A 204,638-nucleotide genomic window follows, 5' to 3' on the forward strand; every position below is an offset into this window, starting at 1 on the left:
TCCGAGTGCACCTTGCCGTGCTCGGCCGAGATCAACGCGGCCAGCTCGTCACGATGGGCGTCCATCAGCTCACGGAACCGGAACAGCACCTGCGCCCGCCTGACCAGCGAGGCGTCCCGCCACGCCGGGAAAGCCGCCACCGCCGCCGCGACCGCCGCGTCCACCTCGGCCACCGACGCCAGCGCGACATGACCGCTGACCTCACCCGTCGCCGGGTAGAAGACCTCCGCCGTCCGGCCACCGCCGTCCGTCAGGGCGCCGTTGATCCAATGCTTGACCGACTTCACCGTTCTCCCTCTCCCAGTGCCAGTTCCACCGCGTCCACGAGCGCGCCCTCGGCGCAGGGGCGCGACACCACGTCCGCCGCCGCCAGGACGTCCGGGTGGCCGTCTCCGACCGCGATGCCCAGGCCGGCGGCCTGGATCATGTCGATGTCGTTGGGGTTGTCGCCGATGGCGGCGACCTGCTCCAGCGGCACCCCCCGGGCCTTCGCCAGCTCGCGCAGGGCGCTGCCCTTGGTCGCCCCCTCCGGCAGCACCTCCAGGTACGTCGCCTCCGACCGGACGGTGACCGTGCCCGCGATGTCCAACGCCGGCAGGCGGTCGCCGATCAGCATGCACTTGGTGATCCCGTCGGGGGGCAGCGACGCCCAGTCGCCGGGGTCGCGCAGCGTGATGCCGTCCCGGCGGGCGTAGTCCCGCAGCTCGGGCACGTCGTCCACGGCCAGCGCCTCCCCACCGGAGAACGCCACCGGGTACACGCCCGCGGGCAGCTCGCCGAACAGGCCGAGCAGCGTCTTCCAGGCGGTGGCCGGCAGGTGGCGGGAGCGCAGCACCTCGCCGGTCGCCAGGTTCACGGTGCGGGCGCCGTTGTAGAGGATGGCCGGGCCGTCCAGGCCCAGCTCGTCGTAGTAGGGGCGGGCCGAGCGTTCCATGCGGCCGGTGGCGATGACGACCTCGCCGCCCGCGGCCCGGTAGCGGCGCAGCGCCTCCCGGGCGGCGGGCACCATGACCAGGTCGCGCCCGACGAGCGTGCCGTCCAGGTCGGTCACGATCCAGCGGATCACGACGCGCTCCCCGCCCCGGCGACGTCGGCGGCCCCGGCGGCCACGTCGGCCAGCACCGAGGAGGCCAGGTCGAACCCGCCGACGCAGGCGAGGTAGCCGCCCGGCTCGAAGACGCTGCCCGACAGCGGGATGTAGACACCGCCGGCCTGCCTGACCAGCAGGGATCCGGCCGCGACGTCCCAGGCGTTGACGCGGGTGCCGTACGCGACGTCGGACCATCCGGCCGCGACGTGGGCGAGCTTGAGCGCGGCACTGCCGGGACGGCGAATGGTCGCGAACGACTGGGTCATCCTGGAGAAGCGGCGCAGCGCGCCCTCCTCGTCCTCGGCCAGGTCGCGCGGCGTGGGGTAGCTGGACAGCAGCACCGCCTCGCGGTCGGAACGGGCGCCCGCGCTGCGCAACGGCTCGCCGTTGCAGACGGCCCCGCCGAGCCAGGCGGTGAACTCGTCGTCGCGCACCGGGTCGTAGATCACCCCGGCCACCACCTCGCCGTCCACGGCGGCGGCGATCGAGGTGCAGAAGAACGGCAGGCCGACGGCGAAGTTGGCGGTGCCGTCGATGGGGTCGACGTACCAGCTGACGGCGCCCTCTCCCCTGGTGCCGCCCTCCTCGCCCACCACGACGCTGTCGGGGCAGAGCCGGTCGATGACCTCGCGGATGCCCTCCTCGGCCGCCTTGTCGTGCACGGTCACCGGGTCGTGGAAGTCGCGCTTGGTCTGGATCTCGGGCCGGGAGCGGAAGGCGCCGCGCAGCCGGTCGCCGACCGCCCTGGCCGCCTCGGCCGCGATGGCGGCCAGCTCGCGAGAGGTGTTCACGTCCATGTCTCCTCCAGGAGGCTCAGCAGGGCGCGGGGGTCCTCGACCGTGGCCTGAGGGCGCTGCCGCACCGGATACGGGATCTTGTCGGTGCTCGCGGACACCATCAGGACGGTCGCCCCTACCCCGGCCCGGGCGCCGCAGATCACGTCCCGGTCGTAGTTGTCGCCGACGTACCAGGTCTCGGCGGGGTCGACGCCGAGGGCGCGGCAGGCGAGCCGGATCATCTCGGGGTTCGGCTTGCGCACGCCGACCTCGTCGCTGTAGACCTGCGCCGCGACCAGGTGGTCCAGGCCGCTGCCGGCCAGGTAGTCGCGGTGCACGGCCCCGCACAGGGCGTTGCTGACGACGGCGGGGACGACGCCGTTCCGCAGGCAGGCGTTCAGCAGCTCCTCCATGCCGGTGCGCAGTTTCCTGTCGCTGCGCAGCTCGCCCATGCGCCTGCACAGGGGCGTCGCCTCGACGGAGACCAGCGTGCGGGCCTGCTCGGGCCAGTCGGTGGCGACGAACTCGGCCCAGAACCGGCGGTGCGTCATCTCCTCGGGCGCGAACTGCCGGGAGGTGGAGTCCTTCCAGTACTTGTCGGCTCGTGCACCGGCGCGGATGTCGCTCTCGACGTCCGCGGCCGTCAGGCCGTCGAACCCGGTCCTGGCCAGCATGGTGTGCACCTCGGCGGCCAGTTCGGCCGCCCAGGACGGCCGCTTGGCGGTCTCGACGATCACGCCCCCGAAGTCCAGGAGCAGCGCCTTGGGCCGGATCACGCGGTCACCCCCGCCCGGTCCCAGGAGGAGAGGCGGGCGCCGTCCGCGCCGAAGAGGTGGAGCTGCTCGGTCCAGCAGGGCAGCACGTCGCCGGGCGCGGCCCGCACCGGCGTGTACGACAGGGCGAACAGCTCGGTGTCCAGGACGCGCAGCCGTACCGTCCAGGAGGAGCCGGCCGGCAGCACGGCCTCGACCAGCGCGTCCTCACTCCAGGCGGCGGCGGGTGGCGCGCCGAGCCGCAGCGCCTCGGGCCGGATGCCGACGGCGGCCGGGGTGACCTCCGGGTCGCGCGCCGCCACGAACCGCAGCAGTGACCCGGCCAGCCCGCCGGGCGCGGGCCCGGTGTCCACGATGGCCATCGGCGGGCTGCCGACGAACTCGGCGACGAACCGGTTGGCGGGCCGCTCGTACATCTCCATGGGAGCGGCGAGCTGCTGCAGCTCGCCCTCGTTCATGACGGCGACGTCGGTGGCCATGGTGAGGGCTTCGAGCTGGTCGTGGGTGACGAAGACGATCGTCGCGCCGGACTCCTCGTGGATGCGCTTGAGCTCGGCCCGCATCTCCAGGCGCAGCCGGGCGTCGAGGTTGGACAGCGGCTCGTCCAGCAGCAGCACGGACGGGTTGACCGCGAGCATCCTGGCCAGGGCGACGCGCTGCTGCTGGCCGCCGGACAGCTGGGAGGGGTAACGGTCCATGGCGGCGTCGACGTGCACCATCTTCAGCGCCGCCTCGGCCCGCGCGCGCCGCTCGGGGCCCGGGACCTTGCGCATGCGCAGCCCGAACTCGACGTTGTCGCGCACGGACAGGTGCGGCCAGAGCGCGTAGTTCTGGAAGACCAGCCCCATGGCCCGCTTCTCGGGCGGGACGTAGACGCCCTGCTCGACGGAGTCCAGGACGCGGTCGCCGACGGCGATGCTGCCCGCGGTGGGCTGTTCGAGGCCGGCGATCATGCGCAGCGTGGTGGTCTTGCCACAGCCGGAGGGGCCGAGCAGGCACATGAAGGCGCCGTCGGGGACCACGAGGTCGAGGTTCTTCACCGCGTGGTCGCCACCGCCGTAGCTCTTGGAGACTGCGCTCAAGGTGATGTTCGGCATCTATCCTCCTAGGCCGGACGCCAGGCTGCTCTTGGTCAGCCGCTGGGTCAGGGAAGTCATGGTGAAGGAGAGCAAAGCGATCATGAGGACGACGCCGTTGGCGAGCTGCGTGTATCCGTAGTCGACCAGGCCGATGGAGAGCGTCGTGAGGAGCTGGGTGCCGGTGGTGGTCAGCATCACGACGATGCTGAGCTCCTTCAGCCCCGAGATGAACGGCAACACGATCCCGGTGACCAGGGCGCCCTTCTGGATCGGGAAGATGATCCGCCGCATCCGGTGCCACCAGGACGCCCCGGCGATCTGCGCGGCCTCCTCCGGCTCCCGGCCGAGCTGCATCATCGCCGCGATGCCCGAGCGCGAGCTGTACGGAAGATGCGTGACCGCCATGACCAGGATCAGCAGGAACGTCGTCCCGTACAGCGCCGGGACGGGCCCGCGGGCGACCGCGAACAGCGACAGCGAGGCGGCCGCGAAGGCGATGCCGGGGATGAGGTACGGCAGGAACGACACCTGGCGCAGGAACCCGGCGATGCGCGGGGCGGTGCCGCGGACCACCACGTACCCGATGAGCAGGCCGGCGACCGCGCAGATCAGCGAGGCCAGGCCGACGATGCGCAACGAGTTCCAGGCGGCCTGCCACAGCTCGGAGCCGCGCAGGATGCCGTGCGGGAACCCGACCGCGCCGGGGAGCCGGTCGGCGATCCAGTAGTCGAGCGTCAGGGTGGACAGGTCCAGCGGCGTGCGGGTGAGCGTGGACAGCAGCAACGTGAGCACCGGGATCAGCACGCTGACCACGAACACCACCGCGCCCAGCGCGAACGCCGGCCAGCGCCAGCCGCGCAGGTCGCCCAGCCGGTCCATCGCGCCCTTGCCGCCCACGGTGACGAACCTGCGCTGCTCGCGCATCAGCCGCATGTCGGTGAAGACGATCAGCACGCCGATGATCACGATGACGGTGGCGAGCACGGAGGCCACGCCGGTGCTGCGGTCCCTGATCGACTGGAACAGCCCGGTGGACAGCACCTGGTAGTCGGCGGGCAGGCCGAGCACGTACGGGGTGCCGAACGTGCCGAGCACCCGGCCGACCACGAGCAGCACGGCCGAGGAGAGCGCGGGCAGCATCAGCGGCACCACGATCCGCCGCACGACGACGCGCCGCGGCGCCCCGAGGATCCGGGCCGAGTCCTCAAGCTGGACGTCGATCCTGCGCAGCGCGTTGCCGACCAGCAGCAGCACGAACGGGTAGTAGTGCAGCCCCAGCGTGACGATGATCGGCAGCGGTCCGTAGGCCAGCCAGTCGGGGGTGCGCACGCCGGCCGACTCCAGGAAGCCCACCTGCCCGCCGGCCCGCGCGTTCTTGAACAGCGTCAACCAGGCCAGCGAGAACGTCCACGACGGCAGCATGTACGGCACCACCAGCGCCCCGGCCAGCCACTTGCGGCCGGGCACGTTGGTGCGGGTCACCAGCCAGGCCATCCCGCCGCCGAGCAGCAGCGCGAACAGGACGGTGCCGACCGCGACCACCAGCGTGTTGACCAGCGGCCCCCAGAACAGCAGGCCGCTGATCTGCGAGCGGAAGACCCGCCACAGGTAGTAGCCCGTCCACTCCCCCGGCTGCTGGCCGGCGTGCAACTCGTCGCCGAACTGGAGGCGGACGGCGTCCGACAGGACCGCGATCAGGGGGGCGACGACGAGGTAGGCGAGCAGGACGACGAGGATCAGGCCGAGCGCGGCGGTCGGGTCGTGCCGCAGGACCTGGAGGCGGTAGCGGAGTCGGCGCCGTCTCGGCGGGCGAGGCGGCGGTTCCGTCTTGGTCAGAACAGCCATGGGTCTTCCTTCGGGGGGTCTTCAGTGGCTTCGTTTGAGCATGGCGTCGGCGAGGGCGTCGGCGGCCTCGCCGAGCCGCCGGCCCACGGCGTCGAGTCGGGAGAGCAGTTCGCGTTCGCGCAGGGTGTCCATGTCCAGCGGGCCGGCGAACAGCTCGGTGAGCCGGGCCTGGTGGAGCTGGCGGACGCGGCTGCGGGACTTGCGGGTGGCGAGCACGGCCACGGTGACCGAGCCGGGGTCGCCGGTGATCTTCAGCAGGGCGCGGTCCAGCTGGTCCAGGCCGTCGATGACGGCGCCCAGCGGCTCGGTGGCGAAGGTGAGGTCGGCGGGCCCGAACAGGTCCGCCTCGCGCACGAAGTCGCGTAGCTGGTCCAGCACGTCGTCGATCGAGCGGGAGAGCCGGAACAGGTCCTCCCTGTCGATGGGGGTGGCCAGAACCCGTCTCAGCGCCCGGACGAGCTCGGCTCGCGCCGCGTCGCCCTCGTGCTCGACGTCGGCCATCCGGGCGCGGGCGGCGGCCTGACCGGTCGTGCCCGAGGCGGCCGAGCAGGCCAGCACGGCTCCCTCCCTGGCCACGGCGACCTGGCCGCGGACGAGGTCGATCACCCGGCGTCCCGACCGGCCGCGCAGGTCGTCCCAGACGCGGGCGAGCCGGCGGCTCCTCCCGCCGCTCACAGCAGCCTCAGGCCGAGCCCGGCCAGGGCGCCCAGAGCCATGGACGACGGCAGCGTGACCAGCCACGCCGTACCCATGTTCAGCACTCCCTGCCATCGCACCCTCCTGCTTCCTTCGCTTGCCACCACGCCGACGACTCCGGCCGTCACGGACTGGGTCATGCTGACCGGGCTGCCCAGGGCCGAGCTGCCGAGGACGGCGCCGGTGGCCGCCGTCTCGGCCGACAGCACGTGCAGCGGCCGGGTGATGACCAGGCCGCGGCCGACCCGCTCACCCACCCGGGGCAGCGTGGTGAGCGCCCCGGCGAGGAACAGCGCCACCAGCACGGCCATCCACCCCGGCGCGACCTGCACGGGCCCGACCCGGCCGAGTCCGTTGCGGCCCACGTCCACGGCGACGCTCACGACGGCGATCATCTTCTGGCCGTCGTTGACGGCGTAGGCCAGGCATTGGGCCGCGTAGGCCACCAGGTGGGCGGCCAGCACCAGCCCCGGCATCCGGCGCGAGGACGGCACCCGCCTGGACGCGGTCCCCAGCAGGTAACCGAGCCCCAGCCCGACCAGCGGCGCGCACGCCCCGATCGCCAGGACCGTGACCAGCCCGGCCCAGGCCACCGGCAGCCCCGCGCCGAGCCCGGCGCCCGCGATCCCGCCGATCACCGCCAGCGTCAGGCTGGTGGGCAGCCCCTTGCCGGTCAGCACCGCCACCACCACGACGGCGATCGCCACGCCGGCCAGGAACACGGCCGCGCCGCTCCTGGAGTCGAGCCCCGCGAGCCCCTCGGTGAAGGTCCGCGCGACCGCGACGCCCAGCACGTACGGCCCGGCGAACAGGACCACGACGAGCAGCGCGGCGGCCGCCCAGCCGGGCGTGCGCGGGAAGCGCAGGCCGAGGCCGATCAGCGTGGCGCCGTCGTTGGCCCCGCTGATCAGCACGAACAGGGTGGCCACCGCGGCGAAGGCCAGCGTCCAGCCCATCAGAGGTAGGGCCGCTGGTCGCGCTTGGCCTCGTCGTAGCGCTCGCGCGCGGCCCGGACGTCGGGCAGCCCGGACACCTCCGCGACCGGCACGTCCCACCACGCCTGCGCGCCGGGGCCGCCGCCGGGGACGGGCTCCACGTACACGACGGTGGTCCTGGCCGACTCCTTGGCCTTGACCAGGGCGGCCCGCAGCGACTCGGGGCCGTCGGCGCGCAGTACGTCGGCGCCCAGGCTGGCGGCGTTGGCGGCGAGGTCCACCGGCAGCGGCTCGCCGTCGAGGTCGCCGCCGGGCCCGCGGGTCCGGTACGCGGTGCCGAGCCGCCGCGCGCCCACCGACTCGCTGAGGTTGCCGATGGAGGCGAACCCCCGGTTGTCCACCAGGACGATCACCAGCTTGATCCGCTCCTGCACGGCGGTCGCGATCTCCTGCGCCATCATCAGGTACGACCCGTCGCCGACCAGCACGAACACCTCGCGTTCCGGCGCGGCCAGCTTCACCCCGAGGCCGCCGGCGATCTCGTAGCCCATGCACGAGTAGCCGTACTCGACGTGGTACTGCTCGGGGTCGGCGGGCCGCCAGAGCCGATGCAGGTCACCCGGCATCGAACCGGCCGCATTGACCACCACGCCGCCTTCGGCGACCTCGTTGAGGATGCCGAGCATGACGGGCTGGGTGAGCTCGGCGCCCGCGTAGGTGTGGCCGATCTCCGACTGCCAGGCGGCGGCCAGCGCGGCGGCCCGGTGGGTCCATTCGGGGTCGGCCCGCCAGTCCGTCTCGTCGAGGGCGCGCAGGGCCTCGCGGGCGTCGGCGACGAGCGTGGCGCCCGCGTTCTTGGCCGCGTCGAAGGCGGTGACGTTGACGTTGAGGAAGGCGGCCTGGCCGAACAGCGTCCTGGAGGCGGTGGTGAAGTCGGTGTAGCGGGTGCCGACGCCGATGACCAGGTCGGCCTCACGGGCCAGGGTGTTGGCCGCGTCGGTGCCGGTGTGGCCGATCGCGCCCGCCGCGCAGGGGTGGTCGTACGGCAGCGCGCCCTTGCCCGCCTGGGTCTCGCCCACCGGCACGCCGTGGTTCTCGGCGAAGCGGGTCAGCTCCGCCCACGCCCGGCTGTACCTGACCCCGCCGCCGGCCACGATCAGCGGCCTGCGGGAGCCGCGCAGCAGCTCCTCGGCCCTGGCCAGCGCGGCCGGCTCGGGCACCGGCCGGGCGACATGCCACACCCGGCGGGCGAACAGCTCCTCGGGCCAGTCGTACGCCTCGGCCTGCACGTCCTGGGGCAGCGCCAGCGTGACCGCGCCCGTCTCGGCGGGGTCGGTCAGCACCCGCATCGCCGCCAGCAGCGCGGACGGGAGCTGCTCGGGCCGGTTGATCCGGTCGAAGAAGCGCGACACCGGGCGCAGCGAGTCGTTGACCGACACGTCGTAGGACCGGGGGTCCTCCAGCTCCTGCAGCACCGGGCCGGGGGCGCGGGTGGCGAAGACGTCGCCGGGCAGCAGCAGGACCGGCACCCGGTTGATCGTCGCCAGCGCCGCGCCGGTGACCAGGTTGGTGGCGCCGGGCCCGATGGACGTCGTGCAGGCGAAGGTGGACAGCCGCGCACGGGTACGGGCGTAGCCGACGGCCGTGTGGACCATGGCCTGCTCGTTGCGGGCCAGGTAGTACGGCAGCGGGTCGCGCGTGCCCGCGCCCTGCTCGGCCAGCGCCTGGCCGACGCCCGCGACGTTGCCGTGGCCGAAGATCCCGAGCACGCCGGCGATCAGCCGCTGCTCGACGCCGTCGCGCTCCGACCACTGGTTGGCGAGGAAGCGGGTCAGCGCCTGAGCGGTGGTCAGCCTCATGAGGCACCTCCTTGCACGAGATCGGGCACGCCGCCCTCCAGCAGGCCGAGCGCGGTGTCCACGGCGGCTGCCACGTCGCCGTCGGGCGGATAGAGCAGCGCCCGGCCGACCACCAGGCCGCGGACGCCGGGCAGGCGCAGCGCCTTGCGCCAGGAGTCGTACATCTCGCCGGAGTCCTGGCCGGAGTCGCCGCCCAGCAGCAGCACGGGCAGCGTCGTGGACTCCACGACGCGTTCCATGTCGCGCACGACCGGGATCTTCAGCCAGGTGCGGGCGGAGGTGGCGCCGAGCCCCTGGCCGACGCTGATGGAGTGGATGACGGCCTCGGGCGACAGGTCGTGCCGCACGGCGCCGTCCTGCCGCCTGGACCAGAACGGCTCGACCATCGCCATCAGGCCGTGCCTGGCCAGGTCGGTGACCGCCTGGCCGCAGCTCGCCAGGGTGGCGGCGGTGGCGCTGTCCTCCAGAGCGATCCGGCACAACATCTTGCCGCCGTCGAGGCCCATCGCGGCGATGGAGGGGGCGTCGTAGGCGGTGAAGCGGTCGTCGAACTCGAACACCGAGCCGGCCACGCCGCCGCGGTTCATCGAGCCGATGACGATCTTGTCGTCGAGGGCGCCGAGCAGCAGCAGGTCCTCGACGATGTCGGGGGTGGCCAGCACGCCGTCCACGCCGGGCCTGGCCAGGGCGGTCACGAGCCGGTCGAGCAGGTCGGCGCGGCTGCGCATCGCCATCGGGTGGCCGGCGACGCCGAGGGCGCCGCGGGCCGGATGGTCGGCGGCGATGATGAGCAACTGCTCCCTGCCGTTCCTGAGCGGCCTGCGCCGGCGGGCCGCCGCCGCCTCGGCTATACGCTCCGGCTGCCAGGCGCGCTGGTCGAGCAGCCGCCGGTAGTCCTGCTCACGCATGCGTGGCGGCTCCTTCCGAGAGGGGGGCGGACAGGACGGCCTCGACCTCGTCCGCCGTGGGCATCGCGGGCGCGCAGGCCAGGCGTCCGGCGACGATCGCGCCGGCGGCGTTGGCGAAGCGCAGGGTGCGCTCCAGCGGCCAGCCTTCGAGCAGGCCGTGGCACAGGGCGCCGCCGAAGGCGTCGCCGGCCCCGAGCCCGTTGACCACCTCGACGGGCACGGGCGGCACCCGTACGGTCTCGGTGGCGGTCATGCCGAGCACGCCGTCCGCGCCCTGCTTGACGATGGCCAGTTCGACGCCCGCGGCCAGCAGGGTCTCGCCGGCCGCGCGCGGGTCGCGGGTGCCGGTGGCCACCTCGACCTCGTCGAGGTTGCCGGCCGCGACGGTGACGTGCGCGAGCGCCTCCCGCACCCGTTCGCGGGCGGAGGCCGCGCCGGCCCAGAACATGGGCCGGTAGTCCAGGTCGAGCACGGTGTGCCGGGCGCGCCCGCGGGCCCGCCAGGCGGCCAGGTGGGCGGCGTGGGACGGCTCGGCCGACAGGCCGGTCACGGTGGCCCAGAACAGCCGCGCCTCGGTGACGGCCGTCAGGTCGAGGTCGCCGGGTGTGATCTCCAGGTCGGGCGCGTCCTGGCGGTAGAAGTAGAGCGGGAAGTCGTCCGGCGGCCTGATCTCGCAGAACGTGACCGGGGTCGGCCGGCCTGGCGCGGCGCCGACCAGGCGGTCGTCCACGCCGTACGAGCGCAGCGCGTCGTGGACGAACGCGCCGAACGGGTCGTCGCCGGTCCGCGTGATCACCGCGCTGGAGCGGCCCAGGCGGGCGGCGGCGACGGCCACGTTGGTGGGGCTGCCGCCCAGGTACTTGCCGAACGTCTCCACGTGGCGCAGCGACACGCCGCTCTGGAGCGGGTAGACGTCCACGCCCACCCTGCCCATCGTCAGCACGTCGAGGGCGCTCATGCCAGGCCCCGCAGGAACGCCACGCCCGCCCGTACGTCGTCGGCCGGGCCGGCGCCCGCCTCGGGCTCGGCGTCGAGGACGACGTCCTGCTCCATGACGTACCAGCCGTCGTACCCGGCGGCGGTCAGGCGTTCGACGATGCCCCGGACGTCCACGTCGCCGAGGCCGAGCCGGCGGTAGATCCCGGCGCGGACGGCGTCGGTGTAGGTCAGCTCGCCGGCCCGGACGCGTCCGGCGAGCGCGGCGTCGACGTCCTTCAGGTGCACGTGGGCGATCCGCTCGGGGGCGCGGGTGACGAGGTCGAGCGGGTCGCCGCCGCCGATGAGCAGGTGGCCGGTGTCCAGGCAGAGCGGGACGTCGCTGCCGCCGAGCACCCGGTCCACCTCCTCGCCGGTCTCGACCATGGTGCCGACGTGCGGGTGCAGAGTGAGCGCGCGGCCGTCGCCCTTCGCCTCGTGGAAGGCGCGGTCGAGGTTGCCGAGCAGGGTGCGCCAGCCGGCCTCGTCCAGCTCGGGACGGGCGTCGTAGCCGTCGGCGCCGGTGGCCGCGGCCAGCACGACGACCACGTCCGGGGCGAAGGAGGCCCAGGTGGCGCGGAGCGCGGGCAGCGGGTCGTGGGCGGGGTCGTGCAGGACGGCGGGGACGAATCCGCCCACGGCGCGCAGCCCGTACCGGCCGAGCAGGTCGCGGTCGGCGGGCAGGAAGCCCTCGGGGCCCAGTTCGGTGGCGGTCAGGCCCAGCTCGGCCATCTCGGCGAGCACCCGGTCGGCGGTGAGCTGGTGTCCCCATCCGGGCACCTCGCACACGCCCCAGGAGATCGGTGCGGCGGCGATCCTCACTTGGCCACCTCCAGCACGCGCACCGGGCGGCCCTCGCGGCGCGCCAGGTCGGCGGCCTCGGCCAGGTAGAGGGCGGCCAGGGCGTCGCGGACGGTGCAGGGGCTCTCGCTCTCGCCCCTGGCCATCGACAGGAACGCGCCCATCTCGGCGACGTAGGCGGCCTCGAACCTGGTCTGGAAGTCCGGCCACGGCGGCCCGTCCGGGCTCAGGCCCTCGGCCGAGCGCAGCGGGGTGCGGTCGCCGAGCCCGACGGCGCGGGTGCCGAGCGTGCCGGCCAGCTCCATGCGCACGTCGTAGCCGGCGCCGTTGTAGCGGGAGCCCTGGAGGGTGACCAGCGTGCCGTCGTCCATGACGATCAGGGCGGCGCTGTTGTCGACGTCCCCGGCGGCGGCGAAGTACGGATCGCCGCGATTGGCGCCGACCGCCTGCACGACGTCCGCCTCGCGGCCGGTGACCCAGCGCAGGATGTCGAAGTCGTGGATGTGGCAGTCGCGGAAGATGCCGCCGGACTGGGCGACGTACTCGGCGGGCGGGGGCGCGGGGTCGCCGGTCAGCATGTGGACGCGGTGCAACTCGCCGAGCTCGCCCGCCAGCAGCGCCTCGCGGGCGGCCCGGTACCCGGCGTCGAAGCGGCGCTGGAAGCCGATGTGCACGCCGATCCCGGCCCGTTCGACGGCCTCGGCGACCCGTAACGTCTCCCTGACGGTCGGCGCGGCCGGCTTCTCGCAGAACGCCGGCACCCCCCGCTCGCACGCCAGCAGCAGGGCCTCGGCGTGGGCGGAGGTCGGCGTCGCGATCACCACCGCGTCCGCGTCGAAGGGGTCGCCGGTCCGGGCGCCGAGCCGCCGCGCCACCTCCTCCGCCCTCGCCGTGTCCACGTCGGACACGACAAGCTCGTCAACCAAGGTGGACAGCGTTGTGGCATGGAACATGCCTATACGTCCAAGGCCCAGCAGACCCACACGCATGATCGCTCCTCATCCAGGGGGGCCTCCAGTTCTAGATGAACAGGAGATGAACAGTCAAGGGTTTGTCCTGACATAAGGATGAACTGTCGTAGCTGGGCGGCAAGGCCGTAGCTGGATCCCCACGTAAGAATGTCTTGACAAATTATTCACGTGACGTTCATCGTGAGCACACAATGGCGCCGGTCGGGGCTGGCGCGGCGCCTGCGAACCCGAGAGGCAAGAGGAGTGACGCCATCATGAGGCGTACCGGGAAGATCATCTCCATGGCGTTGCTGGCGACCGCCGCCGTGGCGTGCGCGCCCTCCACCGCAGGCGGAGGACCGTCGGCGGCGGCGACGGCCAAGGCGCTGCCCGGCCCGTCACTCGATGCGAACTTCGACCTGGAGGCGCTGGTCTCCGCCGCGAAGAAGGAAGGCAGCGTCCTGGTCTACGACTCCAGCGGCGACATCGAGGAAGTGGCCAAGGCGTTCATCGCGAAGTACGGCATCGCCATGGAGGGGGTGAAGTCGGACACCCCGCAGACGGCCGAGAAGATGACCAGGGAACACGCCGCCGACAACGTCACCATCGACGCGGCCATGTACGAGGACGGCGGCGTCCTGGTCGGCCAGCTCGCGCCGCAGGGCGTCACGCAGACCTGGATCCCCGGGGACCTGAAGGACCAGATCCCGGCCGAGAACCAGAACCCGCTGCTCGCGCTCTCCAAGGCGACGGTCTTCGGCTACAACACCAAGCTCTCCCCCGGCGGCTGCCCGGTGAAGAACGTCTGGGACCTGACCGACCCGGAGTGGTCCGGCAAGCTGGTGATGCAGGACCCGCTCGGCAAGCCGACCGTGCTGTCGTTCTTCACCCAGCTCGACGCGTACGGCAACCAGGCGCTCGAACAGGCCTACCAGGCCAAGTACGGCAAGCCGCTGAAGACCGAGGAGAAGAGCGCCGCCCTGGAGTGGATCAAGCGGATGTCCCTCAACAAGCCGGTGCTGACAGGCTCGGACGAGGACATCTCCGCCGCGGTGGGCGCGCCGGCCGCCACCGACAAGAAGATCGGCTTCATGTCGATCTCGAAGTTCCGCAACAACGAGGACAAGGGCTACCATCAGGCCGCCTGCGAGGGGATGACCCCCTTCGTCGGGTTCAGCTACCCGAAGTACGCGGCGATCGCCACCAAGAGCAAGCACCCGAACGCGGCCAAACTGTTCGTGCACTTCATCATGACCGAGGAAGGCGTCAAGCACGAGATCGGCGAGGGCGGCGTCTCGGGCAACAGCACGGTCAAGCCGATGGTCACCCCGCCCGGCCTGTCCGACTGGCAGGGCCAGCTCTTCCACACCGACCCCAAGGGCCTGCTCGGCGACCTGCGGAACCGCCAGACCATGTCCGACTTCTGGCGCGTCAACCGCAGCTAGCGCGGCCGAGGACCGCCCGGCCGGGAGCCTCCGGCCGGGCCGTTCGGCATGCCCTGGCTCAGGTATAACACTTAATGTCCTGACATAAGGATGACGTATTGATTTCTTGTAAAACTGTCGTTACTTTCTGGGGCAACATCAACACCCCGAACGAGGAGGCGCAATGCGTCCCCTGTCCAGGCTCTCCCTGGCAGCCCTGATGTTGGCCATGGTTGGCGGGACCGCCTTACCCGCGGCCGGTTCCGGCGTGGCGACCGTGTATCCCGAAGTCGAAACCCCCTCCCTCTACGACGACGCGGCCGGCGGCGACGCCAACGGCGACGACCCCGCGATCTGGGTGGACCCGTCCGACTCCGAGGACAGCGTGGTGATCGCCACCGCCAAGAAGGGCGGCCTCTACGTCTACGACCTCGACGGGCAGCAACTTCAGCACCTGCCGGCGCCCGCCGCCCCAGGGCCGGACGACGAGGCGGGCCGCTTCAACAACGTCGACGTCACCTACGGCTTCGGCGGCAGGGACCTGGCGATCGTCTCCGACCGCGGCCGGGACACACTGCGCATCTACTCCATCTCGCACGGCCACCTCACCGACGTGACCGACCCGGCCGCGCCGTTCGTGTTCAACGCGACGCAGCAGCAGGTCAACGACGCGGAGACGGCCTACGGCCTGGCTGCCTGGAAGGACTCCACCGGCACGTACGCGCTGGTCAGCCGCCGCCACAAGACCTCGGTCGGCCTGGTCAAGCTGCTCGCCAAGCCGGGCGGCAAGATCGGCTACCAGCTCGTCAGGACGCTGACCCTGCCCAACTCCTTCACCCTGCCGAACGGCCAGACCTGGTCCCCCTGCCTTGAGCCGGACGAGCAGGCACAGGTCGAGGGCATGGTCGTGGACCAGGAGCGGGACGTGCTCTACGCCGCCCAGGAGGACGTCGGCATCTGGCGGGTGCGCGCCGACCTCACCGGCACGCCCGTCCTGGTGGACAAGGTCCGCGAGTACGGCGTCCCCGGCACGTACGACCCCGCGACCGAGGAGTGCACCCCCGGCGCCGACCCCGGCTACGGCGGCAAGCACCTCACCGCGGACGCCGAGGGCCTGACCATCTACTACCGCGAGGACGGCAAGGGCTATCTGCTGGCCTCCAGCCAGGGTGACAACACCTTCGCCGTCTACCGCAGGGAGGGCTCCAACTCCTACCTCGGCCAGTTCCGCATCGGCGAGGCGAACGGCATCGACGGCTCGGAGGTGAGCGACGGCTCGACCGTGCTCAACGTGCCGCTGGGCGAGTTCGACGAGGGCCTGTTCATCGCCCACGACGGCGTGAACACGCCGGCCACGGCGGACCGGGAGAACACCAACTTCAAGTTCGCCGACTGGGGCGACATCGCCGACGGGCTCGACCTGGACGTCGACACCGACGGCTGGGACCCGCGCGACTGATCCAGGCCGCTCAGCGGTCCCGCGAACCGGGGCGCCGTCCGACAGGGCGGCGCCCTTTCGCCGGTTCGGGCGTCCCTGCGTTGATTTGGGCATTGCCGAGCCGGGCGGAGAGAATGGGCTTCGCGTGCGGAGGAGGAGCGTGACCGAGAGTCAGTCGCTGGACAGCCTCGCCCGCCGCCTGGAAGAGGTGGTCGGCGAGCTGCGCGGCATCCCCGTGGACGTCGAGCGGCTGGAGGACGCCGAGCTCGTCCGCCGGCACATCCTGCGCGCCACCCGCTCGGCGGCCGAGCTGCGGGCCATGCACCCGGTGGGCTCGCCCGAGCAGGGACGCGACGAGCAGCGCAGCAGGCGTACCGTGCTCGACGCCCTGGGGCACGGGCTGGCGATGCGCACGATCGTCCATTCGAGCATGCTGGACGATCCGCGCAAGGCCGCCCGGATCAAGGAGCTGCACGCCGCCGGGGACCTGCACCGGGTCATCGACGAGCCGATCCAGCAGCTCCTCATCTTCGACCGCTCGGTGGCGTTCGTCCGGATCACCCCGATCGCTCACACGCCGGGCGCGCTGATGATCAGGCAGCAGGGGCTGATCGCGGCTCTCATCGACCTGTTCGAGCTGTCGTGGGCGCGGGCCAGGGAGGTCAGCGAGCCGGCGTACCAGCTGTCGCCCCGGGAGCGGGAGGTGCTCGCGCTGATCGCCGAGGGCCGTTCCAACAGCGCCGTGGCCCGTGCCCTGTCGATCACGGAGGCGGCCGTCGGGAAGCACGTGGCCTCCGTGTTCACCAAGCTCGACCTGCCCGCGACCGAGGACGACAACCGCCGGGTGCTGGCCGTGCTGGCCTACCTGCGCGGCGTGGCGCGCTAGGGCCACCTCGCACCACGCGGCTACGGGGTAGGGACAGGGCTACCCCGTACTCGGTCCAGCCCCCGCGCGGGCGGATCGCGGCGGGCGCTTCGATGGACGTCATGCAGAGAATGACTGGATTGCTGGTCGGCGCGGTGTTCGGCGCGGTGTTCGTCGTCGTCAACGCGCACGACCCCCTCGGCCCCGTGACCGCGAACCTCCTGCGGGGCGCCGCGTGCCTGGCGGCGGCGGCCGTGCTCGCGATGTGGTTCCGCGCCGCGCGCGCGGGACGTCCCGCCCCGTCCGGACGGCGGGGCATGTTCGGGCCCGGCTACCTGGCCGTGGTCGTGGTCGAGGCGGTCCTGCTGTTCGGCGGGCTGCGGGTGCTGGCCGCGCTCGGACGTCCCGAGGAGGGGAACGTGGCGTGGGTGGCGTTCGTGGTGGGCGCGCACTTCGTCGCGCTGGCGCCGATCTGGAAGGACTGGAGCATCGCCGTGCCGGGCGTGGCGCTCACGGTGCTCGGCGTCGGCGGTCTCGTCCTGGCCGGTACGCCCGCGCTGGCGTGGGTGCCCATCGTCAGCGGGGTGCTGTCCGGCGTCGTGCTCCTGGCCGGCAGCCTCACCCTCGGCCTGCGCGGGACGGCACGAGTGGCGGCCTGACCGTCCGGCGGGCGCGCCTCCTCCCCTGGCACAGACCCTCTGATACTCTCTGTGCTGAATTGATTACTTTCTGTCGCTAGGGGAGCTAGTGTGAAGGTCGCCTGCGTCGGCGGTGGACCCGCCAATCTGTACTTCTCGATCCTGATGAAGACGGTCGACCCGTCCCACGAGATCACCGTCCATGAGCGCAACCCGGCCGGGGCGACCTACGGCTGGGGCGTGACCTACTGGGACGACCTGCTCAAGAACCTGCGTGCCGCCGACCCCGAGTCCGCGGACGTCATCCGCGAGAACTCGATCCGCTGGGACAGCTGGGCCACCCACATCCAGGACCGCGCGACGGTGACGCTGACGGAGTCGGACGAGGGCTTCGGCATCTGCCGTCACCGCCTGCTCGACATCCTCGCCGACCGCGCCCGCTCCCTCGGCGTGCACATCGAGTACGGCCGCGAGATCGCAAGCCAAGATGAACTGGACGCCGACCTGGTCGTGGCCGGCGACGGCATCAACAGCGCCCTGCGCGAGCCGCACGCCGACCACTTCGGCACCGAGGTCGCGGTCGGCCGCAACCACTACATCTGGCTCGGCACCACGAAGGTCTTCGACGCCTTCACCTTCGCCTTCGTCGAGACCCCGCACGGCTGGATCTGGTGCTACGGCTACGTCTTCAGCGAGGACCACAGCACGTGCGTCGTCGAGTGCTCCCCCGAGACCTGGAAGGGGCTCGGCCTCGACCAGGCCGCCGAGGCCGACGGCCTGGCGCTGCTGGAGAAGCTCTTCGCCGACATCCTCGACGGCCATCCGCTGATCGGCCGGGCCCACACCGACGGCAGCGCGTACTGGCTGAACTTCCGCACGCTGACCAACCGCACGTGGTACCGCGACAACCTCGTCCTGATCGGGGACGCCGCGCACACCACCCACTACTCCATCGGCGCGGGCACCGCCCTGGCCTTCGGGGACGCCGCCTTCCTGGTCAACGCGCTGAACCAGGAGCCGGAGCTGGACGCCGCGCTGGCCCGCTACGACCGCGAACGCCGTGCGGCGATCCGCCCGCACCAGAAGTCGGCCCGCCTCAGCGCCCAGTGGTACGAGAACCTGCCGCGTTACATCGACCTCCCGCCGGTCGAGTTCATCGCGCTGCTCGGCCAGCGGCACTCCCGGGTGCTGCCGCACCTGCCGCCCCGGCTGTACGTCCGGCTCGACCGCGTCCTCAGCTGGTTCGGCGGGGGCGGGTTCGACAGGAGCGACCAGGGAGCGCCGCCCGAGTGAGGATCAGGGGAAGTCCTTCGGGTTCACGGGGCTCGTGCGCGCGTTGCCGCCCCTGATCGGGTTGAGGGTCAGGGTCCAGATGGTGTACTGCGTGGAGGTCGTGCGGAAGCGCAGCCGGTCGTTGAACTTCTGGTAGCTCGCGGCCCTGGTGAAGCGGCCCTTCGAGGTGCTGAACCGGTAGCCGGTCGTGAAGTAGATGCGGTACGTGCCGTCCCTGACGTCCCGGATGCGGGCCGTGGATCTGGCGCGCACGTAGATGCTGACGGCCTTGGTCCGGCCCTTGACGATGGTGACGACGCCATCCTTCGACGTGCCGTTCTTGATCTTGAGTGTGCCGCGGCCGCCGCTGAGGCGGTCGTAGATGATCCGGCCGTTGGCCGGGCGGGAGGCCGCGGCGGCCTGGACGGCGGAGGTGGCCTGGACCGCGGAGGCGGTCCGGAGGCCAGCCGTGGTGGCGCCGGCCGGGGTGGTGGTCAGCAGCGTGCCGGTCAACGCGACGGCCGCCACGACCCCTGCGCGTAACGGGGTCGCTTCGAGAAGTCTCTTCACCATGGTCTTCTCCTTGGGGGGACATGGTCAGACTGATCGCGTACCCGTGTATATCAGGACAGAAAGCTTCTACGCTCGTAGACTTTAAGGCGTCCGTTCATCTCCGAGAGGCGGCACGATGAGCCACGTCCCCGTCCCCTATGACCCTGAGCTGGCGGAAGGTCTCGCGGCGTTCCTGACGGCGGTCGAGAGCGTGCCGCTGCGCGCGGACACCATCCTGCGCAACCGCGAGATCTTCGCCGGGCTCATCCCGCCCATGGAGGAGATCGTCGCCGGCCGTCCCGTCGAGTGGTGGGACGTGGACGTGCCCGGCCCCGAGGGCGCCCCCGACGTCACCCTCACGGTCGTCCGTCCCAAGGGCGGGCCCGCGCCCGGCGCGGCGGCCGTGTACGAGATCCACGGCGGCGGCATGATCCTCGGCAGCCGGTTCTTCGGCATCGAGAGCCTGATCCAGGCGGCCCTGGAGCACGGCATGGTCGGCGTGACGGTCGAGTACCGGCTGGCCCCCGAGAACCCGGCGCCGGCGGCGGCCGAGGACTGTTACGCGGGCTTCGTCTGGACCGCCGCGCACGCCCGGGAGCTGGGGTTCGACCCGGGCCGCCTGGTCGTGTCCGGCTTCAGCGCGGGCGGCGGGCTCACCGCGTCGGTCGGCATCATGGCCCGCGATCGGAACGGCCCGTCCGCCGCCGGCCTCTACGTCGGCGCGCCCATGATCGACGACCGGAACTCGACCGTGTCGAGCCTCCAGTACGACGGCATCGGCGCCTGGGACCGCAACAACAACGACACCGCCTGGACCGCCCTGCTCGGCGAACGGCGCGGCACCCCGGACGTGCTGCCGCACGAGGTCCCGGCGCGGGCGTCCGACCTGTCGGGGCTGCCGCCGGTCTTCATCGAGGTCGGGGCGGCCGAGGTGTTCCGCGACGAGGCGGTCGAGTTCGCCGGCCGCATCTGGGCGACCGGCGGCCAGGCGGAACTGCACGTGTGGGCGGGCGGCCACCACGGCTTCACGGGCACACCGGGCGCGCGCGTCTCCCGCGCCGCCCTGGAGACCAAGCACTCCTGGTTCCAGCGAACCCTGAATCTCTGACCCCACCGCGGCGGCCCCCGTCGGGCCGTGCCGCCGGGGGCCGGAGCCGGGAGGACGGGGTTCAGAGGGTGAGGGTGCGCCGGAGCCAGGACAGGCGGGTGGCGAGGGCGGCGCGGGTGATCTCGTGGTCCGGTGCGAAGATGTCGAAGCCGTGGAAGGCGCCGCTCCAGATGTGCAGCTCGGCCTGGCCGCCCGCGGCCCAGATCCGCGACGCGTACGCCACGTCCTCGTCGCGGAACAGCTCGGCGGCCCCCGCCTCGACGAACGCGGGCGGCAGCCCCGACAGGTCGGCGGCCCGCGCCGGGGCCGCGTAGCAGGAGACGTCGGCGTCCGGGTCGCCGGCCCGTTCGCCGAGCAGGGCCCGCCAGCCCAGCAGGTTCAGGGCGCGCGGCCAGGTGCCGAGGCCGTCGTACTGGTGGCTGGAGACGGTGGTGTTGAGGTCGTCCAGCATCGGGCACAGCAGGAGCTGCCCGGCCAGGCGCGGGCCGCCGCGGTCGCGGGCCAGCAGGGCGACGCCGGCGGCCAGGCCGCCTCCGGCGCTGCCGCCCATGACGACGACGCGTCCGGGGTCCACGCCGAGTTCGGCGGCGTGCTCCGACATCCAGGCCAGCCCGGCGTAGCAGTCCTCGACCGGCGCCGGGTGGGGATGCTCGGGGGCCAGGCGGTATTCGACGTTGACGGCGACGACGCCCAGTGCCTCGACGAGCGCGACCAGGCGCGGGAAGTCCATGGCCCGATGGCCGGTGATCATGCCGCCGCCGTGGATGTTGAACAGCCCGGGTACCGGGGCCGCCGGGCGGCGCGGGCGCAGCACGGTGACCTCCAGGTCGGGCGCGCCGGCCGGGCCGGGGACGAACCGCTCCTCGGCGTCGATCTCCCGGTCGCCGATCACCTCGGCGACGGACGGCATGGGCATGGCCGCGCCGGCCGCGCGCATGAGGGGGATGGTCTCCAGGGTCGGGGCGGGGCCGTCGGGCCGGGGCATGCCGTCCAGGACCGCGGCCAGCGCCGGCTCGAAGGGGACGGGGGTGGGGGGCATGGTTCTCCTGGTCACTGCGGGGCTGCGAAGGCGAGGGCCCGTGCCGGGTTCTCGACCATGATCATGTGGATGGCCTGGGCACTGACGCCGAGGCGGCGCAGGGCGGGCAGGAAGTGGCGCGGGATGTAGTCGTAGCCCTTGCCGCCGTACCTCTTGAGCTGGATCTTCTGGCAGACGTCGTGGCCGAGCACGATCTGCCGTGCGTAGCCCCGTTCGACCAGGTCGGCGATGCCGCGCAGGACCTTGTGGTCGCTGCCCAGGACGAGGTGGCCCCACGGGCTGCCGGGCGCGGCCAGGAAGTCGAACTCGACGAACACGCCCCGGGCGAGCAGGCGTTCGGCGAACTCGGGGCCGGACAGGACGTCCACGCAGTGGCCCAGGACGACGTTGCCGGGGGCGACGCCCTCCTCCTGGAGGATGTCGAGCACCCGGAACTTCTCCTCGCCGACGCCACCGAAGTGGAAGGTGACCGGCGCGCCGGTGACGCGGGAGGCCCGTCCGGCGGCGCGTACGCTCTTGAGCTCGCCGTCCGTCAGCGGCGCCGACTCCGCGCCGACCTCGCCGATGATGCCCGCGCGGACGCCGGTGCCGTCGGCCCCCAGCACGACGTCGCGCACGATGACGTCGGCCAGCTCGTCCACGGTGCGCCCGGCCAGGTCGGCCGGATGGAACGTCGGGGTGTACCAGCCGCCGCCCATGACGATGTGCAGCCCGCTGGCCCGCGACAGCCGCAGCAGCGCCTCCGGGTCCCGGCCGAGGCCGATGGGCGAGACCTCGACCATGGTGCGCCCGCCGCTGTGGGCGAAGGCGAGGGTCTCGGCGAGCATCTCGTCGAAGTCGCCCAGCAGGTCGTTGTCGGCGTTCGGGCCGCCGTGGCGGACGCGCGCGAGGGTGTCCAGGGTGAGCGGCTCGGCCGCCGCGGGCGCGTCCTCGCCGGGGCGGCGGGACCGGGCGGGCCTGCGCAGGTCGACGAAGATGTGCTCGTGCATGGACGTCTGCCCGAGCAGCGCCGGATCCACCGGGCCGGCGACGGTGAGCGCCTGTCCGGCCAGGTTCGGGATGGGGAAGGGGTAGCGGCTCACGTGCCCGCCTCCTCGGTGCTGAGCGCGAGCAGCCGCCTCGGGTTGCGCACGGTGACGGTCTCGATCAGCTCGTCGTCCGCGCCGAGCATCCGCAGGTACGGGACGAACTGCCGCAGCACGAACGCGTAACCGCCGCCGCCGTAGGCGAGGAGCTGCGACTTGGCGCGTACGTCGTGCGAGAGCAGGAGGCGTCCGGCGTGGCCGCGGCGGGCGAGTTCGAGCACGGCCGCGGCGACGTCCTGGTCGTCGGAGACGCTGAGCGCGGTGGGCAGCCTGCCGAGCTGGTCGAACTGCACGAAGACGCCGCGTTCGAGCAGCGGTTCGAGCTCGTCGGGACGCGGGGAGAGCGCGTCGCAGTGCCCGACGGCCACCCGCGCGAGGTCCGCGCCCTCCTCGGCGAGCAGGTCGAGGACGCGCTGCTGGACGGCGGGGTCGTCATCGCGGGCGAGCGAGACGGCGGCGCCGGTGGCCGCCGACGCGCGGGCCGCCGCGACCAGCAGCGCGCGCTCGGCGGGCACGCCGGGGTCGAGCGCGGCCAGCTCGCCGATGACCCCGGCGCGCACGCCGTCCACGCCCTCGGTGAGGTCGCGGACCAGCTCCTCGGTCAGTTGCTCGGCGGCGTCCCCGCCGGTGGGGAGGCCGGTCCGCGCGGGGTGGTGCCGGCCGCAGCCCATGACGACGGTCAGGCCGGTCGCCTCGGCGAGCCGGCGCAGCCCGGCCGGGTCGCGGCCGAGCCCGTCGGCCGTGAGGTCCACCACCGTGCCGCCGCCGGCCTCGCGGAAGGCGGCGAGCTCGGCGGCGGCCAGGCCCGCGTCGCCGAGCAGCAGGTCGTCCCGGTTGACGGCGCCCATGCCGACCTCGCCCAGCAGGTCCATCGTGAGCGGCGCGCGGTAGAACCGCAGCGTGCTCGCCGCCGTCGGACGGACGCGGCCGGCACGGGCCCAGGCTTCGGGCGTGTCGTCGGTCGGGGCGAAGTCGCTCAGCAGGTGCTCGTGCGGAAGGACCGCGCCCAGCGAGGCCGCTGGGACCTCGCCGGTGACGGCCACGACCGTGGCATCGGTGGTGGACACACGAGCAATATAGCCCCAGAACGTCTACAAGTGTAGATAAAAGCGTCAGGCGACTCCGTCCACCATCCGGGGGACGCCGAGCGGGTTGGCCTCGCGCAGTTCCGGCGGCAGGAGGGGGTCAGGGGTGTCCTGGAAGCACACCGGGCGCAGCCAGCGCTCGATCGCGGTGCCGCCGACCGAGGTCGAGGTGCTGGTCGAGGCCGGGTACGGCCCGCCGTGCTGCATCGCGGGCGCGACCGACACGCCTGTGGGCCAGCCGTCCACGACGACCCGTCCGGCCAGCCCGGCGAGCCTGGCCACCAGGCCGGCCGCCGCGCCCTCGCGCTCGTCGGCCCCCAGGTGCACGGTCGCCGTGAGGTTGCCGGGCAGCGCGTCGAGCACCGCGTCCCGCTCGGCCTCCGAGCCGTACCTGGCCACGACGGTGACCGGTCCGAAGCACTCCTCCAGCAGTTCGGCGTACGCGTCCCCGTCCGCGAGCCGTCGCGCCGCCACGGTCAGCACGCCCGGCCGGACGGCGAGCGGCGCGGCGTCGTCCTCGCCCGCGGGCAGCGCCTGCGTGACCCCGGGCAGCAGGGCGCGGGAGCGCACGCCGTCCAGGAAGGCCGCCCGCATGCGCGGGTCGAGCAGCGGTCCGGCGGGGACCGCGGCCGTGACGACGGCGTCGAGCACCGCGTCGCCCGCCGGGCCCGCGGGCAGCAGGACCAGGCCCGGCTTGACGCAGAACTGGCCGAGCCCCTGGGTGTAGGAGGCGGCCAGGCCCGCGCCGATCTCGGCCGCCCTGGTCCCGGCGGCCCGCTCGGTCACCACGACCGGGTTGAGACTGCCCAGCTCCCCGTGGAACGGGATCGGCCGGGGACGGGCGGCGGCCAGGTCGTGCAGCGCCCGCCCGCCGCGTACCGAGCCGGTGAAGCCGACGGCGGCGGTCAGCGGGTGCCGGACCAGCTCCGGACCCGCCTCGAAGCCGTGGACCAGGCCCACGACGCCGGCCGGCAGCCCGGCCTTCTCCGCGGCGGCGCGCAGCGCGCGGGCGGTCAGGACGCTGGTCGCCGGATGGTCCGGATGCGCCTTGACGACGACCGGGCAGCCGGCGGCCAGCGCGCTGGCGGTGTCGCCGCCCGGCACGCTGAAGGCCAGCGGGAAGTTGCTCGCCGCGAACACCGCGACCACGCCCAGCGGCACCTTGTAACGCCGCAGGTCGGGACGGGGGGCCGGGCGGGCGGCCGGGTCGGCGTGGTCGATGATCACGTCCAGGAAGGCGCCCGACTCGGCCACGTCGGCGAAGGCGCGCAGCTGGTAGCAGGTGCGGGCCAGCTCGCCGGTGAGCCGTACCCGGCCGAGCGCCGTCTCGGCGTCGGCGGTCGCGATGATCTCCTCGCCGCCCTCCTCCAGCAGCGCGGCGGCGGTACGCAGCAACTCGGCGCGTACGGACCGGTCGGCCAGCGCCGGGGCGGCGGCGGCAGCGGCGCGTACGGCGCGGTCCACGTCCTGCGGCGTGGACTCCGCCGCGACGCGCCCGCGGGACTCCCCGGTACGCGGATCGACGCTCAGCACGTCACTCACGGTCTTGTCCTCTTTCGTCTTCGTCGGGAGTTTCGTCGGCGAGGGCGGCCAGCTCGCCCAGCGGCACCGGGGCCGCCAGGCTCCGGGTGGACAGCGGGCGCAGGTCGGCCGCCGTGCTCTCGCGGCGGCTCAGGCAGGCCGCGACGCCGGCGGTGGCGAACCCGCACACCCGTCCCTGGCACCAGCCCATGCCCGGCCTGGCCAGCATCTTCAGGGTGCGCGGGTCGTCGGCCCCCAGGTCGTCGTGGGCACGGCGAAGATCGCCGTAGGAGACCTCCTCGCAGCGGCAGACCAGCGTCCCGTCCCGCAGCCAGGTCGTCCAGGCGCGCGGCACGGGGTAGGTCCGGTGCATGGCCGCGGCGAAGCGCCGTCCGCGGGCGATCGACCGGCGCAGGCGGCCCATCAGCGCCGGGTCGGCGCGGCGGCCCAGCGTACGGGCCAGGACCAGGGCGCTCAGCCGGCCCTCCTGCCGGGCCAGGACGGCGCCGCCGACGCCGGTCGCCTCGCCGGCGACGTACAGGCCGGGGACGCCGGTGCGCTGGAAGGCGTCCACGATGACGACGAGCGAGCCGTCGACGTCCTTCCTGGTGTCCGCGCCGAGCATGAGCGGCAGTTCGAGCGAGGGCGTGAAGCCCCAGCCGAGCGCGACGAGGTCGACGGGGACCTCGCTGACCGGCCCGGCCGGGCGGCCGTCGCTCCCGACCCCGCTGAGCCGGACCGCCTCGACCCGGTCTTCCCCCAGAATCTCGGTGACCACGGTCCTGGTGCGGTACGGGACGCGGTGGCGGGCCAGCAGCGCGGCGTACTGGAGCGCCTCCAGCCCCTTGGCGGGCACCGACGCGGCGCCCCGGAGGTCGCGCAGCCAGCCCAGCGTGGCGTTGGCCTCGGCGACGGCCGCCACCCGCGCCCCGGCGGCGGCCAGGCCGGTGGCGACCGGCAGCAGGAACGGCCCGGTCCCGGCGACCACCGCGCGGCGGCCCGCCAGGGTGCGCTGCCCCTTGAGCAGAGCCTGCACTCCTCCGGCGGCCATCACGCCGGGCAGGTCCCAGCCGGGGACGGGCAGTTGCCTGTCGTAGCCGCCGGGGCACAGGATCAGCGCGCGGGCGGTCACCGTCGTGCCGGCGGCCCCCTCCTCGGGGACGGTCGGCGTCGTGCGCAGCGTGAACGTGCCCTCGCCGTCGCGGGTGGCCAGCCAGACCTGGTGGCCGGGCAGGTAGCGGACCCGTCCGGCGGCGGTCAGGGCGCGCAGGCGGTCGCGGAGCCGGGTGAAGACCGGCCAGCCGTGGTGTCCGGCGGCGTCGCCGGGGCGGGCGTGGCGTTCGTCGTAGTGCCGCCAGAACTGGCCGCCGGGCTGGCCGGCGGCGTCCACGAGGGCCACCCCGAGCCCGGCCTCGGCGGCCTCGACGGCGGCGGCCAGCCCGGCCGGCCCCGCGCCGACCACGGCGACGTCGTACGGCTCACGCACGATGCCCTCCCGACTCGCCGTCTTCCTCGGCGGAGGTGTCGTCGCCGAGGCGCATGCCGTCGCGCGCCGGGACCAGGCAGGCGCGCAGGTCGGGGACGCCGTCGACGGTGATGAGGCAGTCGAAGCAGATGCCGATGCCACAGAACAGGCCGCGCGGCCGGCCCGCCCCGCGGGTGGTGCGCCAGTCGAGGATGCCGGCCGCGACCAGGGCGGCCCCCACGCTCTGTCCGGGCTCGGCGGGGACGCTCTCGCCGCGGAAGGTCAGCTGGTGGGTCATCGGGGCGCCTCCTCGGTCGCGGAAGACCCGGTCCCGGAGCCGCCGGTCGGGGGCGCCCCGCCGCCGGGGGCCTCGGTGTCAGGGGCCTCCGCGTCATGGGCCTCCGCGTCGGGGAAACGGTCGGGGGCGAACGGGGTGAGGTCGAGGTCAGGGGTGCGGCCGGTGAGGGCCTGGGCGATGAGCTTGCCGGTGCCCGCCGACAACCCGATGCCCGCGCCCTCGTGCCCGCAGGCGTGCCACAGTCCGGGTGCGCGCGGGTCGGGCCCGATCACCGGCAGATGGTCCGGACAGTACGGCCGGAACCCCAGGTACGTGCGCATGGCGCGGACGTCCCGCAACATCGGGAACAGCGCGATCGCCTTGGCCGCCAGCGCCCCGGCCGCCGCCGGGGAGAACGTGCGGTCGAAGCCGACGCGCTCCCGGGAGGCGCCGATGAGGATCGTGCCGCTGCCGGTGCCCTCCACGACGGGCGAGGTCTGCAGGGCGGCGTCGGAGCTGGCCACGTCCCCGACGTACTCGGCGGCGTAGACCTTGTGGCGGATCGTCCGGGGCGGCATCGGCTGGGTGACCAGCACGAACCCGCGCCGGGGCAGCACGGGCACGTCCACCCCGGCCAGGGCGGCGAGGTCGCCGGCCCACGTGCCGGTCGCGTTGAGCACCGCCCCGGCGGGCAGGTCGCCGGACGTGGTACGCACGCCGGTCACGCGGCTCCCGTCGCGCAGGAACCCGGTGACGCCGGTACGGGTACGCACCTCGGCGCCGTGCGCGCGGGCCAGGCGCAGCAGGTGGGCGACCACCAGCATGGGCTGGACCTGGGCGTCCTGAGGGTAGAAGGCGGCACCGGCGAGGCCGGGCGCGAGGTGCGGCTCGTAGTCGCGCAGCTCCTGCGCGGCCACGTCGCGCACCTCGACGCCGTGGCGGCGCTGGTGCTCGCCCAGCTCACGCAGCGACGCGAGGCCGGCCCCGGACGAAGCGACGACCAGGCCGCCCTTGGCCTCGAACTCCCACAGCCCGGCGTGCTCGGCCAGGTCCTCGCGCCACACCCGCTGGGAGTGGAGCGCGAGGTCGAGCTCGGGACCGGCCTCCTTGTCGGACACCAGTAGGTTGCCCTCACCCGCGCTGGAGGTGCCGCCGGCGATGGCACCGCGCTCGACGACCACCACCCGCAGCCCGGCCAGCGCGGCGAAGTAGGCACTGGCCGCGCCCACCACGCCCGCGCCGACCACGACCAGGTCGGCGCTCACGGGGTGCCCTTCGCGCCGCCCGCCCGGCCGGGCCGGCTCACAGCAGGAACCCCGCCGGGAACGGGTCGGTCGGGTCGAGATGGAACTGCGAGGTGCCGGTGACCCAGGCGCGGCCGGTGATCGAGGGCAGCACGGCGGGCAGCGGGCCGACCGTGGTCTCGCCGAGCAGCCGCCCGGTGAAGCGGGTCCCGATGAACGACTCGTTGACGAAGTCGTCCCCGAGGGCCAGCTCGCCCCGGGCGTGGAACTGGGCCATGCGGGCGCTGGTGCCGGTGCCGCACGGCGAGCGGTCGAACCAGCCGGGGTGGATGGCCATGGCGTGCCTGGACAGCTGCGCCGTCGAGCCGGGGGCGGCCAGGTAGACGTGGTGGCAGCCGTTGATGTCGGGACGTTCGGGGTGGACCGGGCGGTCGTGCTCGTTCACGGCGTCCATGATCGCGAGCCCGGCGGTCAGCAGGTCGCCGGCGCGGGCCCGGTCGAAGGGCAGGCCCAGGTCGGCCAGCTCGACGAAGGCATAGAAGTTCCCGCCGAAGGCCAGGTCGTAGGCGATCTCCCCGAAGCCGGGCACCTCGACCTTGCGGTCCAGCGCGTACGCGAAGGAGGGCACGTTCTGGATGGTCACCGAGGTCGCCGCGCCGTCCTCGACCGCCACGGACGCCACCACGAGCCCGGCGGGCGTGTCGAGCCGGATCGTGGTGACCGGCTCGACCACGGGCACCATCCCGGTCTCCACCAGGACGGTCGCCACCCCGATCGTGCCGTGGCCGCACATCGGCAGCAGCCCGGAGACCTCGATGAACAGCACGCCGTAGTCGGCGTCCGGCCGGGTCGGCGGCTGGAGGATCGCCCCGCTCATGGCGGCGTGGCCGCGCGGTTCGTACATCAGCAGCGTGCGGACGTCGTCGCTGTTCTCCATGAACCACAGCCGGCGCTCGGCCATGGTCGCCCCCGGGATCGTGCCGACGCCGCCGACGATCACGCGGGTGGGCATGCCCTCGGTGTGGGAGTCGACGGCGTGGAAGGTGCGGCGTGATCTCACTTGTAGCCCTTTTCCAGGACGGTCTCGGTGTCGGCGGTGATGCGGGCGACCAGTTCGGGCGCGAGCGGCAGACGCGGCGGACGGCAGGCGCCGCCCTTGCGCCCGGCCAGGTCCATGGACAGCTTGATCGACTGCACGAACTCGGGCTTGGAGTCCCAGCGCAGCAGCGGGTGCAGGTCGCGGTAGACGCGCAGCGCCTCGGGCAGGTCGGCGGGGTCGCCCGAGGTGGCCAGCCGGTACAGGCGGGTCGTGGACTCCGGGATCATGTTCGGGTAACCGGCGATCCAGCCGACGGCCCCGGCGAGGCCCAGCTCCAGCAGCACGTCGTCGGCCCCGATGAGCAGGTCCAGGTCCGGCGCCAGCTCGGCGATCTCGTACGCCCTGCGCACGTCCCCGGTGAACTCCTTGACGCCGACGACCAGGCCCTCGTGGAACAGCTCGGCCAGCAGGGCGGGGGTCAGGTCCACCTTGGTGTCGAACGGGTTGTTGTAGGCCACGACCGGCAGCCCGGCCTTGGCGACCTCCCGGTAGTGGGCGACGACGGCCTCGCGCGGGGCCCGGTAGGCGTTCGGCGGCAGCAGCAGCACGGACGTGGCCCCGGCCTCGGCCGCCTGCTCGGCCCAGCGGCGGGCCTCCATGGCGCCGTATGCGGCCACGCCCGGCATGACGCCGAACCCGGCCGGCGCGGCCTGGACGGCGGTCTCGACGACGCGGGTCCGCTCCTCCGGCGTGAGCGTCTGGTACTCGCCCAGCGAACCGTTGGGCGTCACACCGTCACAGCCGCCCGCGGCCAGGAACCGAACGTGTTCGGCGAACCCGTCGTAGTCCACGGAGAGGTCGTCGTGGAAGGGCAGGGCCGTCGCGACGTGGATGCCGCGCCACGGTGTGGCGGAGGTGGTCATGCTGAGGTCTCCTCACTGGGGATTTTCGAGATTATGCGGTGTGATGTCACGGTGATGTCACAGCGGCTACCTACCCGGCGGCCATCCATTTCTCCAGGCCGTCGGCGTCCAGGGGCAGCGCGGCCGACAGCACGTCGGCGCCCTGTTCGGTGACCAGCAGGTCGTCCTCGATCCGGACGCCGATCCCGCGCAGCTCCGGCGGGACGGTGAGGTCGTGCGCGTGGAAGTACAGGCCGGGCTCGACGGTGAGCGCCATGCCGGGGGCCATGACGGCGTCCTGGTAGGACTCCTGGCTCGCCCGGCCGCAGTCGTGCACGTCCAGGCCCAGGTGGTGGCCGACGCCGCAGACCAGGTAGCGGCGGTGGTGCTGCCCGGCGTCGGACAGCGCCTCGTCCACCGAGACCGGCAGCAGGCCCCAGTCGGCCAGGCCGTGCGCGACGACCTCCATGGCGGCGTGGTGGAAGTCGCTGAAGCGGCGGCCGGGGGCGACCGCGGCGAACGCGGCCCGGTGGGCCCGTTCGACCAGGTCGTGCACCTGCCGCTGGGCCGGGGTGTAGCGGCCGGAGACGGGGAAGGTGCGGGTGACGTCGGCGGTGTAGCAGCTCTCCGCCTCGACGCCGAGGTCGAGCAGCAGCAGTTCGCCGGGGACCACGGGGCCGTCGCAGCGCACCCAGTGCAGCGTGGGCGCGTGCGGGCCGCCGCCGACGATGGAGGGGTAGCCGGGGCCGTTGCCGTACGCGCGGGCGTACCGGTCGAAGGTGCCCTGGAGCCACCGCTCGCCGCGCCCGGCGACGGCGGCGGGGATCTCGCGGACGACGGCGGCGAACCCCTCGACGGTGCGGTCCACCGCCTCGCGGAGCTGCCCGACCTCCCAGTCGTCCTTGTACATGCGCAGCTCGGCGAGGACCCGGCGGGCATCCTGGTCCTCGGTGACCTCCATGGTCAGCTCGGCCAGCGGCCGGACCCGGACACCCAGCGCCTTCGCCCAGTCCTCCGGGCCCGGCGCGGCGCCCACCCACAGCTCGCCGTACCTGGAGTCGGCGAAGAACGCCAGATCGCCGGGAACGGCGGGCGGCGGCAGGTAGAGGGTGGCCTCGGCGCCCTCCAGCACGACGACGGCGTTCTCGATCTGGCAGCCGGTCAGCCAGACGAAGTCGCTGGCGGCGCGGAAGTCGTAGGCCATGTCGTTGCTGCGGATCGGGGCCTGCCCCGCGGCCAGCACGACGGTCCGGCCGGGCAGCGCCTCGGCGAGCCTGGCCCGGTGGACGGCGGCGGCCTCGGCCGCGCCGGGCACGACGGGCGGTGTGCGGTCGGGGGTGCCCCAGCCGCTGTTCATGTACGCGGTGAAAGCGGGGATCTCGGACAGCCTCGGGGGCCTGCCGTCACGCACCGATGACTCTCCTTCCATAGGGCTCAGTAATGTGTGGCATTGCACTGAACACTAGGACGACGGAAAGCCGCCGCCAAGAGGTGACCGGAAAAATCCGCATTCTGTGACAAACGCTCGGCTACTCTTCGGGGGCCACGCGATCAACGAACACCGCTACCAACGCACACAGAGCCCCGCGGCGGGACAAGCGCGGCGGGACGAGAGACGGGAAGAACGATGACCTCTTGGATCCTCATCGTCGCCGGCGTGCTGCTGGCCCTGGTCGGCGGGCTGTGGGCCCTCCAGGGGCTGGGCGTGGTGGGCGGCAGCGTGATGACCGGCGACGCCACCTGGGCGGTGATCGGGCCGCTGGTGCTCCTGGTGGGCGTCGCCGTCGTGGTGATCGGCCTGCGCCTGCGGCGTTCGCCGTCCCGCTGAACGTGGCGGGCGACCCGCTCACGGACAGAGCCGAGGGCGATGCGGGCCGTGCGCTCGCGGGGGGGCAGGTCGCGGATGACCTGCGACAAATAGCCTAGAATCCGACAGATGTCCCCCGCCCCCACCCGGCTGGCCTGGTTGGACGCCCTGCGGGGGCCGGCCGCGCTGGCCGTCACCGCGCACCACGCCGGCTGGTCCTTCGTCCCCGCCGTGTGGGCGGTCGTGGACCGCAGGATCGACCTCGGCACGTGGGGCGTGTTCGTGTTCTTCCTGGTCAGCGGCTACATCATCCCGGCCTCCCTGGAACGGCGCGGCGACCTGCGCGCCTTCTGGACCGGCCGGGCCTTCCGCCTCCTGCCGCTGCTGCTGGCCGCCCTCGGCCTGGCCTTCCTGCTCGGCCTCGCGGGCCTGCTCCCCCTCGACCCCCGCCTCGGCGAACGTCCCGCGCCTCTGGTCGCGCTCGGCAACCTGACGATGTTGCAGGAGCTGCTCAACCTGCCGCCCGTCATCGGCGTGACCTGGACGCTCTCGTACGAGATGGCGTTCTACCTGATCAGCGTGGGGCTGTTCGCGACCGGTCAGGCCCACAGGTCGGCGGGGATCGCCGTGTCCCTGGCGGCGCTGGCCGTGCCGGCGGGGCTGCTGCTGCCGGGCGCGTCGATCAACGGCGGGGCCGACCTGGTCGCCGCGCTGCTCGCCCTCGCGGTCGTCGCGGCGATCGCGGTCACCGTCCTCGGGCGCGGCCGGGCCCGTACGGCGGCCGCCGTGGCGGGCGGGCTGCTCGGGCTGGCGCTGGTGGTCCTGGGCAGCCGGGCGGGCACCTGGCAGGGCGTGATCATCCTGGCCGCGATGTTCGCCGGGACCGCCGTGCACCGCGCCGAGCAGGGCACGATCTCCTGGCGGACCGCCGGTCTGGCCGCGCTGGCGGTGCTGGCCTGCGGGATACCCGCCAAGGACGACCCGGGCTGGGCGCCCGCGCTCGTGCTCGCCTTCGCCGTGTTCGGGCTGGGGCTGGCGTTGCGCCACAGGGCGTTCCCGCGGGTGCTGACCCGGCTCGGCGTGATCAGCTTCTCCGTCTACCTGCTGCATCCCCTGCTGCTGCGCCTGCTGCCGAACCTGCCGCTCTACTACGTGGTCCTGATCCCGCTGTGCCTGGTGACGTACCACGTGGTCGAGGCCCCGGCGCAGCGGCTCGGCCGCCGGTTGATCGCGTCGCGCACCCCCCTCCCAGAAGTGGGGACCGACGCCGCGGGCGGGCACCCCCCAGCCCCCGCCCGCGCGTCCGGTGCCGCGAGCGGGTCCCGCTCGCGGAGGTGGCCGCCGTCGTCAGGCGACCACGAGTGACTGCGCCCTGAACTCCCTTCCGGCCACGATCTCGGAGACGAACCCGTCGGGTCCGACGGGACGGTCGCCGATCAGCGTGACCCGGTGCAGCGTGCGCGGCACGTCGAGGTGGTCGAGGTCGGACGGGGCGAGATGGGCGGTGGCCCGGTTGTCCCAGAAGGCGACGCTGCCGGGACGCCAGCGGAACCGCACGGTGTACTCGGGCCGGGTGAGCTGCTCGTACAGCAGGTCGAGGATGCGGCGGCTCTCCACGGCCGACAGGCCCACGATGTGGTCGGTGAAGCCGGGGTTGACGAACAGCGCCCGCTCACCGGTCTCCGGATGCACCCGCACCACCGGGTGCACGGAGATCAGCAGGTTGTCGTTGATCCGCTTGACCAGCTTGCCGTCCTCGTCGGCGGACTGGTAGCCGGCCAGGAAGCGGTGCTCGGCGCGCAGGCCGTCCACCAGGGCGCGCAGCGGCGCGGACAGGCCCTCGTAGGCGGCGACCAGGTTCGTCCACTGGGTGTCGCCGCCGAACTCCGGCACGGTCTCGGCCCGCAGGATCGAGGCGGCGGGCGGGTTGACGGCGGCGGTGACGTCGGTGTGCCAGCCGGAGAAGTAGGAGTAGCGCCGCCGCTGGTAGAGCTCGCGGTAGTTGACGCCGTAACGCTTCTCGTACCGGCGGGGGTCGATGGTGAGGATCTGCGGGAACTCCTCGGGCGGCGCGTCCTCGTGCGGGTGGGCGTGGGTCAGCTCGCCGAACTGGCGGGCGAAGGTGATCTGCGCGGCGTGGTCGAGCTCCTGCCCGTGGAAGAACACGACCTTGTACGCGAGCAGGGCCTGCCGGATCTCCTCGACCACGGACGGGTCGAGCGGGTGGGCCAGGTTGACGCCGCTGATCTCGGCGCCGATGTGCCCGGCGACGCGCCGGACGGTGAGAACGCTGGTGGTCGACATGGTCGGGCCACTCCTCTGAGCTTCGGGGAAGGTCTGGGGGAAGGACGCTCGGGCGTCCGAGGAGAGCGGGGACCCGGAGGTCACCGCATGGCACAGAGCGCGCTCGCCTGCCGCCGGAGGTCGACGTGGAGGCGGGCCACCAGAAGGCTCTTCACGCCTTTGATCCTGCGCGAAATTTCCCACAAAAGCAATAGGTAATACATGAAAGGCGGCTCAGCTCCGGCCGGGGCCGCCGTCCGTCATCGTGATCCGGCCCGAGTACGCCGACGTGCCGTCCGGGTTGAGCTGGAGGATCGGGATCTCCTTGGTCTGGCGGGCGCCGCCTTCGACGATCCTGATCGGGCCGCTGGCGCCCTCCACCGCCACCGTGCCGCTGGTCAGCATGTTCGCCATGTCCTGTGGCGAGGGCACGTCCGGCTCCCGGGCGAACGCCTTGACCGTCTCCAGGGCCACGAACATGGCGTCGTGGTGCATGATGGCCATGCCGTCGCCCAGGCTCTCGTGCGGGAACACGCGCGGGAAGGCGTCGGGGTCGTCGCCGGCGAACCTGGCCCTGATCGCCGTGAGCACCTCGCCGCCGGGCAGGGTGAGGCCCGCCGGGTGGGCCAGGGCCGTGTAGAAGAGCCGGATCCTGGTGTCCCCCCACATGTTCAGGTCGGCCTTGCGGTTCATCTCGCTGGCGTCGTCGCCGGTGATCACGGTCATGCCGGGCCGGACGCACCGGTCGCGCTGGCTGAGCGCCTGCATCAGCGCGGGAAGCTGCTCGCTGCGCCCGGCGTACAGGACGGTGTTCGCGCCGGAGTTGCAGACCCGCTCGGCGATGACGTCGAGCACGGTGCCGGAGAACCGGGTCGAGGAGTCGAACGACAGCTCCATCACGCGTTCCCGGCCGGCCAGCGAGCCGGTGTAGAACCGGGCGAGGGTCTTGACGTAGCTGTCGACCGGGTTGAGGTCCTTGATCACGACCGCCTTGAGCCCGGGGTTCACCTTCCTGGCGTGCACCACCCCGGCCCGGGCCTGCTCGCTGTTCAGCGCCGCGACGCGGGCCAGCCCGCGGACCCCGGCGAGCTCGTCGGAGGTGATCACCGCCGAGACCATCGCGTACCCGCTGCCGCTCAGGCTCTCCACCGTCCTGCGGGTCGTGCCGGTGCTGGCGCCCAGCCCGGTCACGGCCACGATGTGCTCGTCCGCGGTCCGGGCCTTGATCGCCTCGACCGTCGGCTCCCAGTCGTCCGGCCCGTCGCTGCCGACCAGCACCCGCACGTACGGCGGCGAGGACGGCTGCCGGTTGCGCCACACCTGCGCCAGGTGGATGCCCTCCAGGCCGTGCCTGATGCTCTCCCTGTTCAGGCCGATGTCGGTGAGGGAGCCGGTCATCGGGAACATCGCCACGACGGTGACGTACGCGCCCGGGTGGTTCTTCTCCACCTCGGCGTTCTCCGCGGCGATGCGGTCCATGACCGGAGCCAGGTCGGGGCCGAAGGCGCCGCTCTCGTCGGTGAGCCTCGACGTCCTGACGGAGAACCCGAGGACGACGACGACCGCCACGACGAGCACGCCCGCCAGAGCTCTTCGCAGGAAGACACGGTTGCGACGGTCCCGCGCCCACTTCGCGCCGACCTCCGCGGGGGCCGGCTCGCCCGTCCCGGCCCTGCCGGGGTCGTCACCGTCGTCGCTCATACCTGTCGGCCTCCCGTAACAAGATCGCCGGACTGGTGGCGGACCTCCTGGCCAGGTCCCGCAACCCGCGCGCGACCTGCTCGGCCCGGCTCCCCGACGGGTCGAGCAGCGGGTCGAGCAAGAACCAGCGGTCCACGACCAGGGTCCTGACCACGACGAGCCAGTCCCCGCGCTCGCGCGGGCCGGCGGTCGCCACCAGGGAGTCGTACAGCTCGTCCAGAGGGGTGACCAGCGGCAGCCGGTTGGGGGCCGTGGTCACCTCGTTGAAGCCGGCGAGCCATTCCGGCAGGCGGCTCCGGCCGTCCTCGCGCACGTCGAGCCGGTCGAAGAGGCGGTGCAGGTGCCCGGCCACGTGGGTCAGGTGGCCTTCGGGGTCGTCCCGGCCGACGAGGGCCAGGCGGTGGTGCAGGCTGCGCGTGTTCTCCTCGCCTCCGGGGCCGAGGTGGAACCGTTCCAGGTCGCGGTGCACGTCGTCCCAGCGGCCGGTGACGGCCAGCCGGTGCAGCAGCAGCCGCCGCAGCCACGGGTGGATGACGGTGACCTGGGGGCCGCGCGTCCCCTCGTAGCGGCCGTGCGGGTCCCGTTCCTCCGGACGGCGGGCGAGCCAGAGCAGGTCGGCCAGCTCGTTGCGCAGGTTCGGCGCCCGGCCGGCCCGCTTGAGCAGGGCGCTCTCGGCGTCGTCCACGTTCCTGGCCGCCGCCCAGTCGGTGAGCTCGTCCAAGTGGGCCAGGTGCAGCCAGTCCGGCCAGCGCAGCAGGTCCTCCCGGCACACGACGGCGCGGAAGGCGTCGTCGTCCTGGGCCGTGGCGGCCAGCCTGCCCAGGCGCCGGGTCACCGCCGGATGGCCGCCGGTCAGCTCCTGGACGGCCGAGGCGTAGGCGCGCGACCTGTCGGCCGGCAGCGGCGGCATCAGCACCGGGTACCACCACGGCTGCTCCCGCGCGTCGTAGCCGTCCCGCCAGTCCCGGTAGCCCGCCTCGGCGAGCGTGGGCGGGTAGGCGGCGCCCGGGACGACCGTGCCGGGACGCGCCCACGAGCCGCCCATCGGCAGCCACTGCTTCGACTCCGCCACCACCAGCAGCGGGTCGGCGCCCTTGGCCGGGCCGAGCGCCTTGAGCAGGGCCCGGCCCGCCGCGGTCTCGGCCCCCTCCAGCAGCAGCAGGCAGCTCCGGGCATGGCGGTGGCTCTTGGACCAGGAGTCGGTGAGGTCGGCGACGAGGGCCCGGCACAGGATCGACCCGGCGGACCCGGCCGGGTCTCCGGCGTGGCCGTCCCGGCGCCTGGCCAGGTCGATCACGTTGCCGTTGGCCATCTGGGCGGCCAGCCACGTCCTGCCCTTGCCGTTGAGCAGCCTGACCACGCGGCGGCGCTGGCCCCGGGCGGCGTACTGGAGCACCGAGGTGAGCACGGAGGTGAGCACGCCCAGCGGCTCGGCCCCCGGGATGCGGCCGAGCAGGTCGCGCAGCAGGGCCAGGGCGTCGGACAGGCGTTCGGGGTCGCCGCCGTCCACGAGGTCGTCCAGTTCGCCGGTCAGCTCGTTGTCGGAACGGTCCCGCGGGTCCAGGGCGAGCACGTGCAGCGCGAAGACCACCCGGGGCAGCCTGACGCTGGAGGTCTCCATCAGGTCGTGGGCGATGCGCTCGACGGTCTTGACCACCGGCGCGTCGCGCAGCCCCGGCAGCCGGAAGTCCACCCGCACCCGGGGGGACTCCGGCCTGGTGACGCTCTTCCAGACGCGGGTCAGGCACACCTCACGGTCGGTGCCGTCCGGCCCGAGCAGCACGATGACCGGGAGCCGGTCGCCGCTCCCGAGCGGGAGGCATTCCTTCGTCACCAGGCGAAGGTGAGCGTCGTCGAACGAATCCGCCATTGGCGCAACCTGCCGGGTCGTCGTCAGCTGGTGCGTACCCGAATGAGCATCGCCCCGCGGACGCTCCTTTCCATCATAGAAACGACGCGGAGAAATCCGCATTAATCCGGAACCTCCGGCCGAGGCCGGAGGTTCCGCACGGGGTTCAGGGATGCGGGCGTTCGTCCACCACCTGGAGCACCTTCCCGGTACGCGGGTGCGTCACCAGCTCCGACGGCCGCACCCATTCGACGGTCAGCGGGTGCACCAGCCCCTCGGCCACGGACTTCGGGTAGAGCGGCTTGGCCGCGTACACGGCGTCCACGAGCCGCTGGGTCAGGCCGAGCGGCGGCTCCTGCGCGCAGGCCAGGCGGAGCAGCAGGCCGTCCTTGCCGTCCCAGCGGCGCTGGACCATCTGCATCGCCGACATCGCCCGGTCCGGGTCGGCGGCGACGAGCACGGCCCGGACGGCCTCGCTGGACATCGCCACCGTCTCCACCCTGGCCCCCTCGGACGTCCGTCCGACCAGCCGGAACGCCCGGCACTCGGCGTCGGTCCACTCCCCCAGATCGCCGACCGGGTAGCGGATGACCGGCATCAGCGTCCTGAACAGGTTTGTGACGACGACCCGGCCGCGCACCCCCGGCGTGCTGATCGGCTCGCCGGTCACCTCGTCGATCAGCTCCACCAGCGTGCGGTCGGGGAACGCCTCGTGCACCCGCACGTCCGCGCCCGCCACCGGCCCGCCGATCAGCCCGGCGTCCACCGAGGCGTAGCCGAGCGAGGCGATCGCCGCCCCGGGGAAGGCCTTGGCGAGCTGGGGACGCAGGTCGTCGAAGAGCAGGTCGCCGGCGAACAGCAGCAGCTCCACGGTGTCGGCGCTGCGCCCGCGCGCGATCACCGCCTCGGCCACCTTGCCGAGCTTCATCGGCGGCCCCGCCAGCACGTGGACGCCGAACAGCTCGATCAGGTCGGCGATGTAGCCGTCCGGGGCGTGGCAGGCGATGGGCAGGCGCACGTTCTCCACGGGGGCGTTGTGCAGGGCGTGCTCGATGTAGAGGAAGCCGCCGTACATCTCGCCGGCGGAGAACAGGTTCGCCACCCGGTGGCCGGGCCGCAGGCCCGCCTTCACCATGCCGGCGCCGAACGCGGTCACCGAGTCGGCGTGCTCGGAGCGCGTCCACGGGGAGAACTTGGGCGCTCCGGTGGTGCCGCCGGAGGCGTAGACGCCGGCGTCGGTGAGAGGGCCGGTCAGCAGCCGGTTGTCGGGGTAGGTGTTGGCGGCCCAGAAGGCGTCCTGGTCGATGATCGGCAGCGCGGTGAGGTCGTCCACGCCGTCGGGCAGGTCGCGGTAGGTCTCGGCGTAGAACGGCGAGTGCCGCCGGGCGAAGTCGATCAGGTCACGCAGGGACTTGGCGGGCATGTGTCACTCCTTGGGGTCGTCGGTGCTCAGATTCGGCTGTGGGCAAGGCTGGGGACCCGCGCCAGCACCCTGCGGCGGTAGAACCACCAATTGGTGGCCAGAAAGACGGCGTAGGCGCCGATGAACACCTGGAGGGCGGGCGCGACGGAACCGGATCCGGCCAGCGAGACCGCGAAGCCGCGCGGGATGAGGAACCCGCCGAACGCGCCGATCGCCGAGGCGATGCCGATGGCCGCCGCGGCCTCGCGCCTCGCCCGCAGCCGCACGTCCGCCGAGCCGTGCCGGGCCTGCGCGGTGAAGATGGCCGGGATCATCCGGTACGTGGACCCGTTCCCCGCCCCCGAGGCGACGAACAGCAGCAGGAACGCGCCCAGGAAGAGCGGGAAGCTGTGCCGTCCGAGCGCGGCCAGCGCGGCCACGGCCCCGGCGGCCATGACGACGAACGACCACGAGGTGACCCTGGCCCCGCCGTACCGGTCGGCCAGCCAGCCGCCGACCGGCCGCGCCAGCGACCCGGCCAGCGGCCCGATGAAGGCCAGGTACGGCGAGGCGGACTGCGCGAACACCGACTTGGCGACCAGTGGGAACGCCGCCGAGTATCCGATGAACGAGCCGAAGGTGCCGATGTAGAGGAAGGACATGACCCAGGTGTGCGGACGCAGGAACGCCCTGCCCTGGGTGCCGAAGCCGGTCCTGGCCACGGCCAGGTTGTCCATGAACAGGTACGCGCACAGTGCGGCGGCCACGATGAGCGGCAGCCACACCAGCCCCGCGTACGCCAGGCCGCCCGCCGCCACCAGCGGGATCAGCAGCTGCACGACCGCCACGCCCAGGTTCCCGCCGGCCGCGTTCACGCCCAGCGCGAACCCCTTGCGCCGCTCCGGGTAGAAGTAGGAGACGTTGGCCATGGAGGAGGCGAAGTTGCCGCCGCCGAGCCCGGCCGTGGCCGCGGCGACCAGGAACATCCAGTAGGGCCTGGCCGGATCGGTGACCAGCCAGGCCAGCAGCCCCGTCGGCGCCAGGAGCAGCAGGGCGCTGGCCACGTTCCAGTTGCGCCCGCCGAAGGCCGAGACCGCGAAGGTGTAGGGCAGCCGCAGCGTGCTGCCGACCAGGTTCGGCACCGCGACCAGCCAGAAGAGCTGGTCGACGGTGAACGGGAAGCCCGCCTTCGGCAGCAGGACGACGACGGCGCTCCACAGCAGCCACACCGCGAAGCCGAGATGCTCCACGAAGATGGAGAAGATCAGGTTCCTGGTGGCGACGCGGCGTCCGACGGCCGCCCAGAAGCCTGGGTCCTCGGGTTCCCAGTGCTCGATCCAACGCCCGGTTCGTCTATTCTGCCCGGTCATGGCGCCTTCCTTTCGTCGGTGGGCCGGCCGGCGACCACGACGCCGTGGCCGCGGAACTCGGCGACGATCTCGCCGGCCGGGTGGCGTACGGTGACGTCGTAGACGCCGTGCCGACCGTGTCTTGCCCGTTCCGTGGCCTCGGCCACCAGCACGTCGCCCGCCGCGGCCGGGCGCAGGAACGTGACCTGGGCGCTATGGGCCAGCATGACCGGTCCGCGGCTGTTGCAGGCGTGGTCGAAGGCGGCGTCGGCGAGCAGGAACAGGTAGCCGCCGTGGGCGACGCCGTGCCCGTTCACCATGTCCTCGGTGACGCGCATGCGCAGCCGGGCCCGGCCTCCGGCCGCCTCCTCCAGGGCGATGCCGAGCGCCCGGCAGGCCGGGTCCGGGCCGGTCACGGCGCGGCTCCGATCCAGGTCCTGGCCATGGTCCGGACGGCCGAGCCGTCGGGGTCGGCGAGTTTGCGGGCCACGTACTCCGACACCCAGGGGCTGGTCGGGATGCGGAAGGGCGGGTCGTCGGCGGTCAGCGCGTCCACGACGACGTCGGCCACCTGCCAGGAGGACTGGCCCGCGCCCTCCCAGCCGGGGCCGCACACCCAGTCGAGGTAGGCGTCGAACGTCGGGGCGTACGGGCCGGAGGCGGCCCGGATCGTCTTCCTATTGATGTCCGGAAAAATCCCGAACTGGGTGTCGGAGACGAAGCCGGGCACGACCACGCTCACCCGCACCCCGTGCTCGGCCGCGACCGGCGCCAGGCTCTCCATGAACCCCTCGACCGCCGCCTTCGCCGCCGCGTACGCCTCGTTGAACGGCTGGCCCACGACGCCGTGCACGCTGCCGATCGTCACCAGACGGCCGCCGGCGGCCCGCAGCAGCGGCATCGCGAGCCGGCTGACCTCGACGACGCCGAAGAAGTTGACCTCGAAGTTGGCGCGCAGCGCCTCCGCCGTGGACATCTCCATCGTGGGGTCGAAGTTCGACACGCCCGCGTTGTTGACCAGCGCGTCCAGCCCGCCGTACGTCTCGCGCACGCCCCGCAGGCAGGCCCGCGCCGAGGCCGGGTCGGTGACGTCGAGGCGGCGGACGTCCAGGGTGACGCCGGCCCGATCGGCCGCCGCGCGCAGGTCGCCGTCCCGGCCGGGGTCGCGCATGGTGGCCACGACCGTCAGCCCGGCCCGCGCGGCGACGACCGCGGTGGCCAGCCCAATCCCCGACGAGGTCCCCGTGATCAGCACTGTCGTCATGACGCGCTCCCCGCCAGGTGCGCCCGCGGCGCGGCCCGGTCCATCAGCGCCTGGAGGCCCGAGGCGGGCAGGAACGAGAACGCCGCCAGCAGCGTGCCACCGGCCATGACCGCCTGCGCCGCGCCGAGCACGCCCAGCGCGGGCGTCAGCAGGGTGACCGCCGACCCGCCCGCGAGCGCGGCCAGCGGGATCACCCCCCAGGTCGCCGTGCGGAACGCGGCGTGCATCACGCCCTGGTTCTCGGCGGCCATCCGCGACTGCCGGATCGGCGCGCTGCACACGTTGATGCACGACATGAAGAAGCCGTAGCAGCCGAACGTCACGCCGATCACCGGCGCGGCGGGCAGCGCGGGCGCGGCCAGCACGCCGAGGCCGACCAGGCAGTGCAGCAGGAGCGCCCACGCCATGGTCCGGCCGAGGCCGAGCCGGTCGCTGATCCTCGGGGCGACCAGCGCGCCGAGCACCGCGCCGACGGCCGCCGCCGACATCGCCGCGCCGAACACGCCCACCGAGACGCCGAGCCCCTGGTAGGCCAGCACCGGCAGGACCGTGACGAAGATCGGCCCGCCCGAGTTGAGCACCACCGCGGCCAGCACCACCCGCCGCAGCACCGGATCGGCCCAGTTCAGCCGGAACCCGAGCATCAGCCGCGAACGCACCGGCACCCGCTCCCCGGTCGTGACGCCCCACGGCTTCATGGCCCGCAGGCACGCCGCCGAGACCAGGTAGGTGGCCGCGTCCACGAGCAGCGAGGCCACGCCGAGCAGGTGGTAGAGGCCGGCCGCGATCGACGGCCCGGCCACCTCCGACACCGTGCTGCTGCCCTCCAGCCGCGAGTACGCCCGCACCAGCCGGTCCTGCGGCACGGTCGTGGGCACGGCGACGAGGTAGCCGATGTTGAAGAAGATGGTCGCGCCGCTGATCAGCGCCACGCACACGAACAGCACGGGCGTCGAGAGCACCCCGCACCAGTACGCGACCGGCATGGCCCCCACCGCCACCAGCCGGACGAGGTCGCACACGACCATGGTCAGCCGCTTGTCCCACCGGTCCACCAGCACCCCGGCGATCGGCCCCAGCAGCGGGATGCCCAGGTACTGGGCCATGGCCACGATGCCGACCTCCAGCGCGGAGGCGTGCAATACGAAGATCATCAGCGTCGGGACGACGAACACGGTGATCCGGTCGCCGAGCAGGCTCACCGTCTGGCCGCTCCAGTAGAGGCCGAACTCCCTGCCGAGCGACCCCGGCATCCTCACTGCTCCTCCCGGACGACGAACGACGAGGTCTTGCCGGTGCGGTCGTTGCCGATCAGCGCGTCCACCGCCCGTACGCGGAAGGAGCCGGGATCGTGCTGGAAGGCGGTGCTGAGGGTGAAGGTGGCGGCCAGAAGGTCGCGGCGCAGTCGTTCGGGCAGGTCGGGCGGGGCGTCCTGGCTGGTCAGCAGCAGCACGTCCACGCCGGAGACCCGGCCGCGCCGCTCGGTGACCAGGACCTGGGCCCGCAGCACGCCGGGCTCGCGCTCGGCCTGGGCGACGACGTCGTCCACGTGCAGGCCGAGGCCGCGTACCTGGACGACCGAGTCGCGGCGGCCCAGGATGCGCAGCGCCCTGCCGTCCCGGCCGCACGGGCAGGCGACGAAGCGGCCGGCGTCGCCGGTGCGGTAGCGCAGCACCGGGTTGAGCATGTCGGGGTCGAGCGTGGTGAAGTCCAGCAGCTCGTCGGCGTCGCTGTGGACGAGCTGGTCAGGCAGCGGGTGGAAGACGTCGGCCGGGCAGTCCGGGGTGTTGGTGGCCGCGACCCAGGTCTCGGTGCTGCCGAACATGCCCCAGCGGCGGGCGTCCGGGGCGACCTCGGCCAGGTCCTCGTCGAGCTGCGGATGCCACGCCTCGCCCAGCCAGAGCACCTTGCGCAGGGCGGGCAGGCGCAGCCCGGCGGCCCGCGCGTGGGCGAACCACAACCGCAGCACGCTGGGCGTCCCGCCGAACGCGGTCACCTTCCGGTCGGCGAAGAAGCCGAGCCAGTCGCCGTACTCGTCCCTGCCGACCGAGCCCAGGGCGATGACCCGGCAGCCGGACAGGTCGGCGAAGGCGGCGGCCAGGAAGTGGGCGCCCCACATGCGGCCGGCGCCCCAGGCGTTGACGAAGACGTCGTCCGGCTCCAGGGGCCGCCACTCGCGGTGCACGCCCGCCATGTAGAAGCCGGTGGGGGCGTAGCCGACCTTGGGCGCGCCGGTGCTGCCGCCGCTCTGGAAGAGCCAGGTCGCGCCCTGCCCGGCCTTGGGCTCCAGGTGGGCGAGGGCGACGTTGAGGTCGTCCTTGACCAGCGGGGGCAGGGCGGCCAGGTCCTCCAGCGTGAGCACCTTGCCGTGGCCCTCGTAGCGCGGCGCGAGCGCGGGCACGCTCCTCAGCCGCTCCAGCGAGCGCCTCGGGACGCTCAGGCGCGGCTCTGCCGCCTCGGGCGTCAGCGAGAACGATTCGGTCATGGGGGTCACCAGCTCTCGGGTTCGTGCGGGAGGCGTTCTTTGAGGAAGCGGGCGTGGCCGTCGCGGTAGGCCGTCCAGCGGGCCCGGGTGACGTCGCGCTGGAGGGTGCGGGCGGGGTCGCCCAGGTCGGGGGCGATCACGCCGTCGGGCTCCAGCTCGGAGAACCAATAGCGCTCGCCGTCGTGGAGGAAGTCGACGCAGAAGAACGGGATGGGCACCCGCTCGTAGAAGTACGCCGTGGCCGCCGCCAGCTCCGGCGGCACGGGCGGGAACTCCATCGTGCCGCCCCTGCTGGCGTTGGCGACCGGCGAGCCCGGCTCGGGGATGCGCTTCATGACGGCGTACGGCTCGCCGTCCACGACGTAGACGCGGTAGTCCACGGTGCCGTCGCCCAGGTACGGCTGGACCACGAGCGTGGTGTCGCCGCCCTGGGCGAGGCTGGCCAGGCCGCGCAGCTCCTCGGAGTCGCGGGCCAGGTTCACCCCGCCGCCGCCGCACCAGCCGGCGGGCTTGACCAGGGCCGGGTAGGTGAGGCCGGCGATCGCGGCCTCGTACAGGTGCTTGCTGGTGTCCCGGCCGGTGCCGATGCGCAGGGTCGGGATCGGCGGCACGGGCGAGTCGCGCAGCCGCAGGACGGTGGCCAGCTTGTCGTTGGCCACCGGCGACAGGGACGGCGGGAACGGCAGGTAGAAGCCGGCCTCCTCCAGGACGGCGTAGAGGGCGTACTGGTTGAAGACGTCCATGGACTGGTAGGGCAGGGAGTACAGGGCGGTGATGAAGAGCGTGTCCTCGGGGGTGACCGGCTCGTCGTCCACGTAGACGCGGGGGTTGCCGGGGTCCAGCGCGTCCACGGTGACCGAGTCCGGGGAGTTCCTGGTCCAGCGCAGGCCGAGTTCGGCGGCTACGTCCTCGTACAGGTCCCAGAAGAACGGGTGCCACATCGCGGTGGCCCGGGTGGACTCCCGGTCGGGGAAGATCCAGCACATGCGGCGCAACGGGGTCATGACTCTCCCTTCTGGCTCGTCCACCAGCGGCGGCCGGGCTCGGGCAGGGTGTCGATCGGGTCGTAGAAGGGGAAGCGGTGCTCAGGGCCGGGCGGCTCCAGCCCGATCCCGTGACTCCTGGTCCAGTACGAGACGCCGCGTTCCCGGTCGTAGGCGGCGGCCTGGTGCACCCAGCGCTTGCCGACGTAGGGCACGTCGCACACGATCCGGGGCGTGGCGTAGCCGGGCAGGTGGCCCATGATGGCCTCCTGGAGGCTGCGTGCCTGGTGGAGCGGGGTGCGCCAGTGCTCGGCGTTGGGGATCAGGTCGCAGACGTAGAAGTAGTAGGGCAGGATGCCGGCCTCGCCGTGCAGGGCGAAGCACAGGTCGAGCAGGTCGTGCGGGGTGGCGTTCACGCCGCGCATGAGCACGCCCTGGTTGCGCACGTCCCGTACGCCGGCCGCCAGCAGGGCCCCGGCCGCCTCGGCGACCAGCGGCGTCACCGAACGCGCGTGGTTGGCGTGGGTGTGCACGGCCAGGTTCACCCCGCGGGCGCGGGCCACGGCGGCCACCCGGCCCACGCCCTCGACCACGGCCGGCTGGAGCCAGTGCTGCGGCAGCCCGACCAGCGCCTTGGTGGCCAGCCGGATGTCGCGCACGGACTCCAGCTCCAGCAGCCGCAGCAGGAACGCCTCCAGCCGCGGCCACGGCATGTTGGCCAGGTCGCCGCCGGAGACCACCACGTCCCGGACGGCGGGCGTGCGCTTGAGGTAGTCCAGCATCAGCTCCTGCCGGTCCACCGGCCTGAGCGCGAGCCTGGCCTTGACGACCTGCGGCGTGGACGTGCCGACCAGGTCCATCCGGGTGCAGTGTCCGCAGTACTGCGGGCACGTGGCCAGCAGCTCGGCCAGCACCTTCGTCGGGTAGCGGTGGGTCAGGCCCTCCACCGCCCACATCTCGGCCTCGTGCAGCGAGTCGCGCTGGGCCCGCGGATGGCTCGGCCAGACCGGGTGCCGGTCGGAGGCGACCGGCAGCAGGTAGCGGCGGACCGGGTTGGCCAGGAACGCCGCCGTGAACGCGGCCGGGTCCTCCGGCTCGTCCGGCGCCATGACGTTGAGGAGCTGGGGCGTGACCAGCATGGACATGGTGGCGAACCGGGCCACGTCGGCGGCCAGGTCGGCGAGGAAGGCGTCCTGGAGCAGGTCGCCGGTCACGGCGCGCAGCTGCGCCGCGTTCCGCACACAGTGGGCGCGCTGCCACTGGGCGTCGCGCCACTGCGCCTCGGTGACCTCCCGCCAGCCCGGCAGCCGCCGCCAGTCGGGCTCGGCGAGCGCCCGCCGCGCGTACACGAAGGGGCGGACGCCGCCGGACTCGGCGGTCCCCGGCCCCGCGGCGCCGGACCGGGCACTGGCGGGCCCCGCGGCGTCGGACCGGGCGGTTCCGGTGTCGGCTGAGCGGGCGGTTCCGGTGGCGGCGACGGGGTGGCGGGGGGTGTCGTCGTGCGGGCTCATCCGGCGAACAGCGCCGCGTGCCGGGTGCGGAGCTCACGCTTGAGCACCTTGCCTGTGGGGCCGAGCGGGTAGTCCTGTTCGGTGCGCGCCAGGACCACGGCGGCCAGTGTGGCCAGGCCCGCGTCGGCCAGCGCCTTGTTGGCCTTCTCCCTGACCTCCTCGGCGGTGACGGCGGCGGCCCCGGCCTGCGTCCGTACGACGGCGATCGGCACCTGGCCCTCGGGCCCCGGCACGCCGACGACCGAGCAGTCCTGGACGAGGTCCGCGCAGTCGGCGATCAGCACCTCCTCGACGGGCAGGCTGTAGACCGGCCCGGCCGCGGTGTCGATCACGTCCACGGTGCGGTCGAGGTGGTAGAAGTTGCCCTCGGCGTCCCGGCGGGCGACGTCGCCGGTGAGCCAGAAGCCGTTGAGCTCGAAGCTGCCGGTCAGCCTCTGGTCGTTCCAGTAGCCGGGGGTGCGCGACGGAGTGATCACGCCCAGCAGGCCGACCTCGCCGTCGGGCAGCTCCCGGCCGTTCTCGTCGAGCACGGCGGCCTTGATCACCGCGTCCTGGGGCTTGCCGACGCAGCGGTCGGCGCGCGGCGTCTCGGGGGAGGTGACCTGGCCGAACAGCGCCATGCCCATCTCCGAGGAGCCGAGCCCGTCCACGAACTGGGAGCCGGGCAGCGGCTCGCCGGCGGCCTCGCCGCGCGGCAGCAGCCACGACCTGATCAGCCCCGCGGGCCGCTCGCCGAGCGTGACGAGCCGCCGGATGTGGCCGTAGTGGGCGCTGTCGCCGGTGTTGAACCAGGAGTGCACCCTGGCCGCGCCCCTGATCGGCAGCTCGCCGGTCGCCAGTTCCACGAACGTGCGCGGGAACGAGGCCACCATCGTCGGCTGGAACGCCTCCATCACCGGCTCCACGCCGGCGCGCCGCCAGTCCGACATGATCACGGTCGGCAGCCCGAGCAGGACCGCGGTGAGGAAGTAGCTGAGCCCGCCCGCGTGCGTGTGCGGCATGAGCGACATCAGCCGGTCGTACGGCTCCGCCGGGAAGCGCACCATCCGGAGCTGTTTGCCGTCCCAGAAGCTGCGATGCCCGAGGATGGTGGACTTGGGCGTGCCGGTGGTGCCCGAGGAGTGGATGAGCGCCACCACATCGTCCGGTTCATGCCGGTACGGGTACTGCTCCGGCAGGCCGCCCGACGCCGCGTCGTGGGCGCGCACCTCGGCGGCCAGGGCGAGGAACCTGGGCCGGGCCCGCGGCGTGTTGCGGTAGGCGAGCTGCAGCCGGGTCGTGTCGTCGGCGACGACGCCGACCACGCCGACGTGCTCCAGGTAGCCGGCCATGACGTCGGCCCGCATGGCGTCGTTGACCATCGCCGGGATTGCGCCGAGCGCGGTGAGCGCCAGGAAGTGCAGCAGCGGCTCCAGCCCCTCGGCCACGACGACGCCCACGGGCTCGCCGGGCCGCACGCCGTTGGCGTGGTACCAGGTGGCGTACCGGTCGCGCAGGGCCGCGAGGTCGGTCAGGCTGTGGCCGCGTAACACGACCTGGCCGCGGTGGTCGGTGTGGTGGCTGTGGACGAACGGCACCGCGCGGTTGGGGTTGGCCGCGAGGGCGTGGTCGAGGAAGTTGCCCGCGCCGAGGCCGGGCTCGGTCATGAAGCCCTCCCGTACGGTCAGGGGGGCGATCGGGGTCCGGTCAGTCATGGATGTGCCTCCAGGTCGCGTCGATCTCCGCGGCCACCCGGTGTCCTGAGCGGATGGCGCCTTCCATCAGGCCGAAGAACTCGGTGCTCGTCTCGGTGCCGGCCCAGTGCACCCGCTGGTGGGGGGTGGTCAGCCGCGGGCCGAGCCGGAGCCAGTCGCCCGGCCCGAACAGCGCCGCGTAGCAGCCCCGGCTGTAGTCGTCGCCGAGCCAGTCGGTCACGTGGCAGGCGTCCGGGGCGGGCAGCCCGGGGAACAGCCGCGCGACCTGGGCCCGCGCCCGCCCGGCCTGCTCGCGCGGGGGCAGCGCGGCGAACGCCTTGGCCTGCGCGCCGGTCACGAACCCGGTCAGCACGCCCGCCGAGCCGCCCGCGGGCGAGTCGTCCACGGTGGACAGCAGGGGGCCCTCCGCGCTGACCGACCAGCCCGACAGGCCCTGCTCGCGCCAGAGCGGCGCGGGGTAGACCAGGTGCACCTTCACCGCGCAGCCGGGCGCCGTACGGGGGCCCGACCGCGGCGCGGGCAGGCCCGGCCGGAACTCCATGGCGTCGGCGAGCGACGGCGGCACGGCGACCACCACCGCGTCCGCCCTGGCCGAGCCGGTCGCGGTGACGACGTCCACGCCGGAGTCGTCCTGGTGGACCGCGCGCACCGGCTCGCCGAGGCGCACCCGGTCGCCGAGCCGGGCGGCCAGGCGCAGGCACACCTGGTGGGCGCCGCCGTCGATCCGGTCCTCCTGCGCGCCGCCCGCGAAGGCGTTCAGGTAACGCAGCCCGCCGCCCGAGCGCAGGTAGAAGGCCAGGTGCAGGACGGACACGTCCGCCGGGTCCGCGGCCATCATCTCGCCGGCGAACAGCGGGAAGAACAGCCGCGCGTCCGGATGCGTCAGGTGCGCCTCGGCCCAGTCGGCCGCCGTGGTGGCGTCCAGGCGGGCGGCGTCCGGGGTCAGCCAGGGCGCGTCGGGGCGGACGGCGGCGGCCAGTTCCTCCAGCGCGTCGAACAGGCCGCCCAGCGCGACCGCCGACAGGGGCGGGAAACGGCCGGTCACGGGCTCGCCGCCGAGCGCGAACCTGGCCGCGCCGCCCACGGTGGCCGGGGTGGTCTTCAGGTCCAGCTCGGCCAGCAGGGCCGTCAGCGCGGTGTGCCGCTCCCCCAGGTACGCCGCGCCCGCGTCGGCCCAGCCGCCGGGGGCGACCTCGATGCCGTGCGTACGGCCGCCGACGCGGTCCCTGGCCTCAATCACGGTGACCTCGGCGCCGGACGCGGCCAGGTCGGCGGCGGCGGTGAGCCCGGCCAGGCCCGCGCCCACGACGACGACCTTCAAGCCCGGCGCCTTGACGCCCGCCTCCCTCAAGCCCGGCGCCTTGACGCCCGGGGCCCTCGTGCCCGGCTCGCTCATGCCAGGCTCGCGATCTTCTTGGCCAGGGCGGCCGGGGTGGGCGCGTCGAGGAAGTCGTCGAAGTCGAGCTCGGCGCCGCAGTCGCGGGCGATCGCGCTCAGGACGCGGGTGGCGAGCAGCGAATCCCCACCCAAGACGAAAAAGTCGGAATCATCCGTTATTTCGGGGTTTTCCAGTACCCGCCGGAAGATGTCAGAGACGGCGGTGACGTCCACGTACATGATCTCCTTCAGTTGGTGGTGTAGCGCCGGTGCGAACCGGCGCGGTCGACCTTGCCGCTGGTGGTGTAGGCCAGTTCGGGCACGACGGTGATCCGGCTGGGCACGAGGTGGCACGGCACCCGGTCCCGCAGGTAGTCCCGGACCTCGGCGGCCAGCCCGTCCTCGGTGTCCCGGCCGGGCTGCGGGCGGGGCACGACGTACGCGGCGAGGGTCGTGTGATCGGCGACCGTGACACCCGCCACCGCCACCGCGCCCACGCCCGGATGGCCGGCGATGTGCGCCTCGACCTCGGCCGGGTCCACCCGGATGCCCCGGATCTTGAGCTCGTGGTCGAGCCGGCCCTCGTGGACGAGCGCCCCGCCCCCGGTCACGGTGACCCGGTCGCCGGTGCGGAAGAACCGCCCGGACTCCGTCCCGGGGGTGACGAAGCGGGCGGCGGTCGCCTCGGGCAGGCCCAGGTAGCCCAGTGCCAGGGCCGGCCCGCCGACCAGCAGCTCCCCCTCCTCACTCACCCGCTGCACGACGTGCGGCAGCGCCCAGCCGATCGGCACCCGCTCGTCCCCCGGCGCCCGTTCCCCCGCGTCCCCGGGCGCCAGGGGGCCGTGCAGGTCGACGGCGTGCGTGATGAGGGTGGTCTCCGTGCAGCCGTAGGTGTTGAGCAGCCGGATGCCGCCGGTGTCCAGGGCCCGCCAGTCCGCCAGACGCGGCGGGCTCACGGCCTCGCCGCCGATGATCACCAGCCGGACGCACGCAGGCAGCGCGGCCCGCTCGTCCGCCAGGTGCCGTACCAGCTCGTGCCAGAACGCCGTCGGCAGGTCCAGCACGGTGACCCGCTCGTCGGCGACCGCGCGCAGCATCCGGCGGAACGACCCCGAATGCGCGCCGTCGTGGAAGACCAGCGCCGCCCCGCCGGTCAGCGCGGGCAGGATCTCCTCCAGGCAGGTGTCCCAGTTCAGCGAGGCGAACTGGAGCACCCGGTCGGCGGGGGTGATCCCGAACAGCTCGCGCAGCGCCCCGGTCACGACGGAGATCGCCCGCCTGGGCGTCACCACGGGCTTGGGCGCGCCGGTCGAGCCGGAGGTGAACAGGATGTACGCGGGCGTGCCCGCCTCGACGGCCGCGAGCTCGTCGAGCTCGTCCACCGGTCCGCCCTCCGGCTCGACGCGATCGGGCGGCTCGATCACGCGCACGCCGTCCGGGGCCCACGCGCCAGGTCCGGACGCGATCAGCGTGCGGCAGCCGGCCGCCGCCAGCACCGCCTCCCGGCGGGCCCGCGGGTGCGCCGGGTCGACGGGCACGTACGCGCCGCCCGCCGCGAGCGTGCCCAGCAGCGCGGCCACGGTCCCCGGCGTGCGGGACGTCAGCACGCCCACCGCCCCGGGATCGGGCCCGAGCCGCCGGGCCGTCGCGCGGACCCGGGCGGCCAGCTCGGCGTAGGTGAGGGTGCGGCCGGCGTGGACCAGGGCCGGACGGTCCGGGTGGCGCTCGGCCGTCCGGGCGAACTCCCGGAGAACGTCGTGGTGCGGTTCGGACAACGCTGCCTCTTCCCCGGGGTGACGCGGCGACGCCGGCCGCACGGCCCGCGCGTCTGTCAGCCCGTGTCAAGCGAATGTGGGGCGAACCAAGCGAGATCGCGTTCAGAGTGCAGCAGGCCGCTGCACGGGGGCTTGATGGCGTCAGGATTTCGGCTGTACTGCCTGTCATGTCTGCTGTACGGCGGCCTGCGACGTGGCAAAGGGGAAATACGACATGTCAGACGAAACAACACGGGCAGGTCTGGCGGACGTACTGAAGATCGGGCTCCTGGGGGCGGTGCGAGCCTGGCGGGGGCGCCAGGAGATCCCGCTCGGGCCGCCCCGGCAGCGGGCGGCGCTGGCCCTGCTCGCACTGGACGCGGGCCGGCTCGTCTCGGTGAACCGGCTGATCGAGGGCCTGTGGGGCGAACGTCCCCCGGCCGGGGCGCGCAACCTGGTGCAGGGGTACGTCTCCCGGCTGCGCCCCGCCCTGGCCGCGGCCGGCGTCACCATCGCCTACCGCCCGCGCGGCTACCAGCTCGGCCTGGACCCCGGGCAGGTGGACGTGCACGAGTTCCGGACGGCGGTCACCCGCGCGCGGGCCGGGGAGACGGCCGAGCGGCAGGCCGCCGGGCTGCGCCGCGCCCTGACCCTGTGGCGGGGCGAGCCGCTGACCGGCGTCTCCGGCGGCGAGCTGCTGGACCGGCTGCGCGACGCCCTGGCCGAGGAACGCCTCGCAGCCGTCGAGGAGTGCCTGGACGCCGAGGTCCGGGCGGGCCGCGCCGCCGTGCTGGTCCCCGAGCTGATCGCGCTGGTCGCCGAGCACCCGTTCCGTGAGGGGCTGGTGGGCCTGCTCATGCTGGCGCTGTGCCGGGCCGGCCGCCGCGTGGACGCCCTGGAGCGGTACGATCGCACCCGCCGCCGCCTCACCGAGGAACTGGGCCTGGACCCCGGCCCCGAGCTGCGGCAACTGCACCAGCGCATCCTGCGCGGGAACGTTCCGCCGATCAGGCCGTCCGATTCCCGGGAAACGGTGACGCCCGCCCAGCTGCCGCCCGGCCCCGGCCAGTTCACCGGGCGGACGGCCCAGCTCCGGCTGCTCGACCCGCTCGGGATCGGCGGCGACCCGGCCTCCGGCGGGACGTCGATCGCGGTGCTGACCGGCGCGGGCGGCTCGGGCAAGACCGCCCTGGCCCTGCACTGGGCCCACCGCGACCGCCACCGCTTCCCCGACGGCCAGCTCTACGTGGACCTGCGCGGGCACTCGGCCGAGCGGCCGCTGCTGCCGATCGAGGCGCTGGGCCGCTTCCTGCGCGGGCTCGGCGTGCCCGCCGAGCGCGTGCCCGGCACGGTGGAGGAGGCCAGCGCGGCCTACCGCAGCCTGCTGGCCGACCGGCGGGTGCTGGTGGTGCTGGACAACGCCGGCAGCGAGGAGCAGGTCCGCCCGCTGCTGCCGGGCGGGCCGCGCTGCGCCACCGTGATCACCAGCAGGGACCGCCTGGACGGCCTGGTCGCCCGGGACGGCGCGATCCCCGTCCCGCTCGGCATGTTGTCCACCGGCGAGGCGGTCACGCTGTTCGGCGGCCTCCTCGGCGGCGAGCGGCTGGCCGCCGAGCGGGACGCGGCGCTCGACCTGGCCCGGGCGTGCGGCCGGCTGCCGCTGGCGCTGCGCATCGCCGCCGCGGGCATCCTCGGCAGGGCCGACGGGGACGCCGCCGGCGGCATCGCCGGCCAGGTGCGCCGGCTGACCAGCACCCGATTATCGGCCCTGGCGGTCACCGGCGATCCGCACGCGGCCGTGCGCGGCGCGTTCGACCTGTCCTACCACCGCCTGGATCCGGCGGCACGGCGGCTGTTCCGGCTGCTCGCGCTCGTCCCGGGGCCCACGTTCACCGCGGGGGCGGCCGGCGCGCTGGCCGGGACCGTCCCGGCCGAGGCCGACCGGCTGCTGTCCGGGCTCGCCGCCGCGCACCTGGTCGAGGAGCCGGAGCCGGGCCGCTACACCTTCCACGACCTGATGCGGGAGTACGCCCGCGAACGCGTGCTGGCCGAGGAGCCCGCGCCGGGGCGGGCCCGTGCCCTGGACGCGCTGATGGCCTGGTACCTGCGGATGGTCCGGGAAGCCGGCGACGTCGCCTATCCCCACCTGCTGCGCGCCCCCGCCGACGGCTCCCGACGTCCGGTCGCCTTCACCGGCGCGACCGCCGCGCTGGCCTGGCTGGACGCCGAACGCGCCAACCTCGTCGCCGCCGTCCGGAACGCCCCCGGCCACCCGTACGCCTGGCGGCTCATCGACGCCATGAACGGCTACCTCGACCTGACCGGCGGCCAGCCCGGCTGGACGGACGTGCTGCGGGACGCCCGGCAGGCCGCCCGCGCGGCCGGCGACCACCTGGGCCAGGCGGCCGTCGGGCACTGCCTGGCCTCCACGCGGTGGCGGGCGGCCGAGCTGACCGAGGCGGTCGAGGAGTTGCGGGGGGCGTTCACGGCCGCCGAACGGGCCGGCTGGCCGGAGGGCAGGCTCGCGGCGCTGGCCGCGCTCGGCGTGGTCCACCTCCAGCAGGGCAGGCTGGGCGCGGCCCGGCGGCTGCTGACCCTGGCCGTGGACGGCTCCCGGCGCTCCGCGCGGGTGGGGGCCGCGCCGCTCGTCCACCTGGGGCTGGCGCTGACCCAGATGGGCCGGCTCGGCGTCGCCGAGGAGCACCTGAGCGAGGCGTTGTCGCTCTGCCGCGACCGCGGGCTGCCGGCGACCGAGGCCGCCGCGCTGGCCGGGCTCGGCGCCGTGCTGCGGCTGACCGGGCGGCTGGGCGAGGCCGTCCGGTGCCTGACGGCGGCGCGCGGGCTCGGCGCCGCGATCGGCGAGCGGTACCAGGCCGACCTGTGCAGGGAGCTGGCCGACGTGCACCTGGACGCGGGCCGGCGGGCCGACGCGCTCGGCTACGCCGAGGAGGCGCTGCGGCGGGCGCTGGCGGTCGGCGATCCCAAGCTGGAGCTGGACGCCCTGATCGGGCTCGGCCGCATCCGCTGCCAGACCGATCCGGGGGCCGCCGTCGGGCAGCTGACCGCCGCGCTGGAGCGGGCCCGCGGCATCGGCGCCGCCGTGGGCCAGGCGGACGCGCTCGTGGGGCTGGCCGTGGCGCGCACCGGCCTGGACGAGCACCTGGCCGCCATGCGCGACACGCTGGCCGGGCTGGGGCTGGCCAGGAAGGCGGGCGCGGTGCTGGTGCAGGGCGCGGCGCTGGCGGCGTGCGCGGAGGCGGCGCTGGCGGCCGGCGACACGGCCGCGGCCATCTCGTACGCCGCCCGCGCGGCCCGCGTCCACGCCGGCAGCGGCTACAAGCTGGGCGAGGCGCGGGCCCTGGTGACGCTGGGACGCGCCCACCGCCGCATCGGCGACGAGCCGGCCGCCGCACGTTGCCAGGACCGGGCCGGAGACCTGTTCACGGCGGTCCTCGACCCGCCACCGTCCCGCCCGGCCGAGGTGGCCGCGGGCCGATGACCGGCCCGGCCGCGAACGCCGCGCCCCGCCCGGGGGCGAGGTCAGCGGAGGACGCCGTGCTCCGCCGGTGGGTGCGGTCAGTGCAGGACGCCGTGCTCCGCGGCCCAGGCGGCGACCTGCGTGCGCGAGCCGAAGCCCAGCTTGAGCAGGATGTTGGCGACGTGCCGGGCGGCGGTGGCCGGGCTGATGAACAGTTCCTCGCCGATGGCCCGGTTGGACAACCCCCGGCTGATCAGCACGACGATCTCCCGCTCGCGCGGCGTGAGCACCGACGCCGGGCCCGCCGGAGGCCGGGACGCCCCCTGGGCGGGCCGCTCGCCCGCCAGGCCGTAGCGCAGGGCCTCCTCCTCCGTCATGCCGCCGCCCATCGTCCACCAGAGCTGGACCTGCCCCTCACCGGCCTCCGCACGGGCGCGGGCGAGCAGCGGCTCTGGCGTGGCCGAGGTCCAGACGGGCAGCCCGAGGCGGTCCTCCATGGCCCTGGCCGCGGCCCAGAGGCGTACGGCGGGTTCGAGGTCGTGCTGCCCCTCGGCCAGCACGGCCAGCGCGACCAGCACGGAGATGATCGGCAGGTGCTGCCCCATGGACCGGCTCAGCGTCACGCACCGGGCCAGCCGCTCCCTCGCCCGCTCCGCCTCGCCCTGGCGGGCCAGGACCGCGCCGAGCAGGCCGAGACTGGTCGCGAGGACGGGTTTGGCCGCCATCTCCTCGGCCAGCTCGGCGCACTCCTCCAGGTGGCGGCGGGCGGTGTCGAGGTCGCCGAGGAAGTCGGCGAAGCGGCCCAGCTCCAGATGGGCCCTGGTGACCCCCCACAGGTGGCCGAACCGGGCGTAGACCTCGATGGCCTCCTCGCCCCTGGTCAGCGACTCGCGCCGCTGGCCGTGGAAGGCGGCGACCCCGGACAGCAGCAGCCGCGCCGACGCCTCGATCAGGCCGTTGCCGACGAGCAGCGCCAGCTTCAGCGCCTCCTCCCCGCGCTCGGCGGCCAGGGCGACGTCGCCTTTGGTGCCCTCGTACATGCCGGCGATCACGAGGGTGAACGCCAGCATGAAGTCGTCGCCGGTCGCGCGGCGCAGCTCAAGGGCGCGGGCGGCCGACTCGCCGCAGGCGGCGGCGTCCTGCTGCTCGTAGGCCAGGTTGGCGTGGTGGAGCAGGGCCTCGGCGGACAGGTCGCCGAGGGTACGGGCGGCGGGCAGCGCGAGCAGGCTCTCGTACCAGCGGCGGCCCTCGGTCAGCTCGCCGAACCCGGCCCACAGCGGCATGTAGCCGCACGCCAGCCGCAGGCCCGGCTCGGCCAGACCGGACTCGACGGCCCAGGACAGGGCCTCGCGGGCGTTGCCGAGGAGGTCCTGGAGCGCGAGCAGCCGGGCGTAGCGCTCGGGCCAGGTCAGGCCGGGCGTGGCCCACACGTCGCGGCCGTGGTGGTGGGCGAGGTCGGCCAGGCCGTGCAGCAGCCGGTCGCGCAGGTGCCGGGTCTCGCCCGCCGACTCCAGCTTCCCGGCGGCGAACTGGCGGGCCGACTCCAGCAGCCGGTAGCACGAGCTGCCCTGGTCGAACAGGACGAGCGACTTGTCGACCAGGCCGCTGAGCACGTCGAGGACGTGGGCGGCGGCCAGGCTCCGCCCGGCGCAGACGGACTCGGCCAGGTCGAGGGTGAACGGCCCGCTGAACACCGCGAGCCGCCGGAAGAGCACCTGCTCCTGCGGCGCGAGCAGGTCGTGGCTCCATTCGAGGGTGGCCAGCAGGGTGCGCTGCCGGGCCGGCGCCGTACGGCCGCTCGCCGTCAGCAGCCGGAACCGGTCGTTGACCCGGTCGGAGATCTGGCGGGGGGACATCGCGGCGGTCCTGGCCGCGGCCAGCTCCAGGGCCAGCGGCAGGCCGTCGAGGGCCTGGCAGAGCCGGGCGATGTCGCGGGCGTTGGCGCCGGTGACCGCGAGCCCCGACCCGGCCGCCCGCGCCCGGTCGAGGAAGAGCTGCACGGACTCGACCCGCTCGACCTCCTCGGCCGCCTCCGCCGGGCCGGGCACCGCCAGCGGCGGCACCCGCCACACCAGCTCGCCGGGGATCTTCAGCGGCTCCCTGCTGGTGACCAGCAGCCGCAGGTCCTCGCAGGAGGTCAGCAGCCGCTCGGCCAGCTCGGCGCACGCCCCGACCAGATGCTCGCAGTTGTCCAGGACGAGCAGCGGCTTCTTGCCGCGCAGGAAGTCGACCAGCGTGTCCAGCAGCGGCCGCACGCCCTCCTCGTGCACGCCCAGCACCTTGGTGATCTCGTGGACCAGCAGGTCGGCGCGGGTCAGCCCGGACAGCTCGGCCAGCCAGACCCCGTCGGGGAAGGACGGGACCAGCCGGGTGGCGATCTGCAGCGCGCACCGGGTCTTGCCGGTGCCCCCGACGCCGCTGAGCGTCAGCAGCCTGACCTCACCGACCAGCCCGCACAACTCCTCCAGATCCCGCTCCCGCCCGATGAACCTGTCGGGCTCGGCGGGCAGGTTGTGTCTGAGCAACGTCACCATGATCCTCATGTGTCTGGACCCCAGGATTGGCACCCAGTGTGACACCGCCCTCACGAGCTGTCAGAGGTTTGCCCCAAGCGCGGGACCGGGGGCGCCGACCGGGACGATCCGCAACCGCGCGTCGATCAGCAGGGTGACGTCGTGCTCGGCGATGATCCTGCGGCATTCGGCCGGGTCGGGCTCGTGCGCCGCGACCAGCCGGGCCCCCGCGCCGAGCACCATGTCGTACGCCCGCAGGTCGGCCCCGGCGACCAGGACGACGTCGGCCGCGCTCACCTTGCGGGCGGTGGTGAGCCGGGCGGTGGGCTCGATCGGCCCGTCGGCGCCGAGCAGGCTGTCGAAGCCGGCCGTGCCGGGGATGCCGGTGAAGGAGTAGACCTGCCGGATGTCGGCCTCCAGGGCGATCGCGTCGGCGTCGTCCCGGTCGGTGATCATGATGCGGGCGCCGGCGGCGGCCGGTCCGCCGGGGATGGACACGACCACGCCGCCCGCGGCGAGCACGGCGTACCCGGCGACGGGGAGGTGGCAGCCGCCGCGCAGCAGCACGACCACCGGGTCGCCGGGGCGCAGGCCCCGCCGGCGCAGGCCCTGGGCCGCCTGGCGGGCGCGGACGGCCAGCGTGCCGTACGTGAGCGTGGCGCCGCTCGCGGCCTCGGCGACCGCCACGCGCGGGCCGAGAGCGGCCGCCCGCAGCAGGACCGTCTCCGTCCAACCAGTCATGGCTCCAGGGTAGGAAGGGGGCGGGCGGGCGGCATGGTCCAGAGTGTGTAACCGAATGTGTAATCCCGTCGCGCCCATACCCGATTGCGCATGGCTTGAGCCCGCGCGGGGGCGGCGCGCGTACCTCCTGACGGCAGATCCCGGTTCCGGTTTCGGAGGTACGTCATGCACCGCAGAGTCGTCCTGCTGTCCGTCGTCGCGCTCGCCGTGGCGGGCGCGCCGGTACCCGCGCAGGCGGGAACCACGTCCGCCCCCGGGCCCGTGGGCTGGTCGGGGGCCGGCACGTCGTCCGAGCGCAGGACCGTCACGGAGTACTGGACGCCGGAGCGCATGCGGGCGGCCAGGCCGCTCTCCGCGCCCGCGCCGCGCCGCAGGACGTCCTCCGACGGGCCGACGCAGGGCTCGCCGTGGGCGTCCCGCGGCGTCACGGGCTCCCGCCGGATCACGACCTCCTCCTGGACCGGCGGTGGCGGCGCGGCCGCCGCCACGGGTGCCGGGGGCACGGCGGCGGCCGGCCGGCAGGCGGCGCCGGTGCAGAACAGTCCCGGCCAGGCGTGGGCCGACGGGGGCGGCGTCGTCCGCACGGTCGGCCGGGTGTTCTTCACCACCGCCGAGGGAGGTACGGCCTCCTGCTCGGGCACCGCCGTGACCAGCGCCAACCAGAGCGTCGTGATGACCGCGGGCCACTGCGTCAAGCTGAACGGCGCCGCCCACCGCAACTGGGTGTTCGTCCCGGGCTTCGCCGACGGCCGCCGCCCGTTCGGCACGTGGGTGGCCACCCGGGTGCTGACCACCCAGCAGTGGAACACCAACGAGGACATCAACTTCGACGTCGCCGCCGTCGTGGTCGCGCCCTTACAGGGACGCACGCTCACCGACGTCGTCGGCGGGCAGGGGGTGGCCTTCAACCAGCCCACCGGACGGCAGATGTTCTCCTTCGGCTACCCGGCCGCCGCTCCCTTCGACGGCTCTGACCTGGTGTTCTGCAGCGGGAAGGCGTTCAAGGACCCGGTCAGGACGCGCGACCAGGGGCTGCGTTGCGCGATGACCGGCGGGTCGAGCGGCGGGCCGTGGTTCGAGGGGTTCGACACCTCCACCGGGCTCGGCTGGCTGAACTCCGTCAACAGCTTCAAGTACGACTTCGCCCCCGACTTCATGTTCGGCCCCTTCTTCGGCAACGAGGCCATGGCCGTCTACCAGGCCGCACAACGCTCCGGCGCCGCCTGACGACCCCTTACTCCTCCGGTTGATCCGTTTTGGTCCCCCCAACCGGTATTCCGGCCGCACGGCGGACGCTCTGATCCGGCGCACGAACGCCATCACGCCGCCAGGCGACTACCGGGGGACCACGGTGACCCACGCCCACGCCGCTCTCCACCGCCGCACCCACACCCAGACCCACCCCCACGCCCATCGCCCCTTCCGTGAGCGGCGAGCTGCCCGTGCCCTTCCCGGTACCGGCGCTCCGGCCGCCGGGCCGCTGCCTGAACTCCCCCTGTGCCGTGTCCGGGGGCCGCGGGCGGGCGGCTCGTGAGCGCGGTGGACGCGGTCGTGCCCCGCCCGGTGGCGGTGCTGCGGCTGCTGGCGGGGCGGGGCGCGTTCAGGGCCGGTACGCAGGTGGCCGCGGCGGCCCCGGCGGCCGTGTGGGACGGGTCCACGTTCGGCCACTTCGCCGCCGCCCTCGGGCTGTGCGGCTGGCTGCTCCTGGTCGCGGACGCGCCGGAGAAGGCGGCGCTGAAGACGCTGGCGCGGGTCAGCCGGATCGGCCCGGCGGTCTCCCGGCTCGCGGTGGCCATGGCCGCCGCGCCGGTGGCGGTGCTGCTGGCGGTGCTCGTTCCCGTGGCGGTGACCGCGCCGCTGTCCGTGGCGACCCTGTATCTCGCGGCCGGGGCGTGGTCGGCCTGCACAGGCCTGCTGATGGCGGTCTCCGGCCTGCACCGCGTGCGCGGGCGGCCCGTGCTGGACACGATGGCGTTCGGGGCGAGCGGTGGCGTGGTGCTCGCCGTCACCGCCGCCACCCTGTGGATCGGCTGGCCGCCGCAGACACACCTGCTGCTCGTCCTGGCCGGGACGGTCGCGGTGACCTGCGCGGCCCTCGCGGCGCTCCCCCGCGACTGGCTGCCGCTCCTTGGAACGGGTGCCGCCCCTGGACGGCGGTTGCTGCGTCCCCTGGCTCGGGCCACCTGGCTGCTGGGAGTGGCCGACCTGTGTGACGCGCTCTGCTTCGCGGCCGTGTACCTGGTGCTCGGCGTCTCCGGGCGGTCGGGGCAGAGCGGCGTGCTGTACCTCGCGCTGCTTCCGGCGGTCGCGGTCTGCCAGCTCGCCATCTACCTGCTGCGGGTCGCCCAGCCCGCGACCTCGCGGCGGCTGCGCGGGCCCGCCGGGCGGGCCGGGCGGGCCCGCGCGGTCCGGCTCCTGGGCCGGGTCGAGCGGGCGGGGGCCGCCGTCGCCGTCGCGTGCGCGGTCCTGCTCTGGTGGGCGCTGCCGGACGGGCGCGCGACGTCGCCCGGGGTGATGGGCGGGCTGGTCCTCGTCGTGCTGGCGCTGTTCCTGACCGTCATGTACGCGGCCTACCTGGTGGAGAACACGAACAACGACGTGCTCGCCGTGACGTCGGCGGGCGCGTTCGCCGGGCTGGTGGCCACCGGGACGCTGGCGGCCGTCGTCGTGCCGTGGGCGGGGGCCGCCGGTGGCGTGGTGGCGCTCGCCCTGGGCGTCCCGGTCAAGGCCCATGTGATGCGCCGGATGCTCATCTCGCGGAACTCGGAGTGACGACATGGACGTACTGGGCATCTCCCGGGCGCACGACTCTGCGGCGGCGCTGGTGCGCGACGGCGAGATCGTGGCGTTGGCCGAGGAGGAGCGCTTCACCCGCGTCCGGCACGACGGCCGGCTGCCCCGGCGGGCGGTCGCGTACTGCCTGGAACAGGCGGGGATCGGGCTGGACGAGGTGGACCACGTCGCCTTCCACGGGTCGCGGGCCGGTTCCCCTCCCGACTGGGAGGTCAGGGAGGCCGCCGGGCACACCGGGCCGGTCGGGTACGGGGTGCACCTCGTGGAACACCACCGGGCGTACGCGGCGGGCGCGTTCTACGCGAGCCCGTTCGACTCCGCCGCCGTGCTCACCATGGACGCGGCCGGCACCTGCCTGGCCGTGGCCGACGGCGCGCGGATCAGGCACCTGCGGCACGTCGGGCGGCCCCATTCCCTGGGCGCCCTGTACGCGGCGGTCACCGGCTACCTGGGCTTCCGTCCCGGCAGGGACGAGGACAAGGTGATGGCCCTGGCCGCGTACGGCGACGACACCTACCTCCAGCCCTTCGCCGACCTGCTGCGCCTGACCCCGTACGGCGGCCACGAGCTGGACCTGAGCTGGTTCGAGCCGCACGGGGACGGCGGGCGGCACGCGGTCTCGGCGAAGTTCCTGGACGCCTTCGGCCCGCCGGGACCGCCTGCCGTCGAGACCCCCACCCAGCACTCCGCGGACGTCGCCTTCGCCCTCCAGGCCACCCTTGAGCGGGCCGCGCTGCACCTGGCCCGCTGGCTGCGCGAGACGACCGGTTCGACCCGGCTCGCGGTGGCCGGCGACGCGGCGATGAACCCGATGCTGAACGGCCGCCTGCTGGCCGAGTCCGGCTTCGAGGAGCTGTCGGTTCAGCCGGCCGCCGCCTCGCTCGGCGCGGCGCTGGAGGTGAGCGTCGGCCTGTACGGGCGTCCCCGTCCGGCGGGCGGTCAGCTCTTCGCCGGGCCCGGGTTCACCGAGGAACGCATGGAGAAGGCGCTGCGCGACGCGGGCGTGGACTACCGGCGGCCCGGCGACATCGCCCGGCACGCCGCCGCCCGGATCGCCGACGGGCTGATCGTGGGCTGGTTCCAGGGCCGGGCGGAGTGCGGGCCGCGCGGCCTGGGCAACCGGTCGCTGCTGGCCGACCCGCGCGACCCCACCTCCGCCACGCGCATGAACGAGCGGGTCAGGCGGCGGGAGCCGTTCCTGCCGCTGGCGTCGTCGTGCCTGGCCGAACGGTCCGGGGACTACTTCGCGGACGGCCGTCCCTCGCCGGTCATGCTGGTCGGGTTGGACGTGCTGGACCACCGGCGCGGCGAGGTGCCCGCGATCACGCACGTGGACGGCAGCGCCCGCGTCCAGACGGTGAGCCGCGCCGGCAACCCGGACTTCCACGCGCTGATCACCCGCTTCGAGGAGCTGACCGGCGTGCCGATGCTGGCCGGCGCCTCCTTCCGGGACGACGACGAGCCGATCGTGTGCACACCCGAGGACGCCGTCGCCTGCTACCTCAGGACGGGCGCGGACGCGCTGGCCCTCGGCCCGTTCTGGGCCGGGAAACGGCGGTCCGGCGAACCGGAACTCCAGCTGGAGGAGGCCCGATGAGCGGCACGAGGTCCCTGGTGGTGCTCGGGGCGGCGGACGGCTCGCTGTCCACCTACCGGGCGGCGTCCGGCATGGGCCTGCGGACGATCGCGGTGGACCGCTCGGCCGACGCGCCCGGCGTCGCGCTCGCCGACGAGTACCTGCCGGTCAGCACCCACGATCCCGACGCCGTCACCGCCGCGCTCGCCGGACGTGCCGACCTGGCCGGCGTGGTGGCCCCGTCCAGCGACGTCGCGGTGCCCGCGCTGCGGGCGGTGGCCGAGGCGTACGGGCTGCCGGGCCGGCTGTCGGAGACGGCGGCGCGGGCCTCGGTGGACAAGTGGGTGCTGCGCGGCCTCCTCGACGACCTGGGCGTGTCCTCCTACCCCTGGATCGTCGGCGACGACCCGGCCGACCTGGCGACGCGGGCGCGGGGGCTGCGCTTCCCCGTGGTCGTCAAGCCGGCCGATGCCCAGAGCGGGCGCGGGGTGAGCAGGTGCGCCGCCCCCGGCGACGTGCTCGCCGCCGCCGAGGAGGCCCGGCGCAGCTCGTACGGCGGGCCGCTGGTGCTGACCATGAGCCGCCGGATGCCGGCCGGGCTGCCCGGCGAGGTCCTGGACACCACACGCTCGATCATGGACAAGGTCTGCGCTCGCCTGGACTACCGGCGCGGCCCGCTGAACCTCGACCTCATCGTCACCCCGGCCGGCCGGCCGTACGTCATCGAGCTCGGCCTGCGGACGGGCGGCAACGGCACCGACGACATGGTGCGGTCCTGCCACGGCGTCGATCCGGTGCTGGCCGCCGTGCGGGCGGCGGTGGGCCTGCCGATCGAGCTGCGGCCGCATCCGCCCCGGCCGGTCCTGTGGCAGGTGCTGACCGCCGGGCGCGCGGGCGAGCTGGTGTCGGTGTCCGGCGTGGAGGAGGCCAGGGCCCTGCCGGGGGTGGCCGAGCTGGTCCTGCTGGCCCGCCCCGGACAGCGGGTACGGCCCTACCGCGACGTCTCCGACCGGCTCGGCTGGTTCGTCGTGCACGCGTCCGGCCCGGCGGAGCTGGAGGCGGCCGCCGCCGCCGTGACGCGGACGCTGCGCTTCGAGGTGCGGGGCGATGGACGGCGTTGACGTGGCCCGCCCGGCCGGCGAGGAGGGCGATGTACGGCGTTGAGGTGGCGCGCTCGATCAGCGAGGTCGGCGCCGGGGAGTGGGACGCGCTCGCCGACGGCGTGCCCTTCGTGCGGCACCACTGGCTGGCCCTGGCCGAGCGCGTGCTGGCCGAGCACCGGCCCCGCTACCTGCTGGTCCGCAAGGACGGCGGGCTCGTGGCCGCGGCGGTGTGCGCGCTGGAGCACCGGCTGCACAACCCGGTGCTGGAGTCCCGGTTCGGGCGGCTGACCAGGCGGTGGCCGTTCCTGCAGGTCCAGGCGCCGATGACGGCGACGTCCGGGCTGCTGGGCGGTGAGGGGCCGCAGCGGCGGGTCCTGCTGCGGGCGGTGCGGTCGCTGGTCAGGCGCGAGCGGCTGCTGTTCTGCGTGGTCGACCACCTGCCGTACGCAGCCGGGCAGCCGGGCTACAGCCGCCTGGGCTGGCTGCCGGAGACGCTGCTGGACCTGACGTGGCCGTCGTACGAGGCGTACCTGGACCATCTGCCGCGCAAGAGGCGGGCCGAGATCCGGCGGACGCAGCGCCGGGCCGAGCGGGAGGGCATCGAGGTCCGGCCGCTCCTCGCCGGGCCCGGCGGGGAACTGGGCCGGCTGCTGGACCGGATGGTGGCCGCGGTGGACCTGCGCCACGGGCCGCACGTCTTCTACCGGCCCGGCCTGTTCCCCGAGGCGGCCGGCGTCCTGGGGGCGGACCTGACCGTCCTGGCCGCCTACCGGCACGGCGCGCCGGCGGGCTGCGTGGCGCTGCTGCGCGACGGCGACGAGCTGGTCGCCCGGTGGATCGGGCGCGACTACGCGCGTACGGAGGGCACCGCCGTCTACCACGCGCTGCTCACGGCGTGCGTACGGGCCGCCGTCGGCTCGGGCGCGCGCAGGCTGCGGCTCGGCGGCGCGGCGTACGAGACGAAGAAGCAGTTCGGGGTGCGGCTGGAGCCGCGCAGCCGGTTGTTCGCCGCCCGCAGCGGGATGGTCACCCGGTTCGTGGGCGGGCTGGGCCACCGCCTGGACCCCCCGCAGCTCCCGCCCCCCAGCACGTGACCCGGAAAGGACGAGGGCCGGTGCGCGCCTCCTATCTCCCTTCGCTGACCCTGGACGAGTACCTGCGCCTGGTCGCGACCGTCCACCCGCAGGTGCACGCCGTGCTGGACTTCGACCGGCCGGGTGCGGCGCGGGCGCTCGGCGTGCTCGTCGCGACCAGCAGCGAGTTCGACTCCGACCGCGGCGGGCGGGGCGACTCCTACCGCCGCGCCCAGCAGGACGCGCTGGTGCGCTGGACCGGCATCCGGGCGCTCCTCGGCCTGCTCACCCCCGATCCGGCGGACGGGCCGCCGCTGCTGCTGGACGTCCTCGGCGGGGACGGGACGGTCGCGCGGGCGGCCGCCGGGCGGCTGGGCAGCCTGGACGCCAAGCCGCTGATCATCACCGGCGACCTGTCCGGCCAGATGGTCGACCGGGCGGCCGGATCGTGCTGCACGACTTCGACGACTCCGGCCCCATGGCGGGGTTCTTCGCGCGGGTCGTGCATCCGCACGCGGCGGGCGGGCACGCCTACCGGCACTTCACCCGGACCGGCCTGGCCGCCCTGTTCGCGGACGCGGACCTGCCCGTACGGGTGCTCGACCTGTACGACCCGCTGATCGTCCGGGCCGGGAGCGAGGCGGCCGCCAAGGAGCGCATGTGCCGCTACGTCGCCGACATGTACGGCCTCGGCGCGTACTTCGCCGCCCTGGGGGACGTCGAGGCGGCCTGGCGGGTCCTGGAACGGCACTTCGACCACGGGACGCACCGGCACACCCCACCCCGCCCGGTCGTCTACCGGCGTGACGGGCACTACGTGGCGGAGCTCCCGAGGACGGCCCTGGTCGCCCTGGCCACGAAACCCACCGGGCGCCCCTCGGCGGGAGACGCATGAACCCCCGGCGCTCAGCCCTCGCGGGGCTTCGGGGGGTGCTCGCCTGCGAAGACGCGCAGTTGGAGGGCCAGCGTGGCGTAGTAGCCGACCAGCGTGGTCAGCTCGAACAGGCCGCGCTCGCCGAGCGCCGCCGTGACCGCCCGGTAGTCCTCCTCGCTCAGCGTCCCCGCCCCGGTCAGCTCGCGGGCGGCGTGCACGGCGGCGCGTTCGGCCGGGTCGGCCAGGTCGGGCGGCCGCCCCTCGCGCAACGCGGTCAGCTCGGCGTCGGTCAGGCCGCAGGCCCGGCCCACCGCCTCGTGCGCGGCGCGCTCGAACTCGCTGCCCCAATGGGCGGCCACCACGAGGATCGCCAGCTCCCTGGCCCGGCCGGGCAGCACCGAGCCGTAGCGCACCGCCGCGCCCAGCGCCTGGAGCGCGCCGCCGACCGGCGGGCTCAGCAGCATGGCGTTGAACGGGCCGCGCAGCCGTCCACGCTCGTCGGCGAGGGGGAAGACCTGGGGGCCCGCCGCCCGGGGGCCGCCCGTGATGGCGCGGTAGACCTCGGCCTGGGCGTCGTCGAGGTCCTCCGGGGGCAGGGCGGGCAGCCGGGCGGTCATGCGGTGCTCCTGTCTCGGCGACGGCGCGGTCACCCGGCCTCCGCGACCGGCGGACCTGCGGCGACGTCTGCCCCCGGCTGCCGGTGAGGCGGTTAGCCGTGGCCGGATCACGGAACATCCTAGGTCTCTAGCCGCGCGGCCGTCTTGGAGCCATGACCATGGAGTTCGCCACTTCCCACAGCCACCGTCCGCCGGGGCGTCCCTCGTGACCAGGACGGGGGTGTCCGGCCCGCTGCTGGTCGTGCTCGGCCTGCTGTCGGCGGTGGCGCCGCTGGCCACCGACATGTACCTGCCCGTGTTCACCGACCTGGCGGCCGACCTGGGGACGGGGGCGGCCGGCGTGCAGCTCACGCTGACCGCGTTCCTCACCGGGCTGGCGCTGGGGCAGCTCGTCATCGGGCCGCTGTCGGACCGGTTCGGCCGCCGCGGGCCCATCCTGCTGGCCACCGCGGCGGCCCTGGTCGCCTGCGTCCTGTGCGCGCTCGCGCCGGACATCCGGACGCTCGTCGCCCTGCGCTTCGTGCACGGGTTCGCCGGGTCGGCGGGCATCGTCATCGGCCGCGCGGTGGCGGCCGACCTGACGACCGGCCGGGCGGCGGCGCGGATCTTCTCGCTGCTGGCCTCCGTGGTCGGCGTCGCGCCCGTGGTGGCCCCGCTGATCGGTGGCGCGCTGTCGCCCGCCGGCTGGCGCGTGGAGTTCTGGGTGATGGCCGGGATCTCGGCCGTGATGCTGCTCGGCTCGGCGCTCGTCGTGCCCGAGACGCTGCCGCCCGGACGCCGGCACGCGGGCGGCCTGGCCGCCACCGGGCGCAACGTGCGGCGGCTGTTCGCCGACCGGGGCTATGTCGGTTACGTCTTCTCCTTCGCGTTCGGCTTCGCGGGGCTCATGGGGTACATCTCGGCCTCGCCCTTCGTCGTGCAGAACGTGCTGGGCCTGTCCACCCCCGCCTACACCGTGACGTTCGCGGCCAACGCGCTGGGCATGACGCTGACCGGCCTGGTGGGGGCCCGCCTGCTGCGCCGGTTCAGCCCCGAGGGGCTGCTGCGGGCTGGGCAGGGGGCGGTGCTGGGGTTGTCGGCCGTCCTGCTGGTGATGCTGGGGGCGGGGCTGGGCGCGGTGGTGGTGCTGCCCGTGCTGTTCGTGCTGGTCAGCTCGTTCACGCTGATCATGGGGAACGCGGCGGCGCTGACGGTGGGACGGGCCCCGTACGCGACCGGCACGGCGGCGGCCGTGATGGGCGCGTTGCAGTTCGCGCTCGGGGCGCTGGTCTCGCCCCTGGTCGGCCTGGGCGGGGAGGACACCGGGCTGCCGATGGGGGTCACGCTGGTGGTCAGCGCGCTGCTCGGCATCGGCGCCCGCCTGCTCACCAGGGGCCTGCCGGAAACCGGCCCCGCCACCGCCGAGGCCCCCGCCCGCGGGTGAGGCGGTCGGGGGCTCTTCGCGGTCGAGGGCCCCGACGGTCGAGGACCCCGCGGTCGGTGGCCTTCGCGTTCAGGGCCTTCGCGGTCGGGTCAGGGGGCCGGGTGGGTGTGCAGGGCGGTGAGGAGCCAGTCGAGGGCCGGGGCTGAGGAAGCCGGGGGCGGCCATGCGTTGATCACGGCGAGGAGCCGGAGGTAGCGCTCCCTGCGGGGGTCGTTCGCCGCTTCCAGCCTGGCCAGCAGCCGCCGCCGGAGCGCGGCGTCGTCGGGGAGGCGCAGGAGGCGCGCGTACTCCCCGGCGACCGCCGCCACGACCGGTGCGGCCTCGGGCCCGGCGGGGTCCACGCCCGCCGCCAGCGCCGCCCCCGCCCGGCCCAGCCCCAGCGACACGGCATCCCGCCGCACCCCTCCCCCGCCGTCGGCGGCACGGTCGGACGCGTGGGACGTGGTCAAGTCGCGCATCGCCGTCCGGAAGGACGGGTCCGCCATCAGCTCGGCCAGCTCCACCCACGCCTCCACCTGCTCCGGCTCGGCGTCGTCCGGCAGTTCCGGGGTCATCGACACCCTGGCTCCCGCGAGCCCCGGCTCCACGTCCGGGACGGCGGCGTCCAGGAAGTCGCCGACCAGGCGGCGGCGTTCGTCCTGCGACAGTTTCGCGAGTCTGTGCATGAGCTCCATCTCCTTGGGCCCCGAGCCGCGCCGGGCCACCGCCGTCAGCACCGCGTGCCGCAGCCGCAGCGTGCGGATCCGCACCGCCAGCGCCTCGGCGTGCGCCGCCGCGACCTGTGCGAGCGTGAGCTCCCGGTCCACGACCTTCCTGACCGTGGCCAGGTCCACGTCCAGGTCGCGCAGGGTGCGGACGAGGTCGAGGCGGGCCGCGGCGGCGGCGTCGTAGAGGCGGTAACCGGCCGGGCTGCGTTCCACCGGCGGCACGATCCCCTGGTCGGAGTAGAACCTGATGGTCTTGACCGATAGCCCGGTCCGCCGCGCCAGATCGCCGATCGTGTAGAGGGTGCCGCCGTCCATGCCTCCACCTTCGCGTCTCCCCTTGGTGGAGGCTCAAGCGCCTCCCTCGTTGCGCGGCCCCGGCCGCTGACCGTAGTGTCAGCCTCGGATCGTGACTGGCGTGATCGTAAGGTGGGACTGACCACCGGGGAGCGGTCCTGGACGTCGCCGCGCGCCTGGGTGCCCTCACTTCGACGGCTCGGGAGAAGTCATGGCTGAAGAGCACCCCCATTCCTACGGCGACCACGACGCTGCAACTGTGTCGGCCGCCTACCGCAACGCGCTCGACGTGATCGCCGCCGTGGAGCCGGGCGTGGCCGGCGCGATCCGCGCCGAGCTGGCCGACCAGCGCGCCTCACTGAAGCTCATCGCGAGCGAGAACTACGCCTCCCCGGCCGTCCTGCTCACGATGGGCACGTGGCTGTCCGACAAGTACGCGGAAGGCACGATCGGCCACCGCTTCTACGCCGGCTGCCAGAACATCGACACCGTCGAGCAGCTCGCGGCCGACCACGCCAAGGCCCTGTTCGGCGCCGAGCACGCCTACGTCCAGCCCCACTCGGGCATCGACGCCAACCTGGTGGCCTTCTGGGGCATCCTGGCCCACAAGGTGGAGGCCCCGGCCCTGGCCGCCGCCGGCGCCCGGCACGTCAACGACCTGTCGGAAGACGACTGGGAGACCCTGCGCAAGGCCCTGGGCGACCAGCGGGCCCTCGGCATGTCGCTGGACGCGGGCGGTCACCTGACCCACGGCTTCCGTCCCAACATCTCGGGCAAGATGTTCCACCAGCGCTCCTACGGCACCGACCCGGAGAGCGGCCTGCTCGACTACGACGCGCTGCGCGAGACCGCCCGCGAGTTCCGGCCGCTGGTGCTGATCGCCGGGTACTCGGCCTACCCGCGGCGCATCGACTTCTCCCGCATGCGGGAGATCGCCGACGAGGTCGGCGCGGTCCTGATGGTGGACATGGCCCACTTCGCCGGGCTGGTGGCGGGCAAGGTGTTCACCGGCGTGCACGACCCGGTGCCGTACGCGCACGTCACCACGACCACCACGCACAAGTCGCTGCGCGGCCCGCGCGGCGGCCTGGTGCTGTGCCAGCGGGAGTACGCCGACTCGATCGACCGGGGCTGCCCGATGGTGCTGGGCGGCCCGCTCGGCAACGTCATGGCGGCCAAGGCCGTCGCCCTGGCCGAGGCCCGGCAGTCCGCGTTCGCCGACTACGCGCGGGCGGTGGCCGCCAACGCGGTCGCCCTGGCCGAGGGCCTGGTGCGCCGGGGCGTACGCCTGGTCACCGGCGGCACCGACAACCACCTGGTGCTGCTCGACGTGTCCACGTACGGGCTGACCGGGCGGCAGGCCGAGTCGGCGCTGCTCGACGCCGGGATCGTCACCAACCGCAACGCGATCCCGCGCGACCCCAACGGCGCCTGGTACACCTCGGGCATCCGCGTGGGCACCCCGGCGCTCACCTCACGGGGGTTCGGGACGCAGGAGTTCGACCAGGTCGCCGAGCTGATCGTCGGCGTGCTGACCGACACCACGCCGTCGGCCACCTCCAAGGCCAAGTACGACCTGCCGCAGAGCACCGCCGAGAAGACCCGCGCCGCCGCGGCCGAACTGCTCGCCGCCCACCCGCTCTACCCGGGCCTCGACCTGAGCTGAGCCTTGCTGCCGTCCCCCGCTCCGGCCTCGGCCGGGGCTGGCCCCTCACCGCGGGTCGCGACGGGCCTGCCGTGCGAAGTAGGCGGACGCCATCCGGGTGTGGGTGGGGAACGCCAGCTCGGCGGGGCCGTCGATGACCAGCCATTCGGTCGTCTCGTCCGTGGCCTCCATCGGCGGCAGCCCGGACGCGGTGACGCGCGGGCCCAGGCCGAAGATCAGCACGGTGCCGTCCGGGGCGCTGACCACGTCGAAGAGCGTGACGTCGGCGGCCTCGGCCACCACGCCGGTCTCCTCGCGCAGTTCCCGCACCGCCGCCTGCTGCCAGGACTCCCCCACGTCGATGAACCCACCGGGCAGGGCCAGCTCGCCGCGGTGCGGCTCGACGTCCCGGCGTACCACGAGCAGGCCGTCGTCGACGGGCAGCAGCGTCACCGCGACCGGCAGGGGGTTGAGGTAGCTGGTGTTCCCGCAGGCCGCGCAGGTGCGGGGCCAGGGCTGGGCGGGGGCGAAGGCGGCGCCGCAGAAGGAGCAGTACGCGTTCCTGATCACGCCGCGATCCTAGAGCCACCCTGGAAGAACCCGCGGCCTCCCGCCGGCGGCGGGGTCAGCTTGCGACCGCGCGGTCCGCGCGGCCGACCAGGGGGTTGCCGCGGTGGGGCTGCCAGGCGGCGCGCAGGACGCGCAGTTCCTCCCGCACCCGGGCCGAGGAGATCCGCCGGATGTCGTCGCTCAGGTCGAGGACGGTGGCCGCGGCCTGGTCGACCTCGCCCGCGCGCAGAAGGGAGTGGGCCGCCCGCAGCCCGATCAGGGCACGGGTGCGCAGCTCGACCGGCCGCCTGGCCCGCATGGACGCGGCGAAGTGGCGGGCGGCGGTGGCGTGGTCGCCGAGCTGGGTGAGGGTCAGGCCGATCTGGTGTTCCAGGGACTCGCGCCGGTAGTTGCCCGTCCACTCCGACTCGGGCGCGGAGTCGGCGCGTTCGAGCTGGGTCTCGGTGCGGCCGAGCAGCCGGAGGGCGTCCCAGCGGGTCCCGGCGGCGGCGTGGGTCTCGGCGCGCATGCCGGTGATCCACGCCTGGGTGCGGGCGGGGCCGTGCCCGGCCAGCGCGGACGCGGCCGCCTCGGCCAGGGCCAGCGCGTCGCCGTCGTGGCCCAGTTCGGCCGCCTGGACGGCCATGCTGCGCAGGGCGGTGGCGCGCAGCAGCAGGTCGGCGGCCTCGTCGGCGAGGCGCACGCTGCTGATGTAGTAGCGCTGGGCCAGGGCGTGGGCGCCGGCGTCCATGGCCATGTAGGCGGCCAGGTAGCTCAGCTCGGCGGCGGCGGCGAACAGGTCGGGCCTGTGGCGGCCGGTCGTACCGTGCAGGAGGGGGGTGACCTCGCGGGACAGGTAGGCGGCGACCGCGGCGCGGCCGTGGCCGCCGCCGTAGAGGTCGTCCAGGTCGGCGAAGGCGCGGGTGGTGGCGCGGATGCGTTCGACGTCGCCCGCCCCCGCCCGGCGGGCCCCCGCGCGTCCCGCTGGTTGACGCGCCGGACGACGTCCCGACAGAACGGATAAGCCGGATAAGCCGGATAAGGCGGCCAGGGTGAACGTGCGCCGGTTGAGCAGGTCGTCCTCCCCCAGCACGGCCAGCCGGGCGACCGGGTCGCCGCGCCAGGGGTCGTCGGACCACGGCCACCCGCCCGGCTCGGGCCACCCCAGATGCGCCGGGCGCAGGTCGGGCCTGCCCAGGCGGCGGCGGAACGCCTCGATCGCCGCGCGCACCGCCTCGGGGCGCGGGATCGTGCCGGTCAGCCAGTGGCCGACCGCCGAGCGGTCGTAGTGCACGCGCTCGCCACTCTCGGCGGCGACGGCGTTGACGTGCCGCGCGGTGGCCGCGTGCGTCCACCCCGCCTGCTCGATCAACGCCGCGAGCGCCCGGTTGACGACTGGGAGGGTACGCCGGGGCGGCATCTCGTCTTCACATCGCTTCACATCGCGGTGGCCTCGACGGTCCGCCGGACATGGCTCATCGTCAAGGGTGCGGACCGTGGCCCCCGGGTGACGGTCCTGAGCCGGTTGCGACGAGGGAGGTCTGATGGACGGGCTGGACGGCGAGGACCGGCGCGTGACCGGGCTGGAGGAGGCGGCGCACGAGGAGCTGACGACCGCGCTGGCGGGCCGCCCGCTGGTGTGCGTCGAACGGTTCAGCACGGCGTTGCGCACCGGCTACACCGGCCCGGCCTCGATCGGGGCGCTGCGCCCGGCTCTGAGCATCGGCTGCTACTCGGCCTGGGACCCGGCGCTGCCCGGCATGGTCGTCGCCGCCGAGGACCGCACCAGGACCCGCTCGGTCGCCGACCGGCGCGCCTGGCTGCCCCGCGTCCGGCACGAGGCCGCCCGGCACCTGCTCAAGCTGGACCGCCCGCCGGTCGTCTTCACCTGGTACGACAACGCCCGGCTGCGCGAGCTGGCCGGCCCCGGCGGCGTGGTCGCGGCCATCGACGCCGACGTGCGGGCCGCGATCGAGGCCAAGCACCTGCTGGACGACCTGCTGCGGGCGGCCGGCGTGCCGGCGGTGGCCCGGGTCCCCTGCGTGCACGTCGAGCGGCTGCCCGGACTCGCCGAGCTGCGGCGCGCGGTCGGCACCGAACGGGTCGTGGTGCAGGCGGGCGGGCGGGCGGACCGGCACGGCACCGTCGTCGTCGCCGACGAGAGGGACATGCCCCGGGCGGCCCGGCTGCTGGGGCCGTACCGGGTGGCGGCGTACGTGCCGGGCTGGCCGTGCACGATCGCGGTGCTCAGCGTGCCCGGCGGCGACGGCGGCGTCCGGGTGTACGCCGACCGCCCCGCCCACACCTCGGCCGGGATCGCCGAGCTGGGCGCGGGGCCGATGCGCAGCACGGGCGACGACTGGTCGCGTCCCTGGCCGACGTCCGCAGCCGCGCTGCTCGTCGAGTGCGCCGAGCGCATCGCGTCCTGGGCCTGGCGCAGGTACGGCGCGGCCGGCCTGTTCAGCGTGGAGGCCATCCTCACGCCGGACGAGCGGGTCTACCTGTCGTCGATCAAGTGGCGGCACCACGAGGGCACCGAGGTGTCGTCGGTCAACCAGCAGGCCGCCGGGCTGCCCCCGTTCGTGCTGGCCCACCTGTCGGTGATGCTCGGCGGGCCGGTGACCTGGCTGGGGGACGCGCACGAGTTCAACCAGCGCACGCTGCTGCGCGCGGCCCGGCCGGGCGGCCCCTTCCACGTCAGGGTCCGCCTGGACCGCGACACCCCCGTACGCGTGGTCGCCGCCCAGGGCTCCGGCGTCTACCGTCTGGACAGGTCGGGACACCTGCGGTGGGTGCGTCGGGGGGCGCACCCGTCCGACGCGCGGGCGGGTCAGGGCGAGTTCCTGCTGGCCAACCTGCCCGAGCCGGACGTCGTCTGCCATCCGGGGGCCGACCTGGCCACCGTCGAGGGGGTCGCCGAGGGCACGGCGCACCCGTTCGACGGCCCGGACGCCGTCTCCCCGGCCACCCGGCGGATCGTCGCGGCCGTCGAGAACCTGTTCGACGAGGTCAAAGAGCCCTGATCACGAGATTTCGACGAGCTGCCCGCAGGACCGATGAGTTCGCGCGCCCGCGGGAGTCCAACCCGGCGTCACCCCGATTCCGAGGAAGGACCCACACCGATGAGCACCACGCACATTCTCGACATCCCGGGCGGCCGCCTGCGCTACCACGTCCGCGGCAGCGGCCCCCTGCTGCTGCTCGTGGGCGCGCCGATGAACGCCGAGGCCTTCGTCCCGCTGGCCGAGGAGCTGGCCGGGGAGCACACCGTCGTCACGCACGACCCGCGCGGCGTGTCCGGCAGCACGCTCGACGACCCCGACCAGGACTCCACCCCGGCCCTGCGCGCCGACGACGCGATCGCGATCATGGACGCGCTCGGCGCCGAGTCCGCCGACGTGCTCGGCAGCAGCGGCGGCGCGGTGACCGGCCTGGCCCTGGTCGCCCGCCACCCCACCCGCGTGCGCACGCTCGTCGCGCACGAGCCGCCCGTGCTGGAGCTGCTGCCCGACGTGGCCCAGCGGCGCGCCGAGGTGGACGACATCATCGAGACGTTCCGCCGGGAGGGCCCGGGGGCGGCGTTCGGGAAGTTCATGGCCACCGCGGGCTTCGAGGGCGGCGAGGACGCCCCGCCCCCGCCGCCGAGCGAGTCGCCCGAGCAGGACCTGGCCGACGCCGCCCACTTCTTCCTGCACGAGCTGCGCGGCACCACCCGTTACGTCCCCGACGTCGCGGCACTGAAGGCCGGACCGGCCCGGGTCGTCGTGGGCATCGGGGCCGAGTCGGGCGGCCTGCTCACCTACCGCACCTCGCAGGCGCTGGCCGACCTGCTCGGCACGCCGCCGGTCGAGTTCCCCGGCGAGCACGGCGGCTTCGTCGACCGGCCGAAGGAGTTCGCCGACGTGCTGCGCGAGGTGCTGGCCCGCTGACGCGGCGGGCCCACGGCGGCGCGCTCAGCCGCCGGAGGTCGCACCGGCCGGGAAGCCGCCGGTCGCGATCGGCCCCCAGCGGTCGATCGAGATCCGGATCAGCGACTTGTTCTGGCGGCGCATGGCCTCCCGGTACTCCTCCCAGTCGGGGTGCTCGCCGGCGATGCACCGGTAGTAGTCCACCAGCGCGTCGAGGGCCTCGGGCAGGTCCAGGACCTCTCCCCGTCCGTCCACCTGGACGTACGGGCCGTCCCAGTCGTCGGACAGCACGCACATCGACACGCGCTCGTCGCGCCGCACGTTCCGGGCCTTGGCGCGCTCGGGGTAGGTGGAGACCACGATCCGGCCCTCGCCGTCGAGGCCGCACGAGACCGGCGAGAGCTGGGGACGCCCGTCGGCGCGGGTCGTCGAGAGCAGGCCGTGATGCCGGGGGCGGAGGAAGTCGAGAAGTTCGGGCAGGTCGACGTGGCGGGCGGTCGCGATCCTCGGAGCCATCTGGACGCCTTTCCTGTGCGGTGCCGGCTTCTCCTGGGCGGTGCCGGATTCGATCCTGCCATCCGGCGCGGGCCCCGCCTTCCGGGGCCCGGCCGAACGGCCCTAGGGTGTGGTTCGCCGACATGTCCCCGTACGTGCCCGAGGAAGGGAGCGGAATGCCGGAAGTCCGTCCGCTCCGGCCGGGCGATCCCGAGAGGATCGGCGACCACCGGCTGCTCGGCGTGCTCGGCTCCGGCGGGCAGGGAGTCGTCTACAAGGGCGTCGACGGCACGGGCCGCGAGGTCGCGGTCAAGCTGCTGCACAGCCACCTGACCCAGGACGACGCCGTCACCCGGGGCCTCCTGCGCGAGGCCGAGGCGGCGCGCCGGGTGGCCGCCTTCTGCACCGCCGCCGTGCTGGACGTGGGGGTGGCCGACGGGCGGCCGTACATCGTGAGCGAGTACGTCGCGGGCGACACCCTGCAGAGGCTCGTCCGGGAGTCGGGGCCGCGTACGGGGGGCGCGCTGGACCGGCTGGCGATCTCCACGCTGACCGCGCTGGCCGCCATCCACGAGGCCGGCATCGTGCACCGCGACTTCAAGCCGGGCAACGTGCTGATGGGGCCCGAGGGGCCGATCGTGATCGACTTCGGCATCGCCAAGGCGCTGGGGGCGACGACGATGGCCTCGGCGCCGATGGGGACGCCGGCGTACATGTCGCCGGAGCAGTTCGCGGGTGAGCGGGTCGGGCCGGCGTCCGACGTGTTCAGCTGGGCGGGGACGATGGTGTTCGCGGCCACCGGTCATCCGCCGTACGCCGGGGAGACGGTCGCCGCCATCCTGCACAAGGTCATGAGCGGCGTACCCGACCTGACGGGCCTGCCGGCCCGCCTGGTGGAGCCGATCCGGTCCTGCCTCGCCAAGGACCCCGCCGCCCGCCCCACCCCCGCCGCCCTCCTGCGCCACCTCATCAGCGCCCCCGGCACCCCCCACCCGGCCTCCCTCCAGACCCCGCCACCTCCCCCCGTCCCGCCGAGCCCGCCGCACACACCCGCCGCGCCCGCCGCCCCTGGCCCGGCGCATTCCCCGGCGACGGCCCCTCCCCCCGCGACCGGGGCGGCGGTTCCCCCTGCCGGGGCCGGGGCGACGGGCCCGGGGACGGTTCCGCCGCCCGGGGCCGGGGCTACCGGGCCCGCGTTTCACGGGGAGCCGACCAGGCCGGGTGCGGATCGGCGGGTCAGCCGGCGGGCCGTGATGGTCGGCGGTGCGGCGGCCGTGGCCGCCGCGGCCACGTCCGCGTTCCTCCTCCTGCGTCCCGCGAACAGCCTCGCCGACGACCCGCACCCCGGCCCCACCGGCGACCCGACCGACCCCCCGGCGTCGGGCACGCCGACGGCCCCCGCGACGGCCGCGACGAGCCCCGCGCCCGGCACGTCCCCGACAGCGGACCCAACAGCGGACCCAACAGCGGACCCGACAGCGGACCCGACAGCGGACCCCACCGGATCTCCCACGGGGTCCACCGGCCCGGCCCCCGCGGTCGAGCCGTTCGGCGCGCCGGTCAGGGAGCCCGTGCCGTTGCCCGCCGGCAGTGGCGAGCCCGCCGTCCTGGCCGCCGCCGGCTCCACCGTCGTCTGCGGCACGTCCAAGGGCGTGGCGCTAGTCTGGGACCTGGCCGCGGCGCCCGCGACCGTCCTCAGGCTCGGCGACGGAGGCGCCGCCGCGACCGCCGTGGCCTGCGGCGACGGCAGGGCCGCCACCGGGCACCGCGACGGCGGGACGCGGCTGTGGAACCCGGCGGGCGGCGTCCTCGGCAGGGTGAGCGCGGCCGACCCCGTCATCGCCGTCACCACCGCCGGACGCGGCGTCGCGGTCACCCAGAAGTACGACAGCCTCAAGGACCTGCACAGCGTCGTACGCCTGTGGGACATCGCCACCGGCCGCCAGATCGGCCCCGCCGTCACCGACCACTTCCAGGGCGTCAACGGCCTGGCCTTCGGCCGGCTCGGCGGCGACGACGTGCTCGTCACCGGCGACGGCGGCAACCGCGTCCGGGTACGCCGCCTGTCTGACGGAAAGGTGACACACACCTACAAGACCGGCGAGATCGGCGGCATCGAGCTGCTCGCCTGCGGCGAGCTGGACGGCCGTCCCGTCCTGGTCTCCACCCACCTGGACGCCACCCTGCGCGTCTACGACCTGGCCACCGGCAGGCGCAGGAAGAAGTGGACGTTCAGCCGCCGCAGCCCCGACGACCGGGGGACGTCCTCCCTGGTCGTGGGCGCGCTCGGCGGCAGGCCCGTCGCGGTCGTCGCGCACGCGCCGGGCGGCGGCGAGACGGTCGTCCGCGTCTGGAACCTGGCCGACGGCAAGGTCATCGGGGAGCTGGGCCCGGGGCCGGGCGCCGAGATCCGGGCCTTGGCGCTGGCCGAGCTGGAGGGCCGTCCCGTCGTCGTGGGCGCCGGCGGCGACGCTCTCCTCAGCGCGTGGAGCCTCGGTCCCGCCTGACGCTCATCTGCGTTTAAGAATCGCGGCCTAGGGTTCGGGCTGTGCTGACGGACGAAGCGATGGAACCCGTGCGGACGCGTCCGCGCCGGGTGTGGCGGCGGCGGCTGGCGACGGCGGTCGCGGTGCTCTTCGCGGCGGGGACGGCGGTCCGGCTCGGCGGCCTGGAGTCGGGCTTCCCGCTGGTCCCGCTGGTGTCCTTCACGCCGTACTTCGGGATCGCGGCGCTGCTGATGCTGGGGGTGGCGGCGCTGGCCCGCAGCAGGGCGGCGGTCGCGGTCATGCTGGCGGTGTGCGTGTGCCTGGCCTGGCTGGTGCTCCCGCGCGCCCTGCCCGGTGGCGCGGACGCCGCGACCGGCCGTCCGCTGCGCGTGCTGACCGCCAACCTCAACGGCGGCCGCGGCGACGCCCGCACGATCGTCGACCTGGTGCGCACGCTGAATGTGGACGTGCTGAGCCTCCAGGAGCTGACCTGGTCGGAACGCGACCGGCTGACGGCGGCCGGGCTGGAGACGCTGCTGCCGTACCAGGTCACCAAGCCGGAGACGTGGGGGCCGGTGGGCAGCGGCGTGTACGCGCGCTACCCGCTGACCGAGCGTACGGGCTTGTTCCAGCCGGTCGGGCACCACATGCCGGTCGTGGAGGCGGCGTTGCCCGGCGGTTCGGTGGAGGTGGTGGTCGTGCATCCGGTGGCGCCGGTGCCCTCGACCGTGCCGGAGTGGGAGGCGGGGGTCGGGACGCTGCCGCCCGCGTCGTCCACGGGCGCGCCGCGGATCCTGGCCGGGGACTTCAACGCCACGCTGGACCACGCCGTGTTCCGGCGGCTGCTGGGCACCGGCTACACCGACGCGGCGGCGGCCACCGGCAACGGGCTGGTGCCCACCTGGCCGATGCGCCGGATCCCGCCGCTGGTCGCCATCGACCACGTGCTCACGGACGGGCGCACGCGGGCGGTGGACGCGCGGATCCTCGACCTGCCGGGCTCGGACCACCGCGCCCTCTTCGCCGACCTGCGCGTCCAGAGCTGACCCGGCCGAACTCCGGCGCCCGGGACAGGCCGGACACGGTCCCGCGCCCGGGCAGGCCGGGCGCAGGACAGGCACGACCGCGCCCCCGACCGCGACCCCGCCCCCGGCCGCGGGCGGAGGCAGGACGCCGGGGCGGTCAGGCGAGCCAGGCCGCCGTGTCGGCGGGCAGGCGGTCGCCGTCCAGGGCGCCGCTGGCCAGCAGGACCGTGTCGTGGGCGGGCAGCGGCACCGGGCCGGGGCCCAGGTTGACCACGCAGGTCAGGCCGGAGTCCCGGGTGAAGGCGAGCACGTCGGGCCCAAGGTCGAGCCAGGTGAGCGTGCCGTCGCCGAGCCGCTCGGCGCGGATGCGCAGCCCGTTCCTGTAGAGGTTGAGCATCGAGCCCAGATCGGCGGTCTGGGCCTCGACGGTGAGCTTGTTCCAGGCGTCCGGCTGCGGCAGCCACGGCGTGGCCGTGCCGAACCCGAACGGCGGCTCGTCGCCCGACCACGGCAGCGGCACCCGGCACCCGTCGCGCCCCTTCACCGTGTGGTTCGAGCGCCGCCACATCGGGTCCTGGCGCAGCTCGTCGGGGATGTCGTCCACCTCCGGCAGGCCCAGCTCCTCGCCCTGGTAGATGTAGATGCCGCCGGGCAGCGCCATGGCCAGCAGCGCCGCCGCACGTGCCCGGCGGTAGCCGAGCTCCAGGTCGGAGGGGGCGCCGTCCCTGCGGTCGCCGTGGTCCCAGGAGGTGTCGGCGCGGCCGTACCGGGTGACGACGCGGGCGACGTCGTGGTTGGACAGCACCCAGGTGGGCGGGGCGCCGAGCGGGGTGTGGGTGGCGAGGGTCTGCTCGATCACCTGGCGCAGGCCGGCGGGCTCCCAGGGGCAGGCCAGGAACGGGAAGTTGAAGACGGTGTGCAGCTCGTCGTGGCGCAGGTAGCGGGCCAGGCGCTCCTGGTCGGGCAGCCACACCTCGCCGACCAGGACGCGGTCGTCGTACTCGTCGTTGATCAGGCGCCAGCTCCGGTAGACGTCGTGGACCTCGTCCAGGTCCTCGTACGAGCCGGTCAGGCCGTCGGGCTTGGTGAGCAGTGCGGCGGAGTCGATGCGGATGCCGTCCACGCCGCGGTCGTACCAGAAGCGCAGCACGTCGTGGAACTCGCGGTGGACGTCCGGGTTGGTCCAGTTGAGGTCGGGCTGCCCGGGGTCGAACAGGTGCAGGTACCACTGGCCGTCGGGCACCTGCGTCCAGGCGGGGCCGCCGAAGATCGACTGCCACTCGCCGGGCTCGTCCCGGAACCAGAACCGGTCGCGCACGGACGGGTCGCGCAGCGCCTCCCGGAACCACTCGCTCGCGGTCGAGCTGTGGTTCGGCACCACGTCGATGATGATCCTGATGTTCAGCTCGTGCGCCTCGGCGATGAACTCCTCCGCCTCGGCCAGGGTGCCGAACACGGGATCGATGTCCCGGTAGTCGGCCACGTCGTACCCGCCGTCGGCCAGCGGCGACGGGTACCAGGGGTTGAGCCAGATCGCGTTCACCCCGAGCGTCGACAGGTACGGCAAACGTGCCCGCAGCCCCGCCAGGTCGCCCACGCCGTCACCGTTGCCGTCGGCGAAGCTGCGCAGGTAGACCTGATAGATCGCGGCTCCCCGCCACCACGTTTCGGACATGCTGAAGACAACTCCTTGCCATAGGTGGAGGCACTCAGCCCTTGAGGCTGCCGGCGGTGAGTCCCGCCATGATGTGCCGCTGGAAGATGAAGAAGACGATGATCGTCGGGATGCTGGCGATCACCAGGCCGCCCATGACCTGGTCCTGCGACACGGCCCCGGCGGTCTGGGCCAGGCCCACGCTGAGCGTCATCTTCTCGCTGTCGCTCATGACGAGCAGCGGCCAGATGAAGTCCTTGAACGAGGTGACGATCGTGAAGATCGACGTCACGCCGAGGATCGGGCGGGAGACCGGCAGCACCACCGACCACAGGATGCGGAACGGGCCGCCGCCGTCGATCTGGGCGGCTTCGAGCAGCTCGCGGGGGATGGAGTCGAAGAACCTCTTGAGCAGGAAGATGTTGAAGCCGTTGGCCGCGGCGGGCAGCCACAGGCCCCACGGGTTGTTCAGCAGGTCCCAGCCGAAGATCGGCACGTCGTGGATGGCGAGATAGGTGGGGATGAGCACGACCATCGGCGGGATCATCAGGGTGGCCAGCATCGCGCCGAGGATGACGTTGCCGAGCGCCGGGCGCAGCTTGGACAGCGCGTACGCGGCGGTGACGTCGACCGCCATGGTGACCAGCCAGCCGCCGCCGGCGTACACGACGGTGTTCCGCAGCAGCGTGCCGATGTCGAACAGCTCCCAGGCCTCCAGGAACTTCCCGAAGTTCAGCTTCTCGGGGAAGAGCGTGGGCGGCACCTGGGCGAACTCCTCGGCCGACTTCAGCGCGCCGGTGATCATCCAGTACATCGGCAGCAGGAAGACGACCGTGAACGTCACGACCGTCGCGACCAGGACCGTCCAGTAGACGCGCCGCCCCCACCGGCTGTTGAGCTGGTGCGGGGAGATGATCGTGCGGAACTGCACCTCGATGCGCCGGGGCGGCCGCCGCCGTGCCCGGCGTCCTGCCGAGGACGGCGCGGCGGGGCGTTGCAGGGTGGCGTTCGACATGGTCAGCTCTTCTCCTCGCGGGTCAGCCGGAGCTGCACGGCGGCGAAGGCGAGCAGGACGACCATGAGCATCATCCCCAGCGCGCCGCCCGCGCCGTAGTTGCTGTAGGTGAACGCCTGCTGGAACATCAGGAAGGCGACGGTGGCGGTGGCGTTCTCGGGGCCGCCGCCCGTCAGCAGGTACGGCTCGATGAAGACCTGCATGGTCGCGACGATCTGCAACATCAGCATGAGCAGCAGGATCAGCCGGGTCTGCGGGATCGTGATGTGCCTGATCCGCTTCCACACGCCGGCGCCGTCGAGCTCGGCGGCCTCGTAGAGGTCGGGCGAGATGTTCTGCAGCGCGGCGAGGTAGATCAGGGTCGCCGAGCCCATGTTCATCCAGGTCGAGACGAGCACCAGGCAGAGCAGCGCGGTGTCGGTGGAGTAGATCCAGTTGAGGCCGGGCAGCGAGAAGAATTCGAGGATCTGGTTGAACAGGCCGACGTCGGGGTCGTAGAACCAGCGGAAGAGCAGCACCGCGACGGCCGGGGGCAGCATGACCGGCAGGTACACCACGAACCGCAGGTAGGCCCGGCAGTGGCGGAGCTCGTTGAGCAGGATGGCCACCGCGAACGGCAGCCCGTAGCCGAGCACCAGCGCGAGGACGGTGAAGGTGAGCGTGTTCAGCCACGCGGGCCCGAAGGCGGGGTCGGCGAAGGCGGTCCTGAAGTTCTCCAGGCCGACCCACTCGGGCTCGTTGACCAGGTCGGTCTTCTGGAAGCCGAGGATGAACTCCTGGACGATGGGGTACCAGGAGAACAGTACGAAGCAGAACAGCGCCCCGACCATGAACCCGTAGGCCGTCAGGTTCCTCCGCAACGCCCGGCGCAGCGGCGAGGGCGGCCTCGGCCGTCGCGCGGTTCCGGCGGTGGCAATGCTCATGGGGTGTCTCCGATCACCGACTCGACGTACCGGGGCGCCGGCGGACGCGGCGCCCCGGTCTCACGTTCCGCTCAGCCCTTGCTGGCCAGCATGGCGTTCGCCTTGGTCTCGGCGTCCGCGAGGAGCTGGTCGACGTCGGCGTCCTCGCGGCTCAGCACGGCCGACATGGCCACGTCGAGGATGGCGTAGAGCTCCTGGGCGTGCGGCGGCTCCATCTTGGGCGGGATGGTGGCCGAGGCGTCCACGTACGGCTGGTAGTTCTCCACCGGCAGGGTGGCGCTGGCCTTGCGGCCGTCCTGGATGGCCTTGCCGGTGGGCGAGGCGCCGTAGACATCGTTGTCCGGCACGCCGACCGGGTTGCCGAGCGCCTTGCCACGGGCGAAGTCGAAGCGGCCCTTGTCGACGGTGTTGAACCGGAAGTCCACCCAGGCCAGACCGGCCTTGACCTGCTCGGGCGTGGCCTTGGGGTTGACGAAGAACGCCTCGCCGCCGCTCAGTGACGCCTTGGCCTCGGGGAAGCCGGTGATGCCGTAGTCGGTGGAGGCGCCCTTGAACTTGTTGACCACGTCGGTGACGACGTCGGGGGCGCCGAGCATCATGCCGACCTTGCCCGAGCCCATGGCCTGCATGAGGGGCTCCCAGGCGTTGAACAGCTTGGCGCCGGTGCTCTTGTCCACCCAGCGCAGGTCCTTCAGGAACTGCAGCACGGCCTTGCCCTCGGGCGAGTTGAACGCGGCGGTCTTGCCGTCGGCCGAGACCATGTCGCCGCCGCGGCCGTACAGGGCCTGGTTGAAGTGCCAGCCGCCGGTGTTGCCGCCGGAGTACTCGCCGTAGCCTATGACGCCGCCGCCGAGCGCGGCGATCTTCTTGGCCGCCTCGCGGACCTCGTCCCAGGTCTTGGGCGGGGTGTTGGGGTCGAGCCCGGCCTTGGTGAACAGCGCCCGGTTGTAGACCAGGCCGACACTGTAGTGCACGTTGGGGACGCCGTAGACCTTGCCGTCCTTGGTGACCAGGTCGCGGACGTCCTGGCGCAGGTCGTTCCAGTTCTTGATCTCACCGGTGTACTGCGTGATGTCGAGGCCCTGGCCCTTGCCGATCACGTCGGCGTAGTTGGTGACCGGCACCACGAACACGGTCTCCATCTGGCCGCCGGCCATCTTCGGCCCGAAGGTCTTGGGATCGAAGCAGGGCTGCTGGTCGGTGCTCTTGACCGTCACGCCGGGGTGGGCCTGCTGGAAGGCGGCCACGTCGTCGTCCCAGGCCTGACGCTCCTTGGGCGCGGACTTCGCGGGCTGGCAGGCGACGGTGATGTTCACCTGCGCGGCACCTGAGGCGCTGTTCTGTGCCTGGGGCTTGGTGTCGTCACTGCCGCAGGCCGCGGCGCTCATGCTCAGGCCTGCCGCCAGGAGCAGCCCCACAGTCCTGCGATAGTCCGATCTCTTCATCGATCTGACCCTTCCGAAGCTTGACGAAGCCGGGGGACGGTGAGGCGCCCCGCTGTGCGCTCACAATGGCAGATCGCTCAGATGTCCGCAATGTTTCGACATGGGATTGCAAGATAACGACTAGGTCACTGGAAGTCGCCTTCAGAGGGGGTCGCGCACCCGTCCCGTCGAGGCTCTGACCACCAGCTCCGGGTCGAACAGCAGCTCGTCGGCGGGCACCACGTGCTTGTCGATCTGCGCGATGAGCAGGTCGACGGCCGCCCGGCCCATGGCGTCGATCGGCTGGCGGACGGTGGTCAGCGGCGGGTCGGTGCAGTTCATCAGGGCCGAGTCGTCGAACCCGACCACCGAGACGTGCTCCGGCACCGACAGGCCGGCCCGGCGCACGGCCCGCACCGCGCCGAGCGCGAGCACGTCGCTGGCGCACACGATGCCGGTGACGCCCTTGGCGACCAGCCGGGCGGCGGCCGCGTGGCCGCCCTCCAGCGAGTACATGCTGTGCTCGACCAGCGCGGGATCGACCTGGTCGGCCACGGCGGCGAGCTTGCGCCGGGACGGCATGTGATCGCGCGGCCCGAGCACCAGGCCCACCCGCTCGTGGCCCAGGCTGCGCAGATGGCCGAGGGCGATCTCGGCGGCCACCACGTCGTCGGCCGACACCTGCGGGAACCCCAGGTGCTCGACCGCGGCGTTGACCAGGACGGTGGGCAACCCGCGCTCGGAGAGCAGCTCGTAGTGCCCGTGGGAGGCGTCGGCCTGGGCGTAGTGCCCGCCGGCGAAGACGACGCCGGAGACCTGCTGCGAGAGCAGGAGGCTCACGTAGTCGGCCTCGCTGACCCCGCCGACCGTGCGCGTGCACAACACGGAGGTGAAGCCCTGCTGGGCCAGGGCGCCGCCGACGACCTCGGCGAACGCGGGGAAGATCGGGTTCTGCAGCTCGGGGAGCACCAGGCCGACCAGCCGGGCGCGGTCGCCGCGCAGGCGGGTCGGGCGCTCGTACCCGAGGACGTCGAGCGCCGTGAGCACGGCCTCCCTGGTGGCCTCCGACACGCCGGGCTTGCCGTTGAGCACCCGGCTCACGGTCGCCTCACTCATGCCGACCTTCTTGGCCACGTCTCCGAGTCGTCGGGTCATGCGCAAACTATACGACCAAATCCGCAAACACTTGCAACAGCTTGCGCCCTTCCTTGCAGTCACTGCCCACGAGAACCGCGAGTCGTGCAGGGCTCTTGAGCTGGCTCCTTCAAGACAGGCGGGATGCCCACCCGCAGTCGATTATTTGCGAAATGAAGTAGAAACATTGCGCATTTCTATTGGTCAACTTAAGGTGCGGGCAACCCTCCCAGCCTGACGAGAGGTGACACCCCCCATGAAGCGCAAGCCTTCCCTCTTACGACCGCTCGCGGCGGCCGTGGCGGTCGCCCTGGCGATGATCGGCTGGACGGCCCTTCCGGCCGCGGCCGCGGGCCCGAACCTGGCGGCCGGGAAGCCCGTCACGGTCAGCAGCAGCACCGACGTGTACGGCGGCGGCAACGCCACCGACGGCAACCAGGCCACCTACTGGGAGAGCGCCAACAACGCCTTCCCCCAGTGGATCCAGGTGGACCTCGGCTCGGCCGTCAGCGTGAACCAGCTGGTCCTGAAGCTGCCCTCCACGTGGGAGTCCAGGACGCAGACGCTGACGGTGCAGGGCGGCACCGACAACCCGCCGACCACCACCCTCTCGGCCTCGGCCGTCCGCACGTTCGCCCCGGCGGCGACGATCACCTTCACCGCGGCGACCGTCCGGTACGTCCGGGTGACGGTCACCGCCAACACCGGCTGGCCCGCCGCCCAGGTCTCGGAGTTCGAGGTGTACGGCCCCGGCTCGGGCGACACCCAGGCCCCGGCCGCGCCCGGCAACCTGGCCTACACCGAGCCCGCCAGTGGCCAGATCAAGCTGACCTGGACCGCCGCCACCGACGACGTGGGCGTGACCGGCTACGACGTCTACGCCAACAACGCGCTGCGCGCCAGCGTCGCCGGGAACGTGCTGACCTACACCGACAACCAGCCCGGCACGCTCACCGTCTCCTACCACGTCAGGGCCAGGGACGCGGCGGGCAACCAGTCGCCGCCGAGCAACACCGTCACCCGGACCGGCAGCGGCGGGGGCGGCTCCAACCTGGCCGCCGGCAAGCCGATCACCGCCTCCTCCTACGTGCACACCTACGTCGCCGCCAACGCCAACGACAACAGCGTGACGACGTACTGGGAGGGCGCGGGCGGCAGCTACCCGAACACGCTCACCGTGCAGCTCGGCGCGAACGCCGACGTGTCCTCGGTCGTGGTCAGGCTCGACCCGGCGGCCGTGTGGAGCACCCGTACCCAGACCTTCCAGGTGCTCGGCCGGGAGCAGGGGGCCTCGGGGTTCACGAACCTGGTCTCCTCGGCGTCGTACACGTTCGACCCGGCCTCGGGGAACACGGTGACGGTCCCGGTCGGCGCGCGGGTGGCCGACGTGCGGCTGTCGTTCACGGCCAACACCGGGGCTCCGGCGGGGCAGGTGGCCGAGCTCCAGGTGATCGGCGTGCCCGCGCCGAACCCGGACCTGACCGTGACCTCGCTGTCCTGGACGCCGCAGGCGCCGGTGGAGACCGACGCCGTCACGCTGGCGGCCGTGGTGAGGAACGCCGGCAACGCGCCGTCGGCCGCGACCGACGTCGCCTTCTCCCTCGGCGCCGCCAAGGTCGCCACCGCGAACGTGGGCGCGCTGGCCGCCGGCGCCTCCGCGACCGTGACCGCGAACATCGGCGCCCGGGACGCCGGCAACTACCCGGTCACCGCCAAGGCCGACGACGCCGGGACCGTCATCGAGCAGAACGAGTCCAACAACTCCCTCACCGGCCCGTCCCCGCTGGTGGTCAAGCCGGTGGACACCTCCGACCTGGTCGCCTCGCCGGTCTCCTGGACGCCGGGCAACCCGGCCGGCGGCAGCACGGTCACGTTCTCGGTCGCGATCAAGAACCAGGGCACGGTCGCCTCGGCGGCGGGCGCGCACGGCGTCACGCTGACCGTCGCGAACGAGGCGGGCACGGTCGTCAGGACCCTCACCGGCTCCCACAGCGGCGCGATCGCCGCCGGCGCCACCACCGCGCCCGTCACCCTGGGCACCTGGACGGCCGCCAACGGCAGGTACACGGTGAAGACCGTCATCGCGAACGACGCCAACGAGCTGCCGGTCAAGCAGGCCAACAACACCAGCACCCAGCAGCTCTTCGTGGGCCGCGGCGCGAACATGCCGTACGACACCTACGAGGCCGAGGACGGCGTGACCGGCGGCGGCGCGCAGGTCGTCGGCCCGAGCAGGGACGTCGGCACGGTGGCCGGCGAGGCGTCGGGCCGTCGCGCGGTGACGCTGAACCAGAACGGCTCCTACGTCGAGTGGACCACCAAGGCCGACACCAACACCCTGGTCACCCGCTTCTCCATCCCGGACGCCCCGGGCGGCGGCGGGACGAACTCGACCCTGAACATCTACGTCGACGGCGCCTTCCACAAGGCCATCGACCTGACCTCGAAGTACGCCTGGCTGTACGGCGCGGAGGCGAGCCCCGGCAACTCGCCCGGCGCCGGCCCGGCCCGGCACATCTACGACGAGGCCAACGTCATGCTGAACACCACCGTCCCCAAGGGCAGCAGGATCAGGCTGCAGAAGGACCCGGCCAACACCACGACCTACGCCATCGACTTCGTCAGCCTGGAGCAGGTCTCCCCGGCCGCGAACCCCGACCCCGCGCACTACGCCGTACCGGCCGGGTTCTCCCAGCAGGACGTGCAGAACGCCCTGGACAAGGCGCGCCAGGACAGCAACCTGACCGGCGTCTACCTGCCCGCCGGCACGTACCAGACGACGGGCAAGTTCCAGGTGTACGGCAAGGCCGTCAAGGTGGTCGGCGCGGGCCCCTGGTACACCAGGTTCGTCTCGCCCTCCGGCCAGGACGGCACCGACGTCGGCTGGCGCACCGAGGCGTCGTCGAACGGCTCGACGTTCGCCGGGTTCGCCCACTTCGGCAACTACACCTCGCGCATCGACGGCCCCGGCAAGATCTTCGACCTGTCGAAGGTCTCGAACATGACGATCGACAACATCTGGGTCGAGCACCAGATCTGCATGTTCTGGGGCACGAACGTCGACCACGTCACGATCAGGAACTCGCGGATCAGGAACACCTTCGCCGACGGCGCGAACTTCACCAACGGCAGCACGAACAACCTGATCACCAACGTCGAGACCCGCGCCACCGGCGACGACAGCTTCGCGCTGTTCGCGGCGATCGACAACGTCAACGCCGACCAGTCGGGCAACGTCTTCGAGAACATCAGCTCGCTGCTGACCTGGCGGGCCGCGGGCGTCGCGGTGTACGGCGGCCAGAACAACGTCGTGCGCAACGCCTACATCGCCGACACCCTGGTCTACTCGGGCATCACGATCAGCTCGCTCGACTTCGGCATCCCGATGCGGGACTTCGGGCCGGGCCAGACGAAGTTCGAGAACATCTCGCTCGTGCGCTCCGGCGGGCACTTCTGGGGACAGCAGACGTTCCCGGCGCTGTGGATCTTCTCCTCGTCCAAGAAGTTCACCGCGATCCGGGTGACCGACGTGGACATCGTGGACCCGACCTACAGCGGGATCATGTTCCAGACCGGCTACTCCAGCCCGAGCACGCCGCTGAACCCGGTCACCGACACGGTGTTCACGAACGTGTCGATCTCGGGGGCGCGCAGGAGCGGTGACGCCTTCGACGCCAAGTCCGGCTTCGGCATCTGGGTGAACGAGCTGCCCGAGCCGGGACAGGGCCCGGCGATCGGGTCGGCCACGTTCAACGGTCTGCGGCTGAGCGGCAACGCCACCGACATCCGCAACACGACGAGCACGTTCACGCTCAACGTGAACTGAGCCCGTCCCGACGTGTCGTCCGGGTCCGCGGGGGCCCGGACGACACGTCCGCGATATGACCAAAGTGGTATGGAAGCCGCGTGGACAACTTTAAAGTTTCTTTACATAATCCGATGAACCCGCTGGTCGCGGGCCCGCGCTCGGGCGACGAAAGGGTTGTCCACCATGAAGCGAACGCGCCGTCTCCTCGTCGTGCTGCTGGCCTCCGTCCTGGCGGCACTGGGCGTCCTCGTCGTCCAGACCTCCGCCCAGGCGGCCAACCTCCTCACCAACCCGGACTTCGAGACCGGGTCCCTGTCGCCGTGGTCGTGCACCGGCGGGCTGGGGTCCGTGGTCTCCACCCCGGTCCACTCCGGCACCAAGGCGCTGGCCGCGGCGGCCAGCGGGTCCGACACCGCGCAGTGCACCCAGTCGGTGTCGGTGCGGCCGAGCACGACGTACACGCTGAGCGCCTGGGTGCGCGGCAGCTACGTCTACCTCGGCGTCACCGGCGGCTCCTCCTCGTGGACCTCGTCGGCGACGGCGTACACGCAGCTCAGCGTGTCGTTCACGACGACGGCGAACCAGAGCACCGCCGTCATCTTCCTGCACGGCTGGTACGGGCAGGGCACCTACTACGCCGACGACGTCAACTTCGACGGCCCCGGCGGCACCGCCACCCCCACGGTCACCCCCACAGTCACCCCGACCGTGACGCCGACGGTGACCCCGACCGTCACGCCCACCGTGACGCCCACGGTCACCCCGACCGTGACCCCCACCGTGACGCCCACCGACACCACCTGCCCGACCAAGCCGCGCCCGGCCGGCAAGGTGATCCAGGGCTACTGGGAGAACTGGGACGGCGCCATCAACGGCGTGCACCCGCCGCTCGGCTGGATCCCGATCACCGACCCGCGCATCAAGCAGCACGGCTACAACGTGATCAACGCCGCGTTCCCCGTCATCCGCTCCGACGGCACCGTGCTGTGGGAGGACGGCATGGACGCCACCGTCAAGGTCGCCACCCCGGCCGAGATGTGCCAGGCCAAGGCCGCGGGCGCGACGATCCTCATGTCCATCGGCGGCGCGGCGGCCGGCATCGACCTCGGCTCCAGCGCCGTCGCCGACCGCTTCGTGGCGACCGTCGTGCCGATCCTGAAGAAGTACAACTTCGACGGTATCGACATCGACATCGAGACCGGCCTGACCGGCGGCGGGAGCATCACCCAGCTCTCGGCCTCGCAGTCGAACCTCATCCGGATCATCGACGGCGTGCTCGCCCAGATGCCGGCCGGGTTCGGCCTGACCATGGCGCCGGAGACGGCGTACGTGACGGGCGGCAGCGTGACGTACGGGTCCATCTGGGGCGCGTACCTGCCGATCATCAAGAAGTACGCCGACAACGGCCGCCTGTGGTGGCTGAACATGCAGTACTACAACGGCAGCATGTACGGCTGCTCCGGCGACTCCTACTCCGCCGGCACCGTGCAGGGCTTCACCGTGCAGACCACCTGCCTGAACAACGGCCTGACCATCCAGGGCACGACGATCACCGTCCCCTACGACAAGCAGGTTCCCGGCCTGCCCGCGCAGCCGGGAGCCGGCGGCGGGTACATGGCGCCCTCGCTGGTGTCGCAGGGCTGGAACGCCTTCAACGGCCAGCTCAAGGGCCTGATGACCTGGTCGATCAACTGGGACGGCTCGAAGGGCTGGACGTTCGGGGACAACGTCAGAGGTCTGCAGGGTCGCTAGGGACAGGACGCGGCGGCCTCCCGGCGCGCCAGGGGCGCCGGGAGCGCCGCCGCGTCCGCAAGGTAACGCCAGGTAACGCTTGGCTGTGAATCCGTCCCACTGGTTTGCCGCGTTTGCGGGTGCATGGAAGCCTCTAGGCAAAAAGCGCCGAGGACCAGGTGGGGATTCAGGTGTCAAGAGTTAGCGGGGGGACGGTGTCGCGGCGTTCCGGCCGGTTGACCGCCTGCGTGATGGGGTTCGCCGCCCTGGCCGTGCTGGCCGCCGGATGCTCCCTCGGCGCCACCACCGGCCAGGAGACCACCGGCGCACAGCCGCCGCAGGCGTCCCCGCCCGCCGCCACCGCGAAGGCCCAGAAGCCGCCGCCCGTGGAAGCCGACTGGCCGCGCTGGGGGCTGACCCACACCGGCGTCAGCGCCAACAACATCACCCCGCGCCTGGAACAGGACGTCGCCCGCGCGCTGTCCGAGACGCCGATGCTGCAGAACCAGCACATCATGGGCTTCGGCGCGCTCAACCCCGAGCCGCGCCGGGGCGACTACTTCTGGGAGGACCTCGACAGCCGGACGAACTTCATGCGGGAGTCCGGCGGCACCGGGATCATCACGCTGTGCTGCGCCCCCGACTGGATGAAGGGCGGCCCCGAAGGCCCGACCGAGGAGTCGGCCTGGCAGGAGCACCTGGAGGACGCGCCGTACCCGGAGTACTTCGACGAGTTCGCCAAGCTGGCGGCGACCGTGGCCGAGCGGTACCGGGACGTGAAGTACTTCATGGTCTGGAACGAGTTCAAGGGCTTCTGGCGTGACCACAAGAAGCCTGCGGACTACAAGGGCTACACCCAGCTGTACAACAAGGTGTACGACGCGGTGAAGGCGGTCCGTCCCGACGCCAAGGTCGGCGGCCCGTACCTGGGCTTCGACAGCGACAGCAAGGGCGACACCGAGCTGCGCGGCCCGTGGGGGGCGGTCAACCAGCACGCCCTCGACGCCTTCGAGTACTGGTTCAAGAACAAGAAGGGCGCCGACTTCGTCGTCGTGGACGGCGCCTCCCCCACCGAGACCCACGAACTGCTGCCGGACGCGTTCGGCGCCCTGGCCAAGTTCAGCGCGATCACCAAGTGGCTGCGCGAGAAGACCGGCGACCTGCCGGTGTGGTGGTCGGAGTGGTACTTCGTGCCCGAGGACGGCACCGTCTGGGACGAGCCCATGCGGCTGGCCGTGCAGGCCGCCTCGATGATGGAGTTCGCCAAGAGCGGCGCCAGCACGGCCCTGTACTGGAACCCGCAGGCCAAGGACGGCGAGTGCAGGGCCTGCATGTGGGAGCCGCGCACGGGCGCGCTGATGCCGACGGGCAAGCTGGTGGGCGACTTCACCCGGTGGTTCCCGGCGGGCGCGCAGATCGACCCGGTCACCTCCTCCGACCCGCGGGTGCGGGTGCTGGCCCAGCCGCAGCGGCTGCTCGCGGTCAACACGGTCGACAAGCAGGTCACCACGACGGTGGACGGCAAGGAGCTGACGCTCAAGCCGTACGAGATCAAGTGGAGCGACCGCTAGCTGTTCTGCCCCGTGCGGTGATCATACGGGCGTGATGGCGGTCCGGTATGACGGCCGCCATTGATCCGGCTGACTCGCCTTGACACGATGCGCAAGATTCCGAGTAAATCTGCTGAGGGAACTTGCGCATGTTGAAGCTCCGACCAGGGCTGAGCGCGCTCGTCGTGATCGCGACGCTCGGCCTGACCACCCCGCCCTCGACGGCGGCCCCGCTCGGCGCGCCCGCCTGCGCGCCCGACACGACCGTCACCACCGACTCGGGCCAGGTGTGCGGGATCGCGGGCGAGGGCCTGCGCTCCTGGCTCGGCATCCCGTACGCCGCGCCGCCCGTCGGCGACCTGCGCTGGACGCCCGCGCGCCGGCCCACACCGTGGCCCGGCGTGCTCTCCGGCACCGGGCGGGGCAGCCCGTGCCCGCAGGCGGAGCTGCTCGGCTCCCCCTCCGAGGATGAGGACTGCCTCAAGCTCAACGTCGCCACCCCCGCCGGGGCGCGGAAGCTGCCCGTCATGGTGGAGTTCCACGGCGGCGGCTTCCGGTACGGCTCCCCGTCCGACGGCTCCTACCTGGCCAGGGCCGGGAACGTGGTGCACGTCGGCGTGGGCTACCGGCTGGGCATTTTCGGATTCCTGTCACACCGGGCGTTCGGCCCGAACGCCGGCAACTACGCCCTGTCCGACCAGCAGGAGGCGCTGCGCTGGGTCCGGCGCAACATCGCCCGCTTCGGCGGCGACCCCGCCAACGTGACGATCTTCGGGGCCAGCGCCGGCGGGTCCAGCGTCTGCGCGCACACGGCGTCGCCGACCGCCAAGGGCCTGTTCGAGAAGGGGATCGTGCAGAGCGGTGAGTACAACTCGCTGCTCGGCGCGAACACCTTCTGGCAGCCGCAGGACTGCAAGGCCGAGCTGCCCACGCAGGCCGAGGCGCAGGCCCAGGGCGCCAGGTTCGCCACCGCGCTCGGCTGCGAGCAGGCCGCCGACCCCGGCGCGTGCCTGCGGGCCCAGCCGGTCAAGGCGCTGCTCGACCAGTCCTCCGACGGGCTCGGCCCGGACCGCGGGACGATCGCGCCCATCGTGGACGGCCGCATCCTGACCATGTCGCCGTCGCGGGCGTTCGCCAAGGGCAGGGTGAACAGGGTCTCGCTCATGCACGGTGTGGGCCGCGACGAGGTCCAGCTCCCGTCCGCCGACACCCCGGCCGAGTACGAGACCCTGGTCCGCCGGCAGTACGGCGCCCTCGCCCCCGAGGTTCTCGCCCGCTACCCGCTGGCCAGGTTCCCCGCGCCCGCGGCGTTCATCGCGTACCGGACGATCGTGGCCGACAGCAACTCGGTCTGCCCGGCGCTGCTCAACGACGAACGGCTGGCAGCGCACCTCCCGGTGTACGCCTTCCAGGTGGACAACACCGACGCGCCCCCGCTGTTCTTCCTCGACCAGACCAAGCCGAACGGCGCCTTCCACGTCAGCGAGATGCCCTTCCTGTACTCCGACGTCAAGGACCTGGACGCCAACCAGCGCTCCTTCGGCGCCCAGCTCGTCGCCCAGTGGACGGGCTTCGCCCGCACCGGCGACCCGACCGCGGAGGGGACCCCGCTCTGGCCCCGTTACACCCGCGCCGACCCCGCCGTCATGTCCCTGGCCCCGGCCGGTGACAGCCAGCTGACGCGGGAGATCGCCAGGCAGCACCAGTGCGCGTTCTGGAACAAGGAGGCGACGTCATGATCCGGCTGTTGACCGCGCTCTGCCTCGCGCTGTTGCAGGGGCCCGCCCCCGCGCAGGCGGCGGCCGGGGGCGACTGGCCCATGTGGCAGCAGAGCCCGCTGGGCTGGCGGCACAACGCGGCCGAGCGGGCGATCAACCCGCGCACGGTCGGCGGCCTCGCGCTGAAGTGGGCCTTCGCCTACCCCAAGGAGGCCGGCACGCCGCGCAGCCAGCCCGCCGTCGTGGGCGACACCGTGTACTTCGGCTCCCCCGAAGGCAAGCTGTACGCCAGGGACGCCGCCACCGGCGCCGCCCGCTGGGAGTTCGACCTGACGACCGTCGGCACCGGCCGCACCCAGGTCCAGGACGGCCCGGCCGTGGCCAGGGGCAAGGTGTACTTCGGCGACGTGCGCGGCTGGTTCTACGCCGTCGACCAGCGCACCGGCCGCCTGGCCTGGGCCCGCAGGCTCGACGACACCGTCACGGCGATCGTGACCAGCTCGCCCCTGGTCTTCGGCGACCGGGTCTACGTCGGCGTCTCCAGCGGCGAGAACATCATCGGCAAGGAGCACGCCTGCTGCACCTTCCGCGGCCACCTCGACGCCATGGACGCCGACACCGGCCGCCCGATCTGGCGCTTCAACACCGTGCCGAAGGCGCGCCAGGACGGCACCTGGCCCAACGGCGTCCCCCGGTACGCCCCCTCGGGCGGCGGCGTGTGGGGCTCCCCCGCCCTCGACCCGCTCACCCGCACCCTGTACGTCGGCACCGGCCAGAACTACACCGGCAGCGCCGGCCACTACGACTCGGTGCTGGCGCTGGACATCGACACCGGCCGGCCGCGCTGGACCCGGCGGATGACCGACGTGGACACCTGGCGGCTGGAGTGCTCGCTGCCCACCCCCGAGGACCGCGAGTACTGCCCCAACTTCCCCGACGGCACCGCGCTCGACTTCGACCTCGGGGCCGCGCCCAACGTGTTCAGGACCGGCGGGCGCACCCTGGTCGGGATCGGGCAGAAGGCGGGCGTGTACCACGTGCTCGACGCCCGTACCGGGAAGGTCGTCTGGCAGCGGCAGCTGTCGAAGCCGATGCCCGGCGGCGGCCTGTCCGGCGTCCAGTGGGGCACCTCCTTCGACGGGGAACGCCTGTACGTGGCCACGTACATGGCCCGGCCCGGCATCCTGTTCGCCCTCGACCCGGCGACCGGGCATCTGCTGTGGGAGACGCCCAACCCGGCCGACGGCTGCGCCACCGGCGGCGCGGCCCAGTACCCGCAGGTCTGCCAGCTCGGCCACACCCCGGCCGTCTCCAGCACGCCCGGCCTGGTGTGGGAGGGCAGCATGGACGGCAAGATGCGGGCCTACTCGGCGCGCACCGGCGAGGTGGTGTGGACCTACGACACCATGCAGGAGGTGCAGGGCGTCAACGGGCTGACCGGGCGCGGCGGGGCCGTCTCGGGCGGCGGCGGGGCCGTGGTGTCGCACGGCATGCTGTACGTCCAGTCCGGGTACTCCTTCACGCCGTACCCGAACCCGTACGGGTCGGTGTTCCTGGCCTTCAGCCTTCCGTAGGGCAGCCTTCCGTAGGGCAGCCTTCCGCAGGGCCCGCCGGGGCGGTCGAGCCGCGTACCACCAGCTCGGTCGCCAGCTCCACGTGGTGGGAGTCGATCCGCTCGCCGGCCGCCAGCCGCAGCGCGGTGCGCAGGGCCGCCCGGCCCATCTCGCGCAGCGGCTGGCGCACGGTGGTCAGCTGCGGCGAGGCCATCCGCGCGATCTGGGTGTCGTCGAAGCCGACGATGCTCAGGTCCTCCGGGATGCGCAGGCCGCGCGACCTGGCGGCCTCCATGACCCCGAGCGCGATCTCGTCGCAGCCGGCGAAGATCGCGGTCGGGGGCCGCGGCAGGTCGAGCACGCTCGCGCCGTTGACCAGGCCGTCCTGGTAGTGGAAGTGGGCGGTGCGGACGTAGCCGGGCGGCTCGGGCGCGCCGGCCGCCTCCAGCGCCGCGCGGTAGCCGTGCAGGCGGGCCTGGTTGCAGGCCGAGGTCGGCGGGCCGCCGATGTAGGCGATGCGGCGGTGGCCGAGGGAGAGCAGGTGCTGGGTCGCGGTCAGGCCGCCGGCGAAGTTCGTCGAGCCGACGCTGGTCACGCTGGTGGTCGGCAGGTTGAGCGGGTCGATCACGACCAGCGGCAGCCGGGCCCGCGACAGCGCCCCGAGCTGCGCGCCGGTCAGCTCGCTGGTCACCACGATGAGCGCCCGCCGCCCGGCGGCGACCAGGTCGCGCGCCCAGCCGCCGGCGCGCTGGTGGCTCTTCCTGATGCTGACGACGACCGACGTCTCCAGCTCGTCGCCGGCCTCGATCGCGCCGTGGATGATCTCGGTGGAGTAGGCGTTGAGGTCGTCGTCGAACTGCACCTCGACCGTGGCGGGGCCGCCCGCCTCGGCGCGGCGCGGCGTGGCGGGCACGTAGTCGTGCTGCTGGAGCAGCGACTCCACCAGCGAACGGGTCGCCGGGGCCACGTCGCTGCGGCCGTTGAGCACCTTGGAGACGGTGGCGACGGACACGCCGGCCGAGGCCGCGACGGTGGCCAGCGTGGCGCGCCTAGGAGCCGGCATCTGTTCCTCCTCGGATCTCCACGGGGGTGACCAGCCGCCTGCCGGCGCCGACCGGCCGCGCCGGCCCGGTCAGCCGGACCACGCCGCGGCACGGCAGGTCGGCGGCGGACGTGCCGACGAGCACCTCGACGTCTCCAGGCTCCACGACGCGCCGCAGGTCACGCCCGGTGAAGGCGGTCCTGTCGGTGTGCACGAGGAAGGAGACCCGGCTGCTCGCGCCCGGTTCGAGGCGGACCCTGGCGAAGCCGGTGAGCTGCTTCACCGGCCTGGTGACCTGGGCGAGGACGTCGTGCAGGTAGAGCTGCACGACCTCGTCGCCGGCCCGGTCGCCGGTGTTGGCGACGGTGACCGAGACGGTGAACTCGCCGTCGGCCGGCACCTCGTCGGCGCTGAGGCGCAGGTCGCCCACCTCGAAGGAGGTGTAGGAGCGGCCGTGCCCGAAGGGGAACAGCGGGGTGGGATCGAGGTTGCTGATGCCCTTGCTGTCGGCTCCGAGCGGGGGCTGCAGGTAGGTGCCCGGCTGCCCGCCAGGATGGCGGGGTATCTGCACGGGAAGCTTGCCTCCAGGCTGGACACGACCGGTCAGTATACCGGCGATCGCCCCGCCGCCCTCCTCCCCGGGCATGAACGCCTGGACCAGCCCGGCGGCTCCGGCGTGCACCTCGCCCAGCGCGTACGGACGGCCGGAGACGACCACCACGACGACCGGCGTGCCGGTCGCGAACAGCTCGGCCAGCAGGTCGGCCTGGAGGCCGGGCAGCCGCAGGTCCTCGGCGTCGCAGCCCTCGCCCGACGTGCCCTGGCCGAACAGGCCGGCCAGGTCGCCCACGACGGCCACGCACAGGTCGGCCTCGCGGGCGGCGGCGGTCGCCGCGGCGAAGCCGGACCGGTCGCCGCCCTGCACCGCGCACCCCGGCTCGTAGGTGATCTCGGCGCCGGGCAGCTCGGCGCGCAGCGCGTCGAGCACGGTCGGGGCCTCGACGCCGAGCCCGAGCCCGGGGTGGCGGGGCAGCACGTGGTTGGGGAAGGCGTAGCAGCCCATGAACGTGCGCGGGTCGTCGGCGCACGGGCCGACGACGGCGACCCGGCCGAGGCCGGCCCGCAGCGGCAGCGCGGTCCCGGCGTCGAGCAGCACGATCGAGCGTTCGGCCAGCTCGCGGGCCAGGGCGCGGTTGGCGGCCGAGTCCAGCTCGGCGTTCTCCACGCCGGCGACCGAGCCCTCCGGCGTCCAGCCGGGGTCGAGCAGGCCGAGCTGCACCTTCTGGGTGAGCAGCCGGCGCGCTGCGCGGTCGACCAGCGACTCGGGAAGCTCGCCCCGGCGCACCCGCTCGACCAGGCCGGCCCCGAAGCCGAGGGTGTCGGGCAGCTCGACGTCCACGCCCGCGGCGAGCGCCTGCGCCCCCGCGTCGCCGGGGTCGGCGGCCACCTGGTGCATGGTCGCCAGGAACGGGACCGCCCAGTAGTCGGACACGACGGTGCCGGTGAAGCCCCACTCCTCGCGCAGCAGCTCGGTCAGCAGCCAGGAGTCGACGGCGGCGGGCACGCCGTCCACGTCGGAGTAGGAGTTCATCACCGAACGGGCGCCGCCCAGGGTGACGGCCGCCTCGAACGGCGGCAGGATCATGTCCATCAGCTCGCGGCGGCCCATCGGCACCGGGCCGTGGTTGCGGGCGGCCCGTGAGGCCGAGTACCCGGCGAAGTGCTTGAGCGTGGCGATCACGCCGGCCTTCTCCAGGCCGCGCACGTACGCCGCGCCGAGCATCGAGACGAGGTACGGGTCCTCGCCCATCGTCTCCTCGACCCGGCCCCACCGGTAGTCGCGCACCACGTCGAGCACCGGGGACAGGCCCTGGTGCACGCCCACGGCGCGCATGTCCCGCCCGATGGCCGCGGCCATGCGCTCGACCAGGTCCGGGTCGAAGGTGGCGGCCCACGCGATGGCCGCCGGGTAGACGGTGGCGCCGTAGGTGGTGAAACCGGTCAGGCATTCCTCGTGCACGACGGCCGGGATGCCGAGCCTGGACAGGCCGACGACCTCGCGTTGCAGGCGCACCACCTCGGCGGCGCCCTCGGCCACCGTCACCGGGACGCTGCCGAACACGCGGGTCAGGTGGCCGAGCCCGTGCCGCGCGGCCTCTCCCAAGGGGACGGTGCCCGAGGCGGCGAAAACGTCCTGCATCGGGGCCACGTTGTGGGTGCCGGTGGCGTCCGGGTCGGGGACGGGGGGCTCCTCCCCGTGCGCCATGTCGTTGCCCACCCACCGGCTGCCGAGCTGGGCGACCTTCTCCTCCAGCGTCAGCTCCTGAAGGAGGGCCTCGACCCGCTCGGCCACGGGAAGCGCCGGGTCCAGCCACGGACCGAGGACCCGATCCGCCGGGGTCCGATCTAGAGCCGTCATGAACTGCACTCCTTCAAGAGTTCCTGCCGCAAATTTTCGAAATGTTTCGAGGCCATGCCCGCCACCTGCACAATGCCGCAAAGCTGATGGAATGGCCAGCTAGTTGCCCGCGCGACAGTACTACACGGGCCCGGCGCCCGCCCAGAGCCGGTTTCCCCGGTAAGGGTCTTGACACGGTAATGGTCGAAATCTAGATTGACGTGCCGCGCGGTCATGTCGCAAATGTTTCGACGAGTTCACTCAAGGGCGAGTGGACGAGCGGCATTGGGGGGTTGCCGATCCGACCGCGGGGCCAACGCGTCCCAAGGACAACCGAGCCGCGGCCAGGCCACGGCATTCGAGTACGGAGATCAGCGTGGAGACCAGGTCAACCTCTCGCCGCACCTTCCTCAGCCTCTCCATGGGGCTGCCCCTGGGAGCCGCGCTCGCCGCCTGCGGCACGTCCGGCCCCACCCGCGCGGGTGGCGGCAGCCCGACCGGAGGTGGCGGCGGCGGCGCCAAGGCCACCTACTGGTACCTGTCGGTCGAGCCGCAGGAAGGCGTGCGCCGCCGGGCGATCGAGCGCTTCAACAAGGCGAACCCCGGCACCCCGATCGAGGGCACGCCGTTCCAGAACGACGCCTACAAGACCAAGATCAAGACCGCCATCGGCGCCGGCCAGGCCCCCACGCTGATCTGGGGCTGGGGCGGCGGCACGCTGCGCAGCTACGTGCAGGCCGGCCAGGTCGAGGACCTGACGTCGTGGTTCGCGGAGAACGCCGCCGTCAAGGACCGGCTGTTCCCCTCCTCCTTCGGCGCGGCCACGGTCGACGGCAAGATCTACGCCATGCCGTGCGAGACCGTGCAGCCGATCGTCCTGTACTACAACAAGGAGGTCCTGGAGAAGGTCGGCGTGCAGCCGCCGACGACCTGGGGCGAGATCATGGACATCGTGCCCAAGATCAACGCCAAGGGCATCGCGCCGTTCTCGCTCGGCGGCCAGTCGCGCTGGACGAACATGATGTGGCTGGAGTTCCTGTTCGACCGGATCGGCGGCCCCGAGGTGTTCCAGGCGGTGTTCGAGGGCCAGAAGGACGCCTGGTCCAACCCCGCCGCCCTCGACGCCCTGACCAAGATGCAGGACCTGATCAAGGCGAACGGCTTCATCAAGGGCTTCTCCTCCATCACCGCCGACTCCAACGCCGACCAGGCGCTGCTCTACACCGGCAAGGCCGCCATGATGCTGCACGGCGGCTGGACGTACGGCGGCATGAAGAACGACGGCGGCGACTTCGTCCCCGGCGGCCACCTCGGCTACATGAACTTCCCGCCCGTGGACGGCGGCAAGGGCGACCCGAGCAACACCGTCGGCAACCCCGGCCAGTACCTGTCGATCTCCGCCAAGGCCACCCCCGAGCAGAAGGAGCTCGCCAAGAAGTTCTTCACCAGCGGCGTGCTCGACCAGACCGAGGTCAAGGAGTGGGCGGACACCGGCGCCGTCCCGATCGTCAAGGGCGCCGACGCGGCCTTCGCCTCCTCCCCCGACGCCGACTTCCTGAAGTTCGTCTACGGCATCGCCAGCAACGCCCAGACCTTCGCCCAGTCGTGGGACCAGGCGCTCAGCCCGACCGCGGCCGAGGTGCTGCTGGACAACATCGCCAAGCTCTTCCAGCTGTCCATCTCGCCGCAGCAGTTCCAGACGAACATGAACGCGGTCATCGGCAAGTGAGCGTGATCCCGATCCCCGCCGGGCGGGGGACGCCGGCGGCCGCCGGGCGAGGGGGCCGCGGCTCCCTGGCCTGGCTGGCCGTCCCGGCGTTGCTGTTCTTCGTCGCCTTCGGCGTGATCCCGCTGATCGGCGTCCTCGTCCTCAGCTTCACCTCCTGGGACGGGCTCGGCGACATCGGCTTCGCCGGCCTGTCCAGCTGGCAGGCCGTGCTCTCCGACCCCGGGCTGCCGCACGCCCTGTGGGTGACGTTCCTGGTGATGGCCGCGTCCTGGGCGCTGCAGACGCCGGCCAGCATCCTGCTCGGGGTGTTCCTGGCCGGTCAGCAGCGCTACCGGGCCTTGTTGTCGGTGTTCTACTTCATCCCGCTGCTGCTCAGCTCGGCCGCCATCGCCATCGCCTACAAGTCGCTGCTCGACCCGAACTTCGGGCTCGGCGCCGGGCTCGGCCTCGACCTGCTGGCCCAGGACTGGCTGGGCGAGCCCGTCCTCGCCTTCAGCGTGGTGATCTTCGTGGTGTCGTGGCAGTTCATCCCGTTCCACTCGCTGATCTACCAGGGCGGCGTGCGGCAGATCCCGCGCTCGATGTACGAGGCCGCCCAGCTCGACGGCGCGGGCCGGGTCCGCACGTTCTTCAGCATCACGCTGCCGCAGCTCAAGTACACGATCATCACGTCCTCGACGCTGATGGTGGTCGGGTCGCTGACCTTCTTCGACCTGATCTTCGTGCTGACCGTGGGCGGGCCCGGCGACGCCACGCGGGTGCTGGCCCTCGACATGTACAAGCGGGGGTTCCAGGCCAACCTGATGGGCCCGGCCAGCGCGATCGCGGTCATCCTCGTCCTCGTGGGCCTGGCGCTGGCGCTGCTGCTGCGCCGTCTGGGCGGCCGCGACGCCTCGGCGAGCCAGCTGGAAGGGGCCTGACATGGCGACGACGCTGACCGAGCCGGCACGGCGGGCCGCCGGCGCGTCCCCGCGGGCGGGCGGGCCGGCCGCGGCCCGGCGCAACTGGGTGGCCGGGGTGGCCGGGTGGATCTGGCTGGCGATCGTGGTGGTGCCGATCTACTGGATCGTCATCACCAGCTTCAAGGAGCAGCGCTCCTACTACGCCTCCAACCCGCTGGCGCCGCCGTCGGAGCCGACGCTCGGGGCGTACAAGGTGGTGCTGGAGTCGGACTTCCCGCTGTACTTCCTCAACAGCCTCGTCGTCACCCTCGGCGCGGTGGTCCCGGCCGTCGGGGTGTCGTTCATGGCGGCGTACGCGATCGTGCGGGGCGGCGGGCGGTTCCTGCGCGGGGTGAACTCGCTGTTCCTCATGGGGCTGGCGATCCCGCTCCAGGCCACGATCATCCCGATCTACCTGATCATCATCCGGCTGCACCTGTACGACTCGCTGCTGGGCATGATCCTGCCCTCCATCGCGTTCGCGATCCCGCTGTCGGTGCTGGTGCTGTCCAACTTCATCAGGGACGTGCCCAAGGAGCTGTTCGAGTCGATGCGGCTGGACGGCGCCACCGACTGGGGCCTGCTCTGGCGGCTGACGTTCCCGCTGACCCGCCCGGCCGTGGTCACGGTGACGATCTACAACGCGCTGACGATCTGGAACGGCTTCCTGCTGCCGCTGATCCTGACCCAGAGCCCGGACAAGCGCACGCTGCCGCTGGCATTGTGGACGTTCCAGGGCCAGTACAGCGTGAACGTGCCCGCCGTGCTCGCCTCGGTCGTCCTGACCACGCTGCCCATCCTGATCCTTTACGTGGTGGGCCGCCGTCAGCTGCTCAGCGGGCTGACCGCGGGCTTCGGCAAGTGAGCGACGGTCCTCCCCCGCGCGGGAGGACCGTCCATCGCCGCGCGCACCAGCGCCTCGGCGTCCCTGGCCAGGACGGCGCGCGCCCGGCCGGTCGCCCTCGCGGTAGCGCAGGGTCGCGGGCCGTACGACGGCGCCGGCGTCGACCGCCGGACGGAAGTCGCCCATCCCCTGCCCGCACCACGTGGTGCCCTCGGGGAAGGCCACGACGGTGTCGCCCGCCCGCAGCGCCCCGGCGACCGCGGCGACCGCCGAGGGCAGGGCGGACAGGCACGACACATGATTGGCCACCACCAGCGCCCCGGCCTCCCCACCTGCCTCCGAACCCCCGGCCGGGTCCCGTGGTTCCTCGGCGACGAGTTCCAGGCGGACGCCGAGGGCGCGCAGCATGAGCCGGGCCCACGTCCCGGTGGCGCGCGCCCGTACGTCGGCGCGCACGTGGCGGGCCGTCAGCGCGACCGGAACCCCGGCCAGCACCACCAGGACCGCGGCGAGCAGCCGCAGCGCCCGGCGCGCCATCCCCGCGCCCAGGACCGCGGCCCGCACGCACATGTCCGGCGTGCACGGGCCCGTACGCAGCCACGGGCCGGTCACGGCGTCCCGCCCAGGAAGTGGCGCAGGTGGCGGGTGTTCACCTGGGCCATCGACAGCAGCACGAAGAAGTCGGCCGTGCCGAAGTCCCGGTCGTGCGCGGGCGGCCCGCACACCCACGCGCCCAGCCGCAGGTAGCCGCGGAGCAGGGCGGGCGCCACGAACCGGTCCGAGCGCGGCGCGCCGTCGCCCGGCCAGGGCACGAGCGGTGTGACCCGGTACTCCTCGGGACCGAGCGGCACCCGCGCGGCCACGCCGGCCGCCAGCGCGCCGCCGTCGTCGAGCGGCACCGAGCAGCAGCCGGCCAGCCACTGGTGGCCGCCGCTCACCATGTACCGGGCGATCCCCGCCCACATCAGCGCGACCACCGCGCCGTCCCGGTGATCCGGATGAACGGTGGTACGTCCGGCTTCGACCAGGTTTTTCCTGATGGGAGCGAGGGCGCGCAGGTCGAACTCGGTGTCGGAGTAGAGCCGGTCGGCCCGTCCCGGCGGCAGCAGCCGGTACGTGCCCACCACCCGCCGCCCCTCCCGTACCAGGAGGTGGTCGCAGTAGGCGTCGAACCTGTCCACGTCGAGGCCGGAGACCGGGCTGTCGAGCCGCGCCCCCATCTCCTCGGCGAAGACCTCGTACCGCAGCCGCTGGGCGGCCCGGAGGTCGGCGGGGCTCGTGGCCATCCCGACCGTGTACCGGCTCGTGTCAAGAGAGATCGTCATGGGCGCGAGTCCTTCCCTGAAAGCGTCTCGCGACCATGTCGTCATGCCGACATGACGGCCGGCTCTCCCGTCGGGGGCACCCGGGCGTCGGAGCGGTGAACTAGCTCGCGGCCTCCCTCTCGCGGTCGCGGCGGTTGGCGTACAGGCTGGTCAGGGTCACCGTGGTCAGGACGACGACGATCACGCCGAGCGAGGCGAGCGTCGGGATCTGCGGCATCCAGTCCCAGACGCCGTGCGCCCAGTGCAGGATGAGCTTGACCCCGATGAAGGCCAGGATGACGCTCAGCCCGTGGTTGAGGTGGCGCAGCTTGGCCAGGACGCCCTGGAGCACGAAGTACAGCGCCCGCAGGCCCATCAGCGCGAACGCGTTGGTGGCGAAGACCAGGAACGGGTCCTCGGTCACGCCGTACACGGCCGGCACCGAGTCCACGGCGAAGACGATGTCCGTGCCGAGGACGGCGATCGCGGCCAGGGCCAGCGGCGTCAGGGCCAGCCGGCCGCCCTCGCGCACGGCCAGCCGGGAGCCGCGGTAGTCGTCGGTGACCGGCACGAAGCGGCGCACCAGCCGGACGCTGCGCATGGAGGAGATGTCCACCTGCTGCTCGTGGCCGCCGAGCACGTCCTTGAGGATCTTGCCGGCGGTGACGATGAGGATCGCGCCGAACAGCAGGAACGCCCACGTGCCGCTCTGCAGCGCGGCGGCGCCGAGCCAGATGAAGATCCCGCGCAGGACGAGCGCGCCGACGATGCCGTACAACAGGACCTGCCGGGCCAGCGCGGGCGGGACCGCGAAGGCCGCCAGCAGCAACATGAACACGAACAGGTTGTCCACCGACAACGACTTCTCCACCACGAAGCCGGTGAAGAACTCCACGGCGACGCCGCCGCCGTGGGCCGCCCACAGGTAGAACCCGAAGATCACCGGCAGGATCAGGTAGAAGACCGACCAACCGGCCGCCTCGCGCATGCGGACCTCGTGCGGGCGCCTGGTCAGCAGCAGATCCAGGCCCAGCAGCAGCACGAGCCCGGCGATCGCGACCAGCCACAGGGTGGGCGTGGCGATGGTGGTCAGGGCGGGGGCAGCCTGGGATATGCCCGTGGGCATGGGTCCTCCTCGAACGCGCGTCATCGTTCGAGGTCTCCTTCGCCCGTGCGCCGATCGCGCGGGCGGCCGCCCGGGGACGTCAGGGACGTCCGTACTGACCGGGCCGGCGCTTGCGAAGTACTCCCCTCGGCCACCTCAGCCTAGGCGATGTCACGACATGTCACCACCTGTTGGCTCCCGCGATCCGCGCGGGCCCACGCGGGGCCGGGTGGCCCCTGCCCGGAGGGAGACGGGACGGTCACCGGCCGCCACCCTGACTCGGGGTCGGAAAAGCGCTGACTGTGCCATTTACCGTTAGGAAACTTTCCTTTATATTTGGGAGCATCCCCCAGCATGAAGGAACGGTGACATGCGCAGAGTATGGACCTTCTTAGCCATGGCGGCGGTCTCCGTCGCCACCGTCGTCGCGCTCTCCCCGCCGGCCTCGGCGCACGGTTACATCTCCGACCCACCGAGCCGTCAGGCCAACTGCGCGGCCGGCAAGGTCAAGAACTGCGGCCAGATCATCTGGGAGCCGCAGAGCGTCGAGGGCCCCAAGGGCCTGCGCAACTGCAGCGGCGGCGACGCCCGGTGGGCGCCACTGGACGACGACAGCAAGGCCTGGCCCGCCGCGACCGTGGGTGACACGGTCAACTTCAAGTGGCTCATCGAGGCCCGGCACGCGACCAGCACGTGGGAGTACTACGTCGGCGGCACCCGGATCGCCCTGTTCAACGACCACGGCAGGGAACCGGGCGCGACGGTGACGCACTCGGTCAGCCTGGGCGGCCGTACCGGGCGCATCAAGCTGCTGGCCATCTGGAACATCGCCGACACCGAGAACGCCTTCTACAACTGCGTCGACCTCCAGGTCGGCCCCGGCGGCCCCACGCCGACGCCCACCCCGACGCCCACTCCGACGCCCACTCCGACGCCCACTGCCACGCCCACCCCGACCCCGACCCCCACGCCCACGGTGACCCCGACCCAGGGTCCGGCCGGCAACTGGACCGCGGGGACCGCGTACAAGTCGGGTGACCAGGTGGTCTACAACAACGTCACCTACCGCTGCGTGCAGCCGCACACGGCGCTGCCCGGCTGGGAGCCGCCGAACGTGCCCGCCCTGTGGCAGCGGGTGTGATCGTCTGACTCCGGTGCACGAAAGGGGTGCGGTCGGCCAGAATCGGGCCGACCGCACCTTCTCTTCTGGAAGGCACCGATCTCTTCTGGAAGGCACCGATGAAACGACTTCTCCTCGTCCTCACCGTCGTCGTGGTGGCGGCGGCCGTCTGGGGCGGCGTCCTGCTGCTGTCGGCCACGGCCGACGAGGGGCAGGGCAGGCAGCGGCTGGCGGTGGCGCCCTCGGTCGTGCGCGAGAGCGTGATCGTCGACGGCGGCGGTCAGGTCGTCGGGAAGCTGGACGCCGACTGCGCGACCGGCCGGTTCCCGGCCTTCTGCCATCGGGTGCGCGCCGAGCTGACCGCGCTCGACCCGCGCCTGCTCACCCGGGGCGGCCTGGTGGTCGCGACGACCCTCGACCCGCGGGCTCAGCAGGCGGCGCAGCGGGCCGTCGAGGCCCGCGTCCGGCCCGGTGACACCCCCGTCGCCGTCGAGGCCATGGTGGCGCCGGGCAGCGGCGAGATCAGGGCGCTGGCCGCCAGCAAGGGCGACGGGGCGCACGGGTTGTCGCAGGGCTCGACGGCGATGGCGTACACGCTGGCCGCGGCGCTGTCCGGCGGCTTCCGCTACGACGACGGCTTCCCCCGATCCCTCTCCTACCAGGCCGCCGGCCAAGAGTCCTTCACCAACTGCAAGGGCCAGAACATGGGCGATCCCGCCTTCACCTTCACCGACCGCGTCGGCGGGAGCGGCGGCGCGTTCACCACCCTGCGCTCGGGCGCCCGCGCCGCCCAGAACACCTTCTTCATGCGGCTGGAGGAGCGGATCGGCCTCTGCGCGACCGTGCGCGCCGCCCAGCGGCTCGGCCTCTCCCGCTTCGACGGGATGCCTCTGCTGGAGTACGAGGCGTTCACCCTCGGCGGTAACGAGACGGACACCGTCACCGTCGCCGCCACCTACGCCACGCTGGCCGCCCACGGCCTGCGCTGCGCGCCGCGGGCGGTCAAGGAGGTCCGCGACGACTCCGGCAAGGTGCTGCACGCCCTCGGCCCCCGTTGTGAGCAGGCGCTGGAGGCCGCCGTCGCCGACGCGGTGACCGGCCTGCTGCGCACCGACGGCCTCGGCCGGGACGCGGCGGGCCTGGCGAGCAGGATCACCGACTACAAGTCGACCTGGTACGCCGGTTACACCCCCGACCTGGCCGCCGCCGTCAGCCTCGGCTTCACCGGCGTGCCGCCGACGCCCGCGCTGACCGACGTCCCCATCGGCGGACGCCGGCACGACGTCGTGGACGGCACCACGATCCCCGGCCCGATCTGGCGGGCCTCGATGACCGAGGCGCTGCGCGGGGTCCCGGAGACCCGGTTCCCGGAACCGGACACGACCCGCTTCGGCGGCTGCCGCCTAGCCTGCCCGAAGTAGGAGGCCCGCGGTCAGCGGGCGAGGAGTTCGGCCAGGCGGTTCATGGAGTGGGCGCCGCCCTTGGGGCCGTCGGCGCGCACGATCGCGTCCCGGGCCTCGACGGACGGGTGCACCGACCGGGCCACGTACCGGGTGCCGCCGCCGGTCTCCTCCAGCCGGACGGTCTCCAGGGCCACCTCGCCCGGCGTGCCCTCGAACTCCCACGTGCGCACGTACCGCTCCGGCGGCACGACGGCGTGGTAGACGCCGCTGAAGGCGTACTCCCTGCCACGGGCGTCGATGTTGACGAATCGCCACCGGCCGCCCGGCGCGACCTCCATGGCCTCCACCCGGGTGTCCAGCCAGTGGGGGCCCCACCAGCGCGGGATCAGCGCCGGGTCGGTGACGGCCCGGAACACGACGTCCCTGGGGGCGTCGAAGGCCCGGATCATGATGATGTCCTGGCGGCCGGGTTCGATGACGAATTCGGTCTCACCCATGGTCACGTCCTTCCTGGCTGCGCCGGAGGTTCCTGATCTCCTGGTCGAGCCGGTCGAAGCTGCCGGTCCAGCGGTCGCGGTAGCGGTCGATCCACGCGGAGGCGCCCTCCAGCGGCGCCGTCTCCAGGCGGCACGGCCGCCACTGCGCGTCGCGTCCGCGGCTGATCAGCCCGGCGCGTTCCAGCACCTTCAGGTGCTTGGACACGGCCTGCAGGCTCATGTCGAAGGGCTCGGCCAGCTCGTTGACCGTCGCCTCGCCGTCGGCCAGCCGGGCGAGGATGGCCCGCCGGGTGGGGTCGGCCAGGGCGGCGAAGGTGAGGCTGAGCTGGTCGTCGGGCATCGGTGCGTACGTTCCTTCCAGGGCGGCGCTGACCCTAATGGTCCACGATCGCGCCGCAGGAGACGTTCACGGTCGCCGACGTCATGGTCCTGGCCCGGTCGGAGGCGACGAACGCCGCCACGTCGCCCACGTCGGCGAGGGTGGCGAGCCGTCCGAGGAGGGTGGGCTCGCGCAGCTCCGCCTCCAGCGCGTCCTTGCCCGGGTACGAGGCGGGGATGCTCTCCGGCACGCCGCCGGTGATCAGGGTGACCACGCGCACGCCCTGCCGCCCGGCCTCGCACGCCCACTGGCGGCGGATGCCTTCCATGGTGTCCAGCGACACCTTGAACCCGCCCAGCCCCGGCTGCGTCTGCGGTCCGCCGCCGCCGAACAGCAGGACGACGCCCGACCCGGTCATGTGCCGCACGGCCGCCCTGATGGTGAGGAACTGGGTGCGCGCGGCGACCTGGATCGGCCGCAGGAAGTCCTCGACGGAGATCTCGGCCAGCGGACGCTGCACGTCCTGGACGGAGACGGCGTTGAACGAGACGTCGATGCGGCCCTCGCGGGCGGCCACCGAGCCGGTGAACGCGTCCACGGCCTGCTCGTCCAGCGCGTCCACGAGGGCCGTCTCCGCCGTGCCGCCGGCCGCGCGGACGTCGTCGGCGACCTTGTCGAGCGGGGCCCGGGTGCGGCCGGCCAGGAAGACGCGGGCGCCCTCACGGGCGAAGGCGCGGGCCACCGCGCCGCCGATCGAGCCGCCTCCGCCGTAGATCACCGCGACCTTGTCCTGAAGAAGCATCTCCACCTCCTTGTTCAACCTTTTGGTTTATCAACCTATAGGTTGATTACGGGGCGGTGTCAAGAACTGGACACTTCTGGAGGCTCTACCCGATCTTGTCAGGACCCCGGAGCGGTGTTACCTCTTGCGGGACGGGCGTCAATCGCGCGTCTTCTGCACCCAGGAGGAACTGTGTCGAATGGACCCTGGTTACGCAGCGCCGTGATCGCCCTCGCGGTCACCGCTGCTGCCCTCCCCATGACCGGCGCCGCGCGGGGCGAACCCGGCGGACAGGCCCCGATCGTCCACGACTTCCAGGCCGAGCAGCACGGCAGGCCGGACCTGGACAACCGGCAGGGCCGGGTCCCGCCGCCCGCCGGGGTCGCCGCGCGGGCCGCGGGCGCCGAGATCCGCTGGAACGCCCTCGGCACCCCCGCCGTCGTCACCGGCGCGGCGCCGCTCGCCGAGGGCCTGGGTGAGGACCCCGAGAAGGCCGCCCGCGCCTACCTGGCCGCCAACGAGCCGCTGTTCGGCCTGTCGGCGGAGGAGGTCGCCGGGCTGGAGAAGGTCGCGGTCAACCCGCTCGGCGCCGGTCACGCCGTGCTCCTGCGCCAGAAGTTCGGCGGGCTGCCCGCGGGGGTGGACGGGCTCGTCGCGGTCGGCGTCGCGCACGGGAAGGTGCGGCACGTGACCTCCTCGCTCGCCCGCGAGCAGGCCGCGCCTCCGGCCGCCGCGATCAGCGAGGCGCGGGCCCTGGAGATCGCGGCCCGCGACGGCGGCATCGACCTGGCCACGGCGACGACGAAGCAGGTCACGAAGGTGGCCGTGCCCGCGCCGGACGGCGTGCACAGCGCGTACCAGGTGGTCCTGATCGGCGGCGGGGAGGGCGAGGCCGCGGCCTACACCACCCACGTGGACGCGGTCAGCGGCGGCATCCTCACCCGCGAGAACCTGGTCGACCAGTTCGACCCCGAGAACCCGCGCTGGGCCGCCTTCCCGGCCAACCCGCCCGGCGACTACTCCTCCACCGACACCCGGCGGACCTGGTGCCAGGCGGCCGGCCCCGGCTGCGACCTCGCCACCGGCGGCGACCCGGCGACCGGCCGCCCCTGGGACGTCGACCACGCCACCGGCACGCCGACCCTGACCAGCGCGGGCAACGCCACCCGGACGTACGAGAACCGCGCGAACGGCGACCCGTTCACCGTCGGCACCCGCGCGAACGCGCCCTCCCCGGACCGCCGCTACGTCTACCCGTGGCGCAACACCTGGAACCGGGCCAAGTGCGACCCGGCGACGTTCGACCAGCCGGGCGAGGCGGACCTGGAGGCGGCGATCGCCAACCTCAACGTCATGCACAACCGCATGCACGACTGGTCCTACCGGCTCGGCTTCACCGAGTCCGCCTGGAACATGCAGGTGGACAACGGCGACCGCGGCGGGCTCGGCAACGACCCCGAGCAGGGCAACGCCCAGGCCGGGGCGCGCGTGTCGTCGGTACGCGACAACGCCAACCAGATCACCGGCCCCGACGGCGTCGCCCCGATCACCAACATGTACCTGTGGCAGCCGATCGCCGGTTCGTTCTACTCCCCCTGCGTGGACGGCGACTACGACATGTCGGTCATCGGCCACGAGTACACCCACGCCATCTCCGGCCGCATGATCGGCGGCCCGAACGCCGGCTGGAGCGGCGCGCAGGCGGGCGCCATGAACGAGAGCACCTCCGACCTGTTCGCCATGGAGTACCTGAACGAGTACGGCTTCCGCTCCTCCGGCGCGACCCCGTACGTGATCGGCCCGTACGTCACGGGCGACCGCGCCCGCGGCATCCGCAACTACGACATGTCCAGGTCGCCGCTGAACTACAGCGACATCGCCTACGACCTGGTCGGCGCGCAGGTGCACGCCGACGGCGAGATCTGGACCGCCACCCAGTTCGACGTCCGCGAGGCGTTCGTCAAGCGGTACGGCAAGGGCACGCCCGCCCGGCAGCGCGACTGCGCCGACGGCAAGGTGGCGGTGGACCGGTGCCCGGGCAACCGGCGGTGGGCGCAGCTCTCGTACGACGCCCTGCTGCTGATGGCCTCCGGCGCGGTCAGCTACGTCGATCACCGGGACGCGATCCTGGCCGCCGACGCCATCCGCTTCGACGGGGCGAACCAGGACATCCTGTGGCGGGCGTTCGCCGAGCACGGCCTAGGCAAGGGCGCGGCCAGCAACGGCCCGAACGACCCCGACCCGACGCCGAGCTTCGCCGACCCGGCCGGCCGCAACGGCCTCCTCCAGCTCAAGCCGCTCGGCGAGGCCAAGGACGCGGCCCTGCGGCTCTACGTGGGCGACTACGAGGGCCGCGCGGTGCCGGTCGCCGACACCGACCCGGCCACGCCGCTGGGCGACACCGTGGAGATGACGCCGGGCACGTACCGGTTCGTGGTGGCGGGGGCCGGGTTCGGGCACACGCGGCTGACGTTCCCGGTGGTGGCCGGGGTGAAGCTGCCGCTCCCGCTGTCACCGCCGCGCAACCTCGCCTCGGCCGCGGCGGGCGCGACGGCCACCGGCGACGGCGTCAACCAGGCCCGGCTGATCGACGACACCGAGGCCACGAACTGGGCCTCGCGCACCGGCGCGCCGGCCGGCCGGTCGGTCGTCGTGGACCTGGCGGGCGATCGCCCGGTCACGGTGCGCAGGGTCCAGGTGAGCGCGATGCTCAGGCCCGACGTCGGCGACGCCGCCGACCCGGGCGGGCAGAACAGGTTCTCGGCGCTGCGCGCGTTCGAGGTGCTGGCCTGCGCCGCCGACTGCGCCGACCCGGCGAGCTTCCGGAAGGTCTACACCAGCCCGGCGGACGCGTTCGACGCCACGCTGCCCCGGCCGCGCGGCGCGGACCTGCTGGTGCGCTCCTTCCGGGTGCCGCCGACCAGCGCCACCCACCTGATGTTGCGGGTGGTCAGCAGCCAGTGCACCGGCAACCCGCGTTACGCGGGCGAGCAGGACGCCGACCCCGGCTCCGCGACCGACTGCGCCACGGCGAGCCCGGCGCGCGAGCAGGTGCGGGCCGCCGAGTTCCAGGCGTACGCCCACTGACCCGGCGGCGGTCCGGCTGACCGACCGGCCCGCCGCTCCCAGGAGCGGGCCGGGCGGTCAGCTCGTGGGAACGGGCCGGGCCGTCAGAACGGGTAGTGGGCCTGTTCGGTCGCCAGGGTGATCCAGCGGGTGTTGCTGAACGCCTCCAGGCCCCACCGGCCGCCGAAGCGGCCGTACCCGGAGGAGCCGGCCCCGCCGAAGGGCGCCTGCGGCTCGTCGCCCACGGACTGGTCGTTGACGTGCACGATGCCGGTCCGCAGGCGGCGGGCCACGCGCAGGCCGTGGGTGCCGTTCTCGGTGATGATCCCGGCGGTCAGGCCGTGCTCGGTGTCGTTGGCCAGGGACACGGCCTCGTCGTCGGTGGCGAAGGTGCCGACCACGCACACCGGGCCGAACGCCTCGCCGTAGTACAACCTGGCGTGCTTGGACACGCCGGTCAGCACCGTGGCCGGGTGCACCGCGCCCTCGGGCTCGCCGCCTCCGGCCAGCACCGTCGCGCCCTTGTCGACCGCGTCGGCGACCAGGCCGGCCACCCGCGCCGCGGCGTCCGCGCTGACCAGGGGCCCGATCACCGTCTCCGGCCGGGACGGGTCGCCGGAGGGCAGCGCGCGCACCTTGTCCGCGAACCTGCGACCGAACTCCCCGGCCAGCGACTCGTGCACCAGCACGCGGTCGCCCGACATGCAGATCTGGCCCGCGTTCATGAAGACGCCGAAGGCGGCGGCGTCCACGGCGTGGTCGAGGTCGGCGTCGTCCAGGACGATGATGGCGTTCTTGCCGCCCAGTTCGAGCAGGGCGGGCTTGAGGTGGCGGGCGGCGTGGGTGCCGATGATCCGGCCGACCTCGGTGGAGCCGGTGAAGTTGACGGCGCGTACGCGGGGGTCGGCGATGAGCGCCTCGGCGATCACGGCGGCGTCGGCCGGGTCGTTGGTGACCACGTTGAGCACGCCCGCGGGCAGCCCGGCCTCGTGCAGCAGGTCGGCGACGAACAGGCCGCAGGCGATCGGCGCGTCCTCGCTGGGCTTCATGACGACGGTGTTGCCCGCGGCAAGGGCGGCGGCCACCGAGCGCACGCCGAGGATGATCGGCGCGTTCCACGGGGAGAAGGCGGCGACCACGCCGAGCGGCTCGCGTACGGCCAGGCCGAGCACGCCCTCCTCCTGCGCGGTGAGCACGTCGCCGCGCGGCGCGGTGATGGCGGCGGCGGCCTCGCGCAGCATGTTCGCGGCCAGCCCGACGTTGAACAGGGCCCACGGGCGGGTGCCGCCGACCTCGGCGGCCATCAGCGCCACGGCCTGCTCGCCGCGTTCCTGGAGCAGGTCGGCGGCCCTGAGGAAGATCGCCCGGCGGGCGAACGGGCTGGTGGCGGCCCAGCCGTCGAAGGCGGCCTGCGCCGCGTCCACGGCCGACGTGACGTCCTCGACGCCCGCGGCGGCCACGGTCGCGTACACCTCGCCGGTGTACGGGGCCAGGTCGGAGGTCGTACGGCCGCCCTGCGCGGGGACGTTCTTGCCGCCGATCAGCAGGTCACGGGTGATGGTCATGTGGTCTCCCCTGATATCTCGGTCAGGACGCGCTGGGCGACGCCGAACGCGGCGTTGGCGGCGGGCACCCCGCAGTAGATCGCGCTCTGCAGCAGCACCTCGCCGATCTCGTCGGCCGTCAGTCCGTTGCGCACGGCGGCGCGGACGTGCATGGCCAGCTCGTCGAGGTGCCCGTGCGCGACCAGCGCGGTGAGGGTGACGCAGCTTCTGGTGCGCCGGTCGAGGCCGGGCCTGGTCCAGATCTCTCCCCAGGCGTAGCGGGTGATGAGGTCCTGGAAGTCCCTGGTGAAGGCGGTGGTACGGGCGACGGCCCGGTCGACGTGGGCGTCCCCGAGCACTTCCCGGCGCACCCGCATGCCGGGGGTGGCGGGCAGGTGCGCGAGCAGCGCGGCGGTGACCCGTTCCGGCTGGTCGACGCCGGCCAGGTGGGCCGCGCCCGGGACCTCGACGAGCGTCGCGCCGGGGATGCCGTCGGCCAGCTCCCTGGCGTGCGCGGGCGGGGTGGCGGGGTCGTCGCGGCCGCCCAGGACCAGCGTCGGGACGGCGATGCCGGGCAGCTCGGCGCGCAGGTCGTAACCGGCCAGGGCGTCGCAGCAGGCGGCGTAGCCGGCGGGGTCGGCGGCGGCGAGGTCGTCCAGGAGCGCCTGGTCGGGGGGTCCGGCGAACCAGCGTCCGGCCGTGGGTTCCAGCAGCGGCGCGGTGCCCCGCTCGCGGACCAGCGCCGCCCGCTCGCGCCAGCCGCCGGGCTCGCCGAAGCGGGCCGAGGAGCAGATCATCGCCAGGGACAGCAGGCGTCCGGGGTGGCGCAGGGCGAGTGTGGCGCCGATCGCGCCGCTGATCGAGATGCCGGCGTAGTGGAAGGCGTCCAGGCCCAGGTCGTCGGCCAGTTCCAGGACGAGCCCGGCCAGGCCGTCGATCGTGGACACGCCGAGGGACGGCGAGCCGCCGTGTCCCGGCAGGTCGAAGCGGACCACGCGGAACCGGCGGGCCAGCGCGGCGACCTGCGGCTCCCACACCCGGGCCGAGGTGCCGACCGACGGGCCGAGGACGATCGGCTCACCGTGTTCCGGGCCGTCCACCCGGTGCTGCAACAACGTCACTCCTCCTCCAGCGCCCGCTTGACCAGGGCGGCGGCGGCGCCGGGCGGTCCGGCGACGGTCAAGGCGGCGCGCATGCGCCCGGGATGCACCCGCAGGTCGGCGACCAGTTCCGCGGCGTCGCGGGCGGAGCCGGCGACCAGGCGCAGCGCCTCGCGCAGCGGCTGCCATTCGGCGTGCCAGGCGCCGGGCGGGCGTTCGTCCTCGGCGGCCATGGAGGCGTACAGGACGGCGGCCTGGGCGGGGACCTGGCGGGCCGCCGCGGCGATCATGGTGGCCCGTACGGGATTGTGCTTGTGCGGCATCGACGACGAGCCGCCGCCGACGCCCTCGGACACCTCGCCGATCTCGGTACGCGACAACACCAGCACGTCGGCGGCCAGCTTGCCCAGCGCCCCGGCCGTGAACGCCAGCGCCCCGGCCAGGTCGGCGACGGGGGTGCGCAGCACGTGCCAGGGCAACGTCGGCGCCGCCAGCCCCAGCTCGCCGGCGAACCGCCGGACCACCTCCAGCGCCTCCTCCCCTCCGCCACCACCGGGGGTGGCGGAGTCGGCGTCGGGGTCGGCGGGGGCGGTGAAGCGGTCGAGGGTGCCGGCCGGGCCGCCGAGCTGGGCCGGGAGGGCCTCGCGGGCGGCGCGCAGGCGGTCTCCGGCGTCGATGGCCAGCTTCCGCCAGCCCGCCGCCTTGAGCCCGAACGTGGTCGGCACGGCCTGCTGGGTAAGCGTACGGGCGGCCATGAGGGTGTCGCGGTGGGCCCGCGCCAGCGTGGCGAGCCCGGCGACCACCCGGTCAAGGTCGCCCAGGACCGGCCCGAGCGCCCGGTACGCGACCAGCATGAGCGCGGTGTCGAGAATGTCCTGACTGGTCGCGCCCGCATGCACGTGCTCCCCGTACGGCCCGGCGGCGGCGCGCAGGTCGGCCACCAGCGGGATGACCGGGTTGCCGCCCGAACGGGCCCGCGCGGCCAGCCCGGCCGGGTCGTACAGCTCGGCGCGGGCCGCGGCGGTCACGGCGTCGGCCGCCTCCAGGGGCGCGCGCCCGAGCCCGGCCAGGACCCGGGTCAGCGCGGCCTCGGCGTCCAGCATGGCCTGGAGGACCGCCACGTCGCCGGTCGCCTCGACCCCGCCACGCATGGGCGAGAGCAACCCGAGATCCCCCGAACCACCCGCGACGGGGTCAGCCGAAGTCAAGGAAGACCGTCTCCTTCTCGCCCTGCAGATGGATGTCGAAGCGGTGGACGCCCTCCCGCTCCTCCACCGCGACCAGCGTGCGTGCCCGCTCGGGCGGCAACGAGTCGAGGAAGGCGTCGGGCCGCAGGTAGATGCGGGTGAACAGGTGGTGGAGCAGGCCGCGGGCGAACACGCACACGCTGATGTACCCGTTGCCCGGCTCGACCGTGCGCAGGGTCCAGTGACCGTCGGCGTCGGTGGGGACGCGGCCGAACCCGGTGAAGTCGACGCCGTGCCGGCCGATGACCGCGCCGTCGACCGGGTCGCGGCGCAGCGAGCCGGGCGCGCCGGACAGGTCGCCCGTGGGGTCGGCCTGCCAGAACTCCAGCAGCGCGTCGGGGATCGGGTCGCCGGCGCCGTCGTAGACGCGGCCGTGCACGGTGATGCCGCCGGTGGCGAGGTCGCCGCCACCGGGGAAGGGCAGCGCGTAGCCGTAGAACGGGCCGACCGTCTGCGAGGGCGTGGGGTTCATCGGCCTTCCTCCATCCAGGTCGCGGCGGGCCCGTCGAGCACAATGTCCCACCGGTAGCCGAGCGACCACTCGGGCTTGGACAGGTCGTGCGCGTAGGTGGAGACCAGCCGCCGGCGGGCGCCGTCGTCGGTGACCGACTGCAGGATCGGGTCGTAGGGGAACAGCGGGTCGCCGGGGAAGTACATCTGGGTCACCAGCCGCTGGGCGAAGGCCGTGCCGAACAGCGAGAAGTGGATGTGCGCGGGCCGCCAGGCGTTGAGGTGGTTGCGCCAGGGGTAGGGGCCGGGCTTGATCGTGGTGAAGTGGTACTCGCCGTCGTCGCCGGTCAGGCAGCGGCCCACGCCGGTGAAGTTGGGGTCGAGCGGCGCCGGGTGGTCGTCACGCTGGTGCAGGTAGCGGCCCGCGGCGTTGGCCTGCCAGATCTCCACGAGCTGGCCGCGTACCGGACGGCCCTGGCGGTCGAGCACGCGGCCGGTCACGGTGATCCGCTCGCCCAGCGGTTCGCCGAGGTGCTGCCGGGTCAGGTCGGAGTCGAGCGCGGTCACGTCCGTGACGCCGAACACCGGGCCGGACAGCTCGCTCGCCTCCGGGTCCTTCAGCGCGACCAGCGGCTGCTTGGGGTGACGCAGCAGGGTGCTGCGGTACGGGGCGTAGTCGCGCGCGGGGTGGTCGGCCGGCCGGTCGCCGCGGGCCTCGCTCAGCGCGGCGATCTCGCGGTCGATGTCGGCCTGCGTGAGTGGTTCGGACATGGACGCTACCTTTCGAGTACGACGGCCAGCCCCTGGCCGACGCCGATGCAGAGGGAGGCGAGCCCGACGCCCGACCCGGCTGCGGCCAGCCGGTGGGCCACTGCGCCGGTGACGCGGGCGCCGGAGGCGCCGAGCGGGTGGCCGATCGCGATCGCGCCGCCGTCGGGGTTGACGAGGGCGGGGTCGAGCTCGGGCAGCTCGGCCAGGCAGCCGAGCACCTGCGCGGCGAACGCCTCGTTCAGCTCCACGGTCGACAGGTCGCCGAAGCCCTTGCCCGCCTTGGCCAGCGCCTTGCGCACGGCCTCGACCGGCCCGAGCCCGAAGTAGCGCGGCTCCAGCGCGCTCGCGGCGCTCGTGGTGATGCGGGCCAGCGGCTCGCGGCCGCGAAGCCCCTCCTCGTCGGTCAGCAGCAGCGCCGCCGCGCCGTCGTTGAGCGGGGAGGAGTTGCCGGCCGTGACCGTGCCGCCGTCCCTCCTGAACACCGGCTTGAGCCGGGCCAGCGCCTCGGCGGAGGTGTCGTCGCGGATGCCCTCGTCCCTGGTCAGGCCGGCGATGGGGACGATCTCGCGGTCGAGGGCCGCCTTGGCCGCCTTCCGGTGGCTGCCCAGCGCGTACGCGTCCTGTTCCTCGCGGGTGATGCCGTGCTTGTCGGCGATCAGCTCCGCGCCCTCGCCGAGCGCGACCGTGTGCTCGGCGGGCATCCTCGGGTTGACCAGCCGCCAGCCGAGCGTCGTGGAGACCAGCTCCTGGCCGCCCGCCGGGAAGGCGCGGTCGGGCTTGGGCAGCACCCACGGCGCGCGGGTCATCGACTCCACGCCGCCCGCGATCACCGCCGAGGCGTCGCCGACCGCGATGGCCCGGTACGCCTGGATGACGGCCTCCATGCCGGAGCCGCACAGCCGGTTGACGGTCGCGCCGGGCGTGGTGACCGGCAGCCCGGCCAGCAGCGCGGCCATGCGGGCGACGTTGCGGTTCTCCTCGCCCGCGCCGTTGGCGTTGCCGAGGAGCACCTCGTCGGCGCTCTCCTGGCCGGTGCGCTCGACCAGCGCCGCGACGACGTGCGCGGCCAGGTCGTCGGGGCGTACCCCGGCCAGCGCGCCGCCGTACCGGCCGAACGGCGTGCGGACGGCGTCGAGGATGTAGACGTCCTTCATGCGATGACCTCCGCGTCGGTACGGTTGCGCAGCTCTTCCAGGCTCACCCCTGGCGCGAGTTCGACCAGGGCCGGCCCCTGTTCGGTGACGTCGAGGACGCCGAGGTCGGTGACGATCCGGTGCACGCACCGCCGGCCGGTCAGGGGCAGCGAGCACTCCTCGACGATCTTCGGGGAGCCGTCCTTGGCGTTGTGCTCCGTGATCACGATGACCTTGCGCGCGCCGTGCACCAGGTCCATGGCCCCGCCCATGCCCTTGACCAGCTTGCCGGGGACCATCCAGTTGGCCAGGTCGCCGCGGGCCGAGACCTGCATCGCGCCGAGCACGGCCACGTCGATGTGACCCCCTCGGATCATGCCGAACGACAACGAGGAGTCGAAGAACGACGCGCCGGGGAGCACGGTGACCGTCTCCTTGCCCGCGTTGATCAGGTCGGGGTCGACGTCGGCGGGCGCGGGGTACGGGCCGACGCCGAGGACGCCGTTCTCGGAGTGGAGGACCACGTCCACGCCCGGGGGCAGGAACGTGGGGATGCGGGTGGGCAGGCCGATGCCGAGGTTGACGTAGTCGCCGTCGCGCAGCTCGGCCGCCGCCCGCGCGACCATCTGGTCCCGGGTCCAGCTCATTCGGTGACCGTCCTCTTCTCTATGCCCTTGTCCGCGGCCTGCTCGGGGGTGAGGGGGAGTACGCGCTGCACGAACACGCCCGGCAGGTGGACCTCGTCGGGGTCGATGTGCTCGGCCAGCTCCTCGACCTCGGCGACGGTGATCCGCCCGGCCATGGCTGCCAGCGGGTTGAAGTTCCTGGCGGAGCGGTGGAAGACCAGGTTGCCCGACCGGTCGCCCCTGGCCGCCCGGACCAGCGCGAAGTCGGTGCGGATGCCGTGCTCCAGGACGTACTCCCGGCCGTCGAACTCGCGCACCTCCTTCGGCGGCGAGGCGACGGCGACCGTGCCGTCGCGGTGGTGGCGCAGCGGCAGGCCGCCGTCGGCGACGGGGGTGCCGACCCCGGCCGGGGTGTAGAAGGCGGGGATGCCGCTGCCGCCGGCCCGCAGCCGCTCGGCCAGGCTGCCCTGCGGGGTCAGCTCGACCTCGATGTCGCCGCCCAGGTACTGCCGGGCGAACTCCTTGTTGTCGCCGATGTAGGAGGCGGTCACGCGGGCGATGCGCCCGGCTGCCAGCAGGATGCCGAGGCCGCCGCCGTCGACGCCGCAGTTGTTGGACACGACGCCGACGCCGGTCACGCCGGTGTCGTAGAGGGCCTGGATCAGCACGTTGGGGATGCCGCTGAGCCCGAAGCCGCCGACCGCGAACGACGCGCCGTCATGCACGCCGGCCAGCGCCTCCGCGGCCGTCGCGACCACCTTGTCTCTCCGCACGACGCTCCGTTCAGCCGAGCAAGTTCGCCGAGGTGTTCGCTCTGCGAACTTTAGTTCACTATTATGGTTCGAGTATCTGTAACGGGAGCGTTCCTGTCAAAGCCCCCCGATCTGGACGAGGAGCCGCCGATGGAACCGGCCGGGACCCTGGAGCGCGGCCTCGCCGTGCTGCGCGTGCTGGCGGACGACCCCGGGCGGCGCATGCGCGCGACCGACCTCGTACGCGCCACCGGGCTGGCCAGGTCCACGGTCGACCGCGTGCTGGCCACGCTCGTGCACCTGGGTCACCTGCGGGCCGAGGGCCGCGACGTGCTGCTCGCGCCGCCGCTGATGGAGCTGGGCGCGGCCTATCTGGCCTGCGACGGCCTCCAGGAGACCCTGTCGCCCCTGGCCGAGCGGCTGGCCGCCGAGCTGGACGAGTCGGTCTCCCTGGCCGTGCGCGACGGCGACGGCGTGCGCTTCGTCGGCCAGTTCACCCGGCGGCGCACGATGTCGGTGGCCTTCCGGGTCGGCGACCTGCTGCCCGCCGGGCGGTGCGCGGCGGGGCTGGCGCTGCTCGACCCCGGCGCGCCCTGGGCCGAGGACGACCAGCTCATCGAGCCGGGGCTGATCGCGGTCGCGCTGCCCGTCCGCGACCCGGACGGCAAGGCGGTCTGCGCGGTCAGCGTGGTCAGCCACACCAGCAGGCACACGATGGCGGGGCTGCGCGAGCACGCCCTGCCCCGCCTGCGCGCCACGGTCGCGGACATGGAGGCCGCCCTGGCCGTCCGGGCCCGGGAGCCGCGTCGCGCGCCCGCCGGCGTCGACGGCTCGCGGGCCGTCAAGGAGGAGCTGGGCATGGGGTACCTCCGGTCGCTCGCCCGCGGCCTGGCCGTGCTGGTCTCGCTCGGGTCGGTGCGCGGGGGCGGCACCCTGGCCGACTCCGCGCGGGCGACCGGGCTGCCCCGCGCCACGGTCCGGCGCGCGGTGCAGGCCCTGGAGGGCCTCGGCTACGCCGCCGCCGAGGGCGACCGCCACGTGCTGCTGCCCAAGGTGCTCGAACTGGGCTACGCCCACCTGTCCGGGCTCACGTTCGGCGAGGTGGTACAGCCGCACCTGGCCGACCTGGTGGCCCGCGTACGCGAGTCGGCGTCGGTCGCGGTGCTGTCCGGCGACGACGTGGTCTACGTGGCCCGGGTGCCCACGGTCAGCATCATGAGCGTCGACATCACGGTCGGCACCCGCTTCCCCGCGTACGCCACCTCCATGGGCCGGGTGCTGCTGGCCGGGCTGCCCGCCGAGCGGGTGGCCGCCATCGAGCCGAAGCCGCTGTCCCGGCGCACGGTCACCTCGCCCGAAGGGCTGGCCGCGGCCGTACGGCAGGCCGCCGCCGACGGCTACGCGCTGGTGGACCAGGAGCTGGAGGAGGGTGTGCGGTCGATCGCCGTCCCGGTGCGCGGGCCGGACGGGCGCGTGGTGGCGGCGGTCAACGTGGCCACGCACGCCAGCAGGGCCAGCCGCGACCACCTGCTGCGCGACGTGCTGCCCGAGCTCAGGACGACGGCCGCCCGCATGGAGGCCGACCTCGCGCACACCGGCCGCCTTCCCTGAGGACGGCCCTCCGGCTAGCGGGTGGCCTCGGCGCGGGCCTCGCTCGGGGTCAGCCCGTACCGGGTGCGGAAGAGCCGGGCGAAGTGGGCCTGGCTGGAGAAGCCCCACCGGTGCGCCACGTCGGCGATCGTGGTCTCCCGGGCGCCGGGGCCGGTCAGCTCGGCGTGCGCCCGGACCAGCCGGCGTTCCACGATGTGCCGGGCGGGCGAGCGGCCGGTGGACTCGAAGATGCGCGCCAGGTGCCGTACGGAGATGCCCATGACCCCGGCCACCTGCGCCGCCCCCAGGCACGGGTCGTGCAGGTGCCGGTCGATGTAGTCCTCGGCCACGATGAGCTGCGACCGGTAGGCGTCGGGCCCGGGACGCCCGCCCGTACGCTCCTCGGCGAGCTGCCTGAGCAGGTCGAGCACGGCCCGCTCGGCCTCGGCCGGGTCGGGCGCGGACCGCAGGGCGGCCAGGCCGCCGATCATCGAGCGCAGCGCGGCCACGAGCGCGCCCTCGCGCGCCGTCCCCCTGCCGAACACCATCGGCCCCGGCAGCCCGCCCGCCACGCACGCCTGCGCGAACAGGTCGCGCGGGACGTCCACCAGGATCTGCCGCATCGAGGAGGAGAACCCGAACAGGTACGGCCGGCGGGTGTCGTAGACGACCAGCTCGCCCGCCGTGGCCGCCAGGCAGCCGTTCTCGTGCAGGAACACCGCCTCGCCCTTGAGCAGCAGCGTCGCGAACACCGAGTCCTTCGGCGTGGACCTGACGGTCTGCGGGCTGCGCTCGATCGCGTGGGCGTTCCCGGCGATCTCGGCCAGCCGCAGCCCGGCCAGCTCGATGTTGGTCTGCCTGGCCAGCAGGCCGTGCTCGGAGTACGACGTGCACGACAGGCCCACGAGCGCCCTGCGGTTGTAGTCCTCCCAGAAGTGGATGCGCTCGGCGGGTTCGACGTGCTCGGTCGTGGCCTGGGAGATCACGGAGACGGCGGACAAGGCGACCCTCCTCGCGTTCGTGCCTGTCAGGGGGACCCTCAGCTTAGGTGACATGTCACACAGCCAGATAGCCTCCGTCCACGGGGAGGACCGCCCCGGTGACGTACGACGCGGCCGGCGAGCACAGGAACGCCACCACCGTGGCCACCTCGCGCGGCCTGCCGAGCCGTCCGCCGGGGATGCGGGCCAGCACCTGGGCCAGGGCCGGTGGGTCGTCGAGCACGCCGCGGGCCAGCGGGGTGACCACGAAGCCGGGGGCGACGGCGTTGACCCTGATGCCGTCGGCGGCGTACTCGGCCGCCAGCGACTTCGTGAGCTGCGAGACGCCGCCCTTGCTCGCGCTGTAGGCGGGCCGGTCCCTGCTGCCGGAGAAGGCGAACATGGAGGAGACGTTCACGATCGCGCCGCCGTGCTCGGCCAGCGCGGGGCGGGCGGCCTGGCAGGCGACCATGGTGGCGGTCAGGTTGACCTCGATGACGCGCTGCCAGCGGGCCAGGTCGTACTCCTCGCGGTCGTGGCTGACGCCCGCGCAGTTGACCAGCGCGTCCAGCGGGTCGCCGGCCGACAGCAGGCGGGCCAGGCCGCCCCGGTCGAGCACGTCGTGCTCCACGACCCGGACCAGCGGGTGGACGGGCAGCTCGGCGGGGTCGGCGGGCGGCAGGCCGAGCGCGGTCACGGCGGCGCCCAGCTCGGCGAGGAGCACGGCGGTCGCCGCGCCGATGCCGGAGGTGCCGCCGGTCACGAACGCGTGCCGTCCGGCGAACAGCCCGGGGGCGAATCCGTCGGTCATGAGAGCCGCCCCTCGTCGTGAGGGGGTCGTACCAGCACCTTGACCTGGTCCTCGCCGCGCAGCAGCGCCTCGAACCCGTCGCGGACCACGTGTTCGAGCGGGATGGTCGCGGTGACGATCGCGGCCAGGTCCACGCCCTCCTCGGCGACCATGCGGATCAGCTCCGGGTAGACGTCGCGGTAGCCGACGCTGGTCACGATCGTCTGCTCGTTGTTGACCAGGGCGAAGGCGTCGAGGGAGACCGTGCCGGTCAGCCCGAGGAACACCACCCGTCCGCCGCGCCTGGTGGCGGCCAGGCAGGCGCGCAGCGTGCCCTCCGAGCCGACGGCCTCGAAGACGACGTCCGCGCCCTCCCCGCCGACCGCCTCGGCCAGGCCGTCGCCCGGCACCGCCTCCGCGCCGAGGCGGCGGGCCAGGTCCAGGCGGGCGGGCGAGCGGTCGGCGGCCACGACGCGGCCCGCGCCGGCCCGCGCCGCGAAGCGGGCCACGAGCAGCCCGATCGGGCCGAGCCCGAGGACCGCGACGGTGTCGCCGTCGCGGATGCCGGCCCGCCGCACCGCGTGCAGGGCCACGGCCGCGGGCTCGAACACCGCCGCCTGCTCCAGCGGCACCGCCTCGGGCAGCCGGTGCAGCATGTACGCGGGCACCGTCGCCCGTTCGGCGAGCCCGCCGTGGCCCATCAACCCGGCGAAACCGAAATGTCGGCAGATGTTGTACTCCCCCGCCAGGCAGCGCGGGCAGCTCCCGCACCGGTAGTGCGGTTCCACCGCGACCCGGTCGCCCACGGCCAGGCCGGTGACCTCGGCGCCCAGCCCGGTGACCGTGCCGCAGAACTCGTGGCCGAGCACGACCGGCGCGCGGACGCCCGACTCCGGGTGCGGCTCGCCCACGGGGATCGCGTGCGGGCCGTCGGCGTACTCGTGCAGGTCGCTGCCGCAGATCCCGCAGTACGCCACCGCGATCGTCACCTGCCCCGGGCCGGGCTCGCGCACGGGGACGTCCTCGACCCGCACGTCCTTGGCCCCGTGCCAGACCGCGGCCCTCACGCGGCCGCCCTGCGCAGCACGGCGGGGGCCGTCTCCTTCAGCGCGAAGGCGAGCCCCACCACGACCAGCGCGCCACCGGCGGCGATGAACATCGCGGCCTGGAGCCCCCACTGGTCGGAGGCCCAGCCGGCGACCATCGGGCCCAGGAAGCCGCCCGCCAGCTCGCCCACGCCCATGATCACGCCGAGCGCGGTGGCCAGCGCGCCGCGCGGCACGGTCTCGGCCGGGATCGTCGCCATGAACAGGGTGAAGCAGCCGAGCCCGGTGTAGGTCACGATCATGATCGCGCCGAGCAGCACCGGGCTCTCGACGTAGACCACGGCGAGCGGGCAGAACACGGCGAGCGCGGTGAAGCCGATCAGCGCGGGCTTGCGTCCCAGCCGGTCGGAGATGGCCGGGGTGGCGAAGCCCCAGAGCACCCAGGCCACGCCCAGGCAGGTCATGACGCCGCTCATCGTGCCGGGCCCGAAGCCCTTCACCTGGGTCAGGTACGTCGGCGTGAAGGTGATGATGGTGACGAACCAGGTGAGGTAGCAACAGGCGATGAGCATGCACACGACGATGTTGCGCAGCTTCAGCACCTCGCCCAGCGGCACCCTGGGCTCCTTGGCGGGCGCCTCGGCCGCCGTCCGCGGCGACCGCTCGCGGACGAACTTCGCGATCAGCGCGGCCATCACCAGCCCCGGCACGATCGTGACGTAGAAGGCGATCCGCCAGTCGTAGGTCTCGGCGATCCACACCACGACCAGCGGCGCGACGATGCCGCCGAGCAGCCCGGCCGACGAGCCCTGCAACAGGCCCATGTTGAAGCCCCTGCGACGCTCCCGGCTGGCCTCGACCATGAGCGACTGCGCCATCGGCAGCACGGCGCCCTCGGCCGTGCCCATCAGCGCGCGGGCGGCCAGCAGCCCGGCGAATCCGCCCATCAGCCCCGACGAGGCCGAGAACAGCGAGAACAGCACCACGGCCGCGACCAGGATGGGCTTGCGCCTGCCGAGCACGTCGGACAGGCGGCCGGCGAACATCCCGGCCAGCGCCCAGGTGAGCGCGAGCACGCCGGACAGCGTGCCCAGCTCGGCGTTGGACAGGCCGAAGTCCTGGTCCATGTACGGCGCCAGGAACGACAGCGCCTGCCGGTCGAAGAAGACGAAGCCGAAGGACAGGAAGAGGATGACGAGGAGGCGGTTCTCGTACCGGTCGGCGGCCCTGGTGTCCGGCGCGGCCGCGATGTCGGTCATGACGTTCTCATTTCGGGGGATGCGGCGGGGCGGCGGTCAGCGGAACAGGGAGTTGACGTAGTCGGCGCCGATGCCGACCTTCTCGTAGTGCTCGCGGCACATCTTGATGTAGTCGTGCACGTCGAAGAAGCCGTCGGGGTCGCCGTTCTCGTCCAGCCAGACCAGGGGGCCCTTGACGATGAAGAACGTCTTCATCGGCTCGCCGCTGTCGTAGGCGACCAGCGTGTGGCCCTCGCCGGGGGCCTCGTAGACGAAGTCGCCGGCGGTCGCCGTCCAGGGGCGTTCCAGGTAGCCCCACTTGCCGGAGATCGTGTACGCGAACACCTCGTGCGGGTGGTAGTGCCGGTTGACCAGCCCGGCCTCCTTGGCCCGCAGGATGTCGGCCCAGCTGTTGTCCTTGACGTTGATCCACAGCGGCCGGGAGCCGACGGTCTCGGTGAACGGCACGTAGTACCGGTCGTCGTCGGTGGCCACTTTGGACAGGTACACCTCGGGCAGCGCGTCCGGCCGGAAGGAGTTCTCGATCGGCCGCAGGTCCTTCCAGAACTCGCCGGCAGGGTTGTCAGGCATGTGAACGGCCCCTTTCGTGTCGTGTTCCCGGAAGTGAATCCCGGTGGGGCCGACGCCGTCTTTCGCCTGGTGGACGTGGCGGCTTGCATATTCAGGACATGCGGGCGGGCTCGCCGCGGCTCAGGCGCCCAGGTCGCGCACCACGTTGTCCAGCCGTACGGCGAGGTCGTCGAGGGCCTGCCCGCTCGTCGCGGCGCCGTCGGGGAGCTGGGACACGACGTCCTCGCGGCTGGCGATCACGAGCCCCCGGTGGGCGTCGTCGATCTCCGCGGCCCGCAGCACGACGCAGTCGCCCCGGACGAACACGAGCGTCGCGTCGGCGTGCTCGGACTCCAGCAGCTTGCGTACACAGTCACTGTCGATGAGAGACATCACGGCTCCTCTTTCCTCAGCGGGCGTGTACCCCCACAAGCGACCCGAAACCCCAGGCAGCGACCCCGCCGGCGTCCGCACGCTAGCCGAAGGTGGGCGGGCCGCCGTCGTCGCGGGCGCGGCGCCGCGCGAACACCACCAGGTAGACGGCGGCGGCCACGGCCAGGATCGCGGGCGGCAGCGCCAGCGGAAGCCGTCCGGCCAGCACCGCGAGCACCGCCAGCACGATCCCGGCGAGCAGCAGCAGCGCGGCGGCCAGCAGGCGCAGGCCGAGCGCGTTCGACGGCGGCGGGTGCGGGGACCAGTGCCCCTCGCCGCCGCCGTGCACGCCGGGCACGCCGGTGTCGCTCACCACGCCGGAACGGCTGATCTCGTCCGGGGGCGGCGGCTCGCGCAGCACGGGGGCGAAGAACTCGTCTTCGGGATCGTCATTCTGCCGGTTCATGAGGGTGACCCCTACCCAGGATTCCGGCCGCTCCCACGAGTGAACGGCGGGGCACCGGGAAGGGCTGTTGCTGGCGGTAACGAGCCGCCCACCTGCGTGAACGAGGACTGAGGACATGACGACGACGCCGCATCCAGCTTCTGGGGACGAGCAGCGGGAGCACGACCTGCGCGATGCCGTGAAGGCGGACATCGAACGCGTCGAGGAGCCCGCGCGCCTGCTCCGCGTGAGCGCGATGGCCCGCAGCCTGCTGGAGGAGGCCAAGGGCGTGCACCTGGAGGAGCGCGCCCGGGAGCGCATGCACCGCATCTACGAGCAGGCCATCAAGGAGGTCGCGGGGGCGGTCGCGCCGGAGCTGCGCGACGAGCTGGAGCGCCTGCGGCCCACCCCGGACGGCGCGACGCCGACGGAGATGGAGATCCGGGTCATGCAGGGCCAGCTCGTGGGCTGGCTGGAGGGCGTGTTCCAGGGCATCCAGGCCGGGCTCCAGCTCCAGCAGGCCGCCGCCCGCCAGCAGCAGCTCGGCCTGCACGCCGGCCGCGCCCTGCCCCTCCCCGAGGGCGCCAGCGTCCAGGGCGAGGGCAACTACCTCTGAACGGTCAGGGCTCGGGCCGTCAGCGGGAGGGGCTCCATTCGGGGCGCCAGCCGGGGCGGAGGCGGTAGCCGTAGGCGAGGTGGCGCAGCGTCTGGCAGGGCGATCCGGCGGCCTCGCCGCACAGCGGGCAGGCCGCCTCCCTGGCGCCCCCGGCTTCCCCGGCGTTCCCGGCGGTCAGGGGCGGGGTGTGCTCGTTCAGCAGCGCCAGCTCCGCGCCGCAGCGGGCGATGGCGTCGGCCGGGTCGTGCAGGGCGATGTGGATCGCCTCGACCGGGTGGAGCAGGTCGTCGTCGTGGAAGCCGATGCGGGTGACCGCCCGTCCGCCGCCGAACTCCAGCCGCCGCGCGCCGCCCGGACCCTGGCGTACCGGGGCCGCGACGGGGCCGGAGGCGGTGAGGTAGCGCCAGGCCCCGGCGCCGGCCGCCTCCGCGGTGGCCTTGTCGGCCTCGATCTGCGTACGCAGCCACTGCGCCAGCGACGCTCCGCCGGTGTCGAGGACGCCCTCGGCGCCGTCCAGCTCGCGCAGGAACGGGGTGACCGCCGCGTTCAGCTCGGCCACGAACGCCTCCAGGGACGCCTGGGCGTCGTCCAGGTTGGGCAGGCCCTCGGCGCGCGGCCGGGTGGGCGTCGGCAGCCGGTCCCCGGACAGCGGAATGCGCAGCTCCAGCGTGCTCAGCACGGTCGGCGCGCCCTCGGTGCCCGCCGCGTACGCCTGCTCTCCCACGTGCCGCCAGCTCGACCAGCCGTCCGGCAGCGGGACGGGCGGCGGCGCGGCGAGTTCGACCACGGCCAGCGGGTCGCGGGCGTCCTCGGCGCGGTGGCAGGTCGCATCCAGGACGCGGGGATGGGTGCGCACGTACGGCAGATCGGCGACCGGCCGGGTGGCCACCTCCCAGGCGGCCAGCGCGAAGTGCAGCGGATCCAGCGTGACGCCGCTCGCGCCCGGCTCCCCGCCCGTGGCCGCGAACGCGTGCCGCCACCTGCGCAGCTGCTCGCCGTAGTGCTCCTGCCCACCGCCGTGCCCGGCGTCGATCCAGAACGCCTGCGTCGCGGTGCGAACCGTACTATTCATCGTAAAAACTCCCCTTAAATCACCGCTTATACCTTTATGCCCGATATCGAGGACGACCAACGCCTCCCGAAGACCCCCTCGTTAGCGCTGTGACCTGCGGGGTAGGCCACGGCCAGCGGGTAGTGCGAGCGAGGGGGATTGTGGTCATGCGCACGACTGCTTTTCGGGGCATGAGCTCCAGCAACGGGGAACCGCGGAAAATCCGCGGGGAACTGCGGAAAACCGGCGGAGAATCGCGGCAACAGGCTCCGCGGCGCATTCAGATCGTCCACACGGAGTCGCGAAGGCGGTCCCATCCGATCGCCGCGGCCGTGCTCGGCGCGTGCGCCGGGGCCGCGGTGACGTACCTGCTGGATCCGGACCGCGGCCGTACGCGCCGCGCCCGCGTACGGGACAAGGGCTCGCACGCCACGCACGAGATGCGCGACGGCCTGGGCGTGCTCGGCCGCGACCTGTCCAACAGGGGCCGCGGATCGGCCGCGGCGGCCAGGTACCGCCTGACCGGCGGCACCGCCGACGACCGCGTCCTGCACGAGCGGGTACGCGCCGAACTGGGCCGCCACATCAGCCACCCGCACGCCGTCGAGGTCGACGTGCACGAGCGCGTCGTGACGCTCACCGGCGACGTGCTCGCGGGCGAGGACGAGCGCGCCCGCCAGAAGGTGCGCCGTATCCCGGGCGTCAAGCACGTCGAGACCAACTGGCACGTGCACAGGGACGGCACCGACTCGCCCCGGCTGCAGGGCCAGGGCAGGCGGCGCAAGGCGGTGCCCGAGCTGATGCAGCAGCGCTGGTCGCCCACGACCAGGCTGCTCGCGGGCGGGGCCGCGGCGTCGATCTGGGCGATGACCGGCAAGCTGCCGGGGCCGCTGTCCTGGCTGACCCGCTGCGCCGCGTCCGCGCTGGCCGTCCGGGCGGCGACGAACCTGCCGCTGCGCCGCCTCACCGGCGTCAACGCCGGCCGCGAGGCGATCCACGTCAACGCGGCCGTCTCGATCGCGGCGCCGCTGGAGGCCGTGTGGCCGCTGGTGAGCGACTATTCGCTGTTCCCGCGCTTCATGCCGGACGTGGAGGAGGTGCGGCTGTCGGCCGACGAACTGCGCTCCCACTGGGTGATCAGGGGCCCGGCCGGGACGCGCATCCGCTTCACGGCCACGGAGACCAGGCGCGAGGAGGGCGCGGAGATCGCCTGGAAGTCCACCGAGGGCGAGCTCATCGCCCACAGCGGCGTGCTGCGCGTGGACGCCCAGGCCGACGGCAGGACGCGCGTCCAGGTCCATCTGTGCTACAACCCCATCGCAGGGGCGGCCGGGCACGCCATCGCCGGACTGCTCGGCGCGCATCCCGCGCGCAAGCTGCGGCAGGATCTGATGCGGCTGAAGGAGCACGTCGAGAACCAGGTGCAGCCGGTTGCGCCGACGATGATCTGACGCCAGGCGGCCACGCGCGACGGGTGCTCGCGCGTGGCCCGCACGCTGTGGTGATATCGAAATCGATATCACCGCAAAGTTGATATCGGTCTTGGACAGCGTCTTTTGTCCTGTGTTGTCATGTCCGGGCTCACCCATGTTCCCGCCCGGAGGTGCTCCCGCATGCCCACTCGCCTGTCGAACGTCGCCCGGCTCACGGTCGCGGCGGTGTCGGCCGGGCTGCTGACGGCGGCGATCACGCTCCCCGCCGTCGGCGGCACCGGCAGCCTGGTCGTCTCCGCCACCGAGGAGCTGAACCTCAAGCCGATGGCGCTCGTGGAGCCGCCGCTCTCCCAGACCTCCACCGTGTACGACGCCCGCGGCAACGTGATCGCCCGCTTCTACGACCAGAACCGGGAGATCGTCCGGCTGGACCAGATCGCCGAGGTGATGCGGACGGCGGTCGTCGCCATCGAGGACGACCGGTTCTACGAGCACGGCGCGATCGACGTGGAGGGCACGGTGCGCGCCCTGGTCAAGAATCTCAGCTCCGACCGGCTCAGCCAGGGCGGTTCGAGCATCACCCAGCAGTACGTCAAGCAGGTCCTGCTCAACGCGGCCGACACCGAGCAGGACAAGAACAAGGCCCTGGAGGCCAGCTACGCCCGCAAGCTCAAGGAGCTGCGCTACGCGATGGGCGTCGAGAAGAAGTACGGCAAGGACGAGATCCTGCGCCGCTACCTCAACATCGCCTACTTCGGGGCGGGGGCCAACGGCGTGCAGGCCGCGGCCCGGCGCTTCTTCGGCGTCCCGGCGTCCCGGCTGGACCTGGCCCAGGCCGCCACGCTGGCGGGCGCCGTGCAGGACCCGAACACGACCGACCCGAGCCGCGGCAAGAAGGCCCGCGAGCTGCTGCGCGCCCGGCGGAACGTGGTGCTCGACCGGATGGCCGAGCTCGGCAGGATCACGCCGGAGCAGGCGTCCGCGGCCAAGGCGAAGAAGCTGGGGTTCAAGGACGTCCGGCTGCCCAACGGCTGCGGCGACAGCGACTATCCGTACTTCTGCGAGTACGTCCGGCGCGAGCTGCTGATCAACCCGGCCTTCGGCGGCACGCGCCAGGCCAGGGAACGCGCCTTCGCGCAGGGCGGCCTGAAGATCTACACCACGCTCGACCCGAAGGCCCAGGCCGCCGCCGACCGGGCGATCAAGAAGCACGTCGACGCCACCGACAACGCCCTGGCCTCCGAGGCGCTGGTCCAGCCCGGCACCGGCGCGATCAGGGCCATGGCCGCCAGCCGCGGCTACGGCTCCTCGGCCAGGAAGAAGCAGATCTCCTACAACGCGGTGGCCGACGCCCGGCACGGCGGGCTGATCGGCTTCCAGGCGGGCTCGACGTTCAAGACGTTCACCCTGATCGCGGCGCTCCAGCAGGGCATGAAGGTGGACGACGGCATCACCGTCGGCAACGGCTACAACGCCCCCTCCGCCGCGGCCTTCAAGAACTGCGCCGGCGGCGGCGTCGGCGACCCGTCCTGGACGGTCACCAACGACGAGGGCACCCCCGGGTTCAAGACGCTGCGCACCGGCACGTGGGGGTCGGTGAACACGTTCTTCATGGCGCTGGAGCAGCGGGTGGGCCTGTGCCGGACGGTGGAGACGGCCAAGTCGCTCGGCGCCCTCCGGGCCGACGGGCGCAAGCTCCAGGAGTACGAGACGTTCACGCTCGGCATCAACGAGATGGACCCGGTGACGGTGGCCAACGCGTACGCCGCCATCGCCGCCCAGGGGAAGTACTGCACGCCGATGGCGATCACCAAGATCACCGCCTCCGGCACCGGCCCCGGCCGGACGACCTCGTACCGGCCGTCGTGCCGGCAGGCGCTCGACCCGGGCATCGCCGACGCGACCGCGCACATCCTGTCGGGCGTGTTCACCAAGGGCACGATGCGCGGCGTCGGCGGCATCGGCCGTCCGGCGGCGGGCAAGACCGGCACGACCGACGGGTACGCCTCCGCCTGGTTCGCCGGGTTCACCCCGGATCTGGCGGGCGCGGTCAGCATCGGCGACCCGCGCGGCTCGCAGCGGCACAAGCTGGTGAACACCACGATCGGCGGCCGGTACTTCCCCCTGGTGGCCGGGGCCTCGCTGCCGGGGCCGATCTGGAAGGACACGATGACGGCGGCCCTGAAGGGCGTGCCCGCCACGCCGTTCGCGCCGATCGACACCGGACGCTTCGGCGGCTGCGGCGACGACTGCGCGCCCGCCCGTCCCCGCGGGGACGCCGACCGTCCCGACGCGGGAGAACCCGCTCTGGGGGAGCCTGACCCGGGAGAGCAGGGCCTCGGCGAGCTCGACGCGGAGGAACTCGGGTGACGGGCACGCACCGCTCCCGCATCCCCGCCCCGGCCCCATAACGCCGACCGGCGACTCAAGAGCTATACGACAGGGCACGCGGCCCGCCCATACCCTCGATGAGTCCGCACATCTCCGCCTCACGAGGGACGGTCTCTCCATGCCCAAGGCACGGACGTTCAGCCGGACACATCTGGCGCTCTGCCTCGCACTCGCCGCCGGGGTCGCCGCGATCGGCGCGGGAGCGGTGGCCGACGCCACCGCCTCGCGGCCGGGCGACCCGCGGCCCGTGGTCATCCGCGACACCCACGGCGTCGCGGTCGGCAGGCTCAGCATCCTGCGCGAGGGGTTCGGGACGGCGCGCGTCTCGGTCTCCGTCAAAGGTCTGACGCCCGGCTTCCACGGCTTCCACATCCACACGACGGGCCTGTGCGACCCGCAGGCCGTCGATCCTGCGACCGGCCAGGTCTCCCCCTTCTTCACCGCCGGGGGCCACCTCGACCTGGCCGGCGGCGGCAGCCACGCCGGGCACTCGGGCGACCTGCCGCCGCTGCTGGTCGGCAAGGACGGGTCGGGCACCGCGTCGATCGTCACCGACCGGTTCGGGCTGCGCGAGCTGACCGATGCCGACGGCAGCGCGATCGTCGTGCACGCGCTCCCCGACAACCTGGCCAACATCCCCGCCCGCTACGCCCCGAACGGCCCTGACGAGGCCACCCTCAGAACCGGCGACGCAGGCGGCCGAACGGCCTGCGGCGTGATCAAGTAACCCACGCGCCGGCCTGCGCCGTGATCAGGCGGCCCTGACGCCGGTCAGTGGCGTGACCAGGCGGCCTGACGCCGGTCAGCGGCGTGACCAGGTGGCACGGGCGGTGGCCTGTGGTGCGGTCGGTGGCACGGCGCGTCCGGCGCGCCTGGTGGCGGACGCGGACGGGCGGTGGTCTGCGGCTAGTCTCGTGCCGTAACGCCACCGACCACGGAGAGTTCTCGTCATGATCTTCATCACCGCCAAGTTCCGCGTCCTGCCGGAGCACGCCGGCCGCTGGCCGGAGATCTCGGCCGAGTTCACCGAGGCCACCCGCGCCGAGCCGGGCTGCCTGTGGTTCGACTGGTCGCGCAGCCTCGACGACCCGGCCGAGTACGTCCTCGTCGAAGCCTTCCGCGACGAGGACGCCGGAGCCGCGCACGTGACGTCGGCGCACTTCAAGCAGGCCCAGCAGGTGCTGCCCGGCTACCTGGCCGAGACGCCGCGCATCGTCAACGCGAACGTCCCGCAGGACGACTGGTCGCTCCTGGGCGAGCTGGCCGTCCCCGAACGGGACTGACCACCGCCCAGAGCGACACCACCGCTCAGAGCCGCACCACCAGCGCGGGGTCCAGCGCCAGGGTGGCGACCGCGAGCGCCAGGAACACGATCGCCAGGTAGAACTGCGGCGAGCGGTCGTCGACGCGCAGGTGGGTGAAGAGGGCGCAGACGAAGTAGAGGACGAGCCCGGCCGCGGCCGCCGTCCCGGCCAGGGGCACACCCAGCAGGCCGAGCGCCAGCCCGGCCGCGCCGGCCGCCTTGAGCGCGCCGATCGGCCAGACCAACCACGACTCCGGCACCCCGGCCCGGTCGAGCGCGGGGCCGAGCGTCCGCATGACCGGCTTGAGTCGGGTCATGGCGGCGAACCCGGAGAAGGCGTTGAAGCCGATCGTCACCAGCGCGGTGACGACGTAGGCGGTGGAGTGAACCACGAGAACCTCCGATCCCGGCCGTACAGGTGAAAAAACGCCCACGGACGAGCCGCGGCCCGTTCAGGCCGATGGGCGGAGGGTGGGGCGGGTTTGTCAGGGGTGGTGGAAGGCCGGGGCGTGGGTGGTGGCCCAGGTGGCGAAGGTGCGGGGTGGACGGCCGAGTGCCGCGGCGGCGTCCCCGGTGACCGGGTGCTGCGGGCGGGCCGCGTACCGGGCGTACCGGGCCAGCAGGGCGTGGACGAACGGCTCGGGCAGCCCGCCCGCGACCAGGTGCCGTTCGGCGGCCTCCGGCGGGATCTCCTCGAACCGCAGCGGCCGGCCGATCGCCTCGCCGATCACCGCCACCATCGCGGCATGGGTCAGCGACTCGGGCCCGGTCAGTTCCAGCCGCCCGCCGAGCCGCCCGCCGGAGTGGCCACCGGGGTGCTCGCCGGGGTGCTCGCCGAGCAGCGCCTTGGCGGCCACCTCGATCAGGTCCCGCTCGTCGATCGGCACCTCCTGGAAGCCGGCGTGCACGTACCGGACGACGTCCCCGGCCCGGATCTGCGGGGCCCACGCCTGGAGGGCGTTGCCGGCGAAGGAGGCGGCGCGCAGGCTGGTCCACTCCAGGCCGCTGCCCACGGCCGCGGCCTCGGCCTCCTTGTTGCGGTCGCCGCGGAAGCGGGAGGGCTGCTCGTCGAGGGGGTCGTCGGCGTTCATCGCGGACAGGGCCACCACCCGCCGCGCCCCGCGGTCGGCGGCGCGGGCGAGCAGGCCGGGCGCGCCGTCGCCGATGGCGCGCGGGTGCAGGAAGACGGCGGTGACGCCGTCCAGGTGATGGGCGAGGGTGTCGGGGCGGGCGGGGTCGCCCTCGACGACCTCGACCCCGGCGGGCAGCCGCACCGGCCCCGCCGAACGGGTGACGGCCCGCACCTTGGCCCCTTGGGCGGTGAGCAGTTCGACCAGCGGACGTCCGAACGCCCCGGTGGCACCGGTGACGAGAATCATGTCGTTCATGCCCCCTGAGAGAACCCCGGGGCGGGAAGTGTGACATCAGGCCACGAACCCGAACGGTGACCCGATCGAGCCCCGAGACCCGCCGACAAGGGGTGCTTTATCCGGATCGGAGCGATGGACGGCTACTCTGCGGCCCATGCACACCCAGTCACTCGCACCCGCTCCGGCCCTCGGCCCCAGACTCATCAAGGCCGAGATCCTCGTCGTGCTGTCGGTCTCGCTCGGCGCCAGCGGGCTGCTGTCGCTGGTCCGGCTGATCGGCGCGCTGACCGCGCCCAAGGAGCTGAAGGGGCAGCAGGCCGTGCTCGTCGGCTCGCTGGCGCCGGGACGTCCGTGGCTGGACCTGACGTTGCAGCTCGTGGACATCGCGATCTCGGTGGCGCCGGTCGCGCTGGTGGCGTACCTGCTGGTCCGGTCGGGCGAGTCGCTGCGGACGATCGGGGTGGACCTGCGCGAGCCGGGCCGCGACACGCTGCGCGGCGCGCTGCTCGCCGCCGCGATCGGCGGCACGGGGCTGGCCTTCTACCTGGTGGTCTACGCGCTGGGCGTCAACCTGACGGTGGTGCCGGGGCAGTTGCCGGAGGTGTGGTGGCGGGTGCCGGTGCTGCTGCTGGCCGCGGCGCAGAACGGGGTGCTGGAGGAGGTGCTGGTCGCCGGCTACCTGTTGCACCGGCTGGACCAGGCGGGCTGGGGGCCGTGGCGGGCGGTGGCCGTTTCGTCGGTGTTGCGGGGGTCTTACCACCTGTATCAGGGGTTCGGGGGGTTCGTCGGGAACGTGGTGATGGGGCTGGTGTTCGGGCGGTTGTACCAGCGGTGGGGGCGCGCGATGCCGCTGGTGATCGCGCACACGCTGATCGACGTGGTGGCCTTCGTCGGGTACGCGGCGCTGCACGGCCGGGTGAGCTGGCTCCCATGACGGCCGCTTGCAAGCAGTTTGCGTAACTGTCGCAAGAAATCGATAGTGTCTCGAAGCTCGACAACAACGTTACGAAACTCCTTCGCAGGAGCCTTGTGTCCCGGGGTCGTGGGGTCCTACTGTCACCTCACCCCCCGAGAGAATCGAGCTTCGGATGTCACTCACGAGCACATCCCGGAGGGTCGTGGCGGTGCTCGCCGCGGCTCTCGGCCTCCCCCTCGTCTCGATCGCCGTCCCCGCGGAGGCCGCCACCACGGCACAGCGGCCCGTCGTGACGCGGGCCGCCCTCGACCCGGCGCTGGTCGCCGGCCGGGGCGCGCGCGTCGGCTTCGCCGAGCAGGAGGCCGAGAACGCCGCGACGGACGGCACGGTCATCGGCCCCGACCGCAGCGCGTACACGCTGCCCGCCGAGGCGTCCGGGCGGCGGGCCGTCAGGCTGACCCCCGGACGGCACGTCGAGTTCACCCTCCCGGCCGCGGCCAACGCGATCACGGTGCGCTACAGCATCCCCGACGCGCCCTCGGGCGGCGGCATCACCGCGCCGCTGGACGTGGCGGTCAACGGCCGCCACCGGGCGACCATGACGCTGACCTCGCAGTACTCGTGGCTGTACAACCAGTACCCCTTCACCAACGACCCCGGCGCCGACCTGCTGCACCCGGACTGGTGGATCACCGAGTGCTCCTGTGTGCCCAGCGCCACCACCCCGGCCCCGGCGATCACCAAGCCGTTCCGGCCCAGCCACTTCTACGACGAGCAGCGCCTGCTGCTCGGGCGCACGTACCGGGCGGGCGACCGGATCCGGCTGACGGCGGGCTCCGGCGCCGCCTGGACGGTCATCGACCTGCTGGACTCCGAGCTCGTCGCCCCGCCGCGGATCGAGCCGGTGGCGGCCAACGTGCTGGCCTTCGGCGCCGACCCGTCCGGCCGCCGCGAGTCCTCGTCCGCCTTCGACCGGGCCGTCGCCTTCGCCCGGCGCACCCACCTGAAGGTGTACGTCCCGCCCGGCACGTACCAGGTGAACCGGCACATCGTCGTGGACGACGTGACGATCACCGGCGCGGGAAGCTGGTACACGATCATCAAGGGCCGCGAGGTCGCCCTCGACACCCCGGCGCCCGACGGGTCCGTCCACACCGGCGTCGGCTTCTACGGCAAGGACGCCAAGGACGGCGGCAGCCGGAACGTGCACCTGTCCGGGTTCGCCATCGAGGGCGACGTCCGCGAGCGGATCGACACCGACCAGGTCAACGGCGTCGGCGGCGCGATGAGCGACTCCACGATCAAGGGCCTCCACATCCACCACACCAAGGTCGGCCTCTGGTTCGACGGGCCCATGAGCGGCACCCACGTCACCGGCAACGTGATCGCCGACCAGATCGCCGACGGGCTCAACCTGCACACCGGCGTCACCGGCTCGGTCGTGTCGGACAACTTCGTCCGCAACTCCGGCGACGACGGCCTGGCCATGTGGTCGGAGAGGACGGCGAACGCGCGCAACACGTTCGACCACAACACCGTGCAGACGCCGGTGCTGGCCAACGGCATCGCGATCTACGGCGGCACGGACAACACGGTCTCGGCCAACCTGGTCGCCGACCCCGTCCGGGAGGGCAGCGCGCTGCAGGTCGGCTCCCGCTTCGGCGCCGAGCCGTTCACCGGCCGCCTGGACATCACCGGCAACACCACCGTGCGGGCGGGCACGTACGAGCTGAACTGGAACATCGGCCTCGGCGCCATCTGGTTCTACGCCCTGGAGCGGAACATCGACGCCGACGTCCGGGTGACCGGCGACCACTACCTCGACAACACCTACAACGCCGTGATGCTGGTCGCCGACTGGCCCGTCAAGGACCTCTACTCCATCACGAACCTGCGCTTCAAGGACGTCCGGGTGGACGGCACCGGCACCTCGGTGCTCAGCGCCCGCGCCGCCGGCTCGGCCACCTTCGAGAACGTGGACGCCCGCAACGTGGGCGCGGTCGCCGTCAACAACTGCGGCACCTTCCACTTCACCCCGTCCGGCTCGGAGTTCTCACTGACGGACGGCGGCGGCAACGACGGCTGGCTCGCCCCCTGGCTCCTCCCCAACACCCTCACCTGCGACGACCGCCCCCCAGTGGTCACACCCCCGGCCCCCTCCCCCTGGTGAGCCCGGAAACACCGGCGAAGGGATTTTGACAGCGTGATTCCTGCGGCCATGATGGAGGAGCACATTCGTCCCAGGAGCTGATCGACGTGCACGGAGACGGCGGAGCGCCCCCCGGTCCGGGCGGCAACGAATGGCCTGCCGACCTCGACGTCGGGCTCCTCCTGGAGTCCGGCTGGCGCCCCACCGCCTTCCGTCAGTTCATCCTCAAGCTGCACAGCCGCTGCAACCTCGCCTGCGACTACTGCTACATGTACGAGATGGCCGACCAGAGCTGGCGCCGCCAGCCGCGCAGCATGGCGAAGCCGACCATCGACCGCGTGGCCGCCCGCATCGCCGAGCACGCCGAGGCCCACCAGCTGAAGAGCGTGGAGATCACCCTGCACGGCGGCGAACCCCTGCTGGCGGGCATGCCACACGTCCGGTACACGGTGAACGCCCTGAGATCGGCGCTCGGCGAGCGGACGGACGCGGTCGTCCAGGTGCAGACCAACGGCGTCCTGCTCAGCGAGGCGTTCCTGGACCTGCTGGCCGAGCTCGACGTGTACGTCGGCGTCAGCCTCGACGGTGACGCCGACGGGCACGACCGCCACCGCCGGCGCGCCGACGGGGAGGGCAGCTACCCGAAGGTGCGCGCCGGGCTGGCCCGGCTCACCTCCCCCGCCTATCGCCACTTGTTCAGCGGCCTGCTGTGCACGCTCGACCTGGCCAACGACCCTGTCGTCACCTACAAGGCCCTGCTGGAGTTCCAGCCGCCGACCGTCGACTTCCTGCTGCCGCACGGCAACTGGGAGACCCCGCCGCCCGGCTGGTCGGCGACCGCGCGGCCGTACGGCGACTGGCTCGTCGCCGTCTTCGAGCACTGGCGTTCGGTCCGGCCCAGGACGACCCGCGTCCGGCTGTTCAACGAGATCATCCGGCAGTTGTGCGGCAGCCCGTCCAGGAGCGAGTCGATCGGGCTGGCGCCCGTGGCCGTCGTCGTGGTGGAGACGGACGGCAGCATCGAGCAGGTCGACACCCTCAAGTCCGCCTACGAGGGAGCGACGCGCACCCCGCTGCACGTGCTGCGCGACTCCTTCGACAGGGCCCTGCTCGAACCGGCCATCGTGGCCCGGCAGATCGGCCGTGACGCGATGTCGGAGACGTGCGCGTCCTGCGACATCGTGGGGATCTGCGGGGGCGGCCTCTACCCGCATCGGTACCGCGACGGCAGCGGCTTCCGCAATCCGTCCGTCTACAGCCGCGACCTGTACCGGCTGATCACGCACATCCGGGGCGCGCTCCACGAGGAGCTGGCCCCGCTGTCCGGGCCGCCCCCGGCGGGGAGCGAACGCGGAGGGTGAACGCCGCGCCCGCCCGTCACACGGGTGGGGGGTCGAAGTCCAGGTCGAGATGGCGGCCTTCGTCCGCCGCCCGCGCGTCGGGATGCTCCATGCCGCGCGTCTCGCGGTAGTGGCGCAGCGTCTCCTCGCGCAGGGCGTCCGCCTCCTCCTTGTGGTCGGCCCTGGCCAGGTCCGCGGCGAGGTTGGCGGCACAGGCGAGGGTGGTGGGATGTTGCTCCCCCACCAGGGGGCCGAGCTGCCGATGCGTGTCCCTGCCCAGCCGGCAGGCCGCTTCGAGCTCGCCGAGGGCGGCCAGGTCGCTGGCGAGGTTGACGGAGACGGTCAGCACGTAGTGGTGGCCACCGCCCACCTTGGCCCGCAGCCCGTTGATGACGCGTTCGTTCAGCTCGCGGGCGCCCTCCACGTCGCCGCGCACCCGCAGCAGGACCGCCACGTTGCTGGCGCAGCCGAAATAGTACGGATGGTCGGCCCCGTACACCCGCGGATAGCGCACCATGGCGTCCTGGGCCAGCTTGAACGCCCGGTCGATCAGGTCGTTGACCCGGAACGCGTTGGCCAGGCACAAGGCAGCGCCCAGCGTGCTCGGATGGTCGATGCCGTAGTTGCGCACGTAGCGCGCGTGCACGGTGGCGGCGAGTTCGAGGGCCTCGGCCGCCTCCCCCACCCTGAGCCGGGCGATGGCCAGGTCCTTCTGGGTGAGCAGGATGCGCGGATGATCGGCGTCGAGCTGCTCCTGGCCGTAGGCCAGCGCCTCCTCGCCGATGTCGCAGGCCTCGGCGTAGTCTCCGCAGAGCCGGGTCATGCGGCTCAGGCTGGCCCACAGGTTCAGGACCGTGCCCCGGCTCACGGCCGACTCGGAGAGCTGAGCCGCCCTCAGCGCCTCTTCCAGCAGTGTCCGCGCGCCGCGGTAGTCGCTGTTGAGCCCGAGGTCGAGCGCCAGGTTGTTGACCGCCATGAGCGTACGGGCGTTGTCGGGGCCGAGCACGGCCTGGTGCAGGCTCACCGACTCGGTGTCGTGCTCGCGCGCCTCGACGAACAGGCCGCGGCCGCGCAGGTCGGCGCCGATGCCGTTGCGCAGGACCAGGGTGTCGCGATGCTCGTCGCCGGCCACCTCCCGCATCGCGGCGAGCGTGGCGGTGTCCAGGTCGTACGCCTCGTCGTAGCGGCCCAGGAAGCGGAGCAGGTCGCCCTTGACGCGCCGCGCCCGCAGCACGCTCATGTCCTGCTGGCCGGAGTCGGCGGTCCACCGCTCCAGGAAGCTGTCGACGTGCGTGCGCGCGACGTTGTGGTTGCCGGAGGCCATCAGGTATTCGAGGATCCGCAGCGCGAACTCCCGCACGTCTCCGCGCCGGCTGTCGGCCAGCCTGGTCGGTGCGACGTGGGCGAGCAGGGCGTCGAAGCGGGGCCAGTTCGCGGGGTCGCCGGTGTCGCCGGGCGCCGCTCCGGCCAGCAGGGAGTGCACCTCCGTCCGGATCTGGTCCTGGGTGTCGGCCGCCAGGCCCTCTCTCAGCAGCGCCTGGATGAGCCGGTGGACCTGGATCGTGCGCTCGCCGGTGACCGTGCCCTCACCCGGCTCGGCCTCGATGCGGACCAGCGCGTACTTCCCCAGTCGCTTGATCGCCCTGCTCAGCCGGAGCGGGTCGGCGAGCAACTCGGCCATGACGGGCCGCACCGGGCCCTTGACCGGGCGGAACACCCCCCGGGGGATGGGCTCGGGCCCGAAGAAGGCGCAGCAGCGCAGCAGTTCCATGGCTTCGGGCAGGTGCTCCTGGAGCGTGCTGACCGACAGCTCCCACGCCGCGGACATCGACAGCGGATACTCGGCGGGCTTGCCCTCGCTCAGCAGGCTCGCGGTGCGCTCATTGAGCAGGCGCAGGTACTCCTCCGGCGACATGCCGGTCTCGCTCTGCAGCGCGGCCGACTGCTCCAGCGCCAGCGGCAGGTCACCGAGGGCCTCGGCGAGCCGTCCGGCGTCGGCGTCGCTGATCGAGCGGCGCATGCGCCTGCCGAGGAACTGCATGCTCTCCTCGCGGCTGAACACGTCGACGGCGACCGTGCCGACCACGCCTTCCCAGCGGTGGTTGCGCGAGGTGATGAGCACGTGCCCGGGGCCGGGAGGGATGTTCGGCTGGAGGTCTTCGGGCTCGTCGGCGTTGTCGAAGATCAGCAGCCACCGCTCGTACGGCTCCCCGCTGCGCAATCTGTCGATCACGGCGTCGGCGGCGTCCTCCGTGCTGGTCATGGTGGATCCCGGCACGCCCAGCCTCGGCGCGAGCTGCGCCAGGTTCGATCGCACGAGGCCCGGCTGGTCGGCGGGGATCCACCAGACGAGGTCGTACTGGTCGCGGAAGCGGTAGGCGTACTCGATGGCCATCTGGGTCTTGCCGACGCCACCCAGGCCGTGCAGGGCGCGCGGGCCCTGCGGGAGGGTGGGGGCGTGTGCCACCACGGCGGTGACCTGGCCGACGATCCCGCTGCGCAGCCTGTCGAGCAGATCCTCACGCCCGGTGAAGTTCTGGTTCCGTGGCGGGACCTTCCAGACCGCGGGATACGGGCCCGTGGTCCCCCACGCCACCGACTCCGGTGAATCCGTCACGCGTTTTCGCCTCCCGTCCGCGAGTCCCAGTGATGGATTACCGCACTGGTGGCAGGGGCAAGATGGAGATGGCCGACATTATGCTGATTAGCGTACAGGTTTCATACACGCCGGTCATTACGGTCAGCACTGTTAGCGCTTTCCGGACAGCTACAATAGGGCGACAACAATGCCGGCACGCAGACAGTACCTTCCAGATCAACGTCCTCGCGAAACTTCAGAGGAGAGGGGCCATGGCGCCGCAGCGAAGCGATCTCATCGACGCGTCCTCGATCGTGTCCGACCTTGACAGGCTCGGCGACTCCCCCATCGGCCTGACCGTGCGGGAGCTGCTGGAGGAGCCGCGTCAGGCGGAGGACTGCAGGATGTTCGACAACTGCACCCCGCCGCCGCCCCTGGCAGGCGACCGCTAGGGACCGGGTTTCGGGGTCGGCGAGGAATCGACACCTCGCCGACGCCCTCCAAATACGTCATTTCATTACTTAATCGACATTAAACCCAACGTCGCTTTCGCCCGCCTAAACGGACCATTTATTGATTCATCCGACGTCTAACCATATGGTCACATCAGTAACACAACCGTAGACGGCTCATCCTCCGTTGTGGTGTAGGTCTTGTGTGACCGTAGGGTGGTTCAACTATTCGGATGCCGTGAAAGTGCTGGGCGGCGAGGGGAAATTGGTCAAGGCGCTCGACCGCCTGGTCGGAGGGCTGTTGCTCAGCGCCACCGGCCCGACGGGCGAGCTGGTGGTCAGCCTGTTCGACGTCGAGGGGGAGCTCGCCCGCGTGAGCGGACAGCTCGGCACGGCGCTGCACGACCGCTTCTCCGGACTCGGCAGGTACCAGCGCACCCAGCGGATCGCCGCGGCCCACGCGGTCATCGTCGTCACCGCGTTCTTCGAGGCCGTCCGGCAGGGTGAGGAGCACTTCGGCTCCGGGAAGCTGCGCATGCTCAAGTCGGAGCAGGTGCTCATCGCCGGGGCCTCGGACGTCACCGGCACCCGGCTGGGCGACCTGGTCGAGCACCTCCTGCACGCCGAACTGCCCTGCCCTGGACCGACGCAGCCGTACGAGCAGGTCGAGGAGGCCCTGGACGACTACTACCGGCTGCTGTCGGCCCGGCTGCTGGCGTTCCTGCGCGGGCTGCGCATGTGGGAGTCCATGACCGAGGCCCAGCGCGAGCAGGCCGAACGCTGGCTGACCGACGGCGTTCCGCAGGCGGCGCGCCGGCAGTACGCCGAGCTGTTCCACCGCCTGTGCACCGAGGTGCCCGAGATCGCCTACTGGGCGGCGCGCGTCGACCGTCAGGCCACCCGTGCCGTCATCGGATCGCTCGACACCGGCCTGCGCGATCTGCGCCGGCTGCTCGAATCGGTCGTGTCGGGGGCCGTACCCGGCGGCATCCGCGACGCGCTCTCGCAGCACTACCGGACGGCGTTGAACCAGCCCGTCATCTCCAGCGCCGACCTGCCGGACGACATGACCATGCCCACGCTCGACCAGGCGTACATCAGCCCGTGCTTCCGCCGGGCGGTCATGACCGGCTCGTCCCGGCCGGCCGAGTGGAGCTGGTGGCGGGGCCGTCCTCTGGAGAACGACCTGCACGCGTTGCTCTTCGGCTACCTCACCCATCCGAGTGCCACCCAGCTCCCGCTGCTGGTGCTGGGGCAGCCCGGTGCGGGGAAGTCCGTGCTGACCAAGATCCTGGCGGCCAGGCTGCCGCCGGAGCAGTTCGCCGTCGTCCGCGTCCCGCTCCGGGAGGTGCCGGCCGAGCAGGACCTGCAGACGCAGATCGAGCACGCCATCCGGCAGGCCACCGGTGAGAGCGCGCGATGGCCCGCCCTGCACGCCGGGGCCGCGAACATCGTCGGCGTGGTCATCCTGGACGGCTTCGACGAGTTGCTCCAGGTCACCGGCGTGAGCAGCACGAACTACCTGGAGAAGGTGGCCGGGTTCCAGGAGCGCGAGGCCGCCCAGGGAAGGCCCACGGCGGTCATCGTCACGAGCCGGACCGTGGTGGCCGACCGGGCCCGCCTGCCGCGGGAGACCGTGGTGATCCACCTGGAACCGTTCAACGAGACCCAGGTCAGGCACTGGCTGGACATGTGGAACCGGCTGAACGCCGGCTACTTCGGCGACCACTCCCTCCTCCCGCTGGAGCTGTCCACCGTCGCCCGGCTCGGCGAACTCGCCTCGCAGCCGCTCCTCCTGCTGATGCTCGCGCTCTACGACATGGACGGCAATCCCCTGCGGCACGAGCTGGGCAGGCTGGACCGGGCGCAGCTCTACGAACGGCTCCTGGTCAGGTTCGCCCGCAGGGAGGTCCGCAAGTCCGGCGACGCGCTGTCGGAGGAGGCGCTGGAGCGTTCCGTGGACCAGGAGCTGCTGCGGCTGTCGGTGGTGGCGTTCGCCATGTTCAACCGCAACAGCCAGTGGGCGACCGAGGAGGACCTCGCGGGAGACCTTCTCCGCCTGCTGTCCGAGGAGAGCAGCCAGGCCGGCGAGTTCCAGACGCCGTTGAACCCCGCCCAGCTCATCGTCGGGCGCTTCTTCTTCGTGCACGAATCGCAGGCGACGCAGGACGACCGCAAGCGGAAGACCTACGAGTTCCTGCACTCCACCTTCGGGGAGTATCTCGTCGCCCGGCTCACCACCCACGAGGTCGAGGCCCTGGTGGCCGCGGCGGAACTGGACACCGGACACGCCCGGCGCAACCGGCCGAACGACGATTTCCTGCATGCGCTGCTCTGCCACAACCCGCTGTCGGCCCGGGAGTCGGTGCTGGAGTTCCTCCAGGACCTGATCCGCGGACTGAGCCGGGACTCGCGGACCATGCTCAAGCGCACCCTGCTGTCCCTGTTCCACGACGCGCTGTACTTCCGCAGCTCCACGAGCTTCGGCTCGTACCTGCCCGGCCGCGTCCGCGAGCTGCGCACCGCCCCCATGCAGTTCGCCACCTACAGCCTCAACCTGCTCATCCTGCTGACCCTCGCGTGCGACGAGGTCACCGGCGAGGAGCTGTTCCCGGCGCCGGCGGTCACGGCGGGCACCCCGATCTCGGTGGTGAGCAGGTGGCGGAGCATCGCCCGTCTGTGGCGGTCCCAGATCGCCTACAACGCCTGGACGAACCTGGTCCGCAGCGTGGAGGTCCAGCGGTCGTGGCAGGACGGCGAACGCACCCTGCTGCTCAGGTGGGTGGGCAGCAGGGGATCCGCCCCGCCGCTGGTCGACCTCTACTGGACCTTCGAGAGGGGGCCGGGGCACGAGACCCGCGGACAGTCCTCCTGGATGCACGAGGAGTTCATGGCGGCCGCCCGCCACTTCCACTTCATCTGCGGGTACGAGGAAGAGCTGCTCGTCCACGCCCTGGCGCCGCTCACGGCCGAGCTGAGCCGCTCGCTGATGACCGTCGCCGGCTACTGGCCCGACCGCGCGATGTCGCCCGCCCACGCCCTGCTGCGCCTGTGGCTGCTCTCCAGCCGCGGCGACGACCCGGCCGAGCTGGCCGGCGCCTACGCCGACTGCATCCTGCTGAGCCAGGCGTTCGCCCCCTACGCCGACAAGGACGCGACCGCCTTCCTCGACATCGTCCTGGGGCACCTCAGGCTGGACGCGCCCCGGCTCCGCGGCGTGCTCACCCTGCGGGATCTGCGGCTCGGGCGGGACAAGCCCGCGATGGTGGCCAAGGTCCGCTCGGTGCTGGCGGAGTTGGGGCTGGGGTCGTGAGCCCGGGGCGTCAGGCGGCGGGGGGCGGGCAGGGGGACGGCATGACCGACAGTTACGACCGGGTCGCCGTCGTCACGGGCGCCGACTCCGGTATCGGCAAGGCCACCGCCGTGCTGCTCGCCGAGCACGGGTTCGACGTGGGGATCACCTACCACGAGGACGAGGAGGGCGCGCGGGAGACCGCCGCGCTGGTGCGGGAGGCGGGCAAGGCGGCGGCCGTGCGCCGCCACGACCTGACCGACCCGGTACGGGCCGCGCACGTCGTCGACGAGCTGGCCGGGGAACTGGGCGGGATCGGCGTGCTGGTCAACAACGCCGGCACGGGGTCGTCGGAGCCGTTGCTCGGCATGGACTACGAGCGCTGGCGTTCGGTGTTGTCGGTGGACCTGGACGGGCCGTTCCTGTGCGCGCAGCGGGCGGCCCGGCGGATGGCGGCCGAGGGGCGCGGCGGCCGGATCGTGAACGTCACCAGCGTGCACGAGGAGTACCCGCGGGTGGGGGCGGGGCCGTACTGCGCGGCCAAGGGCGGGCTGAAGCTGCTCAGCCGGGTGCTGGCGCTGGAGCTGGCCGCGTACGGGATCACGGTCAACACCGTCGCGCCCGGCGAGATCGCCACGCCGATGACCGGGCAGGAGGACCGGGTGCCGCGGGCCGGGAGCCGTCCTGGGTACCCGATCCCGCGGCCGGGCGACGCCCGGGAGGTGGCCGCGGTCATCGCCTTCCTCGCCTCGCCGGCCGCCTCGTACATGACGGGCTCGTCGGTGTTCGTGGACGGCGGGATGGTCACGATGGGACCGCAGGCGGCGGGGGCGCTCCAGTCCGGCGACTGGCGTTGACCCCGCGCCCCCGCCCGCTCGGTGAGGCCCGCTGAGAAGGCCCGCTGAAGAAGGCCCGGTCAGCAGGCCGGTCGGGGAGGCCCGCTCCCCGGAGAGCCGCCCGGTCTCAGGCGGTGGCCGGGTGGCCGACCGCGAGGGCCGCGGCCACCTGCGGCGCGACGCGGTCCGCCCAGCGGCTCAGGATCTCCTCCAGCTCGGGCAGCCGCGACTCCAGCACGGCCAGCCCCGGCGTCGGCACGGTCGCGCCGAGCTCCACCAGCAGGGGCCGCAGGTGCACCTCGACCGCCAGCGCGTGCTTCGGGTCGCCCATGACCAGCAGCGGCAGCGCCGCCACCCCGGCCAGCGCCTCCGGCCGCAGCCGGTCGAGGAACGCCTTCAGCAGCCCGGTGTACGTCCCCTTGTACGTGGGGCTGGCCACCACCAGCACCCTCGCCTCGGTCACCAGCTCCAGCGCCACCTCGACGCCGGGCGCGGGCCCGGGGGCGAGCAGGTGCGGCCCGAGCGCCGACAGGTCGACCACGTCGTGCGCGCCCGGGAGGCCGAGCCGCCGCGCGACGGCCTCGGCCGCCTCGACCGCCACGGTCCTCGTCCTGGAGCCTTCGCGGGGGTTGCCGACCAGCGCCACGACGCTCATCCGGCCACCGCCGCTGCCAGCCTGGCGGCGTACCGGGAGGCGGGCCGGGTCAGGCCGTAGTTGTCGCGGAGGGTGCGGCCCTCGTACTCGTACCGGAACAGGCCCCTGATCTGCAGCTCCGGCACGACGTGGTCGACGAAGTCGGACAGGCCCGACGGGAGCAGCGGCGGCATGATGTTGAAGCCGTCGGCCGCCCCGGTGAAGAACCATTCCTGGAGCTGGTCGGCGATCTGCTCGGGCGTCCCGGCGACCACGCGGTGGCCGCGGCCGCCGGCCAGCCGGTTGAGCAGTTGCCGGACCGTCAGGCGCTCCCGCCTGGCCAGGTCGATGACGAGCTTGCGCCGGCTCTGCGCGCCCTCGGTCTCGACGGGCACGTCCGGCAGCGGCAGGTCGAGGTCGTCCTCGGTCAGGTCGATGCCGGTCATGTGGGAGAGCTGGGCCAGGCCGTAGGCGGGGATGATCAGGTCTTCGAGCTCCTTCTCCAGGTGCAGCGCCTCCCGTTCGGTCGAGCCGATGATCGGCGAGATGCCGGGCAGGACGAGCAGGTCGTCCGGCTGCCTGCCGTGGGCGGCCACCCGCCGCTTGATGTCGCTGTAGAACTCCTGGCCCTCCTCCAGGGTCTGCTGGGCGGTGAAGACGGCCTCGGCGTGCCGGGCGGCGAACTCCCTGCCGTCCTCCGACGACCCGGCCTGCACCAGCAGCGGACGTCCCTGCGGCGAGCGCGAGGTGTTCAGCGGTCCCCTGACGGCGAAGTGGCGGCCGATGTGCTCGATGGGATGGATCTTGCCGGTGTCGGCGTAGAGGCCGCCGGCGCGGTCGCCCAGGACGGCGTCGTCCTCCCAGCTGTCCCAGAGCTTGCCGACGACCTCCAGGAACTCGTCCGCCCTGGCGTAGCGGGCGGAGTGCGCGGGGCGTTCGACGCCGAAGTTGAGCGCCTCGGCCTCGCTGGCGGAGGTGACGATGTTCCAGCCGGCCCGGCCGCCGCTGATGTGGTCGAGGGAGGCGAACTTGCGCGCCACGTGGAAGGGCTCGTTGTACGTCGTGGAGACGGTCGCGATCAGGCCGATGTGGTCGGTCACCGAGGCGAGGGCGGCCAGCAGCGTGAGCGGTTCGAGCCCGCCGAGCGCGTTGTGCCGGACGTTGCCCTGCAGGGCCACGCCGTCGGCGAGGAAGAGCGAGTCGAGCTTGCCGCGCTCAGCGATCCTGGCCAGCTCCTGGTAGTGGCGGACGTCGGTCAGGCGGCTCGGCTCGGTGCGCGGGTGCCGCCAGGCCGCCTCGTGGTGGCCGACGCCCATGAGGAAGGCGTTCAGGTGGAGCTTTCTCGTCACGTGGTCCTCCAGGTGGAGAAGCGGCGCTCGACGCCGATCAGGAGCAGGTTGAACAGCAGGCCGACCACGGAGATCGTGATGATGCCGGCGTACATGTCAGGGATGCGGAAGCTGGACTGGGCGTCGAGGATGAGGTAGCCGAGCCCGGCCTTGGCGCCGACCATCTCGGCGAACAGCAGGACGAGGATCGAGTACGCGCCCGCCAGCCGTACGCCCGTGAAGATGGTGGGGACGGCGGCCGGCAGGATCACCTTCTGGAACAGCCGCACCGGGCCGAGCCCCATCGACCGGGCCGACTTGATCAGCAGGGGCTCGACGGTCTTCACGCCGCTGATGGTGTTGAGCAGGATGGGCCAGGAGCAGGCGTACAGGACGAACGCCACCTTCGTCGTCTCGCCGATGCCGAGGATGAGCGTGAAGACCGGCAGCAGCGCGACCGCCGAGGTGTTGCGGAACACCTCCAGCAGCGGGGTCAGGAAGTCGGCGACCGGCTTGTACCAGCCGATCAGCAGCCCGAGCGGGATGGCCAGCACGATCGCCAGCCCGAACCCGGACAGCGAGCGCGCCAGCGACGCCTCCAGGTGCTCGGGCAGGCGGCCCGTGAGCAGCAGGTCCGCGCCGGCGGCCAGGCTCTCGGAGAGCGGGGGCACGAACACGGGGTCCACCACGCCGAGGCGGGGCAGCACCTCCCAGGCGGCCAGGAGCAGCAGGATCGCGGCGGAGTTCCGTCCCGCCCGCCGCGCCAGCCCGCCCGCCCGGCTCCGCGCCGCCTTCCGGCTCGCTCTCGCCGGGGCCGGGTTCCGGCTCTCCCCCTCGGTGGGCCGGACCGGGACGGCGGGCTCCTTCCCTGAGGTGAGAACGGGCTCCGGCTCGTCGTCGGGGAGGTCGTACCAGTGGACGTCGCCCTCGGGGCGGGTCCGCTCGTCGGCGCGCGCGTCAGTCATGCCGGATCGCCGCCGTCCGCTCCTGCACCTGCGCCGCGGCGACCTCGTCGCGCAGCAGCCCCCACACGTGGTGCCGGTACTCGCCGAAGCGCGGGTGTGCCCGCAGGTCGCCCTCGCGCGAGTCGAACTCCACCTCGATGATCTCCTTGATCCGGCCGGGCCTTGAGGTCATCACGGCGACCCGCTGCCCCAGGTAGACGGCCTCGTCGATGCCGTGCGTGATGAAGATGACGGTCTTGCGGGTGTGCTGCCAGATGCGCAGCAGCTCCTCCTGGAGGGACTCGCGGGTCTGGGCGTCGAGCGCGGCGAACGGCTCGTCCATCAGCAGGACGTCGGGGTCGAAGGCCAGGCTGCGGGCGATGGCGACGCGCTGGCGCATGCCGCCCGACAGCTCGTGCGGGTAGCGGTCCTCGAAGCCGGACAGGCCGACCAGTTCGAGGTGCCGCCGCGCCCGTTCCGTACGCTCGGCCCTGGGCACGCCCTTGGCCTCCAGCCCGAACGCGACGTTGGCCAGCGCGGTCCGCCACGGGAACAGCGCGTACTGCTGGAAGACGATCCCCCGGTCGAGGCCGGGCCCGGTGACCGGCGCGCCGTTGACCACGATCTCGCCCGTCGTCGGCGCGGTCAGCCCGGCGACCAGGTCGAGGAGGGTGGACTTGCCGCAGCCGCTCGGCCCGACGAGCGTGAGGAACTCCCCTTCGCGGACGTCGAGGTCGATCCCGGACAGGGCGGTGAACGGCTCCTCCGCGTCCCTGACCGTGAACTCCTTGCCGACGTTCCGGATGCCGATCTTCGTACGGACGCCGGTCTCGCTGATCGTGGCGGTCATGAGCCGCTCCCGTTCGCGTAGGGGTTGAACTCGTTGGTGTAGAGGTCGGTGGCCTTGACCTGGCCCGGACGGAGCTCGCCCTCGCGCTGGAGCCAGTCGATCCACCGCTGGAACTCCCGGCTGTCGATCACCCCGCCCCTGCCCGCGATGCCGGTGCTCTTCCAGAGCTTGACGACGTCGGTGCTCTCGTTGCGCCCGCGCTTGGCGATGATCTGCTCGAACTTGGCGACGACCTCCTCGCGCGGCCGGGTCTGCGCCCAGGCGATGGCCTTGGCGAAACCGGCGACGAAGGTCCTGACGGTGCCGGGGTTCCTGGCGATGAAGTCCTCGCGCAGCACGACGGACCCGGCCGTGAACGGCCCGAACAGCTCGACGTCGGTGAACAGCGGACGCAGCCCGCCGCGTTCGAGCGCCTTGTCCTTGAGCACGGCGCCGAGCGTGCCGACGTCGAGCTGCCCCTGCCGCAGCGCCTGCTCGGTGTTGACCGGCGGGATCACCACGAGCTGGACCTGCTCGATCTCGGCCGGGGTCAGCCCCTGGCGCTTGAGGTACTCCTTGATGACGGCCTCGTGGTGGGCGCCGAGGGTGTTGACGCCGATCTTCTTGCCGATGAGGTCGCGGGCGGTTCTGATGGGGCTGTCGTCCTTGACGTAGTAGCCGTTGAACGACTTCTCGTCGGAGCCGTAGTAGCCGATCACCGCCTTGATCGGGGCCTTGGCCGCCTTGAGCTTGATGACCGCGCCGTCGAAGGCGCCGCCGAAGTCGGTCTGGCCGGTGGCCGCGGACTGGATGTCCTGCGGCCCTGAGGTGGTGTTGCCCACCCACTTGAGCTTGACGTCGCCGAGGTAGCCGAGCTCCGCGGCCAGTTCGGGGAAGGTGACGTTGCCCGCGCTGCCCTGGTAGCGGAGCTCCTTCACCTCCGGTTCGCCGGGTTTCGCCGAGCCCTCGGCCGCGCCGCAGCCGACCGTCACGGTCGCGAGCAGCACGGCGAGGAGTGCACGTCTGATGTCGATCACGATGAGTTCCTCTGGGGAGAACTGCGCAGGGGGTAGGGAGGTCTGCCGGAGGTACGTGATCAGCGACACTGAGCGCTGGCGACGTGGCCGTAGTCCACGTGCGGGCGCCGGGTCAGGTAGAGGCCCTGGCTCATGCGTACGAAGCTACGGAACCCCCGCAGCCAAGTCAACATTTCCTACTGGATTTACATGAAAAGCCTCTCAGCGCATCGCGTCCAGGCCCTCGACCACCGTGCTGGTCAGCGTTCCGACCTCGGAGATCCCGATGGAGACGACGTCGCCGTGCCGCAGCGTGAAGGGCAGGTCGGGCACCAGGCTCGTGCCGGTGGACAGCACCGCCCCGTCGGGGAAGACGTCGGCGCGGAAGAGGTGGGCGACCAGGTCGTCCAGGCGCCGGTGCAGCCCGGACGTGGACGCCTCGCCGTCCCACACCGTACGGCCCCGCCTGGAGACGGCCATCGTGATGCCCAGCGCGTACGGGTCGGCCACCTCCCACACGGGCCTGATCGCCGGGCCGACGGCGCACGCGCCCAGGTAGATCTTGGCCTGGGGCAGGTAGAGCGGGTTGGCGCCCTCGATCGTGCGCGAGCTGACGTCGTCGACGACCGTGTAACCGGCGACCTCGCCGGCCGCGTTGAGCACCAGGCCCAGTTCCGGCTCGGGCACGTCGATCTCCGAGTCGGCGCGTACCGCGATCCGGCCGCCGTGCCCGGACACCTTCCAGGCCACGGACTTGAAGAACAGCTCGGGGCGTTCGGCGTCGTAGACGAGCTCGTACACGTCGGCCGCCCGCTCGCTCTCGGTCACCCGGGCCTCCCGCGACCGCCGGTAGGTGACCCCGGCGGCCCACACCTCCATCCGGCCGTCCACGGGGGCCAGCGGGCGCACGTCCGCCGACCTGTGCCGGGGACCGCCGGGGGTGGCACATCGTTCCCGCAGCTCGGCGACGGGCAGCCGGAGCAGCTCGCCCACCCCGCCCACCCCGTCGAGCTCCGCCACCTGTTCACCGTCGTCGACGCCGACCGCGTCGAGACGGGTCACCGGGCTGTTGAACCGCACGATGCGCATGATCCGCTCCTGCTCTCGTCCGTCGGGGGCACGATCACCCTACGGCCGGTCGCGGCGCGGGCCATGCCGGATGGGAATGCCTTCTCCCGAAGGGGACCGGCAGGGACGAAAGACCTGGTCAGCGCGGTACCGCCGGGCCCTCCTGGCACGCCGGGCGGCCCGTTCGGGGCGGCGCGGAGCGGAAGGCCATTGGCGGGCAGGCGAAAGTCCGCCAAGGTGAAACCGGCCCGTCGAGCGACTTCGCCTCGTGCGAGGAACGCCGCGGGCAGGCCGGAGCCGACGAAGGAGCATCCATGACACCGCCGACCGTCACGTGCCCCCAGGACCTTGTCGACCTGTCCGTCCTCGCACCCGCGCGGCTGGAGGGACTCGGGAACTCCGTCATCGCCATGGAGCTGCTCGAACTGCTCGCATCGGCTCCGGAGGAGGACGACCTGTTCGCCGCGTTCGACACCGGCACGCCCGCGCCGCATCGAGCCGGCGGTCGCTGACCGCGGCACCGGTCCGCCCGTGACGAGGCCGGCCCGGTCACCGACGTGCTGGGTTGACAGGACGGGTGGGGCGGTTTTCGCTGCAACCAGACGCCGGAGGGCGGAGGGGAGCTGGTCATGCGTGGTTTCCGGCGGTTCGTCGTCGCCCTGGTCCTGTGCGTGCCGCCGGTCGCCGTCGCGGCCGGGCCCGCCGTCGCCGCCGGGCCCGGGGTCGCGTCCCACTTCGGGCTCGCCCGCAAGGACTGCGTGGGGACGGCGGCCGGCCGGGCGTCCAAGGTCTGGTACACGGTCGCGGGCGGCGTGTTGTCCGACGTCTACGAGCCCACGATCGACAACACGAACGTCGAGACGATGCAGTTCGTCGTCACCGACGGCGCCACGTTCACCGAGGCGCAGGCCCGCGACACCACCTACCGGCTGGAGACCGGCCGTTCGGGGCTGAGCTGCACCGTCACCTCCACCAGCAGGAGCGGCCGCTACCGGCTGACCACCACCTACGTCACCGACCCGGGGAGCGACGCGGTCGTCGTGCGGACCCGGCTCCAGCCGCCCGGCCTGCGCCTGTACGTCCGGCTGGACGCGAGCGTGAACGGCAACGGCGGCGGCGGCCCGGCCGACGGCGGGGCCGACACCGGCACGGTGGACGCCGCCACCGGCGCGCCCGTGATCTCCGACACCGGCACCGAGACCTCCGCGCCGGAACGCGACTACGCGGTGCCCACCCACCTGGCGCTGCGGGCGGAGCGGCGGCTGCCGCGGGCCGGCGTCGGCTACGCGGGCACGTCCGGCGACGGGCTGGCGCAGCTCGACGCCGACCACGAGCTGACCGCCTACGACAGCGCGCCGCGCGGCAACGTCGTGGCCACCGCCCGGCTGCCGATCGACGCCTCGGGCGCGGTGACGTTCGCGCTGGGCTTCGGGCGCAGCGCCGAGGCCGCGCTGCGGACGGCGGGCCAGGCGGCGGCGCGGCCGTTCGCGTCCACCCTCGCCCGGTTCGAGGCGGGCTGGGCGGCCTACGACGCCGGGCTGCGCCGGCCGCCCGCCGCCCTCGCCGACGCCTACCGGCTGTCGGCGAACGTGCTGAAGGCCAGTGAGGACAAGACCTTCCCCGGCGCGGTCGTCGCCTCGCCGGCGAGCCCGTGGGGCCAGGCGGTCGACGCAGGCGCGCTGCCCGGCGGCAAACCGGTCTACTTCGGCTCCTATCGCGAGGTGTTCGCCCGCGACCTGTACGAGGCGTTCACCGGCTTCCTCACCGCCGGCGACCTGGCCACGGCCCGCGCCACCACCCGCTTCCTGCTGGAACGCCAGCAGCTCCCCGACGGCAGGCTGCCGCGCAACTCGCTGCTCAACGGCCGGCTCGCGCCCGACTCCGGCGGCGACCAGCTCGACGAGACGGCCTATCCGATCCTCATGGCCCACCAGTCCGGGCTCGGCGGCGACACGACATTGTGGCCGCGCGTACGGGCGGCGGCCGACTTCCTGCTGGCGCACGGGCCCGCGTACGGCGTGGAACGGTGGGAGGAGCAGCCGGGCCACTCGCCGTCCACGATCGCGGCCGAGATCGCCGGGCTGGTCGCGGCGGGCGAGATCGCCGACCGGCAGGGCGACCGGGCCCGCGCCCGGCTCTACCGGGCCACCGCCGACCACTTCGCCCGCTCGGTCAAGGAGTGGACGGTGACCACCACCGGCCCGTACGCCCCCCGCTACTTCCTGCGCCTGTCGCGCGGCGGCGACCCCGACGCGGCCGTCTCCTACGGCCTGGGCAACGGCGGCCCCACCGAGGACCAGCGCCGGGTGGTGGACGCCGGCTTCCTGGAGCTGACCAGGCTCGGCGTCCTGCCCGCGGACGACCCCGACGTGCTGGCCGGCCTCGCGGTCGTGGACCGGGTGATCAGGCGCACGACCGCGAGCGGCCCCGGCTGGTACCGGTACGGCTCGGACACCCCGGGCACCGAGGACGGCTACGGCGACTGCCACGAGCCCGATCCGACCTCGTGCGCGCCGTCCGGCAGGCCGTGGCCGACCGGGAACACCGGCTCGGGCCACGTGTGGCCGGTGCTGGCCGGGGAGCGGGCCGAGCAGGCGCTCCAGACGGGCGACCAGGCGACGGCGGCGTCGCTGCTGGCGGCCATGCGGGCGATGTCGTCGGGGACGGGGCTGGTGCCGGAGCAGGCGTGGGAGAACCCCGGCCTGGGCGCGTCGCCGTACGGGAGCGACCCGGCGACCGCCTCGATCGGCTTCCGCGACGGCGGGCCGGCGGGGTCGGCGTCCCCGCTGACCTGGGCTCAGGCGCAGGAGGTGCGGCTCATTCTGTCGCTCGGCTCCCGCCGTCCGGCCGAGCAGCCCGAGGCGGTGCGCGAGCGGTACGCCGCCCACGGCCTGCCCGCCGCCACCCTGCTCACCCTCACCTCGCCGCCCGCCGAAGGCGGGACGATTGCTGACGGCTCGGTCACCGTGAAGGGGACGGCCGCGCCGGGCGCGCTCGTGGACGTCGAGGCCGCGCCCGTGGACGTCGGGGCGCCCGCGCGGGTCGTCTCGGTGCGGGCCGGGGCCGACGGCGCGTTCACGGCCCGGGCGCCGATCGTGTTCGGCGAGGTCGTGCTCACCGTCGCCGCGACCTCGGACGGCCGCACCGGGTACGCCCGGCGCTCGGTCGTCGGCGACATCACCGGCGGCACGACCGTGCTCGACGTCACCGACCCCGAGGGCGACGACGACGGCCCGGGGACCTACGCCTACCCGACGGCGGCCGACTTCCGTCCCGGAGCGTTCGACCTGCGGCGGTTCCAGGTGATCACCGATGCGACCACCGTCTACCTGCGGGCCGGGCTGCGCGACCTGACCCCCACGTTCGGCAACCCGCTCGGCGCGCAGCTCCTCGACGTCTACGTCCAGGATCCGGCCGCCGCCGAACGGTCGGCGCAGGCGGCCTTCCCCCAGCGCAACCACCGGATCGCCGAGGAGGACGCCTGGTCGCAGCGCGTCGAGGCGCAGGGCTTCGCCGCCCCCGTCTGGGTCACCGCGGACGGGCGCGGGCCCGGCGGCGCGGCGGTGCGCGCGTCCGAGGCCACCAGGACGATCACCGTCGCCCTGCCCAAGGCGTCCTTCGGCACGCCGGGGCCGGGGTGGCGGTTCGCGGTCGTGCTGACCGGCCAGGACGGCTACGCCGCCGACCAGGCCAGAGGGTTCGCGGCGACGCCCGAGCCGTACCGGTTCGGGGTGTGCGCCGAGGGCGGCGGCGCGCCACTGTGCGCGGCCGACCCCGGCACGGTGCCCAAGGCACTGGACGTGCTCACCCCGCCCGGGGTGTCCCAGGCCGACGAGCTGAACCCGCTTCCCGGCCCGGTCACTCTCCACGCCGTCGCGGTGCCCTGACCCGCCGACCGGCCACGCGGTCGCCGTGCCCTGCCCCCGTCTCCCATCAGGCGAAGCGTTCGATGGTCACCGGGATCAGGCCCTGCCCGCGGATCGCCTGCCGGTGGTGGTGGAGCAGGGCGCCGATGGCGGCGAGCGGGCCGGCGCTCAGGCGTACGGTGACGTCCAGGCACCAGGCGATGCCGGGGCCGATGCGCCGCAGCTCCCAGGTGAAGGTGTGTCCCGCGGCGGTCCCGGTGGCGGTGCCCGCGATCCTGGCCCGCGGGTTCACCTCCGGCTGCTCCAGGCGCAGGACCGTGCGCACGTTCGCCAGGCCGCGCTCGCCGAGCTCGCCCGCGAACAGGATGCGGTAGCGCCGGGTCTGCGTGGACCGGGAGCCGCCCAGGTCGAGCGGGGCCGCGGCGGGCAGCGCCTGGCGGTACTGGAAGAAGGCCCGCAGCTCGGCCTCCTGCGGCAGCGCGCCCCCGCCGAGCATCGAGTAGGTGTCGCGGGCGTCGCGCCGGGTCACCGGCAGCACCCGCTCGCGCAGCGCGGGCTCGGCGCGGATGGCCCGGCTGGACCCGGGCGACTCACGCCACTCGCCGCAGTCGGAGGTCCATTCCGCGCAGTCGATGCCCGCGGCGGTGTAGTCGTCGCAGAGCACGAACTCCTCGACCAGGATGCCCAGGGGAAGTGTTCCGCGACCGCGGTCTTCGGGGGCGGCGTAGATCAGGTAGTAGTCCAGGGGTACGTCGGCGTCCATTCGCGACATGATCGTGGGACGGACCCGCGCGGGCAAGGCGACATTCTGATGTTCTCGCAGGTCCTGCCGTTAGATGCGGGTCTAGCCGGTAACGGGCTTGCCCGTGGCGCCGCCGTCGAGCCACTCCTCCCACGACTTCGCCCACGGCGTGGGGCCGTTCCCGAACCGCAGTTTGCGCGAGGTGCCCTTGACCTGGATGACGTCGCCGCGCTGGGTGAAGTCGTAGAACCAGCGGGCGTCGGCGGGGCTCGCGTTGACGCAGCCGTGGCTGACGTTGGAGTTGCCCTGCGCGCCGGTGGACCAGGGCGCGGCGTGGAAGAAGGTGCCGCTGTAGGTCATCCGGACGTTCCACTTGGTCTTGATCTTGTACTCGCCCGGCTTCCCGATGGTGGCCGAGTCCATGACGGTCTCCGCCGCCTTCTCCTGGGCGATCATGGTGCCGGAGTAGCTGTCGTCGCCGGGTTTGCCGAGGCTCACGGGGATCGTCCGGACGGTCTTGCCGTCCGCGGTGACGACGGCCCGGTGGCGGTCGGCGTCCACCTTGGTGACGTGCTTCGGGCCGACGGTGAAGGACAGGCTGCGGTCCTTGGTCCCCCACAGGTCCTGGCCCGCGCGCAGCCCGGCCAGGTGGGCGACGACCTTGACCTGCTCGCCGACCGGCCAGTAGTCGCGCGGCCTGAACTGCACCTCCCGGTCGCTCACCCAGCTCCACGCGCCCTCGACCGGCTCGGACATCTTCACGACCAGTGAACGCTCGACCGCCGCGCGGGCCTGCCTGGAGGTGACCGGCTGGGACAGCAGGAGCTGGACCGGCATCCCTACGCCGACCTTCTCGCCGTCCAGCGGCGACATGCCGCTCTGCAGGGTCCGGCCGGGCTTGAGCGTGGTGAAGGACGACTGCCCGGTGACGGCCTTGCCGTCGGTGCCCATGGCCTGCGCGCTCACCGTGTACGACGTCGCCGGCCGCAGCGGCCACCGGGGCCGCCAGGTGCCGTCGGCCGCCGTCGAGCCGGTCACCTGGCGCCCCTTGGCGTCGGCGACGGTCACCTTGGTGACCTTGCCGCCGGTGACCTTGACGCTGATCGCGGTGTCGGGGGCGACCTTCTTCGTGCCGTCGGCGGGGGTGATCGCGAGCCTGGCCACCGGGCCCTGGGCCTGTCCTGGGCCGCCCGGCGGCCGTGCGCCGCCTCCGCCGGAGGCGCATCCGGCGATCAGGAGCGCCGCGAGGGCGAGGGTCGTGCTGGTCCGGCCGTTCCGCATCTCCGATGCCTCCCGTGCCTGACAAGGCGTCGTTTCCACCTTAGGCGGTCGGTGCTGTCACGTCCGGACACTTCTGCCCGTAGGGCATGGGAGAAACCTTCATCCGCAGATGATCGCTCTTGCGAACCTTGCGGGCGGATCTGGTGTCCAACTCTCTGGAACGGTCCTTGTGGGCTGATCTCAGGGGATGACGCACCGGGGGCGGTGCATGAGGGGGAACGCCATGAACAGCGCCATGAGGCCGGGTCTGTCCGGTGTCGCAATGGCCGCGGCGATGCTGGCCGTCACGACCGCGCTCACGGGGGCCACCCCCGCCGGCCCCACGCCCTCCCCCACACATCCGACCCCCACGCATCCGACCCCCACGCATCCGACGCCGTCGGCCTCCCCGGAGTCGAAGCCCGACCGGAAGCCGGACCAGGCCGAGCCGTCCGCCGAGCCGTCCGGCGGCCCGGCGGAGAAGGTCGACTGCCGCAAGGTCAAGTGCGTGGCGCTCACCTTCGACGACGGCCCGGGCCCCTACACCGGGACGCTCCTGCGGCACCTGGCGAAGTACCAGGCCCGCGCCACGTTCTTCGTCGTCGGCCGGAACGTCGCCGCCTACCCGGACGTGGTCCGGCGCACGGTCGGGGCCGGGCACGAGCTGGGCAACCACACCTGGTCCCACCCCGACCTGACCCGGCTGACGCCGGCCGCGATCAGGTCCCAGCTCGCCCGTACCGACCGGGCCGTGGAGTCGGCCACGGGCGTCGTGCCCGGCCTGGTACGTCCCCCGTACGGCGCGATGGACCGCGACGTGCGGCGGCAGGCGCGCCGGCCGCTGGTCCTGTGGAGCGTGGACACCCTCGACTGGGCCCACCGCGACAGCGCCAGGGTGGCCCGCGTCGCGCTCAAGCGGGTCCGCCCCGGCAGCGTCATCCTGTTCCACGACATCCATCCGACCACGGTCAAGGCCCTCCCGCGGGTGCTGAAGGGCCTGTCCGCCCGCGGCTACCGCTTCGTCACGGTCGGCGAGCTGTTCGGCGGCCGGCCGCCGAAGGTGGTCTACGACGCGCCGGCCCGCCGGCTCTCGGGCGGCCCCAAGTAGCTGGGCAGGCGCCCGCCGGTGTCCACCACGAGCCGTTGCAGGACGACGGTCGGGTCCACCATCCAGAACTTCAGCACGTGCGTGCCCGGGGTCGTGACCGTGTGCACGGTGGTGGTCTCGTTGACGTTGTCGGAGGTGTTGCGCTCCCACTGGCGGTTCATGGTCGTGTCGTTCGCGCCGGTCACGGCCGTGATGTCGACCGTCTGGGGCGGCTGGTCGTCGATGGAGACGGCGTACCGGAGCCCGTCGGACGGCAGCACGTTGTTACGCGGTGACAGCAGCGCCGAGACCTTGACCTGACCGGCCGTGAACAGCGTCATCGTGTACTCCAGCCGGGGGCTGTCCCCGCCGGGCGTGACGCGGGGGGCGGTCTGCGGGAGCGGGGTCACGCCGTCGGAGCTGCGGCCGAGGTCGGGGATGGTCCGCCAGCGGCCGACGGCCCGTCCGTAGTGGGCGGCGTCGATGGTGACCTGGCCGCCCGCCTCGACGAACCCCTTGACCGGCCCTGCCGGATTGTCCACGACGGCCTTGACGGTCACGCTCGTCCCGCCCGGCCCGGTGACGGTGACGGGCACCTCGGTCCTGCCCTTGGGCGCGCGGGAGAAGTCGACGCGTACGGCGGCCCGTACCTGCTTGCCGACGCTGCCGGCCTCGGGGCTGACCGAGATCCACGGCACGGCGGCGCTGATCGTCCAGTCGAAGGGTGTGCCGCCCCGGTTGAACACCTCGATGTACTGCCCCGGGTAGGTCTGGTACGGGCTGAACGCCGGCAGCACCGCCTCCTCCCGCGCCTGCGGCCACCACTGGTCGGAGCCGTCGATCGCCACGCCCATGTCGGCGCCGTCCGGCACGGAGGCGCGCACGAGCTGCGGGTAGAAGGCGTCGGGCAGGGCCACGTTGTCCTTCTCCGGCTGCTGCCAGGGGGCGTTGGGGCCGTACCGCTCGACGTCGCCGTAGCCGATCTTGGGCTGGAGCTGGAAGTCCTTCCACTTCCCGCCCGCGATCGTGCCGTAGCGGGCGTTCAGCGCCTGGTCGTCGTCGAAGCGCCGCTGGGCCAGGTCGGCCAGGTCGTTCGCGGCGGCCCGGCCCTGCCTGGCGTACAGCAGGTTGGTGAACTGGGCGTTGCGCAGGGCGTAGAGGTTGGCCGTGGCCTGCACCTGGTAGTCCACGAGCTCGTAGTACGCGTCGCCGTACGCCGCCGGCAGCGCGGCCCGGACGCGGGCGGCCCGGTCGGCCAGGCGCCGCCACTCGGCCGTGACCCGGTCCATCTCCTGGTAGCTGGTCAGGCTGAACGGCGTGTCGCGGTCGTCGTAGGTGACCTTCGCAGGGTCGGCCGGGTCCACGATGATGCGGCGGTTGAGCAGTTCGGGCTTGCGGCGGGCCTGGAGGGTGCCGTAGTCGTGCAGGATCGCGGCGATCTCGGCGGCGTGCTCGGGGCCGAAGTTCTGGGCCGCGTACGCGCGCTCCCAGTCCCCCAGCCGGTCGATCGGCAGGCTGTCGGGGTCCCAGGCGTAGTCGAGGAAGAACTGCAGCGGCAGCTCCTCGTTCTTCAGGTCGCCGACGTTGACCACCCACAGGCGGTCGACGCCGTAGCGGTAGGTCAGGTCGAGCTGCTCCCACGTGCCGGCCAGGTTGATCGTGTCGGCCCACTTGTAGTTGCGTCCGCCGCCCACGTAGTCGAAGTGGTAGTACATGCCGTAGCCGCCGGCGCGCTTCGGCAGCGACTGGTCGGGGAGCTTGCGCATATTGCCCCAGTTGTCGTCGCAGAAGACCACGGTCACGTCGTCGGGCGGGCGCAGCCCCTGGTCCCAGTAGCGCTGCACCTCCTTGTAGAGGGTCTGCACCTGCGGGATGCTCTCCAGGGCCTCGCCGCTCTCCTCGGCCAGGATCTCGCGCTGGGCGGCCAGGATGCTCCGCATCAGCTCGATGCCGTCGCCGTCGGGCAGGCTCACGTCGCCGTTGCCGCGCATGCCGAGCGTGACGACGCCCTCGAAGTCCTGCTCGCGCATCCGGCGGATGCCCTCGGCCCAGTACTTCTTGATGGCCTCGCCGTTGCGGCGGAAGCTCCACTCGCCGGTCCCGCCGTACGGGTCGTGGCCGGGGGTGACGATGTTCCCGGCGGCGTCGCGTACGGCGGCGACGGCGTGCCGGTTCCACTCCTCGATGCCCCGCATCATCGGGGCCTCGTGCGAGGTGCCCATGACGACGCCGTAGCGGGAGGCGATCCGGTGGTTGTCGGGGTCGTCCTCGGCGAAGGCGCGCCCCCAGACGGCCGGCCACAGGTAGTTGGCCTTGAGCCGGAGCATGACCTCGAAGACCTTGGCGTAGAACTGGCCGTTGAAGCCGCCCGGGTAGCCCTGGGCCTTGCCTGGGCCGAAGAACCTCGGCGCCCAGGTGCCCAGGTTCGGGTTCTCGTCGTTGATGAAGAAGCCGCGGTAGCGGACCTTGGGGGTGCCCTGGGTGTGGCGGCCGGGCAGCACGTGCAGCGTGTCCCGGTGGCGGACGGGCACGTCGTCCCACCAGTACCAGGGCGAGACGCCGATCTCCCGGGACACGTCGTACGCGCCGTAGATCGTGCCCCGCTGGTCGCTGCCGGCGATCACGAACGCGCGCCGCACGCCGGGCAGCGGGTTCTGCACCACCTGCTCCAGCGAGGTCTCCCATTTGCCCGCGATGCCGGAGACGTCGAGCTTGCCGGCCTTGATCAGGCCGTCGATGAGGGGGCTGCGGCCGATCGTCCCGACGAGGACGACGTCGTCGCGCCGGGGGGCCTGGTCGGTGGCGAGGGCGGGCCGGACGCCGGTGACCCGCTCGATGTCGTCCCGCAGATCGCCGGCGACGCGGACGACGCCTTCGTGGTCGGCGGCGCTGACCACGATCGGCGCGGCTTTCCCTGCGGCGACCAGCGGGAACCGGCCGGGGCCCGGAGTGAAGGCGATGTATCCGGGTTTGCCGGCCGGCGCGGCGGCGGCGGCGCGGGCGGGTGGCACTGTGATCGGCCCGGTGGTCGGCACGGCCGCGGCGGCGAGGGCCACGGAGAGCAGGAAGCGCGCGAACGGGCTGGATCTTCTCATGTCACGTTCTCCGGGAGGGTGCGGGGACGTGCGAGGAGCCGACCGAAAGTTTCGAATATTATGGGAAATTTTCGGATACAGGCATGCGGATGTTAGAACGACCCCGGACGCCCGGTCAACGATCCGGCGAGCCCTGTTCCCGGCTCAGGCGAGGTCGCGGGTGTAGGTCAGCTCGAAGTCGAGGCGCCAGGCCAGGCCGTCCTCCGACATCTCCCAGCGGCCCTCGATCAGGTCGCCGCCGTCGCAGATCTCGCCGGTGAAACGCTGGTTGAAGCCGGGCGCCTCGCGCCAGACGCGCCAGACACCGCCGTCGAGGGTCGTGCGGTAGACGCGGTGAACGCCGCGGACGTCGGCGTAGAGCATCGCGCACTCACCGGTGGCGTCGTCGAGGCCGATCAGGGAGGTGGCGGGGAACGGCGAGTTCCGCCGCCACTCCAGGGGCGCGGTGTCGGGGACCGGGCCGGACTCGGTGTGCTGGCGCAGGTAGGCGCCACCCTCCAGCCAGGTGAACTCGGACCGGGCGGCGCCGAGCCCCGGCACCTTGGCCTGGAGGGCCCACCGGCCGGTCAGCGCGTCGAAGCGGGCGAGTGCGGGGTTTCTGCCGTCCATCTCGTCCTCCCTCCGCCGGAAGCCTATCCCGCGAGTCGTGGCAGGCCATTGACTGGCGATCGTTTGGGCCCATACATTTTTGTTTCACCCCCGTCCACGACAGAAGGGCCGACGATGGAAAACCCGGCGGACGCAGGGACTCACGGCCAGACGTTCGCCACCGAACAAGCGGTGACCCACGAGGAATGGCTGAGCCGGGCCGCGGCGCTGGTGCCGCCGTCCGCGCACCACATCGACGGCGCCGACGAGCCGGGCGGCGCGTCCTTCCCGGTGCGCTCGCCGCGCGACGGCCGGGTGCTGGCCGAGGTGGCCGACGGGGGCGAGGCGGAGGTCGGGCTCGCGGTGTCGGCGGCGCGACGGGCGTTCGACTCCGGGCCGTGGCCGCGGATGGCGCCCGCCGAGCGCGGGCGGGCGCTGGTGCGGCTGGCGTCCCTGATCGAGGAGCGGCGCGAGCACCTGGCGCTGCTCGTCAGCCTGGAGATGGGCAAGCCGATCATCGACGCGCACGACATCGAGCTGCGCGCCGCGATCACCACCTTCCGCTGGTACGGCGAACTGGCCGGCAAGCTGGCCGACGAGGCCCCGCACGTGCCCGCCGACGCCCTCGCCCTGGTCACCCGCGAGCCCGCCGGGGTCGTCGGCGCGGTCGTGCCGTGGAACTTCCCGCTCACGCTCGCCTCGTGGAAGGTGGCCCCCGCCCTGGCCGCGGGGTGCACGGTCGTGCTGAAGCCGTCGGAGCTGTCGCCGCTGTCGGCCCTGGAGCTGGGCCGGCTGGCCACCCGGGCCGGGCTGCCGCCGGGCGTGCTGAACGTCGTCGCCGGCGACGGCCCCACCGCCGGGCGGGCGCTCGGCCTGCACCCCGGCGTGGACGTGCTGGCCTTCACCGGCTCCACCGCCGTCGGGCGGCACTTCCTGCGCTACTCGGCCGACTCCAACCTCAAGCGCGTATGGCTGGAGCTGGGCGGCAAATCGCCCAACATCATCCTTCCCGACGCCCCCGACCTGGAGGCCGCCGCCGCCACCGCCGCCTGGGGCATCTTCTTCAACCAGGGCGAGATGTGCACCGCGCCCTCCCGCCTGCTGGTCCACCGGTCGGTCGCCGAGCGGGTGACGGAGGCCGTGGTCGCCCGCGCCCGTACGCTGCGGGTCGGCGACCCGCTCGACCCGGCCACGGAGATGGGCGCGCTGGTCGGCGAGGCCCACCTGGAACGGGTGCGCGGCCACGTCGAGGCCGGGCTCGCCGAGGGCGCGCGGCTGCGTACGGGCGGCGGCCGGATCCTGACCGGCAGCGGCGGCACGTACCTCGAACCGACCGTCTTCGACCGGGTGGACCCCGGCTCCCGGCTGGCCAGGGAGGAGATCTTCGGGCCGGTGCTGTCCGTGCTGGCCTTCGACGACGTGGAGGAGGCCGTCCGCCTGGCCAACGACACCGAGTACGGCCTCGCGGCCGGCCTGTGGACGTCCGACCTGGGCACCGCGCACCGCGTCGCCCGCGCGCTGAGGGCGGGCACCGTCTGGGTCAACTGCTACGAGGAGGGCGACCTGACCGTGCCCTTCGGCGGCATGCGGCAGTCGGGCAACGGCCGCGACAAGTCGGCGCACGCGCTGGAGAAGTACACCGAGCTCAAGACCACCTGGATCCAGCTGTGAGACCCCTGATCGCGATCCCCGCCCGCTTCTCCGCCACCGCCTCGGCCCTGCGGTACGCCGCCGAGGTGAGCGCCCGCGCCCTGGTGGAGGCCGTGTGGCGGGCGGGCGGCGAGCCGGCGACGATCCATCCGGCGGACGAGCACGACGTGGCGGGCCGGATGGCCAGGTTCGACGGCCTGCTCCTGCCCGGCGGCGGCGACGTGGCCCCCCACCGGTACGGCGCCCCCGACACCCACCAGGACGTCTACGACGTGGACGACGAGCAGGACGCCTTCGACCTGGCCCTGGCCCGCCACGCACTGGCCGCCGGGCTGCCCACCCTGGCCGTCTGCCGCGGGCTCCAGGTCGTCAACGTGGCCCTCGGCGGCACCCTGGAGCAGGACATGGGCGGCCCCGAGGGCGGGCACCGGCACGTCGTGCACCCGGTGTCGCTGCTCCCGGGCACCCTGCTGGAACGCGCGGCCGGGACGCGGAAGGTCGAGGCGTCCTGCTTCCACCACCAGCGCGTCGAACGCCTCGGCGACGGCCTGTCCCCCGCCGCCCACGCCGCCGACGGCACGGTGGAGGCTCTGGAGCACGACGGCCTGCCCGGCTGGTTCACCGCCGTCCAGTGGCATCCGGAGGACACCGCCCGTCGCGACCCGGCCCAGCAGGCCCTGTTCGACGCGCTCGTCCGCGAATCGGGGCATCATGGCTGCCATGATCCGCGCCGCCGTCCCTGAGGACCTGCCCGCACTGCACGACCTCGCCGTCGCCTTCTACGCCGAGGACGGCTTCACCACCCCGGCGCACACGCTGAAGGCCAACCTCACCAGGCTGATCGCCTCGCCGGAGGCCCGGGTCGCGGTCAGCGAGAGCGACGGCGCGCTGGTCGCGTTCGGCATCACCACGACCGCGTTCGGGCTGGAGCAGGGTCTCTACGCCGAGCTGGAGGACCTGTTCGTCACGCCGGGGGCGCGGCGGCGCGGCGAGGCGGAGCGGCTGATCGAGGACAGCCGCCACTGGGCCGCCGCCCGGGGCTGCACGACCCTGGAGATCGTGATCGCCCCGAACGGCGCCGACGTCGGCCACCTGTTCGCCTACTACGGCAAGCGCGGCTTCCGCGACGAGGGCCGCCGCATCCTCAGCCGGCCCCTGTGAGCCTCACGGGCGGCGCGGCGCGCGCACGCCCCTGAACTCCCAGTCGCCGCCGAGCGCGGTCGAGCGCACCTCCTCCGACTCCGTCGGCTGCGCGCCCACGTCGGACCGGATCGGCACCGGCCCGGTCACGACGTGGTTGGTCAGCCGGCCCAGCCCTTCGGCCTCGACCTCGACCACGTCCCCCGGCCGGACGGGCCGCGAGCCCGCCGGGGTGCCCGACAGCAGCACGTCGCCGGGGAAGAGGGTGATCGTCCGGGCGATGTCGGCGACCAGGTAGTGCATGTCCCACGTCATCTCGTCGGTGTTGCCGTCCTGGACGACCTCGCCGTTGACGTACGTCCGCAGCCGCTTGCCGCGGAAGTCCCAGCCGGTCACCAGGCCGGGGCCGAGCGGGCAGAGCGTGTCGGAGCCCTTGACGCGCAGCATCGAGCCGGCGTCGGTGTCGCGGAAGTCGTGCAGCCCGAAGTCGTTGGCCACGGTGTAGCCCGCGATGTGCTCGGCGGCCTCGGAGGGGGCGATGTTGCGGCAGGTCCGGCCGATGACGATGGCGATCTCGCCCTCGTAGTTGAGCCACTTGCAGCCCTCGGGCCGCACGACCGCGCCCCGGTGGGAGTTGAGCGCGGAGGTGGGCTTGTGGAAGTAGGTCGGCGCGTCCGGCAGCCGGGTCCGGAACTCCTCGACCCGGCTGCGGTGGTTGAGGTGCACCGCGATGATCTTCGTGGGGACGACCGGCGGCAGGTGCGCGGCCTCCTCGGCCCTGATCCGGCGGCCGTCCCCGGCGACGAGGTCGTCCCCGTCGCGGACGGTCTCGGTGACGGCGCCGTCGAGCAGGACGCGGCGGTACTCAGGCATGGGCGTTCTCCTGTCGGGGTGCGGTCCAGCCGCCGGACGGGCGGTCGAACCAGAGCAGCGCCTGGCCGGTGCCGACCGAGTTCTCGTACTCGCCGTACTGGCGGGCGGGGGCGGTGCAGCGTTCCTCGCCGAGGGCGCCGGCCAGCATGGCGTAGTGGTGGAAGCGGGCCTCGGGCTTGTACGTCCAGAACTCCGGCATCGTGCGCAGGACCTCGTCGTGGCGGCCGTGCCTGAACCACTCGATGCGCTGGAGGTCGGCGGCGCGGGCCTCGGGGGTGAAGATGTGGCGCGGGTCGCTGGCCTCGTGGTCGCGCAGCTCGCGCAGCGGCCAGAACGTGTGCGACAGCGCGCCGGAGGCGATCACCAGCACCCGGCGGTCGGTGGCCGCGACGCCGTCGGCCAGCGCGCGGCCGAGCCGCAGGTGGTCCTCCATGTCGCCGGTCTGGCACACGCCGATGCTCACCCAGCGCTTGCCGGGCAGGCCCTCGCCGAGGTACTTCCACAGGTTGGTGGTGGCGTAGTAGATCGGCAGGTAGTCGTCGTCGATCGGGGTGATCCAGGTGCCGTGCCGGTCGGCGAAGGAGGCCACGTTGCGGGCCAGCTCGGGGTCGCCGGGGAAGTCGTACGGCATCCGGCACATGCCGCGCGGCAGCTCCTCGGAGGTGAACAGCCCGGCGCGGCGCGGCTGGGCGGTGACCACGAACTCGACCGTGGTGGCCCAGTGGGAGTCCAGCACCACGACGGTGTCGTAGTCGTCGCGCTCGAAGACGTCCCGGCGCAGCTCGCGCAGGCCGGTGACCAGGGTGATCTCCTTGCCCCCGTTCAGCTCCAGCCGGACCCGCTCGGGCAGCACGATGGTGGGGACGTGCGCGAGCAGGCCCGCCCCGACGATCTCACCCATGGTCGTTCCAGCCCTTCGGCGCGGTGACGGTGTTCTTCAGGTCGCAGTAGAAGTCGAAGCTCCAGGTGCCGCCCTCGCGGCCGACGCCGGACTCGCGGGAGCCGCCGAAGGGCGCGCGCAGGTCGCGCACGAAGAAGCAGTTGACCCAGACCGTGCCCGCGACCAGCCGCTCGGTGACCCGGCGGGCGCGCTCGCGGTCGCCGGTCGCGACGGTGGCGGCCAGGCCGAAGCGGGTGTCGTTCGCCAGCCGGACGGCCTCCTCCTCGGTGTCGAACGTCTGCAACGTGAGCACCGGGCCGAAGACCTCCTCCTGGACGATCTCGCTGTCCTGGGCCACGTCGGTGAGCAGGGTGGGCCGGTAGTACAGGCCGTCCCCGCGCTCGCCGCCGATGACGGCGCGGGCCCCGGCGGCCAGGGCCCGGCGGACGAATGCGTCGATCTTCTCGACCTGGCGCGGGTGGATGTTGGGGCCGATGTCGGTGGCCTCGTCGCGCGGGTCGCCCTGGACCAGGGCCGCGGCCCGCTCGGTGAAGCGCCGGGTGAACTCCTCGGCGATCGGCGACTCGACCAGCAGGCGGGTGGCGGCCAGGCACACCTGGCCGGCGTTGTCGTACTGCTCGACGGCCAGGTCGACGGCCAGGTCGAGGTCGGCGTCGGCGAAGACCAGCAGCGGCGACTTGCCGCCCAGCTCCAGGCTGAGCGGGGTGAGGTTGGCGGCGGCCGAGCGGGCGATGCGCCGCGCGGTCGGCACCGAGCCGGTGAAGCTGACGCGGCGCACGCCGTGGTGCTCGACCAGGGCCTGCCCGGCCTCGTCGCCGAACCCCTGGACGACGTTGAGCACGCCGTCCGGCAGCCCGGCCGCGGCGGCGACGTCGGCCAGCAGGGAGGCGGTGAGCGGCGACCACTCGGCGGGCTTGAGCACCACCGTGTTCCCGGCGGCGAGCGCGGGGGCGATCTTCCAGGTGGCCAGCATGAGGGGCGCGTTCCACGGCGTGATCAGCGCACAGGGGCCGGCCGGGTCCCAGGAGACGTGGTTGGCGTGGCCGCGGGTGTCGAAGTCGTCGTGGCCGAGGCCCTCCAGCCAGTCGGCGAAGAAGCGGAAGTTGTGCGCCACGCGGGGCATGACGCCGCGGCGGTGCGAGCGCAGCAGGGCGCCGTTGTCGCGGGTCTCGACGGCGGCCAGTTCCTCCAGCCGCTTCTCCACGCCGTCGGCGATCGCCCGCAGCACGGCGGCCCGTCCGGCGCGCGGGGTGGCGGCCCAGCCGGGGAAGGCGTCCTGGGCGGCGGTGACGGCGGCGTCCACCTCGGCGGGGCCGCCGCGGGCGATCTCCCCGAGCGCGGTGCCGTCGATGGGCGAGAGGTCGGTGAACGTGCGCTCGGAGGCGACGCGCCGGCCGCCGATCCAGTGGCGGGTGTCGACGGTGACCCCGGCGACGGTGATGTGTTCGGACATGTCAGGTGCTTCCCTTCTCACGGGGCTAGTGCGCGCCGGACGTGCCGGATTCCAGGAGTGTGCCGCCGTCCCACACCACGCCGACCTGGCGGAAGTAGGCGCCGATGGGCTCGCGGACCGCCAGCCGGGACAGCTCTTCGGTCGGGGCGTCGAACAGCTCCAGCTCGGCGTCGCCCGCCCATGCCTGGCCGGCCTCGAAGGCGGCGGCGCCGGACTCGACCAGCTCGTCGAGCGCCAGCCCGCCGCCCTTGCCGATGGCGGGCAGCCAGCGGTGGTGGGCCATCGGGTGGCCGTTGACGAACCCGTTGTGCGGTGACGGCTCGCGCAGGGTCACCACGGCCTGGGCCAGGCGGCGGTCGGCGGCGGCCAGCGTCGCGCCGAACCGGGCGCCCGCCTCGATCCGGGGCGCGGGCCCGTACGGGTGCGGCCTGGTCTGGTGGATCGACCCCAGCTTCTTCGGGTAGCCCTGGTGCAGCCCCCTGGCGACGGCGAAGTCCTTGTCCACCCAGATGTAGACGCACCTGGAGTACGTCCGCCCCCGGTAGGAGCAGCGGACGACCGCGAACGCCTCCTTGTACTGCGAGCGCACCGGGTCCAGCAGCTCCTCGCGGGAGCCGGCGCAGGACTGCCAGTCGGCCCAGATGAGCGCGACCGCGCCCGGGTCCTCCTCGGCGAGCTCCAGCGGTTCGGGCAGCAGCTCGCGCACCCGGCCGGGGTCGGTGCGGTACTCGATCGTGAGCAGGTCGCCGGAGTAGTGCCACGGCGGCTCCGGGACGAGGGACGAGCGGCCCGTGGCCGTCTTGGGGTGGAAGTAGCCGCGGACGCCGGCCAAGATGGTCCTCCTGGAAACTCGTTTGGTTCCAAATAAAATAGGAACATCTGGGCCGATCAGTCAACAGGTCTTGCGGCGGCCAATACGCGCCCGTTACGTTTGGCGTCAAACGACCCTAGGAGAGACCGGTGCAGCAGCACATCGACCGCCTGACCGAGCGGGGCGTCGACGTGGTCCGCGTGACCTACCCCGACCTGACCGGGACCGACCGCGCCCGCGACGTCCTGCTGGAGTCGCTGCCCGACGCCGTCGATCACGGTCTCGCCTTCTGCCGGGCGGTCTACCACTCCACCCCGCGCGGCGGCACCGCCGACATCAGCGGCGGCCTGGACGCGGGGCTGCCCGACATCGCCGTCATACCCGATCTGGCGACGCTCGCCCCGCTGCCGTGGGAGCCCGGCGTCGCCTGGTGCCACGGCGACGTCGTCGACCCCGCCACCGGCGCCCCGGCCCCCGAGTCGCCCCGCGACCTGCTGCGCGCCGTGCTGGCCCGGTGCGCCGAGCAGGGCCTGCGCCCGGTCGTCGGGCCCGAGCTGGAGTACTTCCTGTGCGACCCGGCCCCCGCGGGCGGCTGGCAGCGCTACGCCGAGGCCACCGGCAACGTCTACACCGCCGGCCGCCGCGGCGACCCCGACGGCCACCTCACCCGCACGCTGCGGCACCTGCGCGACCTCGGCCTCGGCGTGACGGCGGGCAACCACGAGTTCAGCAGCGGCCAGTTCGAGATCAACCTGCGGCACTCCGAGGCGCTCGACGCGGCCGACCGGGCCTTCTGGTTCAAGGTGGCGGTCAAGGAGCTGGCGCGGGTGGAGGGCAGGCTGGCGACGTTCATGGCCAAGCCGTTCAACGACGAGGGCGGGTCGGGGTTCCACCTGCACCTGTCGTGCCTGGGCGAGGACGGCGGCAACGCCTTCGACGACCCGGCCGCGCCATACGGGCTGTCGGCGACCGCGCGGCACGCGATCGCGGGCGTGCTGGCCCACGCCCCCGCGCTGGCGGCGCTGGCCAACCCGACGGTCAACTCCTACAAGCGGTTCGGCCCCGACACGCTGGCCCCCTGGCTCGTCGACTGGGGGCTCGACAACCGCAGCGCGATGCTCCGGATCCCGCCGGAGCGCGGCGCGGGCACCCGGTTCGAGCTGCGGCTCGGGGACGCCAGCGCCAACCCGTACCTGCTGGTCGCCGGGGCGGCGGCCGCCGCGCTGCTGGGCGTGCGGGCGGCCGAGGAGCCGCCCGCGCCGCTCGTCGGCTACGGCTACGACGCCTCCAAGGCCCCCGTGCTGCCGATGACCCTGCCCGACGCCCTGGACGCCCTGGAGGCCGACGGCGAGCTCACCGAGCTGCTCGGCAAGGACTTCACCGCCGCCTTCCTGGCCTACAAGCGCGACGAGGTCGCCCGCTTCCAGCGGCACGTCACCGACTGGGAGTTCGGCGAGTACGCCTACCACCTGTGACCCGTCATTCGATCGCGCGCTGCGCCAGGTCCTCGGCCAGCGCGATGATCTCCGGGTTGTAGGGCGCCTTCTCGCCGGGCACGTACCGCACCCGGTCCAGGCCACGCCGGTAGCGGAACACGCCGCGGCGCTCGTGCAGCTCCCAGTCCACCGGGCCGCCGTAGTCGAAGCCGACGCTGATGCCGGTGAAGGGGGCCATGCCCAGCAGCTGCGGGACCCCCTCGACCGCCAGCACGGGCCTCTCCTCCACCAGCACCTCGATGTCCCAGCGCATCGCCGGCAGCGCCGTGAAGCGGGCCGTGACGGTCACCGGCCCCTCCGCCGGGAGCGGGCCGCCCGCCCGCACCGGCACCCCGTAGGCGTTGTACGTCAGCCGCAGCTCGCCGTCCTCGACGTACAGGACGTAGCCGCCGCCCTGGTCGCCGTGGGCCACGATCACGCCCTCGTCGCCCGGCCGCCGTTCCAGCCACGCCTCGATCGTGAACGAGCGCATCGAGGTGAGCCTGCTCGACCGGAACCGTTCCAGCACCGGCGTGCCCGGGCGGATGGTGACCGGCTCCGACAGCGGCAGCTCGGTCGGCGGCCGGGTCTCCAGCATGTCGGGCGTGTCGGCCAGCGGGAAGACCGTGTTCAGCCAGGCCGCCGCCCGCCACTTCGCGGCCAGGTCGGCGACCCGTTCCGGCTGCTCGGCGGCCAGGTCGGCGGTCTCGGCCGGGTCGCGGGCGATGTCGTACAGCTCCCAGTCGTGGCCGAGCGACGGAGCGATGATCTTGTAGTCGTCCTCGAAGTAGCCGCGCTGTCCGCCGCACTCGACGTACTGCGAGCGGTGCAGGCTCGGCCGGTCGCGCTCGCGCAGGAAGTGGTCGAACGGCACGCCGTCCACGTCCTGGGGGCGGTCCAGGCCGGCCAGCGTGAGGAGGGTGGGGGCGACGTCGGTGACGTAGGCGTACTGGTCGCGCACGCCCGGGTCGCCGGCTCCCCTGGGCAGGCCGGCCGGCCACGACAGCACCAACGGCACATGGATGCCGCCCGCGTGGGCGTGGCCCTTGTAGAGGCGGAACGGGGTGTTGGAGACGTTCGCCCAGCCGCGCGGGTAGTGGCCGTGGACCTGGGGGCCGCCGACGAGGTCGAGGTCGCGTGGCACGTCGGGGCACCAGTCGTCGGGCAGACCAGCCAGGCGCACGAAGCGGCTGAAGTAGCTGCGCGTGCCCTCGGGACCGCCCTCGGCGGTCGCGCCGTTGTCGCTGGTGACGACGATGACGGTGTTGTCGTACTCGCCGATGCGCTTCAGGTGCTCGACCAGCCGGCCGAGGCTCTGGTCCACGGCGTCCACGGCGGCGGCGTAGACCTCCATGTGGCGGGCGTACAGCTCGGTGTTCTCCTCCCACGGCGGCAGGTCCGGGTCAGACGGCCTGGTGCCCTCGGGGAAGAGGCCGTCGCGGAGCTGGCGGGCGAAGCGCTCCTCGCGGGTCCGCGCCCAGCCCGCGTCGTAGCGGCCGCGGTACTTCGCGACGTCGGCCGGCTTGCCCTGCACCGGGCCGTGCACGGCCTGGTGGGCGAAGTAGAGGAAGAACGGCTTGTCCGCGTCGTTGGCGCGCAACCCGTCGATCATGCCGATGGCGCGGTCGGTGAGGGCGTCGGTCAGGTAGAAGTCGTCCGGGAAGCCCTCGTCGGGGACCGGGCCGTTGTCGCTGATCAGGCGGTGCGGGTGGAACAGGGACGTGAAGCCGTCCATGGAGCCGTAGTAGCGGTCGAAGCCGCGCTGGAGCGGCCAGGAGCTCTTGTCGGCCCCGTCGTGCAGCTTGGACTCGATCGTCAGGTGCCACTTGCCGACCATGAACGTCGCGTACCCGCCGGCCCGGAACGACTCGGCCAGCGTGGGCACCTCCGGCGCGATCTCCATCCGGTAGCCGGGATAGCCGGGGTCCACGTGGGCCACCATCGCGAACCCGGCCCGGTGCGGGTTGAGCCCGGTCATCAGGGCGGCCCTGGAGGGCGAGCAGAGCGGCGTGCTGTGGTAGTTGGTGAACCGGTAGCCCGACTCGGCCAGCGCCTGCACGTGCGGCGTGTCGATCTCCGACCCGAACGGCGACAGGTCGCTGAAGCCCAGGTCGTCCACCAGCACGACCACCACGTTGGGCGCGCCGCGACGGGCCCGCCGCTGCGGCGGCCACCAGGGCGTGGACTGCGAGGCCAGCTCGCGGACCGTGCCGCCGAAGCCCTCGTAACCCCTGCTCGGCGGGGTGCTCACGGGCCCTCCGGATCGACGGCGTCCTTGTCGGCCCACAGCGGCGCCACGCGGGCCCGCAGCTCCTCGGCGCCGACCCGCTCGACCAGCTCCACGGCCGCCAGGTTGTCGCGCAACTGCTCCAGGCCGGTCGCGCCGAACAGCGTGGTGGTGTTGGCCGGGTGGGTGAGGGTGAAGGCCACGCACACCTGCGCCGGGGTGGCGTCCAGCTCGGCGGCCAGGCGGGCCAGCTCGGCCGCCGAGGCCGCGATGCGCTCCCTGATGCCGCCGGGGTCGCGGCCGACCTGCCGGTCCACGCCCTTGCCCAGCAGCACGCCGCCCTCCAGCACGTCGGAGGACTGCAACGTGACGCCCTGGGCGAAGATCCGGGCGAACGGCGCCCCGTCGGGGATCGACCGGCGTGAGACGCTGTACTTGAGCTGCGCGATGGCCGGGCCCTCGACGCCCTCCCCGGCGGCGGCGTCGATGAGCGTCTGCACGTTCGTCGCCGACCAGTTGTTGACGCCCCAGCTCCGGATCAGCCCCTCCTTGGCCAGGCCGTCCAGGTCGAGGACGAGCCGGTGCAGGTCCACGCCGTCGTGCCGCAGGTCGCCCAGCACCACGAGGTCGGCGTGGTCGGCGCCGGCGCGGAACAGGGCGTTGTGGAGCTGGTCGCGCAGGCTGTGCTCGGGGTAGCCCTCCAGCCACAGCTTGGAGGAGAGCAGGTAGTCCTCGCGGCGCAGGCCGGCCGCGCGCACCAGGGCCGAGAAGATCACGTCGGTGAAGACGGGCGGCATGCCGGGGAAGCCGTACACGCCGACGTCGAAGAGGTCGATGCCGCGGTCCACGGCCTCGCGGATCATGGCGACCGCGTCGTGGAAGTCCATGCGGTCGTAGGTGTGCCAGGAGCCGAGCGCGAGCACGCCCGTCTCCGGTCCGTTGCGCCCGATGCGGCGGCGCGGGATGGTCTGCACGGTGGGGCTCCTAGGGCAGGCGGGGGTCGACGACGGCCTTGATCTGGCCGAGCCTGGACATCGACTCGACGCAGGCGGTGGCCCGGGCCAGGCCGACGGGCTCGCTGAACAGCTCGTCCCACGGCATGCGGCCGGCGAACGTCTGGAAGAACTCGATCGAACGGTGGTAGTCGGCGATGTCGCCGTTGAGCGAGCCGACCACGGTCAGCTCCTTGCCCATGACCGCGCCGAGCGGCACGGGCGCGAGCTCGAACCCGGTGGAGCCGACGATCACCACGGTCCCGCGCTGGGCGGCCACCGCGACGGCCTCCTCGGCCACGGTCGGCGCCCCGGCCAGGTCGAACACGTAGTCCGCGCCGCGCTCCCCGGCCAGCTCCCTGATCCGGGCGACGCGCTCGTCCTTGCCCAGGTCGGTCGAGACGGTCGCGTCGGCGCCGAAGCGCGTAGCGGCGGCCAGCCGGTCGTCCGGGCCGCCCACGGTGATGACCCGGCCCGCGCCGGCGATCCTGGCGACGGCCGTGGCGAAGATGCCGAGCGCGCCCGCGCCCTGCACCACCACGGTCGAGCCGGTCCTGATGCCGCCGGCCCGGTCCACGGCGCGCAGCACGGTCTTGGCCGCGCAGCCCGACATCGAGGCCCAGGTGTCCTTGACGTCGGCGGGCAGCAGCAGCTTGGCCGCGCCCGGGGTCACGTAGCAGTACTCGACCAGGCCGCCCGTGGCGTACGGGGGGCGGTCGGCGCGCTGGGTGAAGCCGTACCCGCGGTTGGCGCAGGCGACCGGCTGGCGCAGCACGGCGCAGCCGTAGCAGTGGCCGCAGGTGGACTCCGACCAGCCGATGCGGTCGCCCGCGCCGATCGGGCGGCCGAGGGCGTCCGTGGTGCCCGGCCCGGCCTCCACGACCTCGCCGACCATCTCGTGACCGAGGATCATCGGGAGCATCCCGGGGAACGTCATCTGCCCGGCCCACAGGTGCACGTCGGTGCCGCACAGGGTGGTGCACGTGATGCGGACCAGGGCGGCGCCGGGTTCGACGGCGTCGGGCAGCGGCACGTCCTGAAGGCTGAGGGGCTTGCCGTGCTCGGTGAGGACGGCGGCGGCGGTTCTCGTAGGCATGGTCACCTTCGTGGCTTTCGACCGTTAAGTGTGGTTAATCTACACTCGTTGACAAACAATTACAGCCCCTCAGGAGGAACCCGGTGTCAGCGGACGAGTACGCGGACCTCGTGGCGGTCGGCGGCAACGTGCTCACCTTCGACGCCCGCGACGGGCGGGCGAGCGCCCTGGCGGTGCGCGCCGGACGCCTGGTGGCGGTCGGGACGGACGAGGAGGCCCTGGCGCACGCCGGGCCGGGCACGCGGGTGCTCTCCCTGGCCGGACGCACGGTCCTGCCGGGCATCAACGACTCGCACCTGCACGCCGCCTGGCTGGGCGCGGTCTGGCCGGACACCCTGATCAGCGAGCACGGCCTGTCCGCCCACCAGGGCCTGCTGCTGGCCGACGAGGAGTCCAGGCGGGCGGCCATCCTGCGCGCCGGACGGATCTGCGCCTCGCTCGGCATCACCAGCTACACCGAGCCCGGCCTCGGCCCCGGCGAGGACGACGGCGAGACCGGCTGCTTCTCCCAGGCCGTCCTGGACACCTACGCGAGGCTGGCCGAGGAGGGCGAGCTGCGGGCGCGGGTGACCGCGTTGCGGCTGTTCGGCACCCTCGACGGCCCCAGCACCCTGGAGGACGTGGCCGCCGGCCTGGACGCGCCGCTCCCCCGGTCCGACCCCGCCTGGCTGAACGTGGCCGGGCTCAAGATCTTCGCCGACGGCATCCCACCCATGGGGTCGGCCTGGACCTGCCACCCCTACACCGCGGGCGGCCGCGGATCGCTGCTGGTGGCGGGGGCGGACGACGCCGGGCGCGAGCACAACCTCCGCACGATGATCCGGCTGGCGCACCGGGCGGGCCTCCAGGTCGGCGTGCACGCCACGGGCGACCGGTCCATCGACGCGTTCGTGGACACGGTGGCCGAGCTGGAACAGGGGGCCGCGGGACGGCACTACGTCATCCACGGCGACCTGGTGAACCCCGCCCAGATCGCCCGCATGGGCCTGCTCGGCATGGGCCTGACCACGCAGCCCGTGATCGCGGTCGCCACGGCGGACTGGGTGGCGGGCGCGCTCGGCCCTGAGGTCGCGGGCGCGGCCTGGCCGCTGCAGGAGCTGCTGGCGAGCGGGGTGACGTTCACCCTGAGCAGCGACGGGCCGGTGACCACGCCCGACTGGCGGGCGCAGGTGGCGGCGGCGTGCGCGCTGCTGGGCGAACGGGCCCCCCGTCCCCGGCTGATGGCCCGCCTGCTGCGCTGCTACACCACCGCGCCCGCCGTGCAGGACGGCGCGGAGGCGTGGAAGGGGTCGCTGGAGGCGGGCAAGGTCGCCGACTTCTGCGTCCTGGAACGCGACCCTCTGGAGGTCGCCCCGGCGGACCTGCCCGAGGTCGCGGTCGACGCCACCGTCACCGGAGGCCGGATCGTCCACCTCCGCGAGGGGGTCGCCCTGGACTGACCGCCGGGGCCGGGTGGCGGCCCGGTCCCGGCGGGGGCGGGGTCAGGCCAGGAGTTGGCCGCCGTCCACCTGGAGGCTGACGCCCGTGATGTGGCGGGCGCCGTCGGAGGCCAGGAAGAGCACGGCCGGCACGATGTCGGCCACCTGGGCGATCGAGCCCAGCGGGATCCGGGCCTCCCACGCCTTCCTGGCCGCGTCGTCCGTGGCGAACATGGCCGTCATCGGGGTGAGCACCGGCCCAGGGGCGACGCCGTTCACGCGGATGCCGTGCGGGGCCAGCTCGATGCCGGCCGAGCGGGTCAGGGCGTCGATGGCGGCCTTGGTGGCCTCGTAGTGGCCGAGGCCGGGCGTGGGCTGGCGGGCGCCGATGGAGGAGATGTTGACCATGCAGCCGCGTACGCCGCGCTCCACCATGTGCGCGCCGACGGCTCTGGTCATCAGGAACGTGCCGCGGAAGTTCACCCGGGCGCAGGCGTCGAAGACGTCCACGTCGAGCCCGATGAGGAGGCCGCCGCCCGCGGTGTGCCCGGCGTTGTTCACCAGCACGTCGATGGAGCCGTGCTCGGCGACGACGGCCGCGACGGCGGACTCGACGGAGGCGGCGTCCCCGACGTCCACCTGGACGTGGTGGGCGCCGATCTCCTCGGCGACGGCCCGCGCCCGCGCCTCGTCGAGGTCGGCGACGACGACCCGATCGCCCGCCGCGGCGAAGGCCTCGGCGACGCCGCGGCCGATGCCGCTCGCGCCGCCGGTGACGAGGACGGTCCTGGGAACGACAGGTTCGCTCATGTGGGGGTTCCTGTTCGGTGAGGGCCCTTCACAGACGGGGCTGCGGGGGCGTCCGGGGTTTATTATTATACAAGCGTAGACAAAAAAGACCTCGTCCGGCAGGGAGTGGATCGACGTGAGCGACACAGAGCGGGTTCCGGTACGACGCCTCGGACCGGGCGGTCCCACGACGTCCCTGTTCGGGCTGGGATCCTGGAACACCTGGGACCGCATGGAGTTCGGCGACGCGGTGGCCCTGATCAGGGCGGCACTCGACGCCGGCGTGACCCTCTTCGACGTCGCCCACTACAACATGGGCCCGCACGCCGAGCAGGCCCGTACGGACCTCATCTTCGGCCGGGCGGTGCGCGAGGCGGGCGCGAAGCGGGACGACTGGCAGCTCTGCGGCAAGCTGTGGCTGTGGGAGTACCCGCGCACGGGCTTCCGCGAGCAGCTCGACGTCAGCTTCGAGCGCGTCGGCGTCGAGAGCGCCGAGACCGTCGTGGTCGGCGACTACATGCAGCGGCCCGACATCCGGCAGATCGTGACGGACGTCGCCGAGCAGATCGCGGCCGGCCGGTTCGCGAGCTGGGGCGTCAACAACTGGATCGCCGAGGACGTCGACCTCGCGCTGCGCTTCGCCGCCGAGGAGGGCCTGACGCCGCCGAGCTTCGCCCAGCTCAAGTACAGCATCGCGCGGCGTTCGATGGCCGAGGGCGACTTCTACGGCCGGCACTTCACGTCCGGGGCGCTGGCGTTGCAGGCCAGCGACGTCTTCGAGGGCGGCATCCTGGTCGGCAGGAAGTTCCCCGAGCGGAAGATCGGCGCGGACCCGGGCGGCATCCGGGAGGCGATCAGGGAGGCCGCGGACGTGGTGGCGCGGGTGGCGGACGAGTTCGGCGCGACGCCGGGCCAGGTCGCGATCGTGTTCTGCCTGGAGCATCCGGCGGTGGCCAACGTGCTGTTCGGGGTGAGCAGGCCGGCCCAGCTGGAGGACAACCTGGGCGCGCTGCGACTCTGGCGCGAGCACGGGCCGCAGGTCCGCGCGGCCCTGGCCGACCTGTGGCTGGACCGCGAGGTCAGCCCGGACGGCGTCTGGACCCCCTGACGCGGACGCGGGGGCGCCCGGCGGTGATCGTCGGGCGTCCCCTCGCGCGCCCGCCGTCACCGTGCCGGACGGCGGGTGCGCAGCTTCTGCAGCTCGCTCATCGACCGGGCGCGCGCGTCCACGACGTTGCGCATGCTCGACCCGATGAGGTTCAGCAGCAGCACGCAGAACATGATCGCCGCACCCGGCAGCACGATCAGCCACGGCGCCTGCGTCAGGTACGACCGCCCCTCGGCGATCATGTTGCCCCAGGTCGGCGTCGGCGGCGCGATGCCCAGCCCGAGGAAGCTCATCGCCCCGTCGACCAGCATCGCCGAGGCCGACAGGATCACGACCTGCACCAGCGCCAGCGGCAGCACGTTGGGCAGCACGTGCACGAACAGGATCTTCGCCGGCCGCATGCCCGACACCCGCGCCGCCCCGATGTACTGCCGCGCCGCCACGCCGAGCACCCGGCTGCGGATCACCCGGGCCGTGAACGGCGTGAAGATGACCGTCAGCGCGATCAGCTCGGTCCAGATGCTGGCGCCGAGCCCGATGGCCAGCGCCATGGCCAGGATGATCGCGGGGAACGACATCCAGGCGTCCATGATCCGCATGACGATCGCGTCCACGGTCCGGTAGAAGCCGCTGACCAGGCCGATCACCATGCCGGTGAACGCCGCGCAGAGCGTGATGAGCGCCGACAGGCCGAGCGAGGCCCGGCCGCCGGAGACCAGGCGGCTCAGCACGTCCCGGCCGTAGGAGTCGGTGCCGAGCAGGTGGTCGGCCGAGGGCGGCAGCAGCCGGTGCACCGGGTCGGTCGCGTTCGCGTCCGGCAGGAACACCGGCAGCAGGACGACGGCCAGCACGACCAGGACGAGCAGCGCGGTGGCGGTGATCAGCACCCGGTTGCGGCGCCAGGCACGGGAGGCGGCGGAGGGCCGCCCGGCCGTCCCGACGCGCCCCGCGACGGCCTCGGTAGTCACGAAACACGCACCTTGGGGTCGAGGAGGGCATAGGACAGGTCGACGATCAGGTTGACGACCACGAACATCAGCGCGACGAACAACGTCACGCCCTGGACGAGCGGGAAGTCCCGGGTCGAGACCGCGCCCATGAGCAGCGACCCCAGCCCGGGGATGACGAAGATCGACTCGATGATCACGATGCCGCCGACCATCATCGCGAAGTTGCTGCCGAGCTGGGTGATCAGCGGCATGAGCGCGTTCGGCAGCACGTGCCTGAGCATGACCTGCCGCTCCGACAGGCCCTTGACCCGCGCGGTGCGCAGGTACGTGTGCGGCAGCTCGCCGAGCACGCTCTCCCGCAGCGTCAACGTGAACAGCGCCGACTGCCCGATCACCAGGCACACCACCGGGAGCACCAGCATCGGCACCCCGGCGACCGGATCGGTGAAGAGGTCGGCGTACCCGCTGGAGGGGAACCAGCGCAGCGACACGGCGAACACCAGCACCAGGATCAGCGCGATCCAGAAGTCGGGGATCGCCATGCCGAGCGAGGACAGCAGGTTGAGCGCGCGGGCCACGGGGTTGCGCGGCGAGACCGCGTTCCACGAGGTGACCAGCACCGCGACGAAGAAGCTGACGACGGTGCTGATCACCGCCAGGGTCAGCGTCGGGACGAAGTGCTCGGCCACGACCCCCACCACCGGCGCGTGGTAGGTGATCGACGAGCCGAAGTCGCCGCCCGCCACGTTGCCGAGCCAGCTCAGGTACTGCTCCCACAGCGAGCCGGACAGGCCCATGCTCTGCCTGAGCGCCTCGACGTCCTCGGGTCTGGCCGTCGGGCCGAGGATCGCGATGGCCGGGTCGCCCGGGATCAGGCGGATGACGAAGAACATCATCGTGCCCACGATCAGCAGGATGACGACCAGGTCACGCAGTCGCCGGAGCAGCAGTCCCGCCATGTTCCCCCCTCACTTCTGGAGCCAGGAGTTCCAGAACACGCGGTAGAACGTGTCGTACCCCTTGAGCTTGGGCGAGTAGGCGGCGTACAGCTTCGACTGGCTGATCGTGATGACCGGGAACTGCTGCCACACGAACGCCTGGAGCTGGTCCATCAGCGTCCTGGCCGTCTCCGGGGAGGTCGCGGCGTTGTAGTCCTCGATGAGCTTGGCCATCTCGGGCGAGCCCGAGCCGTTGAACGCCCCGAGGGTCAGCGCGGGCATCTGCGAGGGCGAGGTGAGCGCGGCGTTGAAGAACAGGGTGGTGATGTCCCAGCCGCCGGGGTCCTTGGTGATCGTGCCGAGCATCGTCGGGAAGTCGTAGGTGTCGATCTTCGTCTTGATGCCGATCTTGGAGAGCTGGTCCTGCAGCAGCACCGCCCACTGGCTGAACTGCGGGTAGCTGCTGGAGGTCAGGATGCGCACGGTGTCACCGGCGTTGACGCCGGCCTGCGCGAACAGCTCCTTGGCCTTGTTCGGGTCGTGCTGCTTGTAGACGTCGTCGCCGGCGGTGGAGTACAGGCCCTTGTTGTCCTGCGAGACCAGCGCGCCCACCTCGGCGGTGAGGTCGGGGCCGCCGCCGGTGGCGGCGTTCAGCGCGGGCTTGTCCATCAGCAGGTTGAGCGCCTGCCGGGCCCGTACGTCGGAGAACTTGGAGCCCTGGTTGAAGTTGGGGATCAGCACGTTCTGGTTGGCCCCGGCCAGGTTCGACACGACCACGGCGGGATTGTTCTTGAGCGGGGTGTACTGGTCGTCGCCCGGCATGGCGTGCGCCCACTGGCCGGTCTGGAGGCCGTTGACCACGGCGTCCTGGTCGGCGACGACCTTGTAGGTGACCGTGTCGAGGTAGGCGTGCTTGGCGCCGGCCTGGCCGCCCCAGTCCTCCTCGGTGCGCGACTTGTAGCCGTCGTAGCGCTCCAGCACGACCTGCTGCCCGATGTCCCAGCTCTTCAGCTTGTACGGCCCGGTGCCGACCGCGCCCTCCTTGGCGAAGCCGGTGGCCGGCACGCCCTTGAGGTTCTTCGCCTCGTAGACCTCCGCACCGGGGCTGGCCAGCTCGTCGATCAGCGGGTAGCGCGGCTTCTTCAGCTCCAACGTGACCGTGGTGTCGTCGGTGGCCTTGAGGCTCTTGACGTCGGCGGCGACCTGCTGGCCGGTGACGTGGCTCTTCAGCCAGCGCTCCAGGCTGGCCACCACGTCGGCGGCGGTCAACGGGTTGCCGTCTTGGAACGTGACACCGGCGCGCAGCCTGAAGGTGTAGGTGAGCCGGTCGTCGCTCTGCTTGTAGGTGTCGACCAGCATCGGCCTGGCCGTGAAGGTCTTGTCGACCTCGAAGAGCTTCTCGTACAACATGTTGCCGATGTGCGCGGTGACCTGGCCCGGGTTGGCGACCATGTCCAGCGACTGCGGGTCGGTCGGCACCGCGACGACCAGGCCGCCGCCCCGTACGGGGGTGCCTGCGTCGGCGGAGGAGGACGGGGAGGACGACGTCGCGCCGCCCGCGCAGCCGGAGAGCAGCAGTGCGCTCGCCGCGGCGACGGAGACGAGCCCGGCCCTCAGGCTCTTGAGCACGTTCATGGGGGTTCTCGCTCTTGCTCTAAAAGGGGGGACAGAAGAGAAGGTCGGCCCGGGGCTATCCCACGTATGCCGACAAGTCGGGGTTCGCGGCGAGGAGCCGTCGCGTGTACTCGTGGGTGGAGGAGGAGGCGATGGTTTCCGGGGCGCCGACCTCGATGAGATCGCCCTTGTACATCACGCCGACACGGTCGGCCACCGACAGCACCAGGCTGAGGTTGTGCGTGATGAACAGGAAGCTGATGCCGTGCGAGCGACGCAGTTGCAGGAGGAGGTTCATGACCTGGCCCTGGACGGAGACGTCGAGGGCGGAGGTGGGCTCGTCGGCGACGATGAGCTTCGGCTCGGCGGCGACCGCGCGCGCGATGGACACGCGCTGGCGCATGCCGCCGGACAGTTGCGAGGGCAGCTTGCCGGCGCAGTCGGCGGGCAGGCCGACCTCGTCGATCAGCTCGGCCACCCGCCGGTCGAGGTCCGCGCCGCGCAGCGGGGTCAGCTCGCGCAGCGGCTCGGCGATGATGCGGGCCACGGTGTGCCGGGGGTCGAGCGAGCTCTGCGGGTCCTGGAAGATCAGTTGGGTGGCCCGGCGGAAGGCGCGCTCGTCGCCGCGCAGCCCCGACTCGGTGATGCGGTGCTCGCCGAAGGCGATGCTGCCCGAGGTGGGCCGTTCCAGTGCGCTGACCATGCGGCCGAGCGTCGTCTTGCCGGAGCCGGACTCGCCGACCAGGCCGAAGAACTCGCCGGGCGCGATCTCCAGCGAGACGTCGTCGACCGCGCGCACGCTCGCCCGGCGGCCGGTCCGGTAGACCTTGGTGACGTTCTCGACGACCAGGGGCGGGGTGCCGGTCACCGGCGCCGGCTCGTCGCCGAGCGCCGGCGTCTCGGTCACGGTCCCGCCGGAGCCTTCCGTGGCGGCCCGCAGCTTGGATTCCGAGATCGTCGGGAAGCCCGTACGGCGGCTGACGCCGAGCCGCGGCACGCATTCCAGCAGCGCCTTGGTGTATGGATGCGTAGGCTTAAGAAGGATGTCCATCTTGTCGCCGATCTCCACCAGCCTGCCCCGGTACATGACGGCGATCCGGTCGGCGATCTCGGCGGCGACGCCCATGTCATGGGTGATGAACACGCAGGCGGTCCGATGCTCACGCTGCACGCGGCGGAACAGCGCCAGGATCTCGGCCTGCGTCGTCACGTCGAGCGCGGTGGTGGGCTCGTCGGCGATGAGGATGTCGGGGTCGGACATCAGCGCCATGGCGATCATCACGCGCTGCTGCATGCCGCCGGACATCCGGTGCGGATAGAGCGCCATGATCCGGTCGGTGTCGTCCAGCCCGACCTCGGTGAGCAGGCTCCTGGCCTTGGCCTCGGCCTCGCGGCGCAACCGGCTCCCCCGGCGCAGCGCCTGCCGGGGCAGCGCGCCCTCGGGCCGGTAGCCCTCGATGAGCTGCGCGCCGACGCGCTGGGCGGGGTTGAGCGAGTCCAGGGCCTCCTGGAAGATCATGCCGATCCGGGCGCCCCGGTAGGCGCGCATCTGCTCGGCGCTCAGCCGCGTGACGTCCACGCCGCCGATCTCGATCGTCCCCTCGGTGTAGGCCGGCGCCACGAACTCCAGCAGGCGGATGATCGACAACGCCGTCACGGTCTTGCCGCTGCCCGACTCCCCCACCACGCAGAGCGTCTGCCCGGAGGCGACGTCGAGGGTGAGCCGATGGACGAGTTCCTGGGGCTCGGCGTCCTCCCGGGTGACGCCGATGGTGAGGTCCGTCAGGTTGAGCAGCGACATGCGCGAGAGCTCCATTCCAGGCACCGGTCCCGTGCTCGAAGTGGGGCACGCAAACCCACACTGAGCTGCCGAAAAGCCATGTTCGAGCCAGATAGTTCTACAAAGGTTGACAGAGGGTCCCCCTACTGTCAACGGTTATTCCACGTTCGTAGACAGAGGGTCTATGGTGAACGTCTACATTCGTAGACAATACAGAAAGGGCAGGGCCTTGACCATGTCCACGCCTTCCCCCACGCCGGATCCGATCGTCGCCATCGCCACCGGTTACATGGGCGCCAAGCAGCTCTTCGCGGCCAGCCGCATCGGGCTCTTCGCGGCGCTCGCGGACGGCGAGCGCAGCGCCGGGGAGATCGCGGCGGCCACCGGCGTCACCCCCCGCATGGCCCGCATCCTGGCCGACAGCATGGCCGGGCTCGGCCTGCTGACCAGGACCGGCGGCCGGTACGCCCTCGGCGCCGACGCAGCCGGCTACCTGGCCGGGCAGAAGTCGTCCGAGCTCGACCTCGGCCCGTTCCTGACCTTCCTCAACGAGGTCAGCTACGGGCACTGGCTGCAGTTCGACAAGACCGTGGACACCACCGAGCCGGGCGTCCTGGACACCTCGGGCGAGCGGTGGGGCACGTTCATGGCCGGGGTGATGACCTACAACAGCCTGCACGCCAGGATGCTGGGCGGCGCGTTCGACTTCTCCGGCTTCCGCAGCCTGCTGGACCTGGGCGGTCTGTCCAGCGCCTTCGCCTTCGAGGCCCTGCGCGCCAACCCGGGGCTGCGGGCGTCCTTCGTGTACGACCCGACCTTCTCCGACTCGATCGCCGAGCAGGTGGCGCAGGCCGGGTTCGCCGACCGGGCCGAGGTGACCGGCGTCCCGACCGACACGGCCACGCCGTCCGGCCCGTACGACCTGGTCATGGTCAACCACGTCATCCACCGGTTCGGCGTCGAGCAGAACCGGGCCATCCTGCGCAACGCCCGCGCGGCGGCGGCGCCCGGGGCGCGGCTGCTGCTGCTCGACTTCTTCCTCGACGACGACGCCGAGCAGCGCGCCATCGACGCGCTGCACGCCGGGGAGTACCTGGTGATCGACGGGACCGTCGTCTACGAGGAGTCGGAGGTGCGCGGCTGGCTCGACGAGGCGGCCTGGAAGCCGGTGGACAAGCTGGCCCTGCCGGGCAGCCCGCGGGTCATCGTGGCCGAAGCGGTCTGAGCACGCGCCGGCCCGCGCCGCGGACGCGCGACGCGGGCCGGAACGGGCGGGATCAGGGCCGGGTCAGAGCCGGGCCAGGGCCGGTCAGGGCTGGGAGATGCGGTCGAAGAACGACTCCAGGTGCCGCTTCTGCAGCTCGACCGTGGAGAACTGCGGGCCGACCAGGCTCATCACGTTGGCCCCCGCGTTGAGCAGCACGAGCTCGTCCACGAGTTGCTCGTCGGGGATCGAGGTGCGGATGTCGCCGTCGGCGCGGCCCTCCCCGATGAGCCGGTGGAGCATCCCGCGCCAGGCGCGCAGGTGCTCCAGGTACTTGTCGTACATCTTGGGGTTGGTCAGCGAGGTCTGCCAGAAGATCAGCAGCACCCGGCCGGCCGTGATGCGCTCCTCGTCGATCGGCATCGCCGCCTCGCACATCTCCCGCAGCGCGCCCAGCCCGCGACGGCCGTCGAGCTTGACGTAGCTGGTCACGATGGCCAGGGCGCGCTCGTACGTCGCCTCGATGATGTCTTCCTTGCCGGGGAAGTAGTGCTTGAGCGCGCCGTTGGCGAAGCCGGCCGCGTTCGCGATCTCGCGCATGGTGGCCGCCTCGATGCCCCCCTTCGTGATCAGCTCCCACGTGACGTCGATGATGTCGCTACGACGCTGGTCGTGGTCAATGATCTTGGGCATGCGGCACCCCTCCGTACGGCGTTTCGTCTACCAGTGTAGGACAAACTGCCGGGAGGGTATGACCCGATCGTTAGCCGCGGGTGACCCGGACGTCATAGAGGGCGCCGGCGGTGTTCGTCTTGTGCGCGCAGGCGAGCCGTTCGATCTCCGCGGGGTCGGCTCCCCCGGCGATGAGGTCGAGCAGGTGCTCGTGCTCCTCGACCGAACGGCGGGCCCGGCCCGGCAGGTAGCCGAACACCGAGCGCCGCATGTGGTCCAGCCTGGTCCATTCGGCCTCCAGCAGGAAGTTCAGGTGCTCGTCGTCGCAGTGCTCGTAGACCGAGAAGTGGAAGGCGCGGTTGAGCGCGGTGAACGCGGCGGGGTCGAAGGAGTCGAGTGCCTGGAACAGCCGGGCGTTGATGTCGCGGGAACGGGCCACGTCCGCCGGGCCCATGCGCGGGGCGGCGACGGCGGTGGCGTACCCCTCCAGGCGGGCCAGCACCTCCAGCGTGTGACGCACCTGCGCCGCGTCGAAGACCGCGACGCGGGCGCCGACGTTGCGCACGACCTCCACCAGCCCGTCGGACTGCAGGCGGCGCAGCGCCTCGCGCAGGGGGATCGTGCTCACGCCGATCTCCCGCGCGAGGCGGTCCATGACGAGCTGGTAGCCGGGGCCGTACGTGCCGTCCAGGATGCGCGAACGCAGGATCTCGTAGCTGAGCTCCGCCTTCGACGCGACTCCGTCGGTGCTGGTCACGTGCCGAGCACCGTATCGGACGCCGTATCGGACGCCGTACCGAGCGCTGCGGCGATCGCGGCGCGGAACTCGGGGCCGGCCAGCGCGGCTCGGTGGTCGCCGGGGACGGTGACCAGCCGGGCGCCGGGGACCAGCGCGACGACGTTCTCGATGCCCGAGGTCATCATGTCCTGCGAGCCCGCCACAAACACCGGCGGTGTGCGCCCGGCCCAGCCCTTGGGCTCGAACGGCGTGCCGCGCAGCCCCTCGACCAGCCGTACCAGCCCGGCGGCGCGCTCGGGGTCGCCGCCCGAGGCGCCCGCGATCATCGACGCGATCATGCCGGTCATCGGGTCGCCCGGCTCGCCGTCCGCCACGGCCGAGCGCAGCGCCGCCACGTCGAGCGCGGCGAACGGCTCGAACGGGCTGAGCCCGCCCAGCACGACCGCGCGCACCCGGTCGGGGGCCAGCTCCGGCAGCTCCCAGGCGAGCCGGGCGCCGAGGGAGTAGCCCACCACGTCGAGCGGCCCGTCGCCGGTCAGGGCGAGCAGCGCCGCCGCGACCTCTGACGCACCCACCGGCCCGGCCGGAACCGGGCTCTCGCCGTGACCGGGCAGGTCGGGCACGACGACCACGCGCCCGGCCGCGGCCAGTTCCGCCGCGATCCCGGTCTCCACCCAGTCCTGCCGCCCGCTGGAGGCGAACCCGTGCAGCAGCAGCACGGGCGGCGCCCCGCCGGGCCTGTCGGGCGTGAACGTCTGTACGGCCGTCATCTGCGCTGATTCCTTCATGTCGTGTGGTGGGCGGGCACGGGGAAGTCGACGACCACCTGGCCGGTGCCGCTGCTGCCGAAGTACGGGCAGAGCTGCTCGCCCCGCCCGGTGTACTCGCGCCAGCCCAGCAGCCCGAACAGCATGGCGGTGTCGGCCATGGCCCCTTCGCCGGTGCAACGCTCGTTGTAGTCAGGCAGCATGTCGAGGAACTCCGGGATGCGCCCTTCGCCCCACATCTCCAGCACCGCGTGGTCGACGTTGCGGTTCAGCTCGCTGCTCACGTCGTCGAGCAGCGACTCGGCGATCTCGTTGGGCGGGAAGGCGTGCGAGAGCGACCCGCTGGCCAGGAAGGCGACCTTCCGGTCACTGCGCCGCACGGCGCGCAGCAGGGCCTCGCCGATCCGCCGGTTCTCCTCGACGGTCGAGTAGATGTTGCAGCCGATGGGCAGGACCCGGATGCCGGCGTCCTGGTTCATGAAGTACATCGGCACCAGCGTGGCGTACTCCAGGCCCAGGTCCTGGTAGGTGTGCACGCGGGCCTTCTGGCCGCCCGCGACGATCTCCTCGCGGATCAGCTCGGCCAGCTCCGGGTCGCCCGCGTAGTCGTAGGCGAGGTCGTGGATGAAGTGCGGCAACTCATGGCTGACGTACGTGGCCCGGTGGCGCGGCTTGCCGTTGAGGTGGAAGCCGATGCTGTTCATCCAGTGGGTGTCGGCGATCAGGAACGTGTCCGCGCCGCGCTCGCGTGCCCGCCTGCCGACCTCGGCGAGGGCGAGCTCGGCGGGCCTGCGGATGCCGAAGTGTTTGCCGGGCTGGATCGACAGCCAGATCGACGGCACGTGCGTGATCTTCGCGGCGAGCACGATCTCGCCCATCACGCCACCCGCCGGCCCGCTTGGGCGGTCTGAACCATCATCCGCACTCTCCTCTCCACTGATGACGTGATGAGCATCATGTAGGCATCTGAGGGGGTTTGTCGATATTGTTCCACATGTCATAACATAAACGATGTCGTATATGATTTGGAAGGAGACGAGGTGGGACACCCTCTTGGCCTGTCACCGGGGAAGATCATCGCGGTCCATCTGAACTACCGCGGCCGGGCCGCCGAGCGCGGTCGCGTCCCTGCCGTCCCCTCCTACTTCCTCAAGCCGCCGACGTCCCTGTCCTGGTCCGGCCGGCCCGTGGTGCGTCCGGACGGGTGCGAGCTGCTGGCGTTCGAGGGCGAGATCGGCGTGCTGATCGGCAGCCGCGCCCACCGCGTCTCCCCCGAGCACGCGCTGGAGCACGTGGCCGGGTACGTGGCGGCGAACGACTTCGGCGTCTACGACTTCAAGCACGCCGACCTCGGCTCCAACCTGCGGGCCAAGGGCCAGGACGGGTTCACCCCGGTCGGCTCGGAACTGCTCACCGGCGCCGACCCGGGGCGGTTGTGGCTGCGCACGTACGTCAACGGCGAGCCGGCCCAGGAGGCGTGCACCGACGAGCTGCTGTTCGGCTTCGACCTGCTGATCGCCGACCTGTCCCGGTACATGACGCTGGAACCCGGCGACCTGATCCTGGCCGGCACCCCGGCGGGCTCGACCGTCGTGCAACCCGGGGACGTGGTGGAGGTCGAGCTGGAGGGCACGGCCCGGCTGCGCAACGAGGTCGTCGCGGGCCAGGGACCACCGGCGGCGTACGGCGTCCAGCCCAAGGTCACCGACGCGACCCGGGCCGCCGCGTACGGCGCCGCGCACCCCGCGCCCGGCCCCCTGACCCCGGAGATCGTCGCCGCGCTGCGGTCGGTCTCGACCGCGACGCTCTCCTCCCAGCTCCGTTCGCGCGGCATCGACCACCACTTCATCGAGGGCGTCCGCCCCGCCCGCCCCGACCTGCGCATGGTCGGCGTCGCACGCACCCTGCGCTACCTGCCGCTGCGCGAGGACGTCTTCGCCGAGCGCGGCGGCGGCATGAACGCCCAGAAGCGCACCGTCGAGGAGCTCCAGCCCGGCGAGGTGCTGGTGATCTCCGCCCGGGGCGAGCACGGCGCCGGCACGCTGGGCGACATCCTGGCCATGCGCGCCCTGCGCCGGGGCGCCGCCGGCGTCGTCACCGACGGCGGGCTGCGCGACAGCCCCTCCTTCGCCTCCCTCGACCTGCCCTCCTACTACGGCGCCGCGCACGCCGCCGTGCTCGGCCGCCGCCACGTCCCGATGGACTCCCAGGTGCCGGTGGACTGCGGCGGCGTGCTGGTGTGCCCCGGCGACGTGCTGGTGGGCGACGCCGAGGGCGTCGTCGTCATCCCGCCCGCGCTGGTCGCCGAGCTCGCCGGGGACGCCGCCCGGCAGGAGGACGAGGAGCGCTTCATCCTCGATCGCGTCTCCGAGGGAGCCTCGGTCGACGGCCTCTACCCGCTGAAGGGCGCCTGGCGCGAGGCGTACGAGCAGCAGCGCTGACCCCCCGAGAAGGAGAACCCCATGAAGTTCCGCTCCGATCCGTCGACCGTCCGCGGATCCATCGCCCCCGTGGTGACGCCGTTCGCCGCCGACGGGTCGCTGGATCTCGACTCGCTGCGCTCGCTGGTGCGCTGGCAGCTCGACCAGGGCTCGCACGGCATCTCGACCGGCGGGTCCACCGGCGAGCCCGGCGCCCAGTCCGTCGAGGAGCGCGTCGCGGCGATGGCCGTGGTGGCCGAGGAGACCGCCGACCGGGTGCCGTTCCTGCCCGGCACCGGGTCGGCCAAGCTCGACGAGACCCTGCGGCTGACCGCCGAGGCCGAGCGCCTGGGCGCCGACGCCGCCCTGGTCATCACGCCCTACTACGCCCGTCCCACCCAGGAAGCCCTCTACCGCTGGTACGCCACGGTCGCCGCCGAGTTCCCCGCGCTGCCGATCGTCATCTACAACGTGCCCTCCCGCACCGCCGTCGACATCGCCCCCGCCACCGTGGCCAGGCTGCGCCGCGACCACGACAACATCGTCGGCATCAAGGAGACCACCAAGGACTTCGAGCACTTCTCGCACGTGCTCAACCTGTGCGGGCGCGACTTCCTCATGTGGTCCGGCATCGAGCTGCTCTGCCTGCCGCTGCTGGCCATCGGCGGCGTCGGCTTCGTCAGCGCGGCGGCCAACCTCGCGCCGAAGACCGTGGCCCGCATGTACGAGGCGTACACGTCCGGCGACCGCGCGACCGCGCTGGACCTGCACTACTCGCTGCACCCGCTGGTCGAGCTGCTGTTCGTGGAGACGAACCCGGCCCCCGCCAAGTGGGTGCTGGAGCAGCGCGGCCTGATCGCCTCCGGTCACGTACGGGCGCCCCTGATCACCCCCACCGAACCCGGCATCGCCCGGATCAACGAACTACTGGCACAGAGCGAGGGAGTCGCCTGATGAAACTGGAGCACTACATCGGCGGCCGGCACGTCCCGAGCCAGTCCGGTGCGACCTTCACCGCGCTCGACCCGACCACGAACGAGCCGTACCTGGAGGTGTCCGCGGGCGGCGCGGCCGACGTGGACGCGGCCGTGGCCGCCGCCCAGAAGGCGTTCACCGACGGCCCGTGGAGCACGATGCCCGCCGAGCAGCGGGCCGGGACCCTGCGCGCGGTCGCGGCGGCCATCGAGTCCAGGGACGACGAGATCGCCGCCCTGGAGTGCCGGGACACCGGCCTGCCGATCACCCAGGCCCGCGGCCAGGCCCGGCGCGCCGCGCACAACTTCCGCTTCTTCGCCGACGTGATCACCACGATGGGCGAGGACGTCTACCGCGTCGGCTCCGCGCAGCTCAACTACGTCGTGCGCAAGCCGGTCGGCGTGGCCGGGCTGATCACGCCGTGGAACACGCCGTTCATGCTGGAGACCTGGAAGCTGGCCCCCGCGCTGGCCGCCGGCTGCCCGGTCGTGCTCAAGCCCGCCGAATGGTCCCCGGCCTCGGCGAGCCTGCTGCCGCAGATCATGGAGGAGGCCGGGCTGCCCGCGGGCGTGTTCAACCTGGTCCACGGCATCGGCGAGGACGCCGGCGCGGCGCTGGTCGCCCACCCCGACGTCCCGGTGATCTCCTTCACCGGCGAGAGCGGCACCGGGCAGACCATCATGCGCAACGCCGCGTCGTCGCTGAAGACGTTGTCGATGGAGCTGGGCGGCAAGTCGCCGCTGCTCGTCTTCGAGGACGCCGACCTGGAGCGGGCGCTCGACGCGGCCGTCTTCGGCGTGTTCTCGCTGAACGGCGAGCGTTGCACGGCCAGCTCGCGGGTGCTCGTCCAGGACACCGTCTACGAGGAGTTCGTGACGCGGCTGGCCGAGCGGGCCGCGCGGGTGCGCGTGGGCGCGCCCGACGACCCGGCCACCGAGCTGGGCGCGCTCATCCACCCCGAGCACTACGAGCGCGTCATGGAGTACGTCGCGATCGGCTCGGGCGAGGGCGCCCGCCTGGTGGCCGGCGGTTCCCGGCCCGAGCACCTGACGTCGGGCAACTTCCTGTCCGCGACGGTGTTCGCCGACGTGGCCCCGCACATGCGGATCTTCCAGGAGGAGATCTTCGGACCGGTCGTCTGCGTGACGCCCTTCTCCACCGAGACGGAGGCGGTGGAGCTGGCCAACGCGACCCGGTACGGCCTGGCGGCGTACCTGTGGACCAACGACCTGCGCCGGACGCACCGGCTGGCCCAGTCGATCGAGGCGGGCATGGTCTGGGTCAACTCCCAGAACGTGCGCGACCTGCGTACGCCGTTCGGCGGGGTGAAGGCCAGCGGCGTGGGCCGTGAGGGCGGCAGGCACAGCATCGACGTCTACACCGAGTCGCACATCGTGCACGTCGCCACCGAGGATCTGCCGATCCCCCGGTTCGGCGCCGCCTGATCCGGCACGTCCCACGCGGGGCCGATCCCGGCCCGGCGTGGGACGTGGACGCCGAGAAGTGCGCGGAGTTACGCTCCCGGTGGCCGATACGGCGGTGATGGCCATCTTTGGGGGGAACCCAATGAGCTACACACTTTTGCGCGGCAGCTTCGTGATTCGTTACCCGGACCTTCCCCGGCAGGGCCCCGAGCCCGACGGCGACACGATCAAGTTCAGGCCGGACACGCCCGCCCTGGTCGAAGGGCTGGCCCGGCCGTCCGGACGGCCGCCGGGGCTCAGCGCGCGCGGCATCTCCGTCCGTCTGGAGGCCATCGACGCGCTGGAGACCCACTTCCAGGACACCCACCAGGAGCTGACCGGCGCGAACGCCGCCCGCGACGAGCTGCTGCGCCTGCTCGGCTTCACGAACGTGCGCTTCTTCGACGACCTGCCCAACAAGGTCCGCTCCGCCGACCAGGACGAGCTGCGCGGGCACGTCCTCAGCAACGGCATCGACGCCAACGGGCGGTTGATCGGCTTCGCGTTCCCCGGCGAGCACCCAGGGCCCGACGGGCTGGCCGTGTTCCTCGACGAGGCGCTGGTGGACACGTCCGCGAACGCCAGGCTGCTGGCCGCCGGGCTGACGTACCCGGCCTTCTACGCCACGCTGCCCGCGACGCTGCGCGCGCACCTGGCCGGGGTGTCGCGTGCGGCCAGGGCGCAGGCGTCGCCCACCGGCATCTGGCCGCGCTCGGCCGCCGACCCCGACGGGCCCGCCGAGGTCGGCTCCCTGGACGCGCTCACCGGACTGGTCATGTGGCCCAAGCTGTTCCGCAGGCTGGTGCCCTACCTCGCGACCGGAGCGGCCGACCTCGACGGCTTCGACGCCTGGCTCCGGGCCGACCCCGTCAACCGGGACGACGCGGTCTTCCTGCTGGACCGGCTCGAACACGGCAACCTGCACGACGTGATCCGGGCCTCGGGCACCCGGATCCAGCTCACGGCCTGGCCGGAGGACTTCGTCATCAGCCCCGACCCGGCGCCGCCCGGCGCCACCGTCGAACCGCACCCGCCGTCCACCGGGGACGTGCTCATCGTGGCCGCGCTGCCCGACCCGCTGGGCGGCGACCGGGGGCACGAGACCGTCACCCTGCTCAACGTCACCAGCCGGGCCGTGGACCTGGCCGGATGGGCGCTGGCGGACTCGGGGGGCGGGCGCGAGGAGCTGACGGGGACGGTCGCGGGCGGGGGCGTGGTACAGGTCGTGGTGGGCGGGCGCGGGCAGCTGCGGAACCAGGGCGACACGATCCTCCTGGTGGACCCGAAGGGCCTGACCATCGACCGGGTCACCTACAAACCCGACGCCGTCCACCCCGGCCGCACCATCCCCTTCAACCACTGATCCCGACCGAAGAACACCCACCCCGCCCTGAGCGTCCGCGGGCGCGGTCGCGCCCAGGGCGGGGGTGACCTGCCCGGAGCGGCAGCGGCTCGGGGCAGGGTGGCCCACTCATACCAGCAGTGCTGCCAGGGCGGTGGCCGTGGTGGGGTGGTCGGTGAGCAGGGTTTCCACCTCTCGGTGCCGGGAGCCGGTGGCGGGGGTGGCAGCCTGCCAGCCGCCCTCGCAGCCCAGCAGCCCGGCCACCGCGTCGCAGGCCACCGGGTGCCCCGCCAGCAGCTCCGCGACCGGCCCCGACGCGACCGCCAGGACCGCCTTCGGCGCGGGCGCCGCCGTACGGGCCCAGGGCGGCGTCCAGGCGTCCACCGCCGTCAGGCTGCCCGGGAACGTGCGCCCGGCCTCCCGGACGAGGACCGGCATCAGCTCCCCCGCCTGGTCACGCAGCGTCGTGATCAACTTGGGCAGCCACGGCAGCAACACGTGGTCGGGCAGCCGTCCGAACGCCTTGGAGATCACCTCCACCACGAACCCGGACAGCGCCGGTGCGGGCTCCATCGCCTGGACGAACCCGGTGATGTACTGCGGGAACGACGGGATGACCAGCGGGTTGCCCAGCAGTTCGTCGCACCGCGACCGCAGCTCGGCCAGCGGCAGCAGCCCCAGCAGGTGCTGGGCGGCCCACAGCAGCGCCACCTTGGCCGGCGCCTCCGGATGCGACTGCCGCACCGCGATCTCCAGCTGCGCCCGGTCGCAGCCCAGCGCCAGCGCCAGCCCCTCCATCGTGAACAGGAACCCGAGCATCGCCGACACCTGCCGCACGCCGGTGTCGTCCTCGACGAACGCGGTCGGGAGCAGGGTGCAGTAGTGCGCGTACCCCTCGGTCACGAACGCCTCGCACCACGCCGGCAGCGTGGGCTCGGCGGTGCGGTAGTAGGCCAGCAGGCGGCGGATGCGCCGCAGCACGTCGGGCGCGTCGTCGACGCCGCGCTCGGCGGCGAGCAGCTCGACCGCCCGCGCGCCCAGCTCGTCGGCGATACGCCCGCCGCCCAGGTAGAGGATGGCGTCCTCGACGGCGGCCAGCGCCACGGCGGCGGTGGCGTCCGGCTCCCAGACCATGCGCCGCAGCCGCTGTTCGACCACCTGCTCGATGGTGACGCCCTCGTAGCCGAGCTCGATGATGGCCCGCTGGTTGCGCCCGAGCGCGAGGTCCCAGCTCTCCTGGATCGACCGCTCGCCGAGCCGGCGCTCGCCCATGATCGGCCGTGCCGCGTCGCCCGGCAGCAGGAAGCGCAGCATCCACAGCAGGTCGGAGCAGGGCCGCAGCTCCGGATCGGAGTGCAGGTCGAGCAGCGCCCGCTGGATCGTGCGCTTGTCGAAGTCGACGCCGAGCGGCCGCAGCCGGTCGTAGACGTTCTGGGCCAGCGGCGGCAGCGCGTCGTAGCCGACCGAGCCGATGCGGTCGCCGCCGAGCAGGATCTCGCACAGGCGCCGCACGTCGCGCCGGCCCGGCACGACGTCCTTCTCGATGCAGGTGACCGCCGCGTCCTGGAAGTCGTACGGCGTCGGCCTGGCCCGGTTGCGCATGCCGGCGAGCAGGATCGACGTCTCGAACACCGCGATGGCGTCGGCGGTGCTGGCGAGGTAGCCGTTGCGCCGGGCCAGCCGGACGATGTCCACGCTCCAGCCCAGCAGCTCGGCCTCGTCGAGCGCGTCGAGCGCGGGCGGCCTGGACAGGAACCCGGTCAGCCGGTCGGTGACCTGCGCCGGCGCGGTGGGCGCGGGCAGCTTGACCGGCCGTTTCCTGGCCCCCTTCTGCCCGCTGAGCTGGAACGGGGTCAGCTTGCTCCGCGTCACCGCCTTGGCCCAGGTCGCGGCGGCGATCGAGACCGACCCCGAGGCCAGCCCGAACTGCGCCTCGATGGCCGAGTGGCTGGAGGGGATCAGCCCGTACAGCCAGCGGGTCGCGGTACGCGGGCCGATCTCGTACGGGGCCGTGGCGGCCAGGCCGAACTGCTCGACGCGGCTGGCGGCGTGGAAGGCTCCGCAGACGTACAGGCAGTCGGCCGGGTCGGCGCCCGAGGTGGACAGGTGCTCGCGCATCCTGGTCCACATGTAGCGCTCGCGCTCCTCGTCGCCGGCCAGCCGGTCGTCGTCGGGGCGCAACCGGCGGAACAGGCTGCCGATGAGGACCATGACCTGGCGGTAGGTGTCGTAGTCGGCGCCGGAGAGCGGCTGCTCGACGTACTGGTCCCACCATTCCGACCAGTGGCGCACCTTGCCGTGGTGGAGCAGATGCTCCTCCAGCTCCGCGAAGCGGGGGCGCAGGTCGCCGATCTCCACGCCGACGGCGTCGCCGTGCAGGCCGGCCTCCTCCCCCGGTTTCGCCGGCTCCTCCCGCTCCTGCGGCAGCCACTGGAAGACGTGGTCCGACGAGCGGTCGACCAGCACCAGCTCGACGCCCGGGGTCTCCAGCGCGTACGAGATGGCCTGGTACTCGGCCGACGCCTCGGTGATCGGGGCCACCACGCTCAGCGGCCCCGAACCCTTGGGGAAGCCGTCCAGCTCGGTCGCGAACGCCTGGAGCGCCACCGGCAGCCGGCAGTTGCGCAGCTCGGTCAGCAGCGGCGTCAGGTCTTCGCAGAGCTCCAGGTAGATGACCTTGGGCTGCTTCTCCCGCAGGCGGCGCACCATGGCCAGCGCCGAGGCCGGCGAATGGTGACAGACCGGGAAGATCTCCAGCTCCTCGCGCAGCGCCCGGTCGACGTCCTCCAGCATGCCGGTGAGGATGGACGACACCGCGCCGTCGCCCGCGAAGGCCGAGGCGGCCTCGCTGAGCTGCTCCTTCAGCGGTTGGAAGAGGCTCATGACAGGGTGGAGATGGCCTGGCGGCCGCCCTCGAGGAAGTCCTGCCACGGGCCGCCGTCCTTCTTGCTGCGCGGCTCGACGACACCGTGCCAGTACTTGTTGAGGATGGCCAGGTCTTCCGGGCTGCGCCGGGCCAGCGAGCCGACCAGCGAACCGGCGAGCGTGTCGGGGCGCAGCGTGCGGTCGCCGAAGAAGTGGCTGTGCAGGATCGCGTCCTCCAGCACGCCGATCTGCTCGGCCGTGGACAGCGCGGACTCCAGCTTCTCGTCGTCGCTGGTCGCCGAGGCGGCCGCGGCCCGCAGGTCGGCGAAGCTCTGCAGCAGGATGTCCAGCAGCGTGGGCGGCAGGTCCAGCTCGATCTGGTGCCTGCGCAGCAGCTCCTCGGTACGGAAGCGGACGATCTCCGCCTCGCTCTTCTTGTTCGTCACCACCGGGATGCGGACGAAGTTGAAGCGGCGCTTGAGCGCGGAGGACAGGTCGTTGACGCCCCGGTCGCGGCTGTTGGCGGTGGCGATGATCGAGAAGCCGGGCTGGGCGAAGACGATGTTGTCGTCGTCGAGCTCGGGGATGGAGACGTACTTCTCCGACAGGATCGAGATCAGCGCGTCCTGGACGTCGCTGGTCGAGCGGGTCAGCTCCTCGAAGCGGCCGATCACGCCCTGCTCCATGGCGTTCATGATCGGCGAGGGGATCATCGACTCGCGCGACTGGCCCTTGGCGATGACCATCGAGACGTTCCACGAGTACTTGATGTGGTCCTCGGTGGTGCCCGCGGTGCCCTGCACGACCAGCGTGGAGTTGCGGCTGATCGCCGCGGACAGCAGCTCGGCCAGCCAGCTCTTGCCCGTGCCCGGGTCGCCGATCAGCAGCAGGCCGCGGTCGGAGGCCAGCGTCACGATGCTGCGCTCGACGAAGCTGCGGTCACCGAACCACTTCTGCGGGATCTCGCGGTCGAGCCCGTCGGAGCGCTCGGAGCCGAGGATGAAGATGCGGATCATGCGCGGGCTGAGCCGCCACGAGAACGGCTTGGGGCCGTCGTCGACCGACTCCAGCCAGTCGAGCTCGTCGGCGTACTTCACCTCTGCGGGGGCGCGCAGCATGTCACTCATGGTCGGGGGTTCTCCTAGGTGAGGAAGTTCTTGAGCTCGAAGACGAGCTTGCGGACATGGCCGGAGAGCACGGGGGTGCCCAGGTCCTTGAGTTTCTGGCGGTACCACGGATCGACGCTCTGGTAGCCGGAGCTGTTGACCGAGCCGACGGGGATGAACTTGACCCCCGACCGGTGGATCGACCCGAAGTCGTTGATCAGCGAGCGGTTGTCGTAGAAGTCGGAGATCCACACCATCACCGTGTTGCGCGGATCGGCGATCTTCGGTCTGGCCAGGGCCATCGCGGCCGTGCCGTCGGTGCCGCCGCCGAGCGTCGTGCGCAGCAGCACCTCGAACGGGTCGTTCACCCACGGCGTCAGGTCGAGCGCGCGGGTGTCGTACGCGACGAGGTGCACGTCGACCTTGGGCAGGCCGGCAAAGATCGAGGCCAGGATGGTGCAGTTGACCATCGCGTCGACCATCGAGCCCGACTGGTCGACGACCACGATCAGCCGGGCCGGGGTGGTGCGGCGGGCCGTCTGCCGGTAGAAGAGCCGGTCGACGTAGAGCCGCTGGTCCTCGGGGCTCCAGTTGGTGAGGTTCTTCCAGATGGTGCGCTCGATGTCGAGGTTGCGGAAGACCCGCTTCGGCGGCACCGACCGGTCGATGACGCCCACGCTGGTCTTCTCCACCTGCGTGCGCAGCACCTCGGCGACCTCGTCCACGAACCTGCGGATGAGGGCCTTGGCGTTGGCCAGCGCGACGCCCGACAGGTTGGACTTGTCGCGCAGCAACTGCTCGATGAGCGACATGCTGGGCGTGAGCTGCCTGGCCAGGGCCGGGTCCGCCAGCACCTCGCGCAGGCGCATGCGCTTGACGAGGTCGCCCTCGATCATGGCGAGCACGGCGGCCAGCTCTTCGTTGCCCGGCCCGTTCCTGAGGCCGCCGGGCTCGCAGCCCATGCCCTTCTCGAACCAGCCGGCGTCCTGCTTCCAGCGGGCCAGCTGACCCGCCGAGACGTCGCCCGTGCCGGTGGAGAACACGTTGAGCAGCAGCTTGGAGACCAGCGCGGCGCGGCGCACCTCGCCGCCCTCCTCGTGCTCCTTGTCCGCCATCAGGTCCTGGAGCTCGTCGCCCAGCTCGGGAAAACGCTGGACGAGCGTGTCCACCGACACGCCGGGGTCGAGCAGTGCGGGCGGCAGCTCCAGGTCGCCGACGATGCCCATGCTGGCCGTCTCCAGCGCGGGCTGCTCGTCGGCCGAGAACAGCCGCGACATGAGCCGCCAGTACAGCACTTGACGCCTGGTCTCGTCGGCGCTCGGGGTCAGGTCGGCGCTCGTGGTGGGTTCGGTCATTTCCGCAGCAGCCGTCCTGCCCGTTCGCGCAGCACGGCGACCACGTCACCGGCCTTGGCCTCGGCCTTGACGACCTTGGGGTCGGTCGGGCCCGTCGCCCAGTCGCCGTTGTGCACGGTGACCGGCTTCTTCTTGACCGTGGCCTGGACGGCGAGCGGCTGCAGCAACCACCTGCCGCCGTCGCGGCGCACCAGCCCGATGCACGCCGAGGACGCGGCCACCAGCTCCGGCGTGAGCGGGCAGCTCGTCGGGAGCCGGTCGAGGTCGAGATCGAGCTTGTTGCCGCCCAGGTCGAGGACGTGCCCGTCGACCGTGTACCCCTCGACCAGCACCGGCTCGGCGATGCGTACGGGATGGCGGTCGAGCGGCGGCGTGGCCGGGGCCGACGCGCCCGCGAGCTGAACCCGCGCGGTGGTGAACGGATCGGCCTCGGCCCCCGTACGGGCGCGGTCGTCGTGCCACAGCAGGTCGCCGCCGGGCAGCAGCGGCATGCCGTCGATCTCCACGGACCGGTGCTCGGCCAGCGCGCCCATGAGCACGGGCCGGCCGCCGAACAGCCGCCACACCGACGGCCCGACGATGGTGTCGACCTTGGCCGCCGCGACGCTCGTCCGGACCAGCCTCGTCTGCCCCCCGGCCTCCTCCAGGACGCCGTGCACCTGCACGCGGACGACCGTGGCATGCTCGTGCACGTCGGCGCCGAGGATCAGCAGCCGCCCCGACACCGGCTCGGGCACGCCGTGCCACGGGCCGGACTGGGCGAGCAGCAGCCCGCGCGTCCACAGATCGGCCCACCGCCTGACCGGCACCCTGTCCATGGTCGCCACCGGGGACGACGCCCGCAGCTCGGCCGCCAGCCCGTCGAGCAGGACGGCGAGCCCGCGTGACCCGGGCACCGCGAGCAGCGCCTCGATCACCTGGTCGCCGCCGGAGACGAGGTCGTCGTCGACGCCCCGCCAACCGGTGATCGCCAGCTCCCGCAACCACACCCGGCACCCGGCCAGCACGTTCTCCGGCACCCCACCACCGGACGCCGCCCCTGCATCGACCTCCGTCGCACCGCCGACAGACGCCGCCCCTGTGTTGGCGTCAGTAGTGGCGGCCGAAGGCCAGGAGGCGCGGCTGCGGCCCAGTGCCTGGTCGAGGCGGGCGAGCAGGGCGTCGTGCACTGCGCCGAACAGCGCGGCGCGCCCCCCGGCCAGCGCCGCCAGATGCTCGTCGGCGACCGACCCCGCGGTCACCTTCTCCGCCGCCTCGGCCAGCCGATCGCCGAGCGGGGAGCCCGCGAGCGCCCCCGCCAGCGCGGCCAGCGCCGCCGCGTCCTCCTCCGCGACCCGGGCGAACCCGTGCCCGAGCGCTCCGTCGAACCCCGCGACGAGCGCGAGCGCCTCCTCCACCCCGGCCGGCCCGTCGCCGACCAGCTCCCCAAGCTGTACGTCGAGCATCACCGCACCTCCCCCATCGCCGGGAACCAGTGCAGCTCGGCCAGCGGCTCGGTGCTGTCCGGCACCTCCAGGTAGGCCAGGTGGCGCAGGAACCGGCTGAACACCACGGCCGCCGGCGTCCGCTGCGGGGTCCCGTTCAGCGCGCTCATCAGGCCGGCGCCTTCGGGCACCTCGACACGCAGGTAGCGGGCCACCCGGTCGAGGCCGTACTGCAGCACGGCCTCGTCGGCCAGCATGCGGATGTGCTTGCACGCGTAGCCGTGCAGCGCGCCGCACGGGCGGTTGTTGTTGGTGCTGCAACTCAGGTCATGGGTGCCGGCGGCGATCGACGAGACGTAGACCCGCTCGATGTCGGACCCGCTCGACACGACCCCCTGCAACCTGCCGTCAGCCAGCTCGACGAAGGGCACCTTCGCCAGCTTGCGCGGCTGGACCGGCGGCACCACCCGCACGACGCTGCGCTGCTCCCACGCGGTTTCGTCCGCGTCCAAGATCTCGACCTCCAGTCCGACGGCATGCTCACGCCGACAGCCAACTTCGATGGGCTTGATCAACAGATCCGGAAATCTACCGGAGGCCACCGACATACCGGGGCCGAACGATCATCTGGACAGTACGCCTCCCGCGGCGGCCGGCGGCGCGTTCGTCAGGGGCACACTCGGCGCCCGCGTCACCGACGCAGATCATGCCGGACAGCGGCCGGATCTCGGACCGGTGGCTGCACTTCGCGAACAAGTCCTACGACCTCGTCCGCACCGACGACCGGTCCGGCTCCAGCGGCCGGCTGCACCACATCGCGTTCGCCACGAACAGCCGGGAGGACATCCTGCGGACCGCCGACCTGTGCCTCGACCGCGGCGTCTTCATCGCCGGAGCCGAGGTCAAGCAGCCTGGGCGCTCCGCACACGGTCGCTGCCGGTCACGGCGTGACGGCCGTCCAGGTCGGGTGGTCGCCGGGGGTGAGTTCCGTGAAGCCGGGGAGGTCGCGGAGTGCCGCTTCGGCTCCGCCCGGCGTGTACGTCGCGATGATCCGCAGCGGCCGCCACCCCGTGTTGAACGTGGAGTGCAGCGTGCCCTTCGGGATGTAGATCGCCTCACCGGCCCTGACCGGGAACTCCGGGTCGTCGCCGACGGTCTGCCGCCCCTCGCCCTCGATGACGTAGAGGACCTCGTCGGAGTCCGGGTGGAGGTGGCGTTCGTGCCCCTTGTTCGGGTTGATGATGACCTCGCCGAACGTGGAGGACGCGCCCGGCACGGCGTCGGGCGTCACGTGCCATTTGATGGCCCCCCAGTCGAAGAGCATCGTGGGAAGGGCGTCCGGTCGTCGGTGCATGGCGGGTTCCTCCCGGTCAGAGCTGCTTGAAGGCGCGGACCTGCTCGGCGATGGCCCGCTCGGCGGGCAGGCGTTCCATCGAGGACGCGCCGAAGAAGCCGGCGATGCCGACCGTCCTGTCCTGGATGTGGCGTACGTCGTCGGGCTCGGCGATAGGGCCGCCGTGGCACAGGACGATGATGTCGGGGTTCACGGCGACGGCGGCGTCGCGCATCTCCTGGATCCGTACGGCGGCCTCGTCGAGGCTGATCGCGGTGACGGCGCCGATGCTGCCCTTGGTGGTCAGGCCCATGTGCGGGACGAGGATGTCGGCGCCCGCCCGTGCCATGGCCGTGGCCTGCTCGGGGCTGAACACGTAGGGGGCGGTGAGCAGGTCGCGCTCGGCCGCCAGCTTGATCATCTCGACCTCCAGGTCGAAGCCCATGCCGGTCTCCTCCAGGTTCGCCCGGAAGACGCCGTCGATCAGGCCGACCGTCGGGAAGTTCTGGACGCCGGTGAAGCCCATGCGCTTCAGCTCGTCGAGGAAGTGCGGCATCAGCCGGAACGGGTCGGTCCCGCACACCCCGGCCAGCACCGGCGTGTCCTTGACGACCGGCAGGACCTCGCCCGCCATCTCCACGACGATCGCGTTGGCGTCGCCGTACGGCATCAGGCCGGCGAGCGAGCCGCGGCCGGCCATCCGGAACCGCCCGGAGTTGTAGATGATGAGCAGATCGACCCCGCCCGCCTCGGCGGATTTGGCGGACAGCCCGGTGCCGGCGCCGCCGCCGATGATCAGCTTGCCTGCCTCCCGCTGGGCGCGCAGCCTCCGTAGTGCCTCGTCGCGGTGCATCAGGCCCCCTTCTGGATCAGTTGGTGCAGCCGGTCGGCGGCCGCCACGGCGAACTCCGCGCTGTTGATGTCCTGGTCGCTCTGGACGACCTCGACGGGGCTCCCGGCGACGGCCGCGAGCACGGCGTCGAAGCAGGCCGCGTCGGCCCGGGGGTCGTGGAACGGCCCGCCCTCGACGTCGACGGCCGAGACGCCGCCGCGCGGCACGAACAGCGTGACGGGCCCGGAGGCGCGGGCCAGCCGCTCGCCGATCGCCCGCCCGATCTCAGCGTTCTCGGCGGGGGTGGTGCGCATGAGCGTCACGGTGGGGTTGTGGACCAGGAGCTGCCGTGACCTGAAGCGGTCCGGCACGGTCTCCATCGGCCCGAAGTTGACCATGTCGACCGCACCCAGGCTGACGACCTGCGGGACGCCGGCGTTCCCCGCGGCGGTCAGGCGGTCGGGGCCGGCCGACAGGACGCCGCCGACGAGCTCGTCGGCCAGCTCGGTGGTGGTCAGGTCGAGCACCCCGGCGAAGTGGCCGCCCGCCGCCAGCGCCTCCATGGCGCGTCCGCCCGAGCCGGTGGCGTGGAAGACCAGCACCTCGTAGCCCAGGGACTCCAGCCGGGCCCGCGCGGCGTCCACGGCGGGTGTGGTGACGCCGAACATCGTGGCCGCGACCAGTGGTTTGTCCGCGCCGGACGGCTCGGCTCCGGCGTCGTACGAGGCGGCCATGGCGCTGATCGCGGCGGCGGCGTTGGCCAGGATGCGGCGGGAGATGGAGTTGACGCCCGCGACGTCGACGACGCTGTACATGAGCGTCACGTCGGTCTCGCCGACGTAGGCGGACACGTCGCCGCTGACCATGGTCGACACCAGCAGTTTGGGCAGGCCGACGGGCAGCGCCCGCATGACCGCGGCGGCGATGGACGAGCCGCCGCTGCCGCCCAGCGCGAGCACGCCGCCCAGCCCGCCGCGGGCGTGCAGGTCCTTGGCGACGGCCGTGGCCCCGGCCGCCATCGCCGCGAGCGCGGCGCCGCGGTCGCCCGCGCTCCTGAGCCGGTCGAGGTCGGTGCCGGCGGCCCGCGCGACGGCCTCGGCCGGGACGTCGGCGGCCAGCGCGGAGGCGCCCATCACGCCGGTGTCCATGAGGACGACGTCCTGCCCGGCCCGGACGATCAGATCGCGGACGAGGGCGTACTCCTCCCCCTTGGTGTCGAGGGTGCCCAGCAGCAGAACCGCCATGTCAGACCTCCTACGATCGGCTCCTCGACCTTACCCGTTGATCTCCGGGCGGGCTGTCACATGCCGGAGCGGTCGCGGGGTCACCGGACGCCGAGGACGTCCACTCCGTGCTCGGACAGGGGGCGGGAGCCGAAGATGCGGCGTTCGTCCTCCGTGATGGGGACGTCGTTGATGCTGGCCTCCCGGCGGCGCATCAGCCCGGACTCGTCGAACTCCCACTGCTCGTTGCCGTAGCTGCGCCACCACTGGCCGGTGGCGTCGCGGGACTCGTACTGGAAGCGGACGGCGATGCGGTCGCCGGTGAACGCCCACAGCTCCTTGCGCAGGGCGTAGTCCAGCTCCCGATCCCACTTGCGGCGCAGGAACGCGGCGATCTCGGCGCGGCCCGTGACGAACTCGCCGCGGTTGCGCCACACGGAGTCCTCGGTGTAGGCGAGCGCGACACGTTCGGGGTCGCGGGTGTTCCAGGCGTCCTCGGCGGCCTGGACCTTGATCCGGGCGGTCTCCTCGGTGAACGGCGGAACGGGCGGGCGTGCCATGTGATGTCCTCTCATATCGAGAGAACGGGCGTTCTCCCGGGGTGTGCGATAGCGTAGAGAACGCGCGTTCTCCGCCGCAAGCACCTGGAGGAGTGTCATGGATCACGAGCAGCTGCTGCTGGACGCCGCGGGCGACCTGTTCTACCGCCGCGGCGTGCAGGCGGTCGGCATGGACGAGATCCGGGCCGCCTCCGGCCTCTCGCTGAAGCGGCTCTACCAGTGCTTCCCGTCGAAGGAGGCGCTGGTCGTGGCGTACCTGCGGCGGCGCGACGAACGCTGGACGGCCTCGCTCACCGCGTACGTGACGGACGCCGGCGACCGCATCCCGGCGGTCTTCGAGTGGCTGGAACGCTGGTTCACCGAGGACGACTTCCGCGGCTGCGGCTTCGTCAACGCCTTCGCCGAGCTGGGCGCCGGCTCGGCCGCCGTCCGTACGGCGGTGCGCGCGCACAAGGAGCGCCTGCGCGCCTACCTGCGCTCGCTCGCCGAGAAGGCGGGCGCCGGCGATCCCGGCCTGCTCGCCGAGCAGTTGCTCACCCTGATCGACGGCGCCACCGTGACCGCGATGGTCTCCGAGGACCCCGGCGCCGCCCGCTCGGCCGCCCAGGCCGCCGCCACCCTGGTCGACCAGCACACACGCGAAAGAGCGCACCCCCCGCAGGGAGTGCGCTCTTCAGAGGACCGAGATCAGGCGGCGTACGACGGGTAGCCGTAGCCGACGACCTGGGAGGCCGGGCGGACGCGCTCCTCGACCTTGCCGTTGCCGGTGTTGCCTTCGATCGTGGAGATCGTGCCGTCGCCGTTGTCCTTGACGACGAAGCCGACGTGCTGGATGTCGCTCAGGCT

Annotated in this window: 173 protein-coding genes, 1 pseudogene and 1 riboswitch; of the genes and pseudogenes, 60 read left to right on the forward strand and 114 right to left on the reverse strand. The window is 73.0% G+C overall.

Annotated elements, in window-relative coordinates; translation table 11 throughout:
• From ACWCSU_RS37755 to ACWCSU_RS37815, 13 genes are all read right to left on the reverse strand, one after another.
• Positions 1 to 287 (reverse strand): aldehyde dehydrogenase family protein (locus ACWCSU_RS37755; RefSeq protein ID WP_449941609.1); only part of this gene is annotated, 287 nt, incomplete at its 3' end.
• Positions 284 to 1,066 (reverse strand): Cof-type HAD-IIB family hydrolase, encoded by a 783-nt coding sequence (locus ACWCSU_RS37760; RefSeq protein ID WP_449941611.1) that lies wholly within the window; start codon positions 1,064 to 1,066, stop codon positions 284 to 286. The genes ACWCSU_RS37760 and ACWCSU_RS37755, both read right to left, overlap by 4 nt.
• Positions 1,063 to 1,887 carry an inositol monophosphatase family protein gene (locus tag ACWCSU_RS37765; protein WP_449941613.1) on the reverse strand — a complete coding sequence of 275 codons (825 nt, stop codon included), beginning with the start codon at positions 1,885 to 1,887 and terminating at the stop codon, positions 1,063 to 1,065. The genes ACWCSU_RS37760 and ACWCSU_RS37765 overlap by 4 nt, the downstream gene beginning before the upstream one ends.
• Positions 1,878 to 2,642 carry an HAD family hydrolase gene (locus tag ACWCSU_RS37770; protein WP_364087362.1) on the reverse strand — a complete coding sequence of 255 codons (765 nt, stop codon included), beginning with the start codon at positions 2,640 to 2,642 and terminating at the stop codon, positions 1,878 to 1,880. Before ACWCSU_RS37770 ends, ACWCSU_RS37765 begins: the two co-directional genes overlap by 10 nt.
• Positions 2,639 to 3,736, reverse strand: a complete 1,098-nt coding sequence (locus ACWCSU_RS37775; protein WP_357708013.1) for an ABC transporter ATP-binding protein — start codon at positions 3,734 to 3,736, stop codon at positions 2,639 to 2,641. The genes ACWCSU_RS37770 and ACWCSU_RS37775 overlap by 4 nt, the downstream gene beginning before the upstream one ends.
• Complete coding sequence (locus ACWCSU_RS37780; protein WP_364087358.1) at positions 3,737 to 5,563, reverse strand: ABC transporter permease; 1,827 nt, start codon at positions 5,561 to 5,563, stop codon at positions 3,737 to 3,739.
• Positions 5,564 to 5,584: 21 nt separating this feature from the next.
• Positions 5,585 to 6,238 carry a DUF47 domain-containing protein gene (locus tag ACWCSU_RS37785; protein WP_397043813.1) on the reverse strand — a complete coding sequence of 218 codons (654 nt, stop codon included), beginning with the start codon at positions 6,236 to 6,238 and terminating at the stop codon, positions 5,585 to 5,587.
• On the reverse strand, positions 6,235 to 7,215 hold the full coding sequence (locus ACWCSU_RS37790; protein WP_397043811.1) for an inorganic phosphate transporter: 981 nt from the start codon (positions 7,213 to 7,215) through the stop codon (positions 6,235 to 6,237). Before ACWCSU_RS37790 ends, ACWCSU_RS37785 begins: the two co-directional genes overlap by 4 nt.
• Entirely contained in the window at positions 7,215 to 9,053 is a 1,839-nt protein-coding gene (iolD, locus tag ACWCSU_RS37795; protein WP_449941617.1) for a 3D-(3,5/4)-trihydroxycyclohexane-1,2-dione acylhydrolase (decyclizing), read from the reverse strand. The genes ACWCSU_RS37790 and iolD overlap by 1 nt, the downstream gene beginning before the upstream one ends.
• Entirely contained in the window at positions 9,050 to 9,961 is a 912-nt protein-coding gene (locus ACWCSU_RS37800; protein ID WP_449941619.1) for a class I fructose-bisphosphate aldolase, read from the reverse strand. The genes iolD and ACWCSU_RS37800 overlap by 4 nt, the downstream gene beginning before the upstream one ends.
• On the reverse strand, positions 9,954 to 10,919 hold the full coding sequence (gene iolC, locus ACWCSU_RS37805) for a 5-dehydro-2-deoxygluconokinase (RefSeq protein WP_357708003.1): 966 nt from the start codon (positions 10,917 to 10,919) through the stop codon (positions 9,954 to 9,956). The genes ACWCSU_RS37800 and iolC overlap by 8 nt, the downstream gene beginning before the upstream one ends.
• The gene (locus ACWCSU_RS37810) at positions 10,916 to 11,758 is read right to left on the reverse strand and encodes a TIM barrel protein (RefSeq protein ID WP_449941620.1); all 843 of its coding nucleotides are present in this window, start codon (positions 11,756 to 11,758) and stop codon (positions 10,916 to 10,918) included. The genes iolC and ACWCSU_RS37810 overlap by 4 nt, the downstream gene beginning before the upstream one ends.
• Complete coding sequence (locus tag ACWCSU_RS37815; protein ID WP_449941622.1) at positions 11,755 to 12,726, reverse strand: Gfo/Idh/MocA family protein; 972 nt, start codon at positions 12,724 to 12,726, stop codon at positions 11,755 to 11,757. The genes ACWCSU_RS37810 and ACWCSU_RS37815 overlap by 4 nt, the downstream gene beginning before the upstream one ends.
• A gap of 236 nt (positions 12,727 to 12,962) precedes the next feature.
• On the opposite strand from ACWCSU_RS37815, the gene ACWCSU_RS37820 reads away from it, so the two are divergent.
• The 5 genes from ACWCSU_RS37820 to ACWCSU_RS37840 all read left to right on the forward strand — a co-directional run bounded on the left by ACWCSU_RS37820 (position 12,963) and on the right by ACWCSU_RS37840 (position 18,345).
• Positions 12,963 to 14,132 carry an ABC transporter substrate-binding protein gene (locus ACWCSU_RS37820; RefSeq protein ID WP_449941624.1) on the forward strand — a complete coding sequence of 390 codons (1,170 nt, stop codon included), beginning with the start codon at positions 12,963 to 12,965 and terminating at the stop codon, positions 14,130 to 14,132.
• A gap of 163 nt (positions 14,133 to 14,295) precedes the next feature.
• Positions 14,296 to 15,570: a phytase gene (locus ACWCSU_RS37825; protein WP_357707995.1), complete on the forward strand. Its 1,275-nt coding sequence runs from the start codon at positions 14,296 to 14,298 to the stop codon at positions 15,568 to 15,570.
• A 139-nt stretch (positions 15,571 to 15,709) separates the two neighbouring features.
• A complete protein-coding gene (locus ACWCSU_RS37830; protein ID WP_449941626.1) occupies positions 15,710 to 16,435 on the forward strand; it encodes a LuxR C-terminal-related transcriptional regulator in 726 nt (241 codons plus the stop codon).
• 110 nt (positions 16,436 to 16,545) lie between these two features.
• Entirely contained in the window at positions 16,546 to 17,073 is a 528-nt protein-coding gene (locus ACWCSU_RS37835; RefSeq protein WP_357707992.1) for a hypothetical protein, read from the forward strand.
• Between the two features lie 90 nt (positions 17,074 to 17,163).
• Positions 17,164 to 18,345 (forward strand): FAD-dependent monooxygenase, encoded by a 1,182-nt coding sequence (locus tag ACWCSU_RS37840; protein ID WP_357707991.1) that lies wholly within the window; start codon positions 17,164 to 17,166, stop codon positions 18,343 to 18,345.
• Between the two features lie 3 nt (positions 18,346 to 18,348).
• Here the strand turns inward: ACWCSU_RS37840 and ACWCSU_RS37845 are convergent, their stop codons facing one another.
• Positions 18,349 to 18,897 (reverse strand): hypothetical protein, encoded by a 549-nt coding sequence (locus tag ACWCSU_RS37845; RefSeq protein ID WP_449941629.1) that lies wholly within the window; start codon positions 18,895 to 18,897, stop codon positions 18,349 to 18,351.
• Positions 18,898 to 19,012: 115 nt separating this feature from the next.
• Here ACWCSU_RS37845 and ACWCSU_RS37850 point away from each other — a divergent pair, with 115 nt between their 5' ends.
• Positions 19,013 to 19,984, forward strand: a complete 972-nt coding sequence (locus tag ACWCSU_RS37850; protein WP_449941631.1) for an alpha/beta hydrolase — start codon at positions 19,013 to 19,015, stop codon at positions 19,982 to 19,984.
• Positions 19,985 to 20,045: 61 nt separating this feature from the next.
• Here the strand turns inward: ACWCSU_RS37850 and ACWCSU_RS37855 are convergent, their stop codons facing one another.
• The 10 genes from ACWCSU_RS37855 to ACWCSU_RS37900 all read right to left on the reverse strand — a co-directional run bounded on the left by ACWCSU_RS37855 (position 20,046) and on the right by ACWCSU_RS37900 (position 31,052).
• On the reverse strand, positions 20,046 to 21,023 hold the full coding sequence (locus ACWCSU_RS37855; protein WP_357707987.1) for an alpha/beta hydrolase: 978 nt from the start codon (positions 21,021 to 21,023) through the stop codon (positions 20,046 to 20,048).
• A gap of 11 nt (positions 21,024 to 21,034) precedes the next feature.
• Entirely contained in the window at positions 21,035 to 22,105 is a 1,071-nt protein-coding gene (locus ACWCSU_RS37860) for a phosphotriesterase family protein (RefSeq protein ID WP_449941633.1), read from the reverse strand.
• A complete protein-coding gene (locus tag ACWCSU_RS37865) occupies positions 22,102 to 23,175 on the reverse strand; it encodes a phosphotriesterase family protein (protein WP_449941635.1) in 1,074 nt (357 codons plus the stop codon). The genes ACWCSU_RS37860 and ACWCSU_RS37865 overlap by 4 nt, the downstream gene beginning before the upstream one ends.
• Before the next feature lie 45 nt (positions 23,176 to 23,220).
• Entirely contained in the window at positions 23,221 to 24,735 is a 1,515-nt protein-coding gene (locus tag ACWCSU_RS37870) for an aldehyde dehydrogenase (NADP(+)) (protein ID WP_449941636.1), read from the reverse strand.
• On the reverse strand, positions 24,728 to 26,200 hold the full coding sequence (locus ACWCSU_RS37875; protein WP_449941638.1) for an FAD/NAD(P)-dependent oxidoreductase: 1,473 nt from the start codon (positions 26,198 to 26,200) through the stop codon (positions 24,728 to 24,730). The genes ACWCSU_RS37870 and ACWCSU_RS37875 overlap by 8 nt, the downstream gene beginning before the upstream one ends.
• On the reverse strand, positions 26,193 to 26,477 hold the full coding sequence (locus ACWCSU_RS37880; protein WP_449941640.1) for a (2Fe-2S)-binding protein: 285 nt from the start codon (positions 26,475 to 26,477) through the stop codon (positions 26,193 to 26,195). The genes ACWCSU_RS37875 and ACWCSU_RS37880 overlap by 8 nt, the downstream gene beginning before the upstream one ends.
• Positions 26,474 to 27,721, reverse strand: coding sequence for an NAD(P)/FAD-dependent oxidoreductase (locus ACWCSU_RS37885; protein WP_449941642.1), 1,248 nt, complete (start codon positions 27,719 to 27,721; stop codon positions 26,474 to 26,476). The genes ACWCSU_RS37880 and ACWCSU_RS37885 overlap by 4 nt, the downstream gene beginning before the upstream one ends.
• A 37-nt stretch (positions 27,722 to 27,758) precedes the next feature.
• Positions 27,759 to 28,760: a proline racemase family protein gene (locus tag ACWCSU_RS37890; RefSeq protein WP_357707978.1), complete on the reverse strand. Its 1,002-nt coding sequence runs from the start codon at positions 28,758 to 28,760 to the stop codon at positions 27,759 to 27,761.
• The gene (locus tag ACWCSU_RS37895) at positions 28,757 to 29,662 is read right to left on the reverse strand and encodes a dihydrodipicolinate synthase family protein (RefSeq protein ID WP_357707977.1); all 906 of its coding nucleotides are present in this window, start codon (positions 29,660 to 29,662) and stop codon (positions 28,757 to 28,759) included. The genes ACWCSU_RS37890 and ACWCSU_RS37895 overlap by 4 nt, the downstream gene beginning before the upstream one ends.
• Positions 29,663 to 29,732: 70 nt before the next feature.
• On the reverse strand, positions 29,733 to 31,052 hold the full coding sequence (locus ACWCSU_RS37900; protein WP_449941645.1) for an aminopeptidase P family protein: 1,320 nt from the start codon (positions 31,050 to 31,052) through the stop codon (positions 29,733 to 29,735).
• 216 nt (positions 31,053 to 31,268) lie between these two features.
• On the opposite strand from ACWCSU_RS37900, the gene ACWCSU_RS37905 reads away from it, so the two are divergent.
• Positions 31,269 to 31,469, forward strand: a complete 201-nt coding sequence (locus ACWCSU_RS37905; protein WP_357707974.1) for a hypothetical protein — start codon at positions 31,269 to 31,271, stop codon at positions 31,467 to 31,469.
• A 108-nt stretch (positions 31,470 to 31,577) separates the two neighbouring features.
• Entirely contained in the window at positions 31,578 to 32,813 is a 1,236-nt protein-coding gene (locus tag ACWCSU_RS37910) for an acyltransferase family protein (RefSeq protein ID WP_449941647.1), read from the forward strand.
• On the opposite strand, the gene ACWCSU_RS37915 is transcribed toward ACWCSU_RS37910, so the two are convergent.
• From ACWCSU_RS37915 to ACWCSU_RS37990, 16 genes are all read right to left on the reverse strand, one after another.
• Positions 32,796 to 33,752 (reverse strand): TauD/TfdA dioxygenase family protein, encoded by a 957-nt coding sequence (locus ACWCSU_RS37915; RefSeq protein ID WP_357707971.1) that lies wholly within the window; start codon positions 33,750 to 33,752, stop codon positions 32,796 to 32,798. The genes ACWCSU_RS37910 and ACWCSU_RS37915 overlap by 18 nt on opposite strands.
• Before the next feature lie 80 nt (positions 33,753 to 33,832).
• Positions 33,833 to 33,955 carry a putative leader peptide gene (locus ACWCSU_RS37920; RefSeq protein WP_357707970.1) on the reverse strand — a complete coding sequence of 41 codons (123 nt, stop codon included), beginning with the start codon at positions 33,953 to 33,955 and terminating at the stop codon, positions 33,833 to 33,835.
• Between the two features lie 10 nt (positions 33,956 to 33,965).
• Positions 33,966 to 35,432 carry an ABC transporter substrate-binding protein gene (locus ACWCSU_RS37925; RefSeq protein WP_449941649.1) on the reverse strand — a complete coding sequence of 489 codons (1,467 nt, stop codon included), beginning with the start codon at positions 35,430 to 35,432 and terminating at the stop codon, positions 33,966 to 33,968.
• Positions 35,416 to 37,266 carry a hypothetical protein gene (locus ACWCSU_RS37930; protein ID WP_449941651.1) on the reverse strand — a complete coding sequence of 617 codons (1,851 nt, stop codon included), beginning with the start codon at positions 37,264 to 37,266 and terminating at the stop codon, positions 35,416 to 35,418. The genes ACWCSU_RS37925 and ACWCSU_RS37930 overlap by 17 nt, the downstream gene beginning before the upstream one ends.
• A 181-nt stretch (positions 37,267 to 37,447) precedes the next feature.
• Positions 37,448 to 38,704: a phenylacetate--CoA ligase family protein gene (locus ACWCSU_RS37935; protein WP_449941653.1), complete on the reverse strand. Its 1,257-nt coding sequence runs from the start codon at positions 38,702 to 38,704 to the stop codon at positions 37,448 to 37,450.
• A gap of 26 nt (positions 38,705 to 38,730) precedes the next feature.
• Positions 38,731 to 40,053, reverse strand: coding sequence for an MFS transporter (locus ACWCSU_RS37940; RefSeq protein ID WP_449941654.1), 1,323 nt, complete (start codon positions 40,051 to 40,053; stop codon positions 38,731 to 38,733).
• Positions 40,050 to 40,448, reverse strand: coding sequence for a hydroxyphenylacetyl-CoA thioesterase PaaI (gene paaI / locus ACWCSU_RS37945; RefSeq protein ID WP_449941656.1), 399 nt, complete (start codon positions 40,446 to 40,448; stop codon positions 40,050 to 40,052). The genes ACWCSU_RS37940 and paaI overlap by 4 nt, the downstream gene beginning before the upstream one ends.
• Positions 40,445 to 41,296: an SDR family NAD(P)-dependent oxidoreductase gene (locus ACWCSU_RS37950; protein ID WP_449941658.1), complete on the reverse strand. Its 852-nt coding sequence runs from the start codon at positions 41,294 to 41,296 to the stop codon at positions 40,445 to 40,447. Before ACWCSU_RS37950 ends, paaI begins: the two co-directional genes overlap by 4 nt.
• Positions 41,293 to 42,549, reverse strand: coding sequence for an MFS transporter (locus ACWCSU_RS37955; protein WP_357707960.1), 1,257 nt, complete (start codon positions 42,547 to 42,549; stop codon positions 41,293 to 41,295). Before ACWCSU_RS37955 ends, ACWCSU_RS37950 begins: the two co-directional genes overlap by 4 nt.
• Before the next feature lie 2 nt (positions 42,550 to 42,551).
• A complete protein-coding gene (locus ACWCSU_RS37960) occupies positions 42,552 to 43,781 on the reverse strand; it encodes a phenylacetate--CoA ligase family protein (RefSeq protein ID WP_449941661.1) in 1,230 nt (409 codons plus the stop codon).
• A gap of 5 nt (positions 43,782 to 43,786) precedes the next feature.
• Positions 43,787 to 44,785, reverse strand: a complete 999-nt coding sequence (locus tag ACWCSU_RS37965; protein ID WP_357707958.1) for an ATP-grasp domain-containing protein — start codon at positions 44,783 to 44,785, stop codon at positions 43,787 to 43,789.
• Positions 44,782 to 46,275: a KamA family radical SAM protein gene (locus tag ACWCSU_RS37970; RefSeq protein WP_449941663.1), complete on the reverse strand. Its 1,494-nt coding sequence runs from the start codon at positions 46,273 to 46,275 to the stop codon at positions 44,782 to 44,784. The genes ACWCSU_RS37965 and ACWCSU_RS37970 overlap by 4 nt, the downstream gene beginning before the upstream one ends.
• Positions 46,272 to 47,969: a class I adenylate-forming enzyme family protein gene (locus ACWCSU_RS37975; protein ID WP_449941665.1), complete on the reverse strand. Its 1,698-nt coding sequence runs from the start codon at positions 47,967 to 47,969 to the stop codon at positions 46,272 to 46,274. The genes ACWCSU_RS37970 and ACWCSU_RS37975 overlap by 4 nt, the downstream gene beginning before the upstream one ends.
• The gene (locus ACWCSU_RS37980; RefSeq protein ID WP_364087286.1) at positions 47,962 to 49,365 is read right to left on the reverse strand and encodes a flavin monoamine oxidase family protein; all 1,404 of its coding nucleotides are present in this window, start codon (positions 49,363 to 49,365) and stop codon (positions 47,962 to 47,964) included. Before ACWCSU_RS37980 ends, ACWCSU_RS37975 begins: the two co-directional genes overlap by 8 nt.
• Positions 49,362 to 49,586 (reverse strand): acyl carrier protein, encoded by a 225-nt coding sequence (locus ACWCSU_RS37985; RefSeq protein ID WP_357707953.1) that lies wholly within the window; start codon positions 49,584 to 49,586, stop codon positions 49,362 to 49,364. Before ACWCSU_RS37985 ends, ACWCSU_RS37980 begins: the two co-directional genes overlap by 4 nt.
• Positions 49,587 to 49,594: 8 nt before the next feature.
• Positions 49,595 to 51,121 carry an AMP-binding protein gene (locus ACWCSU_RS37990; RefSeq protein ID WP_449941667.1) on the reverse strand — a complete coding sequence of 509 codons (1,527 nt, stop codon included), beginning with the start codon at positions 51,119 to 51,121 and terminating at the stop codon, positions 49,595 to 49,597.
• Between the two features lie 214 nt (positions 51,122 to 51,335).
• Here ACWCSU_RS37990 and ACWCSU_RS37995 point away from each other — a divergent pair, with 214 nt between their 5' ends.
• Complete coding sequence (locus ACWCSU_RS37995; protein WP_449941669.1) at positions 51,336 to 54,599, forward strand: BTAD domain-containing putative transcriptional regulator; 3,264 nt, start codon at positions 51,336 to 51,338, stop codon at positions 54,597 to 54,599.
• Positions 54,600 to 54,676: 77 nt separating this feature from the next.
• Here ACWCSU_RS37995 and ACWCSU_RS38000 read toward each other — a convergent pair whose 3' ends face one another.
• Both ACWCSU_RS38000 and ACWCSU_RS38005 read right to left on the reverse strand, forming a co-directional pair.
• A complete protein-coding gene (locus ACWCSU_RS38000; RefSeq protein ID WP_449941671.1) occupies positions 54,677 to 57,103 on the reverse strand; it encodes a LuxR C-terminal-related transcriptional regulator in 2,427 nt (808 codons plus the stop codon).
• A gap of 69 nt (positions 57,104 to 57,172) precedes the next feature.
• Positions 57,173 to 57,832 (reverse strand): AMP-binding protein, encoded by a 660-nt coding sequence (locus ACWCSU_RS38005; protein WP_449941673.1) that lies wholly within the window; start codon positions 57,830 to 57,832, stop codon positions 57,173 to 57,175.
• A 165-nt stretch (positions 57,833 to 57,997) separates the two neighbouring features.
• On the opposite strand from ACWCSU_RS38005, the gene ACWCSU_RS38010 reads away from it, so the two are divergent.
• The 7 genes from ACWCSU_RS38010 (at position 57,998) to ACWCSU_RS38040 (ending at position 65,272) form a co-directional block, all read left to right on the forward strand.
• Entirely contained in the window at positions 57,998 to 59,059 is a 1,062-nt protein-coding gene (locus ACWCSU_RS38010; protein WP_449941674.1) for a trypsin-like serine peptidase, read from the forward strand.
• A gap of 303 nt (positions 59,060 to 59,362) precedes the next feature.
• Positions 59,363 to 60,604 (forward strand): hypothetical protein, encoded by a 1,242-nt coding sequence (locus tag ACWCSU_RS38015; protein ID WP_449941675.1) that lies wholly within the window; start codon positions 59,363 to 59,365, stop codon positions 60,602 to 60,604.
• 4 nt (positions 60,605 to 60,608) lie between these two features.
• Positions 60,609 to 62,222, forward strand: coding sequence for a carbamoyltransferase family protein (locus ACWCSU_RS38020; protein WP_449941677.1), 1,614 nt, complete (start codon positions 60,609 to 60,611; stop codon positions 62,220 to 62,222).
• Positions 62,219 to 63,322 carry an ATP-grasp domain-containing protein gene (locus ACWCSU_RS38025; protein ID WP_449941678.1) on the forward strand — a complete coding sequence of 368 codons (1,104 nt, stop codon included), beginning with the start codon at positions 62,219 to 62,221 and terminating at the stop codon, positions 63,320 to 63,322. The genes ACWCSU_RS38020 and ACWCSU_RS38025 overlap by 4 nt, the downstream gene beginning before the upstream one ends.
• A 29-nt stretch (positions 63,323 to 63,351) precedes the next feature.
• Positions 63,352 to 64,398: a GNAT family N-acetyltransferase gene (locus ACWCSU_RS38030; protein WP_449941679.1), complete on the forward strand. Its 1,047-nt coding sequence runs from the start codon at positions 63,352 to 63,354 to the stop codon at positions 64,396 to 64,398.
• Positions 64,399 to 64,418: 20 nt separating this feature from the next.
• Positions 64,419 to 64,997 carry a hypothetical protein gene (locus ACWCSU_RS38035; RefSeq protein ID WP_449941680.1) on the forward strand — a complete coding sequence of 193 codons (579 nt, stop codon included), beginning with the start codon at positions 64,419 to 64,421 and terminating at the stop codon, positions 64,995 to 64,997.
• On the forward strand, positions 64,973 to 65,272 hold the full coding sequence (locus ACWCSU_RS38040) for a hypothetical protein (RefSeq protein WP_449941681.1): 300 nt from the start codon (positions 64,973 to 64,975) through the stop codon (positions 65,270 to 65,272). The genes ACWCSU_RS38035 and ACWCSU_RS38040 overlap by 25 nt, the downstream gene beginning before the upstream one ends.
• Before the next feature lie 11 nt (positions 65,273 to 65,283).
• On the opposite strand, the gene ACWCSU_RS38045 is transcribed toward ACWCSU_RS38040, so the two are convergent.
• Positions 65,284 to 65,868, reverse strand: coding sequence for a carboxymuconolactone decarboxylase family protein (locus ACWCSU_RS38045; protein WP_449941682.1), 585 nt, complete (start codon positions 65,866 to 65,868; stop codon positions 65,284 to 65,286).
• Between the two features lie 205 nt (positions 65,869 to 66,073).
• Between ACWCSU_RS38045 and ACWCSU_RS38050 the strand changes: the two genes are divergently transcribed.
• Entirely contained in the window at positions 66,074 to 67,291 is a 1,218-nt protein-coding gene (locus ACWCSU_RS38050; protein ID WP_449941684.1) for a multidrug effflux MFS transporter, read from the forward strand.
• A gap of 89 nt (positions 67,292 to 67,380) precedes the next feature.
• On the opposite strand, the gene ACWCSU_RS38055 is transcribed toward ACWCSU_RS38050, so the two are convergent.
• Positions 67,381 to 68,313 carry a MerR family transcriptional regulator gene (locus ACWCSU_RS38055; protein WP_357707937.1) on the reverse strand — a complete coding sequence of 311 codons (933 nt, stop codon included), beginning with the start codon at positions 68,311 to 68,313 and terminating at the stop codon, positions 67,381 to 67,383.
• 81 nt (positions 68,314 to 68,394) lie between these two features.
• Positions 68,395 to 68,481: riboswitch (ZMP/ZTP riboswitch) on the forward strand.
• 22 nt (positions 68,482 to 68,503) lie between these two features.
• Here ACWCSU_RS38055 and ACWCSU_RS38060 point away from each other — a divergent pair.
• Complete coding sequence (locus tag ACWCSU_RS38060) at positions 68,504 to 69,958, forward strand: glycine hydroxymethyltransferase (protein ID WP_357707935.1); 1,455 nt, start codon at positions 68,504 to 68,506, stop codon at positions 69,956 to 69,958.
• A 45-nt stretch (positions 69,959 to 70,003) separates the two neighbouring features.
• On the opposite strand, the gene ACWCSU_RS38065 is transcribed toward ACWCSU_RS38060, so the two are convergent.
• Both ACWCSU_RS38065 and ACWCSU_RS38070 read right to left on the reverse strand, forming a co-directional pair.
• On the reverse strand, positions 70,004 to 70,507 hold the full coding sequence (locus tag ACWCSU_RS38065) for an NUDIX domain-containing protein (RefSeq protein WP_449941686.1): 504 nt from the start codon (positions 70,505 to 70,507) through the stop codon (positions 70,004 to 70,006).
• Between the two features lie 55 nt (positions 70,508 to 70,562).
• A complete protein-coding gene (locus ACWCSU_RS38070) occupies positions 70,563 to 71,906 on the reverse strand; it encodes a hypothetical protein (protein ID WP_357707932.1) in 1,344 nt (447 codons plus the stop codon).
• Positions 71,907 to 72,030: 124 nt separating this feature from the next.
• On the opposite strand from ACWCSU_RS38070, the gene ACWCSU_RS38075 reads away from it, so the two are divergent.
• Together ACWCSU_RS38075 and ACWCSU_RS38080 are read left to right on the forward strand one after the other, a co-directional pair.
• Positions 72,031 to 73,509 carry a phosphoribosylaminoimidazole carboxylase gene (locus ACWCSU_RS38075; protein ID WP_357707931.1) on the forward strand — a complete coding sequence of 493 codons (1,479 nt, stop codon included), beginning with the start codon at positions 72,031 to 72,033 and terminating at the stop codon, positions 73,507 to 73,509.
• Between the two features lie 99 nt (positions 73,510 to 73,608).
• On the forward strand, positions 73,609 to 74,415 hold the full coding sequence (locus ACWCSU_RS38080) for an alpha/beta fold hydrolase (RefSeq protein ID WP_357707930.1): 807 nt from the start codon (positions 73,609 to 73,611) through the stop codon (positions 74,413 to 74,415).
• A 24-nt stretch (positions 74,416 to 74,439) separates the two neighbouring features.
• Here the strand turns inward: ACWCSU_RS38080 and ACWCSU_RS38085 are convergent, their stop codons facing one another.
• On the reverse strand, positions 74,440 to 74,910 hold the full coding sequence (locus tag ACWCSU_RS38085; RefSeq protein WP_449941688.1) for a PPOX class F420-dependent oxidoreductase: 471 nt from the start codon (positions 74,908 to 74,910) through the stop codon (positions 74,440 to 74,442).
• Positions 74,911 to 75,065: 155 nt separating this feature from the next.
• Here ACWCSU_RS38085 and ACWCSU_RS38090 point away from each other — a divergent pair, with 155 nt between their 5' ends.
• Positions 75,066 to 77,396 (forward strand): protein kinase domain-containing protein, encoded by a 2,331-nt coding sequence (locus ACWCSU_RS38090; protein ID WP_449941689.1) that lies wholly within the window; start codon positions 75,066 to 75,068, stop codon positions 77,394 to 77,396.
• A 41-nt stretch (positions 77,397 to 77,437) separates the two neighbouring features.
• Positions 77,438 to 78,421, forward strand: coding sequence for an endonuclease/exonuclease/phosphatase family protein (locus ACWCSU_RS38095; protein ID WP_449941691.1), 984 nt, complete (start codon positions 77,438 to 77,440; stop codon positions 78,419 to 78,421).
• A 136-nt stretch (positions 78,422 to 78,557) separates the two neighbouring features.
• Here ACWCSU_RS38095 and ACWCSU_RS38100 read toward each other — a convergent pair whose 3' ends face one another.
• The 5 genes from ACWCSU_RS38100 to ACWCSU_RS38120 form a co-directional block, all read right to left on the reverse strand.
• Entirely contained in the window at positions 78,558 to 80,075 is a 1,518-nt protein-coding gene (locus tag ACWCSU_RS38100) for a glycoside hydrolase family 13 protein (RefSeq protein WP_357693558.1), read from the reverse strand.
• Between the two features lie 34 nt (positions 80,076 to 80,109).
• Positions 80,110 to 81,069, reverse strand: coding sequence for a carbohydrate ABC transporter permease (locus ACWCSU_RS38105; protein ID WP_357693560.1), 960 nt, complete (start codon positions 81,067 to 81,069; stop codon positions 80,110 to 80,112).
• A 2-nt stretch (positions 81,070 to 81,071) separates the two neighbouring features.
• Entirely contained in the window at positions 81,072 to 81,992 is a 921-nt protein-coding gene (locus ACWCSU_RS38110) for a carbohydrate ABC transporter permease (RefSeq protein ID WP_449941693.1), read from the reverse strand.
• A gap of 71 nt (positions 81,993 to 82,063) precedes the next feature.
• Positions 82,064 to 83,437: an ABC transporter substrate-binding protein gene (locus tag ACWCSU_RS38115; RefSeq protein WP_449941695.1), complete on the reverse strand. Its 1,374-nt coding sequence runs from the start codon at positions 83,435 to 83,437 to the stop codon at positions 82,064 to 82,066.
• A gap of 141 nt (positions 83,438 to 83,578) precedes the next feature.
• Entirely contained in the window at positions 83,579 to 84,571 is a 993-nt protein-coding gene (locus ACWCSU_RS38120) for a LacI family DNA-binding transcriptional regulator (protein ID WP_357693566.1), read from the reverse strand.
• A gap of 235 nt (positions 84,572 to 84,806) precedes the next feature.
• On the opposite strand from ACWCSU_RS38120, the gene ACWCSU_RS38125 reads away from it, so the two are divergent.
• The 5 genes from ACWCSU_RS38125 (at position 84,807) to ACWCSU_RS38145 (ending at position 94,931) form a co-directional block, all read left to right on the forward strand.
• Positions 84,807 to 88,376: a galactose-binding domain-containing protein gene (locus ACWCSU_RS38125; RefSeq protein ID WP_449941697.1), complete on the forward strand. Its 3,570-nt coding sequence runs from the start codon at positions 84,807 to 84,809 to the stop codon at positions 88,374 to 88,376.
• A gap of 165 nt (positions 88,377 to 88,541) precedes the next feature.
• On the forward strand, positions 88,542 to 90,110 hold the full coding sequence (locus ACWCSU_RS38130; protein WP_449941699.1) for a carbohydrate binding domain-containing protein: 1,569 nt from the start codon (positions 88,542 to 88,544) through the stop codon (positions 90,108 to 90,110).
• A gap of 194 nt (positions 90,111 to 90,304) precedes the next feature.
• On the forward strand, positions 90,305 to 91,660 hold the full coding sequence (locus ACWCSU_RS38135; RefSeq protein WP_449941700.1) for a xylan 1,4-beta-xylosidase: 1,356 nt from the start codon (positions 90,305 to 90,307) through the stop codon (positions 91,658 to 91,660).
• Between the two features lie 128 nt (positions 91,661 to 91,788).
• A complete protein-coding gene (locus tag ACWCSU_RS38140; RefSeq protein ID WP_449941701.1) occupies positions 91,789 to 93,378 on the forward strand; it encodes a carboxylesterase/lipase family protein in 1,590 nt (529 codons plus the stop codon).
• Entirely contained in the window at positions 93,375 to 94,931 is a 1,557-nt protein-coding gene (locus ACWCSU_RS38145) for an outer membrane protein assembly factor BamB family protein (protein ID WP_449941703.1), read from the forward strand. Before ACWCSU_RS38140 ends, ACWCSU_RS38145 begins: the two co-directional genes overlap by 4 nt.
• Here ACWCSU_RS38145 and ACWCSU_RS38150 read toward each other — a convergent pair.
• Positions 94,918 to 95,973, reverse strand: coding sequence for a LacI family DNA-binding transcriptional regulator (locus tag ACWCSU_RS38150; RefSeq protein ID WP_449941704.1), 1,056 nt, complete (start codon positions 95,971 to 95,973; stop codon positions 94,918 to 94,920). The two genes, ACWCSU_RS38145 and ACWCSU_RS38150, sit on opposite strands and share 14 nt — an antisense overlap.
• The gene (locus ACWCSU_RS38155) at positions 95,960 to 98,371 is read right to left on the reverse strand and encodes a glycoside hydrolase family 3 N-terminal domain-containing protein (protein ID WP_449941706.1); all 2,412 of its coding nucleotides are present in this window, start codon (positions 98,369 to 98,371) and stop codon (positions 95,960 to 95,962) included. Before ACWCSU_RS38155 ends, ACWCSU_RS38150 begins: the two co-directional genes overlap by 14 nt.
• 355 nt (positions 98,372 to 98,726) lie before the next feature.
• Between ACWCSU_RS38155 and ACWCSU_RS38160 the strand changes: the two genes are divergently transcribed.
• The 3 genes from ACWCSU_RS38160 to ACWCSU_RS38170 are packed head-to-tail and all read left to right on the forward strand — an operon-like array spanning position 98,727 to position 101,885.
• Complete coding sequence (locus ACWCSU_RS38160; RefSeq protein WP_357693582.1) at positions 98,727 to 100,079, forward strand: extracellular solute-binding protein; 1,353 nt, start codon at positions 98,727 to 98,729, stop codon at positions 100,077 to 100,079.
• A complete protein-coding gene (locus ACWCSU_RS38165) occupies positions 100,076 to 100,999 on the forward strand; it encodes a carbohydrate ABC transporter permease (protein ID WP_364087228.1) in 924 nt (307 codons plus the stop codon). The genes ACWCSU_RS38160 and ACWCSU_RS38165 overlap by 4 nt, the downstream gene beginning before the upstream one ends.
• 1 nt (position 101,000) lies before the next feature.
• The gene (locus ACWCSU_RS38170) at positions 101,001 to 101,885 is read left to right on the forward strand and encodes a carbohydrate ABC transporter permease (protein ID WP_364087226.1); all 885 of its coding nucleotides are present in this window, start codon (positions 101,001 to 101,003) and stop codon (positions 101,883 to 101,885) included.
• Between the two features lie 587 nt (positions 101,886 to 102,472).
• Here the strand turns inward: ACWCSU_RS38170 and ACWCSU_RS38175 are convergent.
• Together ACWCSU_RS38175 and ACWCSU_RS38180 are read right to left on the reverse strand one after the other, a co-directional pair.
• On the reverse strand, positions 102,473 to 103,189 hold the full coding sequence (locus tag ACWCSU_RS38175; RefSeq protein ID WP_449941707.1) for a GNAT family N-acetyltransferase: 717 nt from the start codon (positions 103,187 to 103,189) through the stop codon (positions 102,473 to 102,475).
• Between the two features lie 100 nt (positions 103,190 to 103,289).
• Entirely contained in the window at positions 103,290 to 104,294 is a 1,005-nt protein-coding gene (locus tag ACWCSU_RS38180) for a TerC/Alx family metal homeostasis membrane protein (protein WP_364087220.1), read from the reverse strand.
• 349 nt (positions 104,295 to 104,643) lie between these two features.
• Between ACWCSU_RS38180 and ACWCSU_RS38185 the strand changes: the two genes are divergently transcribed.
• Both ACWCSU_RS38185 and ACWCSU_RS38190 read left to right on the forward strand, forming a co-directional pair.
• Positions 104,644 to 105,414: a lytic polysaccharide monooxygenase gene (locus ACWCSU_RS38185; RefSeq protein ID WP_449941710.1), complete on the forward strand. Its 771-nt coding sequence runs from the start codon at positions 104,644 to 104,646 to the stop codon at positions 105,412 to 105,414.
• A 98-nt stretch (positions 105,415 to 105,512) separates the two neighbouring features.
• A complete protein-coding gene (locus ACWCSU_RS38190) occupies positions 105,513 to 106,814 on the forward strand; it encodes a hypothetical protein (RefSeq protein ID WP_449941712.1) in 1,302 nt (433 codons plus the stop codon).
• Positions 106,815 to 106,825: 11 nt separating this feature from the next.
• Here the strand turns inward: ACWCSU_RS38190 and ACWCSU_RS38195 are convergent, their stop codons facing one another.
• From ACWCSU_RS38195 to ACWCSU_RS38205, 3 genes are read right to left on the reverse strand one after another with little or no spacing between them, the layout of a single operon-like run.
• Positions 106,826 to 107,293 carry an SRPBCC domain-containing protein gene (locus tag ACWCSU_RS38195; protein WP_449941713.1) on the reverse strand — a complete coding sequence of 156 codons (468 nt, stop codon included), beginning with the start codon at positions 107,291 to 107,293 and terminating at the stop codon, positions 106,826 to 106,828.
• Positions 107,286 to 107,633: an ArsR/SmtB family transcription factor gene (locus ACWCSU_RS38200; RefSeq protein WP_364087210.1), complete on the reverse strand. Its 348-nt coding sequence runs from the start codon at positions 107,631 to 107,633 to the stop codon at positions 107,286 to 107,288. The genes ACWCSU_RS38195 and ACWCSU_RS38200 overlap by 8 nt, the downstream gene beginning before the upstream one ends.
• 34 nt (positions 107,634 to 107,667) lie before the next feature.
• Positions 107,668 to 108,414: an SDR family NAD(P)-dependent oxidoreductase gene (locus ACWCSU_RS38205; RefSeq protein WP_364087208.1), complete on the reverse strand. Its 747-nt coding sequence runs from the start codon at positions 108,412 to 108,414 to the stop codon at positions 107,668 to 107,670.
• 171 nt (positions 108,415 to 108,585) lie between these two features.
• On the opposite strand from ACWCSU_RS38205, the gene ACWCSU_RS38210 reads away from it, so the two are divergent.
• Positions 108,586 to 111,480 carry a M36 family metallopeptidase gene (locus ACWCSU_RS38210; protein ID WP_449941715.1) on the forward strand — a complete coding sequence of 965 codons (2,895 nt, stop codon included), beginning with the start codon at positions 108,586 to 108,588 and terminating at the stop codon, positions 111,478 to 111,480.
• Between the two features lie 83 nt (positions 111,481 to 111,563).
• Here the strand turns inward: ACWCSU_RS38210 and ACWCSU_RS38215 are convergent, their stop codons facing one another.
• The 8 genes from ACWCSU_RS38215 to ACWCSU_RS38250 are packed head-to-tail and all read right to left on the reverse strand — an operon-like array spanning position 111,564 to position 119,103.
• Positions 111,564 to 113,024, reverse strand: coding sequence for an aldehyde dehydrogenase family protein (locus ACWCSU_RS38215; protein ID WP_449941716.1), 1,461 nt, complete (start codon positions 113,022 to 113,024; stop codon positions 111,564 to 111,566).
• Positions 113,021 to 114,118, reverse strand: coding sequence for a bifunctional 3-oxoadipate enol-lactonase/4-carboxymuconolactone decarboxylase PcaDC (pcaDC, locus tag ACWCSU_RS38220; protein WP_449941800.1), 1,098 nt, complete (start codon positions 114,116 to 114,118; stop codon positions 113,021 to 113,023). The genes ACWCSU_RS38215 and pcaDC overlap by 4 nt, the downstream gene beginning before the upstream one ends.
• Positions 114,119 to 114,120: 2 nt before the next feature.
• The gene (pcaB, locus tag ACWCSU_RS38225) at positions 114,121 to 115,311 is read right to left on the reverse strand and encodes a 3-carboxy-cis,cis-muconate cycloisomerase (protein WP_449941718.1); all 1,191 of its coding nucleotides are present in this window, start codon (positions 115,309 to 115,311) and stop codon (positions 114,121 to 114,123) included.
• A complete protein-coding gene (gene pcaG, locus ACWCSU_RS38230) occupies positions 115,298 to 115,822 on the reverse strand; it encodes a protocatechuate 3,4-dioxygenase subunit alpha (protein ID WP_449941720.1) in 525 nt (174 codons plus the stop codon). Before pcaG ends, pcaB begins: the two co-directional genes overlap by 14 nt.
• Entirely contained in the window at positions 115,819 to 116,571 is a 753-nt protein-coding gene (gene pcaH / locus ACWCSU_RS38235) for a protocatechuate 3,4-dioxygenase subunit beta (RefSeq protein ID WP_449941721.1), read from the reverse strand. The genes pcaG and pcaH overlap by 4 nt, the downstream gene beginning before the upstream one ends.
• Before the next feature lie 5 nt (positions 116,572 to 116,576).
• Positions 116,577 to 117,725: a thiolase family protein gene (locus ACWCSU_RS38240; protein ID WP_364087194.1), complete on the reverse strand. Its 1,149-nt coding sequence runs from the start codon at positions 117,723 to 117,725 to the stop codon at positions 116,577 to 116,579.
• Entirely contained in the window at positions 117,722 to 118,351 is a 630-nt protein-coding gene (locus ACWCSU_RS38245) for a CoA transferase subunit B (protein ID WP_449941723.1), read from the reverse strand. The genes ACWCSU_RS38240 and ACWCSU_RS38245 overlap by 4 nt, the downstream gene beginning before the upstream one ends.
• A complete protein-coding gene (locus ACWCSU_RS38250) occupies positions 118,348 to 119,103 on the reverse strand; it encodes a CoA transferase subunit A (protein ID WP_449941725.1) in 756 nt (251 codons plus the stop codon). The genes ACWCSU_RS38245 and ACWCSU_RS38250 overlap by 4 nt, the downstream gene beginning before the upstream one ends.
• Before the next feature lie 129 nt (positions 119,104 to 119,232).
• Here ACWCSU_RS38250 and ACWCSU_RS38255 point away from each other — a divergent pair, with 129 nt between their 5' ends.
• Positions 119,233 to 120,693, forward strand: a complete 1,461-nt coding sequence (locus ACWCSU_RS38255) for an IclR family transcriptional regulator domain-containing protein (RefSeq protein ID WP_449941727.1) — start codon at positions 119,233 to 119,235, stop codon at positions 120,691 to 120,693.
• 14 nt (positions 120,694 to 120,707) lie between these two features.
• Here ACWCSU_RS38255 and ACWCSU_RS38260 read toward each other — a convergent pair whose 3' ends face one another.
• The 7 genes from ACWCSU_RS38260 to ACWCSU_RS38290 all read right to left on the reverse strand — a co-directional run bounded on the left by ACWCSU_RS38260 (position 120,708) and on the right by ACWCSU_RS38290 (position 126,134).
• Positions 120,708 to 121,673 carry a helix-turn-helix domain-containing protein gene (locus ACWCSU_RS38260; RefSeq protein ID WP_357693622.1) on the reverse strand — a complete coding sequence of 322 codons (966 nt, stop codon included), beginning with the start codon at positions 121,671 to 121,673 and terminating at the stop codon, positions 120,708 to 120,710.
• A gap of 55 nt (positions 121,674 to 121,728) precedes the next feature.
• Positions 121,729 to 122,463: an SDR family NAD(P)-dependent oxidoreductase gene (locus tag ACWCSU_RS38265; RefSeq protein WP_357693624.1), complete on the reverse strand. Its 735-nt coding sequence runs from the start codon at positions 122,461 to 122,463 to the stop codon at positions 121,729 to 121,731.
• Complete coding sequence (locus ACWCSU_RS38270) at positions 122,460 to 123,509, reverse strand: 2,3-butanediol dehydrogenase (protein WP_357693626.1); 1,050 nt, start codon at positions 123,507 to 123,509, stop codon at positions 122,460 to 122,462. The genes ACWCSU_RS38265 and ACWCSU_RS38270 overlap by 4 nt, the downstream gene beginning before the upstream one ends.
• A complete protein-coding gene (locus ACWCSU_RS38275; RefSeq protein ID WP_397043698.1) occupies positions 123,506 to 124,747 on the reverse strand; it encodes an MFS transporter in 1,242 nt (413 codons plus the stop codon). The genes ACWCSU_RS38270 and ACWCSU_RS38275 overlap by 4 nt, the downstream gene beginning before the upstream one ends.
• Before the next feature lie 36 nt (positions 124,748 to 124,783).
• A complete protein-coding gene (locus ACWCSU_RS38280) occupies positions 124,784 to 125,317 on the reverse strand; it encodes a 2,4'-dihydroxyacetophenone dioxygenase family protein (protein WP_357693630.1) in 534 nt (177 codons plus the stop codon).
• A 120-nt stretch (positions 125,318 to 125,437) separates the two neighbouring features.
• A complete protein-coding gene (locus tag ACWCSU_RS38285; RefSeq protein ID WP_357693632.1) occupies positions 125,438 to 125,689 on the reverse strand; it encodes a hypothetical protein in 252 nt (83 codons plus the stop codon).
• A gap of 82 nt (positions 125,690 to 125,771) precedes the next feature.
• Positions 125,772 to 126,134, reverse strand: coding sequence for a hypothetical protein (locus tag ACWCSU_RS38290; RefSeq protein WP_357693634.1), 363 nt, complete (start codon positions 126,132 to 126,134; stop codon positions 125,772 to 125,774).
• Between the two features lie 115 nt (positions 126,135 to 126,249).
• Here ACWCSU_RS38290 and ACWCSU_RS38295 point away from each other — a divergent pair, with 115 nt between their 5' ends.
• The gene (locus tag ACWCSU_RS38295) at positions 126,250 to 126,729 is read left to right on the forward strand and encodes a proteasome activator (RefSeq protein ID WP_357693636.1); all 480 of its coding nucleotides are present in this window, start codon (positions 126,250 to 126,252) and stop codon (positions 126,727 to 126,729) included.
• Positions 126,730 to 126,748: 19 nt separating this feature from the next.
• On the opposite strand, the gene ACWCSU_RS38300 is transcribed toward ACWCSU_RS38295, so the two are convergent.
• Positions 126,749 to 127,801 carry a DUF6221 family protein gene (locus ACWCSU_RS38300; RefSeq protein ID WP_449941730.1) on the reverse strand — a complete coding sequence of 351 codons (1,053 nt, stop codon included), beginning with the start codon at positions 127,799 to 127,801 and terminating at the stop codon, positions 126,749 to 126,751.
• 311 nt (positions 127,802 to 128,112) lie between these two features.
• Between ACWCSU_RS38300 and ACWCSU_RS38305 the strand changes: the two genes are divergently transcribed.
• The 4 genes from ACWCSU_RS38305 to ACWCSU_RS38320 all read left to right on the forward strand — a co-directional run bounded on the left by ACWCSU_RS38305 (position 128,113) and on the right by ACWCSU_RS38320 (position 132,887).
• Positions 128,113 to 129,231, forward strand: coding sequence for an SRPBCC family protein (locus ACWCSU_RS38305; protein WP_397043693.1), 1,119 nt, complete (start codon positions 128,113 to 128,115; stop codon positions 129,229 to 129,231).
• Positions 129,232 to 129,393: 162 nt separating this feature from the next.
• On the forward strand, positions 129,394 to 131,583 hold the full coding sequence (locus ACWCSU_RS38310) for a transglycosylase domain-containing protein (protein WP_449941732.1): 2,190 nt from the start codon (positions 129,394 to 129,396) through the stop codon (positions 131,581 to 131,583).
• A 139-nt stretch (positions 131,584 to 131,722) separates the two neighbouring features.
• Complete coding sequence (locus ACWCSU_RS38315) at positions 131,723 to 132,331, forward strand: superoxide dismutase family protein (protein WP_357693644.1); 609 nt, start codon at positions 131,723 to 131,725, stop codon at positions 132,329 to 132,331.
• Between the two features lie 223 nt (positions 132,332 to 132,554).
• On the forward strand, positions 132,555 to 132,887 hold the full coding sequence (locus ACWCSU_RS38320) for a putative quinol monooxygenase (protein WP_357693646.1): 333 nt from the start codon (positions 132,555 to 132,557) through the stop codon (positions 132,885 to 132,887).
• A gap of 25 nt (positions 132,888 to 132,912) precedes the next feature.
• Here the strand turns inward: ACWCSU_RS38320 and ACWCSU_RS38325 are convergent, their stop codons facing one another.
• Positions 132,913 to 133,299, reverse strand: a complete 387-nt coding sequence (locus ACWCSU_RS38325) for a DoxX family protein (RefSeq protein ID WP_357693648.1) — start codon at positions 133,297 to 133,299, stop codon at positions 132,913 to 132,915.
• Positions 133,300 to 133,392: 93 nt separating this feature from the next.
• Positions 133,393 to 134,295 (reverse strand): NAD(P)H-binding protein, encoded by a 903-nt coding sequence (locus ACWCSU_RS38330; protein WP_449941734.1) that lies wholly within the window; start codon positions 134,293 to 134,295, stop codon positions 133,393 to 133,395.
• Positions 134,296 to 134,431: 136 nt separating this feature from the next.
• Here ACWCSU_RS38330 and ACWCSU_RS38335 point away from each other — a divergent pair, with 136 nt between their 5' ends.
• The 3 genes from ACWCSU_RS38335 to ACWCSU_RS38345 all read left to right on the forward strand — a co-directional run bounded on the left by ACWCSU_RS38335 (position 134,432) and on the right by ACWCSU_RS38345 (position 138,703).
• Positions 134,432 to 135,211, forward strand: coding sequence for a CPBP family intramembrane glutamic endopeptidase (locus ACWCSU_RS38335; RefSeq protein ID WP_364087162.1), 780 nt, complete (start codon positions 134,432 to 134,434; stop codon positions 135,209 to 135,211).
• A 154-nt stretch (positions 135,212 to 135,365) separates the two neighbouring features.
• Positions 135,366 to 137,363, forward strand: a complete 1,998-nt coding sequence (locus ACWCSU_RS38340) for a glycosyl hydrolase family 28-related protein (RefSeq protein WP_449941737.1) — start codon at positions 135,366 to 135,368, stop codon at positions 137,361 to 137,363.
• Positions 137,364 to 137,449: 86 nt separating this feature from the next.
• Entirely contained in the window at positions 137,450 to 138,703 is a 1,254-nt protein-coding gene (locus ACWCSU_RS38345; RefSeq protein ID WP_449941739.1) for an FxsB family cyclophane-forming radical SAM/SPASM peptide maturase, read from the forward strand.
• Between the two features lie 16 nt (positions 138,704 to 138,719).
• Here ACWCSU_RS38345 and fxsT read toward each other — a convergent pair whose 3' ends face one another.
• On the reverse strand, positions 138,720 to 141,299 hold the full coding sequence (fxsT, locus tag ACWCSU_RS38350; protein ID WP_449941741.1) for an FxSxx-COOH system tetratricopeptide repeat protein: 2,580 nt from the start codon (positions 141,297 to 141,299) through the stop codon (positions 138,720 to 138,722).
• 233 nt (positions 141,300 to 141,532) lie between these two features.
• On the opposite strand from fxsT, the gene ACWCSU_RS38355 reads away from it, so the two are divergent.
• The 3 genes from ACWCSU_RS38355 to ACWCSU_RS38365 all read left to right on the forward strand — a co-directional run bounded on the left by ACWCSU_RS38355 (position 141,533) and on the right by ACWCSU_RS38365 (position 145,861).
• Positions 141,533 to 141,712: a hypothetical protein gene (locus tag ACWCSU_RS38355; RefSeq protein ID WP_449941742.1), complete on the forward strand. Its 180-nt coding sequence runs from the start codon at positions 141,533 to 141,535 to the stop codon at positions 141,710 to 141,712.
• A gap of 205 nt (positions 141,713 to 141,917) precedes the next feature.
• Complete coding sequence (locus ACWCSU_RS38360) at positions 141,918 to 145,025, forward strand: NACHT domain-containing protein (protein ID WP_449941743.1); 3,108 nt, start codon at positions 141,918 to 141,920, stop codon at positions 145,023 to 145,025.
• 41 nt (positions 145,026 to 145,066) lie between these two features.
• Positions 145,067 to 145,861 (forward strand): SDR family oxidoreductase, encoded by a 795-nt coding sequence (locus tag ACWCSU_RS38365; RefSeq protein ID WP_357693656.1) that lies wholly within the window; start codon positions 145,067 to 145,069, stop codon positions 145,859 to 145,861.
• Positions 145,862 to 145,967: 106 nt separating this feature from the next.
• Here ACWCSU_RS38365 and ACWCSU_RS38370 read toward each other — a convergent pair whose 3' ends face one another.
• The 6 genes from ACWCSU_RS38370 to ACWCSU_RS38395 all read right to left on the reverse strand — a co-directional run bounded on the left by ACWCSU_RS38370 (position 145,968) and on the right by ACWCSU_RS38395 (position 151,680).
• Positions 145,968 to 146,495 carry an NADPH-dependent FMN reductase gene (locus ACWCSU_RS38370; RefSeq protein ID WP_364087148.1) on the reverse strand — a complete coding sequence of 176 codons (528 nt, stop codon included), beginning with the start codon at positions 146,493 to 146,495 and terminating at the stop codon, positions 145,968 to 145,970.
• Positions 146,492 to 147,823, reverse strand: coding sequence for an LLM class flavin-dependent oxidoreductase (locus ACWCSU_RS38375; protein WP_357693660.1), 1,332 nt, complete (start codon positions 147,821 to 147,823; stop codon positions 146,492 to 146,494). The genes ACWCSU_RS38370 and ACWCSU_RS38375 overlap by 4 nt, the downstream gene beginning before the upstream one ends.
• Positions 147,820 to 148,767: an ABC transporter permease gene (locus ACWCSU_RS38380; RefSeq protein WP_449941745.1), complete on the reverse strand. Its 948-nt coding sequence runs from the start codon at positions 148,765 to 148,767 to the stop codon at positions 147,820 to 147,822. The genes ACWCSU_RS38375 and ACWCSU_RS38380 overlap by 4 nt, the downstream gene beginning before the upstream one ends.
• On the reverse strand, positions 148,760 to 149,596 hold the full coding sequence (locus ACWCSU_RS38385; RefSeq protein WP_397043673.1) for an ABC transporter ATP-binding protein: 837 nt from the start codon (positions 149,594 to 149,596) through the stop codon (positions 148,760 to 148,762). Before ACWCSU_RS38385 ends, ACWCSU_RS38380 begins: the two co-directional genes overlap by 8 nt.
• Positions 149,593 to 150,612: an ABC transporter substrate-binding protein gene (locus tag ACWCSU_RS38390; protein ID WP_357693664.1), complete on the reverse strand. Its 1,020-nt coding sequence runs from the start codon at positions 150,610 to 150,612 to the stop codon at positions 149,593 to 149,595. Before ACWCSU_RS38390 ends, ACWCSU_RS38385 begins: the two co-directional genes overlap by 4 nt.
• 201 nt (positions 150,613 to 150,813) lie before the next feature.
• A complete protein-coding gene (locus ACWCSU_RS38395; RefSeq protein WP_449941747.1) occupies positions 150,814 to 151,680 on the reverse strand; it encodes a fumarylacetoacetate hydrolase family protein in 867 nt (288 codons plus the stop codon).
• Positions 151,681 to 151,973: 293 nt separating this feature from the next.
• Between ACWCSU_RS38395 and ACWCSU_RS38400 the strand changes: the two genes are divergently transcribed.
• Together ACWCSU_RS38400 and ACWCSU_RS38405 are read left to right on the forward strand one after the other, a co-directional pair.
• The gene (locus tag ACWCSU_RS38400; RefSeq protein ID WP_449941749.1) at positions 151,974 to 152,171 is read left to right on the forward strand and encodes a hypothetical protein; all 198 of its coding nucleotides are present in this window, start codon (positions 151,974 to 151,976) and stop codon (positions 152,169 to 152,171) included.
• Between the two features lie 117 nt (positions 152,172 to 152,288).
• Positions 152,289 to 155,546: a glucodextranase DOMON-like domain-containing protein gene (locus tag ACWCSU_RS38405; RefSeq protein ID WP_449941751.1), complete on the forward strand. Its 3,258-nt coding sequence runs from the start codon at positions 152,289 to 152,291 to the stop codon at positions 155,544 to 155,546.
• A gap of 46 nt (positions 155,547 to 155,592) precedes the next feature.
• Here ACWCSU_RS38405 and ACWCSU_RS38410 read toward each other — a convergent pair whose 3' ends face one another.
• Both ACWCSU_RS38410 and ACWCSU_RS38415 read right to left on the reverse strand, forming a co-directional pair.
• Entirely contained in the window at positions 155,593 to 156,288 is a 696-nt protein-coding gene (locus ACWCSU_RS38410) for a hypothetical protein (protein WP_357693673.1), read from the reverse strand.
• An 81-nt stretch (positions 156,289 to 156,369) separates the two neighbouring features.
• Positions 156,370 to 157,548 carry an Ig-like domain-containing protein gene (locus ACWCSU_RS38415; protein ID WP_449941753.1) on the reverse strand — a complete coding sequence of 393 codons (1,179 nt, stop codon included), beginning with the start codon at positions 157,546 to 157,548 and terminating at the stop codon, positions 156,370 to 156,372.
• Positions 157,549 to 157,771: 223 nt separating this feature from the next.
• Here ACWCSU_RS38415 and ACWCSU_RS38420 point away from each other — a divergent pair, with 223 nt between their 5' ends.
• A complete protein-coding gene (locus ACWCSU_RS38420) occupies positions 157,772 to 158,635 on the forward strand; it encodes a polysaccharide deacetylase family protein (RefSeq protein WP_449941755.1) in 864 nt (287 codons plus the stop codon).
• Here the strand turns inward: ACWCSU_RS38420 and ACWCSU_RS38425 are convergent.
• Both ACWCSU_RS38425 and ACWCSU_RS38430 read right to left on the reverse strand, forming a co-directional pair.
• On the reverse strand, positions 158,593 to 161,709 hold the full coding sequence (locus ACWCSU_RS38425) for a glycosyl hydrolase 115 family protein (RefSeq protein ID WP_449941757.1): 3,117 nt from the start codon (positions 161,707 to 161,709) through the stop codon (positions 158,593 to 158,595). The genes ACWCSU_RS38420 and ACWCSU_RS38425 overlap by 43 nt on opposite strands.
• Positions 161,710 to 161,853: 144 nt before the next feature.
• Positions 161,854 to 162,318, reverse strand: a complete 465-nt coding sequence (locus tag ACWCSU_RS38430) for a hypothetical protein (RefSeq protein ID WP_357693679.1) — start codon at positions 162,316 to 162,318, stop codon at positions 161,854 to 161,856.
• 171 nt (positions 162,319 to 162,489) lie between these two features.
• Here ACWCSU_RS38430 and ACWCSU_RS38435 point away from each other — a divergent pair, with 171 nt between their 5' ends.
• Genes ACWCSU_RS38435 through ACWCSU_RS38445 form a run of 3 tightly spaced genes read left to right on the forward strand, consistent with a single transcriptional unit; the run spans position 162,490 to position 165,108 of the window.
• Positions 162,490 to 163,968, forward strand: coding sequence for an aldehyde dehydrogenase (locus tag ACWCSU_RS38435; protein ID WP_449941759.1), 1,479 nt, complete (start codon positions 162,490 to 162,492; stop codon positions 163,966 to 163,968).
• Positions 163,965 to 164,690, forward strand: coding sequence for a gamma-glutamyl-gamma-aminobutyrate hydrolase family protein (locus ACWCSU_RS38440; RefSeq protein ID WP_364087121.1), 726 nt, complete (start codon positions 163,965 to 163,967; stop codon positions 164,688 to 164,690). Before ACWCSU_RS38435 ends, ACWCSU_RS38440 begins: the two co-directional genes overlap by 4 nt.
• Positions 164,668 to 165,108 (forward strand): GNAT family N-acetyltransferase, encoded by a 441-nt coding sequence (locus ACWCSU_RS38445; RefSeq protein ID WP_357693685.1) that lies wholly within the window; start codon positions 164,668 to 164,670, stop codon positions 165,106 to 165,108. Before ACWCSU_RS38440 ends, ACWCSU_RS38445 begins: the two co-directional genes overlap by 23 nt.
• A gap of 3 nt (positions 165,109 to 165,111) precedes the next feature.
• Here the strand turns inward: ACWCSU_RS38445 and ACWCSU_RS38450 are convergent, their stop codons facing one another.
• Genes ACWCSU_RS38450 through ACWCSU_RS38465 form a run of 4 tightly spaced genes read right to left on the reverse strand, consistent with a single transcriptional unit; the run spans position 165,112 to position 169,146 of the window.
• The gene (locus tag ACWCSU_RS38450) at positions 165,112 to 165,960 is read right to left on the reverse strand and encodes a fumarylacetoacetate hydrolase family protein (protein WP_357693687.1); all 849 of its coding nucleotides are present in this window, start codon (positions 165,958 to 165,960) and stop codon (positions 165,112 to 165,114) included.
• Complete coding sequence (locus ACWCSU_RS38455; RefSeq protein WP_449941762.1) at positions 165,953 to 166,861, reverse strand: 3,4-dihydroxyphenylacetate 2,3-dioxygenase; 909 nt, start codon at positions 166,859 to 166,861, stop codon at positions 165,953 to 165,955. The genes ACWCSU_RS38450 and ACWCSU_RS38455 overlap by 8 nt, the downstream gene beginning before the upstream one ends.
• Positions 166,854 to 168,314 carry an aldehyde dehydrogenase gene (locus tag ACWCSU_RS38460; RefSeq protein WP_449941764.1) on the reverse strand — a complete coding sequence of 487 codons (1,461 nt, stop codon included), beginning with the start codon at positions 168,312 to 168,314 and terminating at the stop codon, positions 166,854 to 166,856. Before ACWCSU_RS38460 ends, ACWCSU_RS38455 begins: the two co-directional genes overlap by 8 nt.
• A gap of 25 nt (positions 168,315 to 168,339) precedes the next feature.
• Positions 168,340 to 169,146 carry an acetoacetate decarboxylase family protein gene (locus tag ACWCSU_RS38465; RefSeq protein ID WP_357693693.1) on the reverse strand — a complete coding sequence of 269 codons (807 nt, stop codon included), beginning with the start codon at positions 169,144 to 169,146 and terminating at the stop codon, positions 168,340 to 168,342.
• Between the two features lie 128 nt (positions 169,147 to 169,274).
• Here ACWCSU_RS38465 and ACWCSU_RS38470 point away from each other — a divergent pair, with 128 nt between their 5' ends.
• The gene (locus ACWCSU_RS38470) at positions 169,275 to 170,600 is read left to right on the forward strand and encodes a glutamine synthetase family protein (protein ID WP_449941766.1); all 1,326 of its coding nucleotides are present in this window, start codon (positions 169,275 to 169,277) and stop codon (positions 170,598 to 170,600) included.
• Positions 170,601 to 170,604: 4 nt separating this feature from the next.
• Here ACWCSU_RS38470 and ACWCSU_RS38475 read toward each other — a convergent pair whose 3' ends face one another.
• Genes ACWCSU_RS38475 through ACWCSU_RS38485 form a run of 3 tightly spaced genes read right to left on the reverse strand, consistent with a single transcriptional unit; the run spans position 170,605 to position 174,915 of the window.
• On the reverse strand, positions 170,605 to 172,851 hold the full coding sequence (locus tag ACWCSU_RS38475; RefSeq protein WP_449941767.1) for an arylsulfatase: 2,247 nt from the start codon (positions 172,849 to 172,851) through the stop codon (positions 170,605 to 170,607).
• A complete protein-coding gene (locus ACWCSU_RS38480) occupies positions 172,848 to 173,801 on the reverse strand; it encodes an aldo/keto reductase (RefSeq protein ID WP_357693699.1) in 954 nt (317 codons plus the stop codon). Before ACWCSU_RS38480 ends, ACWCSU_RS38475 begins: the two co-directional genes overlap by 4 nt.
• A 10-nt stretch (positions 173,802 to 173,811) precedes the next feature.
• Positions 173,812 to 174,915: a zinc-binding dehydrogenase gene (locus ACWCSU_RS38485; RefSeq protein ID WP_357693701.1), complete on the reverse strand. Its 1,104-nt coding sequence runs from the start codon at positions 174,913 to 174,915 to the stop codon at positions 173,812 to 173,814.
• 83 nt (positions 174,916 to 174,998) lie between these two features.
• Between ACWCSU_RS38485 and ACWCSU_RS38490 the strand changes: the two genes are divergently transcribed.
• On the forward strand, positions 174,999 to 176,354 hold the full coding sequence (locus ACWCSU_RS38490; RefSeq protein ID WP_449941770.1) for an amidohydrolase: 1,356 nt from the start codon (positions 174,999 to 175,001) through the stop codon (positions 176,352 to 176,354).
• Positions 176,355 to 176,396: 42 nt separating this feature from the next.
• On the opposite strand, the gene ACWCSU_RS38495 is transcribed toward ACWCSU_RS38490, so the two are convergent.
• A complete protein-coding gene (locus ACWCSU_RS38495; RefSeq protein WP_449941772.1) occupies positions 176,397 to 177,143 on the reverse strand; it encodes an SDR family NAD(P)-dependent oxidoreductase in 747 nt (248 codons plus the stop codon).
• Between the two features lie 115 nt (positions 177,144 to 177,258).
• Here ACWCSU_RS38495 and ACWCSU_RS38500 point away from each other — a divergent pair, with 115 nt between their 5' ends.
• Positions 177,259 to 178,230, forward strand: a complete 972-nt coding sequence (locus ACWCSU_RS38500; protein WP_449941774.1) for an aldo/keto reductase — start codon at positions 177,259 to 177,261, stop codon at positions 178,228 to 178,230.
• Between the two features lie 56 nt (positions 178,231 to 178,286).
• Here ACWCSU_RS38500 and ACWCSU_RS38505 read toward each other — a convergent pair whose 3' ends face one another.
• From ACWCSU_RS38505 to ACWCSU_RS38520, 4 genes are read right to left on the reverse strand one after another with little or no spacing between them, the layout of a single operon-like run.
• The gene (locus ACWCSU_RS38505; protein WP_357693711.1) at positions 178,287 to 179,198 is read right to left on the reverse strand and encodes an ABC transporter permease; all 912 of its coding nucleotides are present in this window, start codon (positions 179,196 to 179,198) and stop codon (positions 178,287 to 178,289) included.
• A complete protein-coding gene (locus tag ACWCSU_RS38510; RefSeq protein ID WP_357693713.1) occupies positions 179,195 to 180,139 on the reverse strand; it encodes an ABC transporter permease in 945 nt (314 codons plus the stop codon). The genes ACWCSU_RS38505 and ACWCSU_RS38510 overlap by 4 nt, the downstream gene beginning before the upstream one ends.
• A 9-nt stretch (positions 180,140 to 180,148) precedes the next feature.
• Positions 180,149 to 181,753 (reverse strand): ABC transporter substrate-binding protein, encoded by a 1,605-nt coding sequence (locus ACWCSU_RS38515; RefSeq protein ID WP_449941777.1) that lies wholly within the window; start codon positions 181,751 to 181,753, stop codon positions 180,149 to 180,151.
• Positions 181,754 to 181,808: 55 nt separating this feature from the next.
• Positions 181,809 to 183,533 (reverse strand): dipeptide ABC transporter ATP-binding protein, encoded by a 1,725-nt coding sequence (locus tag ACWCSU_RS38520; RefSeq protein WP_449941778.1) that lies wholly within the window; start codon positions 183,531 to 183,533, stop codon positions 181,809 to 181,811.
• 214 nt (positions 183,534 to 183,747) lie between these two features.
• Between ACWCSU_RS38520 and ACWCSU_RS38525 the strand changes: the two genes are divergently transcribed.
• Positions 183,748 to 184,737: a methyltransferase gene (locus ACWCSU_RS38525; RefSeq protein ID WP_397042562.1), complete on the forward strand. Its 990-nt coding sequence runs from the start codon at positions 183,748 to 183,750 to the stop codon at positions 184,735 to 184,737.
• 84 nt (positions 184,738 to 184,821) lie between these two features.
• Here the strand turns inward: ACWCSU_RS38525 and ACWCSU_RS38530 are convergent, their stop codons facing one another.
• The 4 genes from ACWCSU_RS38530 to hpaD all read right to left on the reverse strand — a co-directional run bounded on the left by ACWCSU_RS38530 (position 184,822) and on the right by hpaD (position 187,772).
• Positions 184,822 to 185,409 (reverse strand): TetR/AcrR family transcriptional regulator, encoded by a 588-nt coding sequence (locus tag ACWCSU_RS38530; protein ID WP_357693721.1) that lies wholly within the window; start codon positions 185,407 to 185,409, stop codon positions 184,822 to 184,824.
• A gap of 70 nt (positions 185,410 to 185,479) precedes the next feature.
• A complete protein-coding gene (locus ACWCSU_RS38535) occupies positions 185,480 to 186,145 on the reverse strand; it encodes a GntR family transcriptional regulator (RefSeq protein ID WP_357693723.1) in 666 nt (221 codons plus the stop codon).
• Positions 186,142 to 186,897: an alpha/beta fold hydrolase gene (locus ACWCSU_RS38540; RefSeq protein WP_449941781.1), complete on the reverse strand. Its 756-nt coding sequence runs from the start codon at positions 186,895 to 186,897 to the stop codon at positions 186,142 to 186,144. Before ACWCSU_RS38540 ends, ACWCSU_RS38535 begins: the two co-directional genes overlap by 4 nt.
• 14 nt (positions 186,898 to 186,911) lie before the next feature.
• On the reverse strand, positions 186,912 to 187,772 hold the full coding sequence (gene hpaD / locus ACWCSU_RS38545) for a 3,4-dihydroxyphenylacetate 2,3-dioxygenase (protein WP_357693726.1): 861 nt from the start codon (positions 187,770 to 187,772) through the stop codon (positions 186,912 to 186,914).
• Between the two features lie 162 nt (positions 187,773 to 187,934).
• Between hpaD and ACWCSU_RS38550 the strand changes: the two genes are divergently transcribed.
• The 4 genes from ACWCSU_RS38550 (at position 187,935) to ACWCSU_RS38565 (ending at position 193,115) form a co-directional block, all read left to right on the forward strand.
• On the forward strand, positions 187,935 to 189,335 hold the full coding sequence (locus tag ACWCSU_RS38550; protein WP_449941783.1) for a fumarylacetoacetate hydrolase family protein: 1,401 nt from the start codon (positions 187,935 to 187,937) through the stop codon (positions 189,333 to 189,335).
• Between the two features lie 21 nt (positions 189,336 to 189,356).
• Complete coding sequence (gene dapA, locus ACWCSU_RS38555; RefSeq protein ID WP_449941785.1) at positions 189,357 to 190,268, forward strand: 4-hydroxy-tetrahydrodipicolinate synthase; 912 nt, start codon at positions 189,357 to 189,359, stop codon at positions 190,266 to 190,268.
• On the forward strand, positions 190,268 to 191,734 hold the full coding sequence (gene hpaE, locus ACWCSU_RS38560; RefSeq protein ID WP_449941787.1) for a 5-carboxymethyl-2-hydroxymuconate semialdehyde dehydrogenase: 1,467 nt from the start codon (positions 190,268 to 190,270) through the stop codon (positions 191,732 to 191,734). Before dapA ends, hpaE begins: the two co-directional genes overlap by 1 nt.
• Before the next feature lie 121 nt (positions 191,735 to 191,855).
• A complete protein-coding gene (locus ACWCSU_RS38565) occupies positions 191,856 to 193,115 on the forward strand; it encodes a lamin tail domain-containing protein (protein ID WP_449941788.1) in 1,260 nt (419 codons plus the stop codon).
• Positions 193,116 to 193,223: 108 nt separating this feature from the next.
• Here the strand turns inward: ACWCSU_RS38565 and ACWCSU_RS38570 are convergent, their stop codons facing one another.
• The 9 genes from ACWCSU_RS38570 to ACWCSU_RS38610 form a co-directional block, all read right to left on the reverse strand.
• Positions 193,224 to 195,977 carry a DUF5682 family protein gene (locus tag ACWCSU_RS38570; protein ID WP_449941790.1) on the reverse strand — a complete coding sequence of 918 codons (2,754 nt, stop codon included), beginning with the start codon at positions 195,975 to 195,977 and terminating at the stop codon, positions 193,224 to 193,226.
• Entirely contained in the window at positions 195,974 to 197,086 is a 1,113-nt protein-coding gene (locus ACWCSU_RS38575; RefSeq protein ID WP_357693738.1) for an ATP-binding protein, read from the reverse strand. Before ACWCSU_RS38575 ends, ACWCSU_RS38570 begins: the two co-directional genes overlap by 4 nt.
• 14 nt (positions 197,087 to 197,100) lie before the next feature.
• On the reverse strand, positions 197,101 to 198,420 hold the full coding sequence (locus tag ACWCSU_RS38580) for a VWA domain-containing protein (protein WP_449941792.1): 1,320 nt from the start codon (positions 198,418 to 198,420) through the stop codon (positions 197,101 to 197,103).
• Positions 198,417 to 199,865, reverse strand: a complete 1,449-nt coding sequence (locus ACWCSU_RS38585; protein WP_449941794.1) for a hypothetical protein — start codon at positions 199,863 to 199,865, stop codon at positions 198,417 to 198,419. The genes ACWCSU_RS38580 and ACWCSU_RS38585 overlap by 4 nt, the downstream gene beginning before the upstream one ends.
• Positions 199,865 to 200,356, reverse strand: coding sequence for a hypothetical protein (locus tag ACWCSU_RS38590; protein ID WP_364087065.1), 492 nt, complete (start codon positions 200,354 to 200,356; stop codon positions 199,865 to 199,867). Before ACWCSU_RS38590 ends, ACWCSU_RS38585 begins: the two co-directional genes overlap by 1 nt.
• A gap of 428 nt (positions 200,357 to 200,784) precedes the next feature.
• Positions 200,785 to 201,198 carry a cupin domain-containing protein gene (locus ACWCSU_RS38595; protein WP_357693746.1) on the reverse strand — a complete coding sequence of 138 codons (414 nt, stop codon included), beginning with the start codon at positions 201,196 to 201,198 and terminating at the stop codon, positions 200,785 to 200,787.
• Positions 201,199 to 201,214: 16 nt separating this feature from the next.
• Positions 201,215 to 202,030 carry a phosphoenolpyruvate hydrolase family protein gene (locus ACWCSU_RS38600; RefSeq protein ID WP_357693748.1) on the reverse strand — a complete coding sequence of 272 codons (816 nt, stop codon included), beginning with the start codon at positions 202,028 to 202,030 and terminating at the stop codon, positions 201,215 to 201,217.
• Positions 202,030 to 203,253, reverse strand: a complete 1,224-nt coding sequence (locus ACWCSU_RS38605) for a Tm-1-like ATP-binding domain-containing protein (protein ID WP_364087060.1) — start codon at positions 203,251 to 203,253, stop codon at positions 202,030 to 202,032. Before ACWCSU_RS38605 ends, ACWCSU_RS38600 begins: the two co-directional genes overlap by 1 nt.
• 80 nt (positions 203,254 to 203,333) lie before the next feature.
• A complete protein-coding gene (locus ACWCSU_RS38610; RefSeq protein ID WP_449941797.1) occupies positions 203,334 to 203,792 on the reverse strand; it encodes a nuclear transport factor 2 family protein in 459 nt (152 codons plus the stop codon).
• 97 nt (positions 203,793 to 203,889) lie between these two features.
• On the opposite strand from ACWCSU_RS38610, the gene ACWCSU_RS38615 reads away from it, so the two are divergent.
• The gene (locus tag ACWCSU_RS38615) at positions 203,890 to 204,501 is read left to right on the forward strand and encodes a TetR/AcrR family transcriptional regulator (protein ID WP_449941799.1); all 612 of its coding nucleotides are present in this window, start codon (positions 203,890 to 203,892) and stop codon (positions 204,499 to 204,501) included.
• Here the strand turns inward: ACWCSU_RS38615 and ACWCSU_RS38620 are convergent.
• Positions 204,480 to 204,638, reverse strand: a pseudogene (locus tag ACWCSU_RS38620) (CHAP domain-containing protein); the annotation flags it as partial. The gene ACWCSU_RS38615 and the pseudogene ACWCSU_RS38620 sit on opposite strands and share 22 nt — an antisense overlap.

The organism is Nonomuraea sp. NPDC001699 (assembly GCF_053596455.1).

Bases quoted from the DNA above. Each gene is read 5' to 3' on its own strand.
- ACWCSU_RS37765 (WP_449941613.1), bottom strand. From the start codon at position 1,887: ATGGACGTGAACACCTCTCGCGAGCTGGCCGCCATCGCGGCCGAGGCG.
- ACWCSU_RS37775 (WP_357708013.1), bottom strand. From the start codon at position 3,736: ATGCCGAACATCACCTTGAGCGCAGTCTCCAAGAGCTACGGCGGTGGC.
- ACWCSU_RS37780 (WP_364087358.1), bottom strand. From the start codon at position 5,563: ATGGCTGTTCTGACCAAGACGGAACCGCCGCCTCGCCCGCCGAGACGG.
- ACWCSU_RS37790 (WP_397043811.1), bottom strand. From the start codon at position 7,215: ATGGGCTGGACGCTGGCCTTCGCCGCGGTGGCCACCCTGTTCGTGCTG.
- iolD (WP_449941617.1), bottom strand. From the start codon at position 9,053: ATGAGGCTGACCACCGCTCAGGCGCTGACCCGCTTCCTCGCCAACCAG.
- ACWCSU_RS37800 (WP_449941619.1), bottom strand. From the start codon at position 9,961: ATGCGTGAGCAGGACTACCGGCGGCTGCTCGACCAGCGCGCCTGGCAG.
- iolC (WP_357708003.1), bottom strand. From the start codon at position 10,919: ATGAGCGCCCTCGACGTGCTGACGATGGGCAGGGTGGGCGTGGACGTC.
- ACWCSU_RS37815 (WP_449941622.1), bottom strand. From the start codon at position 12,726: ATGCGTGTGGGTCTGCTGGGCCTTGGACGTATAGGCATGTTCCATGCC.
- ACWCSU_RS37820 (WP_449941624.1), top strand. From the start codon at position 12,963: ATGAGGCGTACCGGGAAGATCATCTCCATGGCGTTGCTGGCGACCGCC.
- ACWCSU_RS37825 (WP_357707995.1), top strand. From the start codon at position 14,296: ATGCGTCCCCTGTCCAGGCTCTCCCTGGCAGCCCTGATGTTGGCCATG.
- ACWCSU_RS37835 (WP_357707992.1), top strand. From the start codon at position 16,546: ATGACTGGATTGCTGGTCGGCGCGGTGTTCGGCGCGGTGTTCGTCGTC.
- ACWCSU_RS37845 (WP_449941629.1), bottom strand. From the start codon at position 18,897: ATGGTGAAGAGACTTCTCGAAGCGACCCCGTTACGCGCAGGGGTCGTG.
- ACWCSU_RS37850 (WP_449941631.1), top strand. From the start codon at position 19,013: ATGAGCCACGTCCCCGTCCCCTATGACCCTGAGCTGGCGGAAGGTCTC.
- ACWCSU_RS37855 (WP_357707987.1), bottom strand. From the start codon at position 21,023: ATGCCCCCCACCCCCGTCCCCTTCGAGCCGGCGCTGGCCGCGGTCCTG.
- ACWCSU_RS37880 (WP_449941640.1), bottom strand. From the start codon at position 26,477: ATGACCCACCAGCTGACCTTCCGCGGCGAGAGCGTCCCCGCCGAGCCC.
- ACWCSU_RS37895 (WP_357707977.1), bottom strand. From the start codon at position 29,662: ATGACCACCTCCGCCACACCGTGGCGCGGCATCCACGTCGCGACGGCC.
- ACWCSU_RS37905 (WP_357707974.1), top strand. From the start codon at position 31,269: ATGACCTCTTGGATCCTCATCGTCGCCGGCGTGCTGCTGGCCCTGGTC.
- ACWCSU_RS37910 (WP_449941647.1), top strand. From the start codon at position 31,578: ATGTCCCCCGCCCCCACCCGGCTGGCCTGGTTGGACGCCCTGCGGGGG.
- ACWCSU_RS37915 (WP_357707971.1), bottom strand. From the start codon at position 33,752: ATGTCGACCACCAGCGTTCTCACCGTCCGGCGCGTCGCCGGGCACATC.
- ACWCSU_RS37920 (WP_357707970.1), bottom strand. From the start codon at position 33,955: ATGTATTACCTATTGCTTTTGTGGGAAATTTCGCGCAGGATCAAAGGC.
- ACWCSU_RS37925 (WP_449941649.1), bottom strand. From the start codon at position 35,432: ATGAGCGACGACGGTGACGACCCCGGCAGGGCCGGGACGGGCGAGCCG.
- ACWCSU_RS37935 (WP_449941653.1), bottom strand. From the start codon at position 38,704: ATGCCCGCCAAGTCCCTGCGTGACCTGATCGACTTCGCCCGGCGGCAC.
- ACWCSU_RS37940 (WP_449941654.1), bottom strand. From the start codon at position 40,053: ATGACCGGGCAGAATAGACGAACCGGGCGTTGGATCGAGCACTGGGAA.
- ACWCSU_RS37950 (WP_449941658.1), bottom strand. From the start codon at position 41,296: ATGACGACAGTGCTGATCACGGGGACCTCGTCGGGGATTGGGCTGGCC.
- ACWCSU_RS37955 (WP_357707960.1), bottom strand. From the start codon at position 42,549: ATGCCGGGGTCGCTCGGCAGGGAGTTCGGCCTCTACTGGAGCGGCCAG.
- ACWCSU_RS37960 (WP_449941661.1), bottom strand. From the start codon at position 43,781: ATGACCGAATCGTTCTCGCTGACGCCCGAGGCGGCAGAGCCGCGCCTG.
- ACWCSU_RS37965 (WP_357707958.1), bottom strand. From the start codon at position 44,785: ATGACCCCGTTGCGCCGCATGTGCTGGATCTTCCCCGACCGGGAGTCC.
- ACWCSU_RS37970 (WP_449941663.1), bottom strand. From the start codon at position 46,275: ATGAGCCCGCACGACGACACCCCCCGCCACCCCGTCGCCGCCACCGGA.
- ACWCSU_RS37975 (WP_449941665.1), bottom strand. From the start codon at position 47,969: ATGACTGACCGGACCCCGATCGCCCCCCTGACCGTACGGGAGGGCTTC.
- ACWCSU_RS37980 (WP_364087286.1), bottom strand. From the start codon at position 49,365: ATGAGCGAGCCGGGCACGAGGGCCCCGGGCGTCAAGGCGCCGGGCTTG.
- ACWCSU_RS37985 (WP_357707953.1), bottom strand. From the start codon at position 49,586: ATGTACGTGGACGTCACCGCCGTCTCTGACATCTTCCGGCGGGTACTG.
- ACWCSU_RS37995 (WP_449941669.1), top strand. From the start codon at position 51,336: ATGTCAGACGAAACAACACGGGCAGGTCTGGCGGACGTACTGAAGATC.
- ACWCSU_RS38005 (WP_449941673.1), bottom strand. From the start codon at position 57,832: ATGACTGGTTGGACGGAGACGGTCCTGCTGCGGGCGGCCGCTCTCGGC.
- ACWCSU_RS38010 (WP_449941674.1), top strand. From the start codon at position 57,998: ATGCACCGCAGAGTCGTCCTGCTGTCCGTCGTCGCGCTCGCCGTGGCG.
- ACWCSU_RS38020 (WP_449941677.1), top strand. From the start codon at position 60,609: ATGGACGTACTGGGCATCTCCCGGGCGCACGACTCTGCGGCGGCGCTG.
- ACWCSU_RS38025 (WP_449941678.1), top strand. From the start codon at position 62,219: ATGAGCGGCACGAGGTCCCTGGTGGTGCTCGGGGCGGCGGACGGCTCG.
- ACWCSU_RS38030 (WP_449941679.1), top strand. From the start codon at position 63,352: ATGTACGGCGTTGAGGTGGCGCGCTCGATCAGCGAGGTCGGCGCCGGG.
- ACWCSU_RS38045 (WP_449941682.1), bottom strand. From the start codon at position 65,868: ATGACCGCCCGGCTGCCCGCCCTGCCCCCGGAGGACCTCGACGACGCC.
- ACWCSU_RS38055 (WP_357707937.1), bottom strand. From the start codon at position 68,313: ATGGACGGCGGCACCCTCTACACGATCGGCGATCTGGCGCGGCGGACC.
- ACWCSU_RS38060 (WP_357707935.1), top strand. From the start codon at position 68,504: ATGGCTGAAGAGCACCCCCATTCCTACGGCGACCACGACGCTGCAACT.
- ACWCSU_RS38070 (WP_357707932.1), bottom strand. From the start codon at position 71,906: ATGCCGCCCCGGCGTACCCTCCCAGTCGTCAACCGGGCGCTCGCGGCG.
- ACWCSU_RS38075 (WP_357707931.1), top strand. From the start codon at position 72,031: ATGGACGGGCTGGACGGCGAGGACCGGCGCGTGACCGGGCTGGAGGAG.
- ACWCSU_RS38080 (WP_357707930.1), top strand. From the start codon at position 73,609: ATGAGCACCACGCACATTCTCGACATCCCGGGCGGCCGCCTGCGCTAC.
- ACWCSU_RS38085 (WP_449941688.1), bottom strand. From the start codon at position 74,910: ATGGCTCCGAGGATCGCGACCGCCCGCCACGTCGACCTGCCCGAACTT.
- ACWCSU_RS38090 (WP_449941689.1), top strand. From the start codon at position 75,066: ATGCCGGAAGTCCGTCCGCTCCGGCCGGGCGATCCCGAGAGGATCGGC.
- ACWCSU_RS38100 (WP_357693558.1), bottom strand. From the start codon at position 80,075: ATGTCCGAAACGTGGTGGCGGGGAGCCGCGATCTATCAGGTCTACCTG.
- ACWCSU_RS38105 (WP_357693560.1), bottom strand. From the start codon at position 81,069: ATGTCGAACGCCACCCTGCAACGCCCCGCCGCGCCGTCCTCGGCAGGA.
- ACWCSU_RS38110 (WP_449941693.1), bottom strand. From the start codon at position 81,992: ATGAGCATTGCCACCGCCGGAACCGCGCGACGGCCGAGGCCGCCCTCG.
- ACWCSU_RS38115 (WP_449941695.1), bottom strand. From the start codon at position 83,437: ATGAAGAGATCGGACTATCGCAGGACTGTGGGGCTGCTCCTGGCGGCA.
- ACWCSU_RS38120 (WP_357693566.1), bottom strand. From the start codon at position 84,571: ATGACCCGACGACTCGGAGACGTGGCCAAGAAGGTCGGCATGAGTGAG.
- ACWCSU_RS38125 (WP_449941697.1), top strand. From the start codon at position 84,807: ATGAAGCGCAAGCCTTCCCTCTTACGACCGCTCGCGGCGGCCGTGGCG.
- ACWCSU_RS38130 (WP_449941699.1), top strand. From the start codon at position 88,542: ATGAAGCGAACGCGCCGTCTCCTCGTCGTGCTGCTGGCCTCCGTCCTG.
- ACWCSU_RS38140 (WP_449941701.1), top strand. From the start codon at position 91,789: ATGTTGAAGCTCCGACCAGGGCTGAGCGCGCTCGTCGTGATCGCGACG.
- ACWCSU_RS38145 (WP_449941703.1), top strand. From the start codon at position 93,375: ATGATCCGGCTGTTGACCGCGCTCTGCCTCGCGCTGTTGCAGGGGCCC.
- ACWCSU_RS38150 (WP_449941704.1), bottom strand. From the start codon at position 95,973: ATGCCGGCTCCTAGGCGCGCCACGCTGGCCACCGTCGCGGCCTCGGCC.
- ACWCSU_RS38155 (WP_449941706.1), bottom strand. From the start codon at position 98,371: ATGACGGCTCTAGATCGGACCCCGGCGGATCGGGTCCTCGGTCCGTGG.
- ACWCSU_RS38170 (WP_364087226.1), top strand. From the start codon at position 101,001: ATGGCGACGACGCTGACCGAGCCGGCACGGCGGGCCGCCGGCGCGTCC.
- ACWCSU_RS38175 (WP_449941707.1), bottom strand. From the start codon at position 103,189: ATGACGATCTCTCTTGACACGAGCCGGTACACGGTCGGGATGGCCACG.
- ACWCSU_RS38180 (WP_364087220.1), bottom strand. From the start codon at position 104,294: ATGCCCACGGGCATATCCCAGGCTGCCCCCGCCCTGACCACCATCGCC.
- ACWCSU_RS38185 (WP_449941710.1), top strand. From the start codon at position 104,644: ATGCGCAGAGTATGGACCTTCTTAGCCATGGCGGCGGTCTCCGTCGCC.
- ACWCSU_RS38190 (WP_449941712.1), top strand. From the start codon at position 105,513: ATGAAACGACTTCTCCTCGTCCTCACCGTCGTCGTGGTGGCGGCGGCC.
- ACWCSU_RS38195 (WP_449941713.1), bottom strand. From the start codon at position 107,293: ATGGGTGAGACCGAATTCGTCATCGAACCCGGCCGCCAGGACATCATC.
- ACWCSU_RS38200 (WP_364087210.1), bottom strand. From the start codon at position 107,633: ATGCCCGACGACCAGCTCAGCCTCACCTTCGCCGCCCTGGCCGACCCC.
- ACWCSU_RS38205 (WP_364087208.1), bottom strand. From the start codon at position 108,414: ATGCTTCTTCAGGACAAGGTCGCGGTGATCTACGGCGGAGGCGGCTCG.
- ACWCSU_RS38215 (WP_449941716.1), bottom strand. From the start codon at position 113,024: ATGACCATCACCCGTGACCTGCTGATCGGCGGCAAGAACGTCCCCGCG.
- pcaG (WP_449941720.1), bottom strand. From the start codon at position 115,822: ATGAACCCCACGCCCTCGCAGACGGTCGGCCCGTTCTACGGCTACGCG.
- pcaH (WP_449941721.1), bottom strand. From the start codon at position 116,571: ATGTCCGAACCACTCACGCAGGCCGACATCGACCGCGAGATCGCCGCG.
- ACWCSU_RS38240 (WP_364087194.1), bottom strand. From the start codon at position 117,725: ATGAAGGACGTCTACATCCTCGACGCCGTCCGCACGCCGTTCGGCCGG.
- ACWCSU_RS38245 (WP_449941723.1), bottom strand. From the start codon at position 118,351: ATGAGCTGGACCCGGGACCAGATGGTCGCGCGGGCGGCGGCCGAGCTG.
- ACWCSU_RS38255 (WP_449941727.1), top strand. From the start codon at position 119,233: ATGGAACCGGCCGGGACCCTGGAGCGCGGCCTCGCCGTGCTGCGCGTG.
- ACWCSU_RS38265 (WP_357693624.1), bottom strand. From the start codon at position 122,463: ATGACCGACGGATTCGCCCCCGGGCTGTTCGCCGGACGGCACGCGTTC.
- ACWCSU_RS38275 (WP_397043698.1), bottom strand. From the start codon at position 124,747: ATGACCGACATCGCGGCCGCGCCGGACACCAGGGCCGCCGACCGGTAC.
- ACWCSU_RS38280 (WP_357693630.1), bottom strand. From the start codon at position 125,317: ATGCCTGACAACCCTGCCGGCGAGTTCTGGAAGGACCTGCGGCCGATC.
- ACWCSU_RS38285 (WP_357693632.1), bottom strand. From the start codon at position 125,689: ATGTCTCTCATCGACAGTGACTGTGTACGCAAGCTGCTGGAGTCCGAG.
- ACWCSU_RS38290 (WP_357693634.1), bottom strand. From the start codon at position 126,134: ATGAACCGGCAGAATGACGATCCCGAAGACGAGTTCTTCGCCCCCGTG.
- ACWCSU_RS38295 (WP_357693636.1), top strand. From the start codon at position 126,250: ATGACGACGACGCCGCATCCAGCTTCTGGGGACGAGCAGCGGGAGCAC.
- ACWCSU_RS38300 (WP_449941730.1), bottom strand. From the start codon at position 127,801: ATGAATAGTACGGTTCGCACCGCGACGCAGGCGTTCTGGATCGACGCC.
- ACWCSU_RS38310 (WP_449941732.1), top strand. From the start codon at position 129,394: ATGCCCACTCGCCTGTCGAACGTCGCCCGGCTCACGGTCGCGGCGGTG.
- ACWCSU_RS38315 (WP_357693644.1), top strand. From the start codon at position 131,723: ATGCCCAAGGCACGGACGTTCAGCCGGACACATCTGGCGCTCTGCCTC.
- ACWCSU_RS38320 (WP_357693646.1), top strand. From the start codon at position 132,555: ATGATCTTCATCACCGCCAAGTTCCGCGTCCTGCCGGAGCACGCCGGC.
- ACWCSU_RS38330 (WP_449941734.1), bottom strand. From the start codon at position 134,295: ATGAACGACATGATTCTCGTCACCGGTGCCACCGGGGCGTTCGGACGT.
- ACWCSU_RS38335 (WP_364087162.1), top strand. From the start codon at position 134,432: ATGCACACCCAGTCACTCGCACCCGCTCCGGCCCTCGGCCCCAGACTC.
- ACWCSU_RS38340 (WP_449941737.1), top strand. From the start codon at position 135,366: ATGTCACTCACGAGCACATCCCGGAGGGTCGTGGCGGTGCTCGCCGCG.
- ACWCSU_RS38355 (WP_449941742.1), top strand. From the start codon at position 141,533: ATGGCGCCGCAGCGAAGCGATCTCATCGACGCGTCCTCGATCGTGTCC.
- ACWCSU_RS38365 (WP_357693656.1), top strand. From the start codon at position 145,067: ATGACCGACAGTTACGACCGGGTCGCCGTCGTCACGGGCGCCGACTCC.
- ACWCSU_RS38370 (WP_364087148.1), bottom strand. From the start codon at position 146,495: ATGAGCGTCGTGGCGCTGGTCGGCAACCCCCGCGAAGGCTCCAGGACG.
- ACWCSU_RS38380 (WP_449941745.1), bottom strand. From the start codon at position 148,767: ATGACTGACGCGCGCGCCGACGAGCGGACCCGCCCCGAGGGCGACGTC.
- ACWCSU_RS38385 (WP_397043673.1), bottom strand. From the start codon at position 149,596: ATGACCGCCACGATCAGCGAGACCGGCGTCCGTACGAAGATCGGCATC.
- ACWCSU_RS38395 (WP_449941747.1), bottom strand. From the start codon at position 151,680: ATGCGCATCGTGCGGTTCAACAGCCCGGTGACCCGTCTCGACGCGGTC.
- ACWCSU_RS38400 (WP_449941749.1), top strand. From the start codon at position 151,974: ATGACACCGCCGACCGTCACGTGCCCCCAGGACCTTGTCGACCTGTCC.
- ACWCSU_RS38405 (WP_449941751.1), top strand. From the start codon at position 152,289: ATGCGTGGTTTCCGGCGGTTCGTCGTCGCCCTGGTCCTGTGCGTGCCG.
- ACWCSU_RS38410 (WP_357693673.1), bottom strand. From the start codon at position 156,288: ATGGACGCCGACGTACCCCTGGACTACTACCTGATCTACGCCGCCCCC.
- ACWCSU_RS38415 (WP_449941753.1), bottom strand. From the start codon at position 157,548: ATGCGGAACGGCCGGACCAGCACGACCCTCGCCCTCGCGGCGCTCCTG.
- ACWCSU_RS38420 (WP_449941755.1), top strand. From the start codon at position 157,772: ATGAACAGCGCCATGAGGCCGGGTCTGTCCGGTGTCGCAATGGCCGCG.
- ACWCSU_RS38425 (WP_449941757.1), bottom strand. From the start codon at position 161,709: ATGAGAAGATCCAGCCCGTTCGCGCGCTTCCTGCTCTCCGTGGCCCTC.
- ACWCSU_RS38430 (WP_357693679.1), bottom strand. From the start codon at position 162,318: ATGGACGGCAGAAACCCCGCACTCGCCCGCTTCGACGCGCTGACCGGC.
- ACWCSU_RS38445 (WP_357693685.1), top strand. From the start codon at position 164,668: ATGATCCGCGCCGCCGTCCCTGAGGACCTGCCCGCACTGCACGACCTC.
- ACWCSU_RS38450 (WP_357693687.1), bottom strand. From the start codon at position 165,960: ATGCCTGAGTACCGCCGCGTCCTGCTCGACGGCGCCGTCACCGAGACC.
- ACWCSU_RS38455 (WP_449941762.1), bottom strand. From the start codon at position 166,861: ATGGGTGAGATCGTCGGGGCGGGCCTGCTCGCGCACGTCCCCACCATC.
- ACWCSU_RS38460 (WP_449941764.1), bottom strand. From the start codon at position 168,314: ATGTCCGAACACATCACCGTCGCCGGGGTCACCGTCGACACCCGCCAC.
- ACWCSU_RS38485 (WP_357693701.1), bottom strand. From the start codon at position 174,915: ATGCCTACGAGAACCGCCGCCGCCGTCCTCACCGAGCACGGCAAGCCC.
- ACWCSU_RS38495 (WP_449941772.1), bottom strand. From the start codon at position 177,143: ATGAGCGAACCTGTCGTTCCCAGGACCGTCCTCGTCACCGGCGGCGCG.
- ACWCSU_RS38510 (WP_357693713.1), bottom strand. From the start codon at position 180,139: ATGGCGGGACTGCTGCTCCGGCGACTGCGTGACCTGGTCGTCATCCTG.
- ACWCSU_RS38515 (WP_449941777.1), bottom strand. From the start codon at position 181,753: ATGAACGTGCTCAAGAGCCTGAGGGCCGGGCTCGTCTCCGTCGCCGCG.
- ACWCSU_RS38520 (WP_449941778.1), bottom strand. From the start codon at position 183,533: ATGTCGCTGCTCAACCTGACGGACCTCACCATCGGCGTCACCCGGGAG.
- ACWCSU_RS38525 (WP_397042562.1), top strand. From the start codon at position 183,748: ATGTCCACGCCTTCCCCCACGCCGGATCCGATCGTCGCCATCGCCACC.
- ACWCSU_RS38530 (WP_357693721.1), bottom strand. From the start codon at position 185,409: ATGCCCAAGATCATTGACCACGACCAGCGTCGTAGCGACATCATCGAC.
- ACWCSU_RS38540 (WP_449941781.1), bottom strand. From the start codon at position 186,897: ATGACGGCCGTACAGACGTTCACGCCCGACAGGCCCGGCGGGGCGCCG.
- hpaD (WP_357693726.1), bottom strand. From the start codon at position 187,772: ATGGGCGAGATCGTGCTCGCCGCGAAGATCACGCACGTGCCGTCGATC.
- dapA (WP_449941785.1), top strand. From the start codon at position 189,357: ATGAAGTTCCGCTCCGATCCGTCGACCGTCCGCGGATCCATCGCCCCC.
- hpaE (WP_449941787.1), top strand. From the start codon at position 190,268: ATGAAACTGGAGCACTACATCGGCGGCCGGCACGTCCCGAGCCAGTCC.
- ACWCSU_RS38565 (WP_449941788.1), top strand. From the start codon at position 191,856: ATGAGCTACACACTTTTGCGCGGCAGCTTCGTGATTCGTTACCCGGAC.
- ACWCSU_RS38570 (WP_449941790.1), bottom strand. From the start codon at position 195,977: ATGAGCCTCTTCCAACCGCTGAAGGAGCAGCTCAGCGAGGCCGCCTCG.
- ACWCSU_RS38575 (WP_357693738.1), bottom strand. From the start codon at position 197,086: ATGAGTGACATGCTGCGCGCCCCCGCAGAGGTGAAGTACGCCGACGAG.
- ACWCSU_RS38580 (WP_449941792.1), bottom strand. From the start codon at position 198,420: ATGACCGAACCCACCACGAGCGCCGACCTGACCCCGAGCGCCGACGAG.
- ACWCSU_RS38585 (WP_449941794.1), bottom strand. From the start codon at position 199,865: ATGCTCGACGTACAGCTTGGGGAGCTGGTCGGCGACGGGCCGGCCGGG.
- ACWCSU_RS38595 (WP_357693746.1), bottom strand. From the start codon at position 201,198: ATGCACCGACGACCGGACGCCCTTCCCACGATGCTCTTCGACTGGGGG.
- ACWCSU_RS38600 (WP_357693748.1), bottom strand. From the start codon at position 202,030: ATGCACCGCGACGAGGCACTACGGAGGCTGCGCGCCCAGCGGGAGGCA.
- ACWCSU_RS38605 (WP_364087060.1), bottom strand. From the start codon at position 203,253: ATGGCGGTTCTGCTGCTGGGCACCCTCGACACCAAGGGGGAGGAGTAC.
- ACWCSU_RS38610 (WP_449941797.1), bottom strand. From the start codon at position 203,792: ATGGCACGCCCGCCCGTTCCGCCGTTCACCGAGGAGACCGCCCGGATC.
- ACWCSU_RS38615 (WP_449941799.1), top strand. From the start codon at position 203,890: ATGGATCACGAGCAGCTGCTGCTGGACGCCGCGGGCGACCTGTTCTAC.